Annotated in this window: 208 protein-coding genes, 1 tRNA gene and 1 pseudogene (2 of these 210 cut by a window edge); 86 read left to right on the top strand and 124 right to left on the bottom strand. The window is 68.1% G+C overall.

Going from position 1 to position 227,559, the window contains the following annotated elements; genetic code table 11:
* Positions 1 to 807 carry the 3' portion of an MFS transporter gene (locus ACIPV5_RS09540; protein ID WP_400340898.1) on the top strand. 486 nt of this gene lie to the left of the window's left edge, so 807 of the gene's 1,293 nt are visible here — the last part of the coding sequence; the start codon falls outside the window, past its left edge; it ends in the stop codon at positions 805 to 807.
* A 27-nt stretch (positions 808 to 834) separates the two neighbouring features.
* Here ACIPV5_RS09540 and ACIPV5_RS09535 read toward each other — a convergent pair whose 3' ends face one another.
* The 4 genes from ACIPV5_RS09535 to ACIPV5_RS09520 all read right to left on the bottom strand — a co-directional run bounded on the left by ACIPV5_RS09535 (position 835) and on the right by ACIPV5_RS09520 (position 4,207).
* The gene (locus ACIPV5_RS09535; protein WP_053095805.1) at positions 835 to 1,389 is read right to left on the bottom strand and encodes a YceI family protein; all 555 of its coding nucleotides are present in this window, start codon (positions 1,387 to 1,389) and stop codon (positions 835 to 837) included.
* Between the two features lie 181 nt (positions 1,390 to 1,570).
* Positions 1,571 to 1,939 (bottom strand): FKBP-type peptidyl-prolyl cis-trans isomerase, encoded by a 369-nt coding sequence (locus tag ACIPV5_RS09530; protein ID WP_053095804.1) that lies wholly within the window; start codon positions 1,937 to 1,939, stop codon positions 1,571 to 1,573.
* A 219-nt stretch (positions 1,940 to 2,158) separates the two neighbouring features.
* Positions 2,159 to 2,854, bottom strand: coding sequence for an alpha/beta fold hydrolase (locus ACIPV5_RS09525; RefSeq protein WP_400340895.1), 696 nt, complete (start codon positions 2,852 to 2,854; stop codon positions 2,159 to 2,161).
* 12 nt (positions 2,855 to 2,866) lie between these two features.
* The gene (locus ACIPV5_RS09520) at positions 2,867 to 4,207 is read right to left on the bottom strand and encodes a PrsW family intramembrane metalloprotease (protein ID WP_083569320.1); all 1,341 of its coding nucleotides are present in this window, start codon (positions 4,205 to 4,207) and stop codon (positions 2,867 to 2,869) included.
* Positions 4,208 to 4,295: 88 nt separating this feature from the next.
* On the opposite strand from ACIPV5_RS09520, the gene ACIPV5_RS09515 reads away from it, so the two are divergent.
* On the top strand, positions 4,296 to 5,162 hold the full coding sequence (locus tag ACIPV5_RS09515; protein ID WP_053095802.1) for a fumarylacetoacetate hydrolase family protein: 867 nt from the start codon (positions 4,296 to 4,298) through the stop codon (positions 5,160 to 5,162).
* A gap of 72 nt (positions 5,163 to 5,234) precedes the next feature.
* On the opposite strand, the gene ACIPV5_RS09510 is transcribed toward ACIPV5_RS09515, so the two are convergent.
* The gene (locus ACIPV5_RS09510) at positions 5,235 to 6,695 is read right to left on the bottom strand and encodes an aspartate ammonia-lyase (protein ID WP_053095801.1); all 1,461 of its coding nucleotides are present in this window, start codon (positions 6,693 to 6,695) and stop codon (positions 5,235 to 5,237) included.
* A 93-nt stretch (positions 6,696 to 6,788) separates the two neighbouring features.
* A complete protein-coding gene (locus ACIPV5_RS09505; RefSeq protein ID WP_072591135.1) occupies positions 6,789 to 7,703 on the bottom strand; it encodes a metallophosphoesterase in 915 nt (304 codons plus the stop codon).
* 80 nt (positions 7,704 to 7,783) lie between these two features.
* Between ACIPV5_RS09505 and ACIPV5_RS09500 the strand changes: the two genes are divergently transcribed.
* Complete coding sequence (locus ACIPV5_RS09500; RefSeq protein WP_400340893.1) at positions 7,784 to 8,350, top strand: TetR/AcrR family transcriptional regulator; 567 nt, start codon at positions 7,784 to 7,786, stop codon at positions 8,348 to 8,350.
* 25 nt (positions 8,351 to 8,375) lie between these two features.
* On the opposite strand, the gene ACIPV5_RS09495 is transcribed toward ACIPV5_RS09500, so the two are convergent.
* Both ACIPV5_RS09495 and ACIPV5_RS09490 read right to left on the bottom strand, forming a co-directional pair.
* Positions 8,376 to 8,711 (bottom strand): peptidase, encoded by a 336-nt coding sequence (locus ACIPV5_RS09495; protein ID WP_187249511.1) that lies wholly within the window; start codon positions 8,709 to 8,711, stop codon positions 8,376 to 8,378.
* On the bottom strand, positions 8,708 to 10,087 hold the full coding sequence (locus ACIPV5_RS09490; RefSeq protein WP_053095797.1) for an inorganic phosphate transporter: 1,380 nt from the start codon (positions 10,085 to 10,087) through the stop codon (positions 8,708 to 8,710). Before ACIPV5_RS09490 ends, ACIPV5_RS09495 begins: the two co-directional genes overlap by 4 nt.
* Positions 10,088 to 10,246: 159 nt before the next feature.
* Here ACIPV5_RS09490 and ACIPV5_RS09485 point away from each other — a divergent pair, with 159 nt between their 5' ends.
* Positions 10,247 to 12,346: a S9 family peptidase gene (locus ACIPV5_RS09485; protein ID WP_400340892.1), complete on the top strand. Its 2,100-nt coding sequence runs from the start codon at positions 10,247 to 10,249 to the stop codon at positions 12,344 to 12,346.
* Positions 12,347 to 12,419: 73 nt separating this feature from the next.
* On the opposite strand, the gene ACIPV5_RS09480 is transcribed toward ACIPV5_RS09485, so the two are convergent.
* From ACIPV5_RS09480 to truB, 6 genes are all read right to left on the bottom strand, one after another.
* On the bottom strand, positions 12,420 to 13,448 hold the full coding sequence (locus tag ACIPV5_RS09480) for an ATP-dependent 6-phosphofructokinase (protein ID WP_053095796.1): 1,029 nt from the start codon (positions 13,446 to 13,448) through the stop codon (positions 12,420 to 12,422).
* 222 nt (positions 13,449 to 13,670) lie between these two features.
* Positions 13,671 to 15,815 (bottom strand): DEAD/DEAH box helicase, encoded by a 2,145-nt coding sequence (locus ACIPV5_RS09475; protein ID WP_053095795.1) that lies wholly within the window; start codon positions 15,813 to 15,815, stop codon positions 13,671 to 13,673.
* A gap of 209 nt (positions 15,816 to 16,024) precedes the next feature.
* Positions 16,025 to 16,978: a bifunctional riboflavin kinase/FAD synthetase gene (locus ACIPV5_RS09470; protein WP_053095794.1), complete on the bottom strand. Its 954-nt coding sequence runs from the start codon at positions 16,976 to 16,978 to the stop codon at positions 16,025 to 16,027.
* Positions 16,975 to 17,421 carry a hypothetical protein gene (locus ACIPV5_RS09465; protein WP_400340890.1) on the bottom strand — a complete coding sequence of 149 codons (447 nt, stop codon included), beginning with the start codon at positions 17,419 to 17,421 and terminating at the stop codon, positions 16,975 to 16,977. Before ACIPV5_RS09465 ends, ACIPV5_RS09470 begins: the two co-directional genes overlap by 4 nt.
* A gap of 53 nt (positions 17,422 to 17,474) precedes the next feature.
* On the bottom strand, positions 17,475 to 17,843 hold the full coding sequence (locus tag ACIPV5_RS09460; RefSeq protein WP_400340889.1) for a hypothetical protein: 369 nt from the start codon (positions 17,841 to 17,843) through the stop codon (positions 17,475 to 17,477).
* On the bottom strand, positions 17,840 to 18,733 hold the full coding sequence (truB, locus tag ACIPV5_RS09455) for a tRNA pseudouridine(55) synthase TruB (protein WP_053095791.1): 894 nt from the start codon (positions 18,731 to 18,733) through the stop codon (positions 17,840 to 17,842). Before truB ends, ACIPV5_RS09460 begins: the two co-directional genes overlap by 4 nt.
* Positions 18,734 to 18,837: 104 nt before the next feature.
* Here truB and ACIPV5_RS09450 point away from each other — a divergent pair, with 104 nt between their 5' ends.
* Complete coding sequence (locus ACIPV5_RS09450; protein WP_400340887.1) at positions 18,838 to 19,737, top strand: A/G-specific adenine glycosylase; 900 nt, start codon at positions 18,838 to 18,840, stop codon at positions 19,735 to 19,737.
* A gap of 9 nt (positions 19,738 to 19,746) precedes the next feature.
* Here the strand turns inward: ACIPV5_RS09450 and ACIPV5_RS09445 are convergent, their stop codons facing one another.
* The 5 genes from ACIPV5_RS09445 to nusA all read right to left on the bottom strand — a co-directional run bounded on the left by ACIPV5_RS09445 (position 19,747) and on the right by nusA (position 26,701).
* Positions 19,747 to 21,705, bottom strand: coding sequence for a LuxR C-terminal-related transcriptional regulator (locus ACIPV5_RS09445; RefSeq protein WP_400340885.1), 1,959 nt, complete (start codon positions 21,703 to 21,705; stop codon positions 19,747 to 19,749).
* Positions 21,706 to 22,009: 304 nt separating this feature from the next.
* Positions 22,010 to 22,444: a 30S ribosome-binding factor RbfA gene (gene rbfA / locus ACIPV5_RS09440; RefSeq protein ID WP_295105007.1), complete on the bottom strand. Its 435-nt coding sequence runs from the start codon at positions 22,442 to 22,444 to the stop codon at positions 22,010 to 22,012.
* A 71-nt stretch (positions 22,445 to 22,515) separates the two neighbouring features.
* Positions 22,516 to 25,308 (bottom strand): translation initiation factor IF-2, encoded by a 2,793-nt coding sequence (gene infB / locus ACIPV5_RS09435; protein WP_400340884.1) that lies wholly within the window; start codon positions 25,306 to 25,308, stop codon positions 22,516 to 22,518.
* A gap of 95 nt (positions 25,309 to 25,403) precedes the next feature.
* Positions 25,404 to 25,658, bottom strand: a complete 255-nt coding sequence (locus ACIPV5_RS09430; protein ID WP_072591126.1) for a YlxR family protein — start codon at positions 25,656 to 25,658, stop codon at positions 25,404 to 25,406.
* A gap of 59 nt (positions 25,659 to 25,717) precedes the next feature.
* Positions 25,718 to 26,701, bottom strand: a complete 984-nt coding sequence (gene nusA, locus ACIPV5_RS09425; protein ID WP_053095786.1) for a transcription termination factor NusA — start codon at positions 26,699 to 26,701, stop codon at positions 25,718 to 25,720.
* A gap of 131 nt (positions 26,702 to 26,832) precedes the next feature.
* Between nusA and ACIPV5_RS09420 the strand changes: the two genes are divergently transcribed.
* Positions 26,833 to 28,188, top strand: a complete 1,356-nt coding sequence (locus ACIPV5_RS09420) for an FAD-dependent oxidoreductase (RefSeq protein WP_072592263.1) — start codon at positions 26,833 to 26,835, stop codon at positions 28,186 to 28,188.
* Here ACIPV5_RS09420 and ACIPV5_RS09415 read toward each other — a convergent pair.
* Positions 28,157 to 29,197: a TIGR00730 family Rossman fold protein gene (locus ACIPV5_RS09415; RefSeq protein ID WP_400340882.1), complete on the bottom strand. Its 1,041-nt coding sequence runs from the start codon at positions 29,195 to 29,197 to the stop codon at positions 28,157 to 28,159. The two genes, ACIPV5_RS09420 and ACIPV5_RS09415, sit on opposite strands and share 32 nt — an antisense overlap.
* A 124-nt stretch (positions 29,198 to 29,321) precedes the next feature.
* Between ACIPV5_RS09415 and ACIPV5_RS09410 the strand changes: the two genes are divergently transcribed.
* On the top strand, positions 29,322 to 29,825 hold the full coding sequence (locus ACIPV5_RS09410; RefSeq protein ID WP_053095784.1) for a pyridoxamine 5'-phosphate oxidase family protein: 504 nt from the start codon (positions 29,322 to 29,324) through the stop codon (positions 29,823 to 29,825).
* A gap of 66 nt (positions 29,826 to 29,891) precedes the next feature.
* Here ACIPV5_RS09410 and ACIPV5_RS09405 read toward each other — a convergent pair whose 3' ends face one another.
* Positions 29,892 to 31,649, bottom strand: coding sequence for a proline--tRNA ligase (locus tag ACIPV5_RS09405; protein WP_056278438.1), 1,758 nt, complete (start codon positions 31,647 to 31,649; stop codon positions 29,892 to 29,894).
* A 42-nt stretch (positions 31,650 to 31,691) separates the two neighbouring features.
* Positions 31,692 to 32,462: an isocitrate lyase/phosphoenolpyruvate mutase family protein gene (locus ACIPV5_RS09400; RefSeq protein WP_053095782.1), complete on the bottom strand. Its 771-nt coding sequence runs from the start codon at positions 32,460 to 32,462 to the stop codon at positions 31,692 to 31,694.
* Positions 32,463 to 32,625: 163 nt separating this feature from the next.
* Between ACIPV5_RS09400 and ACIPV5_RS09395 the strand changes: the two genes are divergently transcribed.
* Positions 32,626 to 34,041, top strand: coding sequence for an RNB domain-containing ribonuclease (locus ACIPV5_RS09395; RefSeq protein WP_400340879.1), 1,416 nt, complete (start codon positions 32,626 to 32,628; stop codon positions 34,039 to 34,041).
* 40 nt (positions 34,042 to 34,081) lie between these two features.
* Positions 34,082 to 34,774 carry a nucleotidyltransferase domain-containing protein gene (locus ACIPV5_RS09390; protein ID WP_372984740.1) on the top strand — a complete coding sequence of 231 codons (693 nt, stop codon included), beginning with the start codon at positions 34,082 to 34,084 and terminating at the stop codon, positions 34,772 to 34,774.
* 7 nt (positions 34,775 to 34,781) lie between these two features.
* Here ACIPV5_RS09390 and ACIPV5_RS09385 read toward each other — a convergent pair whose 3' ends face one another.
* Together ACIPV5_RS09385 and ispG are read right to left on the bottom strand one after the other, a co-directional pair.
* Positions 34,782 to 35,648: a hypothetical protein gene (locus tag ACIPV5_RS09385; RefSeq protein ID WP_400340877.1), complete on the bottom strand. Its 867-nt coding sequence runs from the start codon at positions 35,646 to 35,648 to the stop codon at positions 34,782 to 34,784.
* Between the two features lie 84 nt (positions 35,649 to 35,732).
* The gene (gene ispG, locus ACIPV5_RS09380; protein WP_187249498.1) at positions 35,733 to 36,884 is read right to left on the bottom strand and encodes a flavodoxin-dependent (E)-4-hydroxy-3-methylbut-2-enyl-diphosphate synthase; all 1,152 of its coding nucleotides are present in this window, start codon (positions 36,882 to 36,884) and stop codon (positions 35,733 to 35,735) included.
* A gap of 230 nt (positions 36,885 to 37,114) precedes the next feature.
* Here ispG and ACIPV5_RS09375 point away from each other — a divergent pair, with 230 nt between their 5' ends.
* Complete coding sequence (locus ACIPV5_RS09375) at positions 37,115 to 38,998, top strand: chorismate-binding protein (protein ID WP_400340875.1); 1,884 nt, start codon at positions 37,115 to 37,117, stop codon at positions 38,996 to 38,998.
* A 43-nt stretch (positions 38,999 to 39,041) separates the two neighbouring features.
* Here the strand turns inward: ACIPV5_RS09375 and ACIPV5_RS09370 are convergent, their stop codons facing one another.
* Positions 39,042 to 40,358, bottom strand: coding sequence for an RIP metalloprotease (locus tag ACIPV5_RS09370; RefSeq protein WP_150115054.1), 1,317 nt, complete (start codon positions 40,356 to 40,358; stop codon positions 39,042 to 39,044).
* An 82-nt stretch (positions 40,359 to 40,440) separates the two neighbouring features.
* Between ACIPV5_RS09370 and ACIPV5_RS09365 the strand changes: the two genes are divergently transcribed.
* The 3 genes from ACIPV5_RS09365 (at position 40,441) to ACIPV5_RS09355 (ending at position 43,509) form a co-directional block, all read left to right on the top strand.
* Positions 40,441 to 41,013, top strand: a complete 573-nt coding sequence (locus ACIPV5_RS09365) for a hypothetical protein (RefSeq protein WP_400340873.1) — start codon at positions 40,441 to 40,443, stop codon at positions 41,011 to 41,013.
* Between the two features lie 88 nt (positions 41,014 to 41,101).
* Complete coding sequence (locus tag ACIPV5_RS09360) at positions 41,102 to 41,797, top strand: YcnI family protein (protein WP_400340871.1); 696 nt, start codon at positions 41,102 to 41,104, stop codon at positions 41,795 to 41,797.
* Between the two features lie 89 nt (positions 41,798 to 41,886).
* Positions 41,887 to 43,509, top strand: a complete 1,623-nt coding sequence (locus ACIPV5_RS09355) for a Mur ligase family protein (RefSeq protein WP_187249496.1) — start codon at positions 41,887 to 41,889, stop codon at positions 43,507 to 43,509.
* 84 nt (positions 43,510 to 43,593) lie between these two features.
* Here ACIPV5_RS09355 and dxr read toward each other — a convergent pair whose 3' ends face one another.
* Both dxr and ACIPV5_RS09345 read right to left on the bottom strand, forming a co-directional pair.
* Positions 43,594 to 44,676 carry a 1-deoxy-D-xylulose-5-phosphate reductoisomerase gene (gene dxr, locus ACIPV5_RS09350; protein ID WP_056278413.1) on the bottom strand — a complete coding sequence of 361 codons (1,083 nt, stop codon included), beginning with the start codon at positions 44,674 to 44,676 and terminating at the stop codon, positions 43,594 to 43,596.
* Positions 44,677 to 44,712: 36 nt separating this feature from the next.
* Complete coding sequence (locus ACIPV5_RS09345) at positions 44,713 to 45,702, bottom strand: FKBP-type peptidyl-prolyl cis-trans isomerase (protein WP_400340870.1); 990 nt, start codon at positions 45,700 to 45,702, stop codon at positions 44,713 to 44,715.
* A 123-nt stretch (positions 45,703 to 45,825) separates the two neighbouring features.
* Here ACIPV5_RS09345 and ACIPV5_RS09340 point away from each other — a divergent pair, with 123 nt between their 5' ends.
* Positions 45,826 to 46,605 (top strand): 1-acyl-sn-glycerol-3-phosphate acyltransferase, encoded by a 780-nt coding sequence (locus ACIPV5_RS09340; protein WP_187249494.1) that lies wholly within the window; start codon positions 45,826 to 45,828, stop codon positions 46,603 to 46,605.
* Positions 46,606 to 46,617: 12 nt separating this feature from the next.
* Here ACIPV5_RS09340 and ACIPV5_RS09335 read toward each other — a convergent pair whose 3' ends face one another.
* The gene (locus tag ACIPV5_RS09335) at positions 46,618 to 47,112 is read right to left on the bottom strand and encodes an OsmC family protein (RefSeq protein WP_400340868.1); all 495 of its coding nucleotides are present in this window, start codon (positions 47,110 to 47,112) and stop codon (positions 46,618 to 46,620) included.
* Between the two features lie 103 nt (positions 47,113 to 47,215).
* Between ACIPV5_RS09335 and ACIPV5_RS09330 the strand changes: the two genes are divergently transcribed.
* Positions 47,216 to 48,211: an asparaginase gene (locus ACIPV5_RS09330; protein ID WP_400340866.1), complete on the top strand. Its 996-nt coding sequence runs from the start codon at positions 47,216 to 47,218 to the stop codon at positions 48,209 to 48,211.
* Positions 48,212 to 48,230: 19 nt separating this feature from the next.
* On the opposite strand, the gene ACIPV5_RS09325 is transcribed toward ACIPV5_RS09330, so the two are convergent.
* The 16 genes from ACIPV5_RS09325 to prmC all read right to left on the bottom strand — a co-directional run bounded on the left by ACIPV5_RS09325 (position 48,231) and on the right by prmC (position 64,126).
* The gene (locus ACIPV5_RS09325) at positions 48,231 to 51,005 is read right to left on the bottom strand and encodes an FtsK/SpoIIIE domain-containing protein (protein ID WP_400340865.1); all 2,775 of its coding nucleotides are present in this window, start codon (positions 51,003 to 51,005) and stop codon (positions 48,231 to 48,233) included.
* Between the two features lie 57 nt (positions 51,006 to 51,062).
* Positions 51,063 to 51,881 carry a PP2C family serine/threonine-protein phosphatase gene (locus tag ACIPV5_RS09320; protein WP_053095767.1) on the bottom strand — a complete coding sequence of 273 codons (819 nt, stop codon included), beginning with the start codon at positions 51,879 to 51,881 and terminating at the stop codon, positions 51,063 to 51,065.
* 242 nt (positions 51,882 to 52,123) lie between these two features.
* On the bottom strand, positions 52,124 to 52,903 hold the full coding sequence (locus ACIPV5_RS09315; protein WP_157538147.1) for a DUF5684 domain-containing protein: 780 nt from the start codon (positions 52,901 to 52,903) through the stop codon (positions 52,124 to 52,126).
* Positions 52,904 to 53,021: 118 nt separating this feature from the next.
* Positions 53,022 to 53,768 carry a YaaA family protein gene (locus ACIPV5_RS09310; RefSeq protein ID WP_400340863.1) on the bottom strand — a complete coding sequence of 249 codons (747 nt, stop codon included), beginning with the start codon at positions 53,766 to 53,768 and terminating at the stop codon, positions 53,022 to 53,024.
* A 72-nt stretch (positions 53,769 to 53,840) separates the two neighbouring features.
* Complete coding sequence (locus ACIPV5_RS09305) at positions 53,841 to 54,101, bottom strand: F0F1 ATP synthase subunit epsilon (RefSeq protein ID WP_053095764.1); 261 nt, start codon at positions 54,099 to 54,101, stop codon at positions 53,841 to 53,843.
* Positions 54,102 to 54,103: 2 nt separating this feature from the next.
* A complete protein-coding gene (gene atpD / locus ACIPV5_RS09300; protein WP_053095763.1) occupies positions 54,104 to 55,558 on the bottom strand; it encodes a F0F1 ATP synthase subunit beta in 1,455 nt (484 codons plus the stop codon).
* A gap of 23 nt (positions 55,559 to 55,581) precedes the next feature.
* A complete protein-coding gene (locus ACIPV5_RS09295; protein ID WP_400340862.1) occupies positions 55,582 to 56,481 on the bottom strand; it encodes a F0F1 ATP synthase subunit gamma in 900 nt (299 codons plus the stop codon).
* A gap of 20 nt (positions 56,482 to 56,501) precedes the next feature.
* Positions 56,502 to 58,142: a F0F1 ATP synthase subunit alpha gene (gene atpA / locus ACIPV5_RS09290; RefSeq protein WP_400340861.1), complete on the bottom strand. Its 1,641-nt coding sequence runs from the start codon at positions 58,140 to 58,142 to the stop codon at positions 56,502 to 56,504.
* A gap of 47 nt (positions 58,143 to 58,189) precedes the next feature.
* Positions 58,190 to 58,978 carry a F0F1 ATP synthase subunit delta gene (locus ACIPV5_RS09285; RefSeq protein WP_053095760.1) on the bottom strand — a complete coding sequence of 263 codons (789 nt, stop codon included), beginning with the start codon at positions 58,976 to 58,978 and terminating at the stop codon, positions 58,190 to 58,192.
* Positions 58,978 to 59,532, bottom strand: coding sequence for a F0F1 ATP synthase subunit B (locus ACIPV5_RS09280; RefSeq protein WP_053095759.1), 555 nt, complete (start codon positions 59,530 to 59,532; stop codon positions 58,978 to 58,980). The genes ACIPV5_RS09285 and ACIPV5_RS09280 overlap by 1 nt, the downstream gene beginning before the upstream one ends.
* Positions 59,533 to 59,559: 27 nt before the next feature.
* Entirely contained in the window at positions 59,560 to 59,796 is a 237-nt protein-coding gene (gene atpE / locus ACIPV5_RS09275; protein WP_042541851.1) for an ATP synthase F0 subunit C, read from the bottom strand.
* Positions 59,797 to 59,839: 43 nt separating this feature from the next.
* Positions 59,840 to 60,622 carry a F0F1 ATP synthase subunit A gene (atpB, locus tag ACIPV5_RS09270; protein WP_400340859.1) on the bottom strand — a complete coding sequence of 261 codons (783 nt, stop codon included), beginning with the start codon at positions 60,620 to 60,622 and terminating at the stop codon, positions 59,840 to 59,842.
* A 146-nt stretch (positions 60,623 to 60,768) separates the two neighbouring features.
* Entirely contained in the window at positions 60,769 to 61,344 is a 576-nt protein-coding gene (locus tag ACIPV5_RS09265; protein ID WP_400340857.1) for a hypothetical protein, read from the bottom strand.
* Positions 61,341 to 62,513: an MraY family glycosyltransferase gene (locus ACIPV5_RS09260; RefSeq protein ID WP_053095756.1), complete on the bottom strand. Its 1,173-nt coding sequence runs from the start codon at positions 62,511 to 62,513 to the stop codon at positions 61,341 to 61,343. Before ACIPV5_RS09260 ends, ACIPV5_RS09265 begins: the two co-directional genes overlap by 4 nt.
* Positions 62,510 to 63,217, bottom strand: coding sequence for an L-threonylcarbamoyladenylate synthase (locus tag ACIPV5_RS09255; RefSeq protein ID WP_053095755.1), 708 nt, complete (start codon positions 63,215 to 63,217; stop codon positions 62,510 to 62,512). The genes ACIPV5_RS09260 and ACIPV5_RS09255 overlap by 4 nt, the downstream gene beginning before the upstream one ends.
* 48 nt (positions 63,218 to 63,265) lie before the next feature.
* Positions 63,266 to 64,126, bottom strand: coding sequence for a peptide chain release factor N(5)-glutamine methyltransferase (prmC, locus tag ACIPV5_RS09250; protein ID WP_056278391.1), 861 nt, complete (start codon positions 64,124 to 64,126; stop codon positions 63,266 to 63,268).
* Between the two features lie 99 nt (positions 64,127 to 64,225).
* Between prmC and cysK the strand changes: the two genes are divergently transcribed.
* A complete protein-coding gene (cysK, locus tag ACIPV5_RS09245) occupies positions 64,226 to 65,164 on the top strand; it encodes a cysteine synthase A (protein ID WP_053095753.1) in 939 nt (312 codons plus the stop codon).
* 7 nt (positions 65,165 to 65,171) lie between these two features.
* Entirely contained in the window at positions 65,172 to 65,741 is a 570-nt protein-coding gene (gene epsC, locus ACIPV5_RS09240; protein WP_053095752.1) for a serine O-acetyltransferase EpsC, read from the top strand.
* A gap of 13 nt (positions 65,742 to 65,754) precedes the next feature.
* Here epsC and ACIPV5_RS09235 read toward each other — a convergent pair whose 3' ends face one another.
* Together ACIPV5_RS09235 and ACIPV5_RS09230 are read right to left on the bottom strand one after the other, a co-directional pair.
* Positions 65,755 to 66,168 carry a hypothetical protein gene (locus ACIPV5_RS09235; protein ID WP_053095751.1) on the bottom strand — a complete coding sequence of 138 codons (414 nt, stop codon included), beginning with the start codon at positions 66,166 to 66,168 and terminating at the stop codon, positions 65,755 to 65,757.
* A gap of 18 nt (positions 66,169 to 66,186) precedes the next feature.
* On the bottom strand, positions 66,187 to 67,725 hold the full coding sequence (locus ACIPV5_RS09230; RefSeq protein ID WP_400340855.1) for a CitMHS family transporter: 1,539 nt from the start codon (positions 67,723 to 67,725) through the stop codon (positions 66,187 to 66,189).
* Positions 67,726 to 67,882: 157 nt separating this feature from the next.
* Here ACIPV5_RS09230 and ACIPV5_RS09225 point away from each other — a divergent pair, with 157 nt between their 5' ends.
* The gene (locus tag ACIPV5_RS09225) at positions 67,883 to 69,532 is read left to right on the top strand and encodes an ATP-binding protein (RefSeq protein WP_400340854.1); all 1,650 of its coding nucleotides are present in this window, start codon (positions 67,883 to 67,885) and stop codon (positions 69,530 to 69,532) included.
* Positions 69,529 to 70,182 (top strand): response regulator, encoded by a 654-nt coding sequence (locus ACIPV5_RS09220; protein WP_072591109.1) that lies wholly within the window; start codon positions 69,529 to 69,531, stop codon positions 70,180 to 70,182. The genes ACIPV5_RS09225 and ACIPV5_RS09220 overlap by 4 nt, the downstream gene beginning before the upstream one ends.
* A 27-nt stretch (positions 70,183 to 70,209) precedes the next feature.
* Here the strand turns inward: ACIPV5_RS09220 and prfA are convergent, their stop codons facing one another.
* The 5 genes from prfA to lysA all read right to left on the bottom strand — a co-directional run bounded on the left by prfA (position 70,210) and on the right by lysA (position 77,197).
* A complete protein-coding gene (gene prfA / locus ACIPV5_RS09215) occupies positions 70,210 to 71,289 on the bottom strand; it encodes a peptide chain release factor 1 (protein WP_320488016.1) in 1,080 nt (359 codons plus the stop codon).
* Between the two features lie 11 nt (positions 71,290 to 71,300).
* Positions 71,301 to 73,283 carry a transcription termination factor Rho gene (gene rho, locus ACIPV5_RS09210; RefSeq protein WP_400340851.1) on the bottom strand — a complete coding sequence of 661 codons (1,983 nt, stop codon included), beginning with the start codon at positions 73,281 to 73,283 and terminating at the stop codon, positions 71,301 to 71,303.
* Positions 73,284 to 73,481: 198 nt separating this feature from the next.
* A complete protein-coding gene (gene thrB / locus ACIPV5_RS09205) occupies positions 73,482 to 74,411 on the bottom strand; it encodes a homoserine kinase (RefSeq protein ID WP_400340850.1) in 930 nt (309 codons plus the stop codon).
* 2 nt (positions 74,412 to 74,413) lie between these two features.
* Positions 74,414 to 75,721, bottom strand: a complete 1,308-nt coding sequence (locus ACIPV5_RS09200; protein ID WP_053095745.1) for a homoserine dehydrogenase — start codon at positions 75,719 to 75,721, stop codon at positions 74,414 to 74,416.
* A 66-nt stretch (positions 75,722 to 75,787) separates the two neighbouring features.
* Positions 75,788 to 77,197, bottom strand: a complete 1,410-nt coding sequence (lysA, locus tag ACIPV5_RS09195; RefSeq protein ID WP_400340848.1) for a diaminopimelate decarboxylase — start codon at positions 77,195 to 77,197, stop codon at positions 75,788 to 75,790.
* Positions 77,198 to 77,347: 150 nt separating this feature from the next.
* Between lysA and ACIPV5_RS09190 the strand changes: the two genes are divergently transcribed.
* Entirely contained in the window at positions 77,348 to 78,403 is a 1,056-nt protein-coding gene (locus ACIPV5_RS09190) for a YihY/virulence factor BrkB family protein (RefSeq protein WP_187249487.1), read from the top strand.
* A 7-nt stretch (positions 78,404 to 78,410) separates the two neighbouring features.
* Here ACIPV5_RS09190 and ACIPV5_RS09185 read toward each other — a convergent pair whose 3' ends face one another.
* Positions 78,411 to 79,262 (bottom strand): DUF2993 domain-containing protein, encoded by an 852-nt coding sequence (locus tag ACIPV5_RS09185; RefSeq protein ID WP_400340847.1) that lies wholly within the window; start codon positions 79,260 to 79,262, stop codon positions 78,411 to 78,413.
* A gap of 38 nt (positions 79,263 to 79,300) precedes the next feature.
* On the bottom strand, positions 79,301 to 80,965 hold the full coding sequence (gene argS / locus ACIPV5_RS09180) for an arginine--tRNA ligase (protein WP_400340845.1): 1,665 nt from the start codon (positions 80,963 to 80,965) through the stop codon (positions 79,301 to 79,303).
* 70 nt (positions 80,966 to 81,035) lie between these two features.
* Here argS and ACIPV5_RS09175 point away from each other — a divergent pair, with 70 nt between their 5' ends.
* Positions 81,036 to 81,845, top strand: coding sequence for an SGNH/GDSL hydrolase family protein (locus tag ACIPV5_RS09175; protein ID WP_400340843.1), 810 nt, complete (start codon positions 81,036 to 81,038; stop codon positions 81,843 to 81,845).
* Positions 81,846 to 81,861: 16 nt separating this feature from the next.
* A tRNA-Arg gene (locus tag ACIPV5_RS09170) sits at positions 81,862 to 81,934 on the top strand.
* A gap of 105 nt (positions 81,935 to 82,039) precedes the next feature.
* Here the strand turns inward: ACIPV5_RS09170 and ACIPV5_RS09165 are convergent.
* Both ACIPV5_RS09165 and ACIPV5_RS09160 read right to left on the bottom strand, forming a co-directional pair.
* Complete coding sequence (locus tag ACIPV5_RS09165) at positions 82,040 to 82,597, bottom strand: YegP family protein (protein ID WP_400340841.1); 558 nt, start codon at positions 82,595 to 82,597, stop codon at positions 82,040 to 82,042.
* Positions 82,598 to 82,654: 57 nt separating this feature from the next.
* Complete coding sequence (locus tag ACIPV5_RS09160) at positions 82,655 to 82,876, bottom strand: hypothetical protein (RefSeq protein ID WP_230100619.1); 222 nt, start codon at positions 82,874 to 82,876, stop codon at positions 82,655 to 82,657.
* A gap of 106 nt (positions 82,877 to 82,982) precedes the next feature.
* Here ACIPV5_RS09160 and ACIPV5_RS09155 point away from each other — a divergent pair, with 106 nt between their 5' ends.
* A complete protein-coding gene (locus ACIPV5_RS09155; RefSeq protein ID WP_072591100.1) occupies positions 82,983 to 83,297 on the top strand; it encodes a hypothetical protein in 315 nt (104 codons plus the stop codon).
* A gap of 129 nt (positions 83,298 to 83,426) precedes the next feature.
* Positions 83,427 to 83,651: a hypothetical protein gene (locus tag ACIPV5_RS09150; RefSeq protein WP_400340840.1), complete on the top strand. Its 225-nt coding sequence runs from the start codon at positions 83,427 to 83,429 to the stop codon at positions 83,649 to 83,651.
* An 18-nt stretch (positions 83,652 to 83,669) separates the two neighbouring features.
* Here ACIPV5_RS09150 and ACIPV5_RS09145 read toward each other — a convergent pair whose 3' ends face one another.
* Positions 83,670 to 85,277, bottom strand: coding sequence for a DHA2 family efflux MFS transporter permease subunit (locus ACIPV5_RS09145; RefSeq protein WP_400340838.1), 1,608 nt, complete (start codon positions 85,275 to 85,277; stop codon positions 83,670 to 83,672).
* A gap of 64 nt (positions 85,278 to 85,341) precedes the next feature.
* Entirely contained in the window at positions 85,342 to 86,133 is a 792-nt protein-coding gene (locus tag ACIPV5_RS09140) for an SDR family NAD(P)-dependent oxidoreductase (RefSeq protein WP_400340836.1), read from the bottom strand.
* Positions 86,134 to 86,261: 128 nt separating this feature from the next.
* Here ACIPV5_RS09140 and ACIPV5_RS09135 point away from each other — a divergent pair, with 128 nt between their 5' ends.
* The 5 genes from ACIPV5_RS09135 (at position 86,262) to ACIPV5_RS09115 (ending at position 91,367) form a co-directional block, all read left to right on the top strand.
* On the top strand, positions 86,262 to 86,759 hold the full coding sequence (locus tag ACIPV5_RS09135) for a MarR family winged helix-turn-helix transcriptional regulator (protein WP_372984446.1): 498 nt from the start codon (positions 86,262 to 86,264) through the stop codon (positions 86,757 to 86,759).
* 129 nt (positions 86,760 to 86,888) lie between these two features.
* A complete protein-coding gene (locus tag ACIPV5_RS09130) occupies positions 86,889 to 87,845 on the top strand; it encodes an HAD family hydrolase (protein ID WP_400340834.1) in 957 nt (318 codons plus the stop codon).
* A complete protein-coding gene (locus ACIPV5_RS09125; RefSeq protein WP_400340833.1) occupies positions 87,842 to 88,960 on the top strand; it encodes an AI-2E family transporter in 1,119 nt (372 codons plus the stop codon). The genes ACIPV5_RS09130 and ACIPV5_RS09125 overlap by 4 nt, the downstream gene beginning before the upstream one ends.
* The gene (locus ACIPV5_RS09120) at positions 88,957 to 89,664 is read left to right on the top strand and encodes a potassium channel family protein (protein ID WP_198032394.1); all 708 of its coding nucleotides are present in this window, start codon (positions 88,957 to 88,959) and stop codon (positions 89,662 to 89,664) included. The genes ACIPV5_RS09125 and ACIPV5_RS09120 overlap by 4 nt, the downstream gene beginning before the upstream one ends.
* 74 nt (positions 89,665 to 89,738) lie before the next feature.
* On the top strand, positions 89,739 to 91,367 hold the full coding sequence (locus tag ACIPV5_RS09115; RefSeq protein WP_400340831.1) for a SulP family inorganic anion transporter: 1,629 nt from the start codon (positions 89,739 to 89,741) through the stop codon (positions 91,365 to 91,367).
* Positions 91,368 to 91,383: 16 nt separating this feature from the next.
* On the opposite strand, the gene ACIPV5_RS09110 is transcribed toward ACIPV5_RS09115, so the two are convergent.
* The 9 genes from ACIPV5_RS09110 to ACIPV5_RS09070 form a co-directional block, all read right to left on the bottom strand.
* Positions 91,384 to 93,717: an arylsulfatase gene (locus tag ACIPV5_RS09110; RefSeq protein WP_400340829.1), complete on the bottom strand. Its 2,334-nt coding sequence runs from the start codon at positions 93,715 to 93,717 to the stop codon at positions 91,384 to 91,386.
* Between the two features lie 106 nt (positions 93,718 to 93,823).
* Positions 93,824 to 95,515, bottom strand: coding sequence for a SulP family inorganic anion transporter (locus tag ACIPV5_RS09105; protein ID WP_400340827.1), 1,692 nt, complete (start codon positions 95,513 to 95,515; stop codon positions 93,824 to 93,826).
* A gap of 16 nt (positions 95,516 to 95,531) precedes the next feature.
* The gene (locus ACIPV5_RS09100; protein WP_053095729.1) at positions 95,532 to 96,161 is read right to left on the bottom strand and encodes a hypothetical protein; all 630 of its coding nucleotides are present in this window, start codon (positions 96,159 to 96,161) and stop codon (positions 95,532 to 95,534) included.
* A 76-nt stretch (positions 96,162 to 96,237) separates the two neighbouring features.
* Positions 96,238 to 97,602: a hypothetical protein gene (locus ACIPV5_RS09095; RefSeq protein ID WP_400340826.1), complete on the bottom strand. Its 1,365-nt coding sequence runs from the start codon at positions 97,600 to 97,602 to the stop codon at positions 96,238 to 96,240.
* A 25-nt stretch (positions 97,603 to 97,627) separates the two neighbouring features.
* The gene (locus tag ACIPV5_RS09090; protein ID WP_072591091.1) at positions 97,628 to 98,302 is read right to left on the bottom strand and encodes a GAP family protein; all 675 of its coding nucleotides are present in this window, start codon (positions 98,300 to 98,302) and stop codon (positions 97,628 to 97,630) included.
* A gap of 31 nt (positions 98,303 to 98,333) precedes the next feature.
* Positions 98,334 to 98,690 (bottom strand): SHOCT domain-containing protein, encoded by a 357-nt coding sequence (locus tag ACIPV5_RS09085; RefSeq protein WP_053095727.1) that lies wholly within the window; start codon positions 98,688 to 98,690, stop codon positions 98,334 to 98,336.
* A gap of 1 nt (position 98,691) precedes the next feature.
* Positions 98,692 to 99,123, bottom strand: a complete 432-nt coding sequence (locus ACIPV5_RS09080; RefSeq protein WP_053095726.1) for a DUF6325 family protein — start codon at positions 99,121 to 99,123, stop codon at positions 98,692 to 98,694.
* The gene (locus ACIPV5_RS09075; RefSeq protein ID WP_295101634.1) at positions 99,116 to 100,789 is read right to left on the bottom strand and encodes a SulP family inorganic anion transporter; all 1,674 of its coding nucleotides are present in this window, start codon (positions 100,787 to 100,789) and stop codon (positions 99,116 to 99,118) included. The genes ACIPV5_RS09080 and ACIPV5_RS09075 overlap by 8 nt, the downstream gene beginning before the upstream one ends.
* Before the next feature lie 108 nt (positions 100,790 to 100,897).
* Positions 100,898 to 102,028: an AI-2E family transporter gene (locus ACIPV5_RS09070; RefSeq protein ID WP_400340824.1), complete on the bottom strand. Its 1,131-nt coding sequence runs from the start codon at positions 102,026 to 102,028 to the stop codon at positions 100,898 to 100,900.
* 131 nt (positions 102,029 to 102,159) lie between these two features.
* Between ACIPV5_RS09070 and ACIPV5_RS09065 the strand changes: the two genes are divergently transcribed.
* Together ACIPV5_RS09065 and ACIPV5_RS09060 are read left to right on the top strand one after the other, a co-directional pair.
* A complete protein-coding gene (locus tag ACIPV5_RS09065; protein WP_053095723.1) occupies positions 102,160 to 102,546 on the top strand; it encodes an SHOCT domain-containing protein in 387 nt (128 codons plus the stop codon).
* Between the two features lie 26 nt (positions 102,547 to 102,572).
* Positions 102,573 to 102,995 (top strand): DUF6325 family protein, encoded by a 423-nt coding sequence (locus tag ACIPV5_RS09060; protein WP_400340822.1) that lies wholly within the window; start codon positions 102,573 to 102,575, stop codon positions 102,993 to 102,995.
* Positions 102,996 to 103,026: 31 nt separating this feature from the next.
* On the opposite strand, the gene ACIPV5_RS09055 is transcribed toward ACIPV5_RS09060, so the two are convergent.
* A complete protein-coding gene (locus ACIPV5_RS09055) occupies positions 103,027 to 105,477 on the bottom strand; it encodes a LuxR C-terminal-related transcriptional regulator (protein WP_400340821.1) in 2,451 nt (816 codons plus the stop codon).
* A gap of 314 nt (positions 105,478 to 105,791) precedes the next feature.
* Here ACIPV5_RS09055 and ACIPV5_RS09050 point away from each other — a divergent pair, with 314 nt between their 5' ends.
* The 8 genes from ACIPV5_RS09050 to ACIPV5_RS09015 all read left to right on the top strand — a co-directional run bounded on the left by ACIPV5_RS09050 (position 105,792) and on the right by ACIPV5_RS09015 (position 115,621).
* Positions 105,792 to 106,505, top strand: coding sequence for a GAP family protein (locus ACIPV5_RS09050; protein ID WP_072591087.1), 714 nt, complete (start codon positions 105,792 to 105,794; stop codon positions 106,503 to 106,505).
* A gap of 111 nt (positions 106,506 to 106,616) precedes the next feature.
* Positions 106,617 to 108,959, top strand: coding sequence for an arylsulfatase (locus tag ACIPV5_RS09045; protein WP_400340819.1), 2,343 nt, complete (start codon positions 106,617 to 106,619; stop codon positions 108,957 to 108,959).
* 90 nt (positions 108,960 to 109,049) lie between these two features.
* Positions 109,050 to 109,478: a MarR family winged helix-turn-helix transcriptional regulator gene (locus ACIPV5_RS09040; RefSeq protein WP_056278348.1), complete on the top strand. Its 429-nt coding sequence runs from the start codon at positions 109,050 to 109,052 to the stop codon at positions 109,476 to 109,478.
* Between the two features lie 25 nt (positions 109,479 to 109,503).
* Complete coding sequence (locus ACIPV5_RS09035) at positions 109,504 to 109,926, top strand: organic hydroperoxide resistance protein (RefSeq protein WP_053095718.1); 423 nt, start codon at positions 109,504 to 109,506, stop codon at positions 109,924 to 109,926.
* A 44-nt stretch (positions 109,927 to 109,970) separates the two neighbouring features.
* The gene (locus ACIPV5_RS09030) at positions 109,971 to 110,948 is read left to right on the top strand and encodes a zinc-binding dehydrogenase (protein ID WP_400340816.1); all 978 of its coding nucleotides are present in this window, start codon (positions 109,971 to 109,973) and stop codon (positions 110,946 to 110,948) included.
* 98 nt (positions 110,949 to 111,046) lie between these two features.
* A complete protein-coding gene (locus tag ACIPV5_RS09025) occupies positions 111,047 to 113,461 on the top strand; it encodes a glycosyl hydrolase family 95 catalytic domain-containing protein (protein ID WP_400340814.1) in 2,415 nt (804 codons plus the stop codon).
* Positions 113,451 to 114,455: an acetylxylan esterase gene (locus ACIPV5_RS09020; RefSeq protein ID WP_285363005.1), complete on the top strand. Its 1,005-nt coding sequence runs from the start codon at positions 113,451 to 113,453 to the stop codon at positions 114,453 to 114,455. The genes ACIPV5_RS09025 and ACIPV5_RS09020 overlap by 11 nt, the downstream gene beginning before the upstream one ends.
* Positions 114,455 to 115,621: an ROK family transcriptional regulator gene (locus tag ACIPV5_RS09015; protein ID WP_363522788.1), complete on the top strand. Its 1,167-nt coding sequence runs from the start codon at positions 114,455 to 114,457 to the stop codon at positions 115,619 to 115,621. Before ACIPV5_RS09020 ends, ACIPV5_RS09015 begins: the two co-directional genes overlap by 1 nt.
* Positions 115,622 to 115,752: 131 nt before the next feature.
* Here the strand turns inward: ACIPV5_RS09015 and ACIPV5_RS09010 are convergent, their stop codons facing one another.
* The 3 genes from ACIPV5_RS09010 to ACIPV5_RS09000 form a co-directional block, all read right to left on the bottom strand.
* Positions 115,753 to 117,381 carry an extracellular solute-binding protein gene (locus ACIPV5_RS09010; RefSeq protein ID WP_400340811.1) on the bottom strand — a complete coding sequence of 543 codons (1,629 nt, stop codon included), beginning with the start codon at positions 117,379 to 117,381 and terminating at the stop codon, positions 115,753 to 115,755.
* Positions 117,382 to 117,446: 65 nt separating this feature from the next.
* A complete protein-coding gene (locus ACIPV5_RS09005) occupies positions 117,447 to 118,433 on the bottom strand; it encodes a carbohydrate ABC transporter permease (protein ID WP_400340808.1) in 987 nt (328 codons plus the stop codon).
* Positions 118,430 to 119,404 carry an ABC transporter permease gene (locus tag ACIPV5_RS09000; protein WP_400340805.1) on the bottom strand — a complete coding sequence of 325 codons (975 nt, stop codon included), beginning with the start codon at positions 119,402 to 119,404 and terminating at the stop codon, positions 118,430 to 118,432. Before ACIPV5_RS09000 ends, ACIPV5_RS09005 begins: the two co-directional genes overlap by 4 nt.
* Before the next feature lie 164 nt (positions 119,405 to 119,568).
* Between ACIPV5_RS09000 and ACIPV5_RS08995 the strand changes: the two genes are divergently transcribed.
* From ACIPV5_RS08995 to ACIPV5_RS08985, 3 genes are all read left to right on the top strand, one after another.
* Complete coding sequence (locus tag ACIPV5_RS08995; protein WP_400340803.1) at positions 119,569 to 121,773, top strand: alpha-galactosidase; 2,205 nt, start codon at positions 119,569 to 119,571, stop codon at positions 121,771 to 121,773.
* Between the two features lie 89 nt (positions 121,774 to 121,862).
* Positions 121,863 to 124,442 (top strand): X2-like carbohydrate binding domain-containing protein, encoded by a 2,580-nt coding sequence (locus ACIPV5_RS08990; RefSeq protein ID WP_400340802.1) that lies wholly within the window; start codon positions 121,863 to 121,865, stop codon positions 124,440 to 124,442.
* 88 nt (positions 124,443 to 124,530) lie between these two features.
* Positions 124,531 to 124,932 carry a RidA family protein gene (locus ACIPV5_RS08985; RefSeq protein WP_400340800.1) on the top strand — a complete coding sequence of 134 codons (402 nt, stop codon included), beginning with the start codon at positions 124,531 to 124,533 and terminating at the stop codon, positions 124,930 to 124,932.
* Positions 124,933 to 124,947: 15 nt separating this feature from the next.
* Here the strand turns inward: ACIPV5_RS08985 and ACIPV5_RS08980 are convergent.
* The 5 genes and pseudogenes from ACIPV5_RS08980 to ACIPV5_RS08960 all read right to left on the bottom strand — a co-directional run bounded on the left by ACIPV5_RS08980 (position 124,948) and on the right by ACIPV5_RS08960 (position 129,007).
* Positions 124,948 to 126,022 (bottom strand): annotated as a pseudogene (locus ACIPV5_RS08980) (DNA polymerase IV).
* A 65-nt stretch (positions 126,023 to 126,087) separates the two neighbouring features.
* Positions 126,088 to 126,480, bottom strand: a complete 393-nt coding sequence (locus ACIPV5_RS08975) for a DUF1304 domain-containing protein (RefSeq protein WP_295102772.1) — start codon at positions 126,478 to 126,480, stop codon at positions 126,088 to 126,090.
* A 28-nt stretch (positions 126,481 to 126,508) separates the two neighbouring features.
* Positions 126,509 to 127,402 carry a CPBP family intramembrane glutamic endopeptidase gene (locus ACIPV5_RS08970; RefSeq protein ID WP_056278327.1) on the bottom strand — a complete coding sequence of 298 codons (894 nt, stop codon included), beginning with the start codon at positions 127,400 to 127,402 and terminating at the stop codon, positions 126,509 to 126,511.
* Positions 127,399 to 128,124, bottom strand: a complete 726-nt coding sequence (trmB, locus tag ACIPV5_RS08965) for a tRNA (guanosine(46)-N7)-methyltransferase TrmB (protein ID WP_053095707.1) — start codon at positions 128,122 to 128,124, stop codon at positions 127,399 to 127,401. Before trmB ends, ACIPV5_RS08970 begins: the two co-directional genes overlap by 4 nt.
* A 43-nt stretch (positions 128,125 to 128,167) precedes the next feature.
* Positions 128,168 to 129,007, bottom strand: coding sequence for a DUF3097 domain-containing protein (locus tag ACIPV5_RS08960; RefSeq protein ID WP_400340797.1), 840 nt, complete (start codon positions 129,005 to 129,007; stop codon positions 128,168 to 128,170).
* Positions 129,008 to 129,129: 122 nt separating this feature from the next.
* On the opposite strand from ACIPV5_RS08960, the gene ACIPV5_RS08955 reads away from it, so the two are divergent.
* From ACIPV5_RS08955 to ACIPV5_RS08940, 4 genes are all read left to right on the top strand, one after another.
* Complete coding sequence (locus tag ACIPV5_RS08955) at positions 129,130 to 131,178, top strand: TPM domain-containing protein (RefSeq protein WP_372984425.1); 2,049 nt, start codon at positions 129,130 to 129,132, stop codon at positions 131,176 to 131,178.
* Positions 131,179 to 131,233: 55 nt separating this feature from the next.
* Positions 131,234 to 131,977 (top strand): PspA/IM30 family protein, encoded by a 744-nt coding sequence (locus ACIPV5_RS08950; protein WP_053095704.1) that lies wholly within the window; start codon positions 131,234 to 131,236, stop codon positions 131,975 to 131,977.
* A gap of 68 nt (positions 131,978 to 132,045) precedes the next feature.
* The gene (locus ACIPV5_RS08945) at positions 132,046 to 132,849 is read left to right on the top strand and encodes an arginase family protein (RefSeq protein WP_056278317.1); all 804 of its coding nucleotides are present in this window, start codon (positions 132,046 to 132,048) and stop codon (positions 132,847 to 132,849) included.
* Positions 132,846 to 133,292 carry a hypothetical protein gene (locus ACIPV5_RS08940; protein ID WP_053095702.1) on the top strand — a complete coding sequence of 149 codons (447 nt, stop codon included), beginning with the start codon at positions 132,846 to 132,848 and terminating at the stop codon, positions 133,290 to 133,292. Before ACIPV5_RS08945 ends, ACIPV5_RS08940 begins: the two co-directional genes overlap by 4 nt.
* A gap of 13 nt (positions 133,293 to 133,305) precedes the next feature.
* Here ACIPV5_RS08940 and ACIPV5_RS08935 read toward each other — a convergent pair whose 3' ends face one another.
* From ACIPV5_RS08935 to ACIPV5_RS08925, 3 genes are read right to left on the bottom strand one after another with little or no spacing between them, the layout of a single operon-like run.
* Positions 133,306 to 133,776, bottom strand: a complete 471-nt coding sequence (locus ACIPV5_RS08935; protein ID WP_053095701.1) for an SIP domain-containing protein — start codon at positions 133,774 to 133,776, stop codon at positions 133,306 to 133,308.
* A gap of 33 nt (positions 133,777 to 133,809) precedes the next feature.
* Positions 133,810 to 134,532, bottom strand: a complete 723-nt coding sequence (locus ACIPV5_RS08930; protein ID WP_187249459.1) for a tyrosine-protein phosphatase — start codon at positions 134,530 to 134,532, stop codon at positions 133,810 to 133,812.
* Positions 134,529 to 135,011, bottom strand: coding sequence for a carboxymuconolactone decarboxylase family protein (locus ACIPV5_RS08925; RefSeq protein WP_056278311.1), 483 nt, complete (start codon positions 135,009 to 135,011; stop codon positions 134,529 to 134,531). Before ACIPV5_RS08925 ends, ACIPV5_RS08930 begins: the two co-directional genes overlap by 4 nt.
* A gap of 171 nt (positions 135,012 to 135,182) precedes the next feature.
* On the opposite strand from ACIPV5_RS08925, the gene ACIPV5_RS08920 reads away from it, so the two are divergent.
* The 6 genes from ACIPV5_RS08920 to ACIPV5_RS08895 all read left to right on the top strand — a co-directional run bounded on the left by ACIPV5_RS08920 (position 135,183) and on the right by ACIPV5_RS08895 (position 141,130).
* Positions 135,183 to 136,109, top strand: coding sequence for an alpha/beta fold hydrolase (locus ACIPV5_RS08920; protein WP_400340793.1), 927 nt, complete (start codon positions 135,183 to 135,185; stop codon positions 136,107 to 136,109).
* Between the two features lie 94 nt (positions 136,110 to 136,203).
* Positions 136,204 to 137,724 carry an ABC transporter substrate-binding protein gene (locus ACIPV5_RS08915; RefSeq protein ID WP_400340792.1) on the top strand — a complete coding sequence of 507 codons (1,521 nt, stop codon included), beginning with the start codon at positions 136,204 to 136,206 and terminating at the stop codon, positions 137,722 to 137,724.
* 13 nt (positions 137,725 to 137,737) lie between these two features.
* Positions 137,738 to 138,685 (top strand): ABC transporter permease, encoded by a 948-nt coding sequence (locus ACIPV5_RS08910; RefSeq protein ID WP_053095696.1) that lies wholly within the window; start codon positions 137,738 to 137,740, stop codon positions 138,683 to 138,685.
* Positions 138,685 to 139,551 (top strand): ABC transporter permease, encoded by an 867-nt coding sequence (locus ACIPV5_RS08905; RefSeq protein WP_400340790.1) that lies wholly within the window; start codon positions 138,685 to 138,687, stop codon positions 139,549 to 139,551. The genes ACIPV5_RS08910 and ACIPV5_RS08905 overlap by 1 nt, the downstream gene beginning before the upstream one ends.
* Complete coding sequence (locus ACIPV5_RS08900) at positions 139,548 to 140,339, top strand: ATP-binding cassette domain-containing protein (protein ID WP_400340788.1); 792 nt, start codon at positions 139,548 to 139,550, stop codon at positions 140,337 to 140,339. The genes ACIPV5_RS08905 and ACIPV5_RS08900 overlap by 4 nt, the downstream gene beginning before the upstream one ends.
* Positions 140,336 to 141,130 (top strand): ATP-binding cassette domain-containing protein, encoded by a 795-nt coding sequence (locus tag ACIPV5_RS08895; RefSeq protein WP_320487977.1) that lies wholly within the window; start codon positions 140,336 to 140,338, stop codon positions 141,128 to 141,130. The genes ACIPV5_RS08900 and ACIPV5_RS08895 overlap by 4 nt, the downstream gene beginning before the upstream one ends.
* A 9-nt stretch (positions 141,131 to 141,139) precedes the next feature.
* Here ACIPV5_RS08895 and ACIPV5_RS08890 read toward each other — a convergent pair whose 3' ends face one another.
* From ACIPV5_RS08890 to ACIPV5_RS08875, 4 genes are read right to left on the bottom strand one after another with little or no spacing between them, the layout of a single operon-like run.
* Positions 141,140 to 141,757 (bottom strand): N-acetyltransferase family protein, encoded by a 618-nt coding sequence (locus ACIPV5_RS08890; protein ID WP_320487976.1) that lies wholly within the window; start codon positions 141,755 to 141,757, stop codon positions 141,140 to 141,142.
* A gap of 4 nt (positions 141,758 to 141,761) precedes the next feature.
* Positions 141,762 to 142,472 carry a uracil-DNA glycosylase gene (locus ACIPV5_RS08885; RefSeq protein WP_295105658.1) on the bottom strand — a complete coding sequence of 237 codons (711 nt, stop codon included), beginning with the start codon at positions 142,470 to 142,472 and terminating at the stop codon, positions 141,762 to 141,764.
* 2 nt (positions 142,473 to 142,474) lie between these two features.
* Positions 142,475 to 143,257: an SDR family oxidoreductase gene (locus ACIPV5_RS08880; RefSeq protein WP_171821902.1), complete on the bottom strand. Its 783-nt coding sequence runs from the start codon at positions 143,255 to 143,257 to the stop codon at positions 142,475 to 142,477.
* The gene (locus ACIPV5_RS08875; RefSeq protein WP_400340785.1) at positions 143,251 to 144,237 is read right to left on the bottom strand and encodes a DMT family transporter; all 987 of its coding nucleotides are present in this window, start codon (positions 144,235 to 144,237) and stop codon (positions 143,251 to 143,253) included. Before ACIPV5_RS08875 ends, ACIPV5_RS08880 begins: the two co-directional genes overlap by 7 nt.
* A 34-nt stretch (positions 144,238 to 144,271) precedes the next feature.
* On the opposite strand from ACIPV5_RS08875, the gene ACIPV5_RS08870 reads away from it, so the two are divergent.
* The 4 genes from ACIPV5_RS08870 (at position 144,272) to ACIPV5_RS08855 (ending at position 148,675) form a co-directional block, all read left to right on the top strand.
* Positions 144,272 to 144,862, top strand: a complete 591-nt coding sequence (locus tag ACIPV5_RS08870; RefSeq protein WP_400340783.1) for a TetR/AcrR family transcriptional regulator — start codon at positions 144,272 to 144,274, stop codon at positions 144,860 to 144,862.
* 143 nt (positions 144,863 to 145,005) lie between these two features.
* Positions 145,006 to 146,328, top strand: coding sequence for a bifunctional o-acetylhomoserine/o-acetylserine sulfhydrylase (locus tag ACIPV5_RS08865; protein WP_056278296.1), 1,323 nt, complete (start codon positions 145,006 to 145,008; stop codon positions 146,326 to 146,328).
* Between the two features lie 209 nt (positions 146,329 to 146,537).
* Entirely contained in the window at positions 146,538 to 147,383 is an 846-nt protein-coding gene (locus tag ACIPV5_RS08860; protein ID WP_400341259.1) for an endonuclease/exonuclease/phosphatase family protein, read from the top strand.
* Positions 147,384 to 147,466: 83 nt separating this feature from the next.
* Entirely contained in the window at positions 147,467 to 148,675 is a 1,209-nt protein-coding gene (locus ACIPV5_RS08855) for a homoserine O-acetyltransferase (protein ID WP_053095688.1), read from the top strand.
* On the opposite strand, the gene ACIPV5_RS08850 is transcribed toward ACIPV5_RS08855, so the two are convergent.
* The 5 genes from ACIPV5_RS08850 to ACIPV5_RS08830 are packed head-to-tail and all read right to left on the bottom strand — an operon-like array spanning position 148,672 to position 152,947.
* Positions 148,672 to 149,280, bottom strand: coding sequence for an NUDIX hydrolase (locus ACIPV5_RS08850; protein WP_400340780.1), 609 nt, complete (start codon positions 149,278 to 149,280; stop codon positions 148,672 to 148,674). The genes ACIPV5_RS08855 and ACIPV5_RS08850 overlap by 4 nt on opposite strands.
* 28 nt (positions 149,281 to 149,308) lie before the next feature.
* Positions 149,309 to 150,529: an MFS transporter gene (locus tag ACIPV5_RS08845; RefSeq protein WP_372984416.1), complete on the bottom strand. Its 1,221-nt coding sequence runs from the start codon at positions 150,527 to 150,529 to the stop codon at positions 149,309 to 149,311.
* A 9-nt stretch (positions 150,530 to 150,538) separates the two neighbouring features.
* Complete coding sequence (locus tag ACIPV5_RS08840; RefSeq protein ID WP_056278282.1) at positions 150,539 to 150,871, bottom strand: thiamine-binding protein; 333 nt, start codon at positions 150,869 to 150,871, stop codon at positions 150,539 to 150,541.
* Between the two features lie 4 nt (positions 150,872 to 150,875).
* Positions 150,876 to 152,114, bottom strand: coding sequence for a glycosyltransferase 87 family protein (locus ACIPV5_RS08835; RefSeq protein WP_072591066.1), 1,239 nt, complete (start codon positions 152,112 to 152,114; stop codon positions 150,876 to 150,878).
* Positions 152,111 to 152,947, bottom strand: coding sequence for an NAD(P)H-hydrate dehydratase (locus ACIPV5_RS08830; protein ID WP_072591065.1), 837 nt, complete (start codon positions 152,945 to 152,947; stop codon positions 152,111 to 152,113). Before ACIPV5_RS08830 ends, ACIPV5_RS08835 begins: the two co-directional genes overlap by 4 nt.
* A gap of 56 nt (positions 152,948 to 153,003) precedes the next feature.
* Between ACIPV5_RS08830 and ACIPV5_RS08825 the strand changes: the two genes are divergently transcribed.
* Positions 153,004 to 154,071, top strand: coding sequence for an NADH:flavin oxidoreductase/NADH oxidase (locus ACIPV5_RS08825; protein WP_400340778.1), 1,068 nt, complete (start codon positions 153,004 to 153,006; stop codon positions 154,069 to 154,071).
* Positions 154,072 to 154,131: 60 nt separating this feature from the next.
* On the opposite strand, the gene ACIPV5_RS08820 is transcribed toward ACIPV5_RS08825, so the two are convergent.
* The 3 genes from ACIPV5_RS08820 to ACIPV5_RS08810 all read right to left on the bottom strand — a co-directional run bounded on the left by ACIPV5_RS08820 (position 154,132) and on the right by ACIPV5_RS08810 (position 158,075).
* The gene (locus tag ACIPV5_RS08820; protein ID WP_053095682.1) at positions 154,132 to 155,193 is read right to left on the bottom strand and encodes a hemolysin family protein; all 1,062 of its coding nucleotides are present in this window, start codon (positions 155,191 to 155,193) and stop codon (positions 154,132 to 154,134) included.
* The gene (locus ACIPV5_RS08815; RefSeq protein WP_053095681.1) at positions 155,190 to 156,506 is read right to left on the bottom strand and encodes a hemolysin family protein; all 1,317 of its coding nucleotides are present in this window, start codon (positions 156,504 to 156,506) and stop codon (positions 155,190 to 155,192) included. Before ACIPV5_RS08815 ends, ACIPV5_RS08820 begins: the two co-directional genes overlap by 4 nt.
* A gap of 114 nt (positions 156,507 to 156,620) precedes the next feature.
* Complete coding sequence (locus tag ACIPV5_RS08810) at positions 156,621 to 158,075, bottom strand: GuaB1 family IMP dehydrogenase-related protein (RefSeq protein WP_400340776.1); 1,455 nt, start codon at positions 158,073 to 158,075, stop codon at positions 156,621 to 156,623.
* Between the two features lie 159 nt (positions 158,076 to 158,234).
* Between ACIPV5_RS08810 and ACIPV5_RS08805 the strand changes: the two genes are divergently transcribed.
* Positions 158,235 to 161,918 (top strand): multifunctional oxoglutarate decarboxylase/oxoglutarate dehydrogenase thiamine pyrophosphate-binding subunit/dihydrolipoyllysine-residue succinyltransferase subunit, encoded by a 3,684-nt coding sequence (locus ACIPV5_RS08805; protein ID WP_400340774.1) that lies wholly within the window; start codon positions 158,235 to 158,237, stop codon positions 161,916 to 161,918.
* A gap of 62 nt (positions 161,919 to 161,980) precedes the next feature.
* On the opposite strand, the gene ACIPV5_RS08800 is transcribed toward ACIPV5_RS08805, so the two are convergent.
* The 3 genes from ACIPV5_RS08800 to ACIPV5_RS08790 all read right to left on the bottom strand — a co-directional run bounded on the left by ACIPV5_RS08800 (position 161,981) and on the right by ACIPV5_RS08790 (position 164,260).
* Entirely contained in the window at positions 161,981 to 163,285 is a 1,305-nt protein-coding gene (locus ACIPV5_RS08800; protein WP_400340772.1) for a GNAT family N-acetyltransferase, read from the bottom strand.
* Between the two features lie 64 nt (positions 163,286 to 163,349).
* Complete coding sequence (locus ACIPV5_RS08795) at positions 163,350 to 163,595, bottom strand: zf-HC2 domain-containing protein (protein WP_053095677.1); 246 nt, start codon at positions 163,593 to 163,595, stop codon at positions 163,350 to 163,352.
* Entirely contained in the window at positions 163,592 to 164,260 is a 669-nt protein-coding gene (locus ACIPV5_RS08790) for a sigma-70 family RNA polymerase sigma factor (RefSeq protein WP_053095676.1), read from the bottom strand. The genes ACIPV5_RS08795 and ACIPV5_RS08790 overlap by 4 nt, the downstream gene beginning before the upstream one ends.
* A gap of 69 nt (positions 164,261 to 164,329) precedes the next feature.
* Here ACIPV5_RS08790 and aroA point away from each other — a divergent pair, with 69 nt between their 5' ends.
* From aroA to bcp, 3 genes are read left to right on the top strand one after another with little or no spacing between them, the layout of a single operon-like run.
* Positions 164,330 to 165,655: a 3-phosphoshikimate 1-carboxyvinyltransferase gene (aroA, locus tag ACIPV5_RS08785; RefSeq protein WP_056278260.1), complete on the top strand. Its 1,326-nt coding sequence runs from the start codon at positions 164,330 to 164,332 to the stop codon at positions 165,653 to 165,655.
* A complete protein-coding gene (gene rsgA, locus ACIPV5_RS08780) occupies positions 165,652 to 166,722 on the top strand; it encodes a ribosome small subunit-dependent GTPase A (RefSeq protein ID WP_053099066.1) in 1,071 nt (356 codons plus the stop codon). The genes aroA and rsgA overlap by 4 nt, the downstream gene beginning before the upstream one ends.
* A gap of 9 nt (positions 166,723 to 166,731) precedes the next feature.
* A complete protein-coding gene (bcp, locus tag ACIPV5_RS08775) occupies positions 166,732 to 167,205 on the top strand; it encodes a thioredoxin-dependent thiol peroxidase (RefSeq protein ID WP_400340769.1) in 474 nt (157 codons plus the stop codon).
* Positions 167,206 to 167,208: 3 nt separating this feature from the next.
* On the opposite strand, the gene ACIPV5_RS08770 is transcribed toward bcp, so the two are convergent.
* Positions 167,209 to 167,592 carry a hypothetical protein gene (locus ACIPV5_RS08770; RefSeq protein ID WP_053095673.1) on the bottom strand — a complete coding sequence of 128 codons (384 nt, stop codon included), beginning with the start codon at positions 167,590 to 167,592 and terminating at the stop codon, positions 167,209 to 167,211.
* A gap of 235 nt (positions 167,593 to 167,827) precedes the next feature.
* Here ACIPV5_RS08770 and ACIPV5_RS08765 point away from each other — a divergent pair, with 235 nt between their 5' ends.
* Positions 167,828 to 168,076, top strand: a complete 249-nt coding sequence (locus tag ACIPV5_RS08765; RefSeq protein WP_028503730.1) for a WhiB family transcriptional regulator — start codon at positions 167,828 to 167,830, stop codon at positions 168,074 to 168,076.
* A 71-nt stretch (positions 168,077 to 168,147) separates the two neighbouring features.
* On the opposite strand, the gene ACIPV5_RS08760 is transcribed toward ACIPV5_RS08765, so the two are convergent.
* Positions 168,148 to 169,632, bottom strand: a complete 1,485-nt coding sequence (locus tag ACIPV5_RS08760) for a sensor histidine kinase (protein WP_056278258.1) — start codon at positions 169,630 to 169,632, stop codon at positions 168,148 to 168,150.
* Positions 169,633 to 169,656: 24 nt separating this feature from the next.
* Positions 169,657 to 170,043 carry an Rv3235 family protein gene (locus ACIPV5_RS08755; protein WP_171821901.1) on the bottom strand — a complete coding sequence of 129 codons (387 nt, stop codon included), beginning with the start codon at positions 170,041 to 170,043 and terminating at the stop codon, positions 169,657 to 169,659.
* Between the two features lie 127 nt (positions 170,044 to 170,170).
* On the opposite strand from ACIPV5_RS08755, the gene ACIPV5_RS08750 reads away from it, so the two are divergent.
* Positions 170,171 to 170,782, top strand: coding sequence for a hypothetical protein (locus ACIPV5_RS08750; RefSeq protein WP_053099064.1), 612 nt, complete (start codon positions 170,171 to 170,173; stop codon positions 170,780 to 170,782).
* Here the strand turns inward: ACIPV5_RS08750 and ACIPV5_RS08745 are convergent.
* Positions 170,770 to 171,048: a helix-turn-helix domain-containing protein gene (locus tag ACIPV5_RS08745; RefSeq protein ID WP_056278255.1), complete on the bottom strand. Its 279-nt coding sequence runs from the start codon at positions 171,046 to 171,048 to the stop codon at positions 170,770 to 170,772. The two genes, ACIPV5_RS08750 and ACIPV5_RS08745, sit on opposite strands and share 13 nt — an antisense overlap.
* Before the next feature lie 97 nt (positions 171,049 to 171,145).
* Between ACIPV5_RS08745 and ACIPV5_RS08740 the strand changes: the two genes are divergently transcribed.
* Entirely contained in the window at positions 171,146 to 171,766 is a 621-nt protein-coding gene (locus ACIPV5_RS08740) for a hypothetical protein (protein WP_400340767.1), read from the top strand.
* A complete protein-coding gene (locus ACIPV5_RS08735; protein WP_400340765.1) occupies positions 171,763 to 173,004 on the top strand; it encodes a CpaE family protein in 1,242 nt (413 codons plus the stop codon). Before ACIPV5_RS08740 ends, ACIPV5_RS08735 begins: the two co-directional genes overlap by 4 nt.
* On the opposite strand, the gene ACIPV5_RS08730 is transcribed toward ACIPV5_RS08735, so the two are convergent.
* Together ACIPV5_RS08730 and secA are read right to left on the bottom strand one after the other, a co-directional pair.
* Positions 172,928 to 174,154: a pyridoxal phosphate-dependent aminotransferase gene (locus tag ACIPV5_RS08730; protein ID WP_053095668.1), complete on the bottom strand. Its 1,227-nt coding sequence runs from the start codon at positions 174,152 to 174,154 to the stop codon at positions 172,928 to 172,930. The two genes, ACIPV5_RS08735 and ACIPV5_RS08730, sit on opposite strands and share 77 nt — an antisense overlap.
* 67 nt (positions 174,155 to 174,221) lie before the next feature.
* Complete coding sequence (gene secA, locus ACIPV5_RS08725) at positions 174,222 to 177,029, bottom strand: preprotein translocase subunit SecA (protein ID WP_372984406.1); 2,808 nt, start codon at positions 177,027 to 177,029, stop codon at positions 174,222 to 174,224.
* 175 nt (positions 177,030 to 177,204) lie between these two features.
* Between secA and ACIPV5_RS08720 the strand changes: the two genes are divergently transcribed.
* Together ACIPV5_RS08720 and ACIPV5_RS08715 are read left to right on the top strand one after the other, a co-directional pair.
* Positions 177,205 to 177,807, top strand: a complete 603-nt coding sequence (locus tag ACIPV5_RS08720; protein ID WP_053095667.1) for a PadR family transcriptional regulator — start codon at positions 177,205 to 177,207, stop codon at positions 177,805 to 177,807.
* A gap of 62 nt (positions 177,808 to 177,869) precedes the next feature.
* A complete protein-coding gene (locus ACIPV5_RS08715; RefSeq protein WP_400340762.1) occupies positions 177,870 to 179,207 on the top strand; it encodes a hypothetical protein in 1,338 nt (445 codons plus the stop codon).
* Between the two features lie 63 nt (positions 179,208 to 179,270).
* Here the strand turns inward: ACIPV5_RS08715 and hpf are convergent, their stop codons facing one another.
* The 5 genes from hpf to mtrA form a co-directional block, all read right to left on the bottom strand.
* Positions 179,271 to 179,927, bottom strand: a complete 657-nt coding sequence (gene hpf, locus ACIPV5_RS08710) for a ribosome hibernation-promoting factor, HPF/YfiA family (RefSeq protein WP_053095665.1) — start codon at positions 179,925 to 179,927, stop codon at positions 179,271 to 179,273.
* Positions 179,928 to 180,021: 94 nt separating this feature from the next.
* Positions 180,022 to 180,711: a ComF family protein gene (locus ACIPV5_RS08705; RefSeq protein WP_400340760.1), complete on the bottom strand. Its 690-nt coding sequence runs from the start codon at positions 180,709 to 180,711 to the stop codon at positions 180,022 to 180,024.
* Positions 180,712 to 180,820: 109 nt separating this feature from the next.
* A complete protein-coding gene (locus ACIPV5_RS08700; protein ID WP_053095663.1) occupies positions 180,821 to 182,539 on the bottom strand; it encodes a GerMN domain-containing protein in 1,719 nt (572 codons plus the stop codon).
* Entirely contained in the window at positions 182,536 to 184,212 is a 1,677-nt protein-coding gene (gene mtrB / locus ACIPV5_RS08695) for an MtrAB system histidine kinase MtrB (RefSeq protein ID WP_053095662.1), read from the bottom strand. Before mtrB ends, ACIPV5_RS08700 begins: the two co-directional genes overlap by 4 nt.
* A 7-nt stretch (positions 184,213 to 184,219) precedes the next feature.
* Complete coding sequence (gene mtrA, locus ACIPV5_RS08690) at positions 184,220 to 184,900, bottom strand: MtrAB system response regulator MtrA (protein ID WP_053095661.1); 681 nt, start codon at positions 184,898 to 184,900, stop codon at positions 184,220 to 184,222.
* A 96-nt stretch (positions 184,901 to 184,996) separates the two neighbouring features.
* Here mtrA and ACIPV5_RS08685 point away from each other — a divergent pair, with 96 nt between their 5' ends.
* The 5 genes from ACIPV5_RS08685 to ACIPV5_RS08665 all read left to right on the top strand — a co-directional run bounded on the left by ACIPV5_RS08685 (position 184,997) and on the right by ACIPV5_RS08665 (position 190,580).
* On the top strand, positions 184,997 to 186,421 hold the full coding sequence (locus ACIPV5_RS08685; protein ID WP_400340758.1) for a hypothetical protein: 1,425 nt from the start codon (positions 184,997 to 184,999) through the stop codon (positions 186,419 to 186,421).
* Positions 186,418 to 187,059, top strand: coding sequence for a DUF4129 domain-containing protein (locus ACIPV5_RS08680; RefSeq protein WP_320487958.1), 642 nt, complete (start codon positions 186,418 to 186,420; stop codon positions 187,057 to 187,059). Before ACIPV5_RS08685 ends, ACIPV5_RS08680 begins: the two co-directional genes overlap by 4 nt.
* On the top strand, positions 187,056 to 188,249 hold the full coding sequence (locus tag ACIPV5_RS08675) for a DUF4350 domain-containing protein (protein ID WP_400340757.1): 1,194 nt from the start codon (positions 187,056 to 187,058) through the stop codon (positions 188,247 to 188,249). Before ACIPV5_RS08680 ends, ACIPV5_RS08675 begins: the two co-directional genes overlap by 4 nt.
* Positions 188,250 to 188,348: 99 nt before the next feature.
* Positions 188,349 to 189,272: a MoxR family ATPase gene (locus ACIPV5_RS08670; protein ID WP_222839202.1), complete on the top strand. Its 924-nt coding sequence runs from the start codon at positions 188,349 to 188,351 to the stop codon at positions 189,270 to 189,272.
* On the top strand, positions 189,273 to 190,580 hold the full coding sequence (locus ACIPV5_RS08665) for a DUF58 domain-containing protein (protein WP_056278220.1): 1,308 nt from the start codon (positions 189,273 to 189,275) through the stop codon (positions 190,578 to 190,580).
* Positions 190,581 to 190,590: 10 nt separating this feature from the next.
* Here ACIPV5_RS08665 and ACIPV5_RS08660 read toward each other — a convergent pair whose 3' ends face one another.
* On the bottom strand, positions 190,591 to 191,583 hold the full coding sequence (locus ACIPV5_RS08660) for a stage II sporulation protein M (protein WP_053095656.1): 993 nt from the start codon (positions 191,581 to 191,583) through the stop codon (positions 190,591 to 190,593).
* Positions 191,584 to 191,599: 16 nt separating this feature from the next.
* Here ACIPV5_RS08660 and ACIPV5_RS08655 point away from each other — a divergent pair, with 16 nt between their 5' ends.
* The gene (locus ACIPV5_RS08655) at positions 191,600 to 192,409 is read left to right on the top strand and encodes an RDD family protein (protein ID WP_053095655.1); all 810 of its coding nucleotides are present in this window, start codon (positions 191,600 to 191,602) and stop codon (positions 192,407 to 192,409) included.
* 32 nt (positions 192,410 to 192,441) lie between these two features.
* Here the strand turns inward: ACIPV5_RS08655 and ACIPV5_RS08650 are convergent, their stop codons facing one another.
* The 4 genes from ACIPV5_RS08650 to ACIPV5_RS08635 all read right to left on the bottom strand — a co-directional run bounded on the left by ACIPV5_RS08650 (position 192,442) and on the right by ACIPV5_RS08635 (position 195,750).
* Complete coding sequence (locus ACIPV5_RS08650) at positions 192,442 to 193,656, bottom strand: ABC transporter permease (RefSeq protein ID WP_053095654.1); 1,215 nt, start codon at positions 193,654 to 193,656, stop codon at positions 192,442 to 192,444.
* The gene (locus tag ACIPV5_RS08645) at positions 193,653 to 194,507 is read right to left on the bottom strand and encodes an ABC transporter ATP-binding protein (protein ID WP_372984452.1); all 855 of its coding nucleotides are present in this window, start codon (positions 194,505 to 194,507) and stop codon (positions 193,653 to 193,655) included. The genes ACIPV5_RS08650 and ACIPV5_RS08645 overlap by 4 nt, the downstream gene beginning before the upstream one ends.
* Positions 194,504 to 195,463 (bottom strand): efflux RND transporter periplasmic adaptor subunit, encoded by a 960-nt coding sequence (locus ACIPV5_RS08640; protein WP_400340755.1) that lies wholly within the window; start codon positions 195,461 to 195,463, stop codon positions 194,504 to 194,506. Before ACIPV5_RS08640 ends, ACIPV5_RS08645 begins: the two co-directional genes overlap by 4 nt.
* Before the next feature lie 80 nt (positions 195,464 to 195,543).
* On the bottom strand, positions 195,544 to 195,750 hold the full coding sequence (locus tag ACIPV5_RS08635) for a DUF3499 family protein (protein ID WP_053095653.1): 207 nt from the start codon (positions 195,748 to 195,750) through the stop codon (positions 195,544 to 195,546).
* Positions 195,751 to 195,915: 165 nt separating this feature from the next.
* On the opposite strand from ACIPV5_RS08635, the gene ACIPV5_RS08630 reads away from it, so the two are divergent.
* A complete protein-coding gene (locus tag ACIPV5_RS08630; RefSeq protein ID WP_053095652.1) occupies positions 195,916 to 196,257 on the top strand; it encodes a metallopeptidase family protein in 342 nt (113 codons plus the stop codon).
* A gap of 30 nt (positions 196,258 to 196,287) precedes the next feature.
* Here the strand turns inward: ACIPV5_RS08630 and ACIPV5_RS08625 are convergent, their stop codons facing one another.
* The 4 genes from ACIPV5_RS08625 to manA all read right to left on the bottom strand — a co-directional run bounded on the left by ACIPV5_RS08625 (position 196,288) and on the right by manA (position 202,359).
* The gene (locus ACIPV5_RS08625) at positions 196,288 to 197,670 is read right to left on the bottom strand and encodes a DUF5719 family protein (RefSeq protein WP_400340753.1); all 1,383 of its coding nucleotides are present in this window, start codon (positions 197,668 to 197,670) and stop codon (positions 196,288 to 196,290) included.
* The gene (locus tag ACIPV5_RS08620) at positions 197,667 to 200,648 is read right to left on the bottom strand and encodes a glycosyltransferase (protein ID WP_400340751.1); all 2,982 of its coding nucleotides are present in this window, start codon (positions 200,646 to 200,648) and stop codon (positions 197,667 to 197,669) included. Before ACIPV5_RS08620 ends, ACIPV5_RS08625 begins: the two co-directional genes overlap by 4 nt.
* 92 nt (positions 200,649 to 200,740) lie before the next feature.
* A complete protein-coding gene (locus ACIPV5_RS08615; RefSeq protein ID WP_072591048.1) occupies positions 200,741 to 201,058 on the bottom strand; it encodes a WhiB family transcriptional regulator in 318 nt (105 codons plus the stop codon).
* 158 nt (positions 201,059 to 201,216) lie between these two features.
* Positions 201,217 to 202,359: a mannose-6-phosphate isomerase, class I gene (gene manA, locus ACIPV5_RS08610; RefSeq protein WP_400340750.1), complete on the bottom strand. Its 1,143-nt coding sequence runs from the start codon at positions 202,357 to 202,359 to the stop codon at positions 201,217 to 201,219.
* Between the two features lie 84 nt (positions 202,360 to 202,443).
* On the opposite strand from manA, the gene ACIPV5_RS08605 reads away from it, so the two are divergent.
* The 4 genes from ACIPV5_RS08605 to ACIPV5_RS08590 all read left to right on the top strand — a co-directional run bounded on the left by ACIPV5_RS08605 (position 202,444) and on the right by ACIPV5_RS08590 (position 206,834).
* Complete coding sequence (locus tag ACIPV5_RS08605; protein WP_400340749.1) at positions 202,444 to 203,859, top strand: O-antigen ligase family protein; 1,416 nt, start codon at positions 202,444 to 202,446, stop codon at positions 203,857 to 203,859.
* Positions 203,856 to 205,154: an O-antigen ligase family protein gene (locus ACIPV5_RS08600; RefSeq protein ID WP_295105888.1), complete on the top strand. Its 1,299-nt coding sequence runs from the start codon at positions 203,856 to 203,858 to the stop codon at positions 205,152 to 205,154. Before ACIPV5_RS08605 ends, ACIPV5_RS08600 begins: the two co-directional genes overlap by 4 nt.
* Positions 205,155 to 205,252: 98 nt before the next feature.
* Positions 205,253 to 206,209: a glycosyltransferase family 2 protein gene (locus ACIPV5_RS08595; RefSeq protein ID WP_400340747.1), complete on the top strand. Its 957-nt coding sequence runs from the start codon at positions 205,253 to 205,255 to the stop codon at positions 206,207 to 206,209.
* Between the two features lie 4 nt (positions 206,210 to 206,213).
* Positions 206,214 to 206,834 carry a hypothetical protein gene (locus ACIPV5_RS08590; RefSeq protein ID WP_400340745.1) on the top strand — a complete coding sequence of 207 codons (621 nt, stop codon included), beginning with the start codon at positions 206,214 to 206,216 and terminating at the stop codon, positions 206,832 to 206,834.
* Positions 206,835 to 206,863: 29 nt separating this feature from the next.
* Here the strand turns inward: ACIPV5_RS08590 and ACIPV5_RS08585 are convergent, their stop codons facing one another.
* Together ACIPV5_RS08585 and ACIPV5_RS08580 are read right to left on the bottom strand one after the other, a co-directional pair.
* On the bottom strand, positions 206,864 to 207,229 hold the full coding sequence (locus ACIPV5_RS08585; RefSeq protein WP_053095645.1) for a hypothetical protein: 366 nt from the start codon (positions 207,227 to 207,229) through the stop codon (positions 206,864 to 206,866).
* 43 nt (positions 207,230 to 207,272) lie between these two features.
* Positions 207,273 to 207,962: a hypothetical protein gene (locus ACIPV5_RS08580; protein ID WP_400340743.1), complete on the bottom strand. Its 690-nt coding sequence runs from the start codon at positions 207,960 to 207,962 to the stop codon at positions 207,273 to 207,275.
* Between the two features lie 92 nt (positions 207,963 to 208,054).
* Between ACIPV5_RS08580 and pseI the strand changes: the two genes are divergently transcribed.
* On the top strand, positions 208,055 to 209,116 hold the full coding sequence (pseI, locus tag ACIPV5_RS08575; RefSeq protein ID WP_072591045.1) for a pseudaminic acid synthase: 1,062 nt from the start codon (positions 208,055 to 208,057) through the stop codon (positions 209,114 to 209,116).
* A 10-nt stretch (positions 209,117 to 209,126) separates the two neighbouring features.
* Here the strand turns inward: pseI and ACIPV5_RS08570 are convergent, their stop codons facing one another.
* On the bottom strand, positions 209,127 to 210,611 hold the full coding sequence (locus ACIPV5_RS08570) for a GNAT family N-acetyltransferase (RefSeq protein ID WP_400340741.1): 1,485 nt from the start codon (positions 210,609 to 210,611) through the stop codon (positions 209,127 to 209,129).
* 106 nt (positions 210,612 to 210,717) lie between these two features.
* On the opposite strand from ACIPV5_RS08570, the gene pseB reads away from it, so the two are divergent.
* The 3 genes from pseB to ACIPV5_RS08555 are packed head-to-tail and all read left to right on the top strand — an operon-like array spanning position 210,718 to position 213,562.
* Positions 210,718 to 211,707: a UDP-N-acetylglucosamine 4,6-dehydratase (inverting) gene (gene pseB, locus ACIPV5_RS08565; protein WP_400340740.1), complete on the top strand. Its 990-nt coding sequence runs from the start codon at positions 210,718 to 210,720 to the stop codon at positions 211,705 to 211,707.
* A gap of 2 nt (positions 211,708 to 211,709) precedes the next feature.
* Complete coding sequence (locus ACIPV5_RS08560; protein WP_056278194.1) at positions 211,710 to 212,834, top strand: DegT/DnrJ/EryC1/StrS aminotransferase family protein; 1,125 nt, start codon at positions 211,710 to 211,712, stop codon at positions 212,832 to 212,834.
* Entirely contained in the window at positions 212,720 to 213,562 is an 843-nt protein-coding gene (locus tag ACIPV5_RS08555; protein WP_400340738.1) for a cytidylyltransferase domain-containing protein, read from the top strand. Before ACIPV5_RS08560 ends, ACIPV5_RS08555 begins: the two co-directional genes overlap by 115 nt.
* Positions 213,563 to 213,587: 25 nt before the next feature.
* Here ACIPV5_RS08555 and ACIPV5_RS08550 read toward each other — a convergent pair whose 3' ends face one another.
* From ACIPV5_RS08550 to rfbA, 8 genes are all read right to left on the bottom strand, one after another.
* On the bottom strand, positions 213,588 to 214,325 hold the full coding sequence (locus tag ACIPV5_RS08550; RefSeq protein ID WP_053095640.1) for an ABC transporter ATP-binding protein: 738 nt from the start codon (positions 214,323 to 214,325) through the stop codon (positions 213,588 to 213,590).
* The gene (locus ACIPV5_RS08545; protein WP_400340736.1) at positions 214,322 to 215,143 is read right to left on the bottom strand and encodes an ABC transporter permease; all 822 of its coding nucleotides are present in this window, start codon (positions 215,141 to 215,143) and stop codon (positions 214,322 to 214,324) included. Before ACIPV5_RS08545 ends, ACIPV5_RS08550 begins: the two co-directional genes overlap by 4 nt.
* Positions 215,144 to 215,153: 10 nt before the next feature.
* Entirely contained in the window at positions 215,154 to 216,290 is a 1,137-nt protein-coding gene (glf, locus tag ACIPV5_RS08540) for a UDP-galactopyranose mutase (RefSeq protein WP_072591042.1), read from the bottom strand.
* A gap of 92 nt (positions 216,291 to 216,382) precedes the next feature.
* Positions 216,383 to 218,461, bottom strand: coding sequence for an acyltransferase family protein (locus ACIPV5_RS08535; RefSeq protein ID WP_400340734.1), 2,079 nt, complete (start codon positions 218,459 to 218,461; stop codon positions 216,383 to 216,385).
* Positions 218,462 to 218,528: 67 nt separating this feature from the next.
* On the bottom strand, positions 218,529 to 220,673 hold the full coding sequence (locus ACIPV5_RS08530) for an acyltransferase family protein (protein WP_400340732.1): 2,145 nt from the start codon (positions 220,671 to 220,673) through the stop codon (positions 218,529 to 218,531).
* The gene (rfbD, locus tag ACIPV5_RS08525) at positions 220,670 to 222,085 is read right to left on the bottom strand and encodes a dTDP-4-dehydrorhamnose reductase (RefSeq protein ID WP_400340731.1); all 1,416 of its coding nucleotides are present in this window, start codon (positions 222,083 to 222,085) and stop codon (positions 220,670 to 220,672) included. The genes ACIPV5_RS08530 and rfbD overlap by 4 nt, the downstream gene beginning before the upstream one ends.
* A gap of 4 nt (positions 222,086 to 222,089) precedes the next feature.
* Complete coding sequence (rfbB, locus tag ACIPV5_RS08520; protein ID WP_053095634.1) at positions 222,090 to 223,088, bottom strand: dTDP-glucose 4,6-dehydratase; 999 nt, start codon at positions 223,086 to 223,088, stop codon at positions 222,090 to 222,092.
* Complete coding sequence (gene rfbA / locus ACIPV5_RS08515) at positions 223,088 to 223,957, bottom strand: glucose-1-phosphate thymidylyltransferase RfbA (RefSeq protein ID WP_053095633.1); 870 nt, start codon at positions 223,955 to 223,957, stop codon at positions 223,088 to 223,090. Before rfbA ends, rfbB begins: the two co-directional genes overlap by 1 nt.
* Positions 223,958 to 224,061: 104 nt before the next feature.
* On the opposite strand from rfbA, the gene ACIPV5_RS08510 reads away from it, so the two are divergent.
* The 4 genes in view from ACIPV5_RS08510 to ACIPV5_RS08495 are tightly spaced (at most 37 nt apart) and all read left to right on the top strand, a layout consistent with a single transcriptional unit that may run on beyond the window.
* Positions 224,062 to 226,353, top strand: coding sequence for a hypothetical protein (locus tag ACIPV5_RS08510; RefSeq protein ID WP_400340728.1), 2,292 nt, complete (start codon positions 224,062 to 224,064; stop codon positions 226,351 to 226,353).
* A 37-nt stretch (positions 226,354 to 226,390) separates the two neighbouring features.
* Positions 226,391 to 227,146: a glycosyltransferase family 2 protein gene (locus ACIPV5_RS08505; RefSeq protein ID WP_053095631.1), complete on the top strand. Its 756-nt coding sequence runs from the start codon at positions 226,391 to 226,393 to the stop codon at positions 227,144 to 227,146.
* Entirely contained in the window at positions 227,143 to 227,541 is a 399-nt protein-coding gene (locus ACIPV5_RS08500) for a DUF2304 domain-containing protein (protein WP_053095630.1), read from the top strand. Before ACIPV5_RS08505 ends, ACIPV5_RS08500 begins: the two co-directional genes overlap by 4 nt.
* On the top strand, positions 227,538 to 227,559 hold the 5' end (the start) of the coding sequence (locus ACIPV5_RS08495; protein ID WP_053095629.1) for a glycosyltransferase. It continues 908 nt past the right edge of the window; 22 of the gene's 930 nt are visible here — the first part of the coding sequence; it begins with the start codon at positions 227,538 to 227,540; its stop codon lies off the right edge, out of view. Before ACIPV5_RS08500 ends, ACIPV5_RS08495 begins: the two co-directional genes overlap by 4 nt.

Below are 227,559 nucleotides of genomic sequence, written 5' to 3'. Positions count from 1 at the left end.
GGCCCAGCGATAGCCGGCATACTCGTCGCGCTGACAGGATACGGGTGGACTTACACACTCGACGTCATCCTGATGCTGTCGATGTTCCTCGGCCTGTGGAGTCTCCCTCCGCTGCGGCCGGAAGGGGACATCGTGCGGCCGGGGTTCGCATCACTCGTGGACGGGTGGAGGTTCCTGCGCCGCGCGAACAACATCCGAATGCAATACGTGGTCGACATCATCGCCATGACATTCGGGCAGCCCCTCGTGCTCTTCCCCGCACTCGGCACCCTTCTGCTGGGCGGCGGAGCGGTGACCACCGGCATCCTCACCGCAGCCGTCGCCGCGGGCACATTCGCATCGAGCCTCTTCTCCGGTCGGGTCGTGCAGTACCGCTGGCACGGACGCGGCATCGAGCGCGCGGTCGAGGCCTATGGCGCGTCCATCCTGCTCTTCGGCGTGGTCCTGGTCATCGGAGCCGTCTCTGCCGGGGCGACCGAGGCGACGCCGAACGTCGGGCTGATCATCGCCTCGTGCATCGCGCTCGCGCTCTCCGGCGCATCCGACAACATCAGCTCGATCTATCGCAACACGATGATGCAGGCGGCCGTGCCCGACACCATGCGCGGTCGACTGCAGGGGGTCTTCATCATCGTAGTCGCCGGCGGCCCCCGGATCGGCGCCCTCTACGCGGGCACGCTCGCGACCTTCACGACCCTGTGGTTCCCGCCGCTGCTGGGCGGATTGCTGGTGATCACCCTGGTCGCCCTGCTCGCACGGCGCAGCCCGGGATTCCGCGGCTACGACGCAGAGAACCCCGAGCCCTGAGGGCCCGGGGTTCTCGCGATCAGGTGATCAGTCCTGCTGCAGAGCGCCCTGCAGGTCGAGGCTGATCGTGACGTCCTTGCCCACGAGCACGCCGCCGGTCTCGAGCGCGGCATTCCACGTCAGGCCGAAGTCCTCGCGGTTGATGACCGTCTTGGCCGATGCGCCGGCCTTGTAGTTGCCCCACGGGTCGGAGCCGAAGCCACCGAAGTCGAGCTCGAAGCTGACGGGCTTGGTGATGCCGCGGATCGTCAGGTCGCCGTCGACGAAGAGCTCGCCGTCCTCGGCGCGCGCACCCGTCGACACGAACTCCATCGTGGGGAAGTTCTCGGTGTCGAAGAAGTCGCCGGAGCGCAGGTGCGTGTCGCGCCCCTCGTCCTTGGTGTCGATCGAGGTGACGTCGACGCTCGCCTCGACGCGGGCCTCGAGCGGGTTCTCGGGAGCGATCAGCGTCGCGCTCTTGACGCCGAACGTGCCGCGCACCTTCGAGATCATCATGTGGCGCACGCTGAACGTGACCTCGCTGTGCGACGGGTCGAGCACCCAGGTGCCGGGACGGTAGCCGGGAATGTCGATGCTGGTCATGGTTTCTCCTCTGGAGACATCAGCCGCATGTGTGCGGCAACGGATGAGGGGCCGTGTTCACGGCGTCACGTGTAACAACTTACATGCACATGCATGTATTCCCCTGAATGCGGATATTTCCTCGGACGACGAAAAGGCGCCGAGCCCGCAGTGGGCCCGGCGCCTTCCGGCGTCGATCGGGTCAGCCGACGGCGACGAGATCGATGATGAAGATGAGGGTCTTGCCCGAGAGGAAGTGGCCTCCTCCGACCGGGCCGTATGCGAGGTGCGGCGGGATGACGAGCTCGCGCCGTCCGCCTTCCTTCATGCCCGGGATGCCGTCCTGCCACCCCTGGATCAGGCCGCGAAGCGGGAACTGGATGGTCTCGCCGCGACCCCACGACGAGTCGAACTCCTCGCCCGATTCGAACTCGACACCGGCGTAGTGCACGGTGACCGTGTCGCCGGGCTTGGCCTCGGCTCCGTCTCCCTCGATGATGTCGCGGATCACGAGCTCCGCGGGGGCGGGTCCGGTGGGGGCGTCGAACTCAGGCTTTGTGCGATCAGTCATGTCCTCCATCAAACCCGAGTCGCACGGCGCGGGTCAACGCGATCGCTCCGCTGAGGGCGAAACGGCGATGCCGCCCGTCGACTGCCCCTAAGCCCTTGACACCCGCGCACACCGGGTGCACCCTGTTTACAGATCAACTCAGCGCCCGGTAGACATGCAGGCATCGCCGCAGCACCGGGCGCTGAGTCTTGGTACGGAACCTGCTTGACGGCTCGAGCATCATGACGGATGCTGCTCCTGCGCGTAGGCGATCAGCATCGATGCGAGCTCTTCGGGCCGGCTGAGGGCGACACAGTGACTCCCCTCGATCTCGTCGGCGACGATGCCCAGGCGCTTCCGGGCGAGGTCGCGAAGGAATGCGGGCGGGAAGAATCTGTCCTCCGTGCAGACGACGAACCGAGTGGGAACAGAGGGCCAGGCCGTGAGCGGCCACGGGACGGCCATTGATGCGACCGACGGATGTGCTCTCTCCCGACCGATCGCCTCGTCGGCGAGCGCTCGCGGCACGTCGTGATAGAAGCCGATGTGCGGATCGTCGTTGCCGGTGAGGCCTCCGTCGCGAGCTGCCTGCGCCGCCACGGCATCCTCGAATCCGGTGTTGGACCACCACTCGTCCGGACGCTCCCCCGGGTCGGGAATCATCGCCGCCAGCATCACGAGCACGTCCGCCGCCAATCTCTCAGCGACGATCGGTGCGGTGAATCCCCCGAACGAATGGCCGACCACGACACCGCCCCGTCTCGCGTCTGCCGCTGCCACGACGGCATCCGCGTAGTCGGTGAGAGTGAGGGACTCGTCATCGCCCGGCAGGTCGGGTGCGATCACCTCATGTCCGCGCTCTCGCAGGACGGCGGCGAGCCGATGCCATGACCACCCCGTGTCTCCTGCTCCGTGCACAAGGATGAAGAGGGCCATGATCAGCGGGTCTCAGTAGGCCAGCAGAGCAGCCCGAGTGGCGCGGGTTCGGGCGAGCAGCGCCTGCTCGTCCGCCGGTGCCATAGGGTCGCGCCCCGTTATCGCGCGCTGACGGACGGATGCCAGCATGGTGGCGTCCTTGATGAACTCGCGCATCAGCGGACGCCGATCGCCCCGAAGCTGCGACGCCCATGCCAGGCCGGTCTTGCGCCCGGCGGGAGTCGCGAGCATCGTGACCTCCTCGGGGGTGAACCACCCGGCGGCCGCGTAATCGCCCAGACGCGCCTTCGTGAGGCGAGACTCCTCGCGCCTCAACGCGATGATCCCCACGATGAACCCCACGAACAGCGGCACCTGGAGGACGAAGTAGAGGAGGAAGAAGTTCGCGAAGGACGATCCGTTCCACAGGCCGTGGAGCACCATCGCCCCCAGCATCCCGAGCAGACCGAACCCGAGTGCGGCCCCTGTCGACGCGTGCCGTCGAGCGGCCAGGCCGATGGCAAGACCCGTCAGCGATGTGAACATCGCGTGGGCGAAGGGCGACATGATCGCCCGAAGGATGAACGTCACCGTCAGCTGCTCGCCGCCGCCCTCGATGAGGCTGATCGCAAAGTACTGGATGTTCTCGGTGAACGCGAAGCCGGCACCGACCAGCGCCCCGTAGACGACCCCGTCGACCGGACCGTCGAACGAGCGACGCGCGATGAGGAAGATCAGGAAGACTCCGAAACCCTTCCAGAACTCCTCGACGATCGGCGCCTGGATGACGGCGCCCGCCACTTCTCCCCGGAACCCCAGCAGCGCGGTCAGCCCGAGGTCGACGAGGAGCGTGAGTCCCACGGCGGCGATCGCCCCCCAGGCGATCGCGAAGAACACCAGCGACTTGGGCTCGGGTTCCCACCGGTCGATCATACGGACGACGAAGAAGACGATGGCGAGCGGGACGAGCGCGAGGACGAGGCCGATGATCGATGCGAGCGGACCCAGGAACAGACCGAAGTAGGCGATGAGCCCGAGCATCAGCAGACCGAGGAAGCCGAACAGAGCGAACAGCGCGACGCGTCCGCCTCGGCGTGCCGCCGGCAGGGCAGGAAGACCGGGGGCAGGCGAGGGTGCGGCCGGAGCGGGAGGCGAATACGGGGTCGGCTGCGCGAGGACCGAGGCGTACTGCGGACGCTGGGAGAACTGCGGCGGGGCGTAGTTCGACTGCGCGTACTGCTGCGCCGAATACTGCGGGGGCTGCGCAGCATACTGCTGGGGATACGTCGGCGGCTGCTGGGGATACGTCGGCGGCTGCTGCTGCGCGGGCGGCGGCGTGTACGGCGATGGCTGGGACGGTCCTCCGGAACTCATAGCCAAAGCATATGGCGAACAACCAACTTCGCCCGGGTCTGGCGACTTCCTCCAGGCAATCGAGCCGAGCAGCGGATAGCGTAGGAGCATGCGGTTCGCTCATCTGCGTCGTGCCGACTCTCCCGCTGCGCATCTCGCAGTGGTGGAGGGTGCCGACGCCATCCTCGTCTCCGATCTCCTTCCCGACCCCCCTGCGACGCTTCAGCAGCTGATCGAAGGGGGCGAGCAGACGCTCACCGCTCTTCGCTCGGCCCTCGACGGCGATGCTCCGCGGCACCCGCTCGACGGGTGGAGCTTCGCCTCAGCGGTCATCGCTCCCCCGGCGGTCCTCGCGGTCGGCCTCAACTACGCGGCTCACTCGAGCGAGCTCGGTCTGAAGACCGACGCCGCTCCGACCGTGTTCACCCTGTGGCCGAACTCGCTGACAGGCCACGAGCAGACGACGTCGTGGCCGCGTTCGCTGAGCGAGGCTGTGGACTACGAGGCGGAGCTCGGTGTGCTGATCGGCACCCCGGCGAAGGATGTCGCAGAGGCCGACGCGCTCTCGCACGTCTGGGGCTACACCGTCGTGAACGACATCACCGCGCGGAACGTCCAGTTCTCTGAAGCGCAGTGGTCACGGTGCAAGTCGTTCGACGGCTTCACCCCGACCGGTCCCTTCGCCGTCACGGCCGACGAGGTCGCCGACCCGCAGGACCTGCACATCTGGGCAATCGTCGACGGCCAGACCGTCCAGGACGCGAGCACGGATCAGATGGTGCGGTCGGTCGCGAAGCTCATCGCGCATCTCTCGCAGTCCCTGACGCTGCTTCCCGGCACTCTGATCTCCACCGGGAGCCCCGGCGGTGCCGGATACTCTCGAGACCCCCAGATCTTCCTCCGGGATCGTTCGACGGTGACGGTCGGCATCGACGGCATCGGCGAGCTCACCACCCACTGTCGCGTGCTGGACTGATCACCCGCTCACTCTGTGACACACGGAAGGGCCCCGGCGAGATGTCGCCGGGGCCCTTCCGTGTGCTCGGAGTCAGATCTCGATGAGGTCCTCGGACCCGATCACCGGGATCGCGGCCGTGATGGCCTCGAGTCCCGACAGACGCGCGGGCGACAACTGCTTGATGACCTCTTCGCGAGACATCAGTCCGGCTTCGACGACCAGGTCGGCGACGTTCCTGTTCGTCAGCAGCGCGGTCTTGGCCAGCGCGGCCGCGGCGGCGTATCCGATGAACGGCGTGAGTGCTGTGATGACGCCGACCGAAGCGCCGACCATGGCGCCGAGGCGGTCTCGGTTCGCGGTGATGCCGTCGACGCAGTTGACGCGCAGCGTCCACATCGCCTGTCGCATCCAGGTGATGGACTGGAAGATCGAGTGGGCGATCACAGGCTCGAATGCGTTGAGCTGGAGCTGCCCGGCCTCGGCCGCCATCGTCACCGTCATGTCCGCGCCGGCGACCGCGAACGCCACCTGGTTGACGACCTCCGGGATCACCGGGTTCACCTTGCCCGGCATGATGCTGGAACCGGCCTGCATCGCCGGCAGGTTGATCTCGCCGAAGCCCGCCTGCGGACCCGACGACAGCAGTCGCAGGTCGTTGCAGATCTTCGACAGCTTCATGGCGTTGCGCTTCAGGGTCGACGAGAACGACATGAACGAGCCGGTGTCGCTGGTCGCCTCGACGAGGTCGCCGGCCGTCACCAGGTCGAGTCCGGTGATCTCGCGCAGATGCTTCAGCACAGCGGGTGCGTAGTCGACGTGCGTGGTGATGCCGGTGCCGATGGCGGTCGCACCCATGTTGATCTCGAACATCAGCGAGGCGTTCTCGGTGAGGCGCGTGTGATCGTAGCCGAGGGTCGAAGCGAAGCCGTGGAACTCCTGACCCAGAGTCATGGGCACGGCGTCCTGCAGCTGCGTGCGTCCGACCTTGAGCACATCGTGGAACTCGTGCGACTTGTGCAGGAACGAGATGCGCAGCAGATCGAGCTCTTCGAGCAGCGAGCGGAGTGTCAGAGAGAGACCGATCTTGACCGCCGTCGGGTAGACGTCGTTGGTCGACTGACTGCGGTTCGTGTGATCGATCGGCGAGAGGAACGCGTAGTCGCCCTTCTCGCGTCCGGCGAGCTCGAGGGCGATGTTGGTGATGACCTCGTTGGCGTTCATGTTCGTCGACGTGCCGGCACCGCCCTGGATCACACCGACGGTGAACTGATCGTGGAACTCTCCGTCGATGACACGCTGGGCGGCCCGATCGATCAGGTCAGCACGCTCGGGGTCGAGGACGCCGATCTCGCGGTTCGCTCTGGCGCTGGCCTGCTTGACCATCGCGAGTGCGACGACGAGGTCCGGATAGACCGAGATCGGACGCTTGGTGATCGGGAAGTTCGCGTCGGCGCGGGCGGTGTGGATCCCCCAGTACGCGTCGGCGGGAATCTCCATGCTCCCGAGCGAATCGGTCTCGGTGCGGGTGGGGGCAGGCGCGGCAGAAGCCATGTCACATCCTTGTGGGTAGTGGCGAGTGTGTGGTGCGGGGGATGCATCCAGTCTACGCCTGGGTGCATGCACGGCCAGGGATACGACGGCGGGTCAGCGTTTGCGAGAGAAAGCCTCGAGACGCTCTGCCGGGCTGAGACGGGCCATTCTCTCCAGCCACGCCATCGAGAAGTGATCGCCGGTCGGCGCGTCGGTCACGGGCACCACGGTGTGGGTGATCGTCTCGGGTCGTACATGCACGATCTGGAACGCCTGCGCCGCATCCATGCCGTTCACATCGGCGGCCGGACGAGCGACATTCATCGTGTAGCAGGTCGCCGAGGACACGCTGACAGGCACGCCCGCGAAGGTGCCGTGCGACGAGTAATGCAGGTGGCCGGCGAGGATACCGCGCACGTCCGTGTCACGAATGACCTCCGCGAGTTCGTCCTGGTGCCGCAGCTCGAGTATGTCGAAGAGCGGAAGGTGGCTCGGGAGCGGCGGGTGGTGCATCGCGAGCAGCGTGCCGTGCGGCGCCGGTTGCTTCAGGATCTCCGCCAGCCAGGAGAGCTGGCCGGGGTCCAGGTCGCCGTGATGCCATCCGGGCACACTCGTGTCGAGGGCGATCAGGCGCAGACCGTCGAGGTCCCATGCGCCCGTCACGGGCTCCTCCGTCGCGGGCAGGTCGAGCAGCCCCTCGCGCAGCGCCGGCCGCTCGTCGTGGTTGCCGGCAACCCAGACGACGGTCGTCCCCAGCTCCTGCGCCACGGGCTCGACGGCGCGGCGGAGACGGCGATACGCATCCGGCTCCCCCAGGTCGGCCAGGTCGCCGGTGATGACGATCGCCGACGGGTGCGGGTGCACGGCCCTGATCGCCTCAAGGGTGCGAGCGAAGTTCGACTCGACGTCGTATCGTCCGCCGAGCCGCGCTCCACCTGCGAGGAAGTGCGGGTCGCTCACATGGATGACGACGTGCGAGGCGGGATCATGGCGACCGAAGACGAAGCCGCTGTCGGAAGGCGCTGACATGGTCTCAGCCTAGGCCGCGGCGGGACACCGGACGGGCGACGACTCCACGGCAGCTGTAGTAGTCGCGATACAGTGCTCGGATGGCGAAGAACGAGACACGGCGACGGATCATCGCGGATGCAGGGCTGACCGTTCTGGCGACCGATGGCTCTCGCGGTCTCACCCACCGAGCCGTGGACATCGTCGCGGGCGTGCCGGTGGGCACCACCTCGAACTACTTCCGCAGCCGAGAGGCGCTCATCGCGGGCCTCGTCGATCGGATCGGCGAGCGTCTCGCCCCCAGCGACGACGACCTCGCACGGCGGTCATCGGAGGAGCCGAGCAGGGAGCTATTCGCCGAGTACATCCGCGACATCGTGCGTCGCCTCACCGATGACCGCGACGTCACACTCGCACTGTTCGAGCTGCGGCTCGAGAGCAGCCGCCGCCCCGAGGTCGGCGCCCTTCTCGGCGCGTGGCAGCGAGCGGGGTTCGACGCGGACGTCGCTTTCAACGCGGGAGCGGGTCTTCCGGGCGGTCGCCGAGAGATCGCGCTCTTCCACTATGCGATCGACGGCCTGCTGCTCGATCGGCTCACGACCCCGATCGATCCGGACACCACCACCGACGAGATCGTCGACGACCTCGTCGCGGGTCTCCTCCGCTGACGCCCTCCTGGGCAGGACTCCTCGGTCAGTGCCCGACGACGATGATCAGGATGCCTGCCACGACGGCAGCCGCGCAGAGCGCGAAGCATCCGTACGCGCCGAACAGCGCGATCCGTCGCTGCCCCTCGGTGAGCGGACTCTTCTTCGCCGCCTTGGCCGCCTGCTTGGCAGCCCGCTTGAGCTCCTTCTCGGAGATCACGGTGATGGCGTCGGTGAACTCCGCCGGGCTCACGACCGGCGCGTGTCCGCTGCGAACAAGGAGCCGAAGACCGAACGCATAGAACGTCACGACCGCGCAGGCTCCGATCAGAGCCGCAAGGAACACCTGGACGAATGCGCCCCAGTCGATGCCGACACTCACTTCGACTCCTCGCTCTTCGCCGTCTCGGGACTGTCGACCCCGGGGCCGTCGACCCGCGTCGAGGCTCCCGTCTTCGGGGCCTTCTTCGCGGCCTTGGCCGCTGCCTTCGCCTTGGCGTCCGCCTTGGCCTGAGCCTTGACCTTCTCGCGCGCCTCCGCACGAGCCTTGGCCTCGGCCTTGGCCTCGATGATCCGCTGCTGTCGACGCGTGGGCGGGGGCGTGTCGGGGTGCTCGATCGCGAGCCCCGACTCGGCCACATCGCTCATGGCGTTCGCGGAGGTCACTGCATCCTTGCGGGAGCGAAGGAACAGGCCGATGATCACGGCCAGCGCCAGGACCGCGTCGATCGCGATACCCCAGAGGCCGAGCCAGGTGATGAGCAGGGCCGCGAGGGCACCGACTGCACCTGCAGCCGGAAGTGTGAGGAGCCAGCCGATGGCGATTCGACCGGCGGTCCGCCAGCGGACCGTGGAGCCGCGGCGGCCGAGGCCGGAGCCGATGACCGAGCCCGAAGCGACCTGCGTCGTCGAGAGCGCGAAGCCGAAAGCGCTGGAGGCGAGGATCGTCGCTGCCGTCGAACTCTCGGCCGAGAAGCCCTGCGCGGGCTTGACCTCGGTCAGCCCCTTGCCCAGCGTGCGGATGATGCGCCACCCGCCGAGATAGGTGCCGAGGGCGATCGTCACCGCACAGGCGATGATGACCCAGAGGTACGGATCGGCCTGCTCGCTGCTCTGCCACCCGACAGTGATCAGCGCGAGGGTGATCACGCCCATCGTCTTCTGAGCGTCGTTCGTGCCGTGCGCGAGTGCGACCAGTGACGACGTGAAGATCTGTCCCCAGCGGAAGCCGTCGCGCCCGTCGGGCTTGCCGTCGTAGCGTCGTGTGATGGAGTACGCGAGCTTGGTCGCCGCGAAGGCGATGATGCCGGCCGTCAGCGGGGCGATGAGCGCCGGGAGGATGATCTTCGAGAGCACCATGCCGAAGTCGATGCCGTTGACTCCGACGCCGACCAGGGTGGCTCCGATGAGGCCGCCGAACAGCGCGTGGGACGAGCTCGAGGGCAGACCCAGCAGCCACGTCAGCATGTTCCAGGTGATCGCGCCGATGAGACCGGCGAAGATCATCGGCAGGAACACGTCGCCTTGGATCGTGTCCTCGCGGATGATCCCGTGCGACACGGTCTTGGAGACCTCCGTCGACAGGAATGCTCCGACGAGGTTGAGGACTGCTGCGAGAAGGACAGCGGTCTTGGGCTTCAGCGCGCCTGTCGCGATGGGCGTGGCCATCGCGTTGGCGGTGTCGTGAAACCCGTTGGTGAAGTCGAAGAAGAGTGCCAGCAGGATAACCAGCACGACGATGAGGGCTGCGGTTTCCACCGTTCGCTTTCGGTCGTTGAGGAAGAAAGGAGAGGTGTCGACGGGATCGACGTGACGAACGAAGAGTTCACCGTGGGTTTTACTTCCGTTAACCGGCCCCGGTAGATCCTCCCACCCTCCCGGGTGCCGGTCAACTTGACCTGGGATAGCGTGGGAGGCGTGACTGATGCCCCGATCGCAGACCGCCGCTCCACCCTTCGCACGCACCACGGTGACACCTTCGATGATCCATACGAATGGCTTCGGGAGAAGGAATCCGGCGAGGTCATCGCACACCTCGAAGCCGAGAACGCGCACACTGAGGCCGAGCTCTCCCATCTGACCGACCTCCGCGAGACTCTGTTCCAGGAGATCAAGGGCCGTGTGCAGGAGACGGATCTGTCCGTGCCCACGCGGCGCGGTGCCTGGTGGTACTACAGCCGCACCGAAGAGGGCGCGCAGTACGGCATCCACTGCCGTACCGCCGCGGCCGAGGACGACTGGACTCCCCCGGTGCTGGAGCCGGGCGTGGCGATGCCGGGCGAGATCGTGCTGCTCGACGGCAACGTCGAGGCCGAGGGGCACGAGTTCTTCTCCCTCGGAGCGTTCGACACCTCGGACGACGCGACGAAGCTGCTCTGGGCGACGGACTTCGAGGGCGACGAGCTCTACACGGTGCACGTGCGCGACCTCGTGACCGGCGAGACGCTCCCCGACGAGATCCCCGACACGGGTGGCGCGTTCTTCACACCGGATGGCACCGGGATCCTCTACACGACACGCGACGAGGCATGGCGGCCCGACACTCTCTGGCTGCATCGTCTCGGCACTCCCGTCTCGGACGACGTGAAGCTCTTCCACGAGCCCGATGAGAAGTACTGGCTCGGCGCCGGCATCACCCGCAGCCGCAAGTACCTGGTGATCGCCGTCGGATCGAGCATCACCAGCGAGGAGTACCTCGTCGATCTCGCCGGAGACCTCACCGCAGCTCCTCGAATCGTCTGGCCGCGCCGCGAAGGCGTCGAGTACTCGCTCGAGCACGCCGTGGTGGATAGCGAGGACCGCCTCTACATCCTGCACAACGATGAGGCCCTGGACTTCGAGCTCGTCTCCGTGCCCGCCTCCGACCCTCAGAGTGAGCGCCGCATCGTCCTCGCGCACGAGCCGGGTCGTCGACTGCTCGGGATGGACGCGTTCCGCGACTTCGCGACGGTGGAGTACCGCCGTGAAGGCCTGGAACGGGTCGGCATCCTGGACTACACGACGGACTCGGTCGACGACATCGCCTTCGACGAGCCCCTGTACTCGGCAGGCGTCAGCGGCAATCCGGAATGGCACTCGCCGTTCCTCCGGCTCGGCTACACGTCGTTCGTGACTCCGGGAACCGTCTACGAGATGGATCTCGCCACCCGCGAGCTGCATCTGCGCAAGCAGGTCGCCGTCCTCGGCGGGTATGACCCCCGGGAGTACGGCCAGAAGCGCGACTGGGCCACGGCGTCGGACGGTACCCGCGTGCCGATCTCCCTCGTGTGGAAGCGATCGTTCGGAGAGCCTGGCGCCGACCCGCGCCCCGTGCATCTCTACGGCTATGGCTCGTACGAGCACTCGATCGACCCCGGCTTCTCGGTCGCGCGGCTCTCGGAACTCGACCGCGGCATCGTCTTCGCCGTCGCTCATGTCCGCGGCGGTGGCGAGATGGGTCGGCAGTGGTACGAGGACGGCAAGCTGCTGAACAAGCGCAACACCTTCACCGACTTCGTCGCGTGCGCCGAGCACCTCGTGGAGCAGGGAGTCACGTCGCCCGAGCGCCTGGTCGCCGAGGGAGGAAGCGCGGGAGGACTCCTCATGGGCGCGGTGACGAACCTCGCTCCCGAGCTGTTCGCCGGCGTGCTCGCGGCAGTGCCGTTCGTCGACGCGCTCACCACGATCCTCGACCCCTCCCTCCCCCTGACGGTGATCGAGTGGGATGAATGGGGCGACCCGCTGCACGGAGCCGAGGTGTACGAGTACATGAAGTCGTACTCGCCGTATGAGAACGTCCGCGACGGCGTGCGCTACCCGCGCATCCTGGCCGTGACCTCGCTCAATGACACACGCGTCCTCTACGTCGAGCCTGCGAAGTGGATCGCTGCCCTGCGCGTCGCCGGTGCGACCGACGCCCTGCTCAAGTGCGAGATGGTCGCCGGTCACGGCGGTGTCAGCGGACGCTACAACTCGTGGAAGGAGCGGGCGTTCGAGCTCGCCTGGATCCTCGACACGGTCGGCCTCGCATCGCGCTGACCTCTCGAAGAACGCAGAGAACGGGCCGATCCGCAGGGATCGGCCCGTTCTCTGTGGTGCACGCGATCGAGACTCAGCCGAAGAGCGCTGCTGCCTCGTCGTAGCGGCTGCGCGGAACGGTGTTCAGCTCGCCCAGAGCCTCGGCGAACGGCACGCGCACGATGTCCGTGCCCTGCATCGCGACCATCTGGCCCCATGCCTTGTCGATGATCGCGTCGGCCGCGTGGAGTCCGAGGCGCGTCGCGAGCACGCGGTCGAAGGCCGACGGCGATCCGCCGCGCTGGATGTGGCCGAGGATCGTCGCGCGGGTCTCGATGCCCGTGATGCGCTCGATCGCCGGAGCGAGCTGGTCGCCGATGCCGCCGAGTCGAGGACGGTTGAATGCGTCCAGGCCCTTGTCGCTGTAGGCCTCATCCATACCGAGCAGCTTGAACCCCTCGGAGACGACGACGAGCGGTGCGCGACCGCGATCGTGCGCGCTCGAGACGAGCTCGGTGATGTCGTCGATCGACATGGGCACTTCGGGGATGCAGATGGCGTGAGCGCCCGCTGCCATGCCCGCGTGAAGGGCGATCCAACCGACGTGGCGCCCCATGACCTCGGCGACCATGCAGCGCTGGTGGGAGTCGCCCGTGGTGCGCAGACGATCCATCGCGTCCGTGGCGATGTTGACCGCCGTGTCGAACCCGAACGAGTAGTCCGTGGCGCGCAGGTCGTTGTCGATCGTCTTCGGCACGCCGATGACGTTGATGCCGTCCTTGGCGAGGCGGTCGGCTGCTGCGAGGGTCCCCTCGCCGCCGATCGCGATGATGCCGTCGATCTTGTGTCCGTACAGCGTCTTGGCGATGTTCTCGGCGCCGCCGCGCTCACCCTCGTAGGGGTTCGTGCGACTGGTGCCCAGGATCGTGCCGCCGACCTTCGACAGGCCCTTCACCTCGTGTCTGGTGAGCGGGAAGAAGTCCCCGTCGACCACGCCGCGCCAGCCGTCGCGGATGCCGACGAACTCGAGGTCGTAGGTGGTGGTGCCCTTGAGCACGATGCCGCGGATGACCGCGTTGAGTCCGGGGCAGTCGCCGCCGCTCGTCAGAATGCCGATCTTCATGCTTGCCTCAGACGGGTTCAGGGAAGGGGGAACAGGCGACGTTGCCTGCGATCGACACTAGCGCTCCGGGCGGACCGGGCGCCATTCGAGACGATGAAAACCGAGGATCTTGCCGCCGTTGCGCGACGATTCGCCAGAAATGCGCGATACGTCCGGCCGACATGAGAAATCGGCGCCAAGAAACAGAGTTCTTAACGCCGATCTCTGTCGACTCGAGAAGGCTCAGACGACGCCGAGCGTCTCCCGCAGAAGATGCATGAGAGCGCCCAGCTGCACAGGCTCGGCCGCCGCCTCGTCGAGGGCCTCGCCGTCCAGGGCACGGGCCGCGAGGCCCTGCTTCTGATCGATGAGCTCCGCGATCTTGGCGTCGATCGTGTGCGCGGCGATGATCCGCCACGCCGTCACCGGCTCGTCCTGACCGATACGGTGCACGCGGTCGATCGCCTGAGTCTGCTCCGCGGCCGTCCAGGACAGTTCCGCCAGGACCACGTTGGATGCGGCCTGCAGGTTCAGGCCGACACCGGCAGCGGTCAGCGAACACACCGCGATGCCGACCTCGGGGTCGCTGTTGAAGTCGTCGATCGACTGCTGCCGCACGGTCGAGGTCTGGTCGCCGCGGATCGAGACCGAACGGATGCCGGCCGACGCGAAGTGCGCCTCCGCCTGGTCCATCACGTCGATGTGCTTCGCGAAGAACACGACCTTGCCCACCGATCGCTGCAGCTGGGCCGCGTAGTCGGCTGCCAGGTGCGCCTTCGCCTGTCCGATGCGCCGCACCATCGTGAAGACGTTGTCTCCCCCGGTGCCAGCGGCCTTCGACTCCTCGAGCTCGTTCTGGGCGACCAGACGCACGATGTCGTCGTCGATCTCGCCGGGTGCCAGTCCGCGATCCCCTCGCGCCTCGATGATCCGCCGGTAGCGGGCGGCGAGCCGCTCGCCCAACTCTCGCTCGGCCTGACGGATGCCGCGGCCGAACTCGTCGTCCAGCTGCACGGGAAGGTCGGCGATGAGCTTGTCGGGAAGGTCGGCGGCGACGTCCTTCTTCTTGCGCCGCACGATACCCATCGAGATCACGGCTTCGCGAGCCTCGGGGTAGAACGCCTTGTCTGCGGGGGTGAAGCCGGTCGCGTCGAGCTTCTCCATCAACTCCGGCCCGGGCTTCTCACCCGTCGTCCACCCGAGGAAGCGCCAGATCGCGTCGAAGTCCTCGACGTCGTTGATCAGTGGGGTTCCCGTGAGCGCGAGCATCAGCGGGTTGCCGCCGGGGGTGCGCTCTCGAACGCGGTTCGCGAGCGACAGCACGTTCTGCGACCGCTGGGAGCTGAGATTCTTGATGAAGTGCGCCTCGTCGACGACCATGCCCCGGAGGCCGATGGATGCGAGCCACGACATGTGGCGATCGAGGATCTCGTAGTTCACGATGAACACATCCGCGAAGGCGTCGATGTCATCGCCATCGCCCTGGATCACGGTGGCCCTGCGCTGAGGGGTCCAGCGCTCGACCTCTCGCGCCCAGTTCATCTTGACCACGTTGGGCACGACCACGAGCAGCGGGTAGGCCCCGGCCACGGACGCCGCGAGCACCGACTGCGCCGTCTTGCCCAGACCGGGCTCGTCGGCGAGGAGGAAGCTCCTGTGCCCCTCTCGCACCGCTTCGAGGAAGCGGGACTGATGCACCATGACCTCGAGGCCCTTGGGCGAGAGGTGGTCGTACTCGGGCGCCGGAGGCAGGTCCATACTGGCTGCTCCGCCCCCGGCTCCGGTCTCGAAAGCCTTGTACAGCGGGCCCATGAGCTCCCAGCCGTCGAGACGTCGACGCGGAGTCGTGGTGGCGCGCGGGGTGAGATCGGGCGCGAGGAACGGGTTCGCCAGCTGACGCGCCTCGACAGAGGGCGGGGTCACCTGCCGCTCGGCGATCGCGGCGGACACCACGGGTGCCTGAACGGGCGCGATGTCGGCGATGATCAGCTCTTCCGGAGCCAGTTCGGCCCCCGACTCGAGCAGCCAGTCGCGTCGCATGCGCTTCGCGACCGGTGAGGTCGCCTGATCGGCTTCGAGAAGCTGGATCAGGGACGTGTCGCGCGCCGCCGTCTTCGCCAGGATCGTGGCGACGCCGTCGAGTCGCTTGAGAAGCTCTGCGCGGGCGGCATCGGCGATGTCGGCATCCGCCTTGACCCTGGCGCGCTCTTCACGCACCAGGAAGGCGATGACCTGGAACTTGACCCGGTTGGTGGGTCCGAGCTTTCCTCGCTGCGACTTCGCCTCGATCTCACGCACCTTGCGGGCGAGGATCGGGATGAGGGGTGCCTCATCGTCGCGACGGGACGTCTTCTTGCGCCGTGTTGCGGCGGTTGCCGTGGTCGGCATGCTCCTCCTGAGCGTGAAGGCCGGAACACCCTGAGGATGCATCGGCCGTTCTCGGTGTCCGCGTGTGGCGTGAGCCAGGACCGTACGAACAGTATTTCCGGCGGTCGTCGACGAGCGAAGGACGCGCGAGGATCAGGGACCACCGAGGCCCATTCTATGCCATGCAGCCTGAGCCACGCAGATCAGGACACGCAGAGTTCAGGGCGAGTTCAGCGGGCGTCGCGCGACAGGACGGTCTCGGCATCGGTCACGTCGGCGGCCATCTGGGATTTCAGCTTCTCGATCCCCTCGAACGCGACCATTCCGCGCAGACGCTCGACGAACTCGACGGTGACGTCGTGACCGTACAGATCGAGATCGGTCTCGCCGATCACGTGCGCCTCGACCTGACGTTCGAGCACGTCGTCGAAGGTGGGGTTGGTGCCGACCGAGATGGCAGCCCGGTGGCGGAGGCCGGTCTCGTGGTCGACGAGCCAGCCCGCGTAGACTCCGTCGGCCGGCACGAACGAGTCGACGGACGCCGAGAGGTTCGCCGTGGGGAAGCCGAGCTCGCGTCCGCGCTTGAGTCCGTGCACCACCTCCCCGCGCACGTCGACGTTGCGGTCGAGCACACGCGCGGCGGCGGTGACATCTCCGGCCATCAGCAGTTCCCTGATCCAGGTGGACGAGACCCGACGGTCGGAGCCGTCGAGGAAGACGTCGTCGACGACCTCTACGGTGAAGCCGTATTTCGGTCCGAGCTGTCGGAGGAGATCGGGGTTGCCCGCTCCGCCGCGGCCGAACCGGAAGTCTTCACCCACGAGAACGGTGGACACGTGCAGGGCACTGGTCAGGATGCCGGCGACGAAGTCCTCCGCGCTGCGCGCTGCGAGCTCCTCGTCGAACGTCAGAAGCAGCGTGGCGTCGAGCTCGAGCTCGCTCAGCAGCTCGATCTTCCGCTCGACCGTGACCACGTTCTCCGGGCAGCGGTCGGGCCGCAGCACGGCGAGCGGATTGCGGTCGAACGTGACCGCCACGGCGCGGATCCCCGACTCGGCAGCGATCTCCTTGAGGCGCCCGATCACCGCTCTGTGCCCCGCGTGGACGCCGTCGAACTTGCCGATCGCCACGGCGGAGGGACCGAAACCGGGGGGAACCTCGCTCGGGTCTCGGAAGACGATCATGCGCTCGCCTCGACACGGAGAGCGGACGAGACCGCACCGGCCGGCCTATGCGTGCGCAGCCACCAGATGCCGAAGATCGGCAGCACGAGCGGGATGAACAGATACCCGCGCCCGAACATCGACCAGACCGTGTCGTGCGGAAACAGCTCGGGGAAGAAGATGCTGAGCGAGCCGACCACGAGGACGCCGGCGAGCTCGAAGACGATCGCCACCCAGGCCACCGCGTACCAGCCGCGTCGATTCGCGAGAACGAGCGCCAACGTCGCCAGGATGTACACGACGGCAGCGAGTGCCGAGAGCGCATACGCGAGAGGGGCTTCACCGAACTGGCGGAAGATCTGCACGAAGCTTCGCCCGGTCGCCGCCAGCGCCATCACGGCGTAGACGATCACGAGGACACGACCGATGCCGGTCATGCGGGAGGTGGGAACGGTGGTGCTCATAGCGTCCTCCATTCTAGATCCGGGCGGGAAGCCCCGGATGACTCGCCGACCGGTCAGGCCACCTGGATGGTCCAGATCACGTGCATACGCCAGATCATGATCGCGACGGCCAGCGCCGCCACCCCGAGGATCACCGTGCTCCAACGGCTCCTCTCCATCAGCGCCCAGAGCACGGCGCCGATGGGGAGCAGCACCGCGGAGACGAGATAGACCCAGTACTCGAGCAGGTCGCCCGTCGGCGGGTTCCCCACCAGCGGTGCCACGATGGCGACGACCACCTGCACGACGAGGAGCAGCTCGACGAGCGCGAGCGCACCGACGGAGTAGTCGCTCGGGCGTCGCCCGGCCAGGCCGAGTGACACGCAGAACAGTCCGGCCAGGGTCGCGACCGCCACCTGGGCGATCGTCAGCCAGAGGATCATCGAGCCGCCTCCGGCATATTCATGGCGCTCTTGAGATCGGCACCGCGCCTCTCGACGACGCCGACCAGGACGCCGTCCTCGTCGATCGCAGCCGCGAGGGAGCCGGTCAGCCGATCCGCCTGGCCGACCAGCCGCTTGCCGTGACGCAGATCTCTCGCTTCCTCTGCCGACACCGGCATCACATCCAAGACTCGCGCGGCCGCGGCGGCCGGAGTCAGCAGCGCTGTCTCGACGACGCCGTCGACCGTCACGGCATCCGCGACGTCGAAGTCGCCGACTCGCGAGCGCCGAAGAGCCGTGAGATGCCCGCCGACTCCGAGCGCTGCCCCGAGATCACGAGCGAGGGAACGGATGTACGTGCCGGAGGAGCAGTCGACGACGACGTCGAGATCCAGGAACCCGTCACCGGAACGCTCCGCCAGAACCTCGAACCGCGACACTGTGACGTCACGAGCGGCCAACACGACCTCTTCGCCGGCCCGCACACGGTCGTACGCACGACGTCCGTCGACCTTGATCGCGGACACCGAGCTCGGGACCTGAGAGATCGCGCCGGTGAGCGCGTCGATCCCCGCCGCGACCCGATCAGGGGTGACCGAGTCCCAGGACCCCGCCGTGGCTCGGGTCAGGATCTCGCCGTCCGCATCGTCCGTGCCCGTCGTCTGTCCCAGTCGGATCGTCGCCTCGTAGGTCTTGTCCGCTCCGACGATGTAGGTGAGCAGTCGCGTCGCGCCCTCGACGCCGATCACGAGCAGACCCGTGGCCATGGGGTCGAGGGTTCCGGCGTGCCCGACCTTGCGAGTGCCGAGCGCACGTCGAGTGCGTGCGACGACGTCATGGCTGGTCAGCCCAGCTGGTTTGTCGACGAGGAGGATGCCGGGCGAGACCATCTCTCAAGCCTACGGTGCGCTCGAACTCCCCTCTGCCCGTCGCGACCCATGTCGACACCGTCCGCCGCTCTTCGGCGGGATCGGGGTTCGCCTAGGCTGGCGAGGTGCCTTCGACTTCGCATCAACCCGCCGAGGTGTCCGAGCCTCTCGCGGACTGGTACCGGGGTGCCGCACGCGACCTTCCGTGGCGGCGCACGGAATTCCGCGAGGATTTCGGCGCGTGGGGAACGCTGGTCAGCGAGTTCATGCTGCAGCAGACGCCCGTGAACCGAGTGATACCGCACCTCGAGGCGTGGCTCGCCCGGTGGCCGACGCCCGCGGCCATGGCCGCCGCTTCACCCGCCGAGGTCGTGCAGCAGTGGGCCAACCTCGGCTACCCGCGCCGCGCACTCTGGCTGCATCGCGCGGCCATCGAGATCTCTGAGCGACACGGCGGCGTCGTCCCCAGCGACATCGATGCCCTCCTCAAGCTCTCGGGCATCGGCGACTACACGGCCAGGGCTGTCGCTGTCTTCGCCTACGGCGACCGGCACCCCGTCGTCGACACGAACACTCGACGTGTGATGGCGCGCGCCATCCTCGGCCAAGCACAGCCGGGACCGCCCTCGCGTCGCGACCTGGCGCTGATGGACTCGCTGCTGCCCGCCGATGTCGCAGAGTCCGCCGTGTTCAACGCGGCCGCGATGGAGCTGGGCGCGACGGTGTGCACGGCACGCTCGCCGCGCTGCGACGTCTGCCCGCTGAGCGACACGTGCGCGTGGCTGGCCGCAGGGCGACCCGAGACCGGTGACACCCGCAGACGCCAAGCCGCCTTCGAGGGTTCTGACCGTCAGGCGCGAGGAGCCGTGCTGCGGGTGCTGCGAACCGCCGCGCCCACCCCGGTCCTGATCGACTCCGTGCTGGCCGACTGGCCCGATCCGCTTCAGCGCGACCGTGCGATCGACTCGCTCATCGCCGACGGCCTCGCCGAGGCCGATGGCGAACTGCTGTCGCTTCCCCGCTGAGTCCGCCCGTCAGACGAACTGCCCGATGCGGTGAGCGAGCACCGTGAGCTCGACTCGGGTCCTCACCTCGAGCTTCACGAAGACTCGGCCGAGGTGCACCTCCACGGTGCGCACCGATACGTGGAGCGCATCCGCGATGTCGCGGTTAGAAGCTCCGCCGACCGCCAGCATCGCCACCTCGAACTCTCGAGCGGTGAGCATCGACTCCCACACTCGCCGGCACGAGGAGAGCGGGTCACCGCTGGCGGCAGCTCCGTCAGAGGCCTCCACCTGCTCCAGACGCACCGAGACCGCTCTCGCCCATGCCGTCGCACCGGAGACCTCGAGCAGGTTCCGTGCCATCGAGAGGTGCTCCCGTCCGAGACCCACGTCTCCCTTGATCAGCGACCTCGTGCCGATCATCGCCTCGACCCGTCCGCGCGAGAAAGGCGAGGTCAAGGTCCGTGCGGCGGCGACCACGACCGGCCGCGCAAGGCGCCACTCGTCGTCCGAGCAGCTGGTGATCTGCACGCGCAGCCGTTGCGCCAGAGCGATCTCGGGCGGTTCGATCCGCTGCGGGCTCCATGATCCGCCATGCGTGACCACGATCGCCTCCTCCAGCCCCGGCACCGACAGGGTCGGCTGAGGAGCGCCGCGATCCCTCCAGAGCCGCATGCACGCCGCGGCTTCAGCCGAGTGTCCCGACAGGAATGATTCGATCCCCCTGTCCACCAGCTGATCGATGCGCAGAGGGGCCGGGAGGGCGGCGGTGAGAGCCTTGGCGAACGGCCCCAGATGTCCGAGAACCGCGAGATCGAGGCGTCGTGCGATCACGACGCCGAGCCCGGCGAAAGGCAGCGCCACAGGCAGCTCGACGGCCGCACGAAGCATCCGGTCGCGCGCGGCGCCGATGTCTCCACGCCACATCAGGAGCAGCACCTCGGCGACCGCGCGGTACGCCGCGACGAGTGGACTGAGCTCGAAGCCGGCCACGAACGGGTCGACCTCGACGCCGACCGGCGAGTCACCTGCGGCGAGCAGGCTCAGCCCCCGGTCGACGTCCCCGTCGACCGCCGCTTGCAGAGCCCTCAACAGGCCGCCGGTGAGGGGCCCGGCCCCGCGAACGTCGTCCTTCTCGCGGTCGCCGATGACGAGCCAGGCCAGTGCGACGACCGGATCTCGGAGTTCGCGATCGGCTTCGACGCGCGCGCTCGCGTGACGGAGAGCGTCGAGCCACGAGCGCATCGTGCGACGGTCACCGCGTTCGGCGCACAACATCGCCGCGAAGGCAGCAGCTCGCGCCCAGGAGTACCAGTGCTCCGCGTCATCGCGATCCGGTCGGATCACGCTCATGTCGACCTCGGGAACTGACCCGCGCAGATGTGTCTCGGCGACGAGCAGCCCGCCGAGCCCCTGGAGCCGATAGAGCTCGTCGCCACCGGGGAAGAGACTTCCGAGCCGTCGCGCCGCCTCGACCGCGTGCCCGGCCGCGATGGCGGCGACACCGGCGACGAGGTTCGCCTCGTCCTGCTCGACCCCGCTCGAGTGGGCGGCGGCTTCTGCAGCGAGGTGGAAGGCGCGCTCGCTGAGTCCCGCCTCCGAATGCTCCCTGGCTATCCGTGTGAGCTCCCCGGCAGTCACCGGTTCGCCGTGCATCGCAGCTCGAGCGCTGTGCCAGTCGGCGTCCACCTGCTCGCCGCGTTCGTCGAAGAGTCGGTGAAGTCGCAGGTGCACTGCAGCAGCCGCGGAGGAGGGCGTCGTCGCTCGCAACCAGATCGCCAAGCGGGGGTCGGACAGACGGACGCGACCTGCGTGGATGTCGAGGAGCGCTCCGAGAGGGCCTGTGGTGAGCTCCGCGGCAGAACGACCGGCGAAATCGACCAGCGGATCCAGCCTGTCGTCGAGGCGCATCGACACCGCGATGAGCACCTCACGGTCGCTGTCGTCCAGCTCCAGCTGGGCGAACAGCGTCTCGATCGATGACACCATCGGCAACGGTGAGGGGAGCGACCTGAGCCCCTGCCGTTGAGCCCCGTCAAGACGAGCTGCGACGGCGAGGATCGTGGGAGGGTCCTCCGACAGCTCGGCAGCGAGTCGCGCCGCGACATGCGGCGCGCAGCTCAGGTCATGCTCGAGGAGTTCCTCGAGAATCGTCTCGACAGCTGCCGGTGCGACCGGAGCTGTCCTCTGCGCACGCGAAACGTCGATGCTGAACTCCCCAGTCCCCGCGGGCAACCGCCCGTTAGGCCGAGGTTACCAAGACTGCTCACGCCCTCAGACGAGGGCGCGATATTCAGGCCTGCGTGTCGTCGTCTTCCGGGCGCAGGTACGGGTCTGCGTCACCGGCGTGCGAGGCGGAGGAGGCGAGCTTCGCCACGTCGGCATCGCGCTGCTGCGCCTCGCGAAGAAGCGCCGAGATGTGATCGGCGTTCTCGGGCAGCGCGTCGGGGATGAACTCGAGCGTCGGAACCAGGCGGGTGCTCAGCTGCTTCCCGACCTCGCTGCGGAGCATGCCGGTCGCGGAGGTCAGCGCCGCACCGCTGGAGAGGCGCTCCTCCTCGGTGCCCAGCACCGTGTAGAACACGGAGGCGTGCTGCAGGTCTCCGCTCACGCGGACGTCGGTGATGGTCACGAATCCGAGTCGCGGGTCGCGCAGACCCTTCTCCAGTCGCTCTGCGAGGATCACACGAATGCGATCGGCCAGACGTGCCTGTCGTTCACCAGCCATTGTTCTCTCCCTCTACGTACCCTTCGGGCGAGGGTGCATGACGCACCCTCGCCCGAAGATATCGAACTCGATCAGCTGCGAGGCTTCTCGACCAGCTCAGTGGTCTCGATCTCGTCGCCGATCTGGATGTCGTTGAACTTGCCGAGGCCGATACCGGCCTCGTAGTCCGTGCGAACCTCGGTGACGTCGTCCTTGAAGCGACGCAGCGACTCGATGGCGAGGCCATCGGCGATCACCACACCGTCGCGGATGACGCGAGCCTTGGCGTTTCGCGTGATCGTTCCCGAGCGCACGATGACACCGGCGATGTTGCCGAACTTCGAGGAGCGGAACACCTCGCGGATCTCGGCGACACCCGACTGGACCTCTTCGTACTCCGGCTTGAGCATGCCCTTGAGCGAGCTCTCGATCTCGTCGATCGCGTTGTAGATCACCGAGTAGAACCGGATGTCCACGCCTTCACGCTGTGCACGCTCGCGCGCCTTCGTGTCGGGACGGACGTTGAAGCCCACGATGATCGCGTTGTCGATCGTCGCGAGGTTGACGTCAGACTCCGTGATCGCACCGACACCGCGGTGGATGATGCGGAGCTGCACCGAGTCGTCGACCTCGATCTTGAGAAGCGACTCCTCGAGCGCCTCGACGGCACCGGAGACGTCACCCTTGATGATGAGGTTGAGCGACTCGACCTTGCCCTCTTCGAGAGCACGGGTGAAGTCCTCGAGCGAGATGCGCTTGCGGGCCTTCGCCAGCTGCGCGTTGCGCTCGACAGCTTCACGCTTCTCGGCGATCTGACGGGCCATGCGGTCTTCCTCAGTGACGATGAAGACGTCGCCGGCACGCGGCACGGAGTTCAGACCCTGCACCTGCACGGGACGCGACGGGTAGGCCTCGAGGACCTGCTCGCCGTTCTCATCCGCCATCGCACGCACACGGCCGTAAGCCGTTCCGGCGACGATCGCGTCACCGACGCGCAGCGTTCCGGACTGGATGAGCACCGTGGCGACCGAACCGCGACCCTTGTCGAGCTTCGCCTCGATGGCGACACCGCGAGCGGCCTTGTTCGGGTTGGCGGTCAGGTCGAGGCCTGCATCGGCAGTGAGCAGCACCGCGTCCAGGAGCTCCTGGATTCCGGTGTTCGCACGGGCCGAGACATCGACGAACATGACGTCTCCGCCATACTCCTCTGCGACCAGGCCGTACTCGGTGAGCTGCTGGCGCACCTTGGCCGGGTTGGCGTCGGGCTTGTCGACCTTGTTGACCGCGACCACGATCGGCACGTTCGCCGCCTGGGCGTGGTTGAGCGCCTCGACCGTCTGCGGCATGATGCCGTCGTCGGCCGCGACCACGAGGATCGCGAGGTCGGTGACCTGCGCTCCACGAGCACGCATGGCCGTGAAGGCCTCGTGACCCGGAGTGTCGATGAAGGTGATGGCACGCTCGATGCCCTCGTGCTCCGTCCACACCTGGTACGCACCGATGTGCTGGGTGATGCCGCCGGCTTCACCCTCGATGACGTTGGTCTGACGGATGGCGTCGAGAAGGCGCGTCTTACCGTGGTCGACGTGGCCCATGACGGTGACCACCGGAGGACGGATCTCGAGGTCGTCCTCGCTCTCCTCCTCGAGCTCCTGCTCGAGGTTGAGACCGAAGCCCTCGAGGAGCTCCTTGTCCTCGTCCTCGGGCGAGACCATCTGGATCTTGTATCCGAGCTCCGCACCCAGGACCTCGAACGTCGCCTCATCCAGCGACTCGGTGGCCGTGGCCATCTCGCCGAGGTTGAAGAGGATCGTCACGAGGGTTCCGGGCTGGACCGTGTAGCCGGTCAGCGTCTCGATCTTGTCGGCGAAGTCCGAGATCGACGCGCCGCGGCGCATACGGATGATCTCCCCGTTACCGCGGGTGACGTTGACGCCACCGACGACCGGGGCGCTCCGCATCTCGAATTCCTGCCGCTTCGCCCGCCGCGACTTGCGCTGCTTGCTCTTGCCGCCGCCCTTGCCGAAGGCACCTGCGGTACCTCCACCGGGACCACGACCGCGACCTCCACCGCCACCGGGACGACCTGCGAAGCCTCCACCGGGACGAGCGCCGGGACCTGCACCGGGTCCACCGGCACCGCCGGGACGACCGGGTCCACCCGGACGCTGCTGGAACGGTGCGCCACCGGGACGACCGCCCTGACCGCCGCGCGGGGCGCCGGGACGGGGGGAACCGGGACGAGGTGCACCCGGACGCGGCGCGCCGGGACGCGGAGCCTGCGGACGCGGGATGTTGCCCGGCGTCGGGCGCTGGCCCATCCCCTGCGCGGAGGCGAAGGGGTTGTTGCCGGGTCGCGGTCCGTTGGGCCGCTGACCCATGCCCTGAGCGGACGAGAACGGGTTGTTGCCCGGGCGCGGGGCGCCGGGCTTGGGTGCGCCGCCGTCAGCGGGCTTGGAAGCTGCGCTGTCTGCGGACTGGGGAGCTGCCGGCGTGGCGGCAGCCGGAGCGGCGGCCTCGGCCGGAGCTTCGGGTGCCGGAGCGGCAGCAGGCGCCTCGGGCGCGGGCGCGGGCTTGGGCCCGGGCTTCGGTCCGGGTGTCGGTGCACCGGCACCGGGCTTGGCGGCACCGGGCTTGGCTGCACCGGGCTTGGCAGCACCGGGCTTGGCGGCACCGGGCTTCGCTGCGGCGGGAGCCGCATCCGCGGAGCCCTTCAGCGAGGCGTCCGACTCGATGGCAGCGCGAAGCTTGCGCGCCACCGGCGGTTCGATGGTCGAAGAGGGGCTCTTGACGAACTCTCCGAGTTCCTTGAGCTTTGCAAGTGCGATCTTGCTGTCGACGCCGAGTTCGGCGGCGATCTCGTGTACGCGTGGTTTACCAGCCACAATTCTCCTGTCTGGGGTCGGTCCACCCAGACAGGGCAGACCACTAGTCGCGGACGGGTCTCATTTCGAGCCGTTCACTTTGTTTCCATAGCCGTTCAGCCTTTGTTTCTTGGTGGGTGCTGTTCGATGATCCGCGTGTCCAGATCGCTGGAGACGCGCAGTGCTCTTCCGAAAGCCCGGCGCCGCAGAGCGGCATCCACGCATTCCGGTGTCGGATGGACCCACGCGCCTCGCCCTGGCAGAACGGCGCGCTCATCGAGGATGAGGATGTCGTTCTGGGACACCACTCTGAGAAGAGCGGCGCGGGGAGCACGCGTGCGACAGCCGACGCACGTTCGTACGGGTTCCATCTTACACCTGTGTTCCCGTCCGACTCGCGCGGCTGGCGCGAGTCGGACGTGGCGAGCGGTCAGTCCAGGACGCTGTCCGGCTGGATGTCGATCTTCGCTCCGGTGAGCTTGGCAGCCAGTCGGGCGTTCTGCCCCTCCTTGCCGATCGCGAGCGAGAGCTGATAGTCGGGCACGAGTGCACGCACGGCCCTGGTGTTCGCGTCGAGGATGAACGAGCTCGTGACCTTGGCGGGAGAGAGGGCGTTCGCGACGAACGCGGCGAGCTCCGGGTCGTGATCGACGATGTCGATCTTCTCGCCGGCCAGCTCCTCGGTGACGGCACGAACGCGTCGGCCCATCTCGCCGATGCAGGCGCCCTTCGCGTTGATCGCCGGGTCGTTCGCACGGACGGCGATCTTGGTGCGGTGGCCGGCCTCACGAGCCAGCGAGACGATCTCCACGAGACCTGCGGCGATCTCGGGCACCTCGAGCGCGAACAGCTTGCGGACGAGACCGGGGTGCGTGCGCGAGACGGTGATCTGCGGTCCCTTGAGACCCTTCGCGACGCTGGTCACGTAGACGCGGAGGCGCGACCCGTGGGTGTACTCCTCGCCCGGCACCTGCTCCTCCGGAGGAAGGATCGCCTCGACGGCTCCGAGATCGACGTGGATCATGCGGGGATTCGGTCCCTGCTGGATCACGCCGGCGACGATGTCGCCTTCCTTGTCCTTGAAGTCTCCCAGCACGACATCATCCGCGATGTCCCGCAGGCGCTGGCTGATGACCTGCTTGGCGGCGAAGGCCGCGATACGTCCGAAGTCATTCGGCGTCGCGTCCTCTTCGCCGATGATCGCGCCCTCTTCGTCCTTGACGACCTGCAGCACGGCGACGTGCCCGGTGCGACGATCGAGTTCGACGCGGACCCCCTCGGGGGTGGCGCCGTCGTCCGAGACGTGCTTGGAGTAGGCGGTCAGGATGGCCTGTTCGATGATCGAGACCAGCTCATCGAAGGGGATCGCCTTCTCCTTCTCGATCCCACGCAGCAGACTCAGTTCGATATCCATGACGACTCCCTATTCAGCTCTCGTCGCGCGGGTGTTCACGCGCGACATCCGTACCACGATACCCTGTGCCCACCGCCCGATGCCACGGAGGCGGCCGCACCGACGCGGTGCCGAGCGCGCAGGAGGACTCAGTGACGACGTACGACACCATCGTGATCGGGGCAGGGATGTCGGGTGTGACGGCGGCCCGCATGCTCGACGACGCCGGAGCCGACGTCATCGTCCTCGAGGCGAGGGATCGCGTCGGGGGCAGGATGCACACCGACCGCGCTGCGGGTTTTCCCGTCGATCGCGGTGCGTCGTGGGTCCACGGCATCGACGACTCCCCGCTGTGGGATCTCGTGCAGGCGCTCGGCATCCCCACCCTCGAGTACACCGTCGGCAGCTTCCAGGCCGGAGGCAGGCCGATCGAGAACTTCGATGGGGAGGGCAGGGCGATGGATCCTGCGAGCACTTCTCAGTGGGTCGCCGATGTCGAGCAAGCAGATCGACTGTTGGCAGAGGAGATCACCCGGTCCTCCCCCGGCGACACCTATCTGGATGTCACGGAGCGCGCGCTCGACCGCTCGGGCTTCGAGCCGGAGCGCATCGATGAGGTCCGCGAGTTCTTCCGTCACCGCGTCGAGGAGCAGTGCGGTGCATGGGTCGGGGACCTCGACGCGCACGGGCTCGACGAGGATGCGATCGACGGCGACGAGGTCATCTTCCCGCGCGGCTACGATGAGCTCCCGCGTCGGATCGCCGCCGGTCTCGACATCCGACTCGGTCACGTCGTCACCCGCATCGAGCGGACCGACCGGGGCGTCACCGTGTCGACCCGGAACGGAGAGTTCTCGGCCCGCAACGCGCTGGTGACCGTGCCGCTCGGCGTGCTCAAGGCGGAGTCGATCGAGTTCGCCCCTCCGCTGCCCGACGCTGTCGGCGGACCGATCGCGCGACTGGGCATGGGAGTGTTCAACAAGGTGTTCATCCAGTTCCCGGAACGCTTCTGGCGCGAGGACAGCTACGTTCTCCGGGCGCTCGGCGAGGCCGGTGAGCACTGGCACTCCTGGTACGACGTCTCGGCGGTCAGCGGGATCCCGACGTTGCTGACCTTCGCCGCCGGCCCGTTCGGCCGCCGGATGCAGGATCTGTCGGATGAGGAGGTCGTCGCGGACGTCGTGAGCGCCCTGCGGTTCCTCTACCCGGATGCCGTCGGCGACCCCACCGCGCACTGGATCACGCGATGGGGACAGGACGAGTTCTCGAACGGGTCGTACTCGCATCTCGCGGTCGGCTCGTCACACCACGACCACGACGAGCTCGCGGGGCCGGTCGACGCAGTGCTGCACTTCGCCGGTGAGGCGACATGGGGCGACGAGCCGGCGACCGTGGGGGCCGCGTACTACTCGGGGCACCGCGCCGCTGAGCGCATTCTCGGTCGGTCGATCGACCTGGCGGAATTCGCGGCAGGCATCACAGCGCGGGAGCGGACTCCAGCGAGTTGATCGCGCCGATCAGACGGAACAGGTTGCCGACCTGTCGCTGGTCGAGATGCAGGGAGAGACGAGGAAGGTGCAGCAGATCGTCGTCTGCGACCTCCGGCGACCGCGGAGCTGTCCGTTCGATCCGTCCGCTCGCCAGCATCCCGGCGAACCGGTCGTTGAGATCCTCGAGCTCTTCGTCCGTCGGCTCTCCACGCAGTCTCAGCACGAGCGAGTCCCCCACCCAGCGCAGCGAGTCGTAGTTGCGCCAGAACCCGGCGATCACGGCGGCTGCCGACTCGACGGAGTCGGTGATGACCACGCGATCGAAGTCGCCCTCCGAGATCACCCCTGTCGGCGCCAGGTCCTCGTCGATGAATCGCTTGAGGCCGTTCCAGAACGTGCCTCCCGGCTCGTCGAGCAGCACGATCGGCGTCGGCTCGGCCTTTCCGGTCTGCTGGAGGGTCAGCAGCTCGAACATCTCGTCGAGGGTGCCGAATCCGCCAGGGAGACAGATGAAGCCGCTGGACTCCTTGATGAGCATGAGTTTGCGGGTGAAGAAGTACTTCATCGCCACCACATGCTCGCTCGCCGCGATCAGGCTGTTGGCCTTCTCCTCGAACGGCAGCCTGATCGACACGCCGAGCGAGAGCGCGGGGCCGGCACCTTCAGCGGCAGCCTGCATGATTCCCGGTCCTGCTCCGGTCACCACCATCCATCCGTCCGCCGCGAGAGCAGCCGCGACATCACGCGCCTGGACGTAGAGCGGATCGTCGTGGAGGGTACGCGCCGAGCCGAACACCGTGACCTTCGGCACCCCTTCGAACGGTGCGAACAAGCGGAAGGCGTCCCGCATCTCGGCGAGGGCGGCGGAGGCGATCTTGAGATCGAGGCGGTTCGTGCCGTCCTCCCCCAGCAGGACCGCTGTGCGCACCATGCGCATCACGAGTCTGCGATCGGTCTTGACCCCTGCTTCGTCGAGGACGTTGTTGATCTCGGCGCTCAGCGACGCCGTCAGCGGTTCGTCGGTCATGCCCTCAGCCTGTCATGGGAGCGCGTCGGGCGGGCCGCCGCAACGCCGCCCTCCGCCCTCACCACGCTCACGTCCCCGTGTCAACGCCCGTGCCAAGTCAGGTCTCCTGCGGGACAGTGGCTGCATGACAGAGATCACTGGACCGGAAGCACTGGCACGCGTCACCGAACTCGTCGAGGACATCGACTTCACGATGCTGACGACCACCGACGACGACGGCAACCTCGTGAGCAGGCCGATGTCGACCCGGCAGATGGACGACGCCGGCGACATCTGGTTCTTCACCGCCGAAGACACCGAGAAGGTCGAGGAGGCGCGCGCCCATCGACAGGTCGGCCTCTCGTACTGCGACGCGAAGGGCATGCGATACGTGTCGGTGGCCGGCAACGCGTCCGTGGTGCACGACCGCGCGAAGATGGAAGAGCTCTATTCGCCCTCGCTCGACATCTGGTTCGAGGACGGGCTGGACACTCCCGGCATCGCACTTCTCAAGGTGACGCCGACGGTGACCGAGTTCTGGGAGCCCTCCAAGGGCAAGATCGCGATGGCGGCCGGCGCGCTCAAGGCCCTCGTGACCAAGGACACGCCCGATGACGACATCATGAACCACGGCCGGATCGTCTGCTGACGTCCGCTCCGAACGACAGAATGCCGCGCACCCGGTGAGGTGCGCGGCATTTCTCTGTCGTCGAGGTCAGCGCTGGGTCAGCTGATCGACGGCGTCGGCGACGGACACCGCGCTGCGATCCCCCGTGCGCCGGTCCCACAGCTCGACCTGACCGTCCGCGGCCCCTCGGCCGACGATGACGATCTGCGGAACGCCGACGAGCTCGGCGTCTCCGAACTTGACTCCGGGCGAGACCTTCGGGCGGTCGTCGTAGAGCACGTCGAGACCGGCGGACTCGAGCTGAGCGGAGAGCTCAGCTGCCACGTCGAAGGCCACCTGGTCACGACCGGCAGCCACGACCTGCACATCGAAGGGCGCGACCGATGCCGGCCAGATGAGACCCTTCTCGTCGTTGTTCAACTCGGCGATGATCGCCAGGATGCGCGTCACGCCGATGCCGTACGACCCCATCGTGACCGTGACGAGCTTGCCGTTCTCGTTGAGCACCTTGAGTCCGAGCGCGTCCGCGTACTTGCGACCCAGCTGGAACACGTGACCGATCTCCATTCCGCGCGCGAGCTCGACCGGACCGGAGCCGTCAGGAGCCGGATCGCCCGCGCGGACGTCGGCGATCTCGACGATGCCGTCGGCGAAGAAGTCACGTCCGGCGACAACCGAATGCGCGTGCTTCTCGTCGAGGTTCGCACCGGTGATCCAGCTCGTGCCCTCGCTCACACGGGGGTCGACCAGGTAGCGGATGCCGGTAGCCGATTCCTCGCCGAGCACAGCTCCCGTGGGCGACCAGGGGCCGATGTAGCCCTTGACGAGCAGCGGATTCTTCTCGAAGTCGTCTGCCGTGGCGGTCTCGACCTCGGCGGGCGCGAACGCGACCTCGGCCCGCTTCTCGTCGACCTCGCGGTCGCCGGGGATGCCGACGACGACGAGTTCACGGGTGCCGTCGAGGTGCGTGAGCGCGAGCACGACGTTCTTGAGCGTGTCCGCAGCCGTGTAGTCGCCGTCGAGGTGCACGTTCGAGTGCGCGACGAGAGTCTCGATCGTGGGCGTGTTCGGCGAGTCGAAGATCACCGGTGCCGCATCCGCGTCGAACGCGATGGCGTCGGGAACGGCGGTCGTGAATGCCTCCACATTGGCGGCGTATCCGCCGGCGCTGCGGACGAACGTGTCCTCGCCGACGGGAGTCGGGTGCAGGAATTCCTCGCTCCGCGAACCGCCCATCGCTCCGGCATCCGCCTGGACGATGACGTACTCGAGACCCAGGCGCTGGAAGATGCGCTCGTAGGCATCGCGCTGAGCCTGGTAGCTGAGATCGAGACCCTCATCGGAGGAATCGAACGAATAGGCGTCCTTCATCGTGAACTCGCGTCCGCGAAGCAGTCCTGCCCGCGGACGCGCCTCATCGCGGTACTTGTCCTGGATCTGGTAGAGCGTGAGGGGAAGATCCTTGTACGACGAGTACAGGTCCTTCACGAGCAGCGTGAAGGCCTCTTCGTGCGTCGGGGCGAGCAGGTAGTCGCCGCCCTTGCGGTCCTGGAGACGGAACAGCAGGTCGCCGTACTCGTCCCAGCGTCCGGTCGCCTCATACGACTCGCGGGGCATGAGAGCCGGGAAGTGCACCTCCTGTGCGCCTGCCGCGGCCATCTCCTCGCGGACGACGGTCTCGATCTTGGCCTTCACGCGGAGACCCAGCGGGAGCCACGCGAAGATACCGGCAGCCTGCGGCCGGATGTACCCGGCGCGGATCAGCAGCTTGTGGCTCGCGACCTCTGCGCCTGCAGGGTCTTCACGGAGCGTGCGGAGGAAGAATTTCGAAAGACGAGTGACCACCGGGCAAGTCTACTGACCGGTGGTCGCTCGTTTCGCGATGCGTCAGTTGAGCGCGGGCAGGCCGTTCGGGATCACGCCGCCCGCGTAGAGGCTTGCCGCAAGATCCTGGACCGCGGTCAGGGCGACCCGCTGAGGGAGCGGGCCGTAGGAAATGCGGGCCACACCGAGCTTCTCGTACTCCGAAGCGGCGAGGGTGCCGGGGAGCCCGATGACGCTGAGCTTGCCCTCGCCGAGCCCCTCCACGAGCTGACGCGTGATGTTGGCGTCGAGCATGCCCGGAACGAAGACAGCCGTGGCGCCGGCGTCGAGGAACGCCCGGCCGCGCTGGATCGCATCGGCGATGCTCTCGGCGACAGGACGGTGGCCGGCGCGCACGAAAGCGTCGGTACGAGCGTTCAGAGCGAACGGAACACCCTCGGCCTCGGCGGCCTTGACGATGGCCTCGACGGCCGCGACCGACTCGTCGAACGGCTTCAGACGGTCTTCGACGTTGGCACCCACCACGCCGGCGCCGATCGCGAGTCGCGTGGTCTCTCCTGCGTCGCCGTATCCGTCGTCGAGGTCGGCGGTCACCGGAACGGAGACGGATGCGGCGATGCGGCCGACCATGTCGATCATGATGTCGCGGGTGATGGTGCCGTCCTCGAAGCCGAACGAGGCGGCGATGCCGTGTCCGGCCGTCGCGATCGCCTTCGTCTCGGGAAGCTTGGCGACGGCGCGGGCGGACACGACGTCCCACACGTTCACGACGCGGAGGATCTCCGGAGCTTCGTAGAGTCCGATCAGGGTCTGGGCTTTCGCAGCAGTGGTCATGCCCCCACGCTAACGCCCAGTATTCCGGTCGGGGCCGGACGGACACGCGAATCTCAGGTTCCGGGTGGTGCGCATCGCTACGGCTGACGGCTCGACCCCTCGGCTCCCGCGGTGCTGCCCCGACGGCACCGGCTCGCGAAAGCGAAGGATCTAGTGTGGGGTCATGCCTCAGCGCCGATCCCACGTTGCTCCGTCAGCCGCGCAGACCGAGCTCGCCGTCGCGCTCGCCACCCTTCGGGAATCTCTGGGCGCCCCCACGGACTTCCCTGCGGCGGTCCTGGCGGAGGCTGCAGCCTCGGATGCTGCCACCCCAGAGCTCGATCTGCGCGACATCCCGTTCGCCACCCTGGATCCGCTCGGGTCGCGCGACCTCGACCAGGCCTTCCACCTCGAGCGCCGGGAATCCGGCTACACCGTCCGCTACGCGATCGCCGATGTACCCGCTTTCGTGCGACCGGGCGGCGCTGTCGACGCGGAAGCCCGCCGGCGAGGTCAGACCCTGTATGCAGCGGACGGCACGATCCCGTTGCATCCGAAGGTGTTGAGCGAGGATCGTGCGTCGCTGCTGGCCGATGTGGATCGCCCCGCGCTCGTCTGGACCTTCGCGTTGGATTCCGCGGGAGTCGTCGAGGAGTTCCGGCTCGAGCGAGCGCTGATCCGCTCGCGCGCCCAGCTCGACTACGCCAGCACGCAGGCGGCACTCGATCAGGGCGAGGCGGGTCCCGCCGAGCTTCTGCCGGAGATCGGCGCGCTCCGCATCGCGCAGGAGAAGCTGCGGGGCGGTGCGAGCCTGAACCTGCCCGACGAAGAGGTCGTGCGGGGCGTCGACGGAACCTTCGCCATCGAACGCCGGCATCCGCTTCCTGTCGAGGAATGGAATGCTCAGCTGTCGCTCATGACGGGCATGGCAGCCGCGTCGCTCATGATCGACGCAGGCATCGGGATCCTGCGGACGATGCCCCAGCCCGACGAGAAATCGTTCGAGGCGTTCCGCCACCAGACCGAGGCCCTCGGCCGGCCGTGGACGACCGGCAGGTATGGTGACTACCTCCGCGAGCTGGACCGCGAAGACCCCATGACCCTCCCGATCCTCGAAGCTGCGGCGTCCCTGTTCCGCGGAGCGGGGTATGTGACCTTCGACGGCCCGGTACCGCCCGACACGGAACAGGCGGCGATCGCCGCCCCCTACGCTCATGCCACCGCACCATTGCGGCGTCTCGTCGACCGCTGGTCGCTCACTGTCTGCCTCGCCGCATCCGAGGGTCGCGAGGTTCCGAGCTGGGTGCGCGACTCCCTCGCCGAGCTTCCTGCACTGATGCAGGAGTCCGGCCAGCGTGCCTCCCGACTCGATTCCGCGACGATCAACTGCGTCGAGGCTGCGCTGATGACACCGCTGGTCGGCGCATCCGTCGACGCGACCGTCATCGAGATGCGCGGTGAGCGCGCGACCGTCCAGATCGCCGATCCCGCCGTGACGGCCTCCGCCCCTGTGCCGCCCGACACCGTCCCCGGCGCGATCGTGCGCCTCCGTGTCGAGCGGGTGGACGTCACCCGAGGTGAGATCGAGTTCGCCGTCTGACTCTCTCGGAACACACGCGGAGGGACGCTACGCTGGCGGCGTGGACCACCTCGCCATCGCTGAACGATTCGTCGACGCTCACTATCCCGGGGCAGACGTCGCGGTAGTGGCGGGGAGCACCGCGCGCGGTGAGCGGACGCCATCGAGCGACATCGATCTGCTGCTTCTCGGCGACCGCCTCTTCGCGGTCGAGGAGCAGACGAGTGAGGCCTCGACGCACGAGTTCGAGGGCGAGATCTTCGAGGTCTTCGCATACACCCCGGCGGGATTCGACGAGTGGGCCGACCGCGGCGTCGCACAGCATCGACCGGTGACGGTGCACATGCTCGTCGAAGGCATCGCGATCCGAGACGACGGTCGCCTCTCCGCGCTGCGCGCTCGATGGCGGAGCGTGCTCGACGACGGCCCCTCCCTGAGCGCGAAGGAGTCCGCCTTTCGCCGATACGTCATCACCGATGTGCTCGACGATCTCAGGGATGCGACGGATGCGCTGGAGCAGCAGGTCGAGGCCGCCATCCTGTTCGAGAGGATCGCGGAGCTCATGCTGTTGAGCGAAGGACGCTGGACGGCGACGGGCAAGTGGCTTCCGCGACGGCTTCGGAGCCTCAGTCGCGAGCGTGCCGACCTCCTGAGCACCCCTCTGCTCGCGCGGGACTACGCCGCCTTCGCCGCCCGGGTCGAGGACGAGCTCATCCGCGCGGGCGGCCGGGTGCAGAGCGGCTTCGTGCGCTGAGCGGGGCTCAGGATGCGGGCACGGCCCGCGTCGTCATGACCAGCAGCTGCGGATCGGTCAGGTCGAGTGTCACTGAGATCGAGACGAACTCGGCGAGGGACGCCACGTGCGTGCCGCCGCAGAGGATCTCGGCCGTACCCTCCGGCAGCTCGCAGTGCCAAGTACGGCGGTCCACGATCGTCGAGCCTTCGGTCACCACCCTGCTCGATGCGCCGGAGGCCACCCATTCGGCCAGCTGAGCGTTGATCGCCGCCTCGCGCTCAGCGAGCGTCGTCGCGAAGGTCTCCGTGTCGAAGCCTGCCCGGCGCAGGCTCTTTCCCAGTCGGTATTCGTCCACAGCACCGTCGACGTGGATGCGGCTGGACTGATTGGCCTTCCCCTCGAAGTTCGGGTTGCCCAGAGCATCCTCGCCCGGATCCTTCCGCCAGAGGTCGGCGAGAGCCAGGTCGAGCGCCAACGACGCGAGGTGGCAGGCCGTATGTCCGCGGCTGAGACCAGCCCGCCGGGACGAATCGACCGACAGCTCGACACGTGCGCCCTCGACCAGCCAGGACGGGGCCTCCCCCTCCAGCGGATGGCCGACGAGCCATGTCCATCCCTCGGCGCCGCGCTTCACCGGGATGTCGGATGCTACGGCGAACTCGCCCTCGTCGGAGACCGCTGCCATCACAGCCTCGGAGACGCGGACTCTCGAACCGTCCTGCGCGATCTCGCCGCTGTCTCCCGGCTGATCGGGCCAGGTGTGGTCGACGGGGTGGAAGGGCGTCGCGTCGACGACGACGACGACACCTGCGGGAGTCGACTCGACCCGCGCGACGGTGCTCGAACCCGAGACGTCGCCACCGGCGAAGGACACGACAGTTGACGAGGACATGGAGCTCCTTGAGGTGTGCTGGATGGTCGCCGTCCCCCGCCGACAGGACCCGCTTTCGAGTCCGAGGGAGGGAACGCTCCGCGGTCAGACCGTGACGACCTGCGCGGTGCCGAGTGGCGCTTCCGGCCCCATGTCGGCCGCGATGCGGTTCGCCTCTTCGATGAGCGTCGCGACGATGTCGGCCTCCGGCACGGTCTTGATGACCTCGCCCTTGACGAAGATCTGTCCCTTGCCGTTGCCCGAGGCGACCCCGAGGTCAGCCTCCCGCGCCTCGCCGGGACCGTTCACGACGCATCCCATGACGGCGACGCGCAACGGCACCGTCATGTCTTTGAGACCCTCGGTCACGTTCTCGGCGAGCGTGTACACGTCGACCTGTGCGCGCCCGCACGAGGGGCACGAGACGATCTCGAGCTTGCGCTCTCGCAGGTTCAGCGACTGCAGGATCTGGTGACCGACCTTGACCTCTTCGGCGGGCGGTGCGGACAGTGAGACGCGGATGGTGTCTCCGATGCCCTCACCGAGCAGGATGCCGAACGCCGTGGCGCTCTTGATCGTGCCCTGGAACGCCGGACCGGCCTCAGTCACACCGAGGTGCAGCGGCCAGTCGCCCCGCTCGGCGAGCAGGCGGTAGGCCTTCACCATGACGATCGGGTCGTTGTGCTTGACCGAGATCTTGAAATCGTGGAAGTCGTGCTCCTCGAACAGCGACGCCTCCCAGACGGCACTCTCGACGAGGGCCTCAGCCGTCGCCTTGCCGTACTTGGTGAGGATGCGCCGGTCGAGCGACCCGGCATTGACACCGATCCGCAGAGAGACACCCGCGGCCTTGGCCGCCTCCGCGATCTTGCCGACGTTGCCGTCGAACTCCCGGATGTTCCCCGGGTTCACACGCACGGCGCCGCATCCCGCATCGATGGCGGTGTAGATGTAGCGCGGCTGGAAGTGGATGTCGGCGATCACCGGGATCTGGCTCTTCATGGCGATGATCTTCAACGCGTCGGCGTCGTCCTGATGAGGGACGGCGACACGGACGATCTCGCATCCGGACGCGGTCAGCTCGGCGATCTGCTGGAGGGTCGCGTTGATGTCCGTCGTCTTCGTCGTCGTCATGGACTGCACGGTGACGGGAGCGTCACCACCCACGAGCACCTTGCCCACCTTGATCTGGCGAGACTTGCGGCGCGGGGCGAGGACTTCGGGGATCTTCGGCATCCCAAGATTCACTGCTGGCACAACCCCCAGCCTACGCCGCCTGAATGCACACAGGCTGGATGTCGCCCGGCTCGGATGCGCGTCATACGACCGGGAACGCGGCGTTCGGTGTGATAGTTTTCAGCCCATGCTCGCGAACTTCACCTGGTGGCCCGCCTCTTAGGCGGTGTGTTCGCGTTCCCACGAATCCAGACCGCCTCCGGGGCGGTCTTTTCGTTGAGCCGAGCCGGAGCCACGCACAGGAGACACCGATGACCCTCTCACGTCTTGCCGAGCTCACCGCAGATCCCACGGCCTCGTTCGTGCTGATCGCCCGCGACGGCGCCGACACCGTCGAGCTGCTCACAGGCGAGGTCGTCGACGTCGACCTGCTCGCCGACATCCCGCTCACGATCGAGGGCACCCCTCGCGAGATCTTCGCCATGGTGCCGTACCGCCAGGTGCGCGAGCGCGGGTTCGTCGCCCAAGACGACGGCGCGCCGCTGCGATGCATCGTGGTCGACGAGCATCTGCATCTCCCGGCTTCCGAACTGGTCGCCGAACTCCCTTCCGCCCCTGTCCCCCTTCGTGACGGCGGCTTCGACATCGCCGACGACGACTACGCCCGGATCGTCGAGACCGTGATCGCCGACGAGATCGGACGGGGCGAGGGCGCGAACTTCGTGATCCGCCGCGACTTCACCGCCGAGATCGACGTCGACGACCGCACGGCGGCCCTCACCTGGTTCCGCGCCCTGCTCACGCACGAACGCGGCGCCTACTGGACCTTCGCGGTCGTCACGCCCGGACACATCGCCGTCGGCGCGAGCCCGGAGGCGCATGTCGTCGCGCGGGGCGGCGTCGTCACCATGAACCCGATCTCGGGCACCTTCCGCCACCCGGCCGGCGGAGCGACTCGGGACACCCTGGTGGACTTCCTCTCGTCGACCAAGGAGACCGAGGAGCTCTTCATGGTCGTGGACGAGGAACTCAAGATGATGAGCGCCGTCTGCTCCGACGGTGGGCGCATCACCGGCCCGCATCTGAAGGAGATGTCCCGCCTCACGCACACGGAGTACATGCTCCGCGGGCGCAGCACGCTCGACCCGCGGGACATCCTGCGCGAGACGATGTTCGCGCCGACGGTGACGGGCTCGCCGATGCAGAACGCATGCGCGGTGATCCGTCGGCACGAGAAGAAGCCCCGCGGATACTACTCGGGCGTCGCCGCACTGTTCACTCCGAACGTCGACGGCGGTCACGACCTCGATGCCCCGATCCTCATCCGAACCGTGTACCTGCAGAACGGATCGCTCAGCGTTCCAGTGGGTGCGACCCTGGTTCGGCACTCCGATCCTCACGGCGAGGTGTCGGAGACCCATGGCAAGGCCGCTGGAGTGCTCGGCGCGATCGGAGCGATCGACCGAGACCGCGTCGCCGAAGCCCGCGACGACGCGGACGCCCCGGGTCGGCCGCAGACGCTTGCCGACGACCCCGCGGTCTCGGAGCTCCTCTCGTCCCGCAATGCGCGGCTCGCGGACTTCTGGTTGAATCCGCAGGGCGATGACCTGAGCGGTCCTTTCGCCGGGCGATCGGCGATCGTCGTCGATGCAGAGGATCGTTTCACCACGATGCTGGCGCATCAGCTGCGCCACCTGGGACTCGACGTCGCGATCCGCGCCTGGAGCGAGGCCGACGACGCGGAGCTCGATGCAGCCGATCTCGTTGTCGCGGGTCCGGGCCCCGGCGACCCCCGTGACGTCGAGAGCGACCGCATCACCCGACTGCGTGAGGTCGTGTCCCGACGCGTCGACGCCGAGGCGCCACTGCTCGCGGTATGCCTGAGCCACCAGATCCTCAGTGATCGCTTCGGCATCGAACTGACTCCCCTCACGGCGCCGCACCAGGGGCTGCAGAAGGCGGTGCCCGTGTTCGGCGAGAACGCCTCGATCGGCTTCTACAACACCTTCACCGCCAGGGTTGCTCCGGGCACGACGTCGATCGGCTCGGTCGAGGTGTCGGCAGACCCGGAATCGGGCGACGTCTATGCGCTTCGGGGCGACCGCTTCGCGTCGGTGCAGGGGCACCTGGAATCGATCCTGTCCCGCGACGGCATCCGCACTCTCGAGCGCCTGGTCACGCACGCGCTCAGCTGATCCTCGACCGGGCGCAGTCCGGTGGATCGGCCGCACCGGCCGCTCAACCTCCGAAGAGCTTCACGGGGTTGAACACGTCGGCGAGGAGCAGCACGGCCCCCATCGCGATGAGAAGCGTGGCGACGACGACCGTGAGCGGCACGAGCCTGGTCGCGTCGACGGGCGCGGGCGGCGGACGACGGAACAGCTTCGCCCAGGCGCGCCTGATGCCGTCCCACAGGGCGACCACGACATGACCGCCGTCGAGCGGCAGGAGCGGAATCAGGTTGAACACGAACAGGGCCACGTTCAGGGAGCCGAGAAGTCCGAGAAGCACGGAGAACCGATTGAGGACCGGCGCATCGGTCGCCGCGACCTCACCGGCGATGCGTCCGACCCCGACGACGCTCAGGGGTCCATTCGGGTCCCGCTCCGAACCGGTGACCAGTGAGACGCCCACGTCCCAGATCCGAACGGGAAGGGTGACGATCATCGACCCCACGCGGGCGACGGTGTCCGCGGCCATCTGGGGGCCGGCGGAGAGCGGCTGCGGCACGAAGCCCATCTGAGCGGCCATACCCACGTAGCCGACCTCTCGCACGACGGGTTGCCCGTCGTCGTCGAGGACGGGCTGCCCACTCGCATCCGTGATGGTGCGCTCAGCTTCGATAGGCGTGATGCTGAGCGTCTCCTCGGCACCGTCCCGCAGCACCACCATCTCCAGGGTCTCGCCCGGCGCCGCCTGCACGATGGCCGTCGCCTGAGCGAACGTCGACACCGGCTGCCCGTCCACGGACACGAGGACGTCGCCCGGGAGGATCCCGGCTTCTGCCGCGGGCGTGGCCGGATCGTCCGGCGTGCATTCGGTCGCCGATGAGCCGGCGGGGAGCACGCACTCGTTCACCGAAGCGATCGTCGTGGTTCCCTGCTGGACGCCGATCCCGGAGACGAGGACGGTGAAGATCACGACCGCGAGGATCAGATTCATCAGCGGACCGCCGAGCATCACGATGACCCGCTTCCACACGGGAAGCCGGTAGAAGACGCGGTCCTCAGCACCCTCGGCGATCGTCTCGTCATTCGCCGTCCGTGCGTCCTGGACGAGAGCGCTGAACACGCCTTTCGCAGGCCCCGATGCGGCGGAAGCCGGGTACATCCCCGACATCGAGATGAAGCCACCGAGCGGCAGCAGCTTGAACCCGTACTCGGTCTCGCCGATTCGCTTGGACCAGATCCTCGGACCGAAGCCGATCATGTACTGGCCGACGCGCACGCCGAACAGCTTGGCCGGCAGGAGATGTCCGACCTCGTGCAGACCGATCGACAGACCGAGGCCGATCAGCATGAACACGATGCCGGCCAGATAGAGCAGTGCTTCCACTCCCCCAAGCTAGTGCTCGACGCCTAGGAATACGCCCCGAGAGCTGCACGGGGCGACCGCGTCGCACGGTTAGGCTTGTCCCGTGACCTCCCGCCAGCTGCGACTTCTGCGCGCAGCGACGGCATCCGGTGCTGCGACTCTCGTCGCCGCCGCATCGCACACCACCGCTGGCGGGGCCGCGCCGCATCCGCTCCTCGTGGTCGCCGTGGCGATCCTCCTGGTCCCGCTCGCCGCGCTGCTCATCGGCGTAGGGATGTCTCGCGCGCGGATCGCTCTGACGGTGCTGATCAGCCAGGGGCTCTTCCACCTGGTGTTCCAGCTGCTCGGCACGCCGACCGGAACGGCGGCACCGGCGGGACATCAGCACCACCTCGATCTCGCAGCTCTGGGCCCGGTGGTCGCGACGACCGCCCCCGACTCCCTCATGCTCATCGGCCACGTCGTCGCGGCGATCCTCACCACTGCGCTGCTGTGCCACGGCGAATCGTCGGTGCGGGCCATCGCCGGATGGGTGCGGGCTCGCCTTCGTCACGCGGTCGCCGTGTTCCGGCCTCTGTCCGAGCACCCCGCGCTCCCCGTGTTCGCGATCCGACTGCCGGATCAGGACCTTCTCGCTGCGTCGGTCTCCCGCCGCGGACCTCCTGCACTCGTCTGATCTCGCATCGCCTCCCCGAGGCGTTTCCCCTTCCCGCGGACGACGCGCGCACCGACGCGCCCGCAGATCAGCACACAGGAGTACCACCATGCGTTCCACCAACACCCGCACCACCCGTCGCAACGTCACCGCAGGCCTCATCGGGGGTGCGATCCTCGCACTCGCCATCCCCGCCATGGCCAGCGCACACGTCAGCGTCAGCCCCGACGAGCTGACTGCAGGAGACCACGGTGTTCTGACCTTCTCGTTCGCGCACGGCTGCGAGAACTCTCCGACCACCTCGCTGAAGGTCACGATGCCGGAGGGGCTCGCGTCGGTCGCGCCCACCATGGACAGCGACTGGACGATCGACGTAGAGAAGGGCGACGACGGACTCGTCAGCGCCGTGACGTACACCGCCGTCGCACCGGTGCCCAACGAGCTGCGCGGAGCGGTCAGCATGGCCGTCGGCCTCGACGAGAACACACCCGCTTCCCTCGCTTTCCCCGTGATCCAGACCTGCGTCGAAGGCAGCACCGAATGGACCCAGCTCGCGGAGGACGGCGAGGACCCGCACAGCCTCGACGCGCCCGCTCCCGTGGTCGAGGTGACCGCGGCCACTGCCGACGGGCACGGCGAGCATGACTCTGCCGAAGATGCCGGAGATGCAGACTCCGCCGGTGCGGACGCGGCCGACGATGCGGGATCCGCGAATGCGGTCGGCACGGCGCTGGGCGCAGGCGGCCTCGTCGCCGGCGTCGCCGCGCTCGTGGTCTCGGTACTGGCGTACCGCCGCGCGGCGTGACGCGCCGGCACGTCTCCCCGATCGCATGCGGCCGGGGAGACGTGCCGCACCCGGTCATCGCGCCGCGGGCGTGAGATCATGAAAGGGACATGTCGATTGAACAACAACCGAGCCTGCCTCCCGTGCTCCGCCCCGCGAACCCGCCCCGGCGTGAGCTGTCCGAACTCGCCTCTCGATTCGCACGAGACGTCCGTGGCGAGGTGACCGGTGTCACCCTTTCCGGCATCACCCTGGCCACCGCCGATCTCCGCCCCGGCGAGGCGTTCGTCGCGATCCGAGGCGTGAACCGCCACGGCGCCGATTTCGCGGTCACCGCCGCGGAGAAGGGCGCTGTCGCGATCATCACGGATGAGGACGGCGCCGAGATCGCCGAACCCGCGGGCCTGCCCGTGCTCGTGGTGGACGACCCGCGCGCAGTCCTCGGCGCCCTCAGCGCCTGGGTCTACGGCACCGGCGCAGGCGAGCCGCTCCCGCTGCTGTTCGCGACGACCGGGACGAACGGCAAGACGAGTGTCTCGCACCTCCTCGAGGGCATCCTCGACCAGCTCGGCGTCGTCACCGGACTCTCATCGACCGCCGAACGACACATCGCCGGCGAGGTGATCGTGTCGAGACTCACCACTCCTGAGGCATCCGAGATGCACGCGCTCCTCGCCTTGATGCGCGAGCGCGATGTCGAAGCCGTGGCCGTCGAGGTCAGCGCGCAGGCGCTCTCACGTCATCGCGTCGACGGCATCCGCTTCGACGTCGCCGGCTTCACCAACCTCAGCCATGACCACCTCGACGACTACGCCGACATGGAGGAGTACTTCGAGGCGAAGCTGCCGCTCTTCCGTCCGGATCGAGCGACCCGCGCAGTGGTATGCCTCGATTCCCCGTCGGGCGCCACGGTCGTTCAGCGCTCGGAGATCCCCGTGGTCACCGTCGGCACGCCCTCCATCGCCGCCGACCCCGATGCCGCGGCCCGTGCCGACTGGGTCGTCGTGATCGACGACGAACGCGCGTCCGGCACCACGTTCACTCTCACCGGCCCGGCAGGCAGGCTCACGACGACGGTTCCCGTGATCGGTCCGCACATGGCCGCGAACGCAGCACTCGCCATCGTGATGCTGCTCGAGGGCGGCTACGCCTGGGATCGAATCGCCACGGCACTCGACCGCGACGGTGGCATTCTGGCGCACCTTCCCGGTCGCACCCAGCTCGTCTCCGGCGACTCCGGCCCGGTCGTCTTCGTCGACTTCGGGCACTCCCCCGACGCGTTCGAGAAGACGCTCGCCGCGGTCCGCCGTGTCACACCGGGCAAGGTGCTGATGCTCTTCGGCGCCGATGGCGACCGCGATGCCAGCAAGCGCTACGACATGGCGCGCACGGCCGTCGAGGGCAGCGACATCCTCGTCGTCACGGACCACCACCCCCGTTTCGAAGACCCCGACTCGATCAGAGCCACTCTCGTGGCCGGCGCACGCGCCGCGCGCCCGGACGCGCAGATCCATGAGTACTCGCCTCCCGAGACGGCCATCGTGGCGGCCGTGGGCCTGGTCGGCGAAGGCGACTCGATCCTGTGGGCGGGACCCGGCCACCAGGACTATCGCGACATCCGGGGCGTTCGCACGCCGTACTCGGCGCGCGAGCTGGCGCGTCGTGCCCTCCGAGCAGCCGGATGGCCCGTGCCCGATTCGCACTGGCCGGTTCCCTACCCGGACGAGGACTGAACCGGGAGCGGATGCCGTCGACGACCGCATCCGCGCCCGGGTCGACCGCGCGGCCTGGGCGGAATACCGCCCAGAACCGTTCGGTCAGGCTCGAGCGATGAGCTGGTCGGCTTTGCGGCGCGCCCACTCCTCGGCATCCGCCAGCGACTCGACCGTCAGCGTCTGCGGGGGCTCGTGGGAGTCGACGACCCGAGAGATCGTGTCGACGATCCCGAGGAACGGCAGGCGACCCTCGTGGAAGGCATCGACGGCCTGCTCGTTGGCCGCGTTGTAGACCGCAGGGAAAGTGGCAGCCGCACGACCGACGGACTTCGCGAGATCGACCGCCGGGAACGCGTCGTTGTCGAGCGGCTCGAAGGTCCAGGAGGTCGCCTGAGTCCAGTCGAGCGGGCGACCGACGCCGCCCACACGGCTCGGCCAGTCGAGACCCAGCGAGATCGGCAGACGCATGTCGGGCGGGGACGCCTGAGCGATCGTCGAGCCGTCGATGAATTCGACCATCGAATGCACGATGGACTGCGGGTGCACCACGACCTCGATGTCGTCGTAGGCGACATCGAACAGCAGGTGCGCCTCGATCACCTCGAGTCCCTTGTTCACGAGCGTCGCGGAGTTCGTCGTGACCATCCGGCCCATGTCCCAGGTGGGGTGCGCGAGCGCTTCCTGCGGCGCGACATCGAGCATCTGATCACGCGAACGGCCGCGGAACGGACCACCGGATGCCGTCACGACCAGGCGGCGCACCTCGGCGTGCGTGCCGCTTCGCAGCGCCTGGGCGAGCGCCGAGTGCTCGGAGTCGACCGGGACGATCTGGTCAGGGGCAGCTGCTGCGCGCACCAACTCGCCTCCGACGACGAGGGACTCCTTATTCGCGAGAGCGAGCGTTCTTCCAGCCTTCAGCGCCGCGAGAGTGGCGCCGAGTCCGATCGATCCGGTGATCGCGTTGAGAACGACGTCAGCCTCGACGTCACGCACGAGCTGCTCGGCCTCGGTCGCGCCGAGCGCGATGTTCTCGACCCCGAAAGCGGCAGCCTGCTCTGCGAGCATCTCGGCATTCGTTCCGGCCGCGAGCCCGACGAGTTCGAAGCGACGTGGATTCGCCCGGATGACGTCGAGCGCCTGTGTGCCGATGGAGCCGGTGGAGCCGAGGACGATGATGCGACGCATGCCGCCAGCCTATGGCAAGCCCTCGACGCCTCCGTCTTACTGGGCCTGTTCGATCGGCGTGGTCGCGAGGATGTCGACGACGAAGACCAGGGTCTCGCCGGTCAGATCGGTGTCGTTGATCTCGCCCTCGCCATAGCCATCCTTCGGAGGCATGGTGACGATGACCTGCGAACCGACCTTCTGGCCCTCGAGTGCCATCTTGAAGCCCGTCACGACACCGCTGGTCTGGAACTGCGAGGGAGCTGCATCCCGGCTCCAGCTGGAGTCGAACTCCGAGCCGTCCGACCACTTCACACCGCGGTACTGCACAGTGACCAGGTCGCCTGCGCCGACGACGGCGCCGTCGCCCTGCTTGAGGACGGCCACCTCCGTCTCGGCGGGAGCATCGGAGTCCGGGAGCGTGATCGTCGGCGAGCCCTCGTCGTCGAGCTTCACGGTCGGCATGCCTTCGGTCGCGTCGACATCAGAGCCGGATGCGGTCGTAGGAAGCTGTTCGATCGTCTCGACGTAGAGGACGCTCGGGTTCATGCCCTCCTGCGCGGCGGGGAGCGTCAGCACGACACTCGAACCGATCGGGAGGCACTCGGCCGCCACCGTGAACACCGTGGACTGCGTCGGGTCGACGATCTGCTGAGGCTGCTGCACCGCGAGCAGGGCTGACAGTACCCCGTCGGGGCCCCGCTCCGAGGTGCTGAGCACCTCGTTGGTGGTGGCGTCGATGAGCTGGTAGCGCAGAGACACGAGATCGCCGGGCATGACGTCATCGCCGTCACCCTCGACGACGACCGAGCGCTCGGCCTCCGCGAGGTCGGTGCCCTCCGGCACCGTGACCTTGGCGTCTGCCCCGGATCCCTCGACGGTCACGGCATCGGAGCCGGCGCCCGACGCGATGTCCGCCAGGCACGAGGTCTCGGCGGCAGGGTCAGGAGTGCTCGTGGACTCGGGGTCCGAGCCTCCGGCGCACCCGGCCAGCAGAAGGGTCGCCGCGGCGACGGTGGACAGGACGATAAGCGGACGCTTGCGCACAGTGGAACCTCAGGATCGCGGGCGGGACACCCCATCATCCCCCATACCCCTTTGCCGATGCTGGGAGACTCGCTCCGGCGCTTCATTCCCACTGGGGCATGATCGCCGGGGTAATCTGCTCTGATGACGTCAGAGCAGTCCGTGGAGCCCGAAACTTCGCCCGCAGAGACTGAGAAGCCTCGACACGCCGGCTTCGCCTATGCGCTCGGTCGCAGCCTCATCACGCCCCTCGCGCGCACGATATACCGGCCCCGCATCGAAGGCAGGGAGAACGTCCCGAAGGACGGCCCGGTCATCTTCGCGAGCAACCACCTGTCGTTCATCGACTCGATCGCGATCCCGGTCGCCGCACCGAGGCCCGTGCACTTCCTCGCGAAGTCCACGTATTTCGAGGGCCCTGGATTCAAGGGCTGGCTCAGCAAGACGTTCTTCGAGTCCATCGGGGCGATCTCGGTCCGCCGTGGAGCGGGGAAGGCCGCCCTCGACGCACTCGACGTGCAGCGTCAGCTTCTCGAGGAGGGCCTCGCTGTCGCCCTCTATCCGGAGGGCACGCGCTCGACGGACGGACGCCTCTACAAGGGACGCACCGGCGTGGCGTTCCTCGCCCTGCAGACCGGTGCGCCGGTCGTGCCGGTCGGCCTTGTCGGCACGGACAAGGTGATGCCCGTCGGCGCCAAGATGCCGACCCTCAAGGAGCGCATCACCGTGCGCTTCGGCGAACCTCTCGACCTCTCGCCCCACGGACCCGCCACGAGCGGGCGCGCCCGCAGGCTCGCGACGGACGAGATCATGGCCGCGATCCATGCCCTTTCCGGGCAGGAACTGGCGGACGCCTACAACGAGGCTCCCGCGCAGGGCACGATCGAGAAGATCAAGCAGGCGCTGCCCCACGAGCGCCGCTGACGCCGCCGCCGGTCAGCTCTGCTGGGCGCGGACCGAGGCTTCGTGCCGCACGGGGAAGTTCATCGAATTCGCGATGAAGCACCATGCGTTCGCCTGGGCATGGGCACGTTCGGCCGCCTCTATCATCGAGGCGTCCGCGACGACGACCTCGGGCCGCAGCATCACCTCGACGAACGCGCCGCCGCCGCGCCCGTCCTCTCGCATCATGCCGGAGGCCGTATCGCGGTAGGAGACGACGACGACGCCAGCCGTCACGCACGCGTGCAGATACGAGAGCAGATGGCACTGCGACAGGGAGGCGAGGAGCAGATCCTCAGGGTTCCACCGGGACGGATCGCCACGGAACGGCTTATCGGCTGAGGCCAGGATGTCGGGCTTGCCGTCGACCTCGAGCGTGACATCGCGTCGATACTCGCGGTAGCCGCTGGTGCCGGTGCCAGAGTTTCCGGTCCAGGTCGAGGTGAGTGAGTAACGGTGCTCGCCGAGCGGCGCGAGTCGATCTGCCATATCGACAGTCTGCCACTCGACTCTGCCGGACGATGTGCCGGACGATGTGCCGGACGATGTGCCGGTGGCACGGTCGACGCCCATCCGACGATATCCTGGGGAGGTGCTGGAGACTCTCACCGTTCAAGATGCCGTGGAACTCGCCGTCGTCGAACGCAGCGGGTTCATCGAGTCCCGCCACGCGGGGGCGGCGGTGGTCCTCTCCCCCGACGGCGACATCGTCGCTCGATACGGCAACGCCGACGCCCTGATACTTCCGCGCTCGAGCCTCAAGCCGCTGCAGGCCGTGGCGTGCATCACCGCGGGTGCCGCTCTCGAGGACGAGCAGCTCGCCATGTCGACCGCGAGCCACAGCGGCACGGATCGTCATGCCTCCGTGGTTCGCGACGTGCTCACCGAGGGCGGTCTCACCGAGGACCACCTGGGCTGCCCGCCGGCGTGGCCGGGCGACACCGCCGCTCGCGACGAGCTCGTGCGCGAACACGGCGCACAGACACGTATCCGCATGAACTGCTCAGGCAAGCACGCGGCCATGCTCCGTGCCTGCGTCGCGACGGGCTGGCCGACCGACAGCTACCTGGACCCGGCGCATCCGCTTCAGCTGCACATCCGCGACGTGATCGAGCGGCTCACCGGCGAGAAGGTCGCTCACACGGCCATCGACGGCTGCGGCGCCCCGGTATACGCGATCACGCTGACGGGCCTCGCCCGATCGATCCACCGGATCGGCACCGCCTCGGACCGCTCGCCCTTCGCCCTGCACCGGGTGGCCGGCTCGCTGGTGCGTGCGGTGCGTGAGCACCCGTGGACGATCGACGGCCCGGGGCGCCCGGACACCATCGCGATCGAGACGCTCGGCGTGTTCGCGAAGGGCGGTGCCGAAGGGATCATGGTCATGGTCGCCCCGAACGGCACGACCGTCGCGCTGAAGATGCTCGACGGCGGGGCGCGCGCGTCGACCATCGTGGCGGCGACTCTGCTGGCGCGCGCAGGTGGGCTCACCGATTCGGACGTGGCGACACTCGCCGCCGCGCTGCCTCTCGAGGTGCTCGGCGGTGGGGCGACGGTCGGAGCCGTTCGTCCCGGCAGTGCCATCTGACCAGGAGACGACACGCTTCTCATCGCCGGGGCGCGAGTGCCGGGATCACGATTCGTCGGGGCCCCGAGTCGCCGACCAGCGACCAGGCCCGGCCCGCATGCGGTCGCGAATATGGCGGGAGCTCTCGCACACCGGCGAGCTGCCGCAGCTCCGCGGCATTCTCCGCGCGGATGAGCACTTCGCCCTCTCGACGCACCCGCTGCCACAGCGTCCAACTGCGCTGCCACGCGTCTGCATCGCCGAGCACGACGGTGGGACGCGTGGGTGCCTGAGCATCGCGCGGTTCGCCGCTCAGAGTGACGACGTCGCAGTCGGGATACGCAGCCGCCACTGACTCCGCCACCGCAGACACCCCCGGCGTGATGAGCGCCGTGAGGGCACGCCGCGGAGCCCAGCCGTCACTTTCCCGTTCCCGATATCGAGAGGTGCCACTGGATGGACCCGACGACCGCAGTCGCTCCTCGGGGACCCAGACCAGTTGGATCTCCCGATCCCCCATCCGCATCCGTCCCGGACCGCGCTGCGGATCGAAACCTGCGGAGTCCCCACCCGCAGCAAGGTGATCGACCCGACTCGGCATCTTGAGCAGCCCCCGACGCGGCAGAGCATCGAGAAGCCGCCCGACAGGCCCCGATGCTCTCGTCGCCGTGATCGCGATCGTGGCTCCGGCCCCGTTGCGGAGGATCTGCTCCCAGAGCTGCGCCAGCTGTTGGCCGTACTCGACGGGCAGCTCGCCGATCCGGACGTCGATGTCGTCGCACAGCACGAGCCCCCCGCGCGGAACTCCCCCTTCCGCCAGAGCCACGACGGCATCCCACGAATGCTCTGGATCGCTCGGTATCCAGAGTGGATGCCCATGCTGCTTGGCGAGGGCACGCAAGGCCGAGCTGCGCCCCGACTCGGGTCCTCCGAGGAAGGCGATTCCTCGATCGGATCCGATCGACAGGCGCTCGAGTGGCTGCTCCTGACGTTCCGGATCGTCGCCTCGGCCCAGGATGACGTCGCCGTCCTTGCGTGCCTCAGCGTGAAACTCCTCAAGAGGAAGCATCCGCGGCAGCACCGGCAGCCACGGGCTGCCCGGAACGTCGGCGTCAGCCCATCTCAGCGCGATCGCCCTGAGATCGGCGACGCCGGTCAAAGCCACTCGCATCGCGATCGGCACAGCGTCCTGCGGGCGCCGAACCAGAGCCAAGCCCCTCGACTCGACGCCGCCCGGGAGCTCAGCCGCGTCATCGGCACCGATGACGGCCCGACTGTCAGCGGCGTCCGCAACACGCAGGCTCACTCTCAGCGGACAGTTCGCCGCCAACGCATCGCGGATCACGCCGGACGCGCGCTGCGTCCCGAGGACCAGGTGCATGCCCAGCGCCCTTCCCCGAGCGGCGATGTCCGTGAACACAGCCCCGAGGTCCGGATGATCCTGGAGCAGCGCGGCGAACTCATCGACCACGATGACCAGCCTCGCCATGCCGACCTCACGGACGTCTCGTGCGCCGGCCTCGACGAGGACCGACTCGCGGCGCCGCAGCTCGGCGGTCAGGCTGAAGACGCCCCTCCGCGCCCCTTCCTCATCGAGGTCCGTGATCACTGCAGCCACCTGCGGGAGCATCCGAAGCGGTTCGAAGGCTGTGCCGCCTTTGAAATCGGCGAGGACGAATGTCACTCGATCGGGTCCATGGCGGCTCGCCATGGCCGTCACCCACGAGACCAGCAGCTCGCTCTTGCCCGTTCCGGTCGTGCCGGTCACGATGGCGTGCGGCCCGTCATCGACGATGTCGAGGAGCATGTCCTCCCGCTCACCACGGCCGATTGCGGCCGGCAGACCGTCGAGCGATTCCGGCTGCAGCAGGTCGCCGAGCGCCACCGACGGGGGGACAGAATCGAGTTCCTCTCCCTCTCCTGTGCGACTGACCCCGATCGCGATCGTCTGATCCCGGGACATGAACTCGGCGTCGACCTCGACGATGCCCTGCGCCGTGCGGACGCGCGCCCGGTGCGGCTCGGTGATGTCGATGACGGTCGTGATCCCTTCCGGAACATCGTCATCCCGATCCAGCAGCCAGATCACGGCGTCGGCCGTCGGTCGAGGATCAGCGCCCTGCACCACGGCCACCCGGAACGAGCCGCGCCGCGCGGCGTGGGCCTGCGGGAACCCCGCGAGCCCCAGCTCTTCAAGACGGGAGCCGACGATGGACATCTGGGCGGTGCCGAATCTGAGACACAGCTGCACCGCGAGCGCCCGCGTCGCGGCGGCGACGAGAGGATACGAGCCGCGCAGTCCGATGCCACCGCTGAGGGGCACCGTCACCGGCACCCGCTCGACCCTCGCGCATCGCAGCCGGAAGTCCCGTTCGCGCTCCCCATCCCCGCCCGAAGCGCGCACGCCGCTGTCGCCCGTACCGCTGCCGACGACGACATGAGTGGCGGCGGCGGGTGGATCGAGGCCGCGCAAAGGGGGCTGCGCCAGGCCTGCCGCTGCGTCGGGATATCGATGCCACCGCAGCTGACGCTCATCAGCGTGAAGCTGCGTCAACTGTGCTTCGACGACCGACCAGGCAGCCTCGCTGTCGGTCGCAGCCACCCGCGACGCCTTGCGTCGGGATCGCGACCCGTCGATCAGCGACGCGATGATCATCAGGGGACCCAGAACCGCGAAGCACAGGGAGAACAGCGAACCGGTGACGAGCCAGAGCACCACTCCAGCGGCTACGGGGACGAGTGCCGCGACGAACGGTGTCGGAGGCCTACGAGCCGGTGCGGGGGCGGCAGGGATCGCGATCGGCAGAGAGTCCATGCCTCCAGTGGACCGCACATGCGGGGCTCAGAATCAGCCCTCCACAGTGAAAGGACGTCAGACGGAGGACTCGTCCGTTGTGGAGGAGGACTCGTCCGGCACCGAGGGCGACTCGTCCGCGATCTGCACGATGACGAGCGTCACGTTGTCGCGACCGCCATTCTCGAGGGCCGCAGCGAGCATCGCATCGACGGCGGCAGCCGGATCGGCGTTCTCGCGGAGGAAATGCTGGATGCCGTAGTCGGTCAGCTCCTTCGTTAGTCCGTCAGAGCAGATCACGAAACGATCTCCCGGGCGCACATCGAGCGTGACGTAGTCGGGAGCGGTGAGCTCGCTCGCCCCGACCGCTCGTGTGATCACATTGCTGTACGGATGACCTTCGGCCTCTTCGGGGCTGATCTTGCCTGCCGCGATGAGCTCCTGCACGACCGAGTGGTCGGTGGTGATCTGCACCAGGCGATCGTCCCTGAGGAGGTACACGCGCGAGTCGCCGATGTTGAGCGACGTCCAATGCGGCTCGTCGCCCTCGAACTCGAGGAAGACTCCGGTGAGCGTCGTCCCTGTACCCTCGTCCGTGGTCTCCGGATGGTCGGCGATGTCGGCCACCGCCATCTCCAACGCACCCTCGATGGCGCCGCGATCGACCGCGCCAGCAGCGACCACGGCGTCGAGCCGCTTCACCGTGCTGCGGCTCGCGATCTCGCCGCCCGCATGGCCACCCATGCCATCGGCGACGATGAAGAGCGGATAGTCCGCGAAGAACGCGTCCTGGTTCGTCTCACGTCGCCGCCCCACGTCGGTGACGCCTGCCCAGGACAGGAGCAGCTGACGCTGCGCAACCGTGACGCGGCGCGTCTTCGTCGTCGTCTCAGCCACTCGTCGCCTCCGGATTTCCTGCGGTTCGGGCTACCCCAGGACACTCACATATCGTAGTGGACGCCGCGACGGCCGCACGCGCACCCCCGGCCATCACGCGGAGTCCTGCGGCGCCGACTCTGGGCTGCGACATGAGCATGCCTCCACGTTATCGTCTTCCACCGTTGCTCTTCACCACGCCGCGAGCGCCCCATACAGCACAGAGCCCCCGACCGAAGTCGAGGGCTCTGTGCGGTATGCGATCAGGCCGGAGGCTGCGTGGGATCCGTGGGCGGAACCTGCGGAGCGGCCGGAGGCGCTGCGGGCGGAGCCGGCGGTGCCGTGGGCGGTGCCGTGGGCGGCGTCGACGGAGCAGCCGGCGGAGCACCGGTGGTCGACGGGGCCGCGGGCGGAGCGTAACCGGGCTGGGCGGGCGGAGCGTAGCCGGGCTGCGCGGGCGGTGCGTATCCCTGCGGCGCGGGCGGCGCGTAGCCCTGCTGAGGAGCGCCGTAGCCCTGCGGAGCGCCGTAGCCGGGACCGGCTGCCGGACGCGGCTGCACAGGAACGCCATCCCAGACGGTGGAATCGGCGAGGAAGCTGTTTCCTGCCCACGGTGCGGGAACGATGTTCGGGTTCCAGCGCGACTTGTCGAACGCGTTGATGCCGTACCAGACGATCGAGAGCAGAACGAACAGGACCACCCAGACGGCATCCTTCTGCAGCTTCAGTCCGACCCGCCATGCGGCCAGAGCGAGCACCACAGCGAGAGCGATGCCGGTCAGGAAGTTGAGGTACGGAATGAACGAGAGACCGATGCCGATGAGGACGACCCACGGCGAGATGTCACCCAGCTTCGCGAAGATCATCGTGTTGTACACCGGCACCCACGCGCGCCACTTGCCCTGGACGCCAGCCTTTTCGAAGATCTTCATGAGGAAGATCGACGAGATCACATAGAACGCCAGCGCAAAGAGCAGACTGATCAAGAAGACGACGAACAGACCGGCGATAGCCGCCCCGTTGTCGTAATAGTCGTTGTACATGATCCCCTCCGGATCCGATGGAGCGGACGCTGTGCGCGCCGCGAGACCCACCATATCGGTGTGCTGATATTCGGGGCAACGACACACGCAGAGACAGCGCACTGCCCGTCATGCACCGTCATTCCGCGACGACGAGCTCCTCGACACCGCGGTCGTCGGTCGGTCGAAGGACGAGACCCCTGCTCGCCGCCCATGTCCGAAGCGTGCGAAGCGACCGAACTCGCGGGCGGTCCTCCGCCAGCGCGCGCACGAGAAGACCCTTGGACTTCTTGTTGAAGTGATTGAGAGCCCGTCCGTGCTCGGTGACGACCCGCACATAAGCGGAGGGCACGGAGTCCGGCACGGGACCGAGCGCGACGTAGGCCTCACTGCGCAGATCGAGAATGAAGTCGGGGTCCTCCCCCGCTATGGCCGTCGTGGTCGCGTCTGCCCAGTGCCTGCGCAGCGCAGCCAGGCCCGGCACTGAGGTCCCGGCAGCGAGCCGGTACGGCGGAATGAGATCGAGCGCCCCGATCGGCCCCAGCGGCGCCGAGTGGATCCAGACGTGCGAACCGAGCCAGCGGCGAGACGCTGGGTCGAGACTGCCCGCGTCGAGAGCGTCATACAGAACGCCCGTGTAACGGTCGACCGCCGGCATCGTCGCGGCCGAGCGCAGCATCCGATTGTGCTCGACATCGCCTGCCTGCTTGGGGCTCAGCTTCAGCACTCTGCGCGCTGCTTGCTCGTCGTGCGCCAGATCGATGAGCGCATCGATCACCGCTCGGCGCTCGGCGACCAGCCCGGGGAGCGCCAGCGAGCTCTCGTCGAGAGGCGCATCGCGTCCTCCGGGTCGCTTGGTCTCCGACGGGGGCAGCAGAATCTTCATGAGACCTCGGGATACAGACACGTCCGCCCCGACCCACTGAGGGCCGAGGCGGACGCGAGGAACTGGGACTGATCAGGCGATGAGAGCCGCGTTGCCTGCCACGATCGTCAGGACGTCGCTCTCCATCGAGAGGAATCCGTCCTGCGCGTTGGCGAGCACCTTTGTGCCATCCGTCTGCGTGATCCGGACCTCGCCCTGGGCGAGGATCGCCAGGACCGGCTCGTGGCCGGCCATGAATCCGATCTCACCCTCGACGGTCTTGGCGACCACGAGGCTCGCCTCTCCCGTCCAGACCTCCGCATCCGCGGAGACGAGGCTGACATGCAATGCCATGATCAGCCGTTCTCCTTCTGGATCTTCGCCCACTGCTCTTCGACATCGGAGATGCCACCGACGTTGAAGAAGGCCTGCTCGGCGACGTGGTCGAAGTCACCGCGGGCGATCGCATCGAACGACTCGATGGTCTCCTTGAGCGGGACGGTCGAACCCTCGACACCCGTGAACTTCTTGGCCATGTAGGTGTTCTGCGAGAGGAACTGCTGGATACGACGTGCACGAGACACGACGATCTTGTCCTCTTCGGAGAGCTCGTCGACACCGAGGATGGCGATGATCTCCTGCAGTTCCTTGTTCTTCTGGAGGATCTGCTTGACCGTGGTGGCGACGCGGTAGTGGTCCTCGCCCAAGTAGCGGGGGTCCATGATGCGCGACGTCGAGGTCAGCGGGTCGATGGCCGGGTACAGACCCTTCGACGCGATCTCACGCGAGAGCTCCGTGGTGGCGTCGAGGTGGGCGAACGTGGTCGCCGGTGCCGGGTCGGTGTAGTCATCGGCGGGCACGTAGATCGCCTGCAGCGAGGTGATCGAGTGGCCACGGGTCGACGTGATGCGCTCCTGCAGGAGGCCCATCTCGTCGGCGAGGTTCGGCTGGTAACCCACGGCGGAGGGCATGCGGCCCAGCAGCGTGGAGACCTCGGAACCGGCCTGCGTGAAGCGGAAGATGTTGTCGATGAAGAGCAGCACGTCCTGCTTCTGCACGTCACGGAAGTACTCCGCCATCGTCAGAGCCGAGAGGGCGACGCGCAGACGCGTTCCCGGCGGCTCGTCCATCTGGCCGAAGACGAGGGCCGTCTTGTCGAAGACACCCGCCTCTTCCATCTCGTGGATGAGGTCGTTGCCCTCACGGGTGCGCTCACCGACACCGGCGAACACCGAGACTCCACCGTGGTCCTGCGCGACGCGCTGGATCATCTCCTGGATGAGGACGGTCTTGCCGACACCGGCTCCACCGAACAGACCGATCTTTCCACCCAGCACGTACGGCGTGAGGAGGTCGATCGACTTGATGCCGGTCTCGAACATCGTGGTCTTCGACTCGAGCTGGTCGAAGTTGGGAGCCTTGCGGTGGATCGGCCAACGCTCGGTGACCTCGATGGTCTCGCCGGGCTCGAGGTTCAGGACCTCGCCGATCACGTTGAAGACCTTGCCCTTGGTGACGTCGCCGACCGGGACCGAGATGGCCTCGCCCGTGTCGCGGACTTCCTGGCCGCGGACGATGCCGTCGGTGGGCTTCAGCGCGATGGCGCGAACGAGGTCGTCGCCGAGGTGCTGAGCGACCTCGAGGGTGATCTCCGTGGACTCCTCGCCGATGACGATGGTGGTCTTCAGAGCGTTGTAGATGTCGGGGATCGAGTCGTGCGGGAACTCGATGTCGACAACCGGACCGTTGACGCGCGCGACGCGCCCGACGACCGCGGTCGCCGGCTGGTCAGCCGTAGCGGTGGGGGTCATTTCTTCGTCTCTTTCCTGATGGTCTATTTGCTCGACGAGAGGGCGTCGGCGCCGCCGACGATCTCCGCGATCTGCTGCGTGATCTCCGCCTGACGCGCGTTGTTGCGCAGACGGGTGTAGTCGGTGATGAGCTTGTCGGCGTTGTCGCTGGCCGACTTCATCGCCTTCTGCGTGGCGGCCTGCTTGGCGGCAGACGACTGCAGGAGAGCGTTGAAGACGCGGCTCTGGATGTACACCGGCAGGATCGCGTCGAGGACTGTCTCGGCATCCGGCTCGAACTCGTACAGCGGGTAGACGGCGCTGCCCGCTTCCGAGTCATCGGCTTCCGCGATCTCCAGCGGGAGCAGTCGCACGGATTCCGGCGACTGCGTCATCATGCTGACGAAGCGGTTGTACACGAGGTGGATCTCGTCGACGCCACCCTCGTCCGCACCGCGCGAGAAGTCCTCGAGCAGCGTGGCCGAGATCTCCTCCGCCGTGTGGAACGACGGGGTGTCGGTGTCGCCCGTCCACTCCACAGCAGCCGCGATGCGGCGGAACTGGAAGTAGCCGACGGCCTTGCGTCCGACGAGGTAGAACACCGGCTCCTTGCCCTGCCCCCGCAGGAGCTCCGCCACCTCGAGACCCTCACGGAGGATCTGCGAGTTGAAGGCTCCGGCGAGACCGCGGTCCGACGAGAAGATCACGACCGCAGAACGGCGGATCGTCTCGGGCTCGCGGGTGAGCGGGTGGTCGACGTTCGAGTGCGTCGCGACGGCGGACACGGCCCTCGTCACGGCCCGCGCGAAGGGGCTGGACGCTTTGACGCGTGCCATCGCCTTCTGGATGCGCGAAGCCGCGATGAGTTCCATCGCCTTCGTGATCTTCTTGGTCGTCTGAGCAGAAGAGATCTTCTGCTTGTAGACCCTGAGTTGAGCGCCCATGAAATCAGTTCCTCACGCGATTACGCGCGACGACCCTTGACGATCTTCTCCTGGTTGACGTCCTCAGCCTCGGCTGCAGCGTGCTCCTCGTGACCCGGGGCGCCGATGGCCTGCCCCTTGCCACCCTGGAACTCCAGAAGGAAAGCGTCGGTGTGCTTGTCGAGCTCGGCGACGGTGTCGTCATCGAGGACGTTGTTCTCGCGCAGGGTCTCGAGCACCTTCGTGTTGCGACGCAGGTAGTCGAGCAGCTCGCGCTCGAAGCGAAGAACGTCCGAGACCTCGAGGGTGTCGAGCTTGCCCTTCGTTCCGGCCCAGATCGAGACGACCTGCTCCTCGACGGGGTACGGCGAGTACTGAGGCTGCTTGAGCAGCTCCGTCAGGCGCGCTCCACGGGAGAGCTGACGACGCGAAGCCGCGTCGAGGTCGGATGCGAACATCGCGAACGCCTCGAGGGAGCGGTACTGCGCGAGCTCCAGCTTCAACGTTCCGGAGACCTTCTTGATCGACTTGACCTGAGCGTCACCACCGACTCGCGACACCGAGATACCCACGTCGACCGCCGGACGCTGGTTGGCGTTGAAGAGGTCGGACTGGAGGAAGATCTGGCCGTCGGTGATCGAGATCACGTTGGTCGGAATGTATGCCGAGACGTCGTTCGCCTTGGTCTCGATGATCGGGAGACCGGTCATCGAACCTGCGCCGAGCTCGTCGGACAGCTTCGCGCAACGCTCGAGCAGACGCGAGTGCAGGTAGAAGACGTCACCCGGGTAAGCCTCGCGGCCCGGCGGACGACGCAGGAGAAGCGACACCGCACGGTAGGCCTCAGCCTGCTTCGACAGGTCGTCGAAGATGATGAGGACGTGCTTGCCGCCGTACATCCAGTGCTGGCCGATGGCCGAACCGGTGTAGGGAGCGAGGTACTTGAAACCGGCGGGGTCGGATGCCGGAGCCGCCACGATGGTGGTGTACTCCAGAGCGCCGGCCTCTTCGAGCGCGCCCTTCACCGAAGCGATTGTCGAGCCCTTCTGACCGATGGCGACGTAGATGCAGCGCACCTGCTTGTTGACGTCGCCCGACTCCCAGTTGGCCTTCTGGTTGATGATCGTGTCGATCGCGATGGCCGTCTTGCCGGTCTGGCGGTCACCGATGATCAGCTGACGCTGACCGCGGCCGACGGGGATCATGGCGTCGATGGCCTTGATGCCGGTCTGCATCGGCTCGTGCACCGACTTGCGCTGCATGACACCCGGTGCCTGCAGCTCGAGCTCGCGAACGCCTTCGGTGGCGATGGAGCCGAGGCCGTCGATCGGGTTACCCAGCGGGTCGACGACGCGACCGAGGTAGCCGTCGCCGACGGGAACCGAGAGGACCTCACCCGTGCGGGTGACTTCCTGGCCGGCCTCGACGCCGGTGAAGTCGCCGAGCACGACGACACCGATCTGGTGCTCGTCGAGGTTGAGCGCGAGACCCTTGGTGCCGTCCGCGAAGGTGACGAGTTCGTTCGCCATCACCCCGGGCAGTCCCTCGACATGCGCGATGCCGTCGGCTGCGTCGATGACGGTGCCGACCTCGGTCGCCGCGGCCCCAGTGGGCTCGTATGCTGCGGCGAAGTCCTTCAGCGCGTCACGGATGACGTCGGGGCTGATCGATAGTTCTGCCATTGTCTTCCCTTTGTATCTGGGTGCGCGGTTCCCCGCGCGAAGTCGTGTTAGCCGGCGAGCTTCTGGCGAAGATCGGCGAGACGGGCGGAGATACTGCCGTCGATGACGTCATCGGCGATCTGCACGCGCAGGCCTCCGACGACAGAGGGGTCGTTGACCTCGTTGAGCGAGATCTTGCCGTCGTAACGACGCGAGAGAGCGTCGCTGAGACGGGTGCGCTGTGCGTCGGTGAGCGGTGTGGCGCTGTGCACCGTCGCGACCACACGGTCGCCCTGGTCGGCGACGACCCGCGTCGCACGGGTGAGCATCTGCCGAACGCGACGGTCACGAGGCTGGCGCACCAGCGACGAGACGATCACGGCGGTCGCGTCGCTGACGCCCCCGGCGAGAAGCCTGTCGACGAGCGCGCCCTTGGCGTCTTCGCCCCCGAGGCGGCTTCCGAGCGCGAGCTCGAGCTCCGCGTTCGCGGCGATCACCCGGGTGAAGCCGAAGAGCTCTCCCCCGATGTCAGCCTGCGGTTCGGCGATCGCGGCAGCCCTGATCGCGAGTTCCTCGACGCCGTCCACGAGCTGGGAAGCCGATGACCAGCGCTCGGCGACGACCGTCTTCAGGACGGTCTGCGCGTTCTGCGAGAACCCGCCGAACACCGCGGCGACGACGTTCTGTCGCGCCACGACCGGAGCCGACGGGTCAGCGAGCGCGCCGCTCAAATGAGACGACTCCGCCACGGCGCGTGCGGCTGCGAACAGCTCCCGCGCCGTGTCGAGAGTGACGTCCGTCGCTGCGGCAAGCGTCTGAGTGGATGCCGCGAGTGCCTGAGTGGTCGCGCTGCCCATTACTGAGCCGCCTTCTCGGATGCTTCGAGGTCGGCGAGGAAGCGGTCGACGACCGCGGTCGCACGTGCATCGTCGGAGAGCGTCTCGCCGACCACGCCACCGGCGAGGTCGATCGCGAGCGAGCCGACCTCGCTGCGCAGCGAGACGAGAGCGGTCTGCCGCTCGGCCTCGATCTGCGTGTGCGCGGTCGCGGTGATGCGAGCTGCTTCGCTCGACGCGGCCTCCTTGGCCTCGGCGACGATCTTCTTGCCGTCCTCACGGGCGGCTTCGCGGATCTCACCGGCCTCGGTGCGTGCCTCGGCGAGCTGACGGGTGTACTCCTCGAGCGCGGCCTCAGCCTGCTTCTGTGCTTCGTCCGCCTTGGCGATGTTGCCCTCGATGGCGGCGGACCGCTTGTCGAGCATTGCCGTGAACTTCGGAAGGGCGACCTTCCACACGACGATGAGGATGACGAGGAACCACAGACCCGACCAGATGATGTCGTACCACGCAGGGATCAGAGGGTTGGGTGTTTCACCCTCTGCTGCGAGGTTCGTGACAAGAGCGTTCAGCATCCTGTCTCCTTCAGAAGTCGGTTCGGATTACGGGAAGGGGATGAATCCGACGGCGATGCCGACGAATGCAAGCGCCTCGGTGAAGGCGATACCGATCCACATGAGGACCTGCAGGCGGCCGGCCAGCTCGGGCTGACGAGCGACACCCTCGATGGTCTTGCCGACGACGATACCCACGCCGATGGCCGGACCGATCGCTGCGAGGCCGTAGCCGACCGATGCGAGGTGACCGTTGATGTCTGCGAGAACCGTAGTAGCGTCCACGGGTTTTTCCTTTCGTTGGGTGGGACGGCAGTTGCCGACCCGCTCAGTGCTCTTCTGCGACCGCGAGCTGGATGTAGACCGCGGTGAGGACGGTGAAGACGTATGCCTGGAGAACGGCGACCAGGATCTCGAAGAGAGTGAAGGCGCCGCCGAAGGCGAGGGTTCCGACACCGAGAGCGGCCCAGCCGCCACCTGCGGTGAAGAAGAAGAACTGGGTGGCTGCGAAGCACAGCACCAGGAGCATGTGGCCGACCACCATGTTCATCAGGAGTCGGAGCATCAGCGTGACGGGCCGGATGATGAACGTCGAGAGGAACTCGATCGGCGTCACGATGATGTAGACCGGCCACGGAACGCCGGCCGGGAACAGCGCGTTCTTGAAGAAGCCCAGCGGGCTCTTCTTGATACCCGCGTAGATGAAGGTGATGTAGCTCACCAGCGCGAGCGTCAGCGGCACGGCCGCGATGCTCGTGCCTGCGATGTTCAGGAACGGAATGATTCCCGTGATGTTCATGAACAGCACCATGAAGAAGATGGTGGTGAGGATCGGCAGGAATCGGTTGCCGTCCCTGCGTCCGAGCAGATCGTGCGCGATATTGGTGCGGACGAAGTCCAGCCCCATCTCGACGACGCTCTGGAAGCGTCCGGGGACGATCTTCATACGGCGGGTTCCGAGGACGAGGATCAGCACGACGGCGACCACGGCGAGGAACTGCACGAGGTGGATTCGGTGCACGGGGATACCCGCGACTTCGAAGAGGATCTCCGGGAAGAACTCGTCGATCGAAGGTCCGTGGAACTCGCCGTCAGAGGCGAGTTTGGGCATCAGGGTCGCAGCAAGATTGAACAGCGCGGGCTCCAGCTTCGGGGCACCGGTCAGAACCGGGGCGACGATGGTCGGTGTGCTTCAAGCGCAAGCGCTCGCGGGCGAGCGGCGGGCACGTCTCAACACTATCAGAATAAGAGGGTGTCCTAAGACCGCGGGTGCTGTTCGCCGGAGCCGTCCTGCACAGGGGGTTCGGGCACGATGTGGTGGCGTCCGGGCGCACGATCCTCCGGCACGACGGTCGGCAGCTCCACCCCCGGCGCGCGGTCGATCGGAGCCTCGGAGGGAAGGGACGCGTCGCTCACGTGCGGAAGGCGCATCCGCGTGATGACGATCACGTCGATGACGAGGGTCGCCACCACGCCCGCGACGATCGACAGGAAGAACACCATCGGCTCGATCCACGGCTGCCCGCTCAGGACGATCATGATCACGACGAAGAGGCCGAGCTTCAGAAGCCATCCGCCGAGCACGATCGCGAAGAACAGCTGCACGTAGAGCGGATCCCCGAACCAGCGGTTGGCGATGAGGATGCTGAGGGCCGTGATGCCGAGGAACAGCATGGCGAGCACGACGCCCAGCAGGCCGCTGACGAGACCTTCCGTCCCGCCGACGAGGAGGCCGATCGCTCCGGCGACGATCGCGAGGACCGCCATCGAGACCGCGGACCAGATCAGCGTCTTCCGCAGGATCGGATTGCTGGAAACAGGGCTCGGGCTCACGGGGACTCCACGGGTGTCGGGTCGGACTCAGCAGACGCCGCGGGCTTCCGTCGGCGCAGAGGATTCAGGGTGATGACGAGGCACGCGGCGATTCCCACCAGGCCGAACACAACTCCGGGGAGGTACTGGCCGGGCCAGTCCTCACGCGCGCCCACGTACATGAGGAGGACGGCCAGGGAGATGACCGCGGTCCAGGCGTAGAAGATGAGCACGGCGTCGCGGTCGCGGTGGCCGAGGTCGAGCATGCGGTGATGCAGGTGCTTGCGGTCGGGTGAGAACGGCGACTTCCCCGCGTTCATCCGTCGCAGCACTGCGAGCCCGAAATCGAGGAGCGGCAGCAGCACGACCAGAAGAGGGAGGAGGATCGGGATGAACGCGCCGAGGAGCTGCGATCGTCCGAGACGCTCGGGATCGAGGGCCGACGGCTCGAGCTGCCCGGTCACGGCGATCGCGGACGTCGCCATCAGCAGACCGATCACGAGCGCTCCCGAATCGCCCATGAAGAGCTTCGCAGGACTCCAGTTGAACGGGAGGAAGCCGAGGCACGCGCCGATCAGCACTGCGGCGAGGAAGGATGCGAGGTTGAAGTAGCTCGATGCTCCGGTGTCACGCGTCAGGATGTAGGAGTAGGCGAAGAACACGCCGTTCGCGATCAGGCAGACGCCGGCGACGAGGCCGTCGAGGCCGTCGATGAAGTTGACGGCGTTCATCACGATGACGATCGCGAACATCGTGATGGTGATGCTCAGCCAGCTCGAGAAGACGATCAGATCGCCGAACGGCAGGGAGAGGATCTGCAGCCCGCCACCGACGGTGATGATCCCGGCAGCGAGGAACTGTGCGCCGAGCTTGATCATCCAGTCGAGATCCCACAGATCGTCGACGACGCCGATGACGGCGATCAAGAGGGATGCGGCGAGGATCGACCACATCGTCTGCGGCGGCATCCACATGGTGGTGAAGAACGGATTCAGAGCCGAGACCCCGATCGCCGCTGCGATGCCGAGGAAGATCGCGACGCCACCGAGACGGGGAGTGGGAGTCGTGTGCACATCCCGCTCTCGGATGCCGGGGTACAGCTTGAAACGCAGGCTCAGCTTCCAGACCGCCCAGGTCAACGCGAAGGTGATCGCGGCGGTCAGGATGATCGTGAGGAGGTACTGCTTCACGAATCCCCGTCCGATTCCGGCGACGGCGCCTCGGGTTCGAGCAGGTCGCCGAGCACCTCCTCCAGCCGTTCGCGGCTGACGGCGCCGGCTCTGAGGATGCGAACACCACCGGCGGCGGGCTCCGCGCCGCGGGGAACCAGGGAGGTCGCGTCGACGATCGTCGACGCGACCCCGTCGCGACTGACGCCGTCTGCGAGATACACCGACACGCTGTCTCCGAGCATCCGCTCGGCATCGAACGCGGAGATCGCCGACTCACGGCCGGTGAGGTTCGCGCTGGAGACGGCCAGCGGTCCGGTCTCCGCCAGGAGCTCCAGCGCGACGCGCCCCTCGGGCATTCTGACGGCGACGGTCCCCTCCGTGTCGCCCAGGTCCCAGACGAGAGAGGGCTGAGCGGGGAGAACGATGGTCAGGCCGCCGGGCCAGAAGGCGTCGACGAGTCGCTGGACGGGCTCGGGAACGGACTCCGCCAGCGCGTGCAGCGTCTCCTTCGTGCCGATGAGCACGGGAGGCGGCTGATTGCGCCCTCGCCCTTTGGCGTCGAGGAGGCGCTGTACGGCAGCGGGAGAGAACGCGTCGGCGGCGACGCCGTAGACCGTGTCGGTGGGCATGACGATGAGTTCGCCGCGGGCGATGGCCTGGCGGGCGTGGCGCATGCCGGCGAGGAGCTGGGCCTCGTCGCCGCAATCGAAGATGGAGGACATGACGATCCGATTCTAGTTGGCGATGTCTGTGCGGTTCGTGTCTGCGCGTCAGGGACGCAGAGCGGTCGTCGCGCGGTCTCGCAAGGTGAGGTCGCGGTGCGTCGCGGCGGCACGCCAGCCGTCGCGCGTGAGGATGCTGCGGATCTCCTCGCCCTGGAGCTCCCCGTGCTCGATCACCAGCAGCCCGCCCGGATGCAGCAGCTCGAGCGCGCGCACGCTGAGCACACGCACGATGTCGAGCCCGTCTTCTCCCCCGTACAGCGCCATCGACGGATCGAAGAGCCGAACCTCAGGGTCACGAGGCACCGCGGCGTCCGGAACGTACGGCGGGTTCGAGATCACGACGGAGGCAGTGCCGTCCAGCTCCGCGAACGCGTGCGCCAGGTCGTCGTTCACGAGGGTGAGGTTGGCCACCCCCGCCGTGTTCCGAGCCGCCCACGGATACGCGTCGGGCGAGAGCTCGGCGGCGAAGATACGCGCATGGGGCACCTCGGTGGCCATGGCGAGTGCTATCGCCCCGCTGCCGGTGCCGAGATCGATGCCGATCGGGTCGGGAAGCGCGGACCCGAGGAGCGCGTCGATCGCGTACTGCACGACCGTCTCGGTCTCAGGTCGCGGGACGAAGACTCCGGGCCCGACCGCGAGCTCGAGGTGGCGGAACGGCGCCGTTCCGGTGATGTGCTGCAACGGCTCCCTGCTCGCACGACGGGCAACCAGAGCCCGCAACGCCTCGGCGTCCGCCTCCTCCACCGCATCACCGCGGATGATCGATGCCTGCACCTCACCACGCCGCGCGCCGAGGACGTGACCGGCGAGCAGCTCCGCGTCGACGAGAGGATCCGTGACGCCGGCGTCTGCGAGCTGTCGGGCCGCCGCATGCACGGCGGAGGCGAGGGAGAGATCGGACATGGATCAAGCGTAGAGCGCGGCAGGTGTCATATTGCCCACCCCCCTAGGGCTCTCGCCTAGGCTGGAGCGCGCAGTCCCCCGCACAGGAAGGCTCTCCCCATGCCCGGTATCCACTCCGACATCACCTCCGCTTTCGGCAACACTCCCCTGGTTCGTCTGAACCGGGTCACCGAGGGCCTCGGCGCGACAGTTCTCGCCAAGCTCGAGTTCTACAACCCGGCCTCGAGCGTCAAAGACCGGCTCGGCATCGCCATCGTCGACGCTGCGGAGGCCTCGGGCGAGCTGAAGCCCGGAGGCACGATCGTGGAGGCGACCAGCGGCAACACCGGTATCGCGCTGGCGATGGTCGGCGCCGCACGCGGGTACAAGGTGATCCTCACGATGCCCGCGTCGATGTCCAAGGAGCGGCGCCTCCTTCTCAAGGCGTTCGGCGCCGAACTAATCCTCACCGACCCCACGAAGGGCATGACGAACGCGATCGCCGAGGCGGAGGCGATCGCCGCCCGCACTCCGGGTGCCATTCTCGCGAAGCAGTTCGCCAACGAGGCGAACCCCGCGATCCACCGCCGCACGACGGCCGAGGAGATCCTCCGCGACACGGAGGGCTCCGTCGACTACCTCGTCGCCGGCATCGGCACGGGCGGAACCATCACGGGCGTCGGTCAGGTCCTGAAGGAGCGCGTCCCCGGGGTGAAGATCGTCGCCGTCGAACCCAAGGATTCGCCTATCCTCACCGAGGGACACCCCGGGCCGCACAAGATCCAGGGCATCGGACCTAACTTCGTGCCTCCGATCCTCGATCGCGATGTCCTCGACGAGGTCATCGACGTCACGTTCGACGACGCCATCCGTGTCGCGCGCGAGACCGCGAGCCGCGAGGGCATCCTCGTGGGCATGTCGAGCGGAGCCGCGATCTGGGCCGCTCTGCAGGTCGCCCAGCGCCCGGAGGCTGCAGGGAAGACGATCGTCGTCATCATCCCCTCGTTCGGCGAGCGCTACCTCTCGACGGCGCTCTACGAGGATCTGCGCGAGGCCTGAACTCCCGATGGACATGATCGGCCGAATGCGTGAGGACATCGCGGCAGCCCGACTTCGCGACCCCGCCGCGCGCAGCGGCGCCGAGGTGGCACTGCTGTATCCGGGGATGCACGCGATCTGGGCCCATCGGGTCTCGCACGCGCTGTGGCGCCGCCGGCTGCGACTGCTCGCCCGTGCGACATCACAGGTGTCGCGATGGCTCACCGGGATCGAGATCCACCCCGGCGCGCGCATCGGTCGACGCTTCTTCATCGACCATGGCATGGGCGTGGTCATCGGCGAGACGGCAGAGGTCGGCGACGATGTGATGCTGTATCACGGGGTCACTCTCGGCGGCCGCACGCGTGACTCCGGCAAGCGGCATCCGACGCTCGGCGACGGCGTGGCCGTGGGAGCAGGCGCGAAGATCCTCGGACCGATCACGATCGGCGAGGGCTCCGTGGTCGGAGCGAATGCCGTCGTCACTCGCGACGCCCCGGCGGACAGCATCCTCGTCGGCGTGCCGGCCAAGCCCCGCGCACGGGTCATGGGCGAGGACACCCGAGCGGTGCTCACCGCACCCGACTACTCGATCTGACGCGCCCGCGCTGTCAGGCCGCCCCGCGGCGAGACCTCACCTTGTCGACCTTCTTGCGAAGGAAGATCAGTGGCAGCAGCACGCTGCCGAGCGCCGTGATCAGCCAGACGATCACCGATCCGAGCAGCCAGCCCACGAGATCGACGATGCGCAGCCCGCCGATCGGCAGCAGGACGACGACCACGAGGGCGATGAGCGTCGAGAAGATGCCGATGCCGCCCATCAGGACCGGTGCATAGCGATCCGCGATCTTGCTGACCCATGGTGAGAGCACGCTCTGCAGCACGGCGAAGATCAGGATGCAGAGCACGAACCCCCACCACTGGTCCCACTGGATCTGGAACCCCTCGAGCGCGAGGTCGGCCACGATGAGACCGAGACCGGCCGAGATGACGTACATCAGCGCGCGGAAGAGGAAGGTGATCACGCGCTGAGCATATCGCTCTCACTGGGCGACGAAGAAGGGGATCGCGCCCGACAGGATGCCGACGGCGAGCATCACGAGCGACACGATCACCGCGCGCCACAGCACCTTCCTGTGGTGATCGCCCAGGTTGACGCTGGCGAGCGAGACGAGCAGCAGGATCGCCGGCACGAGCGGGCTCTGCAGGTGGACCGGCTGACCGATGATCGATGCCCTCGCCATCTCGACGGGGTCGATGCCGAACGTCGCCGCGCTCTGCGACAGCACCGGCAGGATGCCGAAGTAGAAGGCGTCGTTCGACATGAAGAATGTGAACGGGATCGACAGAACACCGGTGATGGGTGCGAGGAAGGGGCCGAGCGCAGGCGGAAGCACGTCGGTGATCCAGGTCGCCATCGCATCGACCATCCCGGTGCCGGTCAGGACGCCGACCAGGACTCCGGCCGCGATCACCATCGAGACGACACCGACGATGCTGGGCGCATGGGCCACGATCTCGGACGCCTGCTCCTTGATCCCTCGGAAGTTGACCAGCAGCGCGACGGCGGCACCGACCATGAACACGTACGGGAGCGGCATGATGTCGAGAACGAGCAGCACCATGACGGCGACGGTGAGCGCGAGGTTGAACCAGATCAGTCGCGGCCTCAGCGTCGGGCGCGCGGGGTCGAGCATGGTGTCCGCCATGGCGGTGTCGGCCGGGTCGACGCTGGCCGCGGCGACGGGCCCTCGCCCACCGGCGACGACGACGATGTTGCCGGTGCGGAGCGCTGCACGGGCGCCGGGCTTCGGTCCGGCACCGCGGAAGATCCTCGGCACTGTAGAAAGAGCACCGCCGTCGGAACCCGTGAGCAGCCCTTCGAGGCGCCCGAGTCGGCGGCGCTCCCCCAGCCCGAGCATCCAGGCGAAGCCCAGCGTCACGACGATGCCGACGCCGAGAGCCGGCAGCATGGGGACGAAGATGTCCGTCGGCTGCAGTCCCAGAGCGGTCGCCGCGCGCACCGTCGGCCCGCCCCAGGGAACGATGTTCAGAGTGCCGTTCATCAAGCCGGCGACGCACGTGAGGACGACCGGACTCATGCCGAGACGGAGATAGATCGGCAGCATCGCCGACGTCGTGATGATGAACGTCGTCGAGCCGTCGCCGTCGAGCGAGACGGCTCCCGCGAGGATCGCGGTTCCCAGCACGACCTTCGCCGGGTCATCGCCGAGAACACGCGTGATCACCCGGATCAGCGGATCGAACAGGCCGACGTCGATCATGATGCCGAAGAACATGATCGCGAACATCAGCAGCGCTGCGGTCGGGGCCATCGTGGCGATGGAATCGAGGATCATGTCGCCCATGCCGAGCCCCGCACCGGCGAACAGCCCGAACACGGTCGGCACGAGGATCAGCGCCACCATGGGCGTCAGTCGCTTCGTCATGATCAGCGTCATGAAGGCCAGCACCATGGTGAATCCCAGGAGGACCAGAACCCATTCGGGCGGCACGAACGCGACGTCGTAGGTCGGCGCCTCTTCTGCGGCCGTGGACAGGCCGGTGAGTGCATCGAGCATGCTGTGACTCCTTCGTCGAAGCTCCGTCGACTGCGACGGATCCTGACGAGACTAGGCAATCCCTCCCCGCAGAGCGCGGTATGCCGCATTCTCGGATGTTGTGCGCGTAGCGTGGGTTCTGCGCATATTGCGCGGGAGCAGAGAGGGAAGGACCACGGTGTCGACGACGACGACGCGACCTCGGTTCGCGACCCGCACGCTGCTGCTGCATCTCGCCACGGTCGCCCTTGTCGTCGTGATGTGCACCGGCGTGTACCTCCTTCTCGCCGTGCAGCAGCTTCGCACCGAAGCCGAGTCCACCGCCCTCGGCATCGCCCGGACCCTCGCCGAGGACCCGCAGGTCCGCGACGAGGTCGCACGAATCTCGGCCGCCGAAGAGGCGCCGGACCCGGACGAGCTCAGGAAGGGCGAGCTCGCGCGCCTTGCAGCGGACGTCTCTGACCGCACCGGTGCACTGTTCGTCGTCATCGCCGATGAGGACGGCATCCGCCTCGCCCATCCCACCAGTTCACGCATCGGCCAGATGGTGAGCACACCCTTCGAGGAGGTGCTCGCCGGGAACGAGGTGGTCGACTGGCAGACCGGAACCCTCGGCGAGTCGGCTCGCGCCAAGGTCCCCGTGCTCGACGATGCGGGGATCCCCGTCGGCGAGGTCAGCGTCGGATTCGAGCGCACAGGCGTCTTCGATGACCTGCCTCCGCTGCTCGCGGTGATCGGCATTACCGCCGCCGGTGCCCTGGCGCTGGCTCTCCTCGCTTTCCTGCTGCTGCGCCGTCGCTGGGAGCACCTGACGCTCGGCGTGCAGCCCGAGGAGCTCGTGGCGCTCGTGCAGAACCAGACAGCAGTGCTGAATGGCGTGGATGACGGCGTCCTGGCCGTCGACACGGCAGGGATCGTGCGGGTGAGCAATGATGCGGCCGATCGGATGCTCGGTCTCGGCGCCGCTGTGGGACGACGGCTGGCGGAGCTCTCGCTGCCGACCGCTGTCGTCGAGACCGCGACGGGAGCGCCCACGACGTCGAGCACCGTCGTGGACAACCGCGTGCTCTACCTCGATTCCCGTCCGGTGATCCGCGACGGCAGGCCGCTCGGACATGTGCTGATCATCCGTGACCGCACCGACCTCATCGCTCTGACGGAGCGACTGGAGACCGTGCAAGCCGTGACCGCCGCCCTGCGCGTGCAGCGTCACGAGTTCGCGAACCGGATGCACGTGGTCGCGGGGCTCATCGACGCAGCCAGGATCGACGATGCTCGGGGATTCCTCGATGAGCTCGTCGAGCGCGGCTCGGTCGCATTCCCCGTCGCCGGGCTCGACCTGCTCAGCGACCCGTTCCTGCACTCTTTCCTGGGCGCCAAAGGGATCGAGGCCGGTGAACGCGGCGTCTCCCTGCGCGTCGCGGACGAGAGCCAGCTGATCGGCAGCGTGGCAGAACCGGAGGACGTCGCCGCCGTCGTGGGCAACCTCGTCGACAACGCGGTGACCGCCGCCGTCGCCGGAGCGCGGACTCCCCGCTGGGTCGAGGTCGCGGTGCTCGGAGACGGCGACGCGCTCGTCGTCACGGTCGCAGACTCGGGACCGGGCCTCGCGGGGATCGACCCGATGGCTCCGAGTCAGCCGCGCGACGACGACACAGACCGCGTGCACGGCCGCGGGCTCGGCATCCCGTTGGCTCGAGACATCGCGCGACGCCGCGGCGGCGATCTCTGGATCATCGACGCCGGAGGCGAGGAGCACGGTGCCGTGTTCGCCGCTCGACTCGGTGGCGCCGTCACCGACACATCGACGACTGAGGAGAACCGATGAACGATCCCCTGCGGGTGCTGATCCTCGACGACGACTTCCGCGTCGGACGACTGCACCGGAGCATCATCGACGACCAGCCCGGATTCTCGGCACTGGAGCCCGTCCGCACCCTCGCCGAGGCACGGGACGGCATCCGCTCATCACGCCCTGACCTCCTCCTGGCGGACGTCTTCCTCCCGGACGGAGACGGCATCGCCCTCGTGCGCGAAAGCGGCGTGGACGCGATCCTCATCTCGGCCGCCGACGACGCGCCGACGATTCGACGCGCGCTCAGATCAGGCGCCGTCGGGTACCTGCTGAAGCCGTTCGATCGTCGGGCGCTGGTCGGCCTGCTCGAGCGCTACGCGCGGTATCGCAACCTGCTCGCCGGAGATCGTCCCCTTCGCCAGGAGGACACCGATCGCGCCCTGGCGATCCTCCACGGATCCGGAGAACCGGTGTCTGTCTCGCGATCCGCGACCGAGCAGCTGGTGCTCGCCGCTCTCGGCGACGGCGAGGCGTCGGCGGCAGAAGTCGGAGAGCGCGTCGGGATCTCCCGTGCCACCGCGCAGCGCCACCTCGCGGCTCTCGCTGCTCGGGCGGTCGTGGAGGTCCGCCTGCGCTACGGGGCGACCGGACGGCCGGAGCACCGGTACGCGGCCCGCTCCTGACCCGCGCCGCAGCTCAGCGGCGTCACCTCAGGAGTCGGAGCCCACCGCGGCGAGTCGAGCCTCTTCGTCGGCCTGGATCGCACTCTCGATGATCGGCTCGAGAGCGCCGTCCATCACCTGATCAAGGTTGTAGGCCTTGAATCCCGTGCGGTGGTCGGCGATGCGATTCTCGGGGAAGTTGTAGGTGCGGATGCGCTCTGACCGATCCATGCCGCGGATCTGCGACTTGCGTGCATCGGATGCCGCGGCATCCAGCTCCTCCTGCTGCTTCGCCAGCAGTCGCGCCCGGAGCACGCGCATCGCGGCCTCACGGTTCTGCAGCTGCGACTTCTCGTTCTGCATCGACACGACGATTCCACTGGGCACGTGTGTGATGCGCACGGCCGAGTCGGTCGTGTTGACCGACTGACCGCCCGGGCCCGAGGACCGGAAGACATCGATCTTCAGGTCGTTCTGATTGATCGCGATCTCGTCGGGCTCGTCGACCTCGGGGAACACCAGCACTCCGGTGGTCGAGGTGTGGATCCGCCCCTGCGACTCGGTCGCGGGCACGCGCTGCACGCGGTGCACGCCGCCTTCGTACTTCAGGTGCGCCCAGACGCCCTGGGCGGGGTCCGTGGACGATCCCTTGATCGCGACCTGGACGTCCTTGTAGCCGCCGAGATCGGATTCGTTGCGCTCGAGGAGTTCGGTCTTCCAGCCCTTGGAGGCTGCGTACTGGATGTACATGCGCAGCAGATCCGCGGCGAACAGCGCCGACTCTGCGCCGCCCTCCCCCGCCTTGATCTCCATGATGACGTCGCGCGCGTCATCGGGATCCCGTGGGATGAGCAGTCGGCGCAGCTTCTCCTGCGATGACTGCAGCCCCTCTTCGAGGGTCGGGATCTCAGCGGCGAACGCCTCGTCCTCGCGGGCGAGCTCCCTCGCGGCGTCGAGGTCATCGGATGCCGCCGCCCAGGCCTCATAGGCGGCGACGATCCTCGACAGCTCGGCGTAGCGACGGTTGACGCGCTTCGCCCGAGCAGCATCGGCGTGCACCGCCGGGTCGGAGAGCTCCTCCTGCACCCGGCGATGCTCGTCGATCAGAGTCTGGACGGACTCGAACACCCCGGCTCCGCTCAGCGGATGTTGTTGTCGTGTCCGTGCGCACCCGAGGGGAGCGTCGGAATCGACTTCTGCATCTGCACGAGGAACTCGACGTTCGAGTGGGTCTCCCTGAGCTTGCCCAGGACGACCTCGAGCGCCTGCTGCTGGTCGAGGCCTGCAAGGGCGCGACGCAGCTTCCAGGTGATCTTGACCTCGTCGGTCGACAGCAGCATCTCTTCGCGGCGGGTGCTCGACGCGTTGACGTCGACGGCCGGGAAGATGCGCTTGTCGGCGAGCTGGCGCGACAGGCGCAGTTCGCTGTTGCCGGTGCCCTTGAACTCCTCGAAGATCACCTCGTCCATCTTGGAGCCGGTCTCGACCAGCGCCGTGGCGAGGATCGTCAGGGATCCGCCGTTCTCGATGTTGCGCGCAGCACCGAAGAAGCGCTTGGGCGGGTACAGCGCCGAGGCGTCGACGCCACCCGAGAGCACCCGTCCGGATGCCGGAGCAGCGAGGTTGTACGCACGGCCGAGGCGGGTGATCGAGTCGAGCAGCACGACGACGTCGCGGCCCAGCTCGACGAGACGCTTGGCGCGCTCGATGGCGAGCTCGGCGACCGTGGTGTGGTCTTCTGCCGGACGGTCGAAGGTCGAGGCGATGACCTCGCCCTTCACCGTGCGCTCCATGTCGGTGACCTCTTCGGGGCGCTCGTCGACGAGCACGACCATGAGGTGGACCTCGGGGTTGTTCTGCGCGATCGCGTTGGCGATCTGCTGCAGGACGATCGTCTTGCCGGCCTTGGGCGGCGCGACGATGAGGCCGCGCTGTCCCTTGCCGATCGGGGCCACGAGATCGATGATGCGCTGCGTGAGCTTCTCGGGCGCCGTCTCGAGGCGCAGACGCTCCTGCGGGTAGAGCGGCGTGAGCTTGCCGAACTCGACACGGGTCGCGGCGTCGTCGATCGACAGGCCGTTGATCGAGTCGACCTTCACCAGCGCGTTGTACTTCTGGCGGCCCTGCTGCTCACCCTCGCGGGGCTGCTTGATCGAGCCGACGATCGCGTCGCCCTTGCGGAGGTTGTACTTCTTGACCTGTCCGAGCGACACGTAGACGTCGCTGGGGCCGGCGAGGTATCCGGTCGTGCGGACGAAGGCGTAGTTGTCGAGCACGTCGAGGATTCCGGCGATCGGGACGAGGACGTCGTCCTCGCCGATCTCGGTGTCGAACTCGTCCGTCGGCGCGCCGCCGCGGCGCTTGTTGCGCTGACGGTTGCGGCCGTTGCCGCCCTCGTCTTCGGCGGGTGCCGTCTGCGGCTGCTGCTGCTGCTGGGGCTGCTGCTCGCCGCCCTGGCCGTTGCCGTTCTGGCCGCGTCCGCGGTTACGGCTGCGGTTGCGGTTGCGGTTGCGACCGCCCTGCTCCTCGCCGTCGCCGGAATCCGAGGAGGAGTCCGCCGCGGGTGCTGCCTCGGCCGGTGCGGCGTCAGCGGGCTTCTCGGCTGCGGGAGTCTCGGCCTCGGCAGCAGGCTTCTTCGCCGTGCGGCGTCCGCGACCGGTGGTCTTCTTCGGCTCGTCGGCAGAACCCGCCTCTGCGGAACCGGCGTCCGCGGAGCCGTTGGACTCTGCGGTCTTCGCTGCGGGAGCCTCGGTGGATTCGGCGGGTGCCGGCGCGGAGGCTGCAGGAGCCTCGGCGGTCGCCGCAGGAGACTCAGCGTTCTCTGCGTCAGCCTTCTTCGCACGGCTGCGGCGAGGGGCCTTCGCCTTGGGTGCCGCGTCGGCGGCGGGTGCCTCGGCTGCGGGAGCCTCGGTGGCCGGTGCGCTGTCGGTGGATGCTGCGGCCTTCTCGGCCTTCTCAGCCTTCGCGGCGGCGGTCGCGGTGCTCGCACGGCGCGGAGCGCGCTTGCGGGCCGGTGCGACCTCGGTCGCGGCGGTCGTCGCGGCGTCGGAGCTCGCGGCCTTCGCCGCAGCCTCGGCGGCGGGTGCCGCCTGGTCGTTCTGGGTCTCGGAGAAATTCTCCACGAGTACTCCCTCTTTGGTCTCGGGGACATGAGCGGCACGCGCACAACGGGTGCTGCGCGCGATCGCACGGGCTGACGCTCGGCGTCAGCCAGCCTCTGCACTGGGTTCTCGGAAAGAACGAGGTTCTCGGTGAGAGCAGTGCGACAGGGGTTTTGCGTGCGGGTCTTGCAGAGTTGCAATGGGGCCAGATTCACGCAGTTACGTGGAGCCCTCCGCTCGATTCCCCACTGTACCACCACGCACGTCGACCGCGAGCAGCAGCGCATCCCACGGGGTGTCGGTCGTCGATTCCGCCAGTTCCACGGCGTCCTGACGACTTCCGGGGCCGTCTGCGAGAACCAGCACGCTGGGTCCGGCGCCGGACACCACGGCGGCGAAACCTGCCGCACGGAGCGTCTGGACGAGCCGCTGCGTCTCGGGCATCGCCTCGGCGCGGTAGTCCTGATGCAGTCGGTCGGCGGTCGCGTCGAGCAGCAGCTCCGGGCTCTGCATCAGCGCGGCGATGAGCAGCGCCGAGCGCGAGACGTTGAAGACCGCATCGGCCGTCGACACCTGCGGCGGCTGCAGCGATCGCGCCTTCGACGTCGACATCGTGTACGACGGAACGAGCACGAGCGGCGAGACGCCGCGGTGCACGAGGAGCTTCTTGTGCTGGGGACCTCGTTCGCCGACCCAGGCGATCGTCAGACCGCCGAACAGCGCGGGAGCCACGTTGTCGGGGTGCCCTTCGATCTCGGTGGCGAGGCGCAGCATGTCGACGTCGTCGATGTCGACGTCGCCCTCGAGCAGGCCCTTCGCCGCGAGGATCCCCGCCGCGACCGCCGCGCCGGAGGACCCGAGTCCGCGCCCGTGGGGCACCCCGTTCTCCGCGACGATGCGCAGGCCCGGGACGGCGCGATCGACGTCGGCGTACACGTGAGCGATCGTGCGGACGATCAGGTTCGAGTCGTCACGAGGGATCTCGCTCGCGCCGGAACCCGAGACCTCGATCTCGAGCTCGCCGGCGGCGAGCTCGGTCACAAGAAGCGTGTCGTAGACACTGAGCGCGAGTCCGAGCGTGTCGAATCCGGGACCGAGGTTGGCGCTGGTCGCCGGCACGGTCACCTCGACCGTGCGCCCTGCCGCCATCGTCACTCGCCTTCCACGCGGAGCACCGAGACGACCCGCTCGACGACAGAGCTGGCGGCGAGTGCGTCGACCGTGGCGCTGAGCGCGGCGTCCGTGGCCCGGTGCGTGCCGATGACGAGACGAGCGGTGGGCTCGTCCTCTCCTTCGACCGTCTGAACCACGGTCGCGACGGAGACCGATCCGTCGCTGAGGATGCCGGCGACGGTCGCGAGCACACCGGGGGCGTCCGAGACCTCGAGGGTGATCTGGTAGCGGGTGGTGACATGACCGATCGGCACCACCGGGAGGTTGGCCCTGGTGGACTCCCCCACGCCGACGCCGCCGGCGATATGGCGTCGAGCCGCCGACACGACGTCTCCGAGCACGGCGGATGCGGTCTGCACGCCACCGGCGCCTGCGCCGTAGAACATGAGCGAGCCCGCAGCCTCGGCCTCGACGAACACGGCGTTGTTGGCGCCGTGCACCGACGCGAGAGGGTGCGACGTCGGCACGAGGGCCGGGTAGACGCGCACCGAGATCGACTCGGTGCCGTTGGCCTCGATGCGCTCGCACACGGCGAGCAGCTTGATGACGAAGCCGGCTGCGCGCGCCTCATCGATCATCGACGCGGTGATGGTCGTGATGCCCTCGCGGTACACGGCGTCGAGCGGAACAGCCGTGTGGAAGGCGAGGCTCGCGAGGATCGCGGCCTTCTGCGCGGCGTCGTATCCCTCGACGTCGGCGGTCGGGTCGGCCTCGGCGTATCCGAGACGCTGCGCGTCAGCGAGCACATCGGCGAAGTCGGCGCCCTCGGTGTCCATGCGGTCGAGGATGTAGTTGGTCGTGCCGTTCACGATTCCCATGATGCGCACCACGCGGTCACCGGCGAGAGAGTCGCGCAGCGGGCGGATGATCGGGATGGCACCCGCGGCGGCGGCCTCATAGTAGACGGATGCGCCCACGCGGTCGGCCGCTTCGAAGAGCTCGGGGCCGTGAGTGGCCAGCAGCGCCTTGTTGGCGGTCACGACGTCGGCACCGGAGCCGATCGCCTGCAGGATGCTCGTGCGGGCGGGCTCGATGCCGCCGATCAGCTCGATCACGATGTCGGAGCCGAGGATCAGCGATTCGGCATCGGTCGTGAACAGCTCTTTCGGCAGATCGGTCTCGCGCGGCGCATCGAGGTTGCGCACCGCGATGCCGGCCAGCTCCAGCGTGGCACCCGCCCGGTCGGCGAGCTCATCGCCGTGGCGCAGCAGCAGGGCGGCCACCTGGGAGCCGACCGCTCCGGCGCCGAGGAGCGCCACCCGAAGTCGTCGATACTCAGTCGTCATTGCATCTCTCCTTAGGAGGGTGGTTCAGTCGTGCTTCGTCGGGGACCGCGTCGTTCGTCGCGCGGATCACCCGTGGCTCTCGGGGGCCGCGACACCGACGTCGCGAGACAGCACGTCGGCGATCGTCTCACCGCGGACGATGACCGCCGATCGGCCGTCGCTCACAGCGACGATCGGAGGGCGAGGGACATGGTTGTAGTTGCTCGCGAGCGGCGCACAGTACGCACCGGTCGAGGGGACCGCGAGCAGATCGCCGGGAGAGACGTCGGCCGGAAGGTATTCATGGTCGACGACGATGTCGCCGGACTCGCAGTGCTTGCCCACGACCCTGCTGAGCTGCGGCGAGCCGATGCCGATCCGGGAGGCGAGTCGAGCCGAGAACTGCGCGTCGTACAGCGCCGTCCTGGCGTTGTCGCTCATTCCGCCGTCGACGCTGATGTAGCGCCGGGTCGCGCCCGACTCGAGCGCGACGTCCTTGGTCGTCCCGACCTCGTAGAGCGTCACTCCGGCGGTGCCGACGATGGCCCTGCCCGGCTCGAACGACAGCGCGGGCACGGCGATGCCTCGCGCGGCGCAGCCTTCGGCGACGGCGGCGACGATCTCGCCCGCGAGGGTCTCGATCGGCGTCGGGTCGTCGACACTCGTGTAGGCGATTCCGAACCCTCCGCCGAGGTTGAGCTGCGGAACCGGTCCGCCCTCGAGGAGAGTCGCATGGAGCTCGAGCACGCGCGACGCCGACTCGCGGAAGCCCGCGACGCCGAAGATCTGCGATCCGATGTGGCAGTGAAGGCCGGCGAACTCGATTCCCGGGATCTCCCTGATGCGGGCGACGGCCTGCTCGGCCTCGGGCAGCGGGAAGCCGAACTTCTGGTCTTCGTGGGCCGTCGCGAGGAAGTCGTGCGTCTCGGCGTGCACGCCGCTGATGACCCGCACCAGCACCCGCTGCACAGCGCCGGTCCTGGCGGTGATGGCCGCGAGACGCTCGATCTCGATCGCGCTGTCGACGATGATCGTGCCGATGCCTACCTCGACCGCACGCTCGAGCTCGGCGACCGACTTGTTGTTCCCGTGGAACCCCAGCGACGACGGAGAGACGCCGGCCGCGAGTGCGACCTCGAGTTCACCACCGGTGCACACGTCGACGTTGAGCCCCTCTTCGGTCACCCAGCGCGCGATCGTCGTGGTCAGCAGCGCCTTGCCGGCGTAATACACCCGCGCAGTCGTGCCGTGGGCGGCGGCGGCCGCGTCGAAGGACGAGCGGAAGGCGCGGGCCCGAGATCGCACCTCGTCCTCGTCGATCACGAGCAGCGGCGTGCCGTACGACTCCGCGAGATCGGTGGCGGAGATCCCCGCGAGCCGCAGCGCTCCGTCGTCACCGCGGACGGCGGACGCCGGCCACACGGCGGTGGGAAGATCATTCGCGTCGTCGGGCACGACGAGCCATTCCGGGGCGAGCGAGTCGGCAGGGGAAAGCAAGGAACACCAATCGTGGGACGGGTCTCGGGCGGATGCGCGCACTGCGAGGTTGCCCCCGATTCTAGGGCACCGTGCATGCCGCATCAGTCATGGTGACGCCCGGCGTCAACCCCCTGCGGACACATCCCACCGACTCCTAAGGTGGTGGAGATGAGCACCGAATCCGCAGCACCCGATGCCCGACGCCCCGGCTTGATCGCGCGCGTCAGCGCGTCGGCGATCCGCTGGGCTCTGACACGGCGCCCGGTCCGCGCGTTCCTGCTCTACTCCGAGCGGCGGGGCCCGATGCTCGCCGACAGCGTGACATACCGCGCTCTGTTCAGCGTCTTCGCCGCCGTGCTCCTGGGGTTCTCGATCGCCGCTCTCTGGCTCGCAGGCAATCCCGACGTCTGGAACGCGATCGTCTCCGCCGTGCAGTCCGTGGTGCCCGGTCTCATCGGCGAAGACGGCGTCGTCAATCCCGACGATCTCAAGGAGCCGATCTCGCTCTCCGTCGCGGGCGCCATCTCGACGGTCGCGCTGATCGGCTCGGCGCTCGGCGCCGTCGGATCGCTGCGCACCGCGGTGCGCGTCCTCGCCGGAACCGCGCATGCCGACGTGCTGTTCATCTGGGTCATGCTCCGCAACCTGCTGCTCGCGGCCGGCGTCGCCGTGCTGTTCGTCGCCGCAGCGGCCGTCACATTCGCCGGTCGGCTCGGGATCACGTGGATCAGCGGTCTGCTCGGCATTCCCGAGGATTCGCCCGCGGCATCCTGGAGCATCCGGATCGTCTCCCTGGTCGTCGTGCTGGCACTCGACACGGTGCTCATCGCCGGGGTGTTCCGCCTGCTCTCCGGGCTGCGCCCCGCAGCCCGCTCGCTCTGGATCGGGTCCCTCATCGGCGGAGTCGGGCTGCTCGTGCTGCAGGAGCTGTCCGGCCTGTTCATCGGCGGCGCGACGAGCAACCCCCTTCTCGCCTCCTTCGCCACCCTGCTGGCGCTGCTCATCTGGCTCAACCTGTCGACCCAGGTCATCCTGATCGCGTGCGCCTACATCGTCACGTCGGAGGAGGAACGCAAGGACCGGGTGCACGCGCGGTTCGGCGCGACGACCTTCCCCCAGCGACGTGTGCAGCGCGCCGAAGCGGAGGTCGCGCTGGCGACGTCCGAGCTTCGGGAGGCGCAGAAGGCCGAGCGCGAGGCCCGTCTCGGAACCGACGAGGACTGAGCCCGTCTCAGGGGCAGGTGCCCTTCTCGAGCAGGGTCTGATCGGTCGCGATCGCACCGTCGACGTCGACGTCGATCACAGCCTCCGATCCGTCGATCTTGAGGCCCGTGAGGGTGATGCCGGCGGGAAGCTGGTCCGCGATGCAGATGCGCTGCGTCTGGGTGAGCTGCTCCCCCAGAGCACCGAGACTCGAGCCGACCTGATCCGCGTCGACCTCGAGTCCGCCGACGGTGAGGCCGACAGGAGTGAGCTCGAGATCTCCCTCGGCCACCCCCGGGGTCACCGTGAGCGATACCGGGATGGCGAGGCCGAGAACGCTCACCGAACCCGCGACCGTCGCGTTCGGCGATTCGAGCGTGACCGTGTCGATCGGCAGCTCGGTGTTCGAGAGCAGGGACGTGAACTGGGACTCGTCGATGCGGATCGTGCCGGATGCGGATGCGAGGTCACCGCCGCGCAGCGGCACGCCCGTGGCGGTGACGTCGACGGCGCCCGTGATCCCCTCCAGCGTGACCGAGTCGGTCGAGAGATGCAGGGTGTCCAGCGTTCCGCCGATCAGCTGCGGGATCAGGATGCCGTCGGCCTCGACGGCGAGCTTCTGGTCGGCCGGCAGGTCGAGCTGCTCGATCACCATGCCCCGCACGATGCCGGGCAGGACAGCGCGCGCGATGAGCTCCGCAGCGACGGCGAGAACAGCGAGAACGACCACGACGATCAGCAGCACCCAGGGCCAGCGCTTGCGCGCGCGCTTCGGCGGTGTGGCACCGGCATCCCCGCCGTCCTTCCCACCGGGGATCACGAGCGTCGGATGCTCGGAATCCGCGGACGGGTAAGGAAGGGTGTGGTTCTCGTCGCTCATGCTGCCATCCTGCCCTACGGCACGGGCGACAGCAGAGGTCACATGCGCTCGGGAGCGGACACGCCGAGCAGGTCGAGGCCGTTGCGGAAGACCTGCCCTGCGGCGTCATTGAGCCACAGACGCGTGCGGTGCACGGTCTCGATGGGGTCGTCGCCCTGCGGGATCACGCGGCAGTTGTCGTACCAGCGGTGGTACAGGCCGGCGAGCTCCTCGAGGTAGCGCGCGACGCGGTGCGGCTCGCGCACCTCGGCTGCAAACGCCACGATGCGCGGGAACTCCTGCAGAGCGCCGAGCAGAGCGCTCTCGGTCTCATGCGTGAGCGTCTCGGGCGCGAACTCCGAGCGATCCACACCGGAGTCGGCGGCATTGCGGGCCACGTTGTGCGTGCGAGCATGCGCGTACTGCACGTAGAACACCGGGTTGTCGTTCGTGCGCTTCTGCAGCAGCTCAGGATCGAGAGCGAGCGGGGAGTCAGCAGGCGAACGCTCGAGCGAGTAGCGCAGCGCATCGGTGCCGAGCCATTCGCGCAGATCGTCCATCTCGATGATGTTGCCCGCACGCTTGCTCAGCCGCGCTCCCCCGACCGAGACCAGCTGACCGATCAGCACCTCGACGTTCTTCTCGGGGTCTTCCCCGGCGGCACCGGCGATCGCCTTGAGGCGGTGGACGTAGCCGTGGTGGTCGGCTCCGAGAAGGTACAGCTTGTACTCGAAGCCGCGGTCACCCTTGTTCAGGTAGTACGCGGCGTCGGCGGCGAAGTACGTGTACTCGCCGTTGGAGCGACGGATCACGCGATCCTTGTCGTCACCGAAGTCGGTGGTGCGCACCCACACTGCACCCTCGTCGTCGAACACGTGTCCCTGCTCGCGCAGGCGGTCGACGGCGCGATCGACGAAGCTGACGCCGTCCGCGTCCTTGGCGTGCAGCGTGCGCTCCGAGAACCACACGTCGAAGTCGACGTTGAACTTCGAGAGCGACTGCTTCTGCTCCTCCAGCTGGAACCCGTAGGCGAGCTCCCGCGTGACGACCGCCTGCTCGTCACCGGAGAGCTCGAGCAGGTCCGGACGCGCCACGAGAACACGAGCGGCCAGATCGCCGATGTAGCTGCCGGCGTACCCGCCCTCGGGAGTTGGTTCGCCCTTGACGGCGGCCAGCACCGAATTCGCGAAGCGCTCCATCTGCACTCCGGCGTCGTTGATGTAATACTCCCTCGCGACCTTCGCGCCGGAGGCCGCGAGCACCCGGGCGATCGCATCGCCGAGCGCCGCCCAGCGAGTGTGGCCGATGTGCAGCGGCCCGGTCGGGTTCGCGCTCACGAACTCGATGTTGATGCTGTGACCGGCCTGCGTGTCGTTGTGCCCGTACTCTGCGCCGGCTTCGACGATGAGCTTCGCCAGCGCGCCGGCGGCAGCCGCGTCGAGGCGGATGTTGATGAAGCCCGGCCCTGCGACCTCGGCGGTCTGCACGCCATCCACCTGCGCGAGGCCATCGGCGATCTGCTGCGCCAGCTCGCGCGGGTTCGTGCCGAACGGCTTCGCCAGGCGCATCGCGATGTTCGAGGCCCAGTCGCCGTGGTCGCGGTTGCGCGGACGCTCGAAGACGATGTCCGACGCGGACAGCGAGAACGGCTCGCCAGGACGTCGTTCCTCGGCGATCGGTGCGAGGACGGCGAGGAGGGCTGTGGCGAGCGATTCAGGGTTCATAGGCCTCCCAGTTTACGGCGCGTCACGCGCCCGAATTTGCGAGGGCGGATTCGTGATCTACAGTCATGCCATGAAGGCCGCATCCGCCCGCTATCGTCTGCCCGTCGCGGGCCTCGCCGTCGCAGTGATCCTGGCGGTCGCGGCAGTCGTCCTCGGCGTGTGGCGGCCCTGGGTTCCGATGCCGTCTTCGGCACCCGTCGGTGCTGCGGCGGCAGCGGACGAATCGGTCGCGATCGCGCCGGTTCCCCTTCTTCTTCCGGAGCATCCGACCGTTCTCGTGTTCGGCGACTCCTGGACCTACGGCTCGGCCGCGACCGAGCCGACCCTCGGATACGCCTATCAGCTCGCCGACCTGATCGACGGACAGACGATCGTCGACGGAGTCCGCGGCAGCGGGTACCTCAAGCCCGGACTCGATGGCCCGGCCTTCGGTGTGCGCATCGCCGCTCTGGACCCGACACTCACTCCCGACCTGATCATCCTCCAGGGGTCGATCAACGACCGGGCGCAGGGCGAGGCCGGATACCGCGAGGCCGTCACCGCCGCGTGGGATGCGATGGCGGCGAAGTATCCGGAGGCGTCGATCGTCATTCTGGGGCCGGCGCCGCACGAACTTCCCGTGGGCGCTGAGACCGCGCGCATCGACGCCGATCTCGGTGAACTCGCCGCCGCTCGCGGATGGTGGTACATCTCCCCCGTCGCACAGAACTGGATCACCGACCAGAACTACCTGTCGGTCATCGACGTCGAGATCGGCCGCAAGCATCCGTCGACCGACGGTCACCGCTACCTCGCCGAGAAGCTGGCCGCAGCGCTCGGCGAACTGGGCGACGCGCCGGTGACCGAGGCCGGTGGGTCGGAGACCACTCCCGAGCAGTGATATTGTCGATCGGTACGCCTCCGTAGCTCAGTGGATAGAGCGCCGGTTTCCGGTACCGTAGGTCGCAGGTTCGACTCCTGTCGGGGGCACACACGGGTCACGCGCTGCATGAATGGAATTCGCACGCGGAGTCCGACATAACGAGAAAGGCCGCCTGGTTCCAGGCGGCCTTTCTCGTTGCGCTCGCGGCCCACTTACTCCGGTGGCTCTCTGCCGAGTTCACGACGGGCCAGTTCGAGCGAGCTCATCGCGGCAGCCTCGCTGGAATGCCCCTCACTGACGGCCAGGTAGTGGCCTCCCGCGCTCTTGAGGCGCCATCGGTAGTCTCCGGACGCGTCGCGGTAGACCTCGAACCGGCCCTTCGGCCCTGGCTCCACTCTGCCGAGCGCAGCGGCGACCGCCGGGTTCCTGACCTCCGCGAGGATCGTCGCGCGCAGCTGCGCCGCCGGCGCCTCAGCCACCCCCGTGAGAGACGAGAGGATGCTCACCGCGGTCGCCCGATCTTCGTCCGTGACCCACCGCTCACGCGCGAGCGCCTCGATGAGCGTGAGGCCGCTCGCCGCCTCCTTGAGATCGGAGCTGAACGCGAGCGCGTGTGCGTGCTCGAATCGGCGCGACCACTCCTGACGAGCATCCGTGGCTCGCTGGGTCCGCCTCGTCAGCATGAAGCTGACGACAGACCAGATCAGTCCGACCCCTGCCACGCCGGCCGCGATGATCGCGGCGAGGAGTGTCGCGCCGGAGTCCGTCATGCCCACACGATAGCGCGCACCGACCGAGCCGGGACAAGGATTCGGTCCGCCTGACCCCTAGTCGTAGCTGTGGTGCACATGCCACCCGTCCTCACCCCGGAAGACGTCGAACACCAGGGAGTGGCCCTCGTCATCCGTGCCCTGGAACCGCCATCCGTACAACCCTCGCTCCGACTCCGGCGCCGCTGACCAGATCGAGTCCCGGAGTCGCGTGGGCGTGTCGGAGACCTTCCATCGACGCCCGGCGAAGACCATTCGCGACGGGATGTCGTCGACCATCCATATAGTCGCAGGCAGATGAGCAGGAGCTGGTCGCATGAGTCGAGAATAGAACAAATCTTCGAATCTTGCTACCGTTGTCACTGGGCCGGAGAAGGGAGCCGGCATGGGCACGAGCAAGCGCCTGGCAGCCCACTACGACATGCGCTCTCAGCATCAGACCATCCTCACCGCAGCGCGCGCCGGCGCGCTTCAATCCCTGACAGAGCGCGAGCTGGCGCTCCGGGAACAGCCCGTCACGATCTATCCGCAGCCGTATCGTGCGGTCCGCGCGTGGGTGCGCTTCGGGCCCGAAGCGGTGCGGGTCGATGCGAAGCTCGCGCGGTCGACACCGTTGGCCGCAGGCATCGAGTTCCGGGCAGGCGACCGGACGTTCCGGTGCTGGGTGTGGGGCAATGCGGTGACCGTCGATGAGGGCTAGCGAGACCGACTTCGGAGCAGAGGCTCTCGACGCCGGAACAGAAGTTCGTCGGGAGACCTCCTGCTCGCCATCGGCCAGCTATCGAGCCACTGGACTCTGACGGACGAGCTGCACGCCACTCTGATCGACATGCTCGTCGATGCGGGCGGGCTCACGGTGCTGGGTGAGTCGCACGACCGGCTCGGCCGAGACGTGGTCGGGCTCCGGGTGAGCGATGAGGGGACGTCCTACCAGAGCACCCTCCTCATCTCCGAGGACACCGGCCGGATCACAGGCATCGAGAACGAGCTGACGAAGCCGATGGAGTTCATCCCGGCCGGCGTCGTCGGCTACACGATGTGGGACATCGAGTAGCCCCGGTACTTGACGGAATCAGGCGGCCGACGTCGCGTCGGGCTGGTCCTCACGTCGGGTCTTGGCGGTCGCTCCGAGGGAGATCGTCGACAGGAGACCGAGGGACAGGAACCCTGCCGCCGTCCACGCCGCGAAACGCGTGCCGTCGGAGAACGCGGCCTTGGCGTCGTCGGCGATGTCAGCCGTCTCGGGCTGCGCCTCCAGTCCGCTGATCGCTCCGCCCGCACTGTCGACGACCGCCGACACGATCTGATCGCGCTGCTCGGCCGGGAGTCCCCGAGCGTCGAGTGATGACGCGAGGATCCCGGCTGTGCTCGTGAACAGCACGGTGCCGAGCACTGCGACCCCGAGCGCTGCACCGAGCTGTCGTGACGTCGACTGCGTGCCCGAAGCCGCGCCGCTGTCGTCGACCGGCACATCGGCGAGCACGACGCCGGTCAGCTGAGCGGTAGCGAGGCCGACACCGAGGCCGTAGACGAAGAGGAACGGGATCAGCGGCACCCACGACGCATCGGGGGCGATGACGAAGCCGACTCCGGCGACGCCGATGATCTCGGCGATGAGGCCCGCACGGACGACCCACACCGGCGCGATCTTTCCACTGGCCGCCCCCGCGGCACCGCTCGCGACGAAGGATCCGAGGGCGAGCGCGAGCAGCAGGAGTCCGGTCTGCAGCGCATCGAAGCCGAGGACGAACTGCAACCACAGGGGCAGAGCGAGGATGATGCCGAACTCTCCCAGCGACACGACTGTCGCCGCGATGTTGCCGTTGCGGAACGAGGGGATGGAGAACAGACGCAGAGCAAGCAGCGTGGACCTGCCCTGCCGCTCGCGATGCACACCCCATGCGATGAACGCGACGAGTGCCACGATCGCCAGCGCGAAGGCGAAGGGGATCGGAGAGACATCGAGCGGCCAGGCCCAGTCGCCGATCTGCGGACGTTGATCGACGAGCCACCAGCCGTACGTGCGCCCCTCGATGAGGCCGAACACGAGGCTGGCCATGGTGATGACCGAGAGGATCGCCCCGACCACATCGATCTTCGACGTCCGGTCGCTGCGCGACTCCCCCACCGTGAGCAGCACGCCGATGACGATGATGATGCCCAGCGGGATGTTGATCCCGAACGCCCACCGCCAGGAGAAGGCAGTCGTCAGCCATCCGCCGAGCAGCGGTCCCACAGCGGCCATTCCGCCGATCGTCGACCCCCACACCGCGAAGGCGATCCCCCGCTCGCGCCCGCGGAAGGTGGCATTGATGATCGACAGCGTGGTCGGCAGGATCATCGATCCGCCCACTCCCTGCGCAAGACGGGCGACGATCAGCATCCCGCCGTCCGGAGCGAAGGCCGCGAGCACCGAGGATGCTGCGAAGACCACGACTCCGATGATCATCATGCGCCGACGCCCGAGCCGATCCGCGAGGCTGCCGAACACGAGCAGCAGCGCGGCGAACACCAGCGTGTACGCCTCCTGCACCCACTGCACTTCGGTGGAGGTGATGCCGAGATCGTCGACGATCGCCGGAATCGCCACATTCACGATCGTCGAGTCGACGATGATCAGCGAGACGGCGATGCTGATGAAGACCAGGCCCACCCAGCGCAGGCGAATGTAGCGTTCCATGACTACTAGCTTAGCTAGCAATAAGCGCGGCGTGCGGTTTATTCCGATCTCGCGGTGCACGCGGTTACAGCATCGCGGTGAGCACTCCCCCCTCTGCCCGCAGCGCCGCGCCGTTGGTAGCCGATGAGCGAGGACTGGCGATGTAGGTCACCAGACTCGCGATCTCATCGGGCTCGATGAACCGCTCGAGCAGCGTTGTGCGGTTCTGACCGATGATGGAGGCTTTCATCACCTCGGGCGGAAGGGACTGCGCCTCTGCCACGGCTGCAACGCTCGCCGCCACCCCGTCCGAATACGTCGGCCCTCCGAGGATCGTGTTCACAGTCACGGCGGTGCCTCTGGTGCGCTTGGCCAGCCCGCTGCCGAGAGCGGCCATCGCGGCCTTCGTCGTGCCGTAGTGCACCATGTCGGCGGGGATGTTCACCCCGGACTCGCTGCTGATGAAGACGATGCGGCCCCACCCCCGCGCAAGCATGCCTCCGAGAAGGTGGCGGGACAGCCGGACTCCGCTCATGACGTTCACCTCGAAGTAGCGAGTCCAGTCGTCGTCCGTGATCGTCTCGAACTCGGCAAGGCCGAAGATTCCCACATTGTTGACGAGAATGTCGACGTCGCCCAAGGCTTCCGTCAGTCGCTCCACCTCTTCTCTCCTCGCGAAGTCCGCCGCCAGTCCCGAGACCGTCGAGCCGGGGTGCTCCGCACGCAGTCGCCGGACCGCCGCATCCACACGCTGCTCATCACGTCCGTTCACCGTCACGTCCACGCCTTCGCGGGCGAGCGCGGAGGCGATCGCGAACCCGATGCCCTGCGTCGAGCCGCTGATGAACGCCGTCTTCCCGTGCAGCTGCAGATCCATGGTGCTTCCTCTCCTCGACGCACACGCGTCTGTTTACTTGCTTGAGAAAGTTAACCGTAGATCCTGGGGCTTGCTCAGGCAAGTTCACCGATAACCATCTCCGAGGCACGATGACCTAGTCTGAGGTCATGTCAGAGCAGCCGGACGCCTCCCCCCTGACCACGGAACAGCTCGAGATCTGGGCCTCCGTCGCCACGCTCATCGAACGACTGCCGACGGCACTCGACGCGCAGCTGCAACGCGACAGCGGTCTGACGCACTTCGAGCACGGCATACTGTTCGCTCTCGACTCGGCGCCCGAACGATCGCTGCGCCTGAGTGTGCTCGCCGGGTACGCGAGCTGCACCCTCTCGCGCCTCTCGCGGGCGATCACCCGTCTCGAATCGAGAGACTGGGTGCGTCGCGTCGCGGACCCCGATGACGGGCGCTTCACGCTCGGAGTGCTGACGGCGGCGGGACACGAGAAGGTCACACGGTCGACGCCCGGCCACCACGCTCTCGTGCATCAGCTCGTCTTCGATGCGATCACCGCCGCGCAAGCTCGACAGCTCGCGACGATCAGTCGACGGATCTCGTCGGCTGTCGGGCCGGACTCCGGGTGGAGCCCCACTGCAGCAGCCGACTGAGGCCCCAGGACGGCTGCGCTCCCTCGCCCGAAGCGGGTGACGGGGTCTCCACCGCGCGCTCGGCCGGTGTCAGGATGGGCCGACGAACGGCCCGCACGACGCACCAGTATCGAGAGAATCGAGAGCGCGATGGACGACCCGGCACAGCTGCGATCCTGGAACCAGGGTGCGACGCGCGACGCGATCGAGCGCTTCGTCCTGTCGGTCACGGAAGGTGCGGACGCGGTTCCCGTCGAAGAGCGCATCGCCGTGTTCGACAACGACGGCACCCTCTGGTCGGAGAAGCCCATGCCGACGCAGCTCCACTACGTCGTCGAGCAGTGGCGTGTGGCCGCCGAGCTCGACCCGGAGCTCGCGCAGAAGCAGCCGTACCGCGCAGCCGTGAGCGGAGATCTCGCGTGGCTGGGCGCGGCCATCGACAAGCACTATTCGGGTGACGACTCGGATCTGGGCGTGATCCTCCAAGCCCTCGGCGGACTCACCGATGGCGTCAGCGTGGAGAAGTACGCCGAGTCAGTGGCGGAGTTCTTCGCGACCGCGACACATCCCGTGCTGCAGCGACGCTACGCCGACGCGGTCTATCAGCCGATGGTGGAGCTGCTCCGGTATCTCGAGCAGCACGGCTTCACCTGCTACATCGTGTCAGGCGGCGAGCGCGATTTCATGCGACCCATGACGCAGAGCAATTACGGCATACCGCCGGAACGCGTCATCGGCTCGGCGTTCGGTCTCGGCTACGACGCGGAGAAGGCGGTGGTGCGCTACGCGCCGTCTTTGGCGTTCTTCGATGACGGGCCGGAGAAGCCCGTGCGGATCTGGAGCAGGATCGGACGCCGACCGCTCTTCGCAGCCGGGAACTCCAACGGCGACATGCCGATGCTCGATTTCGCTCGCCGTGGCCCCCGTCCGGGCCTGGCCCTGCTGATCCACCATGACGACGACTCCCGCGAGGACACTCCGTACGATGCCGGTGCAGAGACGGCTCTCGCGAGCGCCGTCGACGCCGGTTACATCGTCGTGAGCGTGCGAGACGACTGGGAGACGGTGTTCCCGGGCGTTTCCGGATCACCCGCAGACGTGCCGTGAGCACCCCCCGCGCCGCCGGCACCCATGTCCTCGTGGTGCTGGCGTGCGCGACGATCGCACTGGCGGGAGCATGGCTCCTCCGCGACGTGATCGCGCCGCTCGGGGTCGCTCTGGTGGTCGTCGTGATCTGCAGCCCGGCGAGCAGCGCTCTCGTCCGGCGCGGGTGGCCACGGGGACTCGGCGTGACGGCGATCATCCTCCTCGCCTACTCTGTGCTGCTCACGATGGGCGCCTTGGTGTGGATCGCCGGAGTGCAGTTCATCGATCTCCTCGGCGACCTCTCCCCCGGCGGCGATCTCACGCATGTCGCATCGCAGCTCGACAGTTGGGCCGCTCTGGGCACCGGAGGCCCGAGCTCGGACTCCGGTGACGCCGCGCGCATCGTCGTGCCCGCTCTCGTCGCCGTCGCCCAGGGCGTGAGCAGCGCCGTCCTCGGCATCGCCGTCGCTCTCTTCCTGGTCTGCGCCTACGTGGTCGTGATGGCGGTGGATGCCGGACGCTACCAGCATGCGTCGACCGTGTTCGGCGCTCACAAGGCCGAGACGATCGCGCGCATATCGCGGCTGAACACGAACATCCGGCGCTACTACGTGGTGAACACCGTGTTCGGCGCCATCGTCGCGACGCTGGACGGCCTCGCGCTCTGGTGGCTGGGAGTGCCGGCCCCCGTCCTCTGGGCCGTCCTGGCCTTCGTGACGAACTTCATCCCCAACATCGGATTCGTCATCGGACTCGTGCCCCCGGCGATCCTGGCTCTCGCGGTGGGTGGGTGGCCGCTGCTTCTCGGCGTGGTGATCGTGTACTGCGTCGTCAACGTCGTTCTGCAGGTGTTCGTTCAGCCGGCTTTCGTCAGTGATGCCGTCGGGCTCAGCGTCACGCTGAGCTTCTTCGCCGTCGTGTTCTGGACCGTGATCATCGGACCGGTCGGTGCTCTGCTGGCTGTGCCGCTGACTCTCCTGGCGCGCACTCTGCTTCTCGAAGGCAGTGACGACACCCTCTGGCTGCGCTGGGTATCGGGAGACCGCGGCGCTCGCCCGTCACCGGCGACCAGGGAAGGGCGCGTCGTTCGTCGCATCCCCTGGGATTCACGCCGCGTCCGACGGTGGTCGCGGTGACCGACGACGTGACCGGCACCGCCCGAGACGAGCCGCAGGGTGCGCGGGAGACGCTGCAGCGCTGGGAGTCCGCTGCGACCGTTCCCCTCACGGTGCTCGGCCTCGGCTTCATCGTCGCGTACTCGGTGATCGTGCTCGTGCCGGGCCTTCCAGACTGGGTACGCCTCGTGCTCGTGGTCGAGATCGCGATCACCTGGCTCGCATTGGTCATCGACCTCATCGTGCGAGTGGCGCTCACCCCGGCCGGGAGCCGCGTCGCATTCCTGGTGCACCATCCCGTCGAAGTCCTGTCCGTTGTCGTCCCCCTGTTCCGAGCGTTCCGCGTCGTCGAGCTCGCACGCGGCCTCCCCTATTTCCATCGCCGCACCGGCGACGCGGTCCGGGCGCAGATCATCACCTTCGCCCTCGCGTACACGGTGCTCTTCGTCTACTTCATCTCGCTCGCCACCCTGCAGGTGGAGCGCGGCGCCCCTGAGGCGACGATCATCGACTTCGGCACGGCGATCTGGTGGGCGTGCGTCACCATCGCGACAGTCGGCTACGGCGACACCTACCCGGTGACGACTCTCGGACGGGTGTACGCGGTGTGTCTGATGATCGGCGGCATCGCGATCGTGGGCACCACCTCGGCGCTCGTCATCTCGTACATCGGAGACCGGGTGCGACGGATCACCCACCGCGACGAGACCCGTGAGCAGCTGTGACCGACACGACGCTCCTCGCCCTCGACGGGTGACATGCCGGCGACCGGTCTGCGTCTCGATGCCAGCATGAGCACATGAGCGACCACGCCACGCGACGCGCCCCGCGAGTCCTCCTGCCGAGCATGGCGGGGTACCGTCGCGAATGGCTGATGCGCGATGTCGTCGCCGGCCTCGCAGCCGGTGCCGTCGTGGTGCCGCAGGCGATGGCATACGCCACCATCGCGAACCTGCCCGTGCAGGTAGGGCTCTACACGTGCATCATCCCGATGCTGGTGTATGCGCTGCTCGGCGGGTCCCGCGCGATGAGCGTGTCGACGACGTCGACCATCGCCACTCTCACGGCCACGACGCTGGTGACGGCATCCGTCGCGTCGAGCGTCGAGGACCCGGCCGGAAGCCTGATGACCCTGGCGATGCTGGTCGGTCTGCTGCTCATCGGTGCGCGCCTGCTGCGGTGGGGATCGCTGGTCGAGAACATCAGTGCGGCGACGATCCTGGGGGTCAAGATCGGTGTCGGCGGCACAGTCGCCGTGGGGCAGCTCCCGAAGCTCCTGGGCGAGACATCGGAAGTCTCGGGAGAGGGGTTCTTCCGAACCATCGAGGCCGCGATCGCGGCCGCTGCGAGCATCAACCTGCCCACGGTCGCGCTCTCGGTCGGGAGCCTGATCGTCCTCCTCGTGCTGAAGCGGTTCGCCCCTCGGATCCCCGGAACCCTCGTCGTCGTGGTCGGCGGAATCGTCCTCGTCGCACTCGCGAACCTCGACGAGAGAGGTGTGGCGCTCATCGATCCCGTGCCCTCGGGACTCCCGACCCCCGGCATTCCCGACCTCACGCAGATCGGAGCGTTGCTTCCCGGCGCCCTCGCGATCGCGGTGATGGTCTTCCTCGAGACCGCGGCAGTCGCGCGCAGCATGCGTCGCATGACCGAGCCCGCCATCGACGCCGACCAGGAGCTCGTCGCCGTGGGAGCCGCCAACCTCGCCGGCACCTTCTTCACTGTGCTCCCCGCCGCCGGCGGGTTCTCGCAGAGCGCGGTCAATCGGGACGCCGGCGCCAGGACCCAGCTCGCGACGCTCGTCACCGTCGCGCTCGCGATCGTGGTCGCCCTCTTCCTCGGCCCGGTGGTCTCGCTGCTTCCCCAGGCGACTCTCGCGGCGATGGTCTTCCTCGCCGTGGCCGGGCTCATCGACATCCCCCTGCTGGTCCGGTGGGCGCGGATCAGTCCGACGGACTTCTGGATCGCGCTCATCGTCGCCGTGCTCGGCCTGACCGTCGGGCTGCTGGCCGCAGTGGCCGCCGGAGTGGCGTTGACGCTGATCCTGGTACTGCGAGAGCTCAACATCCCGCGGCTCGAGATCATCGGAGAGCGCGACGGACGCCTCGCGATCCACACTGTCCGCGGGCTCTACACGGCCAACGCTCTCGCATGCGAGAGGGCGATCATCGACATCGTCGCCCAACGGCCCGAACCGGTGCGCATCGTGATCTTCGACGCCCTGCGGCTCGACATCGTCACGATCACGGTCCTCGACATGCTGGAGGACCTCGACCGTGAGCTGACCGCGATGGACAGCACGCTGCACATCGCCGCGCTGCCGGAACGTGCCACGGCGATCGCGGTGAAGACGGAGTGGTATCAGCGCATGATCGCCGAGGGCCGGGTGCACGCGAACGTCGACGAGGCGTTCACCGCGACCGACTAGAGGCCGGGCCTGCGGTCTACTCCCGGGAGAGCATCGCGGCGGCCTCCAGTTCGAGATCGAGGTACTGCTCGCCGCTGACGTCGACACCGACCCCGAGCAGCTTGCCCCCGGTGAACGGGAACGGCACCCCGTACTGGCTGCTCACCGGATCCGCGCTGTCCCATCCGATGCAGAGCCCGTCTCCGCACAGCGTGAACTTGCCGATCTGGGCACGCATGGGTCCAGAGGCGACCGCCTGGTCGTCGACGTAGAGCGTGGCTGTGCCGAGCGACTCTCCGTGCTCCCCCGCCCCCTCCCGCACGAACTCCACGCCGAGGGTGTGCGGACCGGGAGTCAGCTCCTCGGAGGTGAAGGTCTGCTCCGGCGGGATGCCGAGGAAGTTGTACACGTAGGTGAGGCGGTTGTCCTTGATGAACAGCGAGTGCCCGCCGAACCTCGATCCGTGGGCGAACAGCACCCCCTGTGCGCCCTCGTCGAGCACGACGTCGGCGATGATCTTGTACGAGCGCCCTCGCACGTTGACCGCGACGCTCTCGGGCACCGCTGCGGTGTCGGGGTAGTAGACGTACCGCTCCCGGGGCTTCTCGGCCTGGGGCCGATCGATGGTGAGCTGCTCTCTCGCGGAGCGGTCGTCCAGAGGAAGGACGAAGTTGGCATCGGCCTCCTCGAACCACGCGGCGATGAGCTCCTTCAGCTTCTCGGGCTCGCTGGCCGCGAGGTCGTTCGACTCCGAACGGTCGACCTCGACGTTGTAGAGCTCCCATACGTCGTCCTCGAAGTGTCCTTTGCCGGTCAGCGGCGCGTGCACGGCAGCCGCCTTCCAGCCGTCTTTCCAGATCCCTCTCGTGCCGAGCATCGAGTAGTACTGCGTCTTCTTCTCGGTCGCCGCATCCGGCGCCGCGTCGAAGCTGTACTTCATCGAGACCCCGTCGAGCGGATGCTGCTCCACGCCACGGAAGACCTCAGGCATGTCGATGCCGACCACGTCGAGCACCGTGGCGACCACGTCGACCGAGTGGTGGTACTGGTGACGCAGCTCTCCCTGCGCGCGGATGCCCTTCGGCCAGTGGATGACCATCGGGTCGCACGTGCCGCCGGCGAACTGCGAGTAGCGCTTGAACATCTGGAACGGTGTCGAGAACGCCACCGCCCAACCCGTCGGATAGTGGTTGTAGGTGTCAGCAGACCCCAGGCGATCGAGCATCGCCAGGTTCTCGGCGAGGTCGTCCGGGTATCCGTTGAAGAACTTGTTCTCATTGACGGAGCCGTTGGGGCTGCCCTCGCCCGACGCACCGTTGTCGGCGCAGTAGAAGACCAGCGTGTTGTCCAGCTGGCCGCTCTCCTCGAGATAGTCGATGATGCGCCCGACCTGCGCGTCGGTGTACTCGGAGAACCCGGCGAACACCTCCGCGAATCTGGCGAACAGACGCTTCTCGTCGTCGTTCAGCTCGTCCCAGGGGCGCACCTCGTCGGCGGGGTTCGCGACGTCGTCCGGCAGCGGGTTGATCGGCGTCAGGGCAGTCCCCTCCGGGACGATGCCCTTCTCGACCATGCGGGCGAGCACCCACTCGCGATACGCGTCATAGCCGTCGTCGAACGCGCCCTTGTACTTGTCGATGTACTCCTGCGGCGCGTGGTGGGGCGCGTGGTTGGCACCCGGGCAGAACCACATGTACCAGGGCTTCGACGGGTTCGAGGACTGCTGGTTGCGGATCATGCGCAGAGCCTGATCCGCGAGGTCCTTCGAGAGGTGGTATCCCTCCTCCGGCGTCGCGGGGGCGTCGATGAAGTGGTTGTCCTCGACGAGATCGGGATACCAGTTGTTCGTCTCGCCGCCGAGGAAGCCGTAGAAGCGGTCGAAGCCGAGCTGAAGGGGCCACATCGAGCGGTTGCCGCCCGGGGCGACGTCCTCCTCGGGGACGTTGTGGTTCTTGCCGACCCAGAACGTCGAGTATCCGTTCTGCTGCAGGATCTGACCGACCGTGGCGCATTCGGCAGGGAGCCGCCCCGCGAACCCCGGGAAGCCGTTCGTACCCTCCATGATCACGCCCGCACGGTTGACGTGATGGTTGCGGCCGGTGAGCATGGTCGACCGGGTCGGCGAGCACAGCGACGTGGTGTGCCACTGCGTGTACGTGAGACCCGCTTGAGCGAGGCGATCCATGGTCGGCATGTTGATGCGTCCGCCGTACGGGGACCAGGAGGCGAGGCCGGTGTCGTCGTAGAGAACCACCAGCACGTTCGGCGCGCCCTCGGGTGCCACCGGCAGCTCGTACGGCGACCAGTCGGGCACGGAGTCCCGGACGTCCAGCTCGATCCTGCCCGAGAAGTCCGCGTTGAATTCCGACATCGTCTCTCCTTCGTCGCCGTATGAGAAATGGTCCGTCCCGAGGAGGCTAGTCATGCCGCGATCCCCCCACCCTCACGCGTCACCCGTGAAGGGTGAGGGACATCGATCACCCGGCGTCGAGTCGGCGACGCGACACCTCGGCGAGCGCGTCCTGCAGCGCGTCTCCGAGTCGGGGCTGCTCGACGAAGATGTTCTCCTCGCCGACGACGGCGCGCACCCCCGTCGACGCCAGCTGCGCCTGCACCCGGGGGCCGACGCCCGCGACCATCAGAGTGGCCCCCACCGCCGCAAGCTCTTGGGCGTAAGTGCGGATCATCGTGAGGAAGGTCACTCCCAGCTCGTCCGTGCCGCGGAGGCGGATGATCACGAATGCTCCGGGGCTGCTGTGCTCGGCGTCGGGCAGCTGCTGACGGAACGAGGGCGCGGAGGCGAAGAACAGACTGCCGTAGGGGGTCAGCACGACCGTCTCCCCCGGTTCGAGGGTCGGGGGCGGATCCTGCTCGATCGGACGCCCGTTCGGCTCGTCGAACACCCACCGACGCACCCGCACGCGATTCGACTGGCGTGCGATCTGCAGCACCACGGCGAGACCGACACCGGCGAGCACCGCGTACTGCAGCGGGATGAGGAGCGTGAGCGCGAAGGTGACGAGGAACACGGCGATCTGCACGGCGCCCGTCTTGAACACCATGACGATCTGCCGCGGCTTGACCGTGCGGACTCCGACCAGGATCAGGAGGCCGGCGAGCGCGGGCATCGCGATGTATCCGATGAGCGGCCCGAACACGAGCACGCTGAGCACCATCACGACGGCGGCGATGAGATTGCCGGCCGCACTGCGGGCCCCTGCTGCCCGGGACAGCGCCGTCGCCGACATGGATCCTCCGACGGGGATGCCCTGCAGCATCCCGGTGGCGATGTTGGCGATGCCCTGCCCGCGGAAGTCGGCGGAGGCATCGGGGTAGCGACCGTCGGGGTTCGGGATGGACCCGGAGATCGCGGCTCCCTGCACGAGACCGACCAGTGCGAGCGACAGCGCGGGGACGATGAGCACGAAGATCATCGACAGGTCGGGCAAGGAGATCGAGGGAAGACTCCGACCCGCCTCTGCCACGTCGGAGATCGTCGCGACCGCGCCGTCGGGCAGCACCACGGCGAGCGCGGATCCGACGATAATCGCGATGACCATCGAGAGCGCGCCGAGCGGGGTGCGCTCGAGCAGAAGAATCAGTCCGATCGTGACGGTGCCCACGATCACGGACCACCAGCTGATCTGCAGCAGGTTCGCGGCGATGTCGACGACCCTCAGCAGACGAGCGTCGGCATCGCTGTCGAACCCCGTGAAGTTCTCGAGCTGACTGAGCACGATGTTGACGGCGACGGCGTTGACGAATCCGATCAGCACCGCCGTCGGGATGAAGCGCACGAGGCTGCCCAGCCGTGCGACGCCGAGCACCAGCATCACGATGCCTGCCATCACGGTCAGCATCGCCATCGCGCCCATGCCGTCGTCTCCGTGGACCTCGGGCACATCGGCGATGATCACCGCCATCGCGCCTGTCGCCTGCACGGACATGAAGACCGATCCGGTGGCCAGCGCGCCGGCGAACGTCCCGACGATGTAGGCGTTCAACCCCATCACGGGGTTCACCCCGGCGAGCAGACCCGACGCGAGCCCGTCGGGGACGCTCTCGACCCCCAGCACGATTCCGGCCTTCAGATCGCTGAGGATGGTGCGGCGCGAGCCGAACCGACGCCGATAGCGCAACCAGCGCTGTCGCAGCTCCTCCCCGGTCATCTGCATCGGAGCGGAGTCAGATCTTGATCGGGAACGTCAGCAGGATCACGAGCCCCACGAGGGCGATCACACCGCTGAGTGCGAGGAATGTCCTGCGCCGCCAGACCGCGCTCTGGTGCTGCGACAGTGCGGCGAAGAACAGCACCAGGGCGAACAGCACCGTCAGCAGCGAATAGTCGTCGCCGCGCTGGTTGTTGGCGAGGGCCTCGTCGAATTTCGCATCGGCTCGCGCGTTGAGCTCCTCGGCCTCCCTCGTGCCCGGGGGCACGTACTCCTCCATCACGAACGGTCCCTGCGATTCGCGGTCTTCAGCGATCCAGGCGTCGAACGCGACCGTGAACTCGGGGGTGAACCGCTGCTCGATGAACTGCACCAGCTCCTGCCTGCCGTCCGCCTCCGCCAGCACCCACTCGGTGTAGATGGTGAGGTCGTACTGACGCGCGGCCTGGGCTGTCGACTGGGCCGACGCCGCCTGCACCCGGGCACTGGATGCCTGGCTGAAGGCGATCGACATCTCGCCGCCCCACTTCGACGCCTCGAATCCGCACCAGGCCGTGACGACCGCGGTGATCGAGAGCAGGACGACCGTGACGATGTCGAGGATCCGCGTGGCTCTCGTGCGTTCGGGTGTCGAGTCGTCCGTCATGCGCCCATCTTCTGCGTTGATCCGTGTCGAATGCAGCGGCGCTCACCCGTCGAGGGTGAGCGCCGCCGGGGCCGGGCTAGCTCACGGCATCCGGAGCACGCTCCGTCAGAGTCTCCGACACCGGTTCGGCTCGCGGATCACGTGCCACTGGCGCGATGTCCGCGTCCCCCTCCGGCCGACGCAGCAGCTCGATGAGGATCGCGAGGACCAGCAGGCCCGCTCCGACTCCGATGACCACCCCGAACGACACCGGTCGCGTGACGATCAGCAGCGTCATCGCCGCGAGCGCACCGACGAGGAAGATCGGACCTCGGAAGCGGTCCACCCCTCGACCGAAGGCACCGGTCGTGAGGCCTCGCTTCTCGGCCGCACCGCGTACGGCCGAGAACCCGCTCTCGAGGAGTCCCCTGAACGCGACCGCCGTTCGACCCGAGCCTGCGAGCCACGCCCAGATCGCGATCAGCACACCGACGAGGGCGAGCGCGGCGATCGTTCCCGCAAGGAGCGACGTGAGCTGTTCGAACAGCGCCGTCGCCGCCGCGGCCGACATGATCGACGGGCTCACCGCGCGGATGAACACACCTCGCCCGATGCCCATGCCCGCCGTGAGCAGCAGGAACACGAGAGCGAAACCTGCGCTCGACCAGAAGAGCGCTCGAGGTCGATCGCGCATCAGCAGCACGCCGGCGACGAAGAGGCCGAGCACGAGCCACGGCAGCCAGAAGCCGCCGATGTCGGCGACCTGGTACACCGTGCGCACCAGTGCGAGGGCATCCGCCTGGGCGATGGGAATCGACCTGTCGATCTCGGGGATCACGTCGGCGAGGCCGATCCCGCGCTCCGACATCGCCTCTTTGACCCGGTCGATCACCACTCCGAGTTCGATCGTGACCGCACCGTCGTCGCCGAGCTGCACCGCCGTGCCCGGTGCGTTCTGGATGATCGCCGTGGCCCGCTCATGGGTGAAGCGCAGCGACTGCGTCCAGATGTCGGCGAACTGGTCTGACCGCACCACATCGCGCACCACTCCGTCGATCAGCGAGATCGCGCCGTTCGCGGCGGGGCCCTCGAGCAGCGAGATCGCCGTGTCGGCGCGCGGTGGAAGCCCGAGCGACCGGATGCCGTCGAACACCTCGCCGACGACCGCCGAGATGTCGACCTGCTCGTCTATCGCGGTGGTCACCTGATCGGCGACGAAATCCTGCACATCCGGATCGGACGCGAGCGGGGCGAATGTGGCGACGAAGCGCTCGGTGTCGACCAACTGCAGACGGGCCCAGGTTCCCATCGCGGCGACGGGCGCGAGCACCACAGCCAGCACGAGCAGGATCGCACCGACGACGCTCTTCGCTCGGAATCGTCGCTTCTTCGGCGTGCGGAGTTCGTCGTTCTCCCGTTCGAGCGCGACGACGCGCTCGCGGAGCTCATCCAGTTCACTCATCCGAGTCCCCTCCGTTCTGCGTCGCTCACCCGAAGGCGGCGATGCCCTTGCCGATGATCACCACACCCAGCACGAGAAGCAGCACCGTCATGATGACGGCGTTCTCCGCCTGCAGCCAGTCGCGCAGTCTGCCCAGCGGCGCGCGCAGGCGCTCCGACGCGAGCAGGAATCCGACGACCGGGATCAACACCGTCGACGACGCGAGGATCGTGTAGATCACCACCACGACGACCATGTCTCCGACACCGAGCCCCGCGCCACCCAGAGTCACGCCGGCACTGGCTCCGAGCAGCAGGTTCTTGGGGTTCAGCGCCGCGAGCAGCAGTCCGAGCCCGAGTGCCGCGAAGAACGTCATCCCGTCGATCTGCGCCATCCACTTCGGCATCTCGGGCTGTGCGCCCGGCTTCGGCCGACCCCGCCATTGGCGCACCGCCATGAGCAGCATCAGCACACCGAGGACGAGCTGCACCACCCCGAGAATGGGAGTGGCTCCGTCGCCGGACTGGTCCGGGAGGACCGACGAGAGGGCGGCGAACAGCACAGCCACGATCACGATCCCCCCGAGCCATCCGACGAGGAAGCCGACCCCTGTGGAGCGGGCGCGGGGAGACATCAGCATCAGGATGCCGGCGATCACCGGCAGCGGGCTGATCGCGATGCCCACCGCGAGCGGCAGCAGCTGACCGATCACCGGACCCATGACGTCTCCCTCTTCTCGCCCGCTCGGCCGCTCAGCTCAGCAGCTTCTGCTTCGCCGCGGAGAACTCCTCCTCCGACAGCACGCCGGAGTCTCGCAGCGATGCCAGCTGCTGGAGCTTGGCGATCATGTCGTCTGCGCCGCCCGCAGCCGGAGGCGCAGGGGGAGCTGCGGGAGCGGCTGCGTACTGCGCCGCCGCGTTCTGGGCTGCGGCATCTATCTGCGCCTGCTGCTGGGCGGCCTCGTACTGCTGCTGCTCGTACTGTCCCTCCGCCCGCTGCTGCTGGTGACGCATCGACGCCCCCGACACCGCCGACGCGGTTCCTGCGACGACTGCTGTTCTCGCGGCGAGTCCGATCAGTCCCGGACGGCCGAATCTCCTCAGAGGCATGTCACTCTCCTTCCTGCTCGAGGATGTCCATCATGGCGTTGACGACCGGGGCGGGGATGCGGTCGGTCCGCAGCACCTCTCCCCCGGCACGTGCGAGGTTCTCGGCGAGCGCCCTCGCGAAGGCGAGCTCGAGCACGACGATCGCGGCCGAGCTGCCGGCGGGCACGAGCTCGGCGAGCATCTCGATGTCCTCGTCGCCGGCGAGGCCTGCGGCCAGCGGGTCGAGCTCGCTGAGGCCTGGCACCTCGCCCGCTTCGAGGTCGAAGACCTCGATCTCCCCGTCGTCCGATTTCGCGAGGACGACGACATCGAGCAGTCGCACCGTCCCCGCGCCTATGAGGTCGTCCAGCGCTCCGAAGATGCTCGGATCCGGATGCCTCCCCTCGAACCCGACGAGGTAGTACTCCACGGGTCCGTAGCGGAAATCATTCATCTCGTGTTCCTCTCTCTGACGGTGCGCGCGCGCTGAGCTCTTCGATCGCCGCACGATTGGTGTCGAAGACCCTCTGATCGTCGAGGATCCCCAGCTTCTTCAGTCGGTCTTCCGCCGATGCGCGCAGACGGCTGAACGACACCGTCACGCCATGGGATCGCATCGACTCCATGAGGCTCTCGAACGATTCCGCCGCGGTGACATCCGCATCGGTGACCGCCTCCATGTCGATGACGAGGTGGCGCACGGCACCCGGCCCCGGCGCCTCGACCGCCGAGCGCACCGCCGTCGCGAACGCATCCGCGTTCGCGAAGAACAGCGGCGCAGCCATCCGCACCACGACGATCCCGGGTGCGGTCATCGCGCCCGGTTGCGCGGCGTCGAGCAGCGATGCCGTCGGCCGATCATCGTCGGCGAGCACGTCGATCGCCGGGCTCGACGCGCGCCTCGCCAGGTTGATGAGAGCGAGCACGAAGGCGATCAGGATGCCGGGGATCGAACCGACGAACAGCGTCACCAGGAAGCACACGGCGCCGATGGCGAACTCGAACCGATCGATCCGCCACAGTGCGGCGAATTCCCTGATGCCCAGCAGCGGGAGGATCGCGACCCCCACGATCGCGCCGATCGCGGGCGAGGGGATGTCCTCGAGCAGTCCGGTGCCGAACAGCAGCAGCAGCAGTGTCCCGGCGGCGAGCACGAGCGAGGGCAGCTGAGTGCGCGAGCCCGACTGGTCCATCGCCGCGGTGCGGCTGGTCGACGACCCGACGGCGAAGCTGCCCTGGGCCCCGGCGGCGATGTTCGCGACGCCGAACGCGAGCAGGTCTCGGTTCGGAGACGTGCGGTAATGCCGCTTCTCGCCGTACGAGCGGGAGACGAGCAGCCCCTCGGCCGTGGTCACGAGGGTCAGAGCCATGGCCGACGGCACGAGCAGCAGCCACGTCTGCCAGTCGAGCACGGGCCAGGTGAGGGTCGGTGCGCCCGCAGGCACCTCGCCGAGCACGGCCACGCCACGATCCGCGAGGCCGGTGCCGAGCACCACCACGGTGGCGAGCACCATCACGACGAGCGCCCAGGGCACCGCGCTCAGCATCCGCCGACCCAGCACGAGGATCGCGACCGACGCGATGGAGATCGCGAGCGACCACGGGTTCGTGGTGCCGAGACCCCCGACGAGACCCGCCAGCTTGTCGACGAACTCGCCGCCTGAATCGATCGAGACGCCCAGCATCTTGGCGATCTGCGAGACGAGGATGTCGAGGGCCAGGCCCCCGACGAATCCGACCAGGATCGGCTTCGAGAGGAAGTTCGCGAGGAATCCCAGTTTGAAGACCGCGAGCAGCACGAACATGACGCCGCAGATGATCGCCTGCGCGAGTGCCATGGTGATGTAGTCGTCTGAGCCGGCCGCGGCGAGGCCTCCGATCGAGGAGGCGACCAGCGCCGCCGCCGCCGCGTCCGGCGAGGCGACGAGCTGTCTCGACGAGACGACCAGCACGTAGACGATCGTCGGCACGACGAGTGCGTAGAGCCCTGCGGTCGGGGGAAGACCTGCGATCTGCGCATACCCGATGTTCAGGGGGATCGCGATCGCGAGGAGCGTGACGCCGGCGAGCAGTTCACGCACGAGGTTGTGACGGGTGACGCCGGCCAGCGGTCTCTGCACCTCGTCACCTCCGCGCTCGCGCCCTCGATGCGGGACGATGTGCCCATGCTGACATCCGTGCGTCAGCGGAGACGCCGCCGCTCACCCGAAGCGGGTGAAGGACGCCGGTCACTCGATCGGCGGCGTCGTCTCGCTGTCCTGGCGCGGGATCCACACCTGGCGGATGACGATCAGGATCGATGCGGTGATAGGGATCGCGACGAGCGCCCCGAGCAGACCGAGAAGCGTGGCGCCGATCATCGCGCCGATGATCACGAGCACGCTCGGCACGGCGGCAGCGCGACCCATCACCCGCGGCGTGACGACGTAGGCCTCGATCTGGATGTAGGCGAAGTACGCGATGACGAAGATCAGCGCAGCCGTCGGGCTGACGAACAGCGTGGCGATGCCGCCGATCACGAGAAAGACCAGTGACCCGATCATCGGCACGAGGGTGACGAAGAACGCGGCGATCGCCAGCACCGCCGGCGCGGGCGACCCCACGAGCAGCTGGAGGACGAGCACCACGGCGGCATTGATGGACGACAGCGTGACTCCCCCGGCGACCACCCCGCCCACCGACGACGTCACCTCGTCGAGCAGTCGTGAGAAGCTCGCTCGCCGATAGGCGGGGACGAGCCGAGCGGCTGACTGCTTGATGCTCTCCAGCGACGCGACGAAATAGAGCGTCAGCACCGAGACCATCACGAAGCTCGACACCGCCCCGACCACTCCGAATCCCGCTTTCAGGACCCCGCCCGAGATCGTCAGGAACGATGACAGGGTCGTGAGCGACTGCACCCCCTCCGCGACCACTGCCGAGAGGTCGACGCCGAGGTTGCGTTCGAGATCGAGGTACCACTGGCTCTGCTGCATCGACTCGATCGTCTCGGGCGCGCCGACGACCACCGCTGCGAGCTGACGCACGATGGCCGGAACGACGACGAGCAGGATCGCGACGACGAGCAGCAGGAAAGCGACCGCGACGATCGCGACGCCGATGGGGCGGCGCACGCCGCGGCGTTCCAGCGCCCGCACCGCCGGATCGAGCCCGAGGGCGAGGAAGACGCCGAGGAAGATCGACATCAGCACGGTGGAGATGCCCGCGATGGTGGCGGCGAGCGCCATCGCGAGAAGCACTCCGAGGGCGACCGCGAAACCCGAGCGCAGCGGATGCGCCGGGAGCACTCGCTGCAGACGACCCCACCGCGACGGAGTCGTCGGCGCGGCCACGGGATCCTGCGGGTCGGTCACATCCACACGAGGACTGTATCGAGGCGTCCGGACGGGTCCGGGCGGCCGCTCGCCCGCTCCGGGTGAGGGGGCGGCGATTTCGATGATGCTCGGTGCCACTATCACCACAGACAGAAACTCAACGAGAGGAGTCTGCAATGTCCATATGGGATAGCTTCTGGGCCATCATCTGGTGGTTCTTCTGGGCTTTCGTATTCATCTCCTACCTGATGGTGCTCTTCAACATCGTCGCCGACCTGTTCCGTGACCATGCGCTGAACGGATGGCTCAAAGCGCTGTGGATCATCTTCCTGGTCTTCGTGCCCTTCCTCACCGCACTGGTGTACCTGATCGCCCGCGGCCCCGGCATGGCAGAGCGCAACGTCTCGTCCATGCAGGCGCAGCAGCACGCGGCCGACAGCTACATCCGCAGCGTCGCCGGCAGCAGCCCGAGCGACGAGATCGACAAGGCGGCCAAGCTCCTGGCCTCCGGAACGATCACCGAGGCGGAGTTCGCCTCCATCAAGGCTCGGGCCCTGGCCTGACAGCCGAGACTGGGGCGGGCGGACAGATGCCTCGCGAACTCGGGGATGTGCAGATCCTCGTCGTGAGGATCGGGTCCGACCGTCCCAGTCCTGCACTGCTCGAGTCGCTGCTGCGCCAGGTCGAGAGCAGCACGGTGCAGCTGCTCGACTTCTTCCTCCTGCATCGACGGAGCGAAGGAGGCTACGACCTCACCGAGATCGACGAAGCGGAGTTCTCGCTCGCCGGCCTGTCACTGCAGATCGCAGGCCTGGTCGGCAGCGACGACGCCCGGCGCATCGCGATGGAGCTCCCTGTCGGCGCCTGGGCAGCCGTGGTTCTCGTGGAGCCGATGTGGTTCGCACAGCTCTCCTCCGACCTCGCCCGTCTCGGCCACCCGCTCATCGGAACCTATTCCGTGTGCGCGGCGACGGCCAACGCCGTCTGGGAGCGCGCCCGTCGCCGCACCTGAGGTGTGATCACCCGCGTGCGGGACCTGCGCCTCACAGCGTGGTCCGCACGGCCTCCCGCCGCGACGACACCGCCAGCTTGCGATAGATCGACCGCTGATGGGTCTTCACCGTGTTGATGGACAGGCCCAGCTCGCTCGCGATCTCCGGGAGGGTGCGAGAGGTCTGCAGCTGCCGGAAGACGTCTCTCTCACGGTCGGACAACGAGCCGGTCACGGGACTCGCCGCATCCGATGCCAGGCATCGGCCGATGAAGTCCTCGAATTCGGAGCCATGGTGCACGTGCTCGCTGAGGAGTCGCCGGACAGCCGTCTCCCGGCGCCCGAACGGTAGACGCACGTTCTCGCCCGACGCGACCGCGATCGCCGCCTCGCACAGGTCGTGCGCCTTGTCGTGATCGCCCACGTGACGGCGCATGACCGCGGCCGTGATCAGCGTCGACGACTTGACGTACGAGACCTCCGCGAAGATGCGCATCGATCGCAGCATCTCCAACGCTGCGGCGTAGTCTCCACCCCGGCGGAGCACCCCGGCGAGCGCGACGCCGATGAGGGGGAGGTCGGGGATCGCCAGGTGTCGGCGAGCGATCCGCAGGGCTCGCTCCTCGTTTCCGACGGCCTCCTCCAGGAGTGCGATGGCCGACTCGCGGAACACGGGCCACGAGACGCCGTGGAGCAGTTCGAGGGGGATGTCCTGGACGCCGATCGCAGCCCGTCGGCATGCTGCGGCGTCGCCTCCCTCTGCGGCCGCGTAAGCCAGCATCATCCGTGCGACCGCCGTGAATGACGGGTCATGCCCGCTGGTCAGAAGCACCGTCTCGAAGTGCCGCACCGCATCGTCGGTCTCACCCGCCCAGTAGGCGACCAGCCCGGCTGCTGCTGAGGTGCTGCCGCCGGCATAGCCGATCGCGGCCGACAGCGCGGTGCCGGGAGCCTGGATCTCCGCGAGGGTTCTCTCCGCATCCGTGAACCGCCCCTCCCAGGTCTGGCCGAATGCGAGGTGGCCGAGCGCCCGCTTCCACAGCCCCACCTCGCCCGAGCCCTCGATCTCTCGGGCTGCGGCGCCGAAGTACTCGGCCGGGAGCGTGGGGTTGGTGGGATGGCGGATCTCCGACCATCCGATGAGGTAGTTGACCGCGGCGCGGTCGACCGCGAGGTCTTTCGAGCTGGCGAGCAGCGAGCGCAACGTGGAACCGGCAGACATCGCGTGCTCACGATCATCGGCGACGAACAGCTGTGCGATCGCGAGGGTCGTCGAGCATCCTCCCCCTGCCCGCCGGTGCGCGGCCTCGGCGCGATCGAGCAGCTCGCGCGCGAGGTGATGCTCTCCGAGCACATCCGTCGCGCAAGCCCGGACGGCGAAGACCTCGGCGTCGTCCGGAAGATAGCCCAGCAGTACCGTCGCGAGGCGCTCGACCTCGGCAGCACACGCTCCCATGACCAGACGCATCCAGTGGCGCATGAAGGTGACTCTGGCTTGCGTCAGATCGTTCGCCCGCAGCGAGTGCGCGACCGACATCAGCGGATCGGTGACCTCGCAGAACTGCGCCACGCGTCTGTGACGCTCGGCACTGCGCTCGGGATCCTTGCGAGCGATCTCGATGCACTGCCGGGCGAAGGAGCCATGCCAGCGGTAGACGACGCCGTGCGGCGCCTCGAACCGGTCGAGGAAGAGCCCGAGCCTCACGCAGTCGTCGAGCAGCGACGCCGCATCAGCTCGCCCGGTCACAGCGCTCGCGAGGTCTGGCGTGAGCTCATGGCAGATGGCGGCATCGAGCACGAACTCTCTGGTCTCGTCAGGCAGCACGCTGAGCACGTGGTCGCGCACATAGTCTCCGAGGAACGCGGATGCCGTCGCGGCGTCGGATGAGGGGCGCGCCCCGCCGATGGCCACGAGCTTCACGGCGATCGGCCATCCGTGCGTCTCACGCAGGATCGTCTCCGCATCCAGTCCAGAAGCGCCGACGCCCTCGATCCGCTCGATCTCGGACCGCGTGAAGCGCAGGGTGTCGGATCCGACGAAGGCGCCGGGGTCCATCAGATGCTCCCGCGACAGCGTGATGTCCAGAAGGGTCGTTCCCACGAGCATGAGGTGGAGATTGTCCGGCGGCTGTTCGGCCAGCAGTCCGAGAAGTCCGTCTCTCCAGTGCTCACCGGCGCGCTGCGCATCGTCGATGACGAGATGCACGATGTCGTCGACCGTGTCGAGGCCCTCGCAGATCTCGGCGTAGGCACGCATCGGGTCGACGAGACCGCGTGTCAGGGCGAGGGAACGTCCCGCTCTCTCTCCGCCGACGATCAGCGCATCGACCACTCCCTGGGCGAGTACACCGGCTTCGGCATCCGACGGAGTCAGGGCGAGCCAGGCGAGTTCGTCGGCGCCGGATGCCCATTCGGCGACCGCCGTCGTCTTGCCGTATCCGCTCGGAGCGCTGACGACGCTGAGATGCCGTCCGCTCGCCGCCTCGACCAGCGCATCGTTCACTCGCGCTCGCCGCACGCCTCCCGGTTGTCGTTCCGGAGGGCGGAAGCGCACAGCGGGTACAGGACGAGACAGGCGCGTGGGGGAGGCCATGCCCTCAACCTAGCGACGGGCGGTATATCGGACAAGAGCGAGTCTCCCTGACGATCACAGCCAGTGGGAGCGGTTCCACGTCGCCACGTCACCGACGACGCCGTTCCGCGAGCCCTCACCCGCATCGGGTGAGGGACACGCCATCCGCGCCGTCCTCGGTGCACTCTGAGATCAGCGCGCCGGACCGTGCGCGGGGAGGTTCACGATGACGGATGGGGCCGATCATGGGTGAGTTGCTGGTCACACTCATCCCCGTCGCGCTCGGAGTCGTCCTGAGCCCCTTGGCGATCATGGCTCTGGTGGCCGTGCTGCTCTCCCGACGAGCGAGTGCGAACGGCATCGCGTTCCTGATCGGGTGGGTCGTGGGGCTCGCCGGCCTTCTGGCGCTGGCTCTCTGGCTCTTCGGCGTCTTCGAGGTGCACGGGCTTCGCGAACCGCCGCTCTGGGTGCCGATCCTCCGTCTGGTGATCGGACTGTTCCTCGCGGGCGCCGCCGTCTGGGTCTACCGCAAGGGCTCTGCGCGCATCCGTCAGATGGCCGCCGCATCCTCGCCGCAGCAGGTGGTCGCGGCCGCTCCGCAGCTGCCGGGGTGGCTGCATGCCGTCGAGACGTTCCGCCCCGTGCGCACCGGATTCCTCGGGCTGGCGCTCTTCGTGCTGAACCCCGTCGACGCGTCCTGCGCCATCATCGCAGCGCTCGACATCTCGCTCGCGCAGGTCGGCGACGACGCGGTCTGGGTCGCCCTGGCGTTCGTGGTCGTCGGGACGTTGCCCATCGCGGTGCCGGTGTTCTACGTCGCGATCCGAGGCGAGCGCTCGCAGCCGCTGCTCGACTCCGCCCGACGGTGGGTCGCCGGAAACACCCACGTGATGAACGCCGCTCTGCTGCTCGTGATCGGCGCCCTCCAGCTGCAGAAGGGCATCTCAGGGCTCCTATGAGCGAACGAATTCGTTGCGTCATGACGCACCATGACTCGCCCCGATCCGCTTCGGATCGGCCGGCTGCACTGCTCGGGCACACCGCGTTCCCGAGAGACGAAGGAGGCAGAGATGGTCCGTGAATTCCAAGGGAAGATCGAGCTCGACGTCCGCGATTCGCAGGCGGACTGGGACGCCTTCCTCGCCTCGCCGCCGCCACAGGGGGCGCCGAACGTGTTGGTGGTGCTCTACGACGACACCGGTATGGCCGCGTGGTCCCCCTACGGAGGCAGGATCAACATGCCGACCATGGATCGGCTGGCGAAGAACGGTCTGACGTACTCGCAGTGGCACACGACCGCACTCTGCTCACCCACGCGTTCGACCTTTCTCACGGGCCGGAACCACCACCAGAACGGCTTCGCCACCATCTCGGAGTCGTCGACCGGATTCCCGGGCTACAACTCGCACATCCCCGAGTCGAACGCGACCATGGCACATGTCCTCCGCGACGCGGGCTGGGCGACTTTCTGGGTGGGCAAGAACCACAACGTCCCGATCGACGAGTGGACCGCGGGGGCGTCGAAGAAGCACTGGCCGCTGGCGCAGGGCTACGACCGCTTCTACGGCTTCATCGGCGGCGAGACGAACAACTGGTATCCCTCGCTCGCGGAGGACAACCATTACATCGATCAGCCCTATCTGCCGGAGCAGGGCTACCACCTGTCGAAGGACCTCGCCGATCAGGCGCTGACGATGATCCGAGACGTCAAGCAGACCGAGCCCGACAAGCCGTGGTACCTCTGGTTCTGCCCGGGTGCCAACCACGCTCCCCATCACGCCCCGCAGGAGTACATCGACAAGTACAAGGGCGCCTTCGACGACGGCTACGACGCATATCGCGAATGGGTGCTCGCCCGGATGATCGAACGCGGCATCCTGCCGGAGGACACCGAGCTCACCGCGTTCAATCCGATGCCGGACGGCACGTTCAACCCCACCGACGAGGTGCGGCCCTGGGACACGCTGAATGACGAGGAGAAGGCGATGTTCTCGCGGATGGCCGAGGTCTACGCGGGGTTCAGCGAGTACACCGATTCGCAGATCGGACGCATCGTGGACTATCTCGAGGATTCCGGTCAACTCGACAACACGCTGATCCTGTACTGCGCCGACAACGGGGCGTCCGGTGAAGGCAGCCCCAACGGATCGGTCAACGAGGGCAAGATCTTCGGCGGCTACCCCGACGACGAGGCGGAGAACCTGCGGATGGTCGACAAGCTCGGCTCTCCGGAGACGTACAACCATTACCCCACCGGCTGGGCGGCCGCCTTCTCGACGCCCTACAAGATGTTCAAGCGTTACACCTATCAGGGCGGTGTCTGCGACCCTCTGGTGATTCACTGGCCCGCCGGAATGCGGGCGCGTGGCGAGGTGCGGCATCAGTACCACCACTCGACTGACATCGTGCCGACCATTCTGGAGGCGTGCGGGGTGCAGTTCCCCGACGTGTACAACGGCGTCGAGCAGACGCCGCTCGCGGGGGTCTCGATGACCTATTCCTTCGATGCGGCCGCCGACGGGCCGACCGAGAAGCACACGCAGTACTACGAGATGCTCGGCCAGCGCGGCATCTGGCACGACGGCTGGAAGGCCGTCGCCGTGCATGGCCCCATGGCCGGCACGAGCGGGTTCGAGAACGACGAGTGGGAGCTTTACCACACGGATGTCGACCGGGCGGAGGCCGTGAACCTGGCGGCCGAGCACCCGGATCGTCTCGAGGAGCTCAAGGCGCTCTGGATGGAAGAGGCGAAGGCCAACGATGTGCTGCCCCTGAACGACCTGCAGATCATCGGCAACCCGAAGGACTTCGAGACCTTCGTCGCGATGGAGTTCCACCAGCCGGCCCCGCCGTCCGGACGTTTCGTGTACTACCCGGGCACGACCGAGGTGCCGGAGCGCTCTGCGGCGAACACGCACAACGTGTCGTACAAGATCGCGGCCGAGATCGAGTTCACGCCCGAGACCGAGGGCGTCATCTTCGCCCACGGCTCACGGTTCGGCGGCCATGCGCTCGTCGTGAAGGACGGCGAGGTGCATTACCTCTACAACTTCCTCGGGATCCCGCCGGAGGATCGCGTCTCCGCTCCTGCGCCGACCTCCGGCAGACACATCATCGGCGTGGAGTTCACCAAGGAGGGCATGGGCGAGCACCGCGAGGGCGTCGGTCCGGTGAAGCTGTACATCGACGAGCAGCAGGTCGGCGAGAAGAGGATCCGGACCGTGTTGGGACACTTCTCGCTCTGCGGCGAGGGACTGACGATCGGCCGTGACAGCGCCGACCCCGTCTCGTCTCTGTACGGCTACGGGTTCGACTTCACCGGAGGAGAGATCGCGCAGGTGGTGTTCGACATCGCTGATGACGCCTACCTCGACCTGGAGGCGCATCTGGCCGCGGCGATGGCCAGGGATTGACGGAGCGCGCACCCGGGATCTCGGCATCCCGGGTGCGCAGTCTCTCGCAGATAGGTTGTGCACAATTTAATCGCGTGCAATACTCGAGGTATGGCCGTGACCGATGAGATGGTGTGCTTCTCGCTGTACTCCGCCGCCCGAGCGACGACGCAGGCGTACCGTGCCCTCTTGGCCCCGTGGGGTCTGACCTACCCGCAGTACCTCGTGCTCGCGATCCTCTGGATGGAGGGCGAGCAGACGATCGGCTCGCTGGGCGACGCCATGCAGCTCGACTCCGGCACCCTCTCCCCCCTGGTCCGCCGCCTCGAGCAGGCGGGCTACGTCGCGCGGGCCCGCAGCACGGCCGATGAGCGCGTCGTCACCGTGCGACTGACCGACACCGGCATGGCTCTGCGCACTGAAGTCGCTCCGGTTCACACCAAGATCGCCGCCCTCGCCGGAATGCAGGACGACGACCAGCGTCACCGCCTGATCACCGAGCTGCAGGAGCTCACCGCACGCCTGCAGCTCGCCGACTGACCCCAACCCGGAAGGAGTCCACACGATGGACGCTCTCTACACCGCCGAAGCACTCGCCACCGGAGCCGGACGAAACGGCCGCGTCACCACAGGCGAGGGCCGACTCGACCTCGACCTCGCCATCCCGAAGGAGATGGGCGGCAGCGGCGACGGCGCCAACCCCGAGCAGCTGTTCGCGGCCGGGTACGCCGCCTGCTTCCACTCCGCGCTGCAGACCGTCGCGCGTGCGCAGAAGGTGAAGATCACCGATTCGTCGGTCGGGGCCCGCGTGCAGATCGGGTCGAACGGCGAGGGCGGATTCGGCCTCGCCGTGCAGCTCGAGGTCGTCATCCCCGACCTTCCGCACGAGCAGGCTCAGGCGCTCGCAGACGCCGCCCACCAGGTCTGCCCGTACTCCAACGCGACGCGCGGCAACATCGACGTCGCGATCACCGTCTCCGACGACTGATCCCGCTCGACCTCCACCACGACCGATCCCACAAGGAGAACATCATGCGCGCCCTCACCCACGAGACCTTCGGCGAACCCGAAGAGGTCCTCACCGTCACCGAGCGTCCGACGCCGGAGCCCGGCCCCGGCCAGGTCCGACTGAAGATCGTCCTCTCCCCCATCCACAACCACGACCTGTGGACGATCCGCGGCACCTACGGCTTCAAGCCGGAGCTCCCGGCAGCATCGGGCACCGAGGCTCTGGGAATCGTGGATGCTCTCGGCGAGGGTGTCGACGATCTCTCCGTCGGTCAGCGCGTCGCGACGGGCGGCACCTTCGGCGCCTGGGCGGAGTACGTCGTCGCGAACGCCGCGGGCCTCATCCCCGTGCCGGAGTCGCTCAGCGACGAGAGCGCCGCGCAGCTCGTGTCGATGCCGTTCAGCACCATCAGCCTGCTGCACTTCCTGGGCGCCGAGAAGGGCGACTGGATCGTCCAGAACGCGGCGAACGGCGCGGTCGGTCGCATGCTGGCACAGCTCGGCGCCGCTCGTGGCATCAACGTCATCGGGCTCGTCCGGCGCTCGGCCGGGGTCGATGAACTGCGCGAGCAGGGCATCGAGAACGTGGTCTCCACGGATGCGGACGACTGGCGCGAGCAGGTCGCCGCGATCACCGGTGGCGCGCACGTCGCCTTCGGCATCGACTCGGTAGGCGGCTCGTCGGCCGGCGACGTCCTGTCGCTCCTCGCCGAGGGTGGCACTCTCGTCGCGTTCGGTGCCATGAACTCCCCCACGATGGAGATCGCCTCGGGCGACGTCATCTTCAAGCAGGCGACCGTCAAGGGCTTCTGGGGCAGCAAGGTGATCCAGACCATGGATGCCGGCACGCGCGGCGCCCTGTTCGGCGAACTGATCCAGCGCGTCAGCGACGGCACGCTGACCCTGCCCGTCGCCGGCGTCTTCGATGCGGCGGATGCCGCCGAGGCCGTCCGCGCGAGCAACACCGCGGGCCGGGTGGGCAAGGTTCTCCTGCAGTTCTGACCTGGTCAGGCGCAGGGCGGTCGGATTACTTGACAGCGGCAATTAATGCCGCCTACGCTGACGGTGACATCGAGATCGATCGAACACACCGGAGTGCGATGACCGACACCCTGCGCCTCACCTGGGACGCCCCCGCCACCCGCTGGGAGGAGGCGACGCCCCTCGGCAACGGCCGCATCGGCGCGATGGCGTTCGGCGGCTCCGACGGCCACTATCAGCTGAACGACTCGACGATCTGGTCGGGAACGCCCGACGGCCCCGCGCGCGCATTGCAGAAGGTGCGTGACGGGGGTGCCGGTCCCGAACGGCTCGCGGCCGTCCGTGAGGCCCTCGCTGCCGCCGACGTGCGCCGGGCGGAGGAGCTGCTGATGGCGTTCGAGGGCCCCTACTCGCAGGAGTTCCTCCCTCTCGCCGATCTGCTCGTGCGCGTGGCGGACGCTCGATCGGATGAGACCGTCCCCGCTCGCATCCTCGATCTCGACAGGGCGACCCTCGTCGAGTCACTGCGCACCCCCGCCGGCCGCGTGACGCGACGGTCCTGGGTCTCGGCTCCGGCTCGCGCCCTGATCATCGAGCTCACCTCGGACCACGAGTTCGAGACCACCATCGAGCTGTCCACCCCGCTCCGCGGTCGCGTCGCCGACGAGCTCGTGCTGGATGTGCAGGTTCCGATCGACGGCGCCCCGCTGCACGAGGACTCCGTCGACCCCCTGCGCTACGCCGACGACGATGCCGAGTTCGACGCCTACGCGGCCGTCGCCGTCTCCCTCGACTCGGATGGCGAGGTGGGTCGCCACGACGATCGCATCGTCGTCCGCCATGCCCGCCGCCTGCTGATCGCCCTGTCCACTTCGTCGCGCGCCGGGTCGTGGTGGGCCGACGCCGACGGGGACTGGCGGATCACCTCACGCGAGGCGATCCGGGATCGCGCACGAGAGAGGGCGGAGGCCGCGGCTCAGCGCGACGCCTCGTCTCTCCTCGCCGAGCACGTCGCCGACCGGCGCCGCATGACTCGGGCGCGATTCGCGATCGGCAGTCGGCGTGAGGGCGAGTGGAGCGTCGATCGCGACGTTCTCCGCGGCTCCGACCCCCTGCTCCGTGCGACGATCGCCGCCGAATTCGGGATGTACCTCCTCGCGTCGAGCTCTCGTGCCGGCAGCCCTGCGGCCAACCTGCAGGGGATCTGGAACGACCAGCTGCAACCGGCCTGGTCCTCGAACTACACGATCAATATCAACACCGAGATGAACTACTGGGCGGCGCCGATGCTGCTCGATCCTGATGTCCTCGAGCCGTTGATCTCCCTCGTCGAGCGCCTCGCCCGCACCGGCTCCGACACCGCCAGGGAGCTGTACGGAACGCGCGGATGGGTCGCCCATCACAACAGCGACGTCTGGGGGTGGAGCCTGCCGGTCGGCGACGGGCACGGGGCGGCGAGCTGGGCGATCTGGATGATGGGCGGAGTCTGGCTCACCCATAATCTCTGGGACGCGTACGAGTTCGGTGGCGACGATGAGCTGCTCCGCGCTCGCATCTGGCCGCTGATGCGGGGCGCGGTGGAGTTCTGCCTCGACTGGCTGACTCCGGGCCCCGACGGGCACCTGCACACCTCGCCGTCGACGGCCCCCGAGAACTCCTATGTGGCCGCCGACGGTCTGCCGACGCCGCTCGGCCTGACCGCGACGTCGGATCTCAGCCTCATCGGCTCGCTCTTCGAGCGCGCGCTCGTCGCGATCCGCCGACTCGGCATCGACGACGCACTGGAAGCCGAGGTGCGCGAGGCGCTGGCAGCCCTCGCTCCGTTGCGTGTCGGCTCCGACGGCCGACTGCTCGAATGGTCCGAAGAGGTCGACGAGCATGAACCGCTGCATCGGCACCTCTCCCCCGTGGTCGGACTCTTCCCGCTCGACCAGGTGACGCCCGAGCGGACTCCGGAGCTGTTCGACGCGTCTGTGGCGCTCATCGACGCACGCGGGCCGGGAGCCATGGGCTGGTCGTGGGCGTGGAAGGTGGCACTGCGCGCCAGGGCACGGCAGGGCGACATCGCCGCATCGCTGCTCGAGGAGGCGCTGACGCCGTTCGACGGCGACGCCACGCGGCACGGGCCCGTCGACGGCTCGGAGTGGGGAGGCCTGCTCCCCAACCTCCTCAGCACGCATCCGCCCTTCCAGATCGACGGCAACCTCGGATTCCCCGCCGCGATCACCGAGATGCTCGTGCAGAGCCACGGCGGCACAGTGCGTCTGCTTCCCGCGCTCCCCGCATCCTGGACCCACGGAGACGTCCAGGGCATCGCCGTGCGACCTGGCCTCGTGCTCGACCTCGCCTGGGCGGACGGGCGGGTGATCTCGGGTGCTCTCCGCAACCCCGGCGAGCGCGACAGGGAGGTCTCCGTCTCGAACGGCGAGCGGGAGGCGATCATCGCTGTGCCGACGGGCGCTCGGATCGATTTCGCCGATCATGATCTTCTCTTCTCCGCGTCGGCCGACCAGGAGGAGTCCCGTGCGCGGTGAGGTGCGTGATGTCGTCGCCCCCACCACGCAGACCGAGCCTGATGACTTCGATGCCTTCTGGGCGGACACGATCGCTCGCACTCGGAGCTTTCCGCTCGACCTCTCCGTGACCCCGATGCCCACGCGTCTCACTCAGATAGACGTGTACGACGTGTCGTTCCGCGGGTACGGCGGAACACCGATCCATGCCTGGCTGCGCGTGCCGCACGGTGCCGCGGAGCCCCTCCCCGGGCTCGTGCAGTTCTTCGGCTACGGCAACGGCCGAGGTCATGCCCTGCGCGATCTGCGATGGGCTGCCGCGGGCTACGCGCACCTGGTGGTGGACGCGCGGGGACAGGGACACGGCGACACCGATGACGATCATGCCGACGGCGGTCCGTCCGCCGGCGGATTCCTCACCCGCGGCATCCGCTCGCCTCAGGAGTACTACTACCGCAGGGTGTATGCGGATGCCGTGCGAGCCGTCGACGCGCTGCGTGCCGTCGACGTCGTCGACGCGGATCGCGTGGGCGCGGTGGGCGCGAGCCAGGGGGGCGGGATCGCGCTGGCGATCGCCGGCCTGGTCCCCGACCTCGCCGTCGCGATCGTGCAGGCACCTTTCCTCTGCGAACTCGACCGGGCCGCCACGCTGAGCACCGAGCACCCGTACACCTTGCTCACCCAGTACTTCGCGGATCGGCGCGGCGACGCCGCAGCGGCTCTCGAGACGCTCCGATATTTCGACGGGATCAACCACGCGAAGCGTGCGACGGCCCCGGCTCTGCTGAGCACGGGACTCCTCGACGGCATCGCGCCGCCCGAGACCGTGCTGCCCGCATTCGCCGCGTACGGCGGCCAGAAGACCGTGGTCCTGTGGCCGTACAACGGGCACGAGGCCGGCGGAGACCTCGACGAGGAGAACGCCCTGGAGTTCGCGGCCGAGCACCTGGGCCTGCACAGCCGACCGCCTCACGGCGGATTCGCTACGATAGCCGACACGACACGAAGGACCTGATGGACCACGACACCGCAGCGCGAACCACCCTGATCCGCTCGGCGTCCGACGCGGGATCGCGGGTCTTCGAGACGATCCTGACGCGCAGTCCCATCAGCCGGATCGACATCGCCCGCCAGACGGGGCTCTCCCAAGCCGCCGTCACGAAAGCGGTGGCCCCGCTCGTCGCGGCCGGCCTCGTCGACGCGCCGCCCGCCTCGCATCGCGACGGCACCCCCGGACGCCCGGTGAGCCCCGTCTCCATCGTCCTCGAGTCGATGGTCATGATCGGCGTCAAGGTCAACGTCGACGAGATCATCGCCGTCGCCACAGATCTCGCCACGACCGTGCTCGCCAGCACCCGTCGTGCGCTTCCCTCCGATGATCCCCACACCGTCATCGACGCCATCTCCGACGTCGTCGCCGCGCTCGCGGCCGAGCTCGGAGAGAGCGCGTCGGCCATCGCGGGAGTCGGAGTGTCGGTGTCGGGTGACGTCGACAGCATCACCGGGATCGTGCGCGAGTCGAACATCATGGGGTGGGCGGACGTGCCGCTCGGCGACCTGCTCCAGGAGCGCCTCCCCTGGCCCGTCACGCTCGAGAACGACGTGCACGCGCTGACGATCGGAGAGCACTGGTTCGGTGTCGGGCTCGGCACCGCCTCGTTCGCGATCGTCACCATCGGACGCGGGATCGGCAGCGGACTGCACCTCAACGGAGAGGTCGTGAGCGGGGCGTTCGGTGTCGCGGGCGAGATCGGGCACCTGCCGCTCGCCGATCCGGCACTCGTCTGCCCGTGCGGGCGTCGCGGCTGCGTCGAGGCCGCCGCCTCGACCGGAGCGATCGAGGCGGCGGTCTCCGGTGCCCTCGGCCGGCCGGTCGCGATCGATGAAGCCGTGGCTCTCGCCCACGCCGGAGACGCCGACGCCGACGCCGCATTCCGCGAAGCGGCCCGCCTCATCGGCACGGCCATCGCCACCCTCGTGAACCTCACCGGTCCCGAGGTCGTCATCATCGGCGGCGAGGGCGTCTCGGACTTCGACCTGTTCGAGAAGACCCTGCACGACGCGTTCGAGGCGCACGCGTTCGGCGCTGCGGCGCGCTGCCGCATCCTGACCCGTCCGCACACCTTCGAGGACTGGGCGCGAGGCGCATCCGCCGCCGCCATCCAGTCGCTCGTGCGCTGACCGCTCGGGACGAGCGGAAGAGAAGGGGACGGATGCCATCGGCATCCGTCCCCTTCTCGCGCCCAGCCCGCCACGGTCCGCAATGCAGAGATGCGCGGGACGGATGATCCGTCCCGCGCATCCCGTGTCGATCAGAGTGCGTCGTACGCGGTCTGCAGCAGCTCCAGGTAGCGTGCGAGCCCGAGGCCCTCGATGTCGGCGACGTACGCGTCCCACGCGCCGTCGTCCGTGATGTCGCGCTGCCCCGTGACGAACTCCGCCTGGGCCTGCGTGATGTAGGTGGCGATGTTCGTCTGCAGCTCCGCGAGCTCGGCCGAGGTCTCGAGGTCGGGCCACAACTTCTCGATCGGGAAGATCACGCTCTCGTCGGGCTGGAAGGGCTCGTACTCCTGCGTCGCGTAGAGCAGACGTCGCTCGTATCCGTCGGGCGTGTAGATGTCCTCCGGCACGACCTGGGCGTTGCGGAACTCCAGCGAGTCCCAGTACTGCGACATCGAACGCCACGCGGCGTTGGAGGTCTCGTCATACGTGATGGGACGGAATGTCGGCTCGAGCTCGGGGTCGAGCGCGAGGTCGCCGTCGACCGCGGGCACCCACGCCTCCCCCTCCGGTCCCATCGACGCGCGGATCTGGCCCTCGTCCGTCGCGAGGTAGTCGAGCAGCTTGATGGCCTCGATGCGCTCGTCCTCGGTCGACTTGTTGGTCAGCGCGAACGTGCCCACCGGATTCACCGGCGACCGCCACGTGGCGAGCTGAGTGCCGTCCGGACCCGCGACCGGCGCGACCGCGTCGTAGTTCTTGTCACGTCCGTCAGGAGAGTCCGCCGAGACGAACACGTACGGGTGCAGCGTGACGGCGGAGCCGAGGATCTGCGCGTCCCCGCTGTCTCCGAGCGCCTTGAGGGCGTCGCCGTTCTGCGTGAACGCCCCGGTGTCGAGCAGCCCTTCCTGCGCCAGCGACGTGATGTACTCCAGCCCCGCCCGCCAGCTGTCCGAGGTGGCGTTGAGCGCGACCTCATCGCCGTCGAGCACGAGAGGCGGCGGGCTCGAGGGTCCGCCGACCGGGGCATAGGTGAAGGCGTTCATCAGATAGTTGATGATCGGCTCCGACGCCGAGCCGCTCAGCGGCACCTCGTCGGCGGCGCCGTTGCCGTTCGGGTCGCCGTCCTTGAAGGCGCGCAGCACCGTGCGCAGCTCCTCGGTGGTGGTCGGCTGCTCGAGTCCCAGGGCGTCGAGCCAGGTCGTGTTCATCCAGAGCTTCGACGGGTAGCTGCAGTGGAAGCACTCGCTCCACTGGGTGATCGCGTAGATGTGGCCGTCAGGCGCGGTGACCGACTGCTTCCAATCGGGCTTCTCCTCGAATCGCTCGGCGAGGTTGGGGGCGTATTCGTCGATGAGGTCTTCGAGGGGCACGAGCACCCCCTGCTGCCCGTACTTGAGGATCTCATTGCGCGAGAATCCGTCGACCCACGGCACGAGGAAGTACGCGTCGGGGTAGTCGCCGCTGGCGAGCGAGATCTGTCGCTTCTCCCCCGCGACGCTGCCGTCGTAGGTCGTGGTCTGCCAGTCGAAGTCGATGTCGAACTTCTTCTCGACCTCTTGGGTGAACAGATTGTCCTTGAGCGAGCCGTTCTCGCCCTGCGGGCCGAATGCGACGAGCTGGCCGTTGTCGTCGCTCGCCGGGGTGCAGGCGGCGAGCGCCAGTCCCGTCGCGACGACGGTGACCGCCGCGATCGCGCCTCGTGTGATGCGGTGTGTCATTGCCGGAATCTCCTTTGACCGGTTCAGGTGTGCGGGTGTGTGTGGTGGGTCTGTGAGAGGAGTGGTCAGCCCTTGACGGCGCCGACCATGATCCCCTTGCTGAAGTGCTTCGCGACGAACGGGTACACGATCAGCATCGGCACGGTGGCGATGATGACGGTCGAGTACTTGAGCAGGTCGGCGAGCTCTCGACGTTCGAGCTGGGCGGCCAGGTCGCCACCGCCTCCGCCGTCGTTGAGGATGAGGATGCCTCGCAGCACGAGCTGCAGCGGCTGCAGGTCGGCGTCGCGCAGATAGAGCAGCGCGTCGAAGTACGAGTTCCACTGCATGATCGCGTACATCAGCGCGATGACCGCGAGCAGCGGCTTGGCGAGCGGCAGCACGATGGTCCAGAGGATGCGGAGTTCGCTCGCACCGTCGAGCTGTGCCGCCTCGTAGACCTCGTCGGGGATCGACGAGCGGAAGTAGACCATCGCGATGATCACCTGCCAGACGCCGATCGCGTTCGGGAGGAGCATCGACCATCGGGTGTCGAGCAGGCCGAGCGACTGGACGACGATGTACATCGGGATCACTCCGCCGGAGAACAGCATCGTGAAGACGACGCCGCCGGTGAGGGTCTTGCGCCCGAACAGGTTCGCCCGGGACAGCGGATACGCGATGGCGACCGTGCCGGCGACGCTGATGATCGTGCCGACCACGGTGTAGAACACAGAGTTGCCGAATCCGCGGAGGATCGCGGGGTTGTTGAGAGCTTCGGTGTACCCACGGAGGGTGAAGTCGACGGGCCAGAACAGCACCCGGCCGGATGACACCGCCTGAGGGCTGGAGAACGAGCTGGCGACGATGTTCAGCAGCGGCAGGAGCACGACGAGCAGGAAGACCGTCAACAGCAGGTAGGCGGCGATCACGAAGACGCGATCCGCTCTGGTCTCCTTCACCTTCACCCCGGAGGCCAGGGGGTCCCGTCGGCGGCGGCCGCCGCGCCCTGAGCCCGATCCGACGACGATCTCCTCGGTGAGCAGGGGCTGCTCTCTGATCACGGTGCTCACCACAGCCCACTTCCTGTCACTCGCTTGGATATGCCGTTGACGACGAGCAGGAGCACGAGGCTGATGACGGCGTTGAAGAGTCCGATGGTGGCTCCGAGGCTGAAGTTGGCGTTCAGGATGCCTGTCTTGTAGACGTACGTCGGGATGATCTCCGACGTCGAGAGGTTCAGCGCGTTCTGCAGGAGGAACGCCTTCTCGAACCCGATCGCCATGATGTTGCCGACCCCGAGGATCAGGATGATCGTCGCTGTCGGCAGCAGGGACGGCAGGTCGACGTACCAGATCTTCTGCAGCCGTGATGCGCCGTCGATCTTGGCGGCCTCGTAGAGGGAGGTGTCCACGGACGCGAGGGCGGCGAGGTAGATGACCGCGGAGTACCCGGTGGTCGTCCAGATGTCGGTCGCCACATAGATGTGCCGGAAGAAGTCGGCGCTCGCCAGCAGATCGACCTGACCTCCCCCGAAGAAGCTCAGCGTCCGGCCCAGGATGCCCACGCGTGGAGACAGCAGCAGGATCGTCATAGACACGATCACGACGGTGGAGATGAAGTACGGCGCGTACGTGACGAGCTGGACCGTGCGGGTGAAGAACCGCAGTCGGACCTCGTTGAGCAGGATCGCGAGGATGATCGGCAGCGGGAAGCTCGCGATGAGGGTGTAGACCGCGAGGATGAACGTGTTGCCGATGAGCTTGGGGAACACCGGGTTGCGGAAGAGTGCGGTGAAGTTGTCGAATCCCACCCAGGGACTCCCCCACACGCCGTCGATGGGGTTGTAGTTCTTGAACGCGATGACCGCGTTGGCCATCGGCACGTATCGGAACACGATGAACCAGATGACGGGCAGGAGCAGCAGCAGGTACAGCTGCCAGTAGCGGCGCAGGCTGCGGACGAATCGCGAACGTGCGTCGGTGCGTCGAGGACTCGGCGGCGAGATCTCGACCGGTGGTGCGTGCTCAGCACTGAGCTTCATGATCGCCCTCCCAGGGCAGGATTACTTTACGTCGTAATAAAATCACGCCGAGCCGAAAAAGTAAACGCTCGATTTCCGGTCGGCTATTTCGAGGGATCGCTTGCACGTCCATCTCAAACGTGATTTATTGACGTTGTCAAGTAACCATCGGAGGGTCTCATCCCATGACTTCCCGTGCAGACACCGTCGTCGCACTCCGCGCCGCTGGTGCCGCCTTCATCGTCCAGATATCCGACCCGATCCCCCGTGTGCTGCACTGGGGCGCGGATCTCGGAGACCTCGATCCCGCAGCCGTCTCGTCGCTCGCCCTCACCGCCGGGCCCGCCCAGCTGAACAACTCCCCCGACATCCCGCGTGCCTTCTCCGCACTGCCCACCGAGTACGAGGGCTGGTCGGGAACCGCAGCTCTCTCCGGTCACGCGAGCGGACGCGCCACGACCCCCCGACCTCGACTCGTGGGACACGATGTCGAGATCCCGTCCGACGGCGTCGGCGGGCGCATCGTCCTCCGGTTCGACGACACGATCAGCGGCATCCGCACCGAACTCGCATATCACCTCGACCCGCACGGAGTTCTCGCGGTCGACACGTCCCTCGCACGCGACGCCGCCCTCAGTCCGCGCATCGGTCGGACCCCCTACACGGTGGGCGCCGTGCTGTCGCTGCTTCCGCTCCCCGAGCGCGCGACCGAGATCCTCGACTTCACCGGGAAGTGGTGCCGTGAGCGCTCCCCGCAGCGTTCGCCCTTCGGCTTCGGCACCCACCGTCGCGCCGCGCACCGCGGCAAGCCGGGACACGACTCGCCCTTCCTGCTCGCGGCCGGAACCGCCGGATTCGGCTTCCGGCACGGAGAGATCTGGGCCGTGCACCTCGCGTGGAGCGGTGAACAGCAGTACCTCGCCGAGCGCCTTCCCGAGGGCGCTGGCGTGTTCAGTTCGGTCATCGGAGCCGGTGAGGAGCTCCACCCGGGCGAGATCATCCTCGAAGACGGCGACCGCTACGACGCACCGACCGCGCTGTTCCTCTGGTCCGACAGCGGACTCGACGCGATCAGCGACCGACTCCACCGGCGCCTGCGCGCGCGTCCGACGCATCCGTGCTCGCCGCGACCCCTGGTGCTCAACACCTGGGAGGCGGTCTACTTCGACCACGACCTCGAGCGCCTCACCGCGCTGATCGAGCGTGCGGCGGAGGTGGGAGTCGAGCGCATCGTGCTCGACGACGGCTGGTTCCGCGGACGCCGCGAAGCGGATGCCGGCCTGGGCGACTGGTTCGTCGACGATGAGGTGTGGCCGGACGGACTCGGGCCCCTCGTCGATGTCGTGCGTGCTCAGGGGATGCAGTTCGGTCTCTGGTTCGAGCCCGAGATGATCAATCTCGACTCCGATCTCGCGCGCGCCCATCCGGACTGGGTACTGGGTCCGGCCGAGGGCCTCGGCCCGGAATCCCGGTCGCAGCACGTTCTCGACATCGCGCGCCCCGAGGCGTACGACTACCTTCTCGCGCGTCTCGACGCTCTTGTGCGCGAGCACTCGATCGATTACCTGAAATGGGATCACAACCGCGATCTTCTCGAAGCGGTCAGTCGCGGCGGCGATGGGGACAGGCCCAGCGTGCACCGGCAGACGGCCGCGCTCTACCGCCTGCTCGACGAGCTGCGGTCGCGGCACCCGGGGCTCGAGATCGAGACATGCTCGGGCGGCGGCGGACGCATCGACCTCGGGATCCTCGACCGCACCGATCGTGTCTGGGCCTCGGACTGCAACGATCCGGTCGAACGCGCCCAGATCGAGCGGTGGACGCGCAGCCTCGTGCCTCCCGAACTCATCGGCTCCCACCTCGGCTCCGCGCGATCGCACACCACCGCCCGCACCACCGATCTGTCGTTCCGTCTGGCGACGTCGCTGACCGCGCACGCCGGCATCGAGCAGGACCTCACCGTCGTCGACGACGGCGAGCTGGCGGCGATCGCCCGCTGGACCGCGATGTACCGCGAATTCCGCGACCTGCTGCACAGCGGTCGCGTCGTCAACGCGGACCTCGCGGATCCCGCGACATCACTTTCGGGAATCGTGGCCCGAGACGCATCCGAAGCGCTGTTCACCTGGAGCCGGTTCACGACATCGGCATCGGGCCAGTCCGGTCGGGTGCGTTTTCCCGGACTGGATGCCGCTGCGCCGTACACCGTCCGGATCCGCGAGGACCTCGGCGCGTCGAGCAGACACGGCGGAGACCCCGAGTGGGTGACGGCCGCCGTCGCCGCCCCGGTCGAGATGCCGGGGTCCGTCCTCGTCACCGCCGGCGTACCCCTGCCGACGCTCAATCCGCAGCAGGCGATGCTCATCGAGATCAGGCGCGCAGACGGCTGACGGTCACTCCTCCTTCCCATCCCCCGACAGAGCAGTCGAACGAGAGGAAAGCAATGAACGCACACCGACAGAGAAGGAGAGCGGCCTCGTTGACCGCGGCACTCGCCGCGACAGCGATCGTCCTCGCTCTGGCACCTGGCGCGAGCTGGGCCACCGAGGCGACACCGGAACCGACTCCGGCGCCGGAGACGACGCCGACGACGGCTCCCGCGCCGACGGAAGACCCGGCCCCGACGGAAGACCCGGCACCGATTGAAGAGCCGGCACCGATTGAAGAGCCGGCACCGGAACCTGCTCCCCCGAGCGCCCCGGAGCAGGATCCACCGGCGGATGCGACGCGCACGCCTGCGGACGAGACCGAAGACGGCATCTCGAACCGATCGGCCGCCCCCTACATGGGCTGGAGCAGCTACAGCATGCAGGTGTACGAAGGGGGCCAGTGGATCACCGCCGATCAGATCATGGCTCAGTCGGATGCCATGCATGACAAGCTCCAGGATTACGGCTACGACTACATCAACATCGACGCCGGCTGGAACGGGGGCCAGGACGAGTACGGACGCCCCATTCCCAGCACGACGCTGTTCCCCGACGGGCTCGACGCGGTGATCGACCACGTGCACGACAACGGCCAGAAGGTGGGTCTGTATCTGATTCCCGGGATGAGCCTCGAGACGGCGCAGAAGGCGCTCCCGATCTACGGCGCTCCCGGCTGCACGACCGAGAATCTGCTCAAGCAGCCTCTCCAGCAGGGCGACTACTGGGGCTACGGGTACCGACTCGACTTCGACAACCCCTGCACCGAGAAGTACATCGACTCGATCGCCGATCTGCTCGGCGAATGGGGAGTCGACTTCATCAAGTTCGACAGCGTCACCCCCGGCTCCGGAATCAGCGACCTGTCGATGGACGCCCGCGAGGAGGTCGCCGCCTGGTCTCGGGCGCTCGACCGCAACGACATCTGGTTCGAGCTCTCCTGGGCCGTCGACATCGACTACGCGGACTACTGGAAGCAGTATGCAGACGGCTGGCGCATCGACTGGGACGTCGAGTGCTACTGCGGCGATGAGGCCCTGACCACCTGGGAGAACGTCGCCCGCCTGTTCCCGAGGCTCTCGGACTGGTGGCGCCACGCCGGGCCCGCAGGCTGGAACGACCTCGACTCCCTCAACGTGGGCAACGGGAAGATGGACGGCCTCACGCGCGACGAACGCCGCACCGCGACGACGCTCTGGGCGACCTCCGCGGCGCCGATGTACCTGGGCAACGATCTGACGAACCTCGACGAGTACGGGCTCGAGCTGATCACCAACCGCGAGGTCATCGCCGTGAACCAGGCAGGCGTGCCCGCTCGCCCCGTCTCGACGACGACGAAGCAGCAGGTCTGGTACGCACTGAACCCGGATGGCACCTACACCGTGGCGCTGTACAACCTGGGCCGCGCAGACGCCGACATCACGGTCGACTGGTCCGACATCGGACTCGACGGCTCCGCGAAGGTCCGCGATCTCTGGGCCGGCAAGAACCTGGGATCGGAAGCGGAGGGCTTCACCGCCGAGAGCGTGCCGATCCACGGCGTGCGCCTGCTGAAGGTGACGCCCGCGAAGCAGGCGGCACTCACCGTCAACGACGACTCGCTGCGGGTCGGCTACGACGGGGCGTGGGTGCGCAACGACGGCAACGAGGTGCCTGCGACATCGCAGCCCTTCACCGTCGCGGTGTCCGACACCCCGGGTGGAGGCACGCCCGAACCGCCCGCCACCGGGCTGACAGTGACCCTGAACGACGACGATTCACGCATCGGCTACAGCGGGTCCTGGGGCGACAGCAACAACCGCGGGCTGGGCGACCACGGCGACGACGTCCACTATGTCGAGACGAACGGAGCGGCCTTCGAGTACACGTTCCAGGGAACCGGGATCCAGTACGTCACCGAGAAGCACGAATCGCAGGGCGAGGTCGAGGTCTACCTCGACGGACAGCTGGTCGAGACCGTCGACACCTCGCTGCCCGCGGCCGACGGGCGCCTCTCCCAGCAGGTGGTCTACGCCGTCGCCGATCTCGCGAGCGGAAGTCACACCCTGCGGGTGGTCAAGAAGTCCGGATCCTTCATGCTGCTCGACAAGCTCGTCGTCACTCTCGACAGCCAGCTGAGCACGACCTCGGGTGCGTTCAACAAGGCCGCTCCCGCCGACGTGACGGTCGATGTGCTGCGCGACCCGAGCGAGCTCTCCTCGATCAGCCTCGGCGGTGAGCCGCTCGAGCGCGACGCCGACTACACGCTGTCCGGATCGACGGTCACACTGAAGTCGTCGTACCTCGCCGCGCTCCCGGTGGGAGACGCGACGCTGGACTTCGCGTTCACCGGAGACCATCTCGACGATGTCCACGCCACCACGGCCGACGGCGACTCCGTGTCGTTCACGTTCCGCGGGACGGGCGTCGCGTGGCTCGGCCCGAAGGCACCCGACCAGGGAGCCGTCGATGTGTACATCGACGGCAAGAAGGTGAAGAGCGTCGACACCCACGCCGAGTCGCGCGTCTCGAATCAGACCCTGTTCGAGGCGACCGGGCTGAAGGACGGCGAGCACACGATCAAGGTCGTGAAGACGTCAGGAGACGTGCTCCGCACGGACGTGTTCCGATACACGGTCAAGAAGGTCGGCTGATCCCCGTCGGGGCGGGCCCCGTGCCCGCCCCGATGCACCGCCGACGAACCCTCTCGCGGATGTCCGCCCCCGGGTGCACACTCTGCAGATGGAGATCACACTCGCACAGCCGGCGGGACTCGTCGTGAGCCCCGCCTTCAGTCATGTCGCCGTCGTCCCGCCCGGGGCCACGACGATCCACGTCGGCGGCCAGAACGGCGTCGATGAGACGGGCGCGCTCGTCTCGACGGATGCCGCCGATCAGTCGCTCCGAGCGGTCGAGAACGCTCGGATCGCGCTCGAGTCGGCGGGCGCAGGCCTCGACGATGTCATCAGCTGGACGATCTACATCCACCAGGATGCCGATCTTCGTGCCGCCTACGGTGCCGTCGCAGCGACGCTCGCCCGTGACGGCGCCCCTCCGCTGGTGACCGCAGCCCTCGTGGCCGGCCTCGGCGTCCCAGGCGCAGTGATCGAGGTGAGCGCGATCGCCGCCGTCATCCGCGAATAACCGCGGCGCGCCGACTCAGATCCTTCCGCGCACCGGGGTCCGCTCGGCCGAGTCACCGCCCTCGGGCATCGCCATCTCCGCGCGGACGCCGAGCAGTCTGACCTCCCGGTCATGATCGAGCGTGGCACCGAGCGCCAGTGCCGCCTCGATGACCGTCGCGCGCCGGGTGGTCGGCTCCGGCAGCTTGCGGCCGAAGGTCTTGGTCTCGAACGGCGCATAGCGCACCTTCAGATGCACGCGGACGACCGGGCGCCCCTCGGCGGCGCAGTCCTCGAAGGCCTGCCCCGCCAGTTCGGTCAGCGCCGCCTGAACCTCTGCAGTCGTCGTGAGGTTCTGCTGGTACGTCATCTCGCGACTGTGGCTGCGGGCCACCCATGGGGTGCTGTCGACCACGGTCGGACCGAGGCCCGAGCCCAGCCCGTGGTACCAGACGCCCATCCGCGGTCCGAACTCCGCGATGAGCTGCCTCGTCCGCGTCAGCGAGTTCCCGGACCGTCGTGATGCCGTGGGTGGCGAGCCGCTTCTGAACCTTCGGGCCGACTCCCCACAGGTCCCGAGTAGGCCGGTCTCCCATCACGTCGAACCAGTTCTCGGCGGTGAGCCGGAAGACGCCCCGGGGCTTGCCGAACTCCGTGGCGATCTTGGCCCGCACCTTGTTGTCGCCGATGCCGACCGAGCAGTGCAGCGCCGTCGACTCGAGCACCGCGTTCTGCGCGCTGCGCGCCGTCTGCTCGGGGTCGTCCGTGGTCACGCCGAGAAAGCACTCGTCCCAGCCGATGACCTCGAGCACCACCCCGGGCAGTGCACGCAGTGTCGACATCACCTCGGTGGAGGCCGATTCATAGGCTTCGTGGTCCACCGGCAGGAAGACCGCGTTCTCAGGCGCCTTGCGTGCCGCGATCTTCAGCGGCATGCCGGATCCGATGCCGAACTTCCGCGCCTCGTACGACGCCGTCGACACGACGGCGCGCTCCGTCGGGTCGCCCCGGCCGCCGACGATCACGGGGAGCCCGGCGAGCTCCGGTCGGCGCAGCACCTCGACCGCAGCGATGAACTGATCCATGTCGACGTGCAGCACCCAGTCGGTCATGCACCGAGTGTGGCCCGTACCGGGCGAGTTGTCACCCCTCGGAGACGATCAGCGCATCACCGAGATCAGCTGATCGAGACGGCGATCGCGGTCGCGATCACGGCGAGGAGCGGCAGCGTGCCCTGCATCACTGCGGCGCGCGCCTTCGTGCGATCGGAGAGGATCAGCACCAGTGCGGCGGCGAGCATCATCCCCGTTCCGGCGAACACGAGAGTCAGTCCCACCGTTGTGAAGCCGATGATCACGAAGCCGACGCCGAGCAGCGCGGTCAGCGCGAGGAACAGGTTGTAGAAGCCCTGGTTGAAGGCGAGCGCCTTCGTCGTGAGGGCGTCCGCCTCGCTCGCGACGCCGAAGATCTTCCTCGTCTCGGGCTCTGTCCATCTCAGCGACTCGAGCGCGAAGATGAAGACGTGGAAGGCGGCAGCGGCCGCGGCGAGGACGAGTCCGACGATGAGCATGACTCGATCGTATCGATGTCCGCTCGCGCTAGATCAGGAAGATCGGCAGAAGCCCGGGGTTGTGGGCGTGTACGAGCACCCCGAACACCACCGCATCGAACAGCAGGTGCACCGTGACGACATAGGCCAGCGAGTGCGTCCGCATGAAGATGAACCCCTGCAGCAGCGCGAACGGGATGGTCAGCAGCGGTCCCCACTCGCGATAGCCCAGCTCCCACAGGAATGAGACGAACACGATCATCTGCAGCACGTTGGCGAGGGCGTCGGGGAAATGCCTGCGCAGCAGGGCGAAGACGGTGCAGATGAAGAACAGCTCGTCCCAGATGCCGACCGCTCCGACGCCGACGAACAGCCGGGCGATGAGGTCGGGCGAGTCCACGACCGGCCAGTTCTGATAGACGCCGCTGGTGATGAAGTAGAACGGCAGGATCAGCCAGCCGAGCACCAGGACGGCGACGAGCCAGCCCCACTGCAGGCGCCCCCACCGGCGATGCGCCCGCCAGGGGAAGCCGATCGCCCGGTCGCGGAACACGAAGCGGGAGACGACGTACGGAACCGCCACCGCGCCGCCGAGGGCGAGCGTGAACCGCAGCATCGCGAGGTTGTCGAGCTCTGCCGCGAGCGGGATCACGCTGACGATGAGCATGCCGAGGGCGATCAGGGACAGGTCCCTGGTGAGCGAGGGCTGACGGCTGGTCCCCACGACTCGGGCGCTCTCGCGACGCGTGCCCACGCGCACCGTCTGATCCGCCGTCACCGGCAGACGGCGCTCGACGAGCCACGCGCTCCCGACGCCGAGTGCGAGCAGCGCCCAGCCGAGCCACGGGATCTGCACCACGAAGAACGCCGGCGCCGCAGCGCACACGAAGAGCGCGGAGACGACCGCCGGCCACGTCGCCGAGATGCGCTGCGCGGTGATCACGCGCGCGACTTCCGCCGATACACGAGATCGCGGATGTCTCGCCCCTTGGCGATCCCCTTGCGTTCGAATGCGGTCATGACGCGTCCATCGAATCGCTCGGCCCAGTCGCCGTCGAAGGCGCGCTCGAACAGAGGCTCCGCGTCGAGCACCTCGCGCATCTGCAGCGCGTAGTCCTCCCAGTCGGTCGCGAGGCGGAGCAGACCGCCGTCACGGAGTGCGCGAGCGGCGGTGTCGGCGAACCCCTGGCGGACGAGACGGCGCTTGGTGTGCTTCTTCTTGTGCCACGGATCAGGGAAGAAGATCCAGACCTCTGCCGCTGCCGCTTCGGGGAGGTACGACGAGAGCACCTCCGGCGCATTCGCCTCGACCACGCGGACGTTGCGAGCGCCTTCGCGGTCGGCGTCGAGCATGGTCCTGGCGAGACCCGCGCGGAAGACCTCGACCGCGAGGAAGTCGTCGTCGGGGCGGGACGATGCGGCGGCGACGATGGCGTGCCCCTGACCGGAGCCGATCTCGACGTACAGGTCCGCATCCCGCCCGTACTCGGAGGCGGGATCGAGACGCGCCTCCGGGTGCACCGAGGTCCAGGCGACATCGCGGGGCACGTCGAGGAGGTAGTGCGGTCCGAGCTCTTCGAACGCGCGCTCCTGAGCATCGGACATCCGGCCGCTGCGGCGCACGAAGGAGACCGGTTCGTCGCGGAAGGTGCGGGGTTCGGGCATGCTTCCAGGGTAGTCGGCGGCGCTGAACGCCACCGACCGCGGGTCAGGAGGCCGGTGCCGTCACGAAGTCGATCAGCTCCTCCACCCGACCGAGGAGCGCGGGCTCGAGGTCGCGGTAGGTGTGCACCTTCGACAGGATGTGCTGCCAGGCGCGACCGGTGTCCGCCTGCGTCTCGTACGGCCACCCGAATGCGCGGCAGATCCCGGTCTTCCAGTCCGTGCCCCGGGGGATCTCCGGCCATCTCGCGATACCGAGAGCCCGAGGGGTGACGCACTGCCAGACATCCACGAACGGGTGGCCGACGATCTTCACATGCCTGCCGTGCGGACCCCGGGCGACGGCGTCGGCGATGCGCGATTCCTTCGACCCGGGCACGAGGTGATCCACGAGGACCCCGTAGCGGCGCGATGCGCTGGGAGGCTCTGCGGCGAGCAGCTCGTCGAGCAGGTCGACTCCCTGCAGGAACTCGACGACGACGCCCTCGACCCGCAGGTCCGCTCCCCATACCTTCTCGACCAGCTCGGCGTCGTGCTTGCCCTCGACCAGGATCCGGCTGGGAAGCGCGACCCTGGCTCGTTGATCGGCGGCGACGAACGAGCCGGATGCCGTGCGTCGGAGGCCCTGCTCCTTCGCGGCCGGGACCATGAGCCGCACCGGTGATCCGTCGATCAGGAACCCGCCTCCGAGCGGGAAGAGGCGCTTGCGCCCCACCCGGTCCTCGAGTTCGACGTTGCCGCCCTGCACCCGTGTGACCGCTCCGCAGAATCCGTCCTGCGCCACCTCGACGACGAGATCGAGCTCGGCGGGAACCTGCGGCACCGGCTTGGCTGCTCGTTCCCTCCAGCCGGCAGCGAGCACATCGGATCCGTACCTGTCGTCCATGCCATCCAGCGTATGTGTCTCCGCTGAGGGCGAACGGCTATCCCCGCTCGGAAGGTGTCGCGTGTCGGCCTCTGTGCATAGACTCGTGCCATGGGGCTCGGCTGCCGGTCGGAGGGAACACGATGAAGACACGGTGGCTGGCGCTGGCCGCACTGACTGCGGCGGCTGCAGCAGCCGCGTTCTCCGCATCTGCTGCCTCCGCGACCGACCCCGTGACGCTCGACTCGGGATACGTGACGGACGACGCCGACGTCCTCAGCCCGAGCCAAGAGGACGCCGTCGAGGCTCGACTCCAGACGCTCAGCGACAATTCCTCGTCCGATCTCTTCGTCGTCCTCGTCGATGACTTCACCTCGCCGACCGACAACGTCGCCTGGGCCGATACCGTCGCAGAGAACAACAACCTCGGCTCCGAGCAGTACCTGCTCGCGATCGCGGTAGAGGGACGCAGCTACTACATCTCGGCCGCACCCGACGGCCCCCTCAGCGACAGCAAGCTCGACGACGTGGAAGACAAGATCCAGGGTCTGGCCGCACAGGAGGACTGGGAGGGCATGATCGTCCTCGCCGCCGACGAGATCGAGGGCGACGGCGGTGCGGGCGCTCTACGGGCCACACTGATCGTGGTCGCCGTCATCGCTGTCGGCCTGATCATCTGGCTGATCATCGCCCTCATTCGCCGCGCGCGTCGCAATGCCGCGATCCGCAGGCGTGGCGCCATGCCCGAGACGCCCGATCCGAACGATCCGTTCTCCACGCTGACCGACGAGCAGGTGGAGACGCAGGCGGGGGCCGCACTCGTGCAGGCGGACGATGCGATCACCTCGAGCCGCGAGGAGCTCGGCTTCGCCGTCGCCCAGTTCGGCGACGCGGCGACCGCCGAGTTCAGCGGAGCAGTCGAGACCGCGAAGTCGAAGATGTCCGAGGCCTTCGATCTGAAGCAGAAGCTCGACGACGAGATCGAGGACACCGTCCACGATCGCCGCGCCTGGCACATCCGCATCATCCGGCTGTGCGACGAGATCGACGACGTCCTCGACGAGAACACCGACGCATTCGACGCGCTCCGCAAGCTCGAGCAGAACGCACCACAGGAACTCGACAGAGTCCGCGGCGAGCGAGCCGCTCTCGTCCCGCTTCTGACTTCCGCGGCTCCCGCTCTGGCCGCGCTGTCCGCCACCTACGACGCATCGGCACTGAGCACGGTGTCCGACAACCCGGCACAGGCTCAGGAGCGGGCAGCCCTGGCCGACCGCTCGATCGAGGCCGCGCAGCAGGCGATAGCGGCCGGTCGCTCCGGCGAGGCGGCGTTCGCCATCCGCACGGCCGAGCAGTCGGTGGCGCAGGCGACACAGCTGGTCGAGGCCATCACCGCGCTGGGCACCGAACTCTCCCGTATCGAATCGCAGGCGCAGGCTCTCGTCGCCGAGCTGCAGGCCGACATCGCCGCGGCACAGCAGCTGCCTGACGCCGGAGGCACGCTCGCCGCGGTCGCGGCCGCAACCTCGCAGCAGCTGCAGCGTGCGCAGGCCGACCTCTCCGGAGCATCGCGCAGTCCGCAGCGCGTGCTCGAAGCGCTCAGCGCGGCGAACACGCAGATCGACGCCGCGATCGCGGAGGGCACCCAGGCCGTGGAACGGGCGCGACGCGTGCAGCAGCTTCTCGAGCAGACCCTGACGCAGGCGGGCTCCGAGATCCGAGCAGCGCGCGAGTACATCGAGACGCGGCGGGGAACCGTCGGCTCCACGGCTCGCACCCGCCTCTCCCAGGCCGACGCGACCCTCACTCAGGCCGTGAGTCTGCGGTCGTCGGATCCCGAGACCGCGCTCGCAGAAGCAGGACGCGCGCTCGAGCTCGCCCGGCAGGCCACCTCATCCGCCCAGGCGGATGTCGCGGCCATGAGCCCGAGCCGCTATGAGAGCGGATGGGGCGGCGCCGGCGGCAGCATCTTCGGCGGCGGATCAGGCTCCGGCGGTTCCGGCCTGGGTGGCGACATCCTGGGCGGCATCATCGGCGGTCTGCTCTCGGGCGGCGGCGGAGGCGGCGGCTCCTCGCGCAGCAGCAGCTGGCGTTCCAGCGGTGGCGGCGGGTTCCGCAGCTCCGGTTTCGGCGGAGGCGGCGGCAGCCGCTCCAGCGGCCGCAGCGGCCGTTCGGGAGGGCGACGCTTCTGAACCGCACACCTATCGACCCCAGACATCGAGTCCGACCCTCTGAAAGGAACCACGCATGACCAAGCAGTCCATCTTCGGACGTATCTCGACCCTCGTCCGCGCGAACATCAACTCGCTCCTGGACTCTGCGGAAGACCCGCAGAAGATGATCGACCAGCTCGTTCGCGACTACACGAACAGCATCGCCGACGCGGAGTCGGCCATCGCCGAGACCATCGGCAACCTGCGTCTGCTGGAGCGCGACCACGAAGAAGACGTCCAGGCCGCGACCGAGTGGGGCAACAAGGCTCTCGCCGCCAGCCGCAAGGCCGACGAGATGCGCTCCACCGGCGACGCCGCCGATGCCGACAAGTTCGACAACCTCGCGAAGATCGCTCTGCAGCGCCAGATCAGCGCCGAGCGCGAGGCGACCGGGGCCGAGCCGCAGATCGCCGCTCAGACCGAGATCGTCGACAAACTGAAGTCCGGCCTCAACGGCATGAAGGACAAGCTCGGCGAGCTGAAGAACAAGCGCAGCGAGCTGCTCGCCCGCGCCAAGGTCGCCGAGGCTCAGACGAAGGTGCAGGATGCGGTCTCCTCGATCAACGTCCTCGACCCCACCAGCGAGCTGGGACGTTTCGAAGACAAGGTCCGCCGTCAGGAGGCCCTCGCCCAGGGCAAGATCGAGCTCGCGGCATCCAGCCTCGACGCTCAGTTCGAGAGCCTCGAAGACCTCGGTGAGCTCACCGAAGTCGAGGCTCGTCTCGCCGAGCTGAAGGCGGGCGGCTCCGCCCCTCGCCAGGCCATCGAAGGCTCCTGACACACCTGCGGGTGCCTCGGATCCTCGCGTCCGAGGCACCCGCTCCTCTTTCTCAGCTGGAGGCACCCATGGTGCGTTTCCTCGTCGTCCCGCAGTGGCAGGGCTCCCCCGCCGCTCGCGCGATGCTGCTCGTCGACGGCGCCTCGGCGATCGCCGGCGACCTTCCGCGTGCCGCGACCACGGTGCTCGATGTGCCGGTCGAAGCCGGTGAATCCCTCGGCACCGGCGTCCGCCGACTCAGCGCTCTCCTTCGCACCCGAGAGCTCGTCGAAACCGGCATGACCGCCGACACCGTGATCATCGGCGGCGACTGCAGCGTGACCGTCGCCGCCCTGGCGGCTCTTCCCGGCGGAACCGACGACCTGGCCGTCGTGTGGTGCGATGCCCACGCCGACCTGCACACGCCGGATACCTCACCCTCCGGAGCGTTCTCCGGCATGGCGCTCCGCGCGGTACTCGGCGACGGAGAGCCTCAACTCGCGCTCTCGCCCGGGATCCCCCGCGATCGGGTGGTCACGGTGGGCATGCGCAATCTCGACGACGACGAGGTCACCGCCCTCGACGGCCTCGCCCAGCTCTCCGTCGACGATCTGGAATCGCCCGACGCTCTCGCCGACGCGGTCGAAGCGACCGGCGCGCGCCGCGTATGGGTGCACATCGACGTCGATGTGCTCGACCCTGCGGAGATCGCCGGCGTCTCCTCCCCCGCACCGTTCGGACTCTCGCCCGCGAGTCTGAGCACCGCGATCCGCGCACTGCGGTCCCGTGTGCCGCTGGCGGGCGCCACCATCGCGGGGTTCGCCCCTCGCTCACCCGCTGACGCGGTCGACGACCTCGGCGCGCTGCTCCGTCTCGTCGGAGCCGTCGCATGACGTCCGACTGGCGGCCGGCCGCCGAGCGCGCTGTGGCTCGCGGTCGGAGACTCGACCGCCGGATCCCCGCGTTCCTCCTGCGTTCGCCGATCAGCCGGATCGGCTACTGGTGGGGCACGTCCGTGGGCTGGATCTGGGGGTCCCTGTGGAGCACGGGTCCCGTCGAACGCCGATCGGGCCTGTGGGTGTTCCAGGGGATGCCGAACTGGACGTTCAACCGCGGCGGAGTGTGCGTCGGCGGCTGCTTCCTGACGGGTGACGCCCGTCCGAGCGACGCCGTGCTGCGCCACGAGGCGGTGCACAAGGCGCAGTGGCTGCGCTACGGCATCCTGCTTCCGGTGCTCTACCTGTTCGCGGGCAGGGATCCGCTGCGCAACCGCTTCGAGATCGAGGCAGGCCTGGAAGACGGCAACTACGTCCGCCGCAGCAGGTCGCGGCCGTAGAGCGCGGAAGCGCTCAGCGGTCGACGGGCAGCAGCCCGAAACGCTCCGGAGCGTGGATCTGAGCAGGCTGGATCTCGAGGGCGCCCGTCAGGTGCTCGACGATGTCAGCCGTGCCGAGGAAGCCTCCGAGAAGAGTGACGTGGGTGTCGAGCTCGTCGTCGCAGAGCATCTCGTCTGCCCACGCGCAGGTCGCTCGGGCGAGAGCCTCGCCGGGTGCGCACGCTCGCCCGCTTCCCGGTGCGCCCGATCGCTGCGATCGAGCGAGCCACGTGACCGTCATGCGTCCAGGGGCTTCGATCACGCCGATGTCGGACGCGTCGGCGACCTCGATGAAGATCCGACCCGACGCGCACAGCGGCAGAGTGGCGAGGAAGACCTCGAGCTCGGTGAGCGAGTGCTCGTCGGCCGTCACCAGGTGGTGAGCACGGCGACGTGCGGCGCGGCGCTCGGCACGCGTGCTGCGGGTCTCGAGGAAGGTCTCCATGATGCATCCATCATACAGCACATGAAGGGTTGCCTAACCTTGCTCGGGGACTTCTTCCACAAGTGCGCATCGCAGAGCCTCGAGTTCCTGGTCCGTCATCCCGTTCGCGCGCAGGTAGCCGGCTGCCGAACCCCAACGTTCGTCGACCTGCTCGAGCAGCGCCCGCATCACCGGTGCCGGCGACTGCGTCGCCAGAGCGACGGCGTGCACAGCCTGCGGATGCTGCGACCTCAGGTATGCGGCGATGCGCTGCGACCGCTCGGCGGGCAGCAGCGACTCCGTGAGCGCGTAGTCCGCGACGATCGCCTCACGGTCGGCGCCCACTGCGGCGAGTGCGAGCGCGACGGTCACCCCGGTGCGGTCCTTGCCGACCGTGCAGTGAACGAGAGTCGGCTCCCCCTCGGCGATGATGCGGATCGCGGCGACGAGCCGATCTCCGCTCTCCTCGAGCAGGTGCAGATAGAGATCCTCCAGGCTCGTGTCCGTCTCGAAGAACGACCGCACGGATCCGAGGAACAGCGGAAGGTGAGTGGTGTCGGGACCCTCGATCTCGGTCGGCTCTGCGGCGACCTCTTCGCCGTCGCGGAGATCGACGATGTGAGCGACGCGGCGACGGACCTCGTTCACCCCGGCAGTGGTCGCCGCCGAGAGCTGGCCGGATCGCAACAGCACGCCCGAACGGATCCGACCACCGTCTGCGAGCATCCCTCCGACGTCGCGGAAGTTGTTGACCCCGTCGACCTCGAGAACGCTCATGCCTGCGCCTGCGCCTGCGGCGAGCGCGGCGGAACCGGGTATCTTCCGGCGATCACGACTCGGTTGAAGGCGTTGATCGAGATGCAGGCCCAGCTCAGTGCCGCGTACTCCTTCTCGGTGAACACTCCACCGACCCGGTCGTACACGTCGTCGGAGATGCCCTCCTCGGAGATGAAGGTGAAAGCCTCGGCGAGCTCGAGCGCGGCTTCCTCGCGGTCACTGAAGACATTGCTCTCGCGCCACGTCGCGATCTGCATGAGCGTGTCGGTATCGATGCCCGCCTTGAGCGCGCGATCCACATGCAGACGCGTGCAGTAGCTGCACCCGTTGAGCTGCGACGAGTGGATCATCACGATCTCCTTGAGCCGATCGTCGATCCCGTTGGCTGCGCAGATGTCTCCCACGGTGCGGGCGAAGGCGTCGAGCGCCTGGTAGGCCGCCGGCTCGGTCTTTGAGAGGTGCACTCGCGTCTCGCTCATGGCTCAATGATATTCCGTTGTGCACTCAAGCTGGCGAGCCGCTCACAGGAAGCGAGAATGCAGAGCGCGAAATGACAGCGCCGATTTGATACCTTTTCGCCAAGGGTGAGCCGGGTTACGGCAAACATAATGCTCCCGCATTTCCCCACCACCCTCGAAGCAGAGCAGAATATGCAGGTGGCGATCGACACCAGCGAGTTCAGCTATCTTCCCGCACAGGCGCAGACGATGGGGGTCTCCGAACCGTCCGTTCGACGCGTGACGCTGCCCCTGCCGGACGGCCGCCAGGTGAGCGCGCTGCGATTCGGCGACGAGGCACCTCGAGTGACACTGCTGCACGGCGCCGGTCTCAATGCGCACACGTGGGACACGACGGTGCTCGCGCTCCAGCAGCCGGTGCTGGCGATCGACCTCGCCGGTCACGGCGACTCGTCGTGGCGCGACGACCTCGATTACACCCCTCGCACTCTCGCCCTCGACGTCGCCGCGGCGCTCGACGCCTGGACGGACGCCCCGCAGCTGGTCGTGGGCCACTCGCTCGGCGGCCTCACCGGCGCAGCTCTTGCCGCTGCCCGTCCCGACCTCGTGTCGGAGCTGATCGTGGTCGACATCACCCCGGGCATCGACACGTCCGCCGGGCCCGCCGCCCTACGCGAGTTCTACGCCGGCCCCACGGATTTCGAGACGCGCGACGAGCTCGTCGACCGTGCGATCTCGTTCGGGTTCGGGGGCGCCAGGTCTGACACCGAGCGGGGCGTGTTCCTGAACACCCGCGTGCGCGCCGACGGCCGCGTCGAGTGGAAGCACCACTTCGCGCACCTCGCGGCCCAGACGCTCGCTGCGCACGACCGCGGCGACGTCTCGGCGCCGTCCGCACTTCACACCACCGGCTGGCAGGATCTCTCGCAGACGTCGGCACCCCTCACGCTCCTCCGCGCCATCGACGGCTTCGTGACCGCAGCGGATGCGCAGGAGTTCGCCGATCGTCTGCCGCAGGCCCGCGTGATCGCCGTCCAGGCCACCCACAACGTCCAGGAGACCGCGCCCGGGCAGCTCGCCGCAGTGATCTCGTCCTCGCTCCCGCCGCGCGGAATGTGACGTTCCGTTCCACATTCCGCCCTCACCCACCCGACACATCCCTAGGCTCGATCCATCGGCACACAGCAACTGCCGCACCGAGAGGAAACAACCCATGTTCCGACGTACGCGACGACTCGCGCTGATCTCCGCCATCGCGGCGAGCGCCATCGTCCTCACCGCCTGCGCGGGTGCCGCAGAGCCCGAGACCACCGAGCCCGTCGGAGAGCCCGATCCGGACGCGACGCTCCAGGTGGGGCTCGTCCTCGAACCCACCAATCTCGACATCCGTCACACCAGCGGCGCCGCCCTCGAGCAGATCCTCATCGACAACATCTACGAGGGTCTGATCAGCCGGACGCAGGAGAACGAGATCGTGCCCCGCCTCGCCTCGGACTACGAGGTCTCCGACGACGGACTCACTTACACGTTTACCCTCAACGAGGGCATCACGTTCCACAGCGGAACAGCACTCACCTCGGCCGACGTGGTCGCCTCGTACGAGGCCGTCCGCACGGACGCGACGCTGCAGGGCAACGCCGAGTTCGCCTCGGTGGCCTCTATCACCGCCCCGGACCCCGCGACGGTGCAGATCGTGCTCGCGGAGCCGAACCAGAACTTCCTGTTCTCGCTCACCGGGCCTGCGGGTCTCGTCTTCCAGACGGGCGACACGACCGACCTCAAGACCGCCGAGAACGGAACCGGACCCTTCACCCTGACTCGGTGGAACAAGGGCAGCGCCATCACCTTCGCCCGCAACGACGCCTATTGGGGCGAACCGGCGGGAGTCGCCGAGGTCGAGTTCCAGTACATCCCCGACTTCACCGCCGGAGTGAACACCGCTCTCGACGGCGGGGTTCAGGTTCTCACAGCCGTCGACCCGAATCTCGCCCCGCAGCTCGAGGATTCCGGCGACTTCACCCTTACGACCGGCCGCACCACAGACAAGGCCACGCTCGCGTTCAACAACGCCAAGGCGCCTCTCGACGACGTGCGGGTACGCGAGGCACTCCGCCTCGCGATCGATCACGAGGCTCTCGTCGAGGCCGTCGGTGCGGGATCCACCCTGTACGGACCGATCCCCGAGCTGGACCCCGGTTACGAGGACCTCTCCGATGTCGTCTCCTACGATCCGGAGAAGGCGAAGGAGTTGCTTGCAGAAGCCGGCCAGGAGGATCTCGAGCTCACCCTGACGATCCCCAGCTTCTACGGAACGACGGTCCCCAAGGTGCTCATCTCGGACTTCCAGAAGGTCGGCGTCACCCTCGATGTCGACTCCGTCGAGTTCCCGGCCTGGTTGGAGGACGTCTACACCAACCACGACTACGACCTCAGCTTCGTGCTGCACGTCGAGCCGCGCGACTTCGGCAACTTCGCGAACCCCGACTACTACTTCGGCTACGACAACGCCGAGGTGCAGGGCCTGTACACCGAGGCGCTGGCCGAGGTCGATCCCGACAAGTCCGCGGACCTGCTCGCCGAAGCCGCGCGCATCGTGTCCGAGGACCACGCGGCGGACTGGCTGTACAACGGTGCGACCATCACGGCCGTGAGCCCGCTCGTGACCGGCTTCCCCGAGGACTCGATCAACTCCCGCATCAACCTGGCCGGGGTGACCGTGGCCACCGAGAAGTGATGACGCGCACGTCGTGATCCGCTACGCGCTCGTTCGAGGAGCCCTGCTCATCGCAGGGCTCCTCGTCTCGAGTGCGGTGATCTTCCTGACACTCAGGGTCTTCCCCGGCGATGTCGCACAGCTGATCGCGGGCACGCAGGCCTCCCCCGACGAGGTGGAGGCCCTTCGCGAATCCCTCGGTCTGAACCGTCCTCTCCCCGCGCAGTACGCGGAGTGGATCGGCGGGATCTTCCGCGGCGATCTCGGCACGTCGCTCCTCTCGGGCGCCTCGGTCGGCGAGGAGCTGCTCGAGAAGGCGCAGGTCACGGTCCCGCTCGGCATCCTCTCCCTGCTCATCGCCGTCCTCATCGCCGTGCCATTCGGCATCCTGGCCGCGCTGCGTCGTGGCGGTCGCGGAGGCACGGCGCTGAGCGTGGGCGCGCAGGCTCTCGCCGCGGTGCCCGTCGTCTGGGCGGGCATGATGCTCATCGTCGTCTTCTCGGTCTGGCTCGGCTGGCTTCCCCCGCAGGGCTTTCCCCGCACCGGGTGGAGCACGCCCTGGCGAGCGATCGAGTCGCTGCTGCTGCCCGCTCTCACGATCGGCATCGTTGAGGGCGCGATGCTCATGAGATTCGTGCGCAGTGCGACCCTGCAGGCTGCGGGACAGGACTTCGTCCGCACCGCCGCCGCCAAGGGACTCACCCGCACGCGCGCCCTTATCTCCCACGGCATACCGGCAGTCGGACTCTCGATCATCACTGTCCTCGGACTGCAGGTCGCGGGCATCATCGTCGGCTCGGTCGTCATCGAGCAGCTGTTCACCCTCCCGGGCATCGGGCGGATGCTCGTGGCCGACGTCGGAACGCGCGACCTCGTCAAGGTGCAGAGCGAGCTGCTCGTGCTCACCGGTTTCGTGCTCGTGGTGGGCTTCCTCGTCGATCTGGTCCATCGTGCGATCGATCCTCGGCAGAGGGAGGCCTGATGTCCGGTTGGCTGTCGAGACTGTGGCGGACCGCGACCGGGCGATTCGGTCTGATCGTCGTCGCCATCGTCGCTCTCACGGCGCTCGTCTCGCTGTTCTGGACGCCGTTCGACCCGCAGGAGTCCGATCTGGCGGCTCGCTGGGGTGTCCCCGGCTGGCCCCATCTGCTCGGCACCGACGACACCGGGCGCGACATCCTCAGTCTGCTCATGGCGGGCTCTCGGACGACGGTGTTCGTGAGCATCGGCGCCGGGCTCGTCGCCACGGTCGTCGGCATCGCCCTGGCCGCGCTCGGCGCGCTCACGACACGGTGGCTGCGTGAGACGGTGGCCGTGCTCGTCGACATCCTGATCGCCTTCCCCGTGCTGCTCATCGCGATGATGATCTCGTCGGTCTGGGGCGGCTCGCTCTGGGTGGTGATCTGGTCGGTGGGCATCGGCTTCGGCGTCAACATCGCTCGCGTCACCCGACCCGAGCTGCGCCGCGTGCAGCAGAGCGACTTCGTCCTCGCCGCGCGGGCCTCCGGCCTGACGACCGGTCAGAGCCTCGCGCGCCACCTGCTGCCCAACGTCGCGCCCGTGTTCATCGTGCAGCTGTCGTGGTCGATGGCGGTCGCCGTGCTCGCCGAAGCGGGACTGTCGTACCTGGGCTTCGGCGCGTCAGTGGTGGAGCCGAGCTGGGGGCTGCTGCTCGCCGATCTCCAGCGCTACATCGGCGTGCATCCCCTCTCGGTCATCTGGCCGGGCCTCGCAATCACGATCACTGTGCTCGCTCTCAACCTCCTGGGCGACGGCCTGCGCGAGGCCACCGATCCCACGCTGCGCCATCGCGCCGCCGAGATCCACACGCCGGCGGTGATCGCATGAGTCTCGAAGTGACCGACCTCGTCGTCCGCATCGACGGACGGCCGGTGGTCGACGGCGTCTCGTTCGAGGTGCCGGACGGATCGCGCCTGGGCCTGATCGGCGAATCCGGATCCGGCAAGTCCTTGACCGCCCTGGCCGTTCTCGGGCTCCTTCCCGACGGCGCGACGGCGAGCGGCAGCATCCGCTGGAACGGCACCGAGCTGATCGGAATGCCGGATCGCGAGCTCGCCCGCCTGCGCGGTGACGAGATCGGGATCGTCTTCCAGGAGCCGCGCACCGCTCTGAACCCGATCCGCACGGTCGGCAGGCAGATCGCCGAGTCGATCCGCATCCACGAGGGCATCGGTCGACGAGAGGCCCGAGAGCGAGCGATCCAGGAGGCGGCTCGTGTGCGCCTGCCCGACCCGGCGTCGATCGTCGATCGGTATCCGCACCAGCTGTCCGGCGGTCAGAGGCAGCGGGTGGCGATCGCGATGGCGCTCGCGTGCCGACCGCGTCTGCTCATCGCCGATGAGCCGACGACCGCTCTCGACGTCACGATACAAGCCGAGATCCTCGCTCTGCTGTTGAACCTCGTCGAGGAGCAGGGCATGTCACTGGTGTTCATCACCCACGATCTCGCCGTCCTCGCTCAGGTCGCGACCGAGGGCGTGGTCCTCGAAGACGGCCAAGTGGTCGAGGCGGCTCCCGTGAGCACGCTTCTCACCGCCCCGACGTCGCCGATCACCCAGGGGCTGCTCCGCGACGCGACCGCGACCCTGTGGCGGCCCGAGGGAGGCACGCGATGAGCCTGATCGAGGCGCGGTCTCTGCGGCGTGACTTCGTGATCCCCAAGCGCTCCGCCTTCGAGCCGACGCGCAGGCAGACAGCCTTGGCACCGACCGACCTCGACATCGTCGAGGGGTCGTCCGTCGGGATCATCGGCGAATCCGGGTCGGGGAAATCGACGCTCGTCAGACTGCTGCTCGGACTCGACCGTCCGACGTCCGGCACCGTCACCGTCGACGGAAGAGCCGTGGATGCCGCGGCATCCGCCCGCTCGCTGCACTGGCTGCGCCGTCAGACCGGGCTCGTGTTCCAGGACCCGTACGCATCGCTGGACCCTCGGATGACCGCCGCCCAGATCATCCGCGAGCCCCTCTGGGCGCTCGGCATCGAGGGAGACCACCGCGCACGTGTACGCGACGTGCTCGAGCAGGTCGGCCTCGAACCCGAGATGGGCGACCGCTACCCGCATGAGTTCTCGGGAGGGCAGCGGCAGCGGATCGCGTTGGCCCGCGCCATCGTGCATCGACCCCGCATCCTCGTCGGAGACGAGCCCCTGTCGGCGCTCGACGTGACCGTGCGAGCTCAGATCCTCGAGCTCCTGATCGAGCTGCGACGCAGCGCCGACCTGACGCTCGTCCTGGTGTCGCACGACATCGGCGTGGTGCAGAACCTGTGCGACACGGTGGTCGTGATGAAGGACGGCGCCGTCGTCGAGCGAGGATCCACCGCGGACGTGCTGCTGCGCCCGACGCAGGACTACACGAAGGCGCTCCTCGCCGCGATCCCCGTGATCCCCGCTCCCCCGTCGTGAGCAGGGTCGTCAGCGCGTCGAGCTCGTGCTGAAGAACTTCCGTCGACGGCTGGGACGCAGCGCGCGGCGCATGTAGACCGTCCCGAGGTCGCGGCCGAACTTGTGCCCGACTCGGCCCATCCGTCCGGCTTCGACGAAGCCGAGCTTCGCGTGGAGCCGAATCGAGGCGTCGGCCTTCGTGTCGCTGATCACGGCCACCATCTCGCGGATGCCGAGCTGTTCGCAGGCGTCGATGAGCGCCTGCAGCAGCGCAGCTCCGAGTCCCTTGCCGCCGGCTCCCGGGCCGAGGTAGATCGAGTCCTCGACCGTGTACCGGTACGCGTTCTTGCCCGCCCACGGCTGCGCCAGCGCGTACCCGATCACGACCCCCGCCGGCGAGACCGCCACCAGGAAGGGCAGGCCGAGCTTGCTCAGCAGCGCGAACTTCTCACGCCAGTAGGGGATGCTGCTGCGCCGCTCATCGAGAGTGACCACCGAATTGCTGACGAAATGGTTGTAGATCTCGCGCACGTACGGGAGGTCGCCCGAACGTGCGGGGCGGATCGAGTACGAGAACACGTCGGGTTCGGGCTGCGGGCGCAGATGGCGCGGCAGCACACGGCGGCGATCACCGGGCTCGAACTGCATGCGATCAGCTTAGAGGGGGCGCTTCGCCGACGCGCCAGTCGATCGGACTCGCACCGAGCCCGTCGAGCAGCTCGTTCGCTCGCGAGAACGGCCGAGAGCCGAAGAATCCGCGCCGTGCGGAGAGCGGAGACGGGTGCGCCGAGGCGATCACGGGGGTCTCTCCGAGGAGGGGCTGCAGATTCGCGGCGTCCTTGCCCCACAGGATCGCGACGAGCGGCTGGTCCCGCGCGACGAGTGCGCGGATCGCGAGCTCGGTCACCTGCTCCCATCCCCAGCGGCGATGGGAGCCGGCCTCGCCGGGCCGCACGGTCAGCACCCTGTTGAGCAGCAGGACCCCCTGGTCGCTCCACGCGGACAGATCTCCGTGGGGGGCGGGCGGGATGCCGAGATCGCTCTCGAGTTCCCGGTAGATGTTCCCCAGGCTGCGCGGCAGCGGCCGCACGTCATGGTCGACGGCGAACGACAGCCCGATCGGGTGCCCGGGAGTCGGATACGGGTCCTGGCCGGTGATGAGCACCTTGACGTCGGACATCGGGCGTTCGAAGGCGCGCAGCACGTGATCGCCCGCGGGAAGATAACCGCGTCCTGCGGCCTGCTCCTCCCGCAGCCGCTCCCCGAGGGCGGTGATCGTCTGCTGAGCCGGAGCGAGTGCGTCCGCCCATTCGGGGTCCATGAGACCGTCGCCGGCGAGCTCGGCGAGAGTGCGCGCGGTCATCCTCAGTCGATCGGCCGCACGCGCAGCGGTCCGCGGGCGAGAAGATGGTTGGCCGACTGCGCGACGGGTCGCATCGTGACGAGGTCGAGATTCACATGAGCGGGCGCGTCGAGGGCATAGGCGATCACGTCGGCGACGTCCTCGGCACGCAGCGGCGCCTCGACGCCCGAATACACGGCCTCTGCCGCGACCGCGTCTCCGCCCAAACGGTTGAGCGTGAACTCCTCGGTGTGCACCATTCCGGGAGCGATCTCGGACACGCGGATCGGCTCGCCGTTCAACTCGAGACGGAGGGCGTGCACGAGCATGGCCTGCGCGGCCTTGGCGGCGTTGTAGCCTCCGCCACCCGGGTAGGCCACCTGGGCGGCCGTCGAGGTCACGAACACGGTGTCCGCGTGACCGTCCGCGGCGGCTGCCCGACGAAGCAGAGGCAGGAGCCCCGCCACCAGACGCTGGCTCGAGAGCACGTTCGCGTCGTACATCCACTGCCAGTCGTCGATCGACGCGTTCTCGATGCGATCCGTGCCCCGCGCTCCGCCCGCGACCTGCACGAGAGCGTGCACGGGTCCCGAATCCTCGAGCTCCGAGACCAGCGCTGCGACGGCTTCCGGGTTCGTCAGGTCGCACGCGATCGTCGACGCCCCGGTCTCCGCCGAGAGCGCCTCCAGTCGGGACGCCCGTCGCGCGACTCCCACGACCCCCCAGCCGCGGGCGCGCAGCGCGCGCACCGTCGCCTGTCCGATACCCGAACTCGCACCCGTCACCACTGCACGCCTGTTCACCATTCCTCCACCGTACGATGTTCCGGCCGCGAAAGCCGCTGCGCATGGTCGGGTCGTCTCGACGCGCCGCGTCGGGAGTGGACGCGCGCCGACCGGACCTCGGAGACGAGGACGAGTGCGACCCCGGCTCCGCACAGGGCGAATCCGGCGATCGTGAGGATCGTCAGAGGCTCCCCCAGCAGGATGGTTCCGGCCAGTGACGTCGTCGGCGCGATCAGGAAGAGCAGCGCCTGCAGGGCGGTGATGCCGATGCGCTTCAGCAGCCACCAGTACAGGCCGTATGCGGCGAGCGTCGGAGCGGCCGCGGTCAGCACCACGGCGAGCCAGAACGATCCGGAGGCGGGCGGAACCAGCGTCCCCGTCACCGCCGCGATCACCACGAGCAGCGCCGCCGTCACCGTCACGTGGACGGTCAGCGTCACGAGCACGCCGGTCTGCACCCCGGTCTTCCGCTGCAGCAGGGTGCCGACGATGAGGCACACCATGGCGACGGCCGGGAGCGCGTAGGCCGCAGGTGGAGCCTCGGTGGCGCCGAGCTGCGACTGGACGACGAGCAGCACTCCGATCGCGCCCACTCCGAGCCCGACCCATTGGGCTCCGCGCACACGCAGACCGAGGATGGGCCCGACGAGCACAGCCACCACCAGGGGCTGCACCGCGTCGATGAGAGCCACGGTGCCGGTGGCGATGCCTGCGGCGACGGCACCGTAGACCGCGATGCAGTAGCCGAACTGCGCGAAGATCCCTATCGAGGCCTGGATCCGGAGCTCACGTCGGTGCATCCCCGTCGCCGCTCCTGAGACGACGACGAGCACGAGCAGCGCGACGGCCAGGGGTGCGAACCGCCACACGAGGAGCGTCAGGGGCGAGACCTCGACGGTGGCGAACGCCGGGATGATGAACCCCGAGCTCCAGGTCACGACGAATGCGGTCGCGGCGGTCGCCGTCGTCACGACCCGAAGTACACCGATCTGTTTACTCATGATGCCGACTATACAGACTGGTATAGTCGTCCGCATGACCTCGTCCGTTCCCGAACTCGTCCCGCTCACGCCCGGAGGGCGGCGCGTTCTCGACGCCGCATCCCGACTGTTCTACGAGCGAGGCATCCACGCGGTCGGGGTCGACACGATCGCCGAGGCGGCCGGAGTCACGAAGAAGACGCTCTACGACCGCTTCGGGTCGAAGGAGGCGCTGGTCGTCTCCTACCTCCAGCACCGGGATGCGCGGTGGCGCGACCACGTCGCCGGCCAGCTCGCCCGGGTGCCCCGCCCCGGCGCCGACCGTGTGCTCGCGGTCTTCGACGCCGCGATCTCCTGGTCCGACGAGAACAGCCCGAAGGGATGCAGCGCGATCAACGCCCGAGCCGAGATCGGCGAGGGCAACGACGACCACCCGGTGTTCCCCGAGGTGTCTCGCCAGAAGGCCTGGCTCCTCGATCTGTTCGAGGAGCTCTGCAGCGAAGCGGGGATCACCGATCCGCAGGCGATGGCACAGGCGATGATGCTGCTGTACGAGGGCGCGATCGTCACGGTCGGGATGACGACGTTCGCCGAGCCGTTCGCGATCGCTCGCACGTGGGCGGCGAGGCTGCTCGGCCGGCCCTGAACCCGCACGCGCACCGGCGCCGGGATCCGGCCGGTGTTCATTACGTCACATTTCCCACCCACTGTTGACAACTTCCGATATTCCGTACTGTCGCATCAACGACATCAGTCGAATCGACCTTCCAACAGTTCCAGGGGGAACACATGTCCGCACCCGAGACCTGGCGTTTCGAGACCAAGCAGATCCACTCCGGCGCTGCTCCCGACCCCGTGACCAAGGCCCGTGCCACTCCGATCTACCAGACCACGTCCTACGTGTTCGACAGCGCGGATCACGCCGCGAACCTGTTCGCCCTGGCGGAGTTCGGCAACATCTACACCCGCATCCAGAACCCGACGCAGGACGTCCTGGAGCAGCGCCTCGCGGCGCTCGAGGGGGGCACCGGAGCCCTCGTCCTCGCCAGCGGTCAGGCGGCGTCGACGTTCGCTGTGCTGAACATCGCGCAGGCCGGTGACCACATCGTCTCGTCCAGCTCGATCTACGGCGGCACGTATAACCTGTTCAAGTACACGCTCGCCAAGCTCGGCATCGAGGTCACGTTCGTCGAGAACCAGGACGACCCCGAGGAGTGGCGCCGCGCGCTGCGACCGAACACCAAGCTCTTCTTCGCGGAGACCATCGGCAATCCGCAGATCAACATCCTCGACATCCGCACCGTCGCAGACGTGGCGCACGAGGGCGGCGTCCCGCTGATCGTCGACAACACGATCGCGACTCCGTACCTGATCCGCCCGTTCGAGCACGGGGCCGACATCGTCGTGCACTCGGTCACCAAGTTCCTCGGCGGCCACGGCACCACCATCGGCGGCGCGATCATCGACGGCGGCACCTTCGAGTGGTCGAAGAACGTCGAGCGCTTCCCCGGCCTCACCGAGCCCGACCCGTCGTACCACGGCGCGAGCTACACCGCCGCGGTCGGTGACCCGCTCGCCTACATCATCAAGGCCCGGGTGCAGCTGCTCCGCGACCTCGGCTCGGCCATCGCGCCGCAGAGCGCCTGGAACCTCATCCAGGGCATCGAGACGCTGTCGCTGCGCATCGAGCGTCACGTGCAGAACGCCCAGGAGATCGCCGAGTGGCTCGACAGCCGGGACGACGTGGCATCCGTCAACTACTCTGGCCTGCCCTCGTCGCCCTGGTACGCCAAGGCGAACCAGTACGCGCCCAAGGGCGTCGGCGCGGTGCTGTCGTTCGAGCTCAAGGGCGGCGTCGAAGCCGGTCGCGAGTTCGTCAACAGCCTGTCGCTGTTCAGCCACCTCGCGAACATCGGCGACGTGCGCTCTCTCGTCATCCACCCGGCGTCGACCACCCACGCGCAGCTCACGCCCGAGCAGCAGCTCACGGCCGGCGTCACCCCCGGCCTCGTGCGACTGTCGGTGGGCATCGAGAACATCGACGACCTCAAGGCAGACCTCGACGAGGCACTCGCCGCGGCTCGCCGCGTGTCGGAGGCCGCTCGCGCCTGACCGCCATCACGCAGAGCAAGTGCCCCGGGCTTCGGCTCGGGGCACTTCTCGTCCCCGGCTCGTTCGGCCCGTGCACAGGCGGCGCGGACGACAATGAGAACCCACCCGAGGAGCTCACGATCACCGCCACGACGCATCCGCCGACCCGCCGACGCACGCACGTACCTGCGGGGCGAGCCATCGCCGTCGTCGCACTGGTCGTGCTGGTCATGATCGTGTGCGTCTGGGTCCCGGGCGTGGTGGGAACCGCGGCCGCTGCGCTTCTCCCCTGGTGCGGTCTCGCGCTCGGAGTGCTGGCGGTGGTCGCCCTCCTCCTCGCCCGACGTGTCCTCCTGGTGCTGCTCGTGCCTATCGTCGCGTGGATGCTGGCGATCGCTCCGTCTGCTCCGGGCTTCGCATCGGGCAGCGCCGACGAATCGCCCGGCGTGCGGATAGTCAGCCAGAACGTGCGCGCCCACTCCGGTGGCGCGGCGGAATCCGCGACAGACCTCGCTGGCTCCGGCGCCGAGGTCATCGCCCTCACCGAGCTCGACGCCGACAGCCTCGCGGCGGCACGCGACACGCTCGCCGCCGACTACCCGCACTCGTATGCCGTCGGCACGGTCGCCGTGTGGAGCCGCCTGCCGATCGCGGATGCGCAGGCGCTGTCGCTCGGACTCGACTGGAAGCGCGCACTGCGTGTGGTCGTGAACGCGCCGGACGGCGAGGTGGCCGTCTACGTCATGCACGCGGCGTCCGTCCGCCCGGGCGTGCAGAGCGAGAGGGACGCGATGCTGTCCGGCATCGCCGATGCCGTCGCCGCCGATTCATCGGGGTCGGTCGTCGTCGTCGGCGACTTCAACGCCGCCTCTGCAGATCCTGCCCTGGGCGCCATCCGATCTCAGCTCGACTGGGTCAGGCCGACCGACGGCGCCCTCGGGTTCACGTGGCCCGCCGCACTCCCGCTCGCCAGGATCGATCATGTCTTCACGCGCGGCCTGACCGTGCTCGGTTCGACGACCATGCGGGCAGGCAGCAGCGACCACCTGGCGACGGTCACCACCCTCGCGTTCTGAGCGATCCGACGACGCATCCGTCCGCGGCGCACCGGGCGCGTAACCTGCGGCCGGCGCGTCGCGCGTCAGGCGAGAATGGAAGCATGGACTGGCAGACGACCTCTGAGGACACGGTGCCGTCGGCGCCCGTGACGGAGGCCGACGTGCGCCTGCTTCGCGCACGACCTCCCGCCACCGGCGCGTGGCGCGACGGGGACCCGGCCGGCGGACGGCGTTTCACCTCGTTCGGCGCTTTCCCGACCGAGAGCGGCGCCGAGCTCCCGGGCTTCCGCCTCGCGTTCGAGACCTGGGGCGAGCTGAACGACGACCGGGACAACGCGATCCTCGTCCTGCATGCGCTCACCGGCGACAGTCACGTGCGCGGCGCCGCCGGGGCGGGACACCCGACCGCCGGCTGGTGGGAGGACATCACCGGCCCCGGAGCACCGCTCGACACCGACCGCTGGTTCGTCATCGCACCCAACATGCTCGGCGGCTGCCAGGGATCCACCGGCCCGGCCAGCATCGCCCCCTCCGGATACGAGTGGGCCTCGCGCTTCCCCTACCTGACGATCCGCGACCAGGTCGCCGCGCAGGTACGCCTCGCCGACTCGCTGGGCATCGACACCTGGGCCGCGGTGATCGGCGGTTCCATGGGCGGGATGCACGCGCTCGAATGGGCGGTCTCGCACCCCGAGCGTGTCGCTCGCCTCGCCGTGCTGTCATCGCCTCCGGTCACGACAGCCGATCAGATCGCCCTGAACACGGTGCAGCTCGAGACCATCCGGATGGATCCCCGGTTCCTGGGCGGCGAGTACTACGATCTGGCCGACGGCGACGGCCCGCACCGCGGACTGGCGCTCGCCCGTCGTATGGCACTGCTCAACTACCGCAGTCCGATCGAGCTCAACCAGCGGTTCCAGCGCTCGTGGCAGTCAGGGGTGTCGCCTCTCGGCCATGGCGGACGTTTCGCGGTCGAGTCGTACCTGGACTTCCACGGCAACAAGTTCACCCGCCGTTTCGACGCGAACAGCTACATCACCCTCGTCGAGGCGATGAACTCGCACGACGTCGGCCGCGACCGCGGCGGGGTCGAAGAGGCGCTGCGCGCCGTGACGGCGACGACGCTCGTCCTCGGCATCGACAGCGACCGCCTCTTCCCCGTCGACGGCCAGCACCGCATCTCCCGCAGCATCCCGAACACCCTCGACGGCACCGAAGCCGTGGTGCTGAACAGCGATTTCGGGCATGACGGCTTCCTCATCGAGACCGAGGCGGTCGGCAGCAACCTGCGGCGGCTGCTCGCGAGCTAGATCGGATCGATCGTCCACGGCAGGGATCCGGTGCGCAGCCGCAGGCCCTCCCACTCGAAGTCGGTGCCGTGTGGCGACCGGACCACCCGGGTCGCGAAGTGCTGCGCCTCGCCAGCCGACGCGAGAGCGTCCTCGGCCGTGTCGAACCGGCTGAGCTGATGCAGGGTGACCCAGGTCGGCGGGAAGAGCGTCCACTCCCCCGTCGCATGCCTCGACAGAGCTTCGGCAGGGCTCAACCAGACCGCGTCGACGACCTCGTCGGGCGAGAACCGCAGGTCCCCGTCCGGCGCTACGGCGAGGAAGAACCATGTCCGGATGCGGATCGGCGCCTCAGCCGGCGGCTGCCAGCGGGACAGCAGCACCGGATCGGCGATCGTCAGGCCGACCTCCTCGCGCGTCTCACGGATCGCCGCTCGACGCGCGTCGTCGCTCTCCTCCGCCCCCGCGCGGCAGTCGGACGGCTCCACCTTGCCGCCCGGGAACACCCACGCACCGGCGAACGAACCGCGATCCGGCCGGCGCATCAGCAGCACAGCGAAGCCGCCGCGTGTCGAGCGCAGCAGCACGGCCGTCCCGGCGACGGGCAGATGGTCGAGATCGGTCACAGCCTCACTCTATGAGGCGCAATGCCGCTCAGGCCTGAACGAGGACGGGCCTGCGCGCCTCTGTGCGATACGACAGCAGCGCGATCACGAGGCCCGCGACCGCGAGGGCCGCCCCGGTCCACGACGGCGCGACGAAGCCCCATCCGGCCGCGATCACCATGCCGCCGAGGAACGCGCCGAGGCTGTTGCCGATGTTGAGCGCAGAGTGGTTCATCGCCGCGGCGATCGACTGATTGTCTCCGGCGACATCCATCAACCGCGTCTGGATCGTCGGGCTGAGCACCGAGGACACGAAGCCCACGACGAATACGAGGAGGGCGAGGCTGACGATCCAGAATGCGAGCACGGCGAGGAGTGCGAACACGAGCGCCATCGCTGCGAGTCCGAAGAGCAGCGTGCGTCGCAGGTCGATGTCGGCGAGATGCCCGCCGACGAGGTTGCCGGCGGTCATGCCCAATCCCATCAGCACCAGCACGATCGGCACCGCCCACTCGGGAGAGCCCGCCACCTCGGTCACCAGGGGCGCGATGTAGCTGTAGACCGCGAAGAAGCCGCCGAACCCGATCGCACCGACGCCGAGCGTGAACCAGACCTGCGGGATGCGGAACACGCCGAGCTCCTCGCGCATGGTCCGGCCGGGAGAGCCGGGATGCTCGGGCACGAAGAAGATGATGCAGACGGTCGCGAGGGCGAAGACGAGGGTCACGACCGCGAAGGCTGCCCGCCACCCCCAGAGCTGACCGAGGAAGGTCCCGAACGGCACCCCGACCACGTTCGCCACCGTCAATCCGGTGAGGATGAAGGCGACGCCCTTGGCTCGGTTGCCCGGCCCCATCACGTCAGCCGCGACCAGCGCGCCGATGCCGAAGTAGGCGCCGTGAGGCAGCCCCGCGAGGAATCGCGAGGCACCGACGAGTTCGAAGGTCGGGAGGAAGACCGTGAGCGCGTTGAACAGGGTCAGCGCCAGAGCCAGCCCGATCATCACGCGATGCCGCGGGTAGCGCGCGACGAAGCCGGCGATCGTAGGAGCTCCGACGACGACGCCGAGAGCGTAGAGCGAGATCAGCCAGCCGGCCTGGCTCAGCGCGTCTTCGGGGCTGCTGGCCCACAGCGTGGGCAGCAGCTCGTCAGCGATGTTGGGCAGCAGGCCCATGACGACGAACTCGGTCATGCCGATGCCGAAGCTGCCGATGGCGAGGGAGAGGAGCGCCCACTTCGCCGCACCCCTCGATTCAGTCGAGGGATTCACCCGTCGAGTCTACGGGGTGTCCGAGTCGTCGATCGCCGCTTCGAGCCGCTCGATCTTCGCATCGAGCTCCCCCGCGTACCCGGGTCGGATGTCAGCCTTGAGCACCAGCGAGACCCGCGACCCGAACGGCATCACGGCCTCGGTCGCGCGCTTGACGACGTCCATCACCGAGTCCCAGTCCGGTCCTTCGATCTCGGTGAACATGCTGGTCGTGCGGTGCGGCAGTCCCGACTCGCGCACGACCCGCACGGCGGCGGCGACCGCGTCGTGGACCGACGCGTCTGAGCGCTCCGATCCGTCGGAGGGTGTGCCGCTCGGCGCGACGGAGAAGGCGATCAACATGGGTTCACTCCCGGGTGGTGGACGGATTGCGGGCGGGCACACGGACGACGGCGCGGATGCCGACGGCGAGGAGCACGATGAGGAGGACGTTCCGCGCGGTCAGGATGACGATGGGCTGCAGCTCCGCGCGCAGCAGCGCGTCGTAGCTGAGCGGGTAGACCAGGCACGTGAGGGCACAGAGCGCGAGCACGAGCACGGCGGGCCAGACGGCTCGTGCGCGGTCGAAGACGAACCACAGGATGACCGGAGCGATCAGCCACGTCTGGAACTGCGGTGAGCCCACCTTGTTCATCACGATCAGGGTCGTGACGAGACTCAGCGCGAGAGGAGGCAACAGCCGCGCCGACGATGCGCCCCGCGCAGCCTTGAGTCCCCCGACGACCATCACGACGACCACGAGGACCGCCATCAGCGGTGTGAGCACCGCACTGACCGCGTCCGCACCCTGAGCACTGATCTGGAAGGTCAGGATGTCGAAGCTGTACTCGATGCGAGCGGCACCCGAGATCGCGAGCCAGAGGAACGGGGTCGCCGCGACGGCTTCGATCTGGAGGCCCCGCCCGGTCTGCTCCGTCAGGAATCCGAAGATCTCGGTGTCGGCTCCGAGCAGGAACAGCAGCGAGATGACGACGGCGGACACGGCTGCAGCCGTGAGCAGGACGCGCATCCTGCTCACGAGCGCGACCACGGCGGCGAGCACGAGGGCGGCCGGCCAGATCTTGATCCAGGCGCCGATCGTCAGCAGCGCGGCTGCCGCAGCGGGGCGACGGACCAGCCAGAGCCCGCCGATCACCGCCAGAGGCACGGTGATCGCGTCGATGCGGTACATCGCGATCGGGCCGAGCAGAAGCAGGGCGGCGACCCAGAACCACGCCGCCGCACGCCGCGGACGAGATGATGCGCGGCCGAGAAGCACCGCGAAGGCGATCGCATCGAGCACCGTCACAAGCGCAGCCCACGCGATCAGATAGGCCTCCGAGGCGCCCACGACGGCGATGAGCGGGGCCGACAGGACCTTGGCGAGCAGCATGGGAACGAGCGCGAGCTGGGGATAGACCCACGACTCGGTGATCCCGACGATCGCTCCTCCCGAGAGCGCGGCGGTCGACCAGGGTTCGTAGACCAGCACCACGTCGCCCATCGGCTGGCTCGGGTACAGCCACCCCGTGACCGCGATCGCGATATGCACGGTCGCGAACGCGCTCCACAGCGCGACGAGACGAACCGTCGTGGTGCGACTCACGCGATGACGTCCGCGATCGCGCGAGGAAGAGCCTCCGCGACATCCAGGGCGACGATCGGATGCCCCTGCGCGCCGCCGATTGCGCCGATGCCCGCAGCGATGCGCCCGGCGTGACCGTGCAGCCAGGCGGCGGCGGCCGCGATCTCCGCAGTCGATGCGTCGACCTCGCCCGCGAGCAGCGCTCCGAGAACACCCCCGAGGACATCACCGGTGCCGGCCGTCGCCAGCCAGCCGGTGCCTGCCTCCACTCGGATGACGCCGCCGTCGGGGTCTGCGATCAGCGTCTGCGCGCCCTTCAGCAGCACGGTCGCGTCGATCTCGCTCGCCACGCGGGCGACCGCGGTCGCCCGATCATCGTCACCGGCGAAGCCGAGCTGAGTCTGCAGCCGCTCGAACTCGCGTCGATGCGGCGTCAGCACGAGCGGCGCGCGGCTCCCGGGCGCGAGATCCAGTGCCCCCGCGTCGACGACCACCGGGACGGAGCCGTCGAGCAGGTCGCGGAGCTCGCGTTCCTCGTCGGAGGTCCTGCTCGCGGCATTCGTCCCCGATCCGATGACCCAGGCGCCGACGCGTGCGCCGGCGGCCCGCGGGCTGACCACCGTCTCGGGGCGGCGAGCGATCACGGCATCCGCCGCTCGTCCCTCACCGATATACCGGACGAATCCTGCTCCGGCACGCCACGCCGCTTCCACGCCGAGCACGGCTGCGCCGGGGTAGTCCGAAGACCCGGTGCGCAGGCCCACGACCCCGCGGGAGTACTTGTCGTCATCCGCGCCCGGCACGCGCAGGAGGCGGGCGGTGTCGTCGCGGGACCAATCGCGTGCGTCGGGCATGACTCCACGTTAGTGCGACGGCCCTCCTCGCCCCAGCCGCACAGTAGCGTCGAGGGGTGAGCATTCTCTTCTCTCCCCTGAGCATCCGTTCCTCCGCTTTCCGCAACCGGCTCTGGGTGTCCCCCATGTGCATGTACAGCGCGGTGGACGGTGTCGTGCAGGAGTGGCACCACACTCACCTCGCGCAGTTCGCCTCCGGCGGCGCGGGCCTGATCGTCGCCGAGGCGACCGCTGTCGTGCCGGAAGGTCGCATCTCACCGCGAGACGCCGGGCTCTGGAACGACGAGCAGCGCGACGCCTGGGCGCCGATCGTCGAGGCGATCCACTCGCGCGGTGCCGCTGCGGGCATCCAATTGGCGCACGCCGGCCGCAAGGCGTCGACCTGGTGGCCCTGGGCCGACGAGCGCGGATCCGTGCCCGAGACCGACGGCGGATGGACGACCACGGCCCCGTCCGCGATCGCCTTCGAGGGCTTCGCCGCACCGGTCGCACTCGATGCGGCCGGCATCGACGCCGTCGTGGCGGGATTCGCCGCCGCCACTCGACGGGCGCTCGACGCCGGCTTCGACGTGCTCGAGGTCCACGGCGCACATGGATACCTGCTGCACCAGTTCCTCTCTCCTCTGTCGAACCTGCGGGACGACGAGTACGGCGGGTCGCTCGAGAACCGGGCTCGGCTGCTCCTCCGGGTGGTCGACGCGATCCGCGAGGTCGCCGGTGACGATGTGCCGGTGTTCGTCCGCATCTCGGCGACCGATCACGCCGAGGGCGGGTTCACGCCCGAGGAGGCGGCGACGGTGAGCACCTGGGCTACCGAGCACGGGGCCGATCTCATCGACGTCTCCAGCGGCGGGCTCGTCGCGCATCAGCAGATCAGCGTGTTCCCCGGATACCAGGTGCCGCTGGCCGAGTTGGTACGCCAGGGCGGACGCATCCCGGTGTCCGCCGTGGGCCTGATCACCGCTGCCGAACAGGCCGAGCAGGTGCTCGCCGACGGGGCCGCCGACGCGATCTTCGCCGGCCGGGAGTGGCTGCGCGACCCGCACTTCGCGCTCCGCGCCGCGCACGAACTCGGCGCGGACATCACCTGGCCGCCGCAGTACGAGCGCGCGCACTGGCGCTGACCACCACCCACGGCGAAGGCCCCGGTCCGCTCGGACCGAGGCCTTCGTCATGTGTGCGGCTCAGTGGCCGCGGATGCGACGGGTCGCGTCCTGCACCTCGCCCACGAGCTCCTCGAGGATGTCCTCCAGGAAGAGCACGGCGGTCGTGCGCCCCTGGGAGTCGCGCACCTTCGCCAGGTGTCGACCCGCTCGGCGCATCACCGCGAGTGCGTCTTCCAGATCCGTGTCCTCCTGGATCGGCACCATGTGGTTGATGCGCTTCGAGGGCAGCGGCTCGACCAGCTTCGCGGCAGAGCCCGGCCCGTCCGACGCCCGCAGGATGTCCTTCAAGTGGACGTACCCGACCGGCGCACCCTCGTCGTCGACGATCACGTAGCGCGAGAATCCGTACCGGGCGACGGCCTTCTCGATGTCGTCGGGCGTCGTGGACTGCGGAAGGGTCACGAGATCGCTGAGCGGAACAGCCACGTCGCGAGCCTTCTTGTCGGTGAACTCCACGGCGGCCGCGACCGTGCCCGCCGTGTCGGTGAGCACGCCCTCGCGCCGTGACTGGTCGACGATCGTCGCGACCTCGTCGAGTGTGAACGTCGACGCCGCCTCGTTCTTGGGCTCGACCCGGAACAGCCGCAGCACGCCGTTGGCGGCCGCGTTCAGCAGCCAGATCACCGGCATGAAGATCTTGGACACCAACACGAGCGGCGGCGCGAGGATGAGCACCGCGCGATCCGGCACCGAGAACGCGAGGTTCTTCGGCACCATCTCACCGAACACGACGTGAAGGAACGACACGATGAGCAGGGCGATCGTGAACGACACCGCGTCGACGACGCCGTCCGACCAGCCGATCGCGTGCAGCGGCACAGCGAGCAGATGGTGGATGGCGGGCTCTGAGACGTTCAGGATCAGCAGCGAGCAGATGGTGATGCCCAGCTGCGAGGTCGCGAGCATCAGCGTCGCGTGCTCCATCGCGTAGAGCGCGGTCTTGGCCGAGCGCGACCCGCGGTCGGCCTTCGGCTCGATCTGCGATCGACGCGCGGAGATCACTGCGAACTCTGCACCCACGAAGAACGCGTTCGCCACCAGCAGCACGACCAGCCAGGCCAGTCCTCCCCAGTCGTTCATCGTCCGACCACCTCTCCCGGCAGATCCGGACTCGGAACGTAGCGGATCCGATCGACGCGGCGACCGTCCATCCGGACGACCTGGAGCGTGCCCGTGTCGAGGGCGACCTCGTCGCCCACCGACGGCACGCGCTCGAGGACGCTCATGACATACCCGCCCACGGTGTCGTACACATCTCCCTCGGGAACCTCCACGCCCGCTCTGCGGCGCAGCTCGTCGGGCCGCAGCTCCCCGGGGAACGTGATGCCGTCCCGGTTGCGGACGACACCGGCGCGCGTGCGGTCGTGCTCGTCGGAGACCTCGCCCACGAGTTCCTCCACGAGGTCCTCCAGCGTGACGAGACCGGCAGTTCCGCCGTACTCGTCGACGACCACCGCCAGCTGATATCCGCGGGCTCTGAGCTCAGAGATGAGCGCATCGACGTGCACGGTCTCCGGCACGCGCAGCGGATCGGTCGAGAGCGCGCCGACAGGGACCTCGCCGCGTCGCTCGCGCGGCACGGAGATCGCGGCCTTGAGGTGAACGACACCCGTGATGTCGTCGAGATCGTCGTCGTACACCGGGAAGCGACTGTGCCCCGTCCGGCGAGCGAGCTGGATGACGTCGTCCGCCGAGTCTCCGACGGCGAGCGCATGCATGCTCGGCCGAGCCGTCATCACATCGGCGGCCGTCAATCGCGAGAAGGTCAGGGTGCGGTCGAGCAGGCTGGCGGTGTCGGCTTCGAGCAGGCCGGCGCTCGCCGAACGACGCACGAGAGAGGAGAGCTCTTCCGCGCTGCGGGCGCCAGAGAGCTCCTCCTTCGGCTCGATGCCGATGCTTCGCAGGACCCCGTTCGCGCTGCCGTTGAGCACGACGACGGCGGGCTTGAAGACGGTGGTGAAGGCGACCTGGAACGGGATGACGAGCTTCGCAGTCGCGAGCGGCAGAGCGAGAGCGAAGTTCTTCGGAACGAGCTCGCCGAGGATCATCGACAGTACCGTGGCGACCAGCATGGCGACGATGGTGGCGATCGGGCCGACGGCCGCGTCGGGGATGCTCCACGCGACGAGCGTCGGACCGAGGAGGTTCGAGAGCGCCGGCTCCATCGTGTACCCGGTCAGCAGCGTCGTCAGGGTGATGCCGAGCTGGGCGGACGACAGGTGGGTCGAGGTGTGCTTGAGTGCGCTGATCGTCAGCGACAGGCGGGACTCGCCCCGGGCCTGGCGGGCTTCGAGGTCGGCACGGTCGAGATTGACCAGCGCGAACTCGCTCGCGACGAACAGCCCCGTGCCCACAGTGAGCAGAAGCCCCACGCCCAAGAGGATGTAGTCCATCAGTCGTTCCTCCCGATGTGGAGAGGCAGGCAGTGGGGCGATGTACTACAACTGGGAGGGTCGTCCATGGTGTCCACGATTCTACGGGATGCCGGTGCGACGGAGGACGGACCGCTACCAGCTGACCGGCAGCGCCTTGCCCTCTTCGTATCCGGCCGCGGACTGCAGCCCGACGAGCGCCCTGTCGTGGAACTCGGGCACCGAAGACGCACCGGCATAGGTGAACGACGACCGCACGCCCGAGGTGATCATGTCGAGCAGGTCCTCGAGTCCCGGGCGCAGCGGATCGAGGTAGATCTGCGACGAGGAGATCCCCTCCGCGAACAGCTCCTTCCGTGCGCGCTCATAGGCATCGAGGCGTCCGAATCGGGCCTGCACCGCCTTCGTCGAGGCCATCCCCCAGGATTCCTTGTAGAGACGGCCCTCCGCGTCGCTCTGCAGCTCTCCGGGCGCTTCGATCGTCCCGGCGAACCAGGAGCCGACCATGACGGATGCTGCGCCTGCGGCGAGCGCGAGCGCCACATCGCGCGGATATCGCACACCCCCGTCCGCCCAGACGTGCGCGCCCTGCTCGCGTGCCGCTTCTGCGGTCTCGAGCACGGCGGAGAACTGCGGGCGGCCGACCGCGGTCATCATCCGCGTCGTGCACATGGCGCCGGGCCCCACGCCGACCTTGAGGATCGAGGCGCCCGCCTCGACGAGGTCCTTGACGCCGTCGGCGGTGACGATGTTCCCCGCCACGATCGGGATGCCGAGGTCCAGAGCGGCCACGGCGCTCAGCGCACGCAGCATCCCCTCCTGGTGCCCGTGCGCCGTGTCGACCACGAGCACGTCGACGCCTGCGGCCGCCAGTGCCTTCGCCTTGGCGGCGACGTCTCCGTTGATGCCGACCGCCGCCGCGACGGCGAGACGGCCATCGCGGTCCAGGGCCGGCTGATACAGCGTCGAGCGCAGAGCACTGCGCGCACTGAGGGTGCCCACGAGATGTCCGTGGTGCGTGATCGTGACCATGTCGACGCCCGCGTCGGTGATCACGTCGAACGCATGACGCTCGGATCCGATGTCGTCGGCGTCGAGCGACGGTGTGCCGACGTGCACGAGATCGCCCAGCTGCGCATCGGGCAGCGCGATCGCCAGCCGTGTCGCGGGCAGAACGCCGAGGATCCTCTCCGCATCGTGCGGTGCCTCTCCCGTGGCGACGACGATGCCGTGCCCGGCGGTGGCCGGCATCAGACGAAGGGCGTCCGCCACCGACGCCTCGGGCGGCAGCACGATCGGCGTGTCCCACAGCACCGGCTGCGCCTTGACATCGCGGATCGCGGCGTCCAGCCCCTGCAGGGGCATGTCCTGCGGAAGCACTCCGAGCCCGCCCCGCCGCGCGAGCACCGCGGCGAGCCGAGGACCGGTGACGGAATTCATGTTCGAGGCAACGATCGGGAGCGTCGCGGGAGTCCCGTCCTGCGGCGCCAGATCGACCTGCAGACGACTCGTGACAGCCGATCGTCGCGGCACGAGGAACACGTCGGAATAGGTCAGATCGACTGCGGGTGACTCACCGGAGAACTCCATACCCCCACGGTACTCAGATAGCGCCGCCGAGGGCGCATGCCTTCGACGAATGCCCGAGGAAACACGTTAGGCTTGGAAGTCGAGAGTGTGCGGGCCCGGACGCATCACGCGTCCTGGTGTGCATATATGGACTTCAGCGATGAAAGAGGGCGATCGAGCGTGTCGAACCAGGTGACCGGCGTCGGGGGCGACGGGGGGTTCGGAGCCAATTCCTGGCTCGTGGAAGAGCTCTACGAGCAGTACAAGGTGAACCGCGACTCCGTCGACAAGGAGTGGTGGCCGATCCTCGAGAAGTACCAGTCGGATGCCGCGACCGGCAGCGCGGTCCCCGCAGCCGCCACGGAGCAGCCGACTCACCCCGTGACCGCGCCCATCCCGGTCATCGGCGCACAGCCGGTCGCACGGACCACGACCAAGCCCGCCGCTGCAGCCCCGATCCCCGCGCAGGCTCCGAAGCCCGCAGCCAAGGCCGAGGCGCCCGAGTCAGCCGAGCCCGTCGAAGAGGACAAGGTCACGCCCCTCCGCGGTCTGCCCAAGACCCTCGCCGCGAACATGGACGAGTCGCTGACGGTTCCGACCGCGACGAGCGTGCGCACGGTGCCCGCGAAGCTGATGATCGACAACCGGATCGTCATCAACAACCACATGGCGCGCACGCGCGGCGGCAAGATCAGCTTCACCCACCTCATCGGCTGGGCGCTGATCCGCACGCTCGACGAGTTCCGCAGCCAGAACGTCTTCTACGCCGAGATCGACGGCAAGCCCTCGGTCGTGGCTCCGGCTCACGTGAACCTCGGCATCGCGATCGATCTGCCCAAGCCCGACGGCACGCGCGCTCTGATGGTCCCCAGCATCAAGCGCGCCGACACGCTGACCTTCAGCGAGTACCTCGTCGCCTACGAAGACCTCGTGACGCGCGCCCGCAACAACAAGCTGACGGCGGCCGACTTCCAGGGCACCACGGTCTCACTCACCAACCCCGGCGGCATCGGCACCGTCCACTCCGTGCCTCGTCTGATGAAGGGGCAGGGCTGCATCATCGGCGCCGGTGCCCTCGAGTACCCGGCCGAGTTCCAGGGAGCGAGCGAGAAGACGCTCAACGAGCTGGCGATCGGCAAGACGATCACGTTGACGAGCACCTATGACCACCGCGTCATCCAGGGCGCTGGCTCCGGCGAGTTCCTGAAGAAGGTCCACGAGCTCCTGATCGGACAGCGCGGCTTCTACGACGACATCTTCGCCGCTCTGCGCATCCCGTACTCCCCCATCCGCTGGAACCCCGACATCGCGGTGGATCTCGCCGAGCGCGTCGACAAGCAATCCCGCGTGCAGGAGCTCATCAACTCGTTCCGCGTGCGCGGTCACCTGATGGCCGACATCGATCCGCTCGAGTACGTCCAGCGCTCGCACCCCGACCTCGAGATCGAGAGCCACGGGCTCACCTTCTGGGATCTCGACCGCGAGTTCGTGACCGGCGGGTTCGGTGGCCGTCGGGTCGCCAAGCTGCGCGACATCCTCGGCGTCCTTCGCGACTCGTACTGCCGCACGCTCGGCATCGAGTACATGCACATCCAGGACCCGGAGCAGCGCCGCTGGTTCCAGGAGAAGGTCGAGGTCAAGTACCAGAAGCCCGGCCACGACGAGCAGCTGAGGGTTCTTCGCAAGCTCAACGAGGCCGAGGCGTTCGAGACCTTCCTGCAGACCAAGTTCGTCGGTCAGAAGCGGTTCTCGCTCGAGGGCGGCGAGTCTCTCGTCCCGCTGCTCGACGAGATCCTCCAGGGTGCGGCCACATCCGGACTCGAGGGCGCCGCGATCGGCATGGCGCACCGCGGCCGTCTGAACGTGCTGACGAACATCGCGGGCAAGACCTACGGCCACGTGTTCCAGGAGTTCGAGGGCACGCAGACCCCCGGCAACCAGCGCGGCTCGGGCGATGTGAAGTACCACCTGGGCACCGAGGGAACGTTCGTCGCCGATGACGGCTCCGAGCTCCCGGTGTATCTGGCCGCGAACCCGTCTCACCTCGAGACGGTCGACGGAGTCCTCGAGGGCATCGTGCGCGCCAAGCAGGACCGCAAGCCGATCGGCACGTTCGCCTGGCTGCCGATCCTCGTGCACGGCGACGCGGCGTTCGCCGGTCAGGGCGTGGTGGTCGAGACGCTGCAGATGTCTCAGCTGCGCGGGTATCGCACCGGCGGCACGATCCACGTGGTGGTCAACAACCAGGTCGGCTTCACGACCCTCCCGAACGACTCGCGTTCCTCGGTGTACTCGACCGATGTCGCGAAGACCATCCAGGCACCCGTGTTCCACGTGAACGGCGACGACCCCGAGGCTGTGATCCACGTCGCGCAGCTCGCGTTCGAATACCGCGAGCGGTTCCACCGCGACGTCGTCATCGACCTCGTCTGCTACCGCCGCCGTGGTCACAACGAGGGAGACGACCCCTCGATGACGCAACCGTTGATGACCGACCTGATCCAGGCGAAGCGATCGGTGCGCAAGCTGTACACGGAGTCGCTCGTCGGTCGTGGCGACATCACCGAAGAGGAGTACGACGAGGCCAAGGCCGACTTCCAGAACCGTCTGGAGATCGCGTTCGCCGAGACGCACGCCGCCGAGACCGGCGCCAACCCGGTCGCGCAGGATCTGCCGCCGGTCGACGAGCAGGTCGGCGCTCCGGAGATCACCGGAGTCTCGAACGAGGTCATCCAGCTCATCGGCGACGCGTTCGTGAACAAGCCCGAGGGCTTCACCGTGCACCCCAAGCTGCAGCAGCAGCTCGAGAAGCGTCTCGACATGAGCCGCAACGGCAACATCGACTGGGGCTTCGGCGAGCTTCTCGCCTTCGGTTCGCTCCTCGTCGAGGGAACGCCCGTGCGGCTCGCCGGGCAGGACTCGCGCCGCGGCACGTTCGTGCAGCGTCACGCGACTCTGCACGACCGCGCGAACGGCCAGGAGTGGCTGCCGCTGTCGAACCTCTCCGAGTCGCAGGGCCGCTTCTTCGTCTACGACTCGCTCCTCAGCGAGTATGCGGCGCTCGGCTTCGAGTACGGCTACTCCGTCGAGGCTCCCGAGGCCCTCGTGCTGTGGGAGGCCCAGTTCGGCGACTTCGTCAACGGCGCTCAGTCGGTCATAGACGAGTACATCTCGGCTGCGGAGCAGAAGTGGGGACAGCAGTCCAGCGTCACGCTGCTCCTCCCCCACGGCTACGAGGGTCAGGGGCCGGACCACTCCTCCTCACGCATCGAGCGGTTCCTGCAGATGTGCGCGCAGGACAACATGATCGTCGCGCGCCCCTCGACGCCCGCGTCGTACTTCCACCTGCTGCGCCGCCAGGCCTACGCGCGTCCGCGCAAGCCGCTCATCGTCTTCACCCCGAAGGCCATGCTGCGTCTGCGTGGGGCGACGAGCCCGGTCGAGGCCTTCACGCAGGGCCGTTTCGAGCCGGTTCTCGACGACAACCGGGGCCTCGATCGCAATGCCGTGAAGCGCGTCCTCGTGCACTCCGGCAAGGTGCACTGGGATCTCAAAGCCGAACTCGAGAAGAACCCGAACCCCGAGATCGCGCTGGTCAGGCTCGAGCAGCTCTACCCGACCCCGATCGACGGACTGAAGGCCATCACCGATTCGTACCCGAACGCCGAGCTGGTGTGGGTGCAGGAGGAGCCGGAGAACCAGGGAGCCTGGCCGTTCCTGGCACTCGCCTTCGCCGATGTCCCGGGTGACCGCAGCTTCCGTCCGGTGTCGCGTCCGGCTTCGGCATCGCCCGCGACGGGCTCGTCGAAGGTGCACGCGGCCGAGCAGGCGAAGCTGCTGCGGGATGCCCTCACGCTCGGCTGATACCCGGCAGACACGAAAGGGGCGCCTCGACTTCGGTCGAGGCGCCCCTATCGTCTGAGAGTTCAGTACCAGATGTCGAGTGCCGGCGCGGGGAATGCCACGAACGCGCGGTCCAGCTCTTCGACGACGGCGGCGTCGGCATCGATCCGTCCGGCGACGTGCAGAGACGAGGCCCGCACACCCCCGGCATAGAGGATGGAGAGCGCGGATACATCGAGCTCCGCATCCACGGCCGCGGCATCGTCCACGGCCTCGACGGATGCCTCCCCCGTCTCGTCGACGCGCAGACGCCAGTCACCCGACGCGACGCCGAGCGGATCGCGAACGCGCAGAATCACATCGATGGGCGCCGAGTACCGTCGCGCAGGGAGAGCCGCGGGGACGTCGAGCAGGCGCAGCCAGCCATGGTCGTGCACCGTCTGGGTGACACCACGCGGGTCGCGAACCAGCCACGGAAGCGCGTCGTCGAGCGGACGCAGATCGGCCGTGACCTCGTCGACGAGATCGTGCTGCAGCGCGAACCCCCACAGGGCGGCAGTCGCTTCGGGAGTCTCCGCGACCAGCAGGCGCACGGCGAGGGCGAATCGGAAGGATCCGGTGCGCTCGCTGAGGGTGAAGGCCATCGCCCCGCGCACCTCGCCGTCCGCATCGACGAAGCGGATGCCGCGCACCTGATCGCGGTCGGTGTCACTCGGTGACAGGCCGGCGATGCCGGTCCATCGCGAGTGCCACCCGGGGATCTGGCCGCCACGATGACCGCGGACCCGATCATGCACCGCTCCGAGTTCCGCGGCGAGCGACTCGCGGTCGAGGTATTCGACGCGGCCGTCCGAAGACGGACCTGCCCAGCCGGCGCGACGGGTATCGACCGTGACGCGCGACATATGCACAGCCGACCCGAAGCCGTACCTGCCGTAGATTGTCGCCTCCGAGACCGTCAGCCCCGCGATCGGCACTCCTGCCGTCGCCGCTGCCCTGAGCTCGCCCTCGAGGAGCGCTCGCGCGATGCCGCGACGTCGGTGCGTGGCCGACACCGTGACTCCGCTGATCGCCCACATCGGGATCTCGCCCCCACCGGGCAGCGTCAGCGGCGTGACCCAGGAGTCGATCGTGGCGACCGGAGGTGCGTCCGTCGCCGCTGCGTCGTAGACGCCGATGTTGCGTCGCGACTCGAAGGCCGCTCGGCCGAAGGCGAGCACCTCCGGTGTGGGCTCCGCGCCGAGGAAACCTCGGGTCATCGCCCTCTGGAAGCTCTCGGACTGTGCGTCGTCAGCGGTGTCGACGACCCGGTAGACCAGCGATTCCGCCGCCAGTCGCTCGGTGGAGGTCGGATCGGCCGGGATGTCGCGTGAATCGATGAGCGTCATGCTTCCAGCCTATGGGCGGATGCCGACATCACGATCTCAGGGGTCGACGGCTGCTCGCCCGCGGTCAGTGCTGAGCGGACTGCACCTCGCGCAGTCGCGCGAACACCTGGTCGCGCAGCTCCTCCGGAGCCGTCTCCTTGCAGGCGCGCGCCACGACCTCGGTGAGGGTCGTCGCCACGAGTGCCTCGTCCCGACAGGACGGGCAGTTCTCGAGATGCTCGCGGATCTCCGTGTGCTCGGTGTTGCAGACCTCGTTGCGGAGGTACTCCTCGAGATCCTTGCGGGCCTTGTCGCAGCCGCAGTCGGTCATTTCTTGCTCCTCGGGTCGGCCGCGGAGATTCCCCGCTCCACGGCGTAGTCAGCCAGCAGCTCCCGCAGCATCCGCCTGCCTCTATGCAGGCGACTCATCACGGTGCCGATGGGCGTCTTCATGATGTCCGCGATCTCCTGGTAGGCGAAGCCCTCGACGTCCGCGAGGTACACCGCCAGCCGGAAGTCCTCGGGTACGGCCTGCAACGCGTCCTTGACGACCGATGCGGGCATGTGGTCGATGGCTTCCGCCTCCGCCGAACGGCTGTGCGACGCGGTGGTCGTGGTCGACTCCGCACCGCCCATCTGCCAGTCCTCGAGCTCGTCGATCGTGCCCTGGAACGGCTCCCGCTGCTTCTTGCGGTAGATGTTGATGTAGGTGTTCGTGAGGATCCGATAGAGCCACGCCTTGAGGTTCGTGCCCTGCGAGAACGTCGCCCAGGATCCGTACGCCTTGACGAAGGTCTCCTGCACGAGGTCAGCAGCATCAGCCGGGTTGCGCGTCATGCGCATCGCCGCGGCGTAGAGCTGATCCATGAACGGGATCGCCTGTTCCTCGAATTCGCGCCGAGGGTCGCTGACCGTCTCTGCGGTTGCCGTGTCATCCATCACCGGCCAGTCTAGGCGGGCGAGGTCCACCGACTCGCGTTCCAGCGTTGCGAGCATGCTCTCTCCTTGTCGTCGAGCGCCCGGATTCCGTCATGCGAGCACTCGCGTTTACTAAGGTGGGAACCGATGAGCGCCAACAGGTATTCCCCCTCCCCTGTCCAGGGCGTCTACGTCGCGCCGACCAGCGCGAACGCCGTCCACGCGACCGTGACGATCCCGGGCTCGAAATCGCTCACGAATCGCGAGCTCATCATCGCCGCGATCGCCGACGGACCGGGCCGGCTCATCGCTCCGCTGCACTCCGACGACTCCCGCCGGATGATCGACGCGCTGCGGGCGTTGGGTGTGGGCATCGAGGAGGTCGACGGCAACGGAGACTTCGGCCCCGATCTGGCGATCACTCCCGCCAAACTCGTCGGCGGCACCACGATCGACTGCGGCCAGGCCGGCACGGTCATGCGCTTCATCGCGCCGCTCGCGGGCCTCGCGCAGCACGACGTGCACCTCACCGCTCACGAGACCGCGCTCCACAGGCCAATGGGCGGCCTCATCAGCGCACTGCGCGACCTGGGAGTCGACATCGACGACGAGGGGACGTGGGCGCTGCCGTTCACCGTCCGCGGGCACGGCCGCATCCGCGGTGGACGGGTCGAGATCGATGCCTCGGCATCCAGCCAGTTCGTCTCGGGACTGCTGCTCGCGGCGCCGCGGTTCGACGTGGGTCTGCACCTGGTGCACACCGGCGAGCATCTGCCGAGCCTGCCCCACATCGACATGACGATCGAGGCGCTGAGTCGTCGTGGCATTCGCATCGAGCGGCCCGCCACCGGAGAGTGGCTCGTCGAAGCCGGGGTGCCCCGCGCCAAGGAGATCGCCATCGAGCCCGATCTCTCGAACGCCGCGCCGTTCCTCGCCGCGGCCCTGGTCACGGGCGGGGCGGTGTCGGTTCCCGGCTGGCCGGTGCACTCCACCCAGCCCGGCGCACTGCTTCCCGAGATCCTGCAGGCGATGGGCGCGCACGTCGGCCGTCACAGCGGGACGCTGACGGTCAGGGCCGGCTCCGAGATCCGCGGACTCGACATGGACCTGTCCGCAGCGAGCGAGCTGACTCCCACCCTCGTCGGGCTCGCGGCGTTCGCGTCCGGCCCGACGACGATCCGCGGAATCGGTCACATCCGACTCCACGAGACCGATCGCATCGCGGCCCTCGTGGGCAACATCCGCGCTCTGGGAGGCGAGGCCGAGGAGCTCTCCGACGGTCTGCGCATCATCCCGCGGGATCTGCACGGCGGGGGCTGGGCGGCGCACCACGATCACCGCATGGCGACGACGGGCGCCCTCATCGGCCTGCGCGTTCCGGGAGTCGAGATCGACGACATCGGAACGACATCGAAGACCCTCCCGGAATTCACCCTCCTGTGGGAGCGCATGCTGCGGGGCGCGTCCGCGTGAGCTGGCTCGACGACTCCGACGACCTCGAGGACGACTTCGAGGACTTCGATGAGAGCAGCATCCGCGCGCGTCCGAACCCGAAGGCGAATCGCCCCCGCACGAAGCGGCGGCCCGCCCATGACGATGCGCAGATCGGACGCGTCCTCGGTGTCGACCGCGGCCGCTACTCCGTGCTGCTCGATGAGGACACGCCCGACGAGCGGATGATCACCGCGGCACGGGCACGAGAACTCCGCAGGAACCCGATCGTGACGGGCGACCAGGCGAAGGTGGTCGGTGACATCTCCGGCGAGGACGGCACGCTGGGGCGCATCATCGGCATCGCCGATCGCACCTCTCTGCTCAGGCGCAGCGCCGACGACACCGACCAGGTCGAGCGCGTCATCGTCGCGAACGCCGATCAGATGCTGGTCGTCGTCGCCGCGGCCGACCCCGAGCCGCGAGCCCGACTGGTCGACCGCTATCTCGTCGCCGCTCTGGACGCCGGCATCCGCCCGCTCCTCGTCGTGACCAAGACCGACCTGGCCGATCCCAGCGCCTTCCTGTCGCACTTCGACGGCCTCGACCTGCGCGTCTTCACGAGTGCGCAGGACGAGATGCCCGTCGATGAGATCGGCGCGGCACTGGTCGGTCACTCGACGGTCTTCGTCGGCCACTCCGGCGTGGGCAAGTCGACGCTCGTGAACGCCCTGGTGCCCAGCGCGCTCCGCGCTACAGGGCACGTCAACCAGGTCACCGGCCGTGGCAGGCACACCTCCTCGTCCACCGTCTCTCTGCGGTACGTCGGCCCCGAGGGTCGCGGTTGGGTGATCGACACCCCGGGGGTCCGGTCCTTCGGACTCGGGCACGTCAACCCCGCGAACATCCTCGCCGCATTCACCGAGCTCGCCGAGATCGCCGAGAACTGTCCGCGCGGATGCACGCACCTCGCCGATGCCCCGGATTGCGCTCTCATCGAAGCCGCGGAGAGCGGCGAGCTCAGCGAGACGGGACGAGCGCGTCTGGACTCCCTCCAGCGGCTCCTGCAGACCTTCGCCGACAAGGCGGAGCAGACGCCCGGCCGCTAGGCTGGAGGGGTGACTGTGCGCCTGGAACCCGGAACCGCTGCCCCCGACTTCGCTCTCCTCGACCAAGACGGACAGACCGTCACCCTCGACGATCTGCGCGGCCGCAAGACGGTGCTGTACTTCTATCCCGCGGCCATGACCCCGGGCTGCACGACGCAGGCCTGCGACTTCCGCGACAGCATCTCGTCGCTCGAGGGCGCCGGATACCGGGTGGTCGGGGTCTCGCGCGACGAGCCCGCAAAGCTCGCCGAGTTCCGCGAGCGCGACGGCCTCACCTTCACCCTTCTCAGCGACCCCGACCACGCGGTGCACTCCGTTTACGGCGTATGGGGCGAGAAGATGAACTACGGCAAGGTCGTGGAGGGCGTCATCCGATCGACCTTCGTGCTCGATGAGCAGGGCACGATCGCACTCGCCCAGTACAACGTCAAGGCCACCGGACACGTCGCGCGCCTGCGCAAGCTCCTCGGCGTCGACGCCTGACGGTCACTCCGCCGGGCGCTCGTTCTCGGCTCGCGTGCTGGCGATCAGCAGCGCGAAGCACAGCAGTGCTGGCAGACCCACTCCGACGGTGAACGCCCACGCGACCGGCTGCAGCGTCAGCGAGGCGAGCGCGAGCGCGATGGCGAGCACCTGGAAGACGACGCCACCCGATCGCGCCCATGACCGCCCCGTCCTCGTCCCGATCGCGAACGCGATGAGCGCGGCGGCGCCGAGGAGAGTGAGCACGATGAGAGCGAGCGCTGTCGGCAGTGAGGCTGCGTCCCCTGCACCGAGGCCCACGAGCTCGATGAGAGCGAAGACGATCAAGGCGGCGCCCTCCGCCGCGAGAACCGCGGATGCCGCCAGAGCGAGGCCGGGTGAGCGCACAGTTGTCTCCTGAGAATCGGATGAGAACGGCGGAAACCCTTGATTTCGCCGGTTTCATGTAACAGAATAGACAGCGTCATGTGCTCCCACAGCGGCGTGGGGCGGGCTTCGAGCTCGCATCACAGAAAGCGGGCATCCGTCCGTATCTCATACAGGGTAGCTGAACCCGATCTGCACCCGAAATCCGAGTCGTCGCAGTGCGTCGATTTCTGAAAAACCACACCGAGGAGCCCCCATGGACTGGCGCGATAAGGCCGCCTGCTTGACTGTCGACCCCGAACTGTTCTTCCCTGTCGGGAACACGGGTCCGGCCGTCGACCAGATCGAGAAGGCGAAGACCGTCTGCGCCACATGCACGGTGACCGAGATCTGCCTGCAGTACGCCCTCGAGTCCAGCCAGGACTCGGGCGTGTGGGGCGGCCTCTCCGAGGACGAGCGCCGCGCACTCAAGCGCCGCGCCGCCCGCGCCCGCCGCGCCTCCTGAACATCGAGAAGCGGCCCGAGACGATGTCTCGGGCCGCTTCTGCGTATCTGCTCACCGTCGCGGCGGACTCGTCACGCGGTGAGCCAGCGGAGCGGGATGTCGATGACGACTTCGGTGCCCTCTCCCTCGCTCCCCCGCCACTCGATCGATCCGCTGAGCTCCCCCTGGATCAGGGTGCGGATGATCTGCGTTCCCAGTCCCTGACCGATGCGCCCCTCCGGCAGCCCCTTGCCGGTGTCGTGCACCGTGACGCGCAGATTCTCCTCGGTGCGCGTGGCGTCGATCGTGACCATGCCCTCCTGCCCTGCGAGGCCGTGCTCCACCGCGTTCGTGACGACCTCGGTGAGCGCGAGAGCCAACGGCGTCGCGTACTCGCTCGGCAGGACCCCGAAGCGCCCGGTCGACCGAGTGCGCGCACGGGTGTTCGGCGCGGATGCGACCTCGGCGACGAGCTTCAGAACCCGGTGGAACACCTCGTCGAAGTCGACCTTCTGAGTCAGCCCCTGAGCGAGGGTGTCGTGAACCACCGCGATGGAGTCCACACGTCTCATCGCCTGGGTCAGCGCATCGCGCGCCTCGTCCGAGTGCGTACGACGCGCCTGGATGCGCAACAGCGATGCGACCGTCTGCAGGTTGTTCTTGACACGGTGATGGATCTCGCGGATCGTCGCGTCCTTGGTGATGAGCTCCTGCTCCTGATGACGCAGCTCCGACACGTCCCGGCACAGGACGATGGCACCGATGCGCGTCCCGTGATCCTTGAGGGGAATCGCCCGCAGCGAGACAGTGACGCCGCGTGCTTCGATGTCGGTGCGCCACGGGGCGCGCCCGGTCACGACGACGGGCAGCGACTCGTCGACCTGTCGCGACGGCGGCACGAGCCTCGTGGTGACCTCGGCGAGAGACTCGCCCTCCAGTTCGTCATCGAAACCCATCCGATTGAACGCCGAGAGCGCGTTCGGACTCGCGAACGTCGTGATGCCGTCGACGTCGATCCGGATCAAGCCGTCTGACGCTCGGGGAGCTCCGCGGCGCGGGGAGGTCGGAGCCGCCGGATCGGGAAAGCTGCCGTCGGCGATCATCCGGAAGATGTCGTTCGCGCACTCGTCGAACGTGATCTGCTGTCGCGACGGCGTCCGGGCCTCGCCGAGGTTCGTGTGCCGGGTGACGACGCCGATGACGGTCCCCTGGTGCTCACTGCCGCGGCGCTCGTTGACGATCGGCACCGCCCTCACGCGCGTCGGGGTCTCCTCGAACCAATCCGGTGAGGACGAGTCCACGATCTCCGCCGAATCGAACGCCCCCTGTACCTGCGTGCGCCACTGCGGCCGCACCCGCTCGCCCACGATGTCGCGGTAGAACAGGGTGGCCGCTCCGCTCGGACGGGCGTGGGCTACGGCGACGAACGATCCGTCGTCGGTCTCGATCCAGACGACGATGTCCGCCGACGCGAGGTCCGCGAGAAGCTGACCGTCGCCGGCGAGTCGATGCAGCCACTCGACATCGTTCTCGGCAAGACGGCCCTGGGCATTGGCGAGGTCGCTGAGCGTTGACACCCCACCAGCCTAGAGCGCGTCCGCTCAGAGAACGGCCAGCGACGTCGCCCGCCAGCGTCGGTCGAGACCTTCGAGGCGAATCGCCACCGCCCGGGTGCGACCGGGACCCGCGACCACGACGACAGCCTCCACCTTGCCGTCCACCGGTTCCGTCACGCGGATCGACAGGATCTCGAAAGTCGGGCGCGCAGGCGAGACCCCCCTCGCGCTGCGCGCCCTCGCCGACAGATTCGCCCGCGTCACCAAACTCCGGTACGCGTCTTCATTGAACCAGCGGGCGAGCTGATCGACTTCTCTGACTCCCGCGAGTACCTCGAGCACGCCCTGGGTCAGGCTCCGCAGCAGCGGACTCGGATCCGGCAGCTCGGCGCGGGGTGTCGGCTGTGGTGCGAAGTACTCGTGAAGCATCATCTGAGGCACTCTCCATCGGGAAGACTGCGCCAAGTAGAGCATGCGTCGACTGGCCGATCCGGTCGCGTTCGTGATGTATGTGGATAACTCGTACATGCGCTCCCGGACTTCATTTACGGTGGTCCGCGTGCACTGGGATCGACTGTTCGAAGACCTCGAAGGCCAGCTGGCCTCCGAGTGGGAGAGCGAGCGCGCGGCGCTCGACGCCGAGTCGGAGCGCCTGCGCATCTCGAGGCTCGAGCTTCGCAGCCGGCTCAGAGTGCTCTGCGCATCGGCCGCTCCCGCCACCCTGGATCTGCCGGGTGGAGCTCGCGTTCGGGCACGACTGAACGCGCTGGGCTCCGATTGGATCGCTGCGACGATCGCGCAGGCCGAGGAATCACGGACGACGCGGTCGACCGTGATCGTCCCCCTCCACGCGCTCCGCGGACTCACCGTCGATCACGGCCTGCTGCTGTCGAGCCTGGACGAAGAGGACGAGCCCGCCCCCGTGCTCCGCGAGCGCATGTCGCTCGGGTTCGTCCTCCGTGACCTCGCCCGGCGGCGGGTTCCGGTCAGAATCGTCAGCGTCGATGCATCCGACCTCCACGGGACGATCGACCGAGCGGGCGCGGACCATCTGGATCTCGCCCTGCACGACCCGGGCGAGGCGAGGACCGCCTCGGCTGTGCGTGCGTTCCAGATCATCCCGTTCGCAGCCGTCACGTCGGTGCAGACCGCGGGAGATCAGATGCCGTGACGGCGGGATGTGCCCCAGACCTCTGGGAAACTCGCCTCATTCGCCTCACGCCACAGTGCCATCCGTCTGGCCTCTTCGGACTGCTCGGCGAGATACTCCGAAAGGCTCGACTCCTCGACGCGCCACCGGGCGGGTGCACCGAGCTTGGACCCGCGCAGACGCCCCGCGTAGACGAGTTCGATGACCTCGTCGACCCCGATGCTCAGCAGTTCCGCCACCTGCGCCGGCGCCAGGAAGCGCTGCGTGGCCGGAGAGGAATGGGGCATGCTCCCATTCTCCCCCTGCCGTGCCGATACGCCAGGGCCGATCCGATGCTGTGGATAAGTCTCGAGCAGCCGCGGCGATTTCTGTGACCATGTCGCCATGAGCAAGTTCTCCCGTTCACGGCGTGCCGTCTGGGGTGACGCCCGCTTCCTGATCGGCATCGCCGTGGTCGCGCTGTCTGTCGCCGGCGTGTGGGCCGTCGTCTCCTCCTCCGGCGCCACGACACCGGTACTCCAGGCGACGCGAACGATACCGCTCGGCGAAGCGCTCGTCTCCGGTGACTTCCAGGTGGTGGACGTGGGACTCGGCGCCGTCTCGGATCGCTACCTCGCGCCCCAAGACCTTCGGCCCGGTCAGATCGCGTCCCGGACGGTCGTCGACGGCGAGCTGATGCCGACTTCTGCCGCCGAGGACGCGGATGCGAACAGAACCACCACGATCGTCGTCGAGAGCAGCACCGGCATCCCGGCCGATGTGGGCGCCGGGAGCATCATCGAACTCTGGCAATCTCCTCCGGTGGACGAAGGCGCCCTCCCGGGGACGCCGCGCATCCTCGTCGCCGATGCGATCGTCACATCGGTGATGAAGACCGAAGGAATGCTCGCCGCCGACGGCACCACGGCTGAGATCGTGATCGACCGAGCGGATGTCGCCGATGTGCTGTCCGCGATCACCGGCGGCTCTGTCCTGTCCGTCGTGCCGATCGGCTCGACCTCGTGACGTCGGTAATCATCGCCCTACCCGATTCCCGTGCGCGCACCCTGGCCGAGGAACTCGAGCTCGAAGGCATCAGCGTGGTTTCCGTCGTCGCGCCGAGCAGGATCCTGCCCCTGCCCGACGGCGTCGATGCCGTCATCGTTCCCGCCAGCCGCGCGGTGCTGACGCCCGCGCTCGTCGCCGACTGCGACAGGGCAGGGGTGCGGATCCTGCCGCTCGGCGACGGCGACAGCAGACTGCTCGGGCGCTACGGCCTCGCGGCCGCACTCCCGACAGAAGCGCGCGGCTGGGAGATCGCTGCAGCGCTCACCGCCGACCTTGCGGGCTCCGTCGAGCGAATCGCGCAATCTCCGCGTCGTGTCACGGTGGTCTGGGGTCCGTCCGGTGCGCCGGGACGATCGACCGTCGCGATCCAGCTCGCCGTCGAGCTGTCCAGGGCAGGACGCCGCACTGCCCTGGTGGATGCCGACACCGTCGCTCCCTCCCTCGCGCTGCTGCTGGGACTCAGCGATGATGCACCCGGGATCGCCGCCGCGTGCCGTCGGGCAGAACTCGGCGCACTCGACTCGGCAGAACTCACACGGCTGGCGACCGTCCTCGACACGAGCGCAGGAGAGATCGAGGTCCTCGGGGGCATCAATCGCCCTGGGCGCTGGCCGGAACTCGGCGCACGTCGATTGGAGGCGACGCTGCGCGCATGCCGCAGCTGGGCAGAGGAGACCGTCGTCGACGTCGCGAGCGCCTTCGACGCCGACGATGAGGCGACGTACGACCTCGCTGGCCCGCGTCGCCACGCAGCCACAGTTGCCGCGCTGCAGGAGGCAGACGTGGTCATCGCCATCGCGGCGGCCGACCCGCTCGGCATGAGCAGGTTCATCAGGGAGCATGCCGAGCTACGACGGCTCACGACCCGGACGCCCATCAGAGTGGTGGTGAACCGCGTGCGCCCCGGCCCCCTGGGCGTGGATGCCCGAGGTCAGATCCGGCGCACGCTCGAAAGGTTCGCCGGCATCACGGACGTCGCGTTCCTCCCTTTCGATCAGCGGGCCGCCGACGCCGCACTCCTGCACGCGCGACCGATGGCGGACCTCACTCCGCGCTCGTCCCTCGTCGCCGGCGTGCGCCGCGTCGTGGAGACTCTCGTCTCCACATCAGCAGAGCCGCCTACTGGCGGTAGCTCGAGAGGAAGTTCCCGAGGCGCTCGACGGCTTCTGCGAGCACGCGGGGCTCGGGGAGCGTGACCAGTCGGAGGTGGTCGGGGGTCGGCCAGTTGAAGCCGGTTCCCTGCACGAGGAGGATGTGTTCGGAGACCAGCAGGTCGTAGACCAGCTTCGCGTCGTCCCTGATCTCGTGGACGTTCGGGTCCAGACGCGGGAAGGCGTACAACGCGCCGACGGGCTTGACGCACGAGACACCGGGGATCGATTCGAGTCCCTTCCAGGCGATGTCACGCTGCTCATGCAGGCGCCCGGTCGGCGCGATCAGCGAGTCGATGGACTGCACTCCGCCGAGAGCCGCCTGAACCGCGTACTGGGCGGGGACGTTCGGGCAGAGACGCGTCGAGGCGAGCAGGTTGATCCCCTCGAGGAACCCCTTCGCGTGGTCCTGCGGCCCGGTGATCACGAGCCACCCGGACCGGAAGCCGGCGACCCGGTATGTCTTCGAGAGCCCGTTGAACGTCAGACACAGCAGGTCCGGCGCCAGGGTCGCCGTCGGGATGTGCACCGCATCATCGAACAGGATGCGATCGTAGATCTCGTCGGAAAGCAGCAGCAGCTGGTTCTCACGGGCGATCTGCACCATGCCCTCGAGAACTTCGCGTGAGTAGACCACGCCGGTCGGGTTGTTGGGGTTGATGATGACGAGAGCTTTGGTGCGCGGAGTGATCTTGGATCGGATGTCCTCGAGGTCGGGCTGCCATCCGTTGTCCTCATCGCACAGGTAATGGACCGGGGTGCCGTCAGCAAGACTCGTCATGGCGGTCCACAGCGGGTAGTCGGGTGCCGGGATGAGCACCTCATCGCCCTCGTCGAGAAGAGCCTGCATCGTCATCGTGATGAGCTCGGAGACGCCGTTGCCGAGGAAGACATCCTCGGGATCGAATCGCGGGAACCCGGGGATCTCCTCGTACCGGCTGACGACTGCTCGCCGTGCCGAGATGATCCCCTTGCTGTCGCTGTACCCGTGAGCAGTCGGAAGCGCGGCCAGCATGTCGTGCACGATCTGGTGGGGTGCCTCGAAGCCGAAGATGGCGGGGTTGCCCGTGTTGAGCTTGAGGATCCGATGTCCCTCGGCCTCGAGCCGCGCCGCCTCGACGAGCGTGTTTCCACGGATCTCGTACAGGACGTTCTTGAGCTTCGACGACTGGTCGAAGTGGCGCGTTGGTGTCATTGAGCAAGCCTACAATGACGCGACGAGGGGCCGATCCCCACGGACCGGCCCCTCGTCATGCGCTCTGCTACTTCTTCTTCTTGCCCTGCGCCCGCCGCTGCTCGCGGTTGCCCGCGGGAGCTGCCGAGCCCTCGGTGCGCTGCCCGAACGCGCCGCGCGGAGCCTCAGCCGACTCGGCCTCCTCGGCGGGCGCCTGACGCGCGGCCGCTGCCTGACGAAGCTTCTCGGTCGCGGCCTGCTGAACCTGACCGCGGTCGTTGCGGACCTCGACCTCGCCGGCGTCGTTCGCGGCAGAGTACTCGAGCCGCTGGTCTCCACCGTCTTCGGCGAGGCCCTTCGCCTCGACCTCGGCCGTCTGCGAATCGCCCGCCCGACGCACCTCGACCTCGAGATTGTAGAGGTAGCCGACCGACTCCTCCTTGATCTGCCCCATCATCGACTGGAACATCGCGTAGCCCTCGCGCTGGTACTCGATGAGCGGGTCGCGCTGCGCCATCGCACGGAGACCGATGCCGTCCTTGAGGTAGTCCATCTCGTAGAGGTGGTCGCGCCAGCGGCGATCGAGCACCTGCAGCACCACGCGTCGTTCGAGCTCACGGGTCGCCGCTTCTCCGAGCGACTCCTCACGGGTCTCGTATGCGATCTTCGCGTCCGACAGCAGCTCGCGGGTCAGACCCTCTGCGGTGATGCCACCCTTGCGGCCGGCAGCCTCGGACACGACCTCGTCGATGGTCACGCTCACCGGGTACAGCGTCTTGAGCTCGGTCCAGAGTGCGTCGAAGTCCCAGCTCTCGTTGTGACCCTCGCCGGTGTGATCGCGCACCACTCCACTGATCGCGTCCTCGATGAAGTGCTGGACGCGGTCGGCGATGTCATCGCCCTGCAGGATGTGGCGGCGGTCGGCGTAGATCGCCTCGCGCTGACGGTTCAGGACGTCGTCGTACTTGAGGACGTTCTTGCGCATCTCGGCGTTGCGCGACTCGACCTGCGACTGAGCGCTGCGGATCGCCCGCGACACCAGGCCCGACTCGATCGGGACGTCGTCGGGGAAGTTGGTGCGCGCGAGGATCGCCTCGGCGGCGCCCGACTGGAACAGGCGCATGAGATCGTCGGTGAGGCTCAGATAGAAACGGCTCTCGCCGGGGTCGCCCTGACGGCCCGAGCGACCGCGCAGCTGGTTGTCGATGCGGCGCGACTCGTGGCGCTCCGTGCCCAGGACATAGAGCCCACCGGCCTCGATGACCTTCTCGGCCTCTTCGGACACGATGGACTTCATCGCCTCGTACGTCTCGTCCCACGCGATCTCGTACTCCTCGGGCGTCTCGACGGGGTCGAGTCCCTTGCCCTTGAGCTCCTGCACGGCGAGGAACTCGGCGTTGCCGCCGAGCATGATGTCGGTTCCACGACCGGCCATGTTGGTGGCGACGGTCACGGCGCCGAGGCGCCCTGCGCGAGCGACGATCTCGGCCTCGCGCGCGTGGTTCTTCGCGTTGAGGACCTCGTGCTTGACGCCCTTCTTCGCGAGGAGCCGCGACAGGTACTCGCTCTTCTCGACGCTCACGGTGCCCACGAGCACCGGCTGCCCCTGCGCGTGACGCTCGGCGATGTCCTCGACCACCTGCGTGAACTTGGCGGTCTCGTTCTTGTAGACGAGGTCGGACTGGTCCTTGCGGATCATCGGACGGTTCGTCGGGATGGGGATGACACCGAGCTTGTAGGTCGACATGAACTCGGCCGCTTCGGTCTCGGCGGTACCGGTCATGCCGGCGAGCTTGTCATAAAGGCGGAAGTAGTTCTGAAGCGTGACCGTGGCGAGAGTCTGGTTCTCGGCCTTGACCGGCACGGCCTCCTTCGCCTCGATGGCCTGGTGGATGCCCTCGTTGTAGCGACGTCCCACCAGGATGCGACCGGTGTGCTCGTCGACGATCATGACCTCGTCGTTCATGACGACGTAGTCGGTGTCCTTCTTGAACAGGGCGAGGGCCTTGATCGAGTTGTTGAGGAACGAGATCAGCGGCGTGTTCGCGGACTCGTACAGGTTGTCGATGCCAAGGTAGTCCTCGACCTTCTCGATGCCGGGTTCGAGAACGCCGACGGTGCGCTTCTTCTCGTCGACCTCGTAGTCGACGCCCGCCTCGAGGGTGCGCGCGATCTTCGCGAACTCCGCGAACCAGCGGTTCGCCTCACCGGAAGACGGTCCTGAGATGATCAGCGGCGTGCGCGCCTCATCGATCAGGATGGAGTCGACCTCGTCGACGATCGCGAAGTAGTGCTCGCGCTGGACGAGGTCTTCCTTGCGCCACGCCATGTTGTCGCGGAGGTAGTCGAAGCCGAACTCGTTGTTCGTGCCGTAGGTGATGTCGGACGCATACTGCTCGCGGCGCACAGCCGGGGTCTGGCCCGAGACGATGATTCCCGTCGACATGCCGAGGGCCCGGTACACGCGCCCCATGAGCTCTGCCTGATAGCTCGCGAGGAAGTCGTTGACCGTGATCACGTGGACGCCCTCGCCCGCGATCGCATTGAGGTACGCCGGGAAGGTGGCGACCAGGGTCTTGCCCTCACCGGTCTTCATCTCTGCGATGTTGCCGAGGTGGAGAGCAGCACCACCCATGATCTGCACGTCGTACGCGCGCATACCGAGGGTGCGCTTCGCCGCTTCGCGCACGGCGGCGAACGCCTCGGGCATGAGCTGATCGAGCGACTCGCCCTTCGCGAACCGCTCACGCAGCTCGGTGGTCTCGTTGCGAAGTTCGTCGTCCGTGAGCTTGGAGATGTCCTCTTCCAGCGCGTTCACGGCCTTGACCACCTGGTTCAGGCGTCGGATGACCCGCCCTTCTCCAGCGCGCAGCAGCTTCTCAAGAGGATTGGCCACAGATGTCATCTCCCTGTCGATGGTTCCGGCGGCGCCGCGTGTCGGGCGCGTGCCAGGCATACCTTGTCATGTTACCGGTCCGTGACCTGCACGTCGTCTGCACGTCATCTGCATGGCGTGCCTCCAACGCGTTTCCGAGTATGTATATATTGGTCCACGACACCGGGAGGTCCATATGTCGGTCCGACAGAGTCTGCTCGCGATCCTCGCTCAGGGCCCCTGCTACGGCTACCAGTTGCGGCACGAGTTCGACCGCCGCACGGGCTCGGTATGGCCGCTCAACGTCGGTCAGATCTACAACACGCTCGAGCGCCTCGAGCGTGACGGGCTCGTCGCTCGCGGTGCAGCGGACGAGCACGGCCACGTCTACTGGGAGATCACGGCCACCGGCGCGTCCGAGGTGGACCGCTGGCTCGCGTCTCCCGCGCCACGAAGCCAGGCGACGCGCAACGAGCTCGCCATCAAGCTGGCTGTGGCGGCAACCCTCCCCGGCGCGGACGCCGCCCGAGTCATCGCGGCCCAGCGCGCGGCGTCGGAAGAGCATCTCGCAGATCTCACCGCGACGAGGGCGACGCGCGAGGACGACAGCCCCGAGGGGCTCGCGTGGTCGCTCGTCGTCGATTCGATGATCTTCACGGCGGAGGCCGAGGTCCGCTGGCTCGACCATGTGCAGACCCGGCTCGCCCAGCACCCTGTCCACGCCCTCGCTCTCGAGTTGACGACCGATCGACCCAAACGTGGCAGGCCGTCGAGGGCAGACGTGGCGGCACTCGTCTGACGGGTTTCGCCCCAAGCGTATGCACAGCCAGCGGCGTCGCCCGGGAAACTAGGATCAGTCCTATGGCTGGAATATGGGGCAGACGCAAGCGCGAGCAGGAAGAGCTGGCCGCACAGGACGCCGACCTGGCTCGCCGCGCTGAGCAGGCACTCGTCTCGGCGGACGAGCGCATCAGGAGCACGTCCGACGAGCTGGCGTTCGCGGAGGCCGAACTCGGGGAGCAGCTGACTCGCGACCTGAAGAAGGCGCTCGCTGCGGTGCGCACGCATCTGCGCGAGGCATTTCAGCTCCACCAGCTCAACCACGATGAGATTCCCGACACGCCTGAGGAGCTCCGCACCCGCAACGCGCGGATCATCCAGCTGTGCGATTGGGCGCAGGATCTGCTCGACGAGAAGACGTCGGATCTCGCGGCATCGATCTCGAAGGTGCGTCGCGCACCCGAGATCATCGCCCAGGTGCGTGCCGATGCCGAGGCGCTGAGCGCACGGATCCCGCACACGAACGAGACCGTCGCGCGCCTCTCCGCGCGTTACTCGGACTCGGCGATGCACCAGATCACGGCGAGCGCCGCCGAAGCAGAGCAGCTGATCGCGTTCGCAACGCACGGCGCGGCCGTCTCAGAGCGTCGCCGCGCGGCGAAGCAGAACGAGGAGGCGAACCTCGCACTGGAGACCGCCACCGAGGCCACGCGTCGTGCTTCCGCGCTTCTCGACGCCGTGGAGGACTTCGAGATCGAAGCGCTGCGAGCGGAGTCGACCCTTGCCGAGGTCGTCGCTGATTCACGCAACGACCTCATCGCCGCGCGCACCGCACCCCAGGTGCCGGCCGTCGCGGTCGCCGTCTCCGCGCTCCAGGACGCGCTGAGCGCCCTGTCGCCCGCGGGGACCCCCGGAGATCCCTTCGCCGAGCTGTCGCAGCTGCGCGACGCGAACACGGCTCTCGACGACGCGATCGCCACCGCTCGGCACCGCGAGGCGCACCCGCTGCCCAGCATCCAGCAGGTGCAGCATGCGATCGATGATGCCGACCGCCAGCTCGGCGTCGCCCGCGGACTCATCGCCGGGCACCGCGGCTGGATCGGCGCCGACGCGCGCACGCGCCTCGCCGAGGCCGAGAGGCTGCGGGTCGATCTGTCGGATCTGCTTCCGGCGGAAGAGACGCGCGACGAGGCTCTGACCAGTGCACGACGCGTCGCACACCTGGCTTCTGAGGCCCTGCAGCTCGCCCAGCGCGACATCGATTCCTCACGGCCGCAGGATCAGGGCTGGGGCGGCGGAAACGGCTGGGGCGGCGGCGGCTGGAGCGGCGGGGGCCGACGCGGCGGTGGCGGCGACGTCGCCTCGGGCATCCTCGGCGGTCTCGTCATCGGCAGCATCCTCGACGGCATCTTCGACTGACGCCGTCGCACAACGCGACGACGGCCCGGCTCCCTCTGGAGCCGGGCCGTCGTCGTCTCAGCCTCAGGAGGCGAGCGCCTCAGTGGGCGGAGCCTGCGTCTCGAGAGCGATCACACCGTAATCCCAGCCCTTGCGTCGGTAGACGACGCTCGGGTGGTCGGTGCGCACGTCCACGAACAGGAAGAAATCGTGCCCGACCAACTCCATCCGGTCGACGGCCTCTTCGACGGTCATCCATTCCGCTCCGAAGTTCTTGGTGCGGATGACCACCGGTGAGTAGACCTCGTCGTCCTCGTTCTGGATCGGCACGTTGCCGGTCGCGACGGCCCGCAGGACATCCACGGATGCCGGCTGGACATCGATGCCCTCCAGCGCTCCGCTCTCCTTCTCGAAGTGCGCCCCGCGTGGGTGCTGACGTCCGTCGACTCGCTTCTCCTTCGCTCGACGAAGCTGCTCGGCCATCTTGTCGACGGCCATGTCGAGTGCGACGAACTTGTCTCCGTCCGTGGCTTCAGCGCGCACGACGGGGCCCTTGCTGACGAGCGTGAGCTCCACGGTCTCGTCCGGCACGTGACCGTTGCGGTACACCCGGTGGGTGACCTTGACATCCAGCCGTTGCGCACGGGACGCGAACGTCTGGATCTTGGCGATCTTCTCTTCGACAACGGCTCGGAATCGATCGGTGATACCCACCCCGACGCCAACGATGCTCGTTTCCATTGCTGCCTCCTTGTCCCGGTCCTCCCGGCCAAGGGCGGACCGTGGTCGCCTTGTGACCCCCAACGGTAGTCGGCCTGACCTCGGATGTCACGGGTCAGTTGCTGCGTGTCCCCGATGCGTTCACATTCCGTTCGCTGTGACGCGGCGTGGCGGCGAGCGCGACCGCTGCCAGGACATGGGCGCCCGCGTCTTTCAGCGCGCGAGCCGCCTCATCGAACGTCGCACCCGTCGTGACCACGTCGTCGACGAGCACGACGGTCTCCCCCTCGAGCACACGTCGCGCTCGCATGCTCCCGCGGACGTTCTCCGCTCGGCTCACGGAATCGAGGCCTCGCTGATCCGTGCGCCGACCCCGCAGAACGAGCAACCGGTCGGGAAGCCGACCCGCCCGCCGGATCAGCAGCTCGGGCACCCGGTAGCCGCGCCGTCGAAAGGCGGCCACCGATGTCGGGATCGGCACGAGGTGGAGCGGTCGATCGGTATCCGCGCGTGCCTCGAGCACGTCGACCACCTCCCCCAGCGCCGATCCGAACGGGCGAGCGAGCAGCGTCTCGCCGTCGTCCTTCATCCTGCGGATGCATCGCGCCGCGACCGACTCGAAGGGCATCGCCGCTCGGACCTCCAGTCCGGCGGGCGTGCGGCGGACGAGCGGCTCCGGTCGGATGCTCTGTCGGCACGAGCCGCAGAGCAGCGTCTCGGGCCGGTCGCACCCCGCGCAGGTCGCCGCGAGCAGAAGGGCGAGTATCTCGAGTCCTACGGCGCGGGCCGGTGGATGCGGTGACATCCGTCGATGCTCTCGCAACAATCCGGCGCCGGGGCTGCAGAGGCTGCGCGGAACGCGGCCGTCATGGACTGTCAGTCGATGTCGGACGGCCGTGCAGGGACAGTCGCGCTCAGTGCCCCGCACGCGTCGCGAGAAGTGAGACTCCGCTGATCGACTCGCTCCATGCCGAGCCCGCACGGGCGAACACGGCGCCGTCCGCGCCCAGCACTCGCAGACCGGTGGCTGCGCGCGCACCCGCCAGGGACACCGCGCCGGTCGGAGCCACCTCTGACGTGCCAGGCCCTCCTACCACCTGCGTGACGACCATCCGGTCTGCGGGATCCGTCAGCAGTCCGAGACGATCCGCGCCCAGCCAGACGAGGCCGATGGCGCCGCCGTCGAGCTGCGCCAGCGGCTCGGTGGGCCCGAGCTCGGTCGGAAGCCCGGCCTCATCGCGGATCACCGATGACACGACGATCCAGCGCTCGCCCCCGATCACGACGGCCGCGGCGACACGGGCCCCGTCCGCCGAGACGCGGATGGCGGATACGGAGGAGGCCTCTGGCCACGCGCCCGCGATGCTCTGAGGAGCGACATCGCTGCCGATCGCCTGCAGAGCCGCCGGTGCGTTAGACGGGACCGACCACGTGTAGTCGTAGGGATCCATGGACGGCCGCACCAGCGATGGGCGGTCGTCCAGCTCGTTGAAGCTGCCTTCACCTGCGAGCCACACGTGCCCGTCGATGAGCTGCACGGCCGCGTGGGAGCTGTCGACCGACACGTCGACCGCTGTGACGGGCTGACCCGCGTTCACGATCTGGTCCGAGACGCCGGGGATCGGCGTGATCTCTCCACCGACCAGCATGCCGAAAGTCCCGTCCTTCAGCACGAGGCTGCCCGGATCGGCCTTGTCCGTCACGACCTCGACGACCCCGGCCTCCAGTGTGCGGCCGTCGACCGTGAAGCGCACCTGGTCGATCTGCACGCCCCCGGCGGTCAGGGTCGCCTGGAGCTGAGTGCGCATGCGCGCGAGGGTGGTCGGGTCGAGGCCCAGCGCCGCCCGGTTCAGGGCGACGTCGGCGATCTGGTCGGGGTCGATCGGCACGGAGTCCCGTGCGAGCTGCACCTCCTGCGGGAACGCGCTCTGCACGGCCGGATCGAGCCAGGGGCTGGGCGCGCCGCCGATCAGCGACTGCGCGATGGTCGTCGCCACCGTGGCGCGTCGAGGGAACCAGCGCACATCGGGCACGAGTCGTTCCCACGTCTGATCGAAGTACTGCAGCGCGTAGTCGTCGTACACGCGCGAGAACCTGGATTCGTCGATCACCACGCCGTCCGGAGCCTCGGCGATCCGCCACTGGCCGTCTGTGAGTTCGACCACGAAGGCCGAGTTCGAGGCGCCGAACGCCTCGGAGTACGCTCCGGTCGCGTCGACGCTGGCGACCTGATCGAAGGCGACCCTCACGTCGGCCGTGTCGCCGTCATCGGCATCGTCGTCTTCGTCGACATTCGAGCTGAACGAGCGGGTCGCCGAGCTCACATCGATCGACACGCCGGTGTTCGGACGCCAGGTCGATGCGAGCTCCGGGGTGAGAAAGCTGCGAGCGGTGTTCCAGTTGTCGGCCGGGGTGATCGCGGCCTCCATGAAGCCTTCGACGATCGCCGCAGGCCCCGCGCCGTCCACTGGACCCGAAGCGAGCGGGAGGAAGTCCTGCCCCTCGGGGGACGCCCCGAGAGGCTTTCCCGGCTGTGCGTCTCCGCTGGTCGGAAGACCTGTGCACGCTGACAGGATGAGCACGGTCGCCGCGATCACGAGACCACGCAGCGCGCGCCGAGTCCGCGCGGTCATTCGATGCTCCCTCGATCGAAGAGCTCCGCCGGGACATCGGCGAGCTGGATCGGCTGCGTGGCATCGCCGAGTTCGGCGAGCGGCTCCTGCGGCTCGATCGGGATGGGCGAAGGCCCATCCGTCGCATCGCCACGGCGAGGCAGGGTCAGAACGAAGTTCGTCCCGACGCCGAGTTCGGACCACACCGCGAGCGATCCGCCGTGGAGAGTCGCATCGCCCAGCGCGATCGACAGTCCGAGCCCCGTGCCCCCGAGAGTGCGCTGGCGGGAGGGATCAGCGCGCCAGAATCGGTCGAACACCCGCTCGGCATCCGCCGGGTCCATGCCGAGCCCGAAGTCGCGGACGCCGGCGGCGACCGCATGCTGATTGCTGTCGACGGTGACCACGATCGGCCGGCCCTCGCCGTGCTCGATCGCATTGCCGATCAGGTTGCGCAGCACTCGTCGCACCCGCCGAGGATCCATGTCGACCGGCGAATAACCGCCGGGGGCGACGAGCCTCAGCTCGCTGCCGCGATCGTCGGCGAGAGGACGCATCTGCTCGATGATGTCCTCTGCCAGATGCGCGAGGCTCGTCGCCTCGAGCTCGAGCTGCACGGAGCCTGCGTCGTAGCGGCTGATCTCGAGCAGATCCGACAGCAGCGTCTCGAACCGCTGCACCTGCGTGTGCAGGAGCTCGGTGGTGCGAGCGGTCGTCGGATCGAACTCCTCCCGCTGATCGTTCAGCATGTCGGCGGCGAGGCGGATCGTGGTGAGCGGAGTCCGCAGCTCATGCGACACATCTGACACGAAGCGCTGCTGCACGAGTGACAGTTCGCCGAGCTCCTTGATCTGGGATTCGATGCTGTCGGCCATGGCGTTGAAGGAGCGTCCCAGGGTCGCGATCTCGTCTTCCCCGTGCACGTCGATGCGGACCCCGAGGTCGCCCGAGGCCAGACGTGCGCTCGTCTCGGCAGCCTCGACGATCGGCGTCGACACGGTGCGGAGAACGATGAAGGAGATCGCGGCGACGATCGCCACCAGACCTATGCCGGCGACCCACAGGGTGCGCTGCACGAAGGTGAGAGTGTTGTCCGCATCCGCGAGGTCGTACGCGAAGTAGATCTCGAACGGCCCCGCCTCGGGAACCCGCAGCTGCTGCCCCACGATGATCCCGGGCACAGCTCGGCCGCCGACCTCGAGTGATACGGACTGCCAGGACTGCCAGTCGTCGAACTCGACCACCCTGTTCCTGAGGCCCGAGGTGATCAGATTGTCGCTCAGCCCGGCGGTGAAGCCGTTGAGCGGGACGTCGGGGTCGACCTCCATGCGGAATCCGGCAAGACCTTCGGCCGTCGAATTGCGTCCGAGGTCCTCCTGCACGCTGTCCCACAGCTCCGGCAGGGCTGCCGGGTCATCGCCCAGCGCCGTCGCGTCCAGGGTCGCCTGCGCCTGGTTCACCGAGCGGGCCGCGTCTTCGAGCGCCTCGTTCTTGCGGGATTCGAACAGATCGTTCTGGATCACCAGCGCCATCGTCACGCAGGTGATCAGGATCGCGGTGGACGTCAGCAGAAGCGTGATCGTGAGCGTCCGGAATCGCAGAGAACTGCGCCACAACGCCTGGACGACGGTCGGCCAGCCACGCCAGTCGCGGATGACAGCGACCGCCGTGGTGGTCGCTGTGGTCGCGGCCATCGTGGGCCTAGCCCGCGCTCCCGGCACGGTAGCCGACGCCCCGTACCGTCATGACGATCTTGGGGTTGTCCGGGTCGAGTTCGACCTTCGCCCGCAGACGCTGCACGTGCACGTTGACCAGCCGCGTATCGGCCTTGTAGTGGTAGCCCCACACCTGCTCGAGCAGCATCTCCCTCGAGAACACCTGCTGGGGCTTCGACGCGAGCGCGACGAGCAGTTGGAACTCCAGGGGCGTGAGAGCGATCGGAGCCGTGCCGCGGCGCACCTCATGGGCGTCGACGTCGACGGTGAGGTCTCCCACGCGCAGCTGCTCCCCCACGTTCTGCGACGTGGGCCGCAGTCGGGTTCTGATACGAGCGACGAGCTCCTTCGGGTTGAAGGGCTTGACGATGTAGTCGTCGGCTCCGACCTCGAGTCCTCTGACCACATCAGCGGTGTCGCTGCGGGCGGTGAGCATGATGACGGGGACTCCGGATTCGGCGCGGATGCGCGTGCAGATCTCGATGCCGTCCATCCCGGGCAGCATCAGGTCGAGCAGCACGAGATCGGGACGCTGTGCGCGCCACTCGTCGACCGCCCGCGCACCGTCGGCGCAGAACACCGGCTCGAAACCTTCCGTGCGCAGCACGATGCCGATCATCTCGGCGAGCGCGGTGTCGTCGTCGACCACAAGAATGCGTGAGGTCATAACTGTTACCTTATGGCACTCAGTACCACGGTCCTCCTGTCTACGCGCCCGACGGGTCATGTGACACGATGGGAGCGCACGACGGAGGGAGTGCCGGTGAGCGGCCAGACATGGACCCCTGCCCCGAAGAAGGGCATCATCCCCCTGCATCCGCTGACGTTCGGGATGCTGTTGAGCAAGTCGTTCGTCGCACTGCGCCACAACCCCAAGGTCCTCTTCGGCTTCGGAGTCGTCATCCAGCTCGCGGTCGTGGTGCTCAGCGCCACGGTGATGGGCTTCGTGTTCGTCACGACGTTCACGCGGCTCGAGTCGCTCTCTCCCTCCTCCCCGGACTTCGAGGCCGTGTTCGCCGGAACGATCGCGATGAACATCGTCGCGGGCATCTCCGTCGGTCTCGCGTCCGTCGCTTTCACCGCTCTGATGCAGGGCGTCGTCGCAGCCGAGATCGGCTACGCCGCGATCGGGGTGAAGGCCACGCTGAAGACCCTCTGGCGCAAGATGACCCCGTCGTTCTGGCGGCTGGCCGCCTTCGCTTCGCTCTCGGTCATCTTCATCTTCGGTGTGATCGTCATCCTCTTCGTCATCGTCGCCGGCTTCGTCGCCAGCGGGCTCGGCGGATCCGCTGAGGCCATCGGCGGCGTCGTCATCCTCGTGCTGCTCGTCCTGCTCACGACGATCCCCCTCCTGGTCTGGCTGACGACCAAGCTGCTGCTGGTGCCGTCCATCCTCGTCCTCGAGCGCGCGAAGCTCCGCGATGCGCTCGTGCGCTCGTGGCGACTCACCCGCGGTCGCTTCTGGATCGCCTGGGGAGTCACCTTCCTGATCGGCGCGATCATGGGTGCCGCGATGCAGCTCGTGAATCTCCCCGTGTCGCTGCTGAGCTCGATGCTCGGATCGGTCATCGCCCCGACCGGCTCTGCGGACACTGCCGCGATCATGGGGTTCGTCTTCGCCCTCCTCGCCCCGCAGATCCTGCTCCTCGTGCTACAGGCCATCACGCTCGTGGTGCAGAGCACCGCAGGCACCCTCGTGTATCTCGACAGTCGGATGCGCTACGAGGGTCTCGACCAGGCGCTGATCAGTCATGTCGAGCGACGCGACCTGGGGTGGACGGAGGAACAGCTCGGCGACCCCTTCGTCGTCGACGCCACGCGCGCCGTCTCGAGTGCACCGCCGCCCAAGCAGGTGCCCGAATGGGCGACGATGACGCCGGCCAGCTATGAGGCGCAGCCGTATGGAGGGCAGCCGTACCCCGGGCAGCAGTACCCCGGGCAGCAGTACCCGGCACAGCCGTACCCGGCACAGCCATACCCGGCACAGCCGTACCCCGGGCAGCAGTACGGGTACCCGACTCAGCCTGCCCCGCCACAGCCGCCGTACGCGTCGCCGGCTGCGACCGCCCCGCCTCAGCCACCGGCGTATCGGCCGGCACCGGCGCCCACCGCTCCCCCGGCATCCTCGGCGCCCGCGGACGACTCCACCTGGGCGGCCCCCGGAGCGGGCAGCGAAGGATCTGCATGATCCGCCCGCTGGACGATGTGCTGGTGCCTGACGGAGACGAGGCGAGACAGTGGGCCGAGCAGGAGCTCTCCGACCCGCGATATGCCGATGCGAAGCCCACGTGGTTCGATCTCGTCGCGCGTGACATCGGCCGGTTCCTCGCCGATCTGTTCAGCTCCGACAACGGCGCCAGCGTCGGGCCGTCTGCACTGATCATCGTCAGCGTCATCGTCTTCGGCGCTCTTGTGGCGGCCCTCATCATCTGGGGTCGCCCTCGCCGCTCCCAGGCGATCCGTCGGCCGGGTGCCGGGCTTCTCGGCGCCGAGGATGACCGCTCGGCGGCCCAGCTGCGTGCGGATGCCGACCGCGCCGCGCGAGCGGCGGACTGGGACGAGGCGACGGTCCTGCGGTTCCGCGCGCTGGCGAGAGGACTCCTCGAGCGCGACCTCATCGAGCCGTCCCCCGGCGCGACGGCCCAGGCGATCGCGCGCGAGGTCTCTGTCGTGTTTCCTGCGGAGACGACGCCCGTCCGCCAGGCCGCCGTGTTCTTCGATGACGTGCGCTATCTGCGGCATCCCGCGACCGCTGATCGCTACGCGGAGCTCGCAGCGACAGACGACCGTCTCAGTGCCCTGCGCCCGGAAGCAGTGACCGCGTGAGCGTTCTCGAGCAGCGGGACGTCCCCGCGTCGACCGCCGAACGCGCGCCTCGAGGCCGACGGTCGCGAGCTCTGCTCGGATGGCTGATCATCGTGGCGCTCGTCCTCGGCGGCGTCTTCGTCGCAATTCAGGTCGGTGTGCGCATGCCCGATCAGCGGGGTTCGCTCGATCCCGAGAGCGTGAGCGACTCGGGTGCCATGGCCATCGCGCAGATCCTGCAGGAGAACGGTGTCGAGGTCTCGGTCTTCCGTTCGCGCACCGAGGCACGCCAAGCGCTCGATGACGACGCCACGCTCGTGATGGCGAATCCGTACACGCTCTCCGACGAGGCGATCACCGAGCTCATCGAGCCCGCCGACCGGGTGGTCTTCCTGTCGAGCAGTACGCACCTGCTGAGCCTCTTGCGGATCGGCGACAACGCCACCCCGGATTTCACCCCGGTGCAGGCGGACTGCGACGCACCCGAGTTCGCGGACGTCGGCTCGATCCGTCCTGATCGGCTGTTCACGCCCGCCGACGGCGTGGAGGGATGCTTCGGCGACGACGACGCGGCGGCCGTGCTCATCGATGAGAGCGACGGAGCCACGCATGTCGTCGTCGAGGGTGCGCGCCTCTTCAGCAACGCCTATCTCGCGGATGACGGCAACGCCGCACTCGCGCTCGCGCTGCTCGGACAGACCGAGCGCGTCGTCTGGTACGTGCCCAGTTTCGGCGACACGGACATCGAGGGTGAGACCGAGGACACCCTCGGGTCGCTCACACCGGGATGGGTGACACCGGCCATCCTGCTGCTCATGCTGGCCGGCGTCGCGGCAGCACTGTGGCGCGGTCAGCGCTTCGGACCGCTCGTCGCCGAGACGCTGCCGGTGACGGTCCGCGCCTCGGAGACCATGCACGGTCGCGCACGTCTGACCGCGAAGGCCGGCGACGCCGCGCACGCGGGCGAAGCTATCCGAGACGGGAGCGGGCGCCGCCTGGCGCGCAGGCTCGGCCTCGCTGTCACCGCGAGTGCCGAGGAGGTCGCGGATGCCGCAGCCGACCGGCTGCGCGTGCCGCGTGGCTCGTTGCACGAGCTGCTCGCGGGCGCGCCACCCGTCGACGATCCGTCACTGATCGACCTCGCGCGCCGACTGCAGGAACTCGAGAGCACCGTCGACGCCTCGTCCTTCACGGAGCGGAGATCCGAATGAACCGCCCCCGCCGAACCGCCGTCCATCCATCATCCGACCGGAAGCCGAGGACACCACGTGACCGCTGAGAACTTCAACGACGCCGAGCTGCGTCAGGCCATGCACCGCGTGCGCACGGAGGTCGACAAGGCCGTCGTGGGCCAGGCGGGCACGGTGACCGGCCTGCTGGTGTCGCTGCTCGCGCGAGGACATGTGCTGCTCGAGGGCGTGCCCGGGGTGGCGAAGACCCTGGTCGTGCGATCGTTCGCCCGGGCGCTCGGCCTCGACACGAAGCGCGTGCAGTTCACCCCCGACCTCATGCCGGGAGATGTCACCGGTTCGCTGGTCTACGACGCCCGCACGGGCGAGTTCGACTTCCGTGCGGGTCCGGTGTTCACGAACATCCTTCTCGCCGACGAGATCAACCGCACGCCTCCGAAGACCCAGGCAGCCCTGCTCGAGGCGATGGAAGAACGTCAGGTGTCCGCCGACGGTGTCAGCCGAGCTCTGCCCGACCCGTTCCTCGTCGCCGCGACGCAGAACCCGATCGAGCACGAGGGCACGTATTCGCTGCCGGAGGCCCAGCTCGACCGCTTCCTGATGAAGCTGGTCGTGGGAATGCCGGAGCGGGATGCCGAGGTGTCCGTGCTGCGCAAGCACGCCTCCGGCTTCTCCCCGCGCGAGCTCACCGGCGTGGAGGCGACCGTCTCCGCGGACGAGATCCGTGCGGCTCAGGATGCGGCAGGACGCGTCGAGGTCACCGATGACGTCCTCGGCTATGTCGTCGACCTCGCCAGAGCCACGAGGCAGTCGCCCTCGGTCGAGCTCGGCGCGAGCCCCCGCGCCTCCACGGGTCTGCTCGCCGCTGCGAAGGCATGGGCGTGGCTCAACGCATCCTCTGCCGTCACGCCGGATCACGTGCAGACGATGCTCGTCCCCGTCTGGCGGCACCGGCTGCAGCTCCGCCCGGACGCCCAGATGGAGGGCGTGTCCGCGGATGCCGTGCTCACATCCGTCGTCCAGCAGACCAGGGTGCCGATCTAGGTGTTCGTCACCGGCCGTCTCGCGCTTGCCGTCGCCGTCGGCATCGTCCCGCTCGTCCTCGCCGGGCTGGCGGACTTCCCGCCCTATGCCGCCCTCGGCATCTGGGTGCTGCTCTGCGTCCTGCTGATCGTCGTCGATGTGCTGCTGGCTCCGAGCCCCCGCTCCGTCGTCGTGACCAGGCGCGTGCCGACGCGCACCCGCATCGGCGAGCAGGTCCCCGTGAGCGTCGCGCTGCAGAATCAGGGTCCCCGGACGCTCCATGCGCTGATCCGCGATGCCTGGCAGCCGACGGCCGGAGCGGGTGAGGCCCGTCAGCGACTCAGCGTCCCGCCGGGTGAACGGCGACGCGTCTCCATCCCCCTGCTGCCACGACGTCGCGGCGAGCTGGCGAGCGAGTTCGTGATGATCCGCTCGCTCGGTCCGCTCGGCCTCGCCGGCCGGCAGGCCCGTCACCTCGTACGCGGGACCATCCGGGTGCTGCCCGCCTTCTCGTCGCGGAAGCACCTCCCCTCCCGCCTCGCCCGTCTGCGGGAGCTCGACGGGAACACGAGCATCCAGGTGCGCGGTCAGGGCACCGAGTTCGACTCGCTCCGCGAGTACGTCCGAGGGGATGACGTGCGGTCGATCGACTGGCGCGCCACCGCTCGCGCGGGCACCACGATGCTGAGGACGTGGCGACCGGAGCGCGACCGCCACGTCGTGATCATCATCGACACCGGCCGCACGGCCGCCGCGCGCGTCGGCGACGGCACGAGGGTCGATGCCGCCCTGGAGGCGTCTCTTCTGCTCGCGGCCCTCGCCGCGCGTGCGGGCGACCACGTGCATCTGCTCATGTACGACCGGGTCGTGCGGGCGCGCGTGACCGGTGTGGAGGGGACAGCGCTGCTTCCGGCGCTGACCGATGCGATGGCTCCGGTGCACGCGCGTCTCGTCGACACCGACTGGCCGGGTGCTTTCGCTGCCGTGCGCACGCTCACGACCCGTCCGTCGCTCATCGTGGTGCTCACCGCTCAGGATGCGGCCGAGTCGGCTCGCGGATTCCTCGGTGCGTTTCCCGACGCGAGCAGGTCGACATCGATCCTCGTCGGTTCGGTCACCGACGACGGCATCGCGGATCTCACGACGCGGCGCGGATCTCGAGAGGAGATCTACCTCGCTGCGGCGGCCGAACGCACGATGCGCGACGCGGAGAACGTGGCCGACGCGGTGCGCCGCGCGGGAGGCGAGGCGATCGCCGCTGACCCCGAGTCGCTGCCTCCGAGGATCGCAGACCGGTACCTGGAGCTGAAGGCCGCCGGGCGCCTCTGAACGCGGAGAGTCAGCCGGCCAGGAGCCTGGGCGTACCTGCCTCGTACTCGACGAGGTCTCCGGTCTCGCCGCGGCGATACGCTCGACCGCCGATCACGAGCATATAGATGAGGAACGCGGCGAGGGCGGCGACGCCGATGCCGATCTTGACCGGCCAGGGCAGCGCCCACCCCGTCACGAATCCCTCGATCAGTCCGGACACGAACAGCGCGAAGACGAGTCCGATCGCCACTGTCGCGAGCGAGCGTCCCTCGGACGCGAGTGACTCGCCTCTCGAACGGTGTCCCGGCGCGACCCACGACCAGAACAGGTGCAGACCCGCCGCAGCCGCGACGAAGATCGACGTCATCTCCAGGAGCCCGTGCGGGAGGATGTAAAGGATCATCACATCGACCTGGTCGTGTGCGGCCATGACGGCGCCCGACACGCCCAGCCCCATCGCGTTCTGCACGAGGACGTTGATCGGCCAGATGCCGGTGATGCCGAACAGCACGCATTGCAGGGCGATCCAGGCGTTGTTCCACCAGACCATGCCCATGAACACCGCGGCCGGGTTCTCGGTGTAGTAGCCGGTGAAGCTCTCGTCGGCGTACTGCTCCAGCAGGTCCGGCGGGCCGAGGGTCGCGAGGAGTGCCGGATCTGCGGAGATCCATGTCGCGGTCCCGACGACGATCGCGATGAAGGACGCCGCGATCACGAGCGTCGTCCAGCGCAGTCGATAGAGCGCGGCGGGCAGCTGCAGCGAGAAGAATCGGCCGGTCTGGGTGAGGATGCTGTCGGACGCCCCGGTGAGTCGCAGCCGCGCGCGCACGAGGATCGTCGAGAGGTACGCACCTTGAGGTGACTCCCCCACCGAGGTCTTGAGCTCAGCGAGATCCGCGGACGCCGCGCGATAGCGGACGATCAGCTCGTCGACGCCCGCGCCGTCGAGCCGAGCACGGCTCAGCTGGTCGAGCCGTTCCCACTCGGCGCGGCGTGCATCTGTCAGCGCATCGGCATCCACCTGATTTACTGTACTCATGTCCGCCGCGCTCGATGCATCCGACGAGGTCCTCTCGGGCGAGGCCGTCGCGATCGACGTGCAGCCGATCGGCTTCGTGTTGCGAGCCGCGGGCGCGATCATCGACCTCCTGGTCGGGCTCGCGGTGTTCCTGTCGACGATCTTCCTGCGGATCTGGCTCCTCGACATCGGCGTCCTGACCCAGGCGACAGACACGATCGCCTTGATCGCCTCGATCGTGATCAGCTTCGTGGTGCTGCCGATCACCATGGAGGTCGCCCTCAAGGGCCGCAGCCTGGGCAAGCTCGCCGTCGGGGGTCGGATCGTGCGACTCGACGGAGGCGCGACCGGTTTCCGCCATGCGTTCATCAGGGCACTCCTCGGCGTCCTCGAGATCTACATGACGCTGGGCAGCATCGCGGTGCTCGCCGGAGCGTTCAGCGCCCGCTCGCAGCGGCTGGGAGACATGGTCGCCGGCACCTACAGCCAGCGCGTGCGCACGCCGAAGCTGATCCCGAGCGTCCCCGTGCTGCCGCCGATGCTCGCCGGCTGGGCGCAGATCGCCGATGTCGCGCGCCTCCCCGACCGTCTCGCGCGCCGCATCTCGCAGTTCCTGCAGAGCGCTCAGCGGATGGTCCCGTCAGCTCGCGCCCGAGTGGCGCAGGATCTCCTGACCGAGGCATCGCCGTTCGTCTCGCCTCTGCCTCAGGCCGCCCCGGAGGTTGCGCTCATCGGCATCACCGTGCTGCGGCGCGAGCGGGAGCGCAGAGCGCTGGAGAACGCCGACCGCCGAGCGGAGAAGCTCACCGGCCGACGCGTCGGGGCCTGAGCACACCGGTCTCTTCGCGAACCCCGGCGCCGTCAGAATCGGATCGCGTCGATCACCTTGACGCGAAGGGCGACCAGTGCAGGGATGAAGCCGGCGACGGCGCCCACCAGGATCGACGCGGCGAGCCCCACGAAGGCCGCGCGCATCGGGAACGGCGGAACGTCCTGGATCCCGTAGAACAGCGAGGTGACGACCCAGTCCGAACGGAGCACCGCGACGACGATCGCGATGCCGACGAGTCCCGCCACCGTCGTCGCGACGAGGCTCTCGAGGAAGACCGAGAAGAAGACCCGGCCCGAGGTGGCGCCGAAAGCGCGACGCACGCCGATCTCACGCACTCGCTGCCGCATCGCGACGAGCTGGATGTTGATCAGACTCAGAGCTCCCAGCGCGAGGATCACGGCAGCGATGCCGCCGGTGACCATCTCGAAGGTCGCCTGCGCATCCAGCGCACCCGGCTGAGCAGCCCAGTCCGAGCGGCTCACCGACACCGTCTGCCCGTCCGGGAGCCCTGCGCGAAGATCCATGGCGAGCACGGGTGCGATCTCGTCGACCTGCTCCTGTCCGAGCCAGACCTCGTACTGCGGCCAGGCGCCCTCCGGCAGAGCATCGACGCGGGCACGATACGCGTCGTAGAGGATGTCGACCCGAAGCTCCTCGTCTCCGAACCCCTGGCGAGGCACGACACCCACGACCTGATAAGTGCCACCCGCAGGCCCCGCGAGCGTGAGAATCGGATGCTCCGCGACGGGCGTGCGACCGATGCGATCCCACAGCGCCTCCGTGATCACGACAGGCGGGGAGAGTGCGTCGGCATCCGCATCCCGCATCCATCGGCCCACGAGCAGCTGCTCGCGGTGGATCTCGGAGTAGAGCGGATCGATCAATCGTGAGTTGACATCGACGATGCCGTCCGGCAGCTGCACCGGAACGACCATGCCCTGTGCGATCCGGGCCGTGTGGCTGAACTCGAACCGCTCCGTGACGCGCGTGAACCTCTCGTCGAAGGCGTCGAAGTCGACCGGCGCCCCGTCGTCGCTGCTGATCGTGACGACCAGGGTCGCCGCCCTGCCTCCCCAGCGATCCGACTGCTCTGCCTGGAACTGACGCTGATATTCCGAGACGGCGACGACCCCGGTGAGGGCTGCCACCGAGACCGCGATGCCGATCAGGCTGAGCAGCACACGCAGCTTGTGGACGCGGATCTCCGCCCACGCATCCGACAGCGCTCCGAGGATGCCGGTCATGACGCGGCTCCGCGACGCGAGTACGGCATGGCCGGCATGCTGCCGGGTGTCGGCATCTCGGCCCCGGTGGACGCAGCCGCCGGTGCGGATGCGGCCGGGACGGATGAAGAGGGAACGGATGCGGAGGGAACGGACGCCGCGAGGGTCGAGGCTTCGAAGGCGCGGCTGAGATCCGCAGGCTCGAGGACCCCGGCGTCGAGTCGGTAGTGCCGTCGGGCACGGGCGGCCACATGGAGGTCGTGCGTGATGGTCACCAGCGCCGCGTCGGTCTCGGTCGCGACCTCGTCGAGCAGCGACATGACGGACGCGCCCGTGTCGATGTCGAGTGCGCCGGTCGGCTCGTCCGCGAGGATCAGCACGGGCCTGCGCACGAGGGCCCTCGCGATCGCGACCCGCTGCTGCTCTCCTCCCGAGAGTCGATCGGCGACCTGCTCGATGCGATGACCGAGGCCGACTCTCTCGAGCATGTCAGCGGCGATCTGCCTCCTGTTCCAGAACAGCCGACCGCGCGCATGGCCGAGTGGCATCATCACATTGTCGAGCGCGGTGCGCCCCGGGAGCAGATTGAACTGTTGGAACACGAAGCCGACGTTGTCGCCGCGCAGCCGGTCCAGCCGCCCCGACCGCATCCGACGCACTTCGCGATCCTCGAACGACACGGAGCCGGTGGTCGGAGCGTCGAGCATCCCGAGGATGTTGAGCAGCGTCGACTTCCCGGAGCCCGACCTGCCGACGATCGAGACGTGATCGCCCGCACTGACCTCGAGCGTGATCCCTCGCAGGATCTCCAGCTCCGAGTCGTCAGCGAGCCGCACGCTCTTCGTCACATCGCTCAGCGCGACGAGGGTCACCAGCTGACCCCGCTGTCGCACTGCTCGACTCCGGGAGCCACCTCGTAGCAGACCTCCTCGACCGGGGCGACGAAGCCGGGGACGAACTGGCGGATCGACTCCCCCTCTTCGAGGCCGGAGACCACCTCGACCATGGCCCCGTCGTTCACGCCGAGCTCGACCGCTCGCTCTTCCGGTTCAGCGCCGTCGCCGGCGTCGACCCAGACGTTGCCCGTGCCCGCGCCACCCTGCACAGCGGTGACCGGCACCACCAGGGCGTCGTCCACCTGCCCGAGTGCCAGATCCATCGTCGCCGGCAGACCGGCGAAGACGATTTGGTCACCGGGCACCGCGCATCGCACGCTCGCTGTGCCCTCGGCGCTCACCTGCACCCGCACTCCTGTGCACACGAACGGCGCGGGCCCCCCGGTGATCGTCACCGATGCGTCGGCCGGCGCATTCACCAGGCGGTACAGCTGGACCGGCTCGACGGTCGCGAGCAGGTGGTAGCGCGCGGGCGTGAGCGTGAAGATCTCGGTTCCGGTGGATGTCGCCTGACCCTTCACGAGAGCGATCTCCGAGACGTCGCCGGCCTCCGGCGCGACGACGTCCACATCCTTCTTGGGCTCGTCCTGCCGGATCGTGAAGAGCTTCTGCCCCGCCGCGACGGTCACCCCGTCGGGGACATGCACCGCGATGACCGTTCCGGTGATCTCCGACCGCACCGGGAACGCGTCATCGCGTGCGACGTTGCCGCTCAGGGTGAGAGCGTTCACCACCGAGCCCCGTTCGACCGGGATGACGGGATCGACGATCGACGACTCGGGGCTGACCATCGCCTCTGTGGCGTCCGGGAAGAACGCGATCTTCACGAGAGCCGCGGCGCACGCGCCGAAGACGAGAACGAGAAGAAGAGGGAAGATCCAGCGTCGCCAGACGATCACGGCTGCCTTTCCGGCGGCGCCGCCCTGGCGCATCCGCGGTCAGCGTATCGGCATGGGTCGATGACCCACCCGCCCCGAGGCGGCGTGTCCCCGTCGGCGATGCGGACGGTATATCAGGCGCGAAGCGCCTCGTGCCGGACGACGAGCCATCCTGCGGGAACGGACAGGCGGTCCGCATGCTGTGCGCACAGATCATGCGCGTTCGGGTGGCGCGCCATCCCCAGGGGCCCGAGCGCGGCCATCTGATCGCCGTAGTCGTAGGTGAGAGTGGCCACGGCCTCGCGCGCGCAGCCGACCTTCGAGCAGAGTCTTCCGTCCATTCACGCCAGGCTACGTCGAGGTTCATCGGATGAGCGGATGCCGCGCCGCCGCGCCCGTCGGACTCGGCCTAGACTTTCGCTATGCCCCGTCGCTCCCGCACCTCTGACGCACCCCGCCGCGGGGCCAGGCACGGGCGCCACGGTCGGCTCGGACGCAGCGAGGTCGTGCGCCCTCCACTCGCCCCTCTCGACGGGCGCATCGACAGGTTCGATCTGACCGTCGGCACTGCGGTGGAGTTCCTTCGAGGAACCTGGCCCGAACTGCAGGAGGTGCGGTTCGAGATCGGCGCCATGCCCGCGTTCGAGGCCGCAGACGAGGTCCCGCGCTGGTACCTCGATCACGAGAAGGCGCGCATCGTGCTCTTCCGGCTTCCCATCGAACGGCTGCTGCCGCCGGGACACGACGACTCCGCCCACCGCAGGATGGCGATCGAGAGCGCTGTGTTCAGAGCTGCGGCCGAGTACGTCGGCCGCGAGCCCTGGGACCTCGGCGGCCACGAGCACTGAGCTCAGAGACCGTCCTCGCCGGTCCGCAGGTCACGGGTAGACGGTGATGCTCTGCTGCGCTCCCGCAGCCGGCCATACCGGCCAGACCGCGAGCGCTCCGGGCGCGCTCATCGTGACGGAGGCATGCACCGGCGCCGAGGTCGACAGCGCATACACCGTGCGCGGCGTCACATCGACCGACGCCGACGAGTGGGCGGGGACAGTGACCTCGACGGGCTCTCCGCCCGATGTCGATGCGACCTGCACCGTCGCATCGGAATCCTCGTCGTTGGCGAGCACGAGGCGCGGCGTCGGCCCGGCAGGAACGGCGACGTACAGGTCATCCTCGAGCTCCGGCGCCGGCGTGACCCAGGCGAAATCGTCCTGCGGCCCGGCGACATCCTGCTGCCGCACCGCGGCGAGCACGGGGTTGTCCGATTCGATGCTCATCGTGTAGTCCCCCGGCGACAGCGCGGAGAGCGACAGCTCGGTGGGCGCGTCGGCGGTGAGCGGAACGGTGAACTCGTCGGCGATCGTGGACGCACCGACCTCTCTGACCGTCACGACGGCCTGGGAATCGACCTCGGGTGACATCAGCCGCAGAACCGCCATGTCTGCGTTGTCGCCCTGGTTCTCGAAGACCTGGATGCCCGGGAGCACCGGCTGACGCTGCGCAGCGGGAACCGCATCCTGCAGGTCGATGCCCGAGGGATCGAGGGTCCGGGTGAGCGACGACTGCAGTACAGCCCGCACGGGCGACCCTGTCGCGGTCACCTTGACGATCGGGAAGTCCGATCCGGCGGCGATCGATGACAGCGCGAGCGCGACCTGAGACTCCGCGGGGACGATCACGGTGCTGGACGCCCGCGCAGACCCGAACACGCCGAGAGAAACAGTGGAGGGCACGACCCCGGGGTTCGTGAGGACGATCAGGTCCTCGGTCCCGGTGGCGACCGTTCCGCCGACGAGCCACGACTCGATGCCCGCAGGACGGCAGGGCGCCGCGGCGAGACCGAACAGGTCCGCCTCCTGCACGCTGACCGACTCCGTGGCGCCGAGCAGCGGCGCCTGGCGTCCCTCGACAGGGCCCACGAGGCGTTGCGCGGATCCGCCGTCGGCAAGGTCCTTCGCAGGCAGGGGACTCGACTCCGGTCGCCCGGACGACCCCTCGGAGGTCAATTGGGGAGACGCCGCCGACACCATCTCGAGCGGGTTGGAAGGATCTCGACCGACAGCGCGAAGGTCACCGTTGCAGACGAGAACGGTGTCACCCGGGAGGGGCGCCACCTGCGCCTGAGCGGGCTCGTGCGCGACAGTCGGCCACGGCGCAGTGATGCCGACGACGACACCGACGACGCACGCTCCTGCGACGACGGCGCCTGTCAGGACTCGAGCGCCGGTCGCCGCCACCCGGAATGCGCGGTTGCGGGTCATCGCCGCTCCTCCTCACCCTGTTCGGTCGACGGATGGGCCTCGACTGCCGCATCCGGCTCGGGCCCGACCGAGGGCGCGGCGTCGGCTGTTGCGGCTGTCTCAGCGACCTCCGGATCGCCGTGCGGTTCTGCGGCGCCGTCGCGGTCCTCGGGGTGCCGAGGCAGCACGAGCGGCTCTTCCGGTGCTCGTCCGACGATGCGCGAGCGGGCGCGGGCTGCTCGCCGCGACGCACGTGTCGGCACGGACAGCAGCAGCGCCGCGAGCACGAGCACGAGCTGGACCGTGATCACGAGGCGCGCTGTCGCCTGCTGAGCGGTCGAGAGCGGAGCCCGTGGCGAGGCGTCGGCCTCGAGCCTGTAGAGCACACCACGGTCGGTCGAGCCGGCCTGGACGAAACCGGCCCGCTGGTCGAGCGATGTCACCGCGGCCGTGCGCAGAGAGCGAGCACGGTCCGACTCCTCACCCGAGACCTGTGCGAGCAGGACGTACGAGATCCCCGTCCGAGCCAGCTCATCAGCCGCATCGAAGTCCCTGGCCGAGAGCAGATCGACCGCGAGCGTCGTGAGGTCGGAGCCGCGCAGCTCCGTCGCTGTCGAGAGGATCGTCGTCTGGGCGCTCAGCGTCTCGCTTCCGCCCCACGCCACCTCGGTCGCCAGGCCGCCGTCGTTCTGCGGGGTGAGCACGAGGGTTCCGATCTGACGGTCGGCACCCGCCTGCGCTGCGACATACGCCGGCAGCGTCGATGCGGGACCGTCTCGGAGCTCCGATTCGTCCGCGTGGACCGCGGCCAGGGCAGGAACAGCGCACACGGCGATCGCAAGACCGGCGACCGCCGCGCTGAGCACCCGGGCCCGTGGCATGGTCACCGCGGTGTCGAGCGTCACGAGGGCGGCTCCGGTGACGCCGATCCACGCGAGGCTGAGACCCGATCCCGGCCAGATGGCGACGGGAGTCCCCTGGGCGAAGGACACGGCGACTCCCACGGCCAAGAACGCGGTGGCCAGGCCGCAGAGCGCGACGAGCAGAAGAGTGATTCCGGCTCGCCAGCGCGGGGCGACCGCTGATGCGAGAGCGAGGAGCGCGAGCGGGGCGAGCAGTACCCCCACCCACGGCGCGAGCTCGAGGCCGAGCCACGTCGCCCACCCGGCCATGTCACCGCTGGGGAACCCGCTGGCCAGCGCGAGCCTGCCTGCGGCATCGGCAGCTGCCTGCGGACCGGCCCAGATCGAGCCGGGATCCGCGAGCACCGCGAGGATGTCTCCGCGGCTCAGCTGCCAGACCACGAGCGGCGCGAAGAGGGCGACGGCGGGAATCGGCACCCAGACCAGGCGGACGGCTCCGCGGATACGAGCGCCCACGAGGGTGATGCCGAGCGCCACGACCCACAGCAGGAGGAGTGCCGGGGCGAGCGAGGGCGCACATGCCGTGACCGCGGCGAAGAGGAGCGACGCTGCACCTGCCGCGCCCCACGAACGATGGGCCACCGCCCCGGCGTGGAAGAGCCAGGGCAGGAGGAGGTGCACCAGCACAGCGGCGGGGCGACCGTCCACGAGCGCGGTGAGGAAGGTGGGAGCGAGCGCCCACACGATTCCGGCGAAGATGCGCAGACCCGCACGATCGGTCACTCGCGTGGCCGCGAACCAGCCGCCGAGCACGGCGAGGGGCAGCGCCAGCACCCAGAGGAGCACGAGGGAGAACGACGGGGCGGCCGGCCAGAGGGAGCCGAGCACAGCGAGCACTCCGGAGAAGGGATCCGCGGGGCCGACGACGTCGACTCCGAGACCGCGCAGCCCCCAGGCGGCGTCATTCCACAGCGCACCCACCGTCGACCGCAGCGGAAGCAGCGCACCGCCACCGAGCACGGGCCACGCGAGGATCGTGGTGAAGGTCGCGATGCTGACGACGAGGGCGCCCAGCACCGCCCAGGCGCCGCCGCCCGAGAAGAACCGGAGCTCACTGACCGCTCCGCCCTCGCTGCCGTGGCCGTCATCCAGCCGACGACGAAGATCGGAGCTGCTCACACGCAGCGGGGCGATGCTCGACCAGCTCGAGGTGCGGAAGGAGCGGATGCGAGAACGAGACCGCGCGATCGCGCCGAAGCGGAACATCGCCGTCACCGCAGCCGCCCACTCGGGCGCGACGGCCTCCGGCCGCTTGCCGATCAGGTCGGCCATGGATCGCCAGAGCGCGAGAGGAAGCAGAGTGAGCCAGTGCAGCGGGACGGAGATCGCCGGGGCATAAGCGAGGCGGCGGTGCAGCTGGGCGAGTCTGGTCGCGAACGCGCGCCTGCCCCGCGCGGTCGGAGGTGTCCCTGGTCCGTCCGGTGACACGGATACGCGCGCCGAGGGCGCGAGCACGACGCGTCCGCCACCGAGGCGGGCACGGACTCCGAGGTCGAGACCCAGGTCGGCTCCCGCGAGCGCCGGATCCGGACGGAGCGCATCGCGGACCTCACCGCGGATCAGCATGCCGCGGATGTCCGCACCGAGCGCGTCGTCGCTGGCATCGTGCTGTCCTTGGTCGAGCTCGCCGCCGGCCAGCTCCACCGAGCGCCCCAGAGTCGTCATGCTGACGCCCAGAGAGACGATCTCGCGGTCGTTGTCGGTCTGCACGAGCTTGGGCGCCACGATCGCCGCCGACGGAGATCGTTCGAGAGTGCCGATCAGGCGCTCGAGCGCTCGCGGGTGCGGAGCGGTGTCCTGTGCGAGCAGCCAGACGGCGCTGCCCTCGAGTATGCGGGGTCGGGCGAGTTCGACGGCATCCGCGAATGAGGTGTTGCCGCGCGCCTGGATGATGCCCTCGACTGTACTCGTCACGGCCTCGCTCTCGCGAGCCGACGCCGCGTCGCCGCACATCACCAGGGTGATGGCGGCTGCGGGCGTCGTCTGGGAGCGCAACGCATCGAGTGTGCGGAGCAGCTGCGCGCGGGCGGAGGAACCGGGGCGCGCGACGATGATTGCGTGAACTCGGGCTGGCATGACGTGGTCAGCCTATGCGTGCGACAGGAATCGGGGGCTGACCCGACCCGGCGTGGCCGCGAAGCTATGAACGCGGACGAATCACTGCCGGGTCAGCTCGCGCGACGCTTGAGCTTGCGGCGCTCGCGCTCGGAGAGCCCGCCCCAGATTCCGAAGCGCTCGTCGTTGTTGAGCGCGTACTCGAGGCACTCGCCGCGGACATCGCAGGACGTGCAGATCCTCTTGGCGTCGCGGGTCGATCCGCCCTTCTCGGGGAAGAAGGCCTCAGGATCAGTCTGCGAGCACAGTGCATCGCTCTGCCATGCGAGAGCATTGTCATCGTCGGTCTCGACCTTGCGAACCCCGGGAACACCGAGGTTGATCGGATCGACGAACCAGTTCTCCGGTACGTCTGAACGGTAACCCGTCATCTCGCTCTCCAACCCCTAAATTCCGCCCCCTCGGCGGGCCGTGCTCAACTAATTACACCCGTGTCATTCCCATCGGTCAAGTCGCGGATCGTAAACCCTCAATCCGGTCTTGAAGGTTCTTGACCTCCGTACGGCGTGTCGCACGTCCGCCCGAGGAGTCAGCGGCCGGAGGTGAGATCGCCGGGCGATGCGACGAACGCCTCGCCCTGGCCGCCGACGGTCAATCGAACCTCGTCGGCGGACGCGAACGCGACGGTGCCGATCGGAACATCGAGCACTGCACCGTCCGCACCGCCCACCCTGACGCGACCGGACGTCGCGAGGACCATCGTCGGTCCGTCCACGTCGATGACGACGTCCTGGCCGTCGAGTTCGACCCTTCTCAGCGAGAAGTCCGCGACGGGCACCGGGTACTCCGTGATCGCACCTTCCGTCGTCGGGCGCAGCACCGGCACCTCGCCGGTCGTCGTGTCGAGGACCGAGAGCAGCTCGGCCACATCGATGCGCTTGGGCGTGAGACCGCCGCGCAGGACGTTGTCGCTCGCCGCCATGATCTCCACCCCGAGACCGGCGATGTAGGCATGCAGGAGCCCGGCCCGCAGGAAGATGCCCTCGCCCCTGCGAAGCACCACGTGGTTCATGAGCAGCGCGACGACCACACCGGGGTCTCCCGGATAGGTCTCCGCGATCGCCGCCACACCTCGGAGCGTCTCGGCCCATTCGCCCGACGCGGAGGCTGCGGCCGCGCTCACCGAGGCGACGACGTCGTCGACCACGGACCGCGCATCGCCGGAAAGCAGCCAGCCGATCGTGTCGCGCAGGACGTCGCCCTCACCGCGGAGACGATCAGCGAGTTCCTCGACCCCGGCGCTCTGCTTCAACTCCCCCAACAGGCCCAGGGTGTCGCCGACGGGGCGCAGCCCGCTCAGGGATTCGAACCGGTCGCTCAGGGCGACGATCAGCTCGGGCTTGTGGTTGTCATCGCGGTAGTTGCGAGTCGGGTCCGTGGCGTCGAGCGTCGATTCCCTCGCCCACCCGGCTCTCGCCTGCTCGACGGTCGGGTGCACCTGGATGGACAGCGGCGATGCGGCCGCGAGGAGCTTGAGCAGGTACGGCAGAGCACCGCCCGTGACGGCGTCCAGCGTCCCGCCGCCCTGCACGTCGGACGGGTCTCCCGGGTGGTCGCCGAACCACACCTCCGCCTCAGGCGCACCCGTGGGGGTGCGGCCTTCCAGGTCGGCCAGGAGCGTCGGGGATCCCCACGCGTAGTCACGGGGTGCATTCGAGAGACTGAGCAGCATGCCACCAGGGTATTGGCAGGGAACCCACGGTGCCACGACCGTCCCATCGGTGACTCGCGACTTCCGCGCGGTAGCCTGAACGCGATGGCGCAATACACGAAGCACCCGGTCGCCGCCCCGCCCGCCGCTCCCGAGCGCGAGTCCACGGGGCACCTTCTGCTGCGCGGGTACATCGGCCTGGTGCTGTTCGCGACCTTCGCGCACTCGGCGGTGTACAACCTCGTGGGCGAGATCGGCGCATTCATCACCCTCGTCGTGTTCCTGATCGCGACGCTCTCCATCGGCGTTCCGATGATCGCCCGTCGCAGACCTGCCGCGTTCGCGTGGCGTCGCCTGCCCTGGGCCGCCGTCGCTTACACCGCGCTGGCCCTGCTCTCGATCGCGTGGTCTCAGTGGCGCGGAGCGACCATCATCACCTGGGTCCTGCTCGCCACCGTCACGGTGAACGCGCTCTTCATCGTCCATGTGCTCACCTGGCACGAGATCGTGCGGGCGCTCGCTTCCGCGTTCAAGTGGATCCTCGGCCTGTCCCTCGCGCTCGAGCTGTGGGTCGCCCTTGTCGTCCACGCTCCGATCCTGCCGAACTTCTTCGTGCGGCCGGACGGCGAGACCGACGCCCACTGGTACTGGGTTCGCGGCAACCTCGTGGACGGCGGCCGGATCCAGGGCATCGTGGGCAATTCGAACGTGCTCGCCATCATCTGCCTGTTCGCGATACTCACCTTCGGCGTGCTGTTCGCCGCGCGCACGCGCTGGCGCACCACTCTCGCGCTCTGGGCCCTCCTCGCGGGATACTTCCTCGTCCGGGCCGGATCCGCGACGGCATACGTGTGCGCCGCCGCTGCCGCCGCAGTCCTGGTCGTCGCCCTGCTGATGCGCCGCGCGAAGTCTCCGGGCGCACGAACACGACTGTATGTGCTGTTCATCGGCGGCGCCGTTGTCATCGGATCCGCCGTCTGGCTCCTGCGTGAACCCCTGTTCGCCCTCATCGGTCGCAGCGCAGACCTCACCGGGCGCTCCGACAAGATCTGGGACAAGGTCCTCGCGCGCGCCGCGGAGCATCCGATCTTCGGCAACGGGTTCTCGAGTCCCTGGGTTCCCTTCGATCCTGCCTTCGCCGGATGGATCGAGGATCACGGCATCACGGTGTTCCACGCGCACAACATGTGGCTCGACGTGCTGATGCAGCTGGGCGTGGTGGGGGTCGTCCTCATGGCTCTCGCCTATCTCAGCCTGCTCTGGCGTTCGTGGTTCTTCGCCATCGACCGCCCGCGCTGGGATCTGAGGTCGGACCGCGACTATTCGGCGATCACTCTGCTTCCGAGTCTCTTCACGGTCGTGCTGCTCGTGCAGGGTCTGACGGAATCGACCCCGATCATGCTCTGGGGCTGGATGCTGCTGGTCCTGCTCTCGTTCAAGATCAAGGTCGTGCCCCTGGTCGGCGTCGGTGAACGCGAGCGTGTGATCGAGCGCGGCGAGCGAAGCCGGCGGGTTCCGTGACGCCCGAACGTCGTCTGAGCGATCTGCTCGGCTCGGCCGAGTTCGCCCGCGCGTACACGATCGCGGTCCTCACAGCGGTCTTCTCGTCGTTCGCGATCGAGCACATCGCCTCATCGGTCACCCTCGCGACGATCATCGCCGTCCTGTGCGTCGTCGGCGCCTGGATCCTGTGGGTGCGCAGAGAGGAGCTGTCGCTGCTGCGGATCGCTCCGTCCTCGCTGCTGGCCTTCCTGGCGTGGGCCGCCGTCAGCATCGTGTGGACGACCGACAAGTCCGACACCGCGTTCGGGTGGATGGAGCTCTTCGGCTTCGCCTTCCTGGCGATCACCGTCGGCCACATCCGCGACACCCTCCAGACCGTCCGCGCCCTGGGCGACTCGCTGAGGTTCCTCCTCCTCGTGTCGCTGGGCCTGGAGATCCTCTCCGGCGTGCTGCTCGACACGCCCTTCCTCTTCCTCGGCATCCAGGGAGACCTGGCCGTCGGCGGACCCGTGCAGGGGATCTTCGGCAGCAGGAACATGCTCGGTTTCGTCACCGTGATCGCACTCATCACTTTCGTGGTGGAGTGGCGGTCGCAGTCGCTGACCGCTCGCATCGCGATCCCCTCGATCGCGCTCGCGGCGCTGCTGGCCTTCTTCTCCTCCTCCCCCACCGTGCTCGTGCTCGCGGCCGCAGTCGGCGTCGTCGCCGTCGCGCTCGCGATCGTCCGTCACACCCCGCCCGAGCGGCGGACCATCGTGCAGTGGGTGCTCGGTGTCCTCGTCGCTCTCGCCCTCGCCGCCGCGTTCGCACTGCGCCATGTGATCATCGCGCTGCTCGATGCCGGCTCGGATTTCTCGATCAGAGCGACCCTGTGGAACACGATCCTCGATTTCGTCGCTCTCAAGCCGGTCGAGGGGTGGGGCTGGTACGGCGCGTGGGCCCGCGGAGAGTTCCCGTTCACGTACATCAACTTCCTGCTCGACGACCACCACCAGAGCGCGCTGAACGCGTACTTCGACGTCCTGCTGCAACTGGGCGCCGCCGGCCTCGTGCTCTTCCTCCTGTTTGGCGGCATCGCCACCGTCCGGTCCTGGCTCGTCGCGAGCGCTCGACGTTCGGTGGTCTACGCCTGGACCCCGCTCATGCTCGTCACACTCGCCGTCGAGTCGATGTTCGAGAGCTTCACGATCGTCGGCGCGGGCTGGTTCATGCTCGTGCTCTGTGCGCTGCGGGCCGGCCAGACGAGGTCGTGGCGGGAGAACATCGACGCCGCGCACACCGGGGCGATCCCGACGCTGCGTCCCGAACGCTGACCTCCGCGCCGCGCCCTCGGCGGATTCCGAACTGCTCCGGGTAGGGTGGATCTGCTCGCGGCGCCCTGCGGGCCCCGAGCCTCCGGAGATTTCACCTCGTGACTCACGCCCCCTTCGACCCGGCCTCCGCGACGATCGTCATCGTCACGTACAACCGGTCTCACCTCCTGACCGGCCTCCTCGAGAGCATCACGGCGATGGACCCGAAGCCGGGCCATGTCGTGATCATCGACAACGCCTCGTCCGACGACACCACCGAGGTCGTCGACTCCTTCCGTCCTCGGCTCGGCACCGAGATCGTCTACCGACGCCTCGAGACGAACACCGGTGGGTCGGGCGGCTTCAGCGAAGGCATGCGCACGGCGTACGAGCTGGGTTCTCAGTGGATCTGGATGATGGACGACGACGTCGAGGTCGTGACCGACGGCCTGGCGAAGATGGGCAAATGGGCCCCACGGTTCAAGAGCATCCAGGGCCGCCGGTACGACTACGACGGCAGCGAGTTCTACTGGCAGTACCGGATCGCCGAGCGCATGGGCATCCCGATCCCGTTCGCGCCGTCCGGGTTCGATGCGTCGGGCTACAAGGAGATGAACAGCGGATGCTTCGAAGGCATGTTCATCCATCGGTCCATCGTGAAGCAGATCGGTCTGCCCGACCACCGCTTCTTCATCTACTGGGATGACCAGATGTACGGGTGGCTCGCCTCGCGCAAGACCACTGCGGTGATCGTCGACGAGTTCGTCCTGCGACGCACTCGCGAGATCAAGCAGTGGGACATGGGCATCCGCCACATGAATGCCTCGAGCAACGCCTACCGGTTCTACATCATGCGCAACCGGGCGTACATCAAGCAGTACTACCGCGTTCACCGCAACTACAACCCCGTGCTGTTCGGCCTCGGGACGTCGATGACGTTCGCGAAGGAGCTCATCCGGCTCCTGTTCGTCGAGCGCACGGTGCGAGGGACGAGCAATCTGTTCCGGGGACTCAAGGAGGGCGGCAAGCTCGGCCGCGATCGCTCCTGGACGCCCATGCCCGCTCTGGAGGACTGACCGCATGACCGACGAACCGCAGCCGGAACTCCGCTGGGCGCCACTGGAGCCGAAGCCGAGCAATCGTGGTCGTGTCTGGCTCATCGTCGGGCTCGTCGTCGCCGTGCTCGTCATCGTGGGCGTGCTGCTGTTCTTCCTCCTCCCGCGGGGCGAGACCCCGACTCCGGGAGCCAGCGGCTCGCCCTCCCCCTCCGCGTCGGCATCGACATCCCCGTCCCCGTCAGCGTCAGCGTCGCCGACGCAGACCGAGACCCCTCAGCCGACGGCGGAGCCCGCGCCGACGATGACACCGATCACGACCCCGCCCCCCGTCGCGGACCCCTCGGTCGACGCCTTCCGCGGACAGGTTCAGGGCTGGCTCGATGATGCGCTGACGGGACTGCAGATCGTCAGCGAGTCCAGTGGGCAGGACGCGACCGAGGTCATCGAGAGCCTCCAGGCCGACGCGCAGCGGCTCGGCGAGAGCGCTCCGCCCTCATCCATCGAATCCGCCTGGGGCAGCGCGCTGAGCGAGTACGACCAGGCGCTCAGCTCGCTGCACGCCGACGCGGCCGCAGGGATGCAGGCGAGCGTCGACGGCGCACGCTCGGCTGCGAATCAGCTTCGAGGCCTCGTCGGGCTCTGACCCCGCGGCGGCGGCCCGATCCGTTCGGCTCAGTCGCCGTCGGACTCGAGGCGGCGCAGGCGCTCCTCGTAGTGCGCCGCGAGTTCGAGGCGCAGTCGCGCGCGCTCGTGCTCCGACTGGGCGCGGCTGAGCGCCTCGTCGGCTTCCAGATCAGCCACATCGAGGCGCACGCGCAGCCACTCGAACCGCTGCTCGAGCGCGGCGACCTGAGGAGCGATGCGATCGAACTCGGATCTGATGTAAGAGAAGTCGGCCTGGGTTCCCGCGAGGCGTGCCTCGTAGTCGCGCTGCGCGTGTTCGACCTGCTCGAGAGCACGCCCCATGCGGGCGTCCACTCTCGCGTCTACACGGCGTTCGACGACGGCGTCGAGTCTGCGACGGAGTCGGTTCAGCATTCAGTCCTCAATCATTCGGGTGATTGTCGATGGTCTGTGGGATTCAGCGGTGATACGTGACGCGGCCGGAGTCGATCCAGTCCCGCACGAGCGCCGACTCCAGGTCGATCCGGTGCTCTGCTCCGACCGCCGAGGGGTCTCCGTAGGCGTGGTTCCATGATGTCTGATCCGGCGCGTCGACGAAGGAGAATCCGGCCGCATCGACCGTGGCGTCCGGGAACAGGCGGGTGGCGATCCAGAGCATCACCGTCCCCGTCGTCGCCCACTGGCCACCGCTGCGCGGATCGGCTCCCATCGCCTCGCCGAGTGGCAGCACCACCTCGCGGTTCGGCATCGTCACGATTCCGAGATCCGCGGGCCAGAAGGCCGGGAGCTTCGGGTTCTCCCAGAGCAGGCGCCCGGGTTCGATCATCAGGTAGAGGCGCTCGGAGTAGCCCTCGAAGAACCAGGGCGTCGGACGCACACCACGATTGAACACGACGACGTCGGCGCGCCGACCCACCGACGGCATGCCGTCGACGTCGTCGACACGGAAGCCGTTGACTCGGAACACGATGTCAGCCGTGTCGAGCATCGCGGCGCGCTCGTCGGACGGCTCGAGCGGCTGATTTCCGACGACGGCGATCCGACGAGCGGTATCCGCTCGCCCGTATGCCGTGACGAGCGGACGGAGTCGGTCGTAGAAGTCGACCTCTCCGGCAATCGCCCTGTCATCACCGACAAGATCCGTCACACGCCCCATGAGACCTCAGCTTAGGGCACCGCGGCGGCTGTCCCATCGGCGGGGCGGCGAGTCACGGAGAGGACGCGTCTAGAGTTGTCGGCGTGACTTCTTCGCAGACCATCCCGCTCTCCACGGCGAGCATCGGCACCGGCTCCCCCGTGTTCACGATCGCTGAGATGTCGGGAAACCACAACGGCGACATCGATCGGGCGCTCGCGATCGTCGACGCGGTCGCCGCCACCGGCGCCGACGCTCTCAAGATCCAGACTTACACCGCCGACACGCTCACGATCGACTCCGACAAGCCCGCCTTCCGGGTCGCGAGCGACCACGGGCTCTGGGGCGGCAGGAACCTCTATTCCCTCTACCAGGAGGCTCACACGCCGTGGGAGTGGCATGCGCCGATCTTCGATCGCGCGCGCAGCCATGGACTGATCCCCTTCTCGACGCCCTTCGATCCGAGCTCGGTCTCGTTCCTCGAAGAGCTGGGGGTCGAGATCTACAAGACGGCATCCGCTGAGATCGTCGATATCCCGCTCCTCCGGGAGGTCGCCCGCACCGGTAAGCCGATGATCGTGTCGACCGGCATGGCGACGCTCTCGGAGATCGATGCGGCGGTCACCGCCATCCGCGGTGCCGGAGGCACCCAGCTCGTGCTGCTGGCCTGCACAGCGGCCTACCCCGCGGTTCCCGAAGAGGCGCGACTCGGCAACATCGCGGCGCTCCGAGACGCCTTCGACGTGCCGGTGGGGCTCTCGGACCACACGCTCGGGATCGGGGTCGCGGTCGCCGCTGCGGCCCTCGGCGCGGTCGTGATCGAGAAGCACGTCACGCTCGACCGAACGGACGGCGGCGTCGACGCGGACTTCTCTCTCACACCCGACGAGTTCAGCGCTCTCGTCGTGGCCTCCGAACAGGCGCGCGTCGCATCCGCGAGCGGTGTGTCCTTCGGACCGACCGCTCAGGAAGAAGCGGTGCTCGCCCTTCGCCGTTCGCTGTTCGTCGTCACCGACGTCCGAGCGGGCGACACCGTGGGACCCGAGAACGTGCGGTCGATCCGCCCCGCCGGCGGACTCCGCCCCGATGACTTCGCCCTGGTGAGCGGACGCACGTTCACGCGAGACGTCGAACGCGGCACCCCGCTGACCTGGGATGCGCTCTAGACCGCGAGTCCTACGAGAGCCGCCACCGGGCGAGGGTGAGGAAGCCGGCATCGTCGGCGGGCAGGTACGGCAGATAGCCGGCGCGCTCGAACAATCGTCGTGATGCGACGTTGTCGCCGTGCACAGTGGCCACCATGCGCACCGGCGGCTGTTCGGCGAGGGCTCGCTCCGCGGCCTGGAGCACCGATGCCGCCAGCCCGCGGCCACGGCTCTCGGGTGCGACCGTGATCGAGATCTCCCACTCGTCGGCCGACCGTCGGTCCCATCGGCAGGTGGCGACCGGCACCCCGTCGGACTCGACGATCAGGAGTCGCCGGTCCGGGTTCCGCAGGCTGCGCGCGAGCCAATCGGTGTGCGATCTCCAGTCGATCTCGCCGCGTGAGCGCGAGCCGGAGCGGACCTCCGGGTCGTTGCGCCACTCGAACAGTCTCCGCCCGTCGTCGACGTTCGCCGCACGGGCGACGAGTCCGGAGGGAGGCTCGACGGAAGGGCGGGTCGTCAGCAGCTGTTCCCAGGACGCCACGATCCGCCAGCTCCCGAGTCCGTCGACGGTCCGCTTCAGCTCGGCGGCCGTCCGGGCGAGCGATGCCGGAGAAGCCAGGAGATCGGCGAGCGCGCCGATCCTCTCCTCGAGTCCGTGATGGGGCGGCTCCCCGAGGCCCACCGCGAGCCCCTGTTCGACGACCTGACGGTAGCCGACCCGCTGGTTGTCCGCCACGCAGACGAGCGCCATGGGAAGACCCATGCACGCGAAGTCCCAGACCGAGGTGCCGGCAGCCGTCACGGCCAGGTCGTGGGACGCGGCGATCGCGGGGAGGTCCTCGACGAAGCCGAGGACCTGGACGGCATGACGCGAGGACCCCGCCGCGGACAGCACGTCGGGACGCCGCCGGGGGTCGATCACCGTGATCTCCACCGGAGAAGGAACGCGATCGAACGCGGCGACGACGCGCGCGGTCACGCCGTGAGGGTCCGTGCCGCCCATCACGATCAGCACGCGAGGCGCTGCCGCCGCCGTCCTCCGGGCGTCGCGCTGAGCGAGCACCTGAGCGCGTACGACAGCCGCGTCGATGCCGGCCAGATGACTCCGGCTGCGTTCAGGACTCGCGAAGGTGCGCTCGGACGCCAGATTGGCATCGATGGCCAGATCGGCGTCGCGCACACCGAACGGACCATCCTGCATGTTGCTGAGCAGCACTGCGAGGGACGAGAGATCGGGGACTTCGCGATAGGTGTCCAGATGGATCACGTCGGCGTCCCGCCCGAGCTCCGCGAAGTCGCCGAGGCTCGCCGCGGCGCCGTCCACGGTGAGCAGCTCGAGTTCCGGATCCATCCGGCGCAGGACCTCCGCACCGACCGCATCCACATCGCCGAACACCGACGCCGCCCACCCCCGGTCCCGCGCCTCGCGGGCGATGGTGAGAGTGCGCATGAGGTGCCCCATGCCCGCCTCGACACCGGCATTGCAGTGCAGGAGGACCCGTCGCCCGCTCATCACACGTCCCTCTCCTCGGGGGCGCGGCTGCGCCCACCCGATAGGATAGGCCGGGCATGGAACAACCCGAGCATCCGTGCCATCACGACAACGCTGAGGAGACAGAGTGTCGGTTCTCGAGGGCGCGAGCATCCTCATCACTGGCGGCACCGGGTCGTTCGGCAAGGCGTTCATACGTCACGCCCTGACCCACATCAATCCCCGGCGTCTCGTCATCTTCTCGCGCGACGAACTCAAGCAGTACGAGGTGCGGCAGCAGTTCGGCGACGACCCTCGACTCCGGTGGTTCATCGGCGACATCCGCGACGAGAGGCGACTCGCTCGCGCGCTGCACGGCGTCGACTACGTCGTTCACGCCGCTGCCCTCAAGCAGGTGGACACGGCCGAGTACAACCCGTTCGAGTTCGTGAAGACGAACATCCTCGGCAGCCAGAACGTGATCGAGGCGTCGATCGACGCCGGTGTGAAGCGCGTCGTCGCGCTGTCGACGGACAAGGCCTCGAGTCCGATCAACCTCTACGGTGCGACCAAGCTCACGGCCGACAAGCTCTTCATCACCGGCAATCACTACGCAGCCGCGTACGACACGCGGTTCGCGGTGGTCCGCTACGGCAACGTCATGGGATCCCGCGGCTCGGTCATCCCCTTCTTCTCCCGCCTGGGTGCCGAGGGAAAGCCGCTTCCCATCACTGATCTTCGATGCACGCGGTTCTTCATCACACTCCCCCAGGCGGTCGAGATGGTGATCGACACGTTCGAGCTCATGCAGGGCGGCGAGCTCCTCGTTCCGCGGATCCCGTCGATGAAGGTCACCGATCTCGCCCACGCCGTCGTGCCGGGAGCGGAACTCGTCGATGTGGGCCTGCGCCCGGGCGAGAAGCTCCACGAGGAGATGATCAGCCCGGAAGAGGGCCGTCGCGCCGTCACGGTCAGCGATGGGAAGTACTTCATCATCCAGCCCGACCTCGCGTCCTGGGGCTATCAGATGCCCGCCGGAGCCGTGCCCGTGCCGGATGGCTTCGCGTACCGGTCGGACAGCAACGATCAGTGGTACTCGCAGCAGGAGATCTCCGAGATCATCGAGGCGGGGATCTGACGATGCTGCCCTACGGACGGCAGTCGATCTCCGAGGAGGACATCCAGGCCGTCGTCGAGGTGCTCCGTGGCGACTGGCTCACGACCGGCCCGGCAGTGGCCGCGTTCGAAGCGCGACTCGGCGAGATCGCCGGCGGGCACCGGGCGGTCACCGCGACCTCGGGCACGGCGGCGCTGCACATGGCGTACGCGGCTGCGGGGGTCACGCACGGAGACACCGTGATCTCGACTCCGATGACCTTCATCGCCACGACCTCGATGGCGTCGGTCCTCGGGGCCGACATCGTCTTCGCAGACGTCGAGGAGGACACAGCGCTCATCGACCCGGACGCGGTCGACGCCCTCGTCGATGAACGCACCAAGGTGATCGCCGCCGTGGACTATGCGGGACACCCCGCCGACTACGACAGACTGACAGAGATCGCGGCGCGTGTGGACGCGCTCGTCCTCGACGACGCCGCCCATTCGATCGGCAGCACGTACCGGGGTCGGCCGGTCGGCGATCTCGCGGACCTGACGACGTTCTCGTTCTTCCCGACGAAGAACCTCACGACCGGCGAGGGCGGTGCGCTCGTCGCCAAGGATCCGAAGATCGCCCAGCGCGCCCATGAGTTCCACTTCATCGGGCTGGTGCGGGATGCCGATCGCTTCGCGATGACGACGGAAGGCGCGTGGCATCAGGAAGTCCACGAGTTCGGGTTCAACTATCGCCTCGACGACATCGCCTGTGCACTCGGGATCGCCCAGCTGGCGCGGCTCGACTCGTTCAGGCGGCGACGCGCGGAGATCACGCGGCGCTACGACGCGGCTCTCGCAGGCGTCGACGGGGTCCGTACTCCGATCCAGCGTGACGACGTCGAGCTGATCCGGCATCTCTATCCGGTGCGCATCCTCGACGGACGCCGTCGGACGGTCTTCGACCGGATGCGCGCGGACGGCATCGGGGTGCAGGTCAACTACATGCCCGTGTACTGGCACCCCGTGTACGCGGACGCCGGTTATCGCCGCGGAATGTGCCCGAACGCGGAGGCCTTCTACGCCGAGGAGCTCTCGCTCCCCATCCACCCCGAGCTCACCGACGACCAGGTCGACCAGGTCGTCGAGTCGCTCCTCAGGGCTCTGCGTTGACGCGGATCGGGATCATCACGCAGGCGCGGATGACCAGCACCCGTCTTCCGGGGAAGGTGCTGATCCCGGCCGGCGGCCGCTCCATGCTCGACCACCACCTCGACAGGCTCGCCGCCGCCGATCTGCCGATCGTGCTCGCCACCACCACGAACGCCGCAGACGACCCTCTCGCGGCCCTGGGGCACGCACGCGGCATCGACGTGTTCCGCGGCAGCGAGACCGATGTGCTGAGTCGGTTCTCGGGGGCGGCTTCCTCCGCCGAGTTGGATGTCGTCGTCCGAGTGACGTCGGACTGCCCGCTGATCGATCCCGCCGTGGTCCTCGAAGGCGTCCGTCGATTCATCGCGCTGGACGATCCTCATGCTCATGTCTCCAACGTCCTCCAGCGCACGTACCCGCGAGGCTTCGACTTCGAGGTGTTCTCCGCGGCCGCTCTCGCCGACGCCGACCGGAACGCCACCGAGCCTGCGGAGCGCGAGCACGTCACCCCTTATCTCTACGCGGGCGGGTCACCGCGGGCGAACATCCACTCGATCACGCAGGACGTCGATGCCTCGCACTATCGGGTGACGCTGGACACTCCGGAGGACCTGACGGTCATCCGCAGGCTGATCGAGGAGCACGGTGCCGCGTCGCTGGACGCGACCGGGATCGTGGCGGTGCTCGACGCGCATCCCGACCTGGCCGCGGTCAACGCGCACGTCGAACAGAAGAAGCTCGGCGAATGACCGGGAGATCGCCGGCGAATCCCGCTCAGCCGCGGTTGTAGTCGGCGTTGTACCGGTCGAGGACGTCGGTGATCGGCCCGTCCAGGGCGAGCGTGCCCTTGTCGAGATACAGACCTCGGGTGCAGAAGCGACGGAGGTCCCGCTCGTTGTGGCTGACGAAGAAGAGCGTGCGCCCTTCGGCGAGGAGCTCGTCGATGCGCTTGTAGCACTTGTCTTTGAACGCCTTGTCTCCAACGGCGAGAACCTCGTCAACGAGCAGGATCGGCTCGTCGAGCTGGGACACGACCGAGAACGCCAGGCGCACCTTCATGCCGTTGGACAGGTGCTTGTAGGGAGTGTCCTCGAATCCCGCCAGCTCGGCGAAGGCGATCATGTCGTCGTAGCGCAGCGCGACAGCGTCGCGCGGCATTCCGTGCAGACCCGCCATCAAGGCGACATTCTCCCGCACGGTCAGATCTCCCACGAAGCCGCCCGTGATCTCGATCAGCGGGGCGACTCCACCGTGCACGGTCACCGCCCCTTCGTCGGGGAGCAGCACGTTCGCGACGAGACGGAGCAGCGTGGACTTGCCCTGGCCGTTGCGCCCGACGACGCCGATCGACTCCCCCTGCTGCACCGTGAACGAGACGTCACGCAGTGCCCAGAACTCACCCGAGCGCGACCGCCGCGCCGCAGGGGCGAACAGGTCTTTGAAGTTCTGGCGCCCACGGCGATTGCGGCGGAACCGAACGCCCAGCCCGTTGGCCTCGATCGCGACGGTCATCCCAGCTCCTTCAGAACGGTGCGCTCGAAGGACCGGAAGGTCCATACGCCGAGCGCCAGAATGACGAGGGTCATGCCCACGCTGACCAGCAGAGTGAAGGGGTTCCACTGGTCGGGGAAGAACGGCATCCGATAGAGCATGAAGATCCCGGCGAGAGGATTGAATGCACCGAGCGTCTGGAAGATGCCGGGGAGGTCGGTGACGTTGTAGATGATCGGAGTCGCATAGAACATGGCGCGCAGAACCAACGCGGTCGTGCGCTCCAGGTCGACGAAGAGGACGCAGAGCGGGGCGACCAGAAGCCCCAGGCCCACGAGCAGGACGGTCTGCAGGAAGATCGCGACCGGCACCCAGAGGACTCCCCAGCCCACCTGCACCGTGTGCGCCGGATCCTGCTCGACCAGCAGGTTGATGATCACGAAGGCAGCGAGCACAGGCAGCGAGAAGAGGAACTCGATTCCCTTGCTCAACACGATGCGGTTGACCCAGATCGAGCGCGGGATCGCGGTGGATCGTACGAGCCGCGCATCCTTCTTGAACGCGCGCGTGAAGTCCGTGACCGACGTGTTGAACCACACCCAGGGCAGCAGAGCGCTGATGAGGAACACGATGTACGGGTCCTCGCCGACGTCGCGGTTGAAGATCTGCGTGAAGACGAACCAGTAGATCACGCTCATGACGAGCGGATCGAGCACCGACCACAGATAGCCGAGCAGGCTCGTCGAGTACCGCACCTTGAGGTCTCTGGCCGACAACAACCACAGAGAATGCAGATAGCGCCGGGGCGTCCCGGGCGCCCCGACAGCAGCGTGACTCACGGTGTCGAGTCTACGAGAGCGAGTTGTTCCACAGCGACAGCGCCGAGCCGATGGCCATGTGCATGTCGAGGTACTGGTACGTGCCGAGGCGTCCGCCGAAGTGCACGTCCTTCTCGCCCCTCGTGAGCTCGCGATAGGCGAGCAGGCCGTCACGGTCCGTCGGGGTGTTCACCGGGTAGTACGGCTCGTCCTCGCGGTTCGCGAAGCGAGAGAACTCCCGCATGATGACCGTCTTGTCCGACTCGTAGACGTCCTTACGCTCCGGGTGGAAATGCTTGAACTCGTGGATGCGCGTGTACGGCACGTCCATGTCGGGGTAGTTCATCACGCTGGTGCCCTGGAAGTCGCCGATGTTCAGCACCTCCTGCTCGAAGTCGAGCGTGCGCCAGCTGAGGGCACCCGCCGTGTAGTCGAAGTAGCGGTCCACGGGGCCCGTGTAGACGATGGGCAGCTGTCCGACCGTCGCCTTCTTGTTCAGGGGCTGAGCCTCATCGAAGAAGTCGACGTTCAGCTTCACCTCGATGTTGGGGTGATCGGCCATCCGCTCGATCCACGCGGTGTAGCCGTCCGTCGGCAGCCCCTCCCACGTGTCGTTGAAGTAGCGGTTGTCGTAGGTGTATCGCACAGGCAGGCGGCTGATGATGTCGCCGGACAGCTTCTGCGGATCCGTCTGCCACTGCTTCGCGGTGTAGTCGCGGAAGAACGCCTCGAACAGGGGGCGGCCGACGAGCGCGATGCCCTTCTCCTCGAAGTTGGACGCCGTCTTGACGTCGAACTCCCCCGCCTGCTCGCGCACGAGGGCCCGTGCCTGGTCGGGCGTGTAGGCCGACTGGAAGAACTGGTTGATCGTGCCGAGGTTGACCGGCATCGGGAACACGGTGCCCTTGTGCGTCGTGTACACGCGGTGCACGTAGTTCGTGAAGCTCGTGAAACGGTTGACATACTCCCACACCGTGGCGTTGGAGGTGTGGAACAGATGCGCGCCGTAGCGGTGGACCTCGATGCCCGTCTCGGGCTCGGCCTCGCTGTAGGCGTTCCCGCCGATGTGGTGGCGACGATCGATGACCGTCACCTTGCGGCCTGCATCGGCGGCGCGTTCTGCGATGGTGAGGCCGAAGAAGCCCGACCCGACGACAAGAAGATCCATGTTGCTGCTTTCTGCCCACAAGGCTGACATCCGCACGGCGTCGCGCGGCACACAGCAGACAACTCTACCTGCAGCGCACTCGGCGCTGCCTGTCAGCCCGCCTCGGTGCCGACACGCCCTCCGACGTCCAGCATCTGCTGGAGCATCGGGGCGAGCGTGCGCCCATACGAGTCGGAGAGGTGATTGTCGTCGATGTAGACGGCGACGTTGCCGATCGAGCCCCTGCACACGCCCTCAGGACACAGCCAGGGTCGGAAGTCCACCGCGATCACCCCGTCAGCCGCCGTGAGATCGTCGAAATCCTCTCCGTCGACGAAGGCGAGTTCGGGCACGTCGCACGATGCGGCGTCGGCACCCGGAACGACCTCCGAATCCTCCGACACGCACTCGTACATGTCGAAATCGAAGCGAGGATTGTCGCGCACGGCGATCACCTGGATGCCGTTCGCCGTGAGCTCCTCCGCGATCTCGCGGATCCCCTCGACGAGAACCTCGGGAGACGAGGGCGTCGCCCGGGTCGCGACCAGGTAGACCGCATCCGGCTGGACCCTCATCGCATACTCGATCGCCGCGGCGCGCCACTCGTCGCAGGGTGTACCCGCCGCCGACCAGGTCGGAGCTCCGATGCCGATGGCGCACCCTCCCTTCAGCAGGGCAACGAGGCCCCATCCCTGCTGATCGGCGAGAACGGCGAGAGGCGACATGAGCTGCTGTGCGTGCGAATCCCCCATCACGAGCACTCGCCAGGCGTCGGAGTCCTCCGCTGCCGCGGTCTGGGCGCAGCTGCCTGCCAGCGCAGGCTCCACAGGTTCGAGGTCTCCCGCGCAGCTGCCGTTCAGGTCCACCCACTCGTCATCGAGCGCCGTGGCCGGCGGCATCAGCGGGAGGTCGGTGACGGCGAGATCGATCGGCGAGTCGATCTGGGCGGCACCCGGATACCCGCCGCTGTCGCTGTCCATCAGCGCCGCCGCACGATGCTGGATCGTGAGCTGCCAGGCGGCGAGGGGTGCGGCGACCAGCAGGACCGAGGCCGCGAGTGCGAGGACGCCGAGACGACGGGAGCCATCGAAGAACGCGGCGTCGCGGATCGGGCGCTCCACGAGCGTCGACACGATCCGCGCCAGCACGAACGAGACCAGGACGATACCGGCGCCGGCCAGCCATCCCGGCTCGGACCTGCCGCTCACCATCATCCAGGTCACGAGGACCGGCCAGTGGACGAGGTAGAGCGCGTACGCGTCATGGGAGACGAATCGCAGCGGCGCCGACTCGAGGATCATCGCGGGGCCGCCACGCGGGCGGTCGCGCCCGGCGACGATGACGAGCGCCGTGCAGATCACCGGCCACAGAGCGAGATACCCGGGGAATCCGCCCTGCACGTCGAGCACGATTCCGCACATGACGATGCCGACGATCCCGACCCAACCGAGGAGTGCGGCGATCGACGGTCGGACGCGGACATGCGGGAGAGCGATCGCGACGAGCGAGCCGGCCGCGAACTCCCACAGTCGCGTGCGGGTGTCGAAATAGGCGAAGGACTGGGCGCGCATCGTCTCGACGACCGAGAATGCGAGCGAGGCGACGAAGATCGTCCCGAAGACGACGGCGAGTGCGGGGATGACGAGGTGGCGCCGACGACGGAGGATCAGCCAGACCGCGGCGATGATGAGCGGCCACAGGATGAAGACCTGTCCTTGGACCGACAGCGACCAGAAGTGCTGGAACGGACTCGGGGTCACGGAGTCGCGAGCGTAGTAGTCGACCTCCGACAGGGCCAGCGTCCAGTTCTCGACGTAGAAGAGACTCGACCAGGCCTCACGCCAGACGCGCGGCCACTCGGTCTGCGGATACGCCGCGAACGCGACGCCGAGGACGCCGACGATCGTCACGGCCGCGGCGGGCAGCAGCCGCTGGAAGCGGCGCAACCAGAAGGACGCGAGCGCGAGCGGACGCTCCGACCCGACTCGTCGCACGAACGACGCGGTGAGGAAGAAGGCGGAGACCATCAGGAACACGTCGACGCCGCCCGAGACGCGCCCCAGCCACACGTGGTACGCCACGACCAGCAGGATGGCGAGCGCGCGCAGACCGTCGATGTCCGCGCGGCGGGTGAGCGGATCCCCGGCGACAGGCGCGGTCGGAGGAAGCGGTGTCGGGTGCGTCGTTTTCATGAGGGGCGGCGTATCGGCGAGGGGTGTCGCCGCAGTCGTCTCGGGTCGACCGTCTGCCTCTGCCAGCCTATCCGCCCGTTGCGAGCAGTCGCTCGGCCGCCGCGTCGATCTCGGTTCCCAGCAGTCTGGCGTATTCGAGATTGAGATGATCCGCGTCGTAGTAGACGGGGATGCCGCCGACCACGGCGTAGCACGATGTCGCGTCGCAGAATCGGTCGGTCAGATCCAGCACGCTGATCGACGGTGACTCTGCCTGAGCGCCCGCCACGACCACCGGGTCGACCGGGTGTGCCTCGGCTCGAGGGCGCGCGCAGGACTTCGGGTCCTCGGCATTGTGCAGCACGCAGTCGGGGCTTCTGACCTCAGCGTTGAACGGAGGATCCGCCAGCGCGAGCACCTTGATCCCCTCCTCGCTCCACCGCGTCCAGTAATCGAGCAGTCCGTCCGACATCTGATCGACCTGCGGCCGGTCGCTGCCGTCGTCCACCAGCTGGAGCCGCGACGCCATCGCGGTGATGACGAGGTCCGGATCCTCTTCGGCGACGGTGTCGGCGAGGTCGCTCGACCACTCGCGGCACCTCTCGACGTCGGCGGCACCCCACGCGCTGCGGAACCCGATGAACTCGACGTCGGCTGCGGGACACCCGCCGTAGAAACTCGTGTCGACGATCCAGCCGTGCTCCTCTGCGATGTCGAACACAGCTCCCTGCCACTGCTGCGCATGGGAGTCCCCGATGAGCCACACCCTCGTCGGATCCTCTTCGCCTCGCGAGAAATCGCACTCGTGGGTGGTCTTGAGGTCCCCATACGTGAGAATCGGCAGGAACTCGCCGCACTCCGCAGGCGTGTAGAAGTACTCGTTCTTCTTGGTCATCACCGAATAGTCCGCAGCCCCGAAAGGGTCGTCGCACTCGGCCCCCGGTGCGAGCGCCGAAGGCCCTTCGCACGTCGACGCGGCGAGGTCGTCCGGTGGGCTGTCCGCCTCGACCCTCGCCGCATATGCGGCAAGGACCGCCGCCACGAGCGCCGCGATGACGAGCATCCCCGTGACCATGAGCCCGAACGCGCGGCGCGAGGAGCCGCGCCAATATCCCCAGGTCTGTCCGGCGTCTTCGACGAACCTCTTCGTGAGCACGGCCAACACCAGCGAGATGGCCAGAACCGCGATCTTCGAGAGAGTGCTCGCTTCGCCACCGATGACGAACGGGGCGACGACGATGAGCGGCCAGTGCCAGAGATAGAGCGAGTACGAGATTCCGCCGATCCACTGCACAGGTCTCAGTGCGGTCACCTTCGCATGCCAGAGAGCGGCGTGCGAGTTTCCGGCGAGGATCACCGCTGCGGTGCCGAGAACCGGCAGCAGTGCGGCGTACCCGGGGAAAGAAGTCGCATGATCATAGGCGAAGGCGGCGACGACGATGAGGCCGAACCCGAGCAGGCTGACGATGTCGGCCGCGGCGAGTCCGAGCGGGATTCGACTGCCGAGCAGCGCGACCGCCCCGCCGATCGCGAATTCCCACCCGCGCGTGAACGTCGCGAAGTACGCCTGAGGCGGAGCCATGGTCGTGTAGACGACGCTGGCGACGAAGGAGGCGACCCCCACCAGCGCGACGACCGCGATCAGCGCCGTGGCCGTCCGCGCTCTCACTCCGCGTCGCGTGTCCGGTCGTCCGGTGCGCCGCGACACGGCCAGCGCGGCCACCAGCAGCACGGGCCAGACGATGTAGAACTGCTCTTCGACCGAGAGCGACCAATAGTGCTGGACCACGCTCGCCGCATCATTGAGCGCCGAGTAGTTGACCGACATCGATGCCAGGAACCAGTTCTCGACGTACCCCGCGCTCGCTGCGACCTCCCAGGCGCCCCGCTCCCAGCGAGGGTAGGGAAGGAACAGCACGAGAAGCACGAGCGACACCGCGAGGACGAGCAGCGCCGCCGGAAGCAGGCGCCGGATCCGTCGGGCGTAGAACGCACCGAGGCGCACTCCCCCGGTCCGTGTCATCTCGCCCACCAGGTGCCCCGTGATGAGGAAGCCGGAGATCACGAAGAACACATCGACTCCGACGTAGCCGCCGGGCAGGCGCATCGGCCAGAGGTGATTGAGCACCACCAGGCCGATGGCCACGGCGCGAAGTGCTTGGATGTCGGTTCGGAACACCCGCGCCTTCGGCGCCGCGGTCGGAGCGTCTGCGCTCCGCAACGACACGCTCACGACCCGAGATACTCCCTGAGGAGCTCGTCTCCCACGCGAGGGGTGAAGCCGATGCTCTGCACCCGGGTCAGGTCGAGGACGCTGTTCGTGGGGCGCGGGGCGACGGGCGACGTCGCCGCGGCGAAGTACGCGTCAGTCGACACACCCGTGACCCGCGCCGGATCCTCGCCGACGAGTTCGAACACACGGCGGGCGATGTCGGCCCAGGTGACGCTCTCGCCCTCGGACGTCAGGTTGTAGACGCCGAACGGCGGGCGGGTCTCGACGAGGGTGCGGATGAGGCGCGCGATCTCTTCAGCGAACGTGAGTCTCCCCCGCTGGTCGTCGACGACCTTCGGGTCGACTCCCTTCGCGGCCAGCGACGCCATGGTGCGCACGAAGTTCCCACCACTCCCGATCACCCACGAGGTGCGGACGATGTAGTGACGAGGGGCTGTGGAGACGGCGAGATCGCCCGCCGCCTTCGACTGGCCGTAGACGCCGAGTGGACACACGACGTCGTCCTCCGTGTACGGTCGCTCGGCGGTTCCGTCGAAGACGTAGTCACTCGACACATGCACGAGGGTGATGCCGTGCTCCGCAGCGATGCGAGCGAGAGCTGCCGGTCCGGCGGCGTTGACCGCCCACGCATCCCGCCTGCCCTCGGGCGTCTCCGCACGATCCACGGCCGTGTACGCGGCGGCGTTGATGATCGTGTCGTAGTCGCGCCACCGTCGCGCGTCGGTCAGAGTCGTCGATCCGAGATCGAAATCCGCTCGCGTCGTCCATTCGACGCTGCCGACGCCTTCGAACTCGGCTCGCAGCGCGGTTCCCAGCTGCCCGCCCGAGCCGATGACGAGGGTCTTCTTCGGGGCGACCGGCTCGACATCCGCGAGACGCGGGTGTGCGAGGTCCTTCGCAGACACCTCGGCCTCGGCGAGCGGGATGGGCCACTCGATCGCGACGGTCTCGTCAGCGAGATTCAGGAACGAGTACGAGGCGTCCGGCGACCAGTGATCGTTCACGAGGTAGGTGTACGCGGTGTCAGGCTCGAGGGTCTGGTAGGAGTTGCCGACGCCGCGAGGCACGAAGATCGCCTTCGAGGGATCCAGCTCCGCCGTGAAGACCGCTCCGAATGTCGGGCCTTCTCGCAGGTCGACCCAGGCCCCGAAGATCCGACCGGTCGCGATCGACACCCACTTGTCCCACGGCTCGGCGTGGATCCCTCGGGTCGTGCCGACGGCGTCGTTGAAGGAGACGTTGTTCTGCACCGGACCGAAATCGGCGAGGCCCAGTGCGGTCATCTTCTCGCGCTGCCAGTTCTCCTTGAACCATCCGCGCGAGTCGCCGTGCACGGGCAGATCGAAGATCTCGAGCCCGGGAATCGTCGTCTCGGTGCGACTCAGAGGCTTTCCGAAGTCGATCTCGCTCACCGGGTCACTGTCCCTTCGACGCGTAGAACGCCTCGGTCTGGTCCTTGGACGGCGCCCACCACGATTCGTTGTCGCGGTACCAGGCGATGGTCGCGGCGAGTCCGGACTCGAAGTCGGCGAACTCCGGCTTCCAGCCCAGCTCGGTGCGCAGCTTGGTGGAATCGATCGCGTACCGCAGATCGTGGCCTGCGCGGTCCGTGACGTGGTCGTACGCGTCTCGCGGCTGGCCCATCTCCTCGAGGATGAGCTCGACGACGTCCTTGTTGTTCCGCTCTCCGTCGGCGCCGATCAGATAGGTCTCGCCGATCCGACCCTTCTCCAGGATCGTGAGCACGGCGGACGAGTGATCGTTCGCGTGGATCCAGTCCCGGACGTTCTCCCCGGCGCCGTAGAGCTTCGGCCGGATACCGCGGATGACATTGGTGATCTGCCGAGGGATGAACTTCTCGACGTGCTGGTAGGGGCCGTAGTTGTTGGAGCAGTTCGAGATCGTCGCCTGGACGCCGAACGAGCGGACCCACGCGCGCACGAGCAGGTCGCTGCCGGCCTTCGTCGACGAGTACGGCGACGAGGGGTTGTACGGCGTCTGCTCGGTGAACCGCTCGGGGTCGTCGAGCTCGAGGTCGCCGTACACCTCGTCGGTCGAGATGTGGTGGAACCGCGTCTCGTGCCGACGCGCCGCTTCCAGCAGCGTGTACGTGCCGATGATGTTCGTGTCCAGGAAGGGACGAGGACTGTGCAGCGAGTTGTCGTTGTGCGACTCCGCCGCGTAGTGCACCACGGCGTCCGCTTCTGCGGTGAGCCCGTCGACGAGCTCGGCATCGGTGATGTCACCGTGCACGAATCGCACCCGGTTCTCGGGGAGCCCCTCGAGCGACGCCCGGTTTCCGGCATAGGTCAGCGCGTCGAGCACCGTGACGGTGTGATCGGTGTTCTCCACCGCGTAGTGGACGAAGTTCGAGCCGATGAAACCGGCGCCTCCGGTGACGAGGATGTTCGACATCAACGACCTCTTTCCAGGGTCTCGAGCAGGTAGGTGCCGTATCCGGACTTCACGAGCTTCGTGGCCCGCTCGCGCAGGTCATCGTCGGTGAGGAAGCCCTGACGCCAGGCGACCTCCTCGGGGACGCCGATGCGCAGACCCGTGCGGCGCTCCATGGTGCGCACGTAGTCGCCGGCATCCGACATCTGGTCGAAGGTCCCGGTGTCGAGCCACGCTGTTCCGCGCGGGAGCACCTCCACCTGGAGCGCGCCTCGTTCGAGATAGGCGCGGTTGATGTCGGTGATCTCGTACTCGCCGCGAGCGCTGGGCTCGAGGGCGCGAGCGATCTCGACGACGTCGTTGTCGTAGAAATAGAGTCCGGGTACGGCGTAGTTGCTCTTGGGGTGCTCGGGCTTCTCCTCGAGCGAGACGGCACGACCGTCGGCATCGAACTCGACCACTCCGTAGGCGTTGGGCTCCGCCACCCAGTAGGCGAACACGGCGCCGCCCTCGACATCGGTGTAGCGCTTGAGCTGCGTTCCGAGCCCCGGGCCGTAGAGCAGGTTGTCACCGAGCACGAGGGCGACCTTGTCGTCGCCGATGAAGTCGGCTCCGATCACGAAGGCCTGTGCGAGGCCGTCCGGCGACGGCTGCTGCGCGAACGTGAGATTGACCCCGAACTGCGAGCCGTCACCGAGAAGACGCTCGAACTGCTCGGCGTCGTGAGGCGTGGTGATGATCAGGATGTCCCGGATCCCCGCCAGCATCAGCGTCGACAGCGGGTAGTAGACCATCGGCTTGTCGTACACGGGTATCAGCTGCTTGGAGATGCCGATCGTGATCGGATGCAGTCGGGTTCCTGAGCCACCAGCGAGAATTATGCCTTTCACCCCCATATCGTGCCACATCCCAGCTGGGACTCAGACAGGCACGATTTACTTGCGTCACATCGTTCACACTGGCATCGTCTGTGCATTTCCGTCACAATGAGCAGGTGACCGGCTCAAAATCCCCCCACCTGCTCGGCCTCATCGCCAGTGCAGCGGCTGTCGTCTTCGCCGCATCCCTGCTCGTGGCGACGCCGGCCAACGCCGTCGCGCCCTCCTCCTCCGGCGCTCTGTCGACTGCGGGGGCCACGCTGACATCCTCGACCGCGGTGACGGGTTCCGCGGACGCATCCATCCGGGACACCGCGAACCTCGCGCAGTTCAAGCCGGGGAACATCATCTCCGATGGCGTGTTCTTCCAGAGCGACACCATGTCCGCCGGCCAGATCGACTCGTTCTTCCGCGGGAAGGTGGCTTCGTGCCGAGGTGGGTACGTCTGCCTCAAGGACTACCGTCAGAACACACCGAACCGTCCTGCGGACAGCTACTGCCGCGGATACTCCGGAGCACCGAACGAGTCGGCGGCGACGATCATCGCGCGGGTCGCGCAGTCCTGCGGCATCAACCCGCGGGTGCTCATCGTCATGCTCGAGAAGGAGCAGAGCCTGGTCACGCACACGTGGCCGAGCACCTGGCGCTTCGACAAGGCCCTCGGCCAGGGGTGCCCGGACACTGCGCCGTGCGATCCGGCCTACGCAGGCTTCTTCTACCAGATCTACGGCGCCGCCCGGCAGATGCAGATCTACGCCGAGGGACGCTGGTTCACGTACTACGCGCCGGGGAAGACCTGGAACATCCTCTACCACCCGGACCCCAACCGGGCCTGCGGGTCCGCCCCGGTCAGGGTCGAGAACAAGGCGACCGCCGCTCTGTACTACTACACGCCCTACCAGCCGAATCGGGCGGCGCTCAACGCCGGATACGGCACCGGGGACGGATGCTCCAGCTACGGCAATCGCAACTTCTACCAGCTCTTCACCGATTGGTTCGGCAGCACTCAGACGACGGGCGCCGCTCCGGCCACCCTCGCGCAGGTGCCGGGTCGCGCGGAGATCTACCTCGTGCAGTCCGGTGTCCGCCACCATGTCGTCGCTGCCGAGGACCTCGCCGCGCTGCGGTCGAGGCTCGGCGGTGCCGTGTCCGTGGCCGCGGCGTACCTCGACCCGATGCCCGAGGGCAAGCCGGTCACGCGGTACGTGCACGACCCTCGCACCGGGACGCTGTACCTCCTGGAACCGGACGGCACCCGCCATCGCTTCGTCGACGCTGCTCAAGTCGCCCTGTTCGGATACGCGTTCAGCTCGTACGTCAACCTCACCGGCACTACTGCGGACCGATTCTCCGAGGGTGCCCCTGTCGGTTCGTTCTTCCGCTCGGGGGCGGACCCCGAGGTCTACCTCTACCAGGGCGGTCTGCGCAGGCATGTGGCCAACCAGCAGACCTGGCTCGAGGTCTCCAAAGGAACATCCGGGTACGTCGCGTCGATGAAGCCGTCCGCGGCCGCATCGATCGGCAACGGGCTCCTCGTCATCAAGGCGAACAGCCTGATCCGCGCCGCGGGAACACAGGATGTGTTCCTCACGCTTCTCGGCGACCGCCTGCTGCGCGTACCGAGCACCGCCCTCGCCCGTGAGTTCGGCGCTGCCGGCATCACCGTGGTGCCGAGCAGCTCGGTCGCAGCCAACACGAGAGTCGGTTCGACGCTCACCCCCGTCGTCTCGTGCGGCAGCAGCACTCTGATCGCCGCGGGCGGCAAGCTCCATCCGGTGTCGGGCACGCAGTATGGCGGCATCAAGCCGACCACGCTGGGCAGCGGGGAATGCGGCGCGATGCCCCGCTCGAAGACCACGGTCTCCGCACCTCTGTTCATCCAGCCGCAGGGAGCCCCGGAGATCTACGTCGTCTCGGGCGGCACGCTGCGTCATGTGCCGTCCCCTGCCGACCTGCTGGCCCTCAACGGGTCCAGGCCGTTGAAGGTGCTGCCCTGGTCACCGGCCACCGTCGAATGGTTCGGCACCGGTGCGGCGAACCTGCCCGAGAAGTCGTTCGTGCGCTTCACCGGGCGCGAGGAGATCTACCGATACGAGAACGGGACGTTGCGTCACGTCCGCAGCATCACGACCCTGCTCCAGCTGAACGGGGGAACCGCGCCGCGCGAATACGTGCTCCCGGGTGATCAGCTGTCGCGATACAAGGTGGGATCCCCTCTGCTGACCAGCGGAACCGACTTCGTGCAGTTCACCGGCGCGCCGGAGATCTACTTCTACGAGAACGGCAAGCTCCGACATGTGACGTCGATCGGGGTTCTCCTCCGGCTCGGTGGAGGGCGTGCACCCGCAGTGCTCCAGCTCGCCCCCGCCTTCAAGGCCGACTACGCCATGGGCGCTCCGATCACGTGATCGTCGCGTTCGGCCGATCGGATAGGATCGGTGAACTATGAGCTTGTCGTCGGACCGTGTCCTCGTGATCGTCCCCGCATGGAACGAGGCCCGCAACGTCGGACGCACCGTGCACGAGATCCGGGCAGCGAGCGCCGACTTCGATCTGCTCGTCGTCGACGACGGATCGACCGATGACACGAGCGCGGTCGCGCGAGAGGCCGGCGCCACGGTCATCTCCCTCCCCTTCAACCTCGGCGTCGGCGGAGCGATGCGCACCGGCTTCACCTACGCGAAGCGCCACGGCTACACGCGGGCCATCCAGGTCGACGCCGACGGCCAGCACAACCCCGTCGACATCGCGCGAGTCCTCGACGGTCTCGACACCGCGGACATCTCGATCGGCGCACGTTTCGCGGACGTCGGCGACTATTCGGTTCGCGGCCCGCGCCACTGGGCGATGGTGTTCCTGGCCAAGACCGTGTCCCGGGTCGCGAAGACCCGTCTGACAGACGTGACGAGCGGCTTCCGCGCTGCCAACAGCAGAGCCATCGAACAGTACGTCCGCTATTACCCCGCCGAGTACCTCGGCGACACCATCGACTCGCTCGTCGCAGCGTGCCACGCCGGATTGACGGTGACGCAGGTGCCGGTGGCGATGCGCCCGCGCGTGCACGGCACCCCGAGTCAGGGCCCGATCGGAGCATCGATCTACCTGCTGCGTTCGGTGTTCACCCTCGGCCTGGCGATGCTGCGACGACCCGGTTCGACGAGTCGGTCCACATCCGTGGGCGAACCGGAGGTCGCACGATGATCGTCATCGTCGGGATCGCTCTCGCTCTCGTCATCCTCGCACTGGTCTTCTGGATGCTGCTGACGCGACGTCTTCGCGAGAAGTACGCGGTGATGTGGATCGTCATCGCGCTGAGCGTCCTGCTGCTCGGGATCTTCCCCCAGCTCCTGCTCTGGGCGACATCGCTGCTCGGCGTGCAAGTGCCGGCGAACCTGCTGTTCGCTCTCGCGATCACCCTGCTCCTGGGAGTCGCGCTGCACCTCTCCTGGGAGCTCTCCCAGGCAGAGGACGAGATCCGCCGCGTCGCGGAGGAAGCGGCGCTGTCGCGCGCCGAGATCGACAGGTTGGATCGCCGCATCGCCGCTCTGGAGGCTCAGCACCGCGGCCGCGACGCCGACAGCGCTCCCCCGGCATGACGTCCGGAGCCCCGAGCG

The sequence above is a fragment of the Microbacterium sp. NPDC090014 genome, assembly GCF_044748285.1.
Lineage (GTDB): Bacteria > Actinomycetota > Actinomycetes > Actinomycetales > Microbacteriaceae > Microbacterium.
The sequence above is the reverse complement of the archived record's forward strand: the minus strand, read 5'-3'. Positions and strand labels throughout refer to the sequence as shown.

Excerpts from the sequence above, each read along its gene's own strand:
- ACIPV5_RS08670 (WP_222839202.1), top strand. The coding sequence starts at position 188,349 with ATGCACCGCGTGCGCACGGAGGTCGACAAGGCCGTCGTGGGCCAGGCG.
- ACIPV5_RS09375 (WP_400340875.1), top strand. The coding sequence starts at position 37,115 with ATGACCCTCTCACGTCTTGCCGAGCTCACCGCAGATCCCACGGCCTCG.
- ACIPV5_RS09160 (WP_230100619.1), bottom strand. The coding sequence starts at position 82,876 with ATGGTCGACGACATCCCGTCGCGAATGGTCTTCGCCGGGCGTCGATGG.
- epsC (WP_053095752.1), top strand. The coding sequence starts at position 65,172 with ATGGACATGATCGGCCGAATGCGTGAGGACATCGCGGCAGCCCGACTT.
- atpA (WP_400340861.1), bottom strand. The coding sequence starts at position 58,142 with ATGGCAGAACTATCGATCAGCCCCGACGTCATCCGTGACGCGCTGAAG.
- thrB (WP_400340850.1), bottom strand. The coding sequence starts at position 74,411 with ATGGCGGCAGGGCGCACGGTCGAGGTGACCGTGCCGGCGACCAGCGCC.
- ACIPV5_RS09175 (WP_400340843.1), top strand. The coding sequence starts at position 81,036 with ATGAAGGCCGCATCCGCCCGCTATCGTCTGCCCGTCGCGGGCCTCGCC.
- ACIPV5_RS08640 (WP_400340755.1), bottom strand. The coding sequence starts at position 195,463 with ATGCGCCAGGGCGGCGCCGCCGGAAAGGCAGCCGTGATCGTCTGGCGA.
- ACIPV5_RS08915 (WP_400340792.1), top strand. The coding sequence starts at position 136,204 with ATGTTCCGACGTACGCGACGACTCGCGCTGATCTCCGCCATCGCGGCG.
- rbfA (WP_295105007.1), bottom strand. The coding sequence starts at position 22,444 with ATGGCTGGTGAACGACAGGCACGTCTGGCCGATCGCATTCGTGTGATC.
- ACIPV5_RS09335 (WP_400340868.1), bottom strand. The coding sequence starts at position 47,112 with ATGGCAGATCGACTCGCGCCGCTCGGCGAGCACCGTTACTCACTCACC.
- ACIPV5_RS09445 (WP_400340885.1), bottom strand. The coding sequence starts at position 21,705 with ATGGTGTCATCGATCGAGACGCTGTTCGCCCAGCTGGAGCTGGACGAC.
- ACIPV5_RS08985 (WP_400340800.1), top strand. The coding sequence starts at position 124,531 with ATGGAGATCACACTCGCACAGCCGGCGGGACTCGTCGTGAGCCCCGCC.
- ACIPV5_RS09050 (WP_072591087.1), top strand. The coding sequence starts at position 105,792 with ATGGGTGAGTTGCTGGTCACACTCATCCCCGTCGCGCTCGGAGTCGTC.
- ACIPV5_RS08815 (WP_053095681.1), bottom strand. The coding sequence starts at position 156,506 with ATGGACTACATCCTCTTGGGCGTGGGGCTTCTGCTCACTGTGGGCACG.
- ACIPV5_RS08680 (WP_320487958.1), top strand. The coding sequence starts at position 186,418 with ATGATCCGCCCGCTGGACGATGTGCTGGTGCCTGACGGAGACGAGGCG.
- ACIPV5_RS09065 (WP_053095723.1), top strand. The coding sequence starts at position 102,160 with ATGTCCATATGGGATAGCTTCTGGGCCATCATCTGGTGGTTCTTCTGG.
- ACIPV5_RS08955 (WP_372984425.1), top strand. The coding sequence starts at position 129,130 with ATGAAGACACGGTGGCTGGCGCTGGCCGCACTGACTGCGGCGGCTGCA.
- ACIPV5_RS09255 (WP_053095755.1), bottom strand. The coding sequence starts at position 63,217 with ATGTCCTCCATCTTCGATTGCGGCGACGAGGCCCAGCTCCTCGCCGGC.
- trmB (WP_053095707.1), bottom strand. The coding sequence starts at position 128,124 with ATGCCCGAACCCCGCACCTTCCGCGACGAACCGGTCTCCTTCGTGCGC.
- ACIPV5_RS09200 (WP_053095745.1), bottom strand. The coding sequence starts at position 75,721 with ATGACGACTGAGTATCGACGACTTCGGGTGGCGCTCCTCGGCGCCGGA.
- ACIPV5_RS09230 (WP_400340855.1), bottom strand. The coding sequence starts at position 67,725 with ATGCTCGATGCACTCACCGGCCTGTCCACGGCCGCAGAAGAGGCGCCG.
- ACIPV5_RS09400 (WP_053095782.1), bottom strand. The coding sequence starts at position 32,462 with ATGACCACTGCTGCGAAAGCCCAGACCCTGATCGGACTCTACGAAGCT.
- ACIPV5_RS08745 (WP_056278255.1), bottom strand. The coding sequence starts at position 171,048 with ATGCCCCATTCCTCTCCGGCCACGCAGCGCTTCCTGGCGCCGGCGCAG.
- argS (WP_400340845.1), bottom strand. The coding sequence starts at position 80,965 with ATGAACCCTGAATCGCTCGCCACAGCCCTCCTCGCCGTCCTCGCACCG.
- ACIPV5_RS08840 (WP_056278282.1), bottom strand. The coding sequence starts at position 150,871 with ATGTTGATCGCCTTCTCCGTCGCGCCGAGCGGCACACCCTCCGACGGA.
- ACIPV5_RS09165 (WP_400340841.1), bottom strand. The coding sequence starts at position 82,597 with ATGACGGACTCCGGCGCGACACTCCTCGCCGCGATCATCGCGGCCGGC.
- ACIPV5_RS09285 (WP_053095760.1), bottom strand. The coding sequence starts at position 58,978 with ATGGGCAGCGCGACCACTCAGGCACTCGCGGCATCCACTCAGACGCTT.
- dxr (WP_056278413.1), bottom strand. The coding sequence starts at position 44,676 with ATGCGTCGCATCATCGTCCTCGGCTCCACCGGCTCCATCGGCACACAG.
- ACIPV5_RS09460 (WP_400340889.1), bottom strand. The coding sequence starts at position 17,843 with ATGATCCTCTGGCTGACGATCGCCCAGGTGGCGGTCGCGACCCTGGCC.
- ACIPV5_RS08935 (WP_053095701.1), bottom strand. The coding sequence starts at position 133,776 with ATGGAGACCTTCCTCGAGACCCGCAGCACGCGTGCCGAGCGCCGCGCC.
- prmC (WP_056278391.1), bottom strand. The coding sequence starts at position 64,126 with ATGTCCGATCTCTCCCTCGCCTCCGCCGTGCATGCGGCGGCCCGACAG.
- ACIPV5_RS09500 (WP_400340893.1), top strand. The coding sequence starts at position 7,784 with ATGGCGAAGAACGAGACACGGCGACGGATCATCGCGGATGCAGGGCTG.
- ACIPV5_RS09305 (WP_053095764.1), bottom strand. The coding sequence starts at position 54,101 with ATGGCATTGCATGTCAGCCTCGTCTCCGCGGATGCGGAGGTCTGGACG.
- ACIPV5_RS09100 (WP_053095729.1), bottom strand. The coding sequence starts at position 96,161 with ATGACGGACGACTCGACACCCGAACGCACGAGAGCCACGCGGATCCTC.
- ACIPV5_RS08570 (WP_400340741.1), bottom strand. The coding sequence starts at position 210,611 with ATGAGCGGGCGACGGGTCCTCCTGCACTGCAATGCCGGTGTCGAGGCG.
- ACIPV5_RS08925 (WP_056278311.1), bottom strand. The coding sequence starts at position 135,011 with ATGAGCGAGACGCGAGTGCACCTCTCAAAGACCGAGCCGGCGGCCTAC.
- ACIPV5_RS08700 (WP_053095663.1), bottom strand. The coding sequence starts at position 182,539 with ATGACCGCGCGGACTCGGCGCGCGCTGCGTGGTCTCGTGATCGCGGCG.
- ACIPV5_RS09325 (WP_400340865.1), bottom strand. The coding sequence starts at position 51,005 with ATGGACTCTCTGCCGATCGCGATCCCTGCCGCCCCCGCACCGGCTCGT.
- ACIPV5_RS09475 (WP_053095795.1), bottom strand. The coding sequence starts at position 15,815 with ATGCCGACCACGGCAACCGCCGCAACACGGCGCAAGAAGACGTCCCGT.
- ACIPV5_RS08590 (WP_400340745.1), top strand. The coding sequence starts at position 206,214 with ATGACCGACGAACCGCAGCCGGAACTCCGCTGGGCGCCACTGGAGCCG.
- atpB (WP_400340859.1), bottom strand. The coding sequence starts at position 60,622 with ATGCCCAAACTCGCCTCTGACGGCGAGTTCCACGGACCTTCGATCGAC.
- ACIPV5_RS08920 (WP_400340793.1), top strand. The coding sequence starts at position 135,183 with ATGCAGGTGGCGATCGACACCAGCGAGTTCAGCTATCTTCCCGCACAG.
- ACIPV5_RS09535 (WP_053095805.1), bottom strand. The coding sequence starts at position 1,389 with ATGACCAGCATCGACATTCCCGGCTACCGTCCCGGCACCTGGGTGCTC.
- ACIPV5_RS09025 (WP_400340814.1), top strand. The coding sequence starts at position 111,047 with ATGACCGACACCCTGCGCCTCACCTGGGACGCCCCCGCCACCCGCTGG.
- ACIPV5_RS09310 (WP_400340863.1), bottom strand. The coding sequence starts at position 53,768 with ATGAAGATTCTGCTGCCCCCGTCGGAGACCAAGCGACCCGGAGGACGC.
- ACIPV5_RS08875 (WP_400340785.1), bottom strand. The coding sequence starts at position 144,237 with ATGAGTAAACAGATCGGTGTACTTCGGGTCGTGACGACGGCGACCGCC.
- ACIPV5_RS08855 (WP_053095688.1), top strand. The coding sequence starts at position 147,467 with ATGGACTGGCAGACGACCTCTGAGGACACGGTGCCGTCGGCGCCCGTG.
- ACIPV5_RS08730 (WP_053095668.1), bottom strand. The coding sequence starts at position 174,154 with ATGACACCAACGCGCCACTTCGACCAGTCGTCGAAGCTCAAGAACGTC.
- ACIPV5_RS09085 (WP_053095727.1), bottom strand. The coding sequence starts at position 98,690 with ATGCCTCTGAGGAGATTCGGCCGTCCGGGACTGATCGGACTCGCCGCG.
- ACIPV5_RS08820 (WP_053095682.1), bottom strand. The coding sequence starts at position 155,193 with ATGAACGACTGGGGAGGACTGGCCTGGCTGGTCGTGCTGCTGGTGGCG.
- ACIPV5_RS09150 (WP_400340840.1), top strand. The coding sequence starts at position 83,427 with ATGCTCGTCGATGCGGGCGGGCTCACGGTGCTGGGTGAGTCGCACGAC.
- ACIPV5_RS08940 (WP_053095702.1), top strand. The coding sequence starts at position 132,846 with ATGACGTCCGACTGGCGGCCGGCCGCCGAGCGCGCTGTGGCTCGCGGT.
- ACIPV5_RS09135 (WP_372984446.1), top strand. The coding sequence starts at position 86,262 with ATGTCAGAGCAGCCGGACGCCTCCCCCCTGACCACGGAACAGCTCGAG.
- ACIPV5_RS09140 (WP_400340836.1), bottom strand. The coding sequence starts at position 86,133 with ATGGATCTGCAGCTGCACGGGAAGACGGCGTTCATCAGCGGCTCGACG.
- ACIPV5_RS08560 (WP_056278194.1), top strand. The coding sequence starts at position 211,710 with ATGCTGCCCTACGGACGGCAGTCGATCTCCGAGGAGGACATCCAGGCC.
- ACIPV5_RS09295 (WP_400340862.1), bottom strand. The coding sequence starts at position 56,481 with ATGGGCGCTCAACTCAGGGTCTACAAGCAGAAGATCTCTTCTGCTCAG.
- ACIPV5_RS08655 (WP_053095655.1), top strand. The coding sequence starts at position 191,600 with ATGTCCGCCGCGCTCGATGCATCCGACGAGGTCCTCTCGGGCGAGGCC.
- ACIPV5_RS08705 (WP_400340760.1), bottom strand. The coding sequence starts at position 180,711 with ATGTCACCGCATCCACCGGCCCGCGCCGTAGGACTCGAGATACTCGCC.
- ACIPV5_RS09030 (WP_400340816.1), top strand. The coding sequence starts at position 109,971 with ATGCGCGCCCTCACCCACGAGACCTTCGGCGAACCCGAAGAGGTCCTC.
- ACIPV5_RS09395 (WP_400340879.1), top strand. The coding sequence starts at position 32,626 with ATGCCTCAGCGCCGATCCCACGTTGCTCCGTCAGCCGCGCAGACCGAG.
- ACIPV5_RS09090 (WP_072591091.1), bottom strand. The coding sequence starts at position 98,302 with ATGGGTCCGGTGATCGGTCAGCTGCTGCCGCTCGCGGTGGGCATCGCG.
- ACIPV5_RS08830 (WP_072591065.1), bottom strand. The coding sequence starts at position 152,947 with ATGCCCGACGCACGCGATTGGTCCCGCGACGACACCGCCCGCCTCCTG.
- rfbB (WP_053095634.1), bottom strand. The coding sequence starts at position 223,088 with ATGTCGAACATCCTCGTCACCGGAGGCGCCGGTTTCATCGGCTCGAAC.
- ACIPV5_RS09010 (WP_400340811.1), bottom strand. The coding sequence starts at position 117,381 with ATGACACACCGCATCACACGAGGCGCGATCGCGGCGGTCACCGTCGTC.
- ACIPV5_RS09520 (WP_083569320.1), bottom strand. The coding sequence starts at position 4,207 with ATGAGTTCCGGAGGACCGTCCCAGCCATCGCCGTACACGCCGCCGCCC.
- ACIPV5_RS08795 (WP_053095677.1), bottom strand. The coding sequence starts at position 163,595 with ATGACCGACTGCGGCTGCGACAAGGCCCGCAAGGATCTCGAGGAGTAC.
- glf (WP_072591042.1), bottom strand. The coding sequence starts at position 216,290 with ATGGATCTTCTTGTCGTCGGGTCGGGCTTCTTCGGCCTCACCATCGCA.
- ACIPV5_RS09505 (WP_072591135.1), bottom strand. The coding sequence starts at position 7,703 with ATGTCAGCGCCTTCCGACAGCGGCTTCGTCTTCGGTCGCCATGATCCC.
- manA (WP_400340750.1), bottom strand. The coding sequence starts at position 202,359 with ATGCTGCTCAGTCTCTCGAATGCACCCCGTGACTACGCGTGGGGATCC.
- ACIPV5_RS09035 (WP_053095718.1), top strand. The coding sequence starts at position 109,504 with ATGGACGCTCTCTACACCGCCGAAGCACTCGCCACCGGAGCCGGACGA.
- ACIPV5_RS09220 (WP_072591109.1), top strand. The coding sequence starts at position 69,529 with ATGAACGATCCCCTGCGGGTGCTGATCCTCGACGACGACTTCCGCGTC.
- ACIPV5_RS09470 (WP_053095794.1), bottom strand. The coding sequence starts at position 16,978 with ATGATCGTCTTCCGAGACCCGAGCGAGGTTCCCCCCGGTTTCGGTCCC.
- ACIPV5_RS08870 (WP_400340783.1), top strand. The coding sequence starts at position 144,272 with ATGACCTCGTCCGTTCCCGAACTCGTCCCGCTCACGCCCGGAGGGCGG.
- ACIPV5_RS08535 (WP_400340734.1), bottom strand. The coding sequence starts at position 218,461 with ATGAAAACGACGCACCCGACACCGCTTCCTCCGACCGCGCCTGTCGCC.
- ACIPV5_RS08800 (WP_400340772.1), bottom strand. The coding sequence starts at position 163,285 with ATGACGCTCATCGATTCACGCGACATCCCGGCCGATCCGACCTCCACC.
- ACIPV5_RS09465 (WP_400340890.1), bottom strand. The coding sequence starts at position 17,421 with ATGAGCACCACCGTTCCCACCTCCCGCATGACCGGCATCGGTCGTGTC.
- ACIPV5_RS08765 (WP_028503730.1), top strand. The coding sequence starts at position 167,828 with ATGGACTGGCGCGATAAGGCCGCCTGCTTGACTGTCGACCCCGAACTG.
- cysK (WP_053095753.1), top strand. The coding sequence starts at position 64,226 with ATGCCCGGTATCCACTCCGACATCACCTCCGCTTTCGGCAACACTCCC.
- ACIPV5_RS08585 (WP_053095645.1), bottom strand. The coding sequence starts at position 207,229 with ATGCTGAACCGACTCCGTCGCAGACTCGACGCCGTCGTCGAACGCCGT.
- ACIPV5_RS08975 (WP_295102772.1), bottom strand. The coding sequence starts at position 126,480 with ATGCTCATCGTCGGACTCGTCCTCGCCGCGGCCGCTGCCGCCTTCCAC.
- ACIPV5_RS09360 (WP_400340871.1), top strand. The coding sequence starts at position 41,102 with ATGCGTTCCACCAACACCCGCACCACCCGTCGCAACGTCACCGCAGGC.
- ACIPV5_RS08505 (WP_053095631.1), top strand. The coding sequence starts at position 226,391 with ATGAGCTTGTCGTCGGACCGTGTCCTCGTGATCGTCCCCGCATGGAAC.
- ACIPV5_RS08890 (WP_320487976.1), bottom strand. The coding sequence starts at position 141,757 with ATGCAGTTCGAGCCCGGTGATCGCCGCCGTGTGCTGCCGCGCCATCTG.
- ACIPV5_RS09080 (WP_053095726.1), bottom strand. The coding sequence starts at position 99,123 with ATGAATGATTTCCGCTACGGACCCGTGGAGTACTACCTCGTCGGGTTC.
- ACIPV5_RS09145 (WP_400340838.1), bottom strand. The coding sequence starts at position 85,277 with ATGGAACGCTACATTCGCCTGCGCTGGGTGGGCCTGGTCTTCATCAGC.
- ACIPV5_RS08650 (WP_053095654.1), bottom strand. The coding sequence starts at position 193,656 with ATGACCGGCATCCTCGGAGCGCTGTCGGATGCGTGGGCGGAGATCCGC.
- aroA (WP_056278260.1), top strand. The coding sequence starts at position 164,330 with ATGAGCGCCAACAGGTATTCCCCCTCCCCTGTCCAGGGCGTCTACGTC.
- ACIPV5_RS08930 (WP_187249459.1), bottom strand. The coding sequence starts at position 134,532 with ATGAGCGTTCTCGAGGTCGACGGGGTCAACAACTTCCGCGACGTCGGA.
- ACIPV5_RS09060 (WP_400340822.1), top strand. The coding sequence starts at position 102,573 with ATGCCTCGCGAACTCGGGGATGTGCAGATCCTCGTCGTGAGGATCGGG.
- mtrA (WP_053095661.1), bottom strand. The coding sequence starts at position 184,900 with ATGACCTCACGCATTCTTGTGGTCGACGACGACACCGCGCTCGCCGAG.
- ACIPV5_RS08895 (WP_320487977.1), top strand. The coding sequence starts at position 140,336 with ATGAGCCTGATCGAGGCGCGGTCTCTGCGGCGTGACTTCGTGATCCCC.
- ACIPV5_RS08905 (WP_400340790.1), top strand. The coding sequence starts at position 138,685 with ATGTCCGGTTGGCTGTCGAGACTGTGGCGGACCGCGACCGGGCGATTC.
- hpf (WP_053095665.1), bottom strand. The coding sequence starts at position 179,927 with ATGGAAACGAGCATCGTTGGCGTCGGGGTGGGTATCACCGATCGATTC.
- ACIPV5_RS09315 (WP_157538147.1), bottom strand. The coding sequence starts at position 52,903 with ATGTACAACGACTATTACGACAACGGGGCGGCTATCGCCGGTCTGTTC.
- ACIPV5_RS09430 (WP_072591126.1), bottom strand. The coding sequence starts at position 25,658 with ATGGAACCCGTACGAACGTGCGTCGGCTGTCGCACGCGTGCTCCCCGC.
- ACIPV5_RS08880 (WP_171821902.1), bottom strand. The coding sequence starts at position 143,257 with ATGGTGAACAGGCGTGCAGTGGTGACGGGTGCGAGTTCGGGTATCGGA.
- ACIPV5_RS08755 (WP_171821901.1), bottom strand. The coding sequence starts at position 170,043 with ATGATGCTTCACGAGTACTTCGCACCACAGCCGACACCCCGCGCCGAG.
- ACIPV5_RS09510 (WP_053095801.1), bottom strand. The coding sequence starts at position 6,695 with ATGGCTTCTGCCGCGCCTGCCCCCACCCGCACCGAGACCGATTCGCTC.
- ACIPV5_RS08500 (WP_053095630.1), top strand. The coding sequence starts at position 227,143 with ATGATCGTCATCGTCGGGATCGCTCTCGCTCTCGTCATCCTCGCACTG.
- ACIPV5_RS08995 (WP_400340803.1), top strand. The coding sequence starts at position 119,569 with ATGACTTCCCGTGCAGACACCGTCGTCGCACTCCGCGCCGCTGGTGCC.
- ACIPV5_RS09185 (WP_400340847.1), bottom strand. The coding sequence starts at position 79,262 with ATGAGCGACGAGAACCACACCCTTCCTTACCCGTCCGCGGATTCCGAG.
- ACIPV5_RS08900 (WP_400340788.1), top strand. The coding sequence starts at position 139,548 with ATGAGTCTCGAAGTGACCGACCTCGTCGTCCGCATCGACGGACGGCCG.
- ACIPV5_RS09045 (WP_400340819.1), top strand. The coding sequence starts at position 106,617 with ATGGTCCGTGAATTCCAAGGGAAGATCGAGCTCGACGTCCGCGATTCG.
- ACIPV5_RS08860 (WP_400341259.1), top strand. The coding sequence starts at position 146,538 with ATGATCGTGTGCGTCTGGGTCCCGGGCGTGGTGGGAACCGCGGCCGCT.
- ACIPV5_RS08740 (WP_400340767.1), top strand. The coding sequence starts at position 171,146 with ATGAGCAAGTTCTCCCGTTCACGGCGTGCCGTCTGGGGTGACGCCCGC.
- atpD (WP_053095763.1), bottom strand. The coding sequence starts at position 55,558 with ATGACCCCCACCGCTACGGCTGACCAGCCGGCGACCGCGGTCGTCGGG.
- ACIPV5_RS09155 (WP_072591100.1), top strand. The coding sequence starts at position 82,983 with ATGGGCACGAGCAAGCGCCTGGCAGCCCACTACGACATGCGCTCTCAG.
- mtrB (WP_053095662.1), bottom strand. The coding sequence starts at position 184,212 with ATGGCCGCGACCACAGCGACCACCACGGCGGTCGCTGTCATCCGCGAC.
- truB (WP_053095791.1), bottom strand. The coding sequence starts at position 18,733 with ATGGTCTCGCCCGGCATCCTCCTCGTCGACAAACCAGCTGGGCTGACC.
- ACIPV5_RS08620 (WP_400340751.1), bottom strand. The coding sequence starts at position 200,648 with ATGCCAGCCCGAGTTCACGCAATCATCGTCGCGCGCCCCGGTTCCTCC.
- ACIPV5_RS08635 (WP_053095653.1), bottom strand. The coding sequence starts at position 195,750 with ATGGACGGAAGACTCTGCTCGAAGGTCGGCTGCGCGCGCGAGGCCGTG.
- ACIPV5_RS09340 (WP_187249494.1), top strand. The coding sequence starts at position 45,826 with ATGACGTCAGAGCAGTCCGTGGAGCCCGAAACTTCGCCCGCAGAGACT.
- ACIPV5_RS08615 (WP_072591048.1), bottom strand. The coding sequence starts at position 201,058 with ATGACGGGTTACCGTTCAGACGTACCGGAGAACTGGTTCGTCGATCCG.
- ACIPV5_RS09515 (WP_053095802.1), top strand. The coding sequence starts at position 4,296 with ATGCGGTTCGCTCATCTGCGTCGTGCCGACTCTCCCGCTGCGCATCTC.
- ACIPV5_RS09415 (WP_400340882.1), bottom strand. The coding sequence starts at position 29,197 with ATGACCGACGAACCGCTGACGGCGTCGCTGAGCGCCGAGATCAACAAC.
- ACIPV5_RS08960 (WP_400340797.1), bottom strand. The coding sequence starts at position 129,007 with ATGGACGACAGGTACGGATCCGATGTGCTCGCTGCCGGCTGGAGGGAA.
- ACIPV5_RS09095 (WP_400340826.1), bottom strand. The coding sequence starts at position 97,602 with ATGAGTGAACTGGATGAGCTCCGCGAGCGCGTCGTCGCGCTCGAACGG.
- ACIPV5_RS09530 (WP_053095804.1), bottom strand. The coding sequence starts at position 1,939 with ATGACTGATCGCACAAAGCCTGAGTTCGACGCCCCCACCGGACCCGCC.
- ACIPV5_RS09480 (WP_053095796.1), bottom strand. The coding sequence starts at position 13,448 with ATGAAGATCGGCATTCTGACGAGCGGCGGCGACTGCCCCGGACTCAAC.
- ACIPV5_RS09355 (WP_187249496.1), top strand. The coding sequence starts at position 41,887 with ATGTCGATTGAACAACAACCGAGCCTGCCTCCCGTGCTCCGCCCCGCG.
- ACIPV5_RS09000 (WP_400340805.1), bottom strand. The coding sequence starts at position 119,404 with ATGAAGCTCAGTGCTGAGCACGCACCACCGGTCGAGATCTCGCCGCCG.
- ACIPV5_RS08720 (WP_053095667.1), top strand. The coding sequence starts at position 177,205 with ATGTCGGTCCGACAGAGTCTGCTCGCGATCCTCGCTCAGGGCCCCTGC.
- ACIPV5_RS08605 (WP_400340749.1), top strand. The coding sequence starts at position 202,444 with ATGGCGCAATACACGAAGCACCCGGTCGCCGCCCCGCCCGCCGCTCCC.
- ACIPV5_RS09385 (WP_400340877.1), bottom strand. The coding sequence starts at position 35,648 with ATGTCCTCGTCAACTGTCGTGTCCTTCGCCGGTGGCGACGTCTCGGGT.
- ACIPV5_RS08865 (WP_056278296.1), top strand. The coding sequence starts at position 145,006 with ATGTCCGCACCCGAGACCTGGCGTTTCGAGACCAAGCAGATCCACTCC.
- ACIPV5_RS09410 (WP_053095784.1), top strand. The coding sequence starts at position 29,322 with ATGACAGAGATCACTGGACCGGAAGCACTGGCACGCGTCACCGAACTC.
- ACIPV5_RS09130 (WP_400340834.1), top strand. The coding sequence starts at position 86,889 with ATGGACGACCCGGCACAGCTGCGATCCTGGAACCAGGGTGCGACGCGC.
- ACIPV5_RS09190 (WP_187249487.1), top strand. The coding sequence starts at position 77,348 with ATGAGCACCGAATCCGCAGCACCCGATGCCCGACGCCCCGGCTTGATC.
- ACIPV5_RS09015 (WP_363522788.1), top strand. The coding sequence starts at position 114,455 with ATGGACCACGACACCGCAGCGCGAACCACCCTGATCCGCTCGGCGTCC.
- ACIPV5_RS08950 (WP_053095704.1), top strand. The coding sequence starts at position 131,234 with ATGACCAAGCAGTCCATCTTCGGACGTATCTCGACCCTCGTCCGCGCG.
- ACIPV5_RS08810 (WP_400340776.1), bottom strand. The coding sequence starts at position 158,075 with ATGGAGTTCTCCGGTGAGTCACCCGCAGTCGATCTGACCTATTCCGAC.
- ACIPV5_RS09105 (WP_400340827.1), bottom strand. The coding sequence starts at position 95,515 with ATGACCGGGGAGGAGCTGCGACAGCGCTGGTTGCGCTATCGGCGTCGG.
- ACIPV5_RS09110 (WP_400340829.1), bottom strand. The coding sequence starts at position 93,717 with ATGTCGGAATTCAACGCGGACTTCTCGGGCAGGATCGAGCTGGACGTC.
- ACIPV5_RS08550 (WP_053095640.1), bottom strand. The coding sequence starts at position 214,325 with ATGACCGTCGCGATCGAGGCCAACGGGCTGGGCGTTCGGTTCCGCCGC.
- nusA (WP_053095786.1), bottom strand. The coding sequence starts at position 26,701 with ATGGATATCGAACTGAGTCTGCTGCGTGGGATCGAGAAGGAGAAGGCG.
- ACIPV5_RS08885 (WP_295105658.1), bottom strand. The coding sequence starts at position 142,472 with ATGACCGCGCGCACTCTCGCCGAGCTCGCCGGCGACGGTCTCATGGAC.
- ACIPV5_RS08625 (WP_400340753.1), bottom strand. The coding sequence starts at position 197,670 with ATGACCCGCAACCGCGCATTCCGGGTGGCGGCGACCGGCGCTCGAGTC.
- ACIPV5_RS08715 (WP_400340762.1), top strand. The coding sequence starts at position 177,870 with ATGGCTGGAATATGGGGCAGACGCAAGCGCGAGCAGGAAGAGCTGGCC.
- ACIPV5_RS09280 (WP_053095759.1), bottom strand. The coding sequence starts at position 59,532 with ATGCTGAACGCTCTTGTCACGAACCTCGCAGCAGAGGGTGAAACACCC.
- ACIPV5_RS09040 (WP_056278348.1), top strand. The coding sequence starts at position 109,050 with ATGGCCGTGACCGATGAGATGGTGTGCTTCTCGCTGTACTCCGCCGCC.
- ACIPV5_RS08945 (WP_056278317.1), top strand. The coding sequence starts at position 132,046 with ATGGTGCGTTTCCTCGTCGTCCCGCAGTGGCAGGGCTCCCCCGCCGCT.
- ACIPV5_RS08790 (WP_053095676.1), bottom strand. The coding sequence starts at position 164,260 with ATGCTCGCAACGCTGGAACGCGAGTCGGTGGACCTCGCCCGCCTAGAC.
- ACIPV5_RS09115 (WP_400340831.1), top strand. The coding sequence starts at position 89,739 with ATGAGCGACCACGCCACGCGACGCGCCCCGCGAGTCCTCCTGCCGAGC.
- ACIPV5_RS09525 (WP_400340895.1), bottom strand. The coding sequence starts at position 2,854 with ATGGCCCTCTTCATCCTTGTGCACGGAGCAGGAGACACGGGGTGGTCA.